The 228,915-nt window shown below is 71.0% G+C and carries 211 protein-coding genes and 1 tRNA gene (2 of these 212 cut by a window edge); 106 read left to right on the forward strand and 106 right to left on the reverse strand.

Annotated elements, in window-relative coordinates:
* Nucleotides 1–1,252: the 3' portion of an ABC-F family ATP-binding cassette domain-containing protein gene (locus AB5J73_RS11050; RefSeq protein WP_370969600.1), read on the forward strand. The gene continues 329 nt to the left of window position 1, outside the view; the window shows 1,252 of its 1,581 coding nt (coding positions 330–1,581); its start codon lies off the left edge, out of view; the stop codon is at nt 1,250–1,252.
* A gap of 50 nt (nt 1,253–1,302) precedes the next feature.
* Here AB5J73_RS11050 and AB5J73_RS11055 read toward each other — a convergent pair whose 3' ends face one another.
* From AB5J73_RS11055 to AB5J73_RS11085, 7 genes are all read right to left on the reverse strand, one after another.
* Nucleotides 1,303–1,728, reverse strand: coding sequence for a heat shock protein transcriptional repressor HspR (locus AB5J73_RS11055; protein WP_370969601.1), 426 nt, complete (start codon nt 1,726–1,728; stop codon nt 1,303–1,305).
* 5 nt (nt 1,729–1,733) lie between these two features.
* Nucleotides 1,734–2,906 (reverse strand): molecular chaperone DnaJ, encoded by a 1,173-nt coding sequence (gene dnaJ / locus AB5J73_RS11060; RefSeq protein WP_370969602.1) that lies wholly within the window; start codon nt 2,904–2,906, stop codon nt 1,734–1,736.
* Between the two features lie 36 nt (nt 2,907–2,942).
* The gene (gene grpE, locus AB5J73_RS11065) at nt 2,943–3,650 is read right to left on the reverse strand and encodes a nucleotide exchange factor GrpE (RefSeq protein ID WP_370969603.1); all 708 of its coding nucleotides are present in this window, start codon (nt 3,648–3,650) and stop codon (nt 2,943–2,945) included.
* Nucleotides 3,647–5,515, reverse strand: a complete 1,869-nt coding sequence (dnaK, locus tag AB5J73_RS11070; RefSeq protein ID WP_370969604.1) for a molecular chaperone DnaK — start codon at nt 5,513–5,515, stop codon at nt 3,647–3,649. The genes grpE and dnaK overlap by 4 nt, the downstream gene beginning before the upstream one ends.
* 179 nt (nt 5,516–5,694) lie before the next feature.
* Complete coding sequence (locus AB5J73_RS11075; RefSeq protein WP_370969605.1) at nt 5,695–7,134, reverse strand: alpha/beta hydrolase; 1,440 nt, start codon at nt 7,132–7,134, stop codon at nt 5,695–5,697.
* Nucleotides 7,135–7,202: 68 nt separating this feature from the next.
* On the reverse strand, nt 7,203–7,436 hold the full coding sequence (locus tag AB5J73_RS11080) for a hypothetical protein (RefSeq protein WP_370969606.1): 234 nt from the start codon (nt 7,434–7,436) through the stop codon (nt 7,203–7,205).
* Between the two features lie 29 nt (nt 7,437–7,465).
* Nucleotides 7,466–8,236, reverse strand: coding sequence for a DUF4097 family beta strand repeat-containing protein (locus AB5J73_RS11085; RefSeq protein WP_370969607.1), 771 nt, complete (start codon nt 8,234–8,236; stop codon nt 7,466–7,468).
* Between the two features lie 173 nt (nt 8,237–8,409).
* Between AB5J73_RS11085 and AB5J73_RS11090 the strand changes: the two genes are divergently transcribed.
* Nucleotides 8,410–8,943 (forward strand): YbhB/YbcL family Raf kinase inhibitor-like protein, encoded by a 534-nt coding sequence (locus tag AB5J73_RS11090; RefSeq protein ID WP_370969608.1) that lies wholly within the window; start codon nt 8,410–8,412, stop codon nt 8,941–8,943.
* A 42-nt stretch (nt 8,944–8,985) separates the two neighbouring features.
* Here the strand turns inward: AB5J73_RS11090 and AB5J73_RS11095 are convergent, their stop codons facing one another.
* The 3 genes from AB5J73_RS11095 to AB5J73_RS11105 are packed head-to-tail and all read right to left on the reverse strand — an operon-like array spanning nt 8,986 to nt 10,328.
* Entirely contained in the window at nt 8,986–9,420 is a 435-nt protein-coding gene (locus AB5J73_RS11095; protein WP_370969609.1) for a GNAT family N-acetyltransferase, read from the reverse strand.
* A 21-nt stretch (nt 9,421–9,441) separates the two neighbouring features.
* Nucleotides 9,442–10,002, reverse strand: coding sequence for a TetR/AcrR family transcriptional regulator (locus AB5J73_RS11100; RefSeq protein WP_086864339.1), 561 nt, complete (start codon nt 10,000–10,002; stop codon nt 9,442–9,444).
* Nucleotides 9,999–10,328, reverse strand: coding sequence for a multidrug efflux SMR transporter (locus tag AB5J73_RS11105; protein WP_370969610.1), 330 nt, complete (start codon nt 10,326–10,328; stop codon nt 9,999–10,001). The genes AB5J73_RS11100 and AB5J73_RS11105 overlap by 4 nt, the downstream gene beginning before the upstream one ends.
* A 154-nt stretch (nt 10,329–10,482) precedes the next feature.
* Between AB5J73_RS11105 and AB5J73_RS11110 the strand changes: the two genes are divergently transcribed.
* From AB5J73_RS11110 to AB5J73_RS11120, 3 genes are all read left to right on the forward strand, one after another.
* Complete coding sequence (locus tag AB5J73_RS11110; protein ID WP_370969611.1) at nt 10,483–12,696, forward strand: (Fe-S)-binding protein; 2,214 nt, start codon at nt 10,483–10,485, stop codon at nt 12,694–12,696.
* A gap of 301 nt (nt 12,697–12,997) precedes the next feature.
* Nucleotides 12,998–13,444: a DUF742 domain-containing protein gene (locus AB5J73_RS11115; protein ID WP_160697346.1), complete on the forward strand. Its 447-nt coding sequence runs from the start codon at nt 12,998–13,000 to the stop codon at nt 13,442–13,444.
* 16 nt (nt 13,445–13,460) lie between these two features.
* Nucleotides 13,461–14,468: a cation diffusion facilitator family transporter gene (locus AB5J73_RS11120; RefSeq protein WP_370969612.1), complete on the forward strand. Its 1,008-nt coding sequence runs from the start codon at nt 13,461–13,463 to the stop codon at nt 14,466–14,468.
* Nucleotide 14,469: 1 nt separating this feature from the next.
* Here AB5J73_RS11120 and AB5J73_RS11125 read toward each other — a convergent pair whose 3' ends face one another.
* The 3 genes from AB5J73_RS11125 to AB5J73_RS11135 form a co-directional block, all read right to left on the reverse strand.
* Complete coding sequence (locus AB5J73_RS11125; RefSeq protein ID WP_370969613.1) at nt 14,470–15,162, reverse strand: CAP domain-containing protein; 693 nt, start codon at nt 15,160–15,162, stop codon at nt 14,470–14,472.
* A gap of 155 nt (nt 15,163–15,317) precedes the next feature.
* On the reverse strand, nt 15,318–19,712 hold the full coding sequence (locus tag AB5J73_RS11130) for a hypothetical protein (protein WP_370969614.1): 4,395 nt from the start codon (nt 19,710–19,712) through the stop codon (nt 15,318–15,320).
* A gap of 75 nt (nt 19,713–19,787) precedes the next feature.
* Nucleotides 19,788–20,258: a MarR family transcriptional regulator gene (locus AB5J73_RS11135; protein WP_370969615.1), complete on the reverse strand. Its 471-nt coding sequence runs from the start codon at nt 20,256–20,258 to the stop codon at nt 19,788–19,790.
* A 73-nt stretch (nt 20,259–20,331) separates the two neighbouring features.
* Between AB5J73_RS11135 and AB5J73_RS11140 the strand changes: the two genes are divergently transcribed.
* Nucleotides 20,332–21,525, forward strand: a complete 1,194-nt coding sequence (locus tag AB5J73_RS11140; RefSeq protein ID WP_370969616.1) for an FAD-dependent oxidoreductase — start codon at nt 20,332–20,334, stop codon at nt 21,523–21,525.
* Here AB5J73_RS11140 and dcd read toward each other — a convergent pair.
* Together dcd and AB5J73_RS11150 are read right to left on the reverse strand one after the other, a co-directional pair.
* The gene (gene dcd, locus AB5J73_RS11145; RefSeq protein WP_086865668.1) at nt 21,522–22,103 is read right to left on the reverse strand and encodes a dCTP deaminase; all 582 of its coding nucleotides are present in this window, start codon (nt 22,101–22,103) and stop codon (nt 21,522–21,524) included. The two genes, AB5J73_RS11140 and dcd, sit on opposite strands and share 4 nt — an antisense overlap.
* A 23-nt stretch (nt 22,104–22,126) precedes the next feature.
* A complete protein-coding gene (locus tag AB5J73_RS11150; protein ID WP_370969617.1) occupies nt 22,127–23,320 on the reverse strand; it encodes an oxygenase MpaB family protein in 1,194 nt (397 codons plus the stop codon).
* 106 nt (nt 23,321–23,426) lie between these two features.
* Here AB5J73_RS11150 and AB5J73_RS11155 point away from each other — a divergent pair.
* Nucleotides 23,427–23,497 (forward strand) — tRNA-Gly (locus AB5J73_RS11155).
* Here the strand turns inward: AB5J73_RS11155 and AB5J73_RS11160 are convergent.
* The 3 genes from AB5J73_RS11160 to AB5J73_RS11170 form a co-directional block, all read right to left on the reverse strand.
* Nucleotides 23,489–24,715 carry an RNA polymerase sigma factor gene (locus tag AB5J73_RS11160; protein ID WP_370969618.1) on the reverse strand — a complete coding sequence of 409 codons (1,227 nt, stop codon included), beginning with the start codon at nt 24,713–24,715 and terminating at the stop codon, nt 23,489–23,491. The genes AB5J73_RS11155 and AB5J73_RS11160 overlap by 9 nt on opposite strands.
* Nucleotides 24,712–25,062, reverse strand: coding sequence for a YciI family protein (locus AB5J73_RS11165; protein ID WP_360777881.1), 351 nt, complete (start codon nt 25,060–25,062; stop codon nt 24,712–24,714). The genes AB5J73_RS11160 and AB5J73_RS11165 overlap by 4 nt, the downstream gene beginning before the upstream one ends.
* 98 nt (nt 25,063–25,160) lie before the next feature.
* Nucleotides 25,161–25,811: a hypothetical protein gene (locus AB5J73_RS11170; protein ID WP_370969619.1), complete on the reverse strand. Its 651-nt coding sequence runs from the start codon at nt 25,809–25,811 to the stop codon at nt 25,161–25,163.
* A 94-nt stretch (nt 25,812–25,905) separates the two neighbouring features.
* Here AB5J73_RS11170 and AB5J73_RS11175 point away from each other — a divergent pair, with 94 nt between their 5' ends.
* A complete protein-coding gene (locus tag AB5J73_RS11175) occupies nt 25,906–26,433 on the forward strand; it encodes a GNAT family N-acetyltransferase (RefSeq protein ID WP_370969620.1) in 528 nt (175 codons plus the stop codon).
* Here the strand turns inward: AB5J73_RS11175 and AB5J73_RS11180 are convergent.
* The 4 genes from AB5J73_RS11180 to AB5J73_RS11195 all read right to left on the reverse strand — a co-directional run bounded on the left by AB5J73_RS11180 (nt 26,423) and on the right by AB5J73_RS11195 (nt 30,506).
* Nucleotides 26,423–26,749, reverse strand: coding sequence for an MmcQ/YjbR family DNA-binding protein (locus AB5J73_RS11180; protein ID WP_370969621.1), 327 nt, complete (start codon nt 26,747–26,749; stop codon nt 26,423–26,425). The genes AB5J73_RS11175 and AB5J73_RS11180 overlap by 11 nt on opposite strands.
* Nucleotides 26,750–26,787: 38 nt before the next feature.
* Nucleotides 26,788–28,479: a bifunctional UDP-sugar hydrolase/5'-nucleotidase gene (locus tag AB5J73_RS11185; RefSeq protein ID WP_370969622.1), complete on the reverse strand. Its 1,692-nt coding sequence runs from the start codon at nt 28,477–28,479 to the stop codon at nt 26,788–26,790.
* Between the two features lie 116 nt (nt 28,480–28,595).
* Nucleotides 28,596–29,375 (reverse strand): alpha/beta fold hydrolase, encoded by a 780-nt coding sequence (locus AB5J73_RS11190; protein ID WP_370969623.1) that lies wholly within the window; start codon nt 29,373–29,375, stop codon nt 28,596–28,598.
* A 51-nt stretch (nt 29,376–29,426) separates the two neighbouring features.
* The gene (locus tag AB5J73_RS11195; RefSeq protein WP_370969624.1) at nt 29,427–30,506 is read right to left on the reverse strand and encodes a Gfo/Idh/MocA family protein; all 1,080 of its coding nucleotides are present in this window, start codon (nt 30,504–30,506) and stop codon (nt 29,427–29,429) included.
* Between the two features lie 223 nt (nt 30,507–30,729).
* Between AB5J73_RS11195 and AB5J73_RS11200 the strand changes: the two genes are divergently transcribed.
* Complete coding sequence (locus AB5J73_RS11200) at nt 30,730–31,374, forward strand: VanZ family protein (protein ID WP_370969625.1); 645 nt, start codon at nt 30,730–30,732, stop codon at nt 31,372–31,374.
* Here AB5J73_RS11200 and AB5J73_RS11205 read toward each other — a convergent pair.
* Both AB5J73_RS11205 and AB5J73_RS11210 read right to left on the reverse strand, forming a co-directional pair.
* Complete coding sequence (locus AB5J73_RS11205) at nt 31,315–31,491, reverse strand: hypothetical protein (RefSeq protein WP_166640279.1); 177 nt, start codon at nt 31,489–31,491, stop codon at nt 31,315–31,317. The genes AB5J73_RS11200 and AB5J73_RS11205 overlap by 60 nt on opposite strands.
* Nucleotides 31,492–31,557: 66 nt before the next feature.
* On the reverse strand, nt 31,558–32,202 hold the full coding sequence (locus AB5J73_RS11210) for a class I SAM-dependent methyltransferase (protein WP_370969626.1): 645 nt from the start codon (nt 32,200–32,202) through the stop codon (nt 31,558–31,560).
* 27 nt (nt 32,203–32,229) lie between these two features.
* Between AB5J73_RS11210 and mug the strand changes: the two genes are divergently transcribed.
* The 5 genes from mug (at nt 32,230) to AB5J73_RS11235 (ending at nt 36,684) form a co-directional block, all read left to right on the forward strand.
* Nucleotides 32,230–32,790, forward strand: coding sequence for a G/U mismatch-specific DNA glycosylase (gene mug, locus AB5J73_RS11215; protein ID WP_370969627.1), 561 nt, complete (start codon nt 32,230–32,232; stop codon nt 32,788–32,790).
* Between the two features lie 264 nt (nt 32,791–33,054).
* A complete protein-coding gene (locus AB5J73_RS11220) occupies nt 33,055–33,840 on the forward strand; it encodes a response regulator transcription factor (RefSeq protein WP_370969628.1) in 786 nt (261 codons plus the stop codon).
* A gap of 157 nt (nt 33,841–33,997) precedes the next feature.
* Nucleotides 33,998–35,833 (forward strand): acyl-CoA dehydrogenase, encoded by a 1,836-nt coding sequence (locus tag AB5J73_RS11225; RefSeq protein ID WP_370969629.1) that lies wholly within the window; start codon nt 33,998–34,000, stop codon nt 35,831–35,833.
* Nucleotides 35,834–35,967: 134 nt separating this feature from the next.
* A complete protein-coding gene (locus AB5J73_RS11230) occupies nt 35,968–36,243 on the forward strand; it encodes a GlsB/YeaQ/YmgE family stress response membrane protein (RefSeq protein WP_370969630.1) in 276 nt (91 codons plus the stop codon).
* A 147-nt stretch (nt 36,244–36,390) separates the two neighbouring features.
* Nucleotides 36,391–36,684, forward strand: a complete 294-nt coding sequence (locus AB5J73_RS11235) for a GlsB/YeaQ/YmgE family stress response membrane protein (RefSeq protein ID WP_370969631.1) — start codon at nt 36,391–36,393, stop codon at nt 36,682–36,684.
* On the opposite strand, the gene AB5J73_RS11240 is transcribed toward AB5J73_RS11235, so the two are convergent.
* The gene (locus AB5J73_RS11240) at nt 36,674–38,053 is read right to left on the reverse strand and encodes an MFS transporter (RefSeq protein WP_370969632.1); all 1,380 of its coding nucleotides are present in this window, start codon (nt 38,051–38,053) and stop codon (nt 36,674–36,676) included. The genes AB5J73_RS11235 and AB5J73_RS11240 overlap by 11 nt on opposite strands.
* Before the next feature lie 109 nt (nt 38,054–38,162).
* Between AB5J73_RS11240 and AB5J73_RS11245 the strand changes: the two genes are divergently transcribed.
* Together AB5J73_RS11245 and AB5J73_RS11250 are read left to right on the forward strand one after the other, a co-directional pair.
* On the forward strand, nt 38,163–39,002 hold the full coding sequence (locus tag AB5J73_RS11245; protein WP_370969633.1) for a helix-turn-helix transcriptional regulator: 840 nt from the start codon (nt 38,163–38,165) through the stop codon (nt 39,000–39,002).
* The gene (locus tag AB5J73_RS11250; RefSeq protein ID WP_370973071.1) at nt 38,999–39,706 is read left to right on the forward strand and encodes a leucine-rich repeat domain-containing protein; all 708 of its coding nucleotides are present in this window, start codon (nt 38,999–39,001) and stop codon (nt 39,704–39,706) included. The genes AB5J73_RS11245 and AB5J73_RS11250 overlap by 4 nt, the downstream gene beginning before the upstream one ends.
* A 4-nt stretch (nt 39,707–39,710) precedes the next feature.
* Here the strand turns inward: AB5J73_RS11250 and AB5J73_RS11255 are convergent, their stop codons facing one another.
* The 3 genes from AB5J73_RS11255 to AB5J73_RS11265 are packed head-to-tail and all read right to left on the reverse strand — an operon-like array spanning nt 39,711 to nt 43,928.
* Entirely contained in the window at nt 39,711–41,747 is a 2,037-nt protein-coding gene (locus tag AB5J73_RS11255; RefSeq protein WP_370969634.1) for a VanW family protein, read from the reverse strand.
* Between the two features lie 29 nt (nt 41,748–41,776).
* Nucleotides 41,777–42,109 (reverse strand): co-chaperone GroES, encoded by a 333-nt coding sequence (locus AB5J73_RS11260; RefSeq protein ID WP_125309067.1) that lies wholly within the window; start codon nt 42,107–42,109, stop codon nt 41,777–41,779.
* Nucleotide 42,110: 1 nt separating this feature from the next.
* On the reverse strand, nt 42,111–43,928 hold the full coding sequence (locus AB5J73_RS11265) for an NHL domain-containing thioredoxin family protein (RefSeq protein ID WP_370973074.1): 1,818 nt from the start codon (nt 43,926–43,928) through the stop codon (nt 42,111–42,113).
* A 163-nt stretch (nt 43,929–44,091) separates the two neighbouring features.
* On the opposite strand from AB5J73_RS11265, the gene AB5J73_RS11270 reads away from it, so the two are divergent.
* Nucleotides 44,092–44,667, forward strand: coding sequence for a hypothetical protein (locus tag AB5J73_RS11270; RefSeq protein WP_370969635.1), 576 nt, complete (start codon nt 44,092–44,094; stop codon nt 44,665–44,667).
* Here AB5J73_RS11270 and AB5J73_RS11275 read toward each other — a convergent pair.
* The 5 genes from AB5J73_RS11275 to AB5J73_RS11295 form a co-directional block, all read right to left on the reverse strand.
* Nucleotides 44,657–45,127, reverse strand: a complete 471-nt coding sequence (locus AB5J73_RS11275) for an SRPBCC family protein (protein WP_370969636.1) — start codon at nt 45,125–45,127, stop codon at nt 44,657–44,659. The genes AB5J73_RS11270 and AB5J73_RS11275 overlap by 11 nt on opposite strands.
* Before the next feature lie 115 nt (nt 45,128–45,242).
* A complete protein-coding gene (locus tag AB5J73_RS11280; RefSeq protein WP_370969637.1) occupies nt 45,243–47,558 on the reverse strand; it encodes an oxidoreductase in 2,316 nt (771 codons plus the stop codon).
* A gap of 55 nt (nt 47,559–47,613) precedes the next feature.
* Nucleotides 47,614–48,387 (reverse strand): amino acid ABC transporter ATP-binding protein, encoded by a 774-nt coding sequence (locus AB5J73_RS11285; protein ID WP_370969638.1) that lies wholly within the window; start codon nt 48,385–48,387, stop codon nt 47,614–47,616.
* The gene (locus tag AB5J73_RS11290; RefSeq protein ID WP_370969639.1) at nt 48,384–49,316 is read right to left on the reverse strand and encodes an amino acid ABC transporter permease; all 933 of its coding nucleotides are present in this window, start codon (nt 49,314–49,316) and stop codon (nt 48,384–48,386) included. Before AB5J73_RS11290 ends, AB5J73_RS11285 begins: the two co-directional genes overlap by 4 nt.
* An 18-nt stretch (nt 49,317–49,334) precedes the next feature.
* Nucleotides 49,335–50,240: an ABC transporter substrate-binding protein gene (locus AB5J73_RS11295; RefSeq protein WP_370973076.1), complete on the reverse strand. Its 906-nt coding sequence runs from the start codon at nt 50,238–50,240 to the stop codon at nt 49,335–49,337.
* 181 nt (nt 50,241–50,421) lie between these two features.
* Here AB5J73_RS11295 and AB5J73_RS11300 point away from each other — a divergent pair, with 181 nt between their 5' ends.
* The 3 genes from AB5J73_RS11300 to AB5J73_RS11310 are packed head-to-tail and all read left to right on the forward strand — an operon-like array spanning nt 50,422 to nt 53,875.
* The gene (locus AB5J73_RS11300; RefSeq protein ID WP_370969640.1) at nt 50,422–52,077 is read left to right on the forward strand and encodes a circularly permuted type 2 ATP-grasp protein; all 1,656 of its coding nucleotides are present in this window, start codon (nt 50,422–50,424) and stop codon (nt 52,075–52,077) included.
* Between the two features lie 11 nt (nt 52,078–52,088).
* On the forward strand, nt 52,089–53,036 hold the full coding sequence (locus AB5J73_RS11305) for an alpha-E domain-containing protein (protein ID WP_370969641.1): 948 nt from the start codon (nt 52,089–52,091) through the stop codon (nt 53,034–53,036).
* On the forward strand, nt 53,033–53,875 hold the full coding sequence (locus AB5J73_RS11310) for a transglutaminase domain-containing protein (protein ID WP_370969642.1): 843 nt from the start codon (nt 53,033–53,035) through the stop codon (nt 53,873–53,875). The genes AB5J73_RS11305 and AB5J73_RS11310 overlap by 4 nt, the downstream gene beginning before the upstream one ends.
* On the opposite strand, the gene AB5J73_RS11315 is transcribed toward AB5J73_RS11310, so the two are convergent.
* Nucleotides 53,872–54,876, reverse strand: coding sequence for a hypothetical protein (locus AB5J73_RS11315; RefSeq protein WP_370969643.1), 1,005 nt, complete (start codon nt 54,874–54,876; stop codon nt 53,872–53,874). The genes AB5J73_RS11310 and AB5J73_RS11315 overlap by 4 nt on opposite strands.
* A gap of 85 nt (nt 54,877–54,961) precedes the next feature.
* Here AB5J73_RS11315 and AB5J73_RS11320 point away from each other — a divergent pair, with 85 nt between their 5' ends.
* Nucleotides 54,962–55,522, forward strand: coding sequence for a TetR/AcrR family transcriptional regulator (locus tag AB5J73_RS11320; RefSeq protein WP_370969644.1), 561 nt, complete (start codon nt 54,962–54,964; stop codon nt 55,520–55,522).
* Nucleotides 55,523–55,587: 65 nt separating this feature from the next.
* Here AB5J73_RS11320 and AB5J73_RS11325 read toward each other — a convergent pair whose 3' ends face one another.
* Nucleotides 55,588–57,009 (reverse strand): M20/M25/M40 family metallo-hydrolase, encoded by a 1,422-nt coding sequence (locus tag AB5J73_RS11325; protein WP_370969645.1) that lies wholly within the window; start codon nt 57,007–57,009, stop codon nt 55,588–55,590.
* A 368-nt stretch (nt 57,010–57,377) separates the two neighbouring features.
* Between AB5J73_RS11325 and pdhA the strand changes: the two genes are divergently transcribed.
* From pdhA to AB5J73_RS11350, 5 genes are all read left to right on the forward strand, one after another.
* On the forward strand, nt 57,378–58,583 hold the full coding sequence (gene pdhA, locus AB5J73_RS11330) for a pyruvate dehydrogenase (acetyl-transferring) E1 component subunit alpha (protein ID WP_370969646.1): 1,206 nt from the start codon (nt 57,378–57,380) through the stop codon (nt 58,581–58,583).
* Nucleotides 58,583–59,575 carry an alpha-ketoacid dehydrogenase subunit beta gene (locus AB5J73_RS11335; protein WP_370969647.1) on the forward strand — a complete coding sequence of 331 codons (993 nt, stop codon included), beginning with the start codon at nt 58,583–58,585 and terminating at the stop codon, nt 59,573–59,575. The genes pdhA and AB5J73_RS11335 overlap by 1 nt, the downstream gene beginning before the upstream one ends.
* A gap of 16 nt (nt 59,576–59,591) precedes the next feature.
* The gene (locus AB5J73_RS11340; RefSeq protein WP_370969648.1) at nt 59,592–60,935 is read left to right on the forward strand and encodes a dihydrolipoamide acetyltransferase family protein; all 1,344 of its coding nucleotides are present in this window, start codon (nt 59,592–59,594) and stop codon (nt 60,933–60,935) included.
* A 123-nt stretch (nt 60,936–61,058) separates the two neighbouring features.
* Nucleotides 61,059–61,646, forward strand: coding sequence for a TetR/AcrR family transcriptional regulator (locus tag AB5J73_RS11345; RefSeq protein WP_370973080.1), 588 nt, complete (start codon nt 61,059–61,061; stop codon nt 61,644–61,646).
* Between the two features lie 20 nt (nt 61,647–61,666).
* Nucleotides 61,667–63,613, forward strand: coding sequence for an ABC transporter ATP-binding protein (locus tag AB5J73_RS11350; RefSeq protein ID WP_370969649.1), 1,947 nt, complete (start codon nt 61,667–61,669; stop codon nt 63,611–63,613).
* Here AB5J73_RS11350 and AB5J73_RS11355 read toward each other — a convergent pair.
* On the reverse strand, nt 63,570–64,802 hold the full coding sequence (locus AB5J73_RS11355) for a hypothetical protein (protein ID WP_370969650.1): 1,233 nt from the start codon (nt 64,800–64,802) through the stop codon (nt 63,570–63,572). The genes AB5J73_RS11350 and AB5J73_RS11355 overlap by 44 nt on opposite strands.
* Before the next feature lie 167 nt (nt 64,803–64,969).
* Between AB5J73_RS11355 and AB5J73_RS11360 the strand changes: the two genes are divergently transcribed.
* Entirely contained in the window at nt 64,970–65,437 is a 468-nt protein-coding gene (locus tag AB5J73_RS11360) for an FxsA family protein (protein ID WP_370969651.1), read from the forward strand.
* Nucleotides 65,438–65,512: 75 nt separating this feature from the next.
* Nucleotides 65,513–65,887, forward strand: coding sequence for a very short patch repair endonuclease (locus tag AB5J73_RS11365; protein ID WP_370973083.1), 375 nt, complete (start codon nt 65,513–65,515; stop codon nt 65,885–65,887).
* A gap of 3 nt (nt 65,888–65,890) precedes the next feature.
* Here the strand turns inward: AB5J73_RS11365 and AB5J73_RS11370 are convergent, their stop codons facing one another.
* The 4 genes from AB5J73_RS11370 to AB5J73_RS11385 form a co-directional block, all read right to left on the reverse strand.
* Entirely contained in the window at nt 65,891–66,139 is a 249-nt protein-coding gene (locus tag AB5J73_RS11370; RefSeq protein ID WP_370969652.1) for a hypothetical protein, read from the reverse strand.
* Between the two features lie 4 nt (nt 66,140–66,143).
* The gene (locus AB5J73_RS11375; RefSeq protein ID WP_370969653.1) at nt 66,144–66,881 is read right to left on the reverse strand and encodes a DNA cytosine methyltransferase; all 738 of its coding nucleotides are present in this window, start codon (nt 66,879–66,881) and stop codon (nt 66,144–66,146) included.
* 189 nt (nt 66,882–67,070) lie between these two features.
* Nucleotides 67,071–67,622, reverse strand: a complete 552-nt coding sequence (locus AB5J73_RS11380) for an SCP2 sterol-binding domain-containing protein (protein WP_370973085.1) — start codon at nt 67,620–67,622, stop codon at nt 67,071–67,073.
* A gap of 69 nt (nt 67,623–67,691) precedes the next feature.
* Nucleotides 67,692–68,354, reverse strand: coding sequence for an SCP2 sterol-binding domain-containing protein (locus tag AB5J73_RS11385; protein WP_370969654.1), 663 nt, complete (start codon nt 68,352–68,354; stop codon nt 67,692–67,694).
* 127 nt (nt 68,355–68,481) lie between these two features.
* Between AB5J73_RS11385 and AB5J73_RS11390 the strand changes: the two genes are divergently transcribed.
* On the forward strand, nt 68,482–69,138 hold the full coding sequence (locus tag AB5J73_RS11390) for a TetR/AcrR family transcriptional regulator (RefSeq protein WP_247016531.1): 657 nt from the start codon (nt 68,482–68,484) through the stop codon (nt 69,136–69,138).
* Here the strand turns inward: AB5J73_RS11390 and AB5J73_RS11395 are convergent.
* Together AB5J73_RS11395 and AB5J73_RS11400 are read right to left on the reverse strand one after the other, a co-directional pair.
* Entirely contained in the window at nt 69,130–69,972 is an 843-nt protein-coding gene (locus AB5J73_RS11395) for a MaoC family dehydratase (protein WP_370969655.1), read from the reverse strand. The genes AB5J73_RS11390 and AB5J73_RS11395 overlap by 9 nt on opposite strands.
* 1 nt (nt 69,973) lies before the next feature.
* Complete coding sequence (locus AB5J73_RS11400) at nt 69,974–71,308, reverse strand: 3-oxoacyl-ACP reductase (RefSeq protein WP_370969656.1); 1,335 nt, start codon at nt 71,306–71,308, stop codon at nt 69,974–69,976.
* Nucleotides 71,309–71,400: 92 nt separating this feature from the next.
* Between AB5J73_RS11400 and AB5J73_RS11405 the strand changes: the two genes are divergently transcribed.
* Nucleotides 71,401–72,705: an acetyl-CoA C-acetyltransferase gene (locus AB5J73_RS11405; RefSeq protein ID WP_370969657.1), complete on the forward strand. Its 1,305-nt coding sequence runs from the start codon at nt 71,401–71,403 to the stop codon at nt 72,703–72,705.
* A 61-nt stretch (nt 72,706–72,766) separates the two neighbouring features.
* Here the strand turns inward: AB5J73_RS11405 and AB5J73_RS11410 are convergent, their stop codons facing one another.
* The gene (locus tag AB5J73_RS11410) at nt 72,767–73,312 is read right to left on the reverse strand and encodes a DoxX family protein (protein WP_370969658.1); all 546 of its coding nucleotides are present in this window, start codon (nt 73,310–73,312) and stop codon (nt 72,767–72,769) included.
* A 170-nt stretch (nt 73,313–73,482) separates the two neighbouring features.
* Here AB5J73_RS11410 and AB5J73_RS11415 point away from each other — a divergent pair, with 170 nt between their 5' ends.
* From AB5J73_RS11415 to AB5J73_RS11430, 4 genes are all read left to right on the forward strand, one after another.
* Nucleotides 73,483–74,217 (forward strand): MerR family transcriptional regulator, encoded by a 735-nt coding sequence (locus AB5J73_RS11415; protein ID WP_370969659.1) that lies wholly within the window; start codon nt 73,483–73,485, stop codon nt 74,215–74,217.
* Nucleotides 74,218–74,373: 156 nt separating this feature from the next.
* A complete protein-coding gene (locus AB5J73_RS11420) occupies nt 74,374–75,564 on the forward strand; it encodes an AAA family ATPase (RefSeq protein WP_370969660.1) in 1,191 nt (396 codons plus the stop codon).
* Nucleotides 75,565–75,802: 238 nt separating this feature from the next.
* Nucleotides 75,803–75,952, forward strand: a complete 150-nt coding sequence (locus AB5J73_RS11425; protein ID WP_163046719.1) for a hypothetical protein — start codon at nt 75,803–75,805, stop codon at nt 75,950–75,952.
* A 223-nt stretch (nt 75,953–76,175) separates the two neighbouring features.
* The gene (locus AB5J73_RS11430; RefSeq protein WP_370969661.1) at nt 76,176–77,102 is read left to right on the forward strand and encodes a GNAT family N-acetyltransferase; all 927 of its coding nucleotides are present in this window, start codon (nt 76,176–76,178) and stop codon (nt 77,100–77,102) included.
* Here AB5J73_RS11430 and AB5J73_RS11435 read toward each other — a convergent pair.
* Complete coding sequence (locus AB5J73_RS11435; protein ID WP_370969662.1) at nt 77,099–77,671, reverse strand: peroxidase-related enzyme; 573 nt, start codon at nt 77,669–77,671, stop codon at nt 77,099–77,101. The two genes, AB5J73_RS11430 and AB5J73_RS11435, sit on opposite strands and share 4 nt — an antisense overlap.
* A 32-nt stretch (nt 77,672–77,703) precedes the next feature.
* Here AB5J73_RS11435 and AB5J73_RS11440 point away from each other — a divergent pair, with 32 nt between their 5' ends.
* On the forward strand, nt 77,704–78,306 hold the full coding sequence (locus AB5J73_RS11440) for a hypothetical protein (protein WP_370973088.1): 603 nt from the start codon (nt 77,704–77,706) through the stop codon (nt 78,304–78,306).
* On the opposite strand, the gene mctP is transcribed toward AB5J73_RS11440, so the two are convergent.
* Together mctP and AB5J73_RS11450 are read right to left on the reverse strand one after the other, a co-directional pair.
* A complete protein-coding gene (mctP, locus tag AB5J73_RS11445) occupies nt 78,303–79,946 on the reverse strand; it encodes a monocarboxylate uptake permease MctP (RefSeq protein ID WP_370969663.1) in 1,644 nt (547 codons plus the stop codon). The genes AB5J73_RS11440 and mctP overlap by 4 nt on opposite strands.
* Nucleotides 79,943–80,221, reverse strand: coding sequence for a DUF3311 domain-containing protein (locus AB5J73_RS11450; RefSeq protein WP_086861373.1), 279 nt, complete (start codon nt 80,219–80,221; stop codon nt 79,943–79,945). Before AB5J73_RS11450 ends, mctP begins: the two co-directional genes overlap by 4 nt.
* Before the next feature lie 188 nt (nt 80,222–80,409).
* On the opposite strand from AB5J73_RS11450, the gene AB5J73_RS11455 reads away from it, so the two are divergent.
* On the forward strand, nt 80,410–82,029 hold the full coding sequence (locus AB5J73_RS11455; protein ID WP_370969664.1) for an alpha/beta hydrolase: 1,620 nt from the start codon (nt 80,410–80,412) through the stop codon (nt 82,027–82,029).
* A 172-nt stretch (nt 82,030–82,201) separates the two neighbouring features.
* Nucleotides 82,202–82,474, forward strand: coding sequence for a helix-turn-helix domain-containing protein (locus AB5J73_RS11460; protein WP_370969665.1), 273 nt, complete (start codon nt 82,202–82,204; stop codon nt 82,472–82,474).
* Here the strand turns inward: AB5J73_RS11460 and AB5J73_RS11465 are convergent.
* The 13 genes from AB5J73_RS11465 to AB5J73_RS11525 form a co-directional block, all read right to left on the reverse strand.
* Nucleotides 82,471–83,049 carry an EndoU domain-containing protein gene (locus AB5J73_RS11465; RefSeq protein WP_370969666.1) on the reverse strand — a complete coding sequence of 193 codons (579 nt, stop codon included), beginning with the start codon at nt 83,047–83,049 and terminating at the stop codon, nt 82,471–82,473. The two genes, AB5J73_RS11460 and AB5J73_RS11465, sit on opposite strands and share 4 nt — an antisense overlap.
* 31 nt (nt 83,050–83,080) lie before the next feature.
* Complete coding sequence (locus AB5J73_RS11470) at nt 83,081–84,361, reverse strand: hypothetical protein (RefSeq protein WP_370969667.1); 1,281 nt, start codon at nt 84,359–84,361, stop codon at nt 83,081–83,083.
* On the reverse strand, nt 84,355–84,960 hold the full coding sequence (locus AB5J73_RS11475; RefSeq protein ID WP_370969668.1) for an ATP-binding cassette domain-containing protein: 606 nt from the start codon (nt 84,958–84,960) through the stop codon (nt 84,355–84,357). Before AB5J73_RS11475 ends, AB5J73_RS11470 begins: the two co-directional genes overlap by 7 nt.
* Nucleotides 84,957–85,832, reverse strand: a complete 876-nt coding sequence (locus tag AB5J73_RS11480) for an LLM class F420-dependent oxidoreductase (RefSeq protein WP_370969669.1) — start codon at nt 85,830–85,832, stop codon at nt 84,957–84,959. Before AB5J73_RS11480 ends, AB5J73_RS11475 begins: the two co-directional genes overlap by 4 nt.
* Before the next feature lie 14 nt (nt 85,833–85,846).
* Entirely contained in the window at nt 85,847–86,716 is an 870-nt protein-coding gene (locus AB5J73_RS11485; RefSeq protein WP_370969670.1) for a TIGR03621 family F420-dependent LLM class oxidoreductase, read from the reverse strand.
* A 79-nt stretch (nt 86,717–86,795) separates the two neighbouring features.
* Entirely contained in the window at nt 86,796–88,616 is a 1,821-nt protein-coding gene (locus AB5J73_RS11490) for a phosphoenolpyruvate carboxykinase (GTP) (RefSeq protein WP_370969671.1), read from the reverse strand.
* Nucleotides 88,617–88,965: 349 nt separating this feature from the next.
* Nucleotides 88,966–89,667: a hypothetical protein gene (locus AB5J73_RS11495; protein ID WP_370969672.1), complete on the reverse strand. Its 702-nt coding sequence runs from the start codon at nt 89,665–89,667 to the stop codon at nt 88,966–88,968.
* 103 nt (nt 89,668–89,770) lie between these two features.
* On the reverse strand, nt 89,771–91,609 hold the full coding sequence (locus AB5J73_RS11500; RefSeq protein WP_370969673.1) for a dynamin family protein: 1,839 nt from the start codon (nt 91,607–91,609) through the stop codon (nt 89,771–89,773).
* Complete coding sequence (locus AB5J73_RS11505; RefSeq protein ID WP_370969674.1) at nt 91,606–91,995, reverse strand: nucleotide exchange factor GrpE; 390 nt, start codon at nt 91,993–91,995, stop codon at nt 91,606–91,608. The genes AB5J73_RS11500 and AB5J73_RS11505 overlap by 4 nt, the downstream gene beginning before the upstream one ends.
* Before the next feature lie 18 nt (nt 91,996–92,013).
* A complete protein-coding gene (locus AB5J73_RS11510) occupies nt 92,014–92,628 on the reverse strand; it encodes a TetR/AcrR family transcriptional regulator (protein ID WP_370969675.1) in 615 nt (204 codons plus the stop codon).
* Nucleotides 92,625–93,104, reverse strand: a complete 480-nt coding sequence (locus tag AB5J73_RS11515; RefSeq protein ID WP_370969676.1) for a hypothetical protein — start codon at nt 93,102–93,104, stop codon at nt 92,625–92,627. Before AB5J73_RS11515 ends, AB5J73_RS11510 begins: the two co-directional genes overlap by 4 nt.
* A gap of 44 nt (nt 93,105–93,148) precedes the next feature.
* Entirely contained in the window at nt 93,149–93,796 is a 648-nt protein-coding gene (locus tag AB5J73_RS11520; RefSeq protein WP_370969677.1) for a hypothetical protein, read from the reverse strand.
* A 60-nt stretch (nt 93,797–93,856) separates the two neighbouring features.
* Entirely contained in the window at nt 93,857–95,374 is a 1,518-nt protein-coding gene (locus AB5J73_RS11525) for a dynamin family protein (protein ID WP_370973091.1), read from the reverse strand.
* A 204-nt stretch (nt 95,375–95,578) separates the two neighbouring features.
* Here AB5J73_RS11525 and AB5J73_RS11530 point away from each other — a divergent pair, with 204 nt between their 5' ends.
* Together AB5J73_RS11530 and AB5J73_RS11535 are read left to right on the forward strand one after the other, a co-directional pair.
* Complete coding sequence (locus AB5J73_RS11530; RefSeq protein WP_370973093.1) at nt 95,579–96,733, forward strand: sensor histidine kinase; 1,155 nt, start codon at nt 95,579–95,581, stop codon at nt 96,731–96,733.
* The gene (locus AB5J73_RS11535; RefSeq protein WP_370969678.1) at nt 96,730–97,386 is read left to right on the forward strand and encodes a response regulator; all 657 of its coding nucleotides are present in this window, start codon (nt 96,730–96,732) and stop codon (nt 97,384–97,386) included. The genes AB5J73_RS11530 and AB5J73_RS11535 overlap by 4 nt, the downstream gene beginning before the upstream one ends.
* Nucleotide 97,387: 1 nt before the next feature.
* On the opposite strand, the gene AB5J73_RS11540 is transcribed toward AB5J73_RS11535, so the two are convergent.
* From AB5J73_RS11540 to AB5J73_RS11550, 3 genes are all read right to left on the reverse strand, one after another.
* Nucleotides 97,388–98,278, reverse strand: a complete 891-nt coding sequence (locus AB5J73_RS11540; RefSeq protein ID WP_370969679.1) for an endonuclease domain-containing protein — start codon at nt 98,276–98,278, stop codon at nt 97,388–97,390.
* A 149-nt stretch (nt 98,279–98,427) separates the two neighbouring features.
* On the reverse strand, nt 98,428–99,339 hold the full coding sequence (locus tag AB5J73_RS11545; RefSeq protein WP_370969680.1) for an SDR family NAD(P)-dependent oxidoreductase: 912 nt from the start codon (nt 99,337–99,339) through the stop codon (nt 98,428–98,430).
* Nucleotides 99,336–99,923, reverse strand: coding sequence for a TetR/AcrR family transcriptional regulator (locus AB5J73_RS11550; RefSeq protein ID WP_370969681.1), 588 nt, complete (start codon nt 99,921–99,923; stop codon nt 99,336–99,338). Before AB5J73_RS11550 ends, AB5J73_RS11545 begins: the two co-directional genes overlap by 4 nt.
* Nucleotides 99,924–100,120: 197 nt before the next feature.
* On the opposite strand from AB5J73_RS11550, the gene AB5J73_RS11555 reads away from it, so the two are divergent.
* The 6 genes from AB5J73_RS11555 to trmB all read left to right on the forward strand — a co-directional run bounded on the left by AB5J73_RS11555 (nt 100,121) and on the right by trmB (nt 105,033).
* On the forward strand, nt 100,121–101,059 hold the full coding sequence (locus AB5J73_RS11555) for an ABC transporter ATP-binding protein (RefSeq protein WP_370969682.1): 939 nt from the start codon (nt 100,121–100,123) through the stop codon (nt 101,057–101,059).
* A 17-nt stretch (nt 101,060–101,076) separates the two neighbouring features.
* Nucleotides 101,077–101,826 carry an ABC transporter permease gene (locus AB5J73_RS11560; RefSeq protein ID WP_370969683.1) on the forward strand — a complete coding sequence of 250 codons (750 nt, stop codon included), beginning with the start codon at nt 101,077–101,079 and terminating at the stop codon, nt 101,824–101,826.
* Nucleotides 101,827–101,928: 102 nt separating this feature from the next.
* Entirely contained in the window at nt 101,929–102,843 is a 915-nt protein-coding gene (locus AB5J73_RS11565) for an ABC transporter ATP-binding protein (protein WP_370969684.1), read from the forward strand.
* The gene (locus tag AB5J73_RS11570; RefSeq protein ID WP_370969685.1) at nt 102,840–103,595 is read left to right on the forward strand and encodes a hypothetical protein; all 756 of its coding nucleotides are present in this window, start codon (nt 102,840–102,842) and stop codon (nt 103,593–103,595) included. Before AB5J73_RS11565 ends, AB5J73_RS11570 begins: the two co-directional genes overlap by 4 nt.
* A gap of 178 nt (nt 103,596–103,773) precedes the next feature.
* Entirely contained in the window at nt 103,774–104,325 is a 552-nt protein-coding gene (locus tag AB5J73_RS11575) for a hypothetical protein (protein ID WP_370969686.1), read from the forward strand.
* 9 nt (nt 104,326–104,334) lie between these two features.
* The gene (trmB, locus tag AB5J73_RS11580; RefSeq protein ID WP_370969687.1) at nt 104,335–105,033 is read left to right on the forward strand and encodes a tRNA (guanosine(46)-N7)-methyltransferase TrmB; all 699 of its coding nucleotides are present in this window, start codon (nt 104,335–104,337) and stop codon (nt 105,031–105,033) included.
* 92 nt (nt 105,034–105,125) lie between these two features.
* Here trmB and AB5J73_RS11585 read toward each other — a convergent pair whose 3' ends face one another.
* Together AB5J73_RS11585 and AB5J73_RS11590 are read right to left on the reverse strand one after the other, a co-directional pair.
* A complete protein-coding gene (locus tag AB5J73_RS11585) occupies nt 105,126–107,375 on the reverse strand; it encodes an FtsX-like permease family protein (protein WP_370969688.1) in 2,250 nt (749 codons plus the stop codon).
* Complete coding sequence (locus tag AB5J73_RS11590; protein ID WP_370969689.1) at nt 107,372–108,073, reverse strand: ABC transporter ATP-binding protein; 702 nt, start codon at nt 108,071–108,073, stop codon at nt 107,372–107,374. Before AB5J73_RS11590 ends, AB5J73_RS11585 begins: the two co-directional genes overlap by 4 nt.
* A 173-nt stretch (nt 108,074–108,246) precedes the next feature.
* Here AB5J73_RS11590 and AB5J73_RS11595 point away from each other — a divergent pair, with 173 nt between their 5' ends.
* The 3 genes from AB5J73_RS11595 to AB5J73_RS11605 are packed head-to-tail and all read left to right on the forward strand — an operon-like array spanning nt 108,247 to nt 112,012.
* On the forward strand, nt 108,247–110,034 hold the full coding sequence (locus tag AB5J73_RS11595) for a sensor histidine kinase (protein WP_370969690.1): 1,788 nt from the start codon (nt 108,247–108,249) through the stop codon (nt 110,032–110,034).
* The gene (locus tag AB5J73_RS11600; protein WP_370969691.1) at nt 110,031–110,684 is read left to right on the forward strand and encodes a response regulator; all 654 of its coding nucleotides are present in this window, start codon (nt 110,031–110,033) and stop codon (nt 110,682–110,684) included. The genes AB5J73_RS11595 and AB5J73_RS11600 overlap by 4 nt, the downstream gene beginning before the upstream one ends.
* 23 nt (nt 110,685–110,707) lie before the next feature.
* Nucleotides 110,708–112,012, forward strand: coding sequence for an amidohydrolase family protein (locus AB5J73_RS11605; RefSeq protein WP_370969692.1), 1,305 nt, complete (start codon nt 110,708–110,710; stop codon nt 112,010–112,012).
* Between the two features lie 70 nt (nt 112,013–112,082).
* Here the strand turns inward: AB5J73_RS11605 and AB5J73_RS11610 are convergent, their stop codons facing one another.
* The 5 genes from AB5J73_RS11610 to AB5J73_RS11630 all read right to left on the reverse strand — a co-directional run bounded on the left by AB5J73_RS11610 (nt 112,083) and on the right by AB5J73_RS11630 (nt 118,402).
* Complete coding sequence (locus tag AB5J73_RS11610; RefSeq protein WP_370969693.1) at nt 112,083–112,760, reverse strand: SDR family oxidoreductase; 678 nt, start codon at nt 112,758–112,760, stop codon at nt 112,083–112,085.
* Between the two features lie 117 nt (nt 112,761–112,877).
* The gene (locus AB5J73_RS11615; RefSeq protein WP_370969694.1) at nt 112,878–114,473 is read right to left on the reverse strand and encodes an SdrD B-like domain-containing protein; all 1,596 of its coding nucleotides are present in this window, start codon (nt 114,471–114,473) and stop codon (nt 112,878–112,880) included.
* 88 nt (nt 114,474–114,561) lie between these two features.
* On the reverse strand, nt 114,562–116,625 hold the full coding sequence (locus tag AB5J73_RS11620; RefSeq protein WP_370969695.1) for a PhoX family phosphatase: 2,064 nt from the start codon (nt 116,623–116,625) through the stop codon (nt 114,562–114,564).
* A 111-nt stretch (nt 116,626–116,736) separates the two neighbouring features.
* The gene (locus AB5J73_RS11625; RefSeq protein WP_370969696.1) at nt 116,737–117,954 is read right to left on the reverse strand and encodes an MFS transporter; all 1,218 of its coding nucleotides are present in this window, start codon (nt 117,952–117,954) and stop codon (nt 116,737–116,739) included.
* Nucleotides 117,944–118,402: a MarR family winged helix-turn-helix transcriptional regulator gene (locus tag AB5J73_RS11630; protein ID WP_370969697.1), complete on the reverse strand. Its 459-nt coding sequence runs from the start codon at nt 118,400–118,402 to the stop codon at nt 117,944–117,946. The genes AB5J73_RS11625 and AB5J73_RS11630 overlap by 11 nt, the downstream gene beginning before the upstream one ends.
* A 67-nt stretch (nt 118,403–118,469) precedes the next feature.
* On the opposite strand from AB5J73_RS11630, the gene AB5J73_RS11635 reads away from it, so the two are divergent.
* Nucleotides 118,470–119,111 carry an HAD family hydrolase gene (locus AB5J73_RS11635; protein WP_370969698.1) on the forward strand — a complete coding sequence of 214 codons (642 nt, stop codon included), beginning with the start codon at nt 118,470–118,472 and terminating at the stop codon, nt 119,109–119,111.
* On the opposite strand, the gene AB5J73_RS11640 is transcribed toward AB5J73_RS11635, so the two are convergent.
* From AB5J73_RS11640 to AB5J73_RS11655, 4 genes are all read right to left on the reverse strand, one after another.
* Nucleotides 119,074–119,787 (reverse strand): hypothetical protein, encoded by a 714-nt coding sequence (locus AB5J73_RS11640; protein WP_370969699.1) that lies wholly within the window; start codon nt 119,785–119,787, stop codon nt 119,074–119,076. The genes AB5J73_RS11635 and AB5J73_RS11640 overlap by 38 nt on opposite strands.
* On the reverse strand, nt 119,784–120,302 hold the full coding sequence (locus AB5J73_RS11645) for an RNA polymerase sigma factor (RefSeq protein WP_370969700.1): 519 nt from the start codon (nt 120,300–120,302) through the stop codon (nt 119,784–119,786). The genes AB5J73_RS11640 and AB5J73_RS11645 overlap by 4 nt, the downstream gene beginning before the upstream one ends.
* 104 nt (nt 120,303–120,406) lie before the next feature.
* Nucleotides 120,407–121,495: an inositol-3-phosphate synthase gene (locus AB5J73_RS11650; RefSeq protein WP_370969701.1), complete on the reverse strand. Its 1,089-nt coding sequence runs from the start codon at nt 121,493–121,495 to the stop codon at nt 120,407–120,409.
* Between the two features lie 72 nt (nt 121,496–121,567).
* The gene (locus AB5J73_RS11655; RefSeq protein ID WP_086856499.1) at nt 121,568–122,113 is read right to left on the reverse strand and encodes a PadR family transcriptional regulator; all 546 of its coding nucleotides are present in this window, start codon (nt 122,111–122,113) and stop codon (nt 121,568–121,570) included.
* A 246-nt stretch (nt 122,114–122,359) separates the two neighbouring features.
* On the opposite strand from AB5J73_RS11655, the gene AB5J73_RS11660 reads away from it, so the two are divergent.
* From AB5J73_RS11660 to AB5J73_RS11675, 4 genes are all read left to right on the forward strand, one after another.
* Nucleotides 122,360–122,755, forward strand: coding sequence for a DUF5318 domain-containing protein (locus AB5J73_RS11660; protein ID WP_370969702.1), 396 nt, complete (start codon nt 122,360–122,362; stop codon nt 122,753–122,755).
* 67 nt (nt 122,756–122,822) lie between these two features.
* A complete protein-coding gene (locus tag AB5J73_RS11665; protein ID WP_370969703.1) occupies nt 122,823–125,561 on the forward strand; it encodes a transglycosylase domain-containing protein in 2,739 nt (912 codons plus the stop codon).
* A 299-nt stretch (nt 125,562–125,860) separates the two neighbouring features.
* Nucleotides 125,861–128,110, forward strand: coding sequence for a transglycosylase domain-containing protein (locus AB5J73_RS11670; RefSeq protein WP_370969704.1), 2,250 nt, complete (start codon nt 125,861–125,863; stop codon nt 128,108–128,110).
* Between the two features lie 78 nt (nt 128,111–128,188).
* The gene (locus AB5J73_RS11675) at nt 128,189–130,519 is read left to right on the forward strand and encodes a transglycosylase domain-containing protein (protein ID WP_370969705.1); all 2,331 of its coding nucleotides are present in this window, start codon (nt 128,189–128,191) and stop codon (nt 130,517–130,519) included.
* A 43-nt stretch (nt 130,520–130,562) separates the two neighbouring features.
* Here the strand turns inward: AB5J73_RS11675 and AB5J73_RS11680 are convergent, their stop codons facing one another.
* The gene (locus AB5J73_RS11680) at nt 130,563–131,606 is read right to left on the reverse strand and encodes a Gfo/Idh/MocA family oxidoreductase (RefSeq protein ID WP_370969706.1); all 1,044 of its coding nucleotides are present in this window, start codon (nt 131,604–131,606) and stop codon (nt 130,563–130,565) included.
* Nucleotides 131,607–131,661: 55 nt separating this feature from the next.
* Between AB5J73_RS11680 and AB5J73_RS11685 the strand changes: the two genes are divergently transcribed.
* Complete coding sequence (locus AB5J73_RS11685; protein WP_370969707.1) at nt 131,662–132,720, forward strand: ROK family transcriptional regulator; 1,059 nt, start codon at nt 131,662–131,664, stop codon at nt 132,718–132,720.
* Nucleotides 132,721–132,768: 48 nt separating this feature from the next.
* Nucleotides 132,769–134,319, forward strand: a complete 1,551-nt coding sequence (locus AB5J73_RS11690; RefSeq protein WP_370969708.1) for a glycosyltransferase family 87 protein — start codon at nt 132,769–132,771, stop codon at nt 134,317–134,319.
* Here AB5J73_RS11690 and AB5J73_RS11695 read toward each other — a convergent pair.
* Entirely contained in the window at nt 134,316–135,089 is a 774-nt protein-coding gene (locus AB5J73_RS11695) for a deoxyribonuclease IV (protein ID WP_370969709.1), read from the reverse strand. The genes AB5J73_RS11690 and AB5J73_RS11695 overlap by 4 nt on opposite strands.
* Nucleotides 135,090–135,203: 114 nt before the next feature.
* On the opposite strand from AB5J73_RS11695, the gene AB5J73_RS11700 reads away from it, so the two are divergent.
* The 12 genes from AB5J73_RS11700 (at nt 135,204) to dnaB (ending at nt 144,990) form a co-directional block, all read left to right on the forward strand.
* Entirely contained in the window at nt 135,204–135,986 is a 783-nt protein-coding gene (locus tag AB5J73_RS11700; RefSeq protein ID WP_370969710.1) for a hypothetical protein, read from the forward strand.
* A gap of 124 nt (nt 135,987–136,110) precedes the next feature.
* The gene (locus tag AB5J73_RS11705) at nt 136,111–137,022 is read left to right on the forward strand and encodes a hypothetical protein (RefSeq protein ID WP_370969711.1); all 912 of its coding nucleotides are present in this window, start codon (nt 136,111–136,113) and stop codon (nt 137,020–137,022) included.
* A gap of 85 nt (nt 137,023–137,107) precedes the next feature.
* A complete protein-coding gene (locus AB5J73_RS11710; RefSeq protein WP_370969712.1) occupies nt 137,108–138,028 on the forward strand; it encodes a hypothetical protein in 921 nt (306 codons plus the stop codon).
* 116 nt (nt 138,029–138,144) lie between these two features.
* The gene (gene rpsF / locus AB5J73_RS11715; RefSeq protein ID WP_176742059.1) at nt 138,145–138,471 is read left to right on the forward strand and encodes a 30S ribosomal protein S6; all 327 of its coding nucleotides are present in this window, start codon (nt 138,145–138,147) and stop codon (nt 138,469–138,471) included.
* 17 nt (nt 138,472–138,488) lie between these two features.
* On the forward strand, nt 138,489–139,004 hold the full coding sequence (locus AB5J73_RS11720; protein WP_370969713.1) for a single-stranded DNA-binding protein: 516 nt from the start codon (nt 138,489–138,491) through the stop codon (nt 139,002–139,004).
* Between the two features lie 41 nt (nt 139,005–139,045).
* Nucleotides 139,046–139,294: a 30S ribosomal protein S18 gene (rpsR, locus tag AB5J73_RS11725; RefSeq protein ID WP_003098744.1), complete on the forward strand. Its 249-nt coding sequence runs from the start codon at nt 139,046–139,048 to the stop codon at nt 139,292–139,294.
* 14 nt (nt 139,295–139,308) lie between these two features.
* Complete coding sequence (gene rplI, locus AB5J73_RS11730; RefSeq protein ID WP_370969714.1) at nt 139,309–139,770, forward strand: 50S ribosomal protein L9; 462 nt, start codon at nt 139,309–139,311, stop codon at nt 139,768–139,770.
* A gap of 126 nt (nt 139,771–139,896) precedes the next feature.
* The gene (locus tag AB5J73_RS11735) at nt 139,897–140,250 is read left to right on the forward strand and encodes a hypothetical protein (RefSeq protein ID WP_370969715.1); all 354 of its coding nucleotides are present in this window, start codon (nt 139,897–139,899) and stop codon (nt 140,248–140,250) included.
* Entirely contained in the window at nt 140,247–140,843 is a 597-nt protein-coding gene (locus tag AB5J73_RS11740; RefSeq protein ID WP_370969716.1) for a DUF3558 domain-containing protein, read from the forward strand. Before AB5J73_RS11735 ends, AB5J73_RS11740 begins: the two co-directional genes overlap by 4 nt.
* Nucleotide 140,844: 1 nt before the next feature.
* Nucleotides 140,845–142,179, forward strand: coding sequence for a hypothetical protein (locus AB5J73_RS11745; RefSeq protein ID WP_370969717.1), 1,335 nt, complete (start codon nt 140,845–140,847; stop codon nt 142,177–142,179).
* Nucleotides 142,180–142,266: 87 nt separating this feature from the next.
* Entirely contained in the window at nt 142,267–143,055 is a 789-nt protein-coding gene (locus tag AB5J73_RS11750) for an ESX secretion-associated protein EspG (protein WP_370969718.1), read from the forward strand.
* A 507-nt stretch (nt 143,056–143,562) separates the two neighbouring features.
* Nucleotides 143,563–144,990: a replicative DNA helicase gene (gene dnaB, locus AB5J73_RS11755; RefSeq protein WP_370973097.1), complete on the forward strand. Its 1,428-nt coding sequence runs from the start codon at nt 143,563–143,565 to the stop codon at nt 144,988–144,990.
* Here dnaB and AB5J73_RS11760 read toward each other — a convergent pair.
* Entirely contained in the window at nt 144,987–145,439 is a 453-nt protein-coding gene (locus AB5J73_RS11760) for a MarR family winged helix-turn-helix transcriptional regulator (RefSeq protein ID WP_370969719.1), read from the reverse strand. The two genes, dnaB and AB5J73_RS11760, sit on opposite strands and share 4 nt — an antisense overlap.
* Nucleotides 145,440–145,505: 66 nt before the next feature.
* Here AB5J73_RS11760 and AB5J73_RS11765 point away from each other — a divergent pair, with 66 nt between their 5' ends.
* Together AB5J73_RS11765 and AB5J73_RS11770 are read left to right on the forward strand one after the other, a co-directional pair.
* Nucleotides 145,506–145,898, forward strand: coding sequence for a MarR family winged helix-turn-helix transcriptional regulator (locus AB5J73_RS11765; RefSeq protein WP_370969720.1), 393 nt, complete (start codon nt 145,506–145,508; stop codon nt 145,896–145,898).
* A gap of 67 nt (nt 145,899–145,965) precedes the next feature.
* Nucleotides 145,966–146,736: a dioxygenase gene (locus tag AB5J73_RS11770; RefSeq protein ID WP_370969721.1), complete on the forward strand. Its 771-nt coding sequence runs from the start codon at nt 145,966–145,968 to the stop codon at nt 146,734–146,736.
* Between the two features lie 207 nt (nt 146,737–146,943).
* On the opposite strand, the gene AB5J73_RS11775 is transcribed toward AB5J73_RS11770, so the two are convergent.
* Nucleotides 146,944–150,150 carry a PE-PGRS family protein gene (locus AB5J73_RS11775; RefSeq protein ID WP_370969722.1) on the reverse strand — a complete coding sequence of 1,069 codons (3,207 nt, stop codon included), beginning with the start codon at nt 150,148–150,150 and terminating at the stop codon, nt 146,944–146,946.
* A gap of 208 nt (nt 150,151–150,358) precedes the next feature.
* The gene (locus AB5J73_RS11780) at nt 150,359–151,273 is read right to left on the reverse strand and encodes a hypothetical protein (RefSeq protein WP_370969723.1); all 915 of its coding nucleotides are present in this window, start codon (nt 151,271–151,273) and stop codon (nt 150,359–150,361) included.
* 232 nt (nt 151,274–151,505) lie between these two features.
* Between AB5J73_RS11780 and AB5J73_RS11785 the strand changes: the two genes are divergently transcribed.
* From AB5J73_RS11785 to AB5J73_RS11795, 3 genes are read left to right on the forward strand one after another with little or no spacing between them, the layout of a single operon-like run.
* Nucleotides 151,506–152,747 carry an AI-2E family transporter gene (locus AB5J73_RS11785; protein WP_370969724.1) on the forward strand — a complete coding sequence of 414 codons (1,242 nt, stop codon included), beginning with the start codon at nt 151,506–151,508 and terminating at the stop codon, nt 152,745–152,747.
* Nucleotides 152,744–153,880 carry a MacS family sensor histidine kinase gene (gene macS, locus AB5J73_RS11790; protein WP_370969725.1) on the forward strand — a complete coding sequence of 379 codons (1,137 nt, stop codon included), beginning with the start codon at nt 152,744–152,746 and terminating at the stop codon, nt 153,878–153,880. Before AB5J73_RS11785 ends, macS begins: the two co-directional genes overlap by 4 nt.
* Nucleotides 153,877–154,542, forward strand: coding sequence for a response regulator (locus AB5J73_RS11795; protein WP_370969726.1), 666 nt, complete (start codon nt 153,877–153,879; stop codon nt 154,540–154,542). Before macS ends, AB5J73_RS11795 begins: the two co-directional genes overlap by 4 nt.
* 3 nt (nt 154,543–154,545) lie before the next feature.
* On the opposite strand, the gene AB5J73_RS11800 is transcribed toward AB5J73_RS11795, so the two are convergent.
* Complete coding sequence (locus tag AB5J73_RS11800) at nt 154,546–155,349, reverse strand: hypothetical protein (RefSeq protein WP_370969727.1); 804 nt, start codon at nt 155,347–155,349, stop codon at nt 154,546–154,548.
* Between the two features lie 321 nt (nt 155,350–155,670).
* On the opposite strand from AB5J73_RS11800, the gene AB5J73_RS11805 reads away from it, so the two are divergent.
* A complete protein-coding gene (locus AB5J73_RS11805) occupies nt 155,671–156,327 on the forward strand; it encodes a DUF1707 domain-containing protein (protein WP_125309259.1) in 657 nt (218 codons plus the stop codon).
* 74 nt (nt 156,328–156,401) lie between these two features.
* Here the strand turns inward: AB5J73_RS11805 and AB5J73_RS11810 are convergent, their stop codons facing one another.
* The 8 genes from AB5J73_RS11810 to AB5J73_RS11845 all read right to left on the reverse strand — a co-directional run bounded on the left by AB5J73_RS11810 (nt 156,402) and on the right by AB5J73_RS11845 (nt 164,682).
* The gene (locus AB5J73_RS11810; RefSeq protein ID WP_370969728.1) at nt 156,402–157,790 is read right to left on the reverse strand and encodes an MFS transporter; all 1,389 of its coding nucleotides are present in this window, start codon (nt 157,788–157,790) and stop codon (nt 156,402–156,404) included.
* 276 nt (nt 157,791–158,066) lie between these two features.
* Complete coding sequence (gene ptsP, locus AB5J73_RS11815) at nt 158,067–159,695, reverse strand: phosphoenolpyruvate--protein phosphotransferase (protein WP_370969729.1); 1,629 nt, start codon at nt 159,693–159,695, stop codon at nt 158,067–158,069.
* Nucleotides 159,688–160,425: a hypothetical protein gene (locus AB5J73_RS11820; RefSeq protein WP_370969730.1), complete on the reverse strand. Its 738-nt coding sequence runs from the start codon at nt 160,423–160,425 to the stop codon at nt 159,688–159,690. Before AB5J73_RS11820 ends, ptsP begins: the two co-directional genes overlap by 8 nt.
* Nucleotides 160,426–160,453: 28 nt before the next feature.
* The gene (locus AB5J73_RS11825) at nt 160,454–161,323 is read right to left on the reverse strand and encodes a ribokinase (protein ID WP_370969731.1); all 870 of its coding nucleotides are present in this window, start codon (nt 161,321–161,323) and stop codon (nt 160,454–160,456) included.
* A gap of 263 nt (nt 161,324–161,586) precedes the next feature.
* Nucleotides 161,587–162,657, reverse strand: a complete 1,071-nt coding sequence (locus AB5J73_RS11830; RefSeq protein ID WP_370969732.1) for a DUF6346 domain-containing protein — start codon at nt 162,655–162,657, stop codon at nt 161,587–161,589.
* A gap of 82 nt (nt 162,658–162,739) precedes the next feature.
* A complete protein-coding gene (locus tag AB5J73_RS11835; RefSeq protein ID WP_370969733.1) occupies nt 162,740–163,804 on the reverse strand; it encodes a hypothetical protein in 1,065 nt (354 codons plus the stop codon).
* Nucleotides 163,797–164,132: a hypothetical protein gene (locus tag AB5J73_RS11840; RefSeq protein WP_370969734.1), complete on the reverse strand. Its 336-nt coding sequence runs from the start codon at nt 164,130–164,132 to the stop codon at nt 163,797–163,799. The genes AB5J73_RS11835 and AB5J73_RS11840 overlap by 8 nt, the downstream gene beginning before the upstream one ends.
* Nucleotides 164,133–164,154: 22 nt before the next feature.
* Nucleotides 164,155–164,682: a YbaB/EbfC family nucleoid-associated protein gene (locus AB5J73_RS11845; RefSeq protein ID WP_370969735.1), complete on the reverse strand. Its 528-nt coding sequence runs from the start codon at nt 164,680–164,682 to the stop codon at nt 164,155–164,157.
* A 130-nt stretch (nt 164,683–164,812) separates the two neighbouring features.
* Here AB5J73_RS11845 and AB5J73_RS11850 point away from each other — a divergent pair, with 130 nt between their 5' ends.
* From AB5J73_RS11850 to AB5J73_RS11875, 6 genes are all read left to right on the forward strand, one after another.
* Nucleotides 164,813–165,193 (forward strand): hypothetical protein, encoded by a 381-nt coding sequence (locus AB5J73_RS11850; RefSeq protein WP_370969736.1) that lies wholly within the window; start codon nt 164,813–164,815, stop codon nt 165,191–165,193.
* Nucleotides 165,194–165,253: 60 nt separating this feature from the next.
* On the forward strand, nt 165,254–166,636 hold the full coding sequence (locus tag AB5J73_RS11855; protein ID WP_370969737.1) for a hypothetical protein: 1,383 nt from the start codon (nt 165,254–165,256) through the stop codon (nt 166,634–166,636).
* Complete coding sequence (locus AB5J73_RS11860) at nt 166,633–167,376, forward strand: ESX secretion-associated protein EspG (RefSeq protein WP_370969738.1); 744 nt, start codon at nt 166,633–166,635, stop codon at nt 167,374–167,376. Before AB5J73_RS11855 ends, AB5J73_RS11860 begins: the two co-directional genes overlap by 4 nt.
* The gene (locus tag AB5J73_RS11865; RefSeq protein WP_370969739.1) at nt 167,373–167,774 is read left to right on the forward strand and encodes a hypothetical protein; all 402 of its coding nucleotides are present in this window, start codon (nt 167,373–167,375) and stop codon (nt 167,772–167,774) included. Before AB5J73_RS11860 ends, AB5J73_RS11865 begins: the two co-directional genes overlap by 4 nt.
* Nucleotides 167,771–168,394: a DUF3558 domain-containing protein gene (locus tag AB5J73_RS11870; protein ID WP_370969740.1), complete on the forward strand. Its 624-nt coding sequence runs from the start codon at nt 167,771–167,773 to the stop codon at nt 168,392–168,394. Before AB5J73_RS11865 ends, AB5J73_RS11870 begins: the two co-directional genes overlap by 4 nt.
* A 72-nt stretch (nt 168,395–168,466) precedes the next feature.
* Nucleotides 168,467–169,204, forward strand: a complete 738-nt coding sequence (locus AB5J73_RS11875) for a TetR/AcrR family transcriptional regulator (protein WP_370969741.1) — start codon at nt 168,467–168,469, stop codon at nt 169,202–169,204.
* On the opposite strand, the gene AB5J73_RS11880 is transcribed toward AB5J73_RS11875, so the two are convergent.
* The 3 genes from AB5J73_RS11880 to AB5J73_RS11890 form a co-directional block, all read right to left on the reverse strand.
* Nucleotides 169,201–169,938 carry an SDR family oxidoreductase gene (locus AB5J73_RS11880; RefSeq protein ID WP_370969742.1) on the reverse strand — a complete coding sequence of 246 codons (738 nt, stop codon included), beginning with the start codon at nt 169,936–169,938 and terminating at the stop codon, nt 169,201–169,203. The genes AB5J73_RS11875 and AB5J73_RS11880 overlap by 4 nt on opposite strands.
* Before the next feature lie 90 nt (nt 169,939–170,028).
* The gene (leuS, locus tag AB5J73_RS11885; protein ID WP_370969743.1) at nt 170,029–172,869 is read right to left on the reverse strand and encodes a leucine--tRNA ligase; all 2,841 of its coding nucleotides are present in this window, start codon (nt 172,867–172,869) and stop codon (nt 170,029–170,031) included.
* 157 nt (nt 172,870–173,026) lie between these two features.
* Entirely contained in the window at nt 173,027–174,187 is a 1,161-nt protein-coding gene (locus AB5J73_RS11890; protein WP_370969744.1) for an esterase-like activity of phytase family protein, read from the reverse strand.
* Between the two features lie 65 nt (nt 174,188–174,252).
* On the opposite strand from AB5J73_RS11890, the gene AB5J73_RS11895 reads away from it, so the two are divergent.
* The gene (locus tag AB5J73_RS11895; RefSeq protein ID WP_370969745.1) at nt 174,253–174,672 is read left to right on the forward strand and encodes an SdpI family protein; all 420 of its coding nucleotides are present in this window, start codon (nt 174,253–174,255) and stop codon (nt 174,670–174,672) included.
* Here AB5J73_RS11895 and AB5J73_RS11900 read toward each other — a convergent pair.
* Nucleotides 174,669–175,250 carry a YqgE/AlgH family protein gene (locus tag AB5J73_RS11900; protein WP_169734908.1) on the reverse strand — a complete coding sequence of 194 codons (582 nt, stop codon included), beginning with the start codon at nt 175,248–175,250 and terminating at the stop codon, nt 174,669–174,671. The two genes, AB5J73_RS11895 and AB5J73_RS11900, sit on opposite strands and share 4 nt — an antisense overlap.
* 202 nt (nt 175,251–175,452) lie before the next feature.
* Here AB5J73_RS11900 and AB5J73_RS11905 point away from each other — a divergent pair, with 202 nt between their 5' ends.
* From AB5J73_RS11905 to AB5J73_RS11945, 9 genes are all read left to right on the forward strand, one after another.
* Nucleotides 175,453–176,745: an MFS transporter gene (locus AB5J73_RS11905; protein WP_370969746.1), complete on the forward strand. Its 1,293-nt coding sequence runs from the start codon at nt 175,453–175,455 to the stop codon at nt 176,743–176,745.
* 142 nt (nt 176,746–176,887) lie between these two features.
* Complete coding sequence (locus AB5J73_RS11910; RefSeq protein ID WP_370969747.1) at nt 176,888–177,436, forward strand: YbaB/EbfC family nucleoid-associated protein; 549 nt, start codon at nt 176,888–176,890, stop codon at nt 177,434–177,436.
* A complete protein-coding gene (locus tag AB5J73_RS11915) occupies nt 177,436–177,759 on the forward strand; it encodes a WXG100 family type VII secretion target (protein WP_370969748.1) in 324 nt (107 codons plus the stop codon). The genes AB5J73_RS11910 and AB5J73_RS11915 overlap by 1 nt, the downstream gene beginning before the upstream one ends.
* Before the next feature lie 9 nt (nt 177,760–177,768).
* Nucleotides 177,769–184,911, forward strand: coding sequence for a toxin glutamine deamidase domain-containing protein (locus AB5J73_RS11920; protein WP_370969749.1), 7,143 nt, complete (start codon nt 177,769–177,771; stop codon nt 184,909–184,911).
* The gene (locus AB5J73_RS11925; RefSeq protein WP_370969750.1) at nt 184,911–185,357 is read left to right on the forward strand and encodes a hypothetical protein; all 447 of its coding nucleotides are present in this window, start codon (nt 184,911–184,913) and stop codon (nt 185,355–185,357) included. Before AB5J73_RS11920 ends, AB5J73_RS11925 begins: the two co-directional genes overlap by 1 nt.
* Nucleotides 185,354–186,769: a TNT domain-containing protein gene (locus tag AB5J73_RS11930; protein WP_370969751.1), complete on the forward strand. Its 1,416-nt coding sequence runs from the start codon at nt 185,354–185,356 to the stop codon at nt 186,767–186,769. Before AB5J73_RS11925 ends, AB5J73_RS11930 begins: the two co-directional genes overlap by 4 nt.
* Nucleotides 186,770–189,013, forward strand: coding sequence for an ADP-ribosylglycohydrolase family protein (locus AB5J73_RS11935; protein ID WP_370969752.1), 2,244 nt, complete (start codon nt 186,770–186,772; stop codon nt 189,011–189,013). It abuts the gene before it with no gap.
* A gap of 16 nt (nt 189,014–189,029) precedes the next feature.
* Nucleotides 189,030–192,131, forward strand: a complete 3,102-nt coding sequence (locus AB5J73_RS11940; RefSeq protein ID WP_370969753.1) for an ADP-ribosylglycohydrolase family protein — start codon at nt 189,030–189,032, stop codon at nt 192,129–192,131.
* 35 nt (nt 192,132–192,166) lie between these two features.
* Nucleotides 192,167–194,074 carry a TNT domain-containing protein gene (locus AB5J73_RS11945; RefSeq protein ID WP_370969754.1) on the forward strand — a complete coding sequence of 636 codons (1,908 nt, stop codon included), beginning with the start codon at nt 192,167–192,169 and terminating at the stop codon, nt 194,072–194,074.
* Here the strand turns inward: AB5J73_RS11945 and AB5J73_RS11950 are convergent.
* From AB5J73_RS11950 to AB5J73_RS11960, 3 genes are read right to left on the reverse strand one after another with little or no spacing between them, the layout of a single operon-like run.
* Nucleotides 194,061–194,912 (reverse strand): class I SAM-dependent methyltransferase, encoded by an 852-nt coding sequence (locus AB5J73_RS11950; protein WP_370969755.1) that lies wholly within the window; start codon nt 194,910–194,912, stop codon nt 194,061–194,063. The genes AB5J73_RS11945 and AB5J73_RS11950 overlap by 14 nt on opposite strands.
* Nucleotides 194,913–194,924: 12 nt before the next feature.
* Nucleotides 194,925–196,232 (reverse strand): sensor histidine kinase, encoded by a 1,308-nt coding sequence (locus tag AB5J73_RS11955; RefSeq protein WP_370969756.1) that lies wholly within the window; start codon nt 196,230–196,232, stop codon nt 194,925–194,927.
* 3 nt (nt 196,233–196,235) lie between these two features.
* Nucleotides 196,236–197,678 carry a CCA tRNA nucleotidyltransferase gene (locus AB5J73_RS11960; RefSeq protein WP_370969757.1) on the reverse strand — a complete coding sequence of 481 codons (1,443 nt, stop codon included), beginning with the start codon at nt 197,676–197,678 and terminating at the stop codon, nt 196,236–196,238.
* Nucleotides 197,679–197,779: 101 nt separating this feature from the next.
* Here AB5J73_RS11960 and AB5J73_RS11965 point away from each other — a divergent pair, with 101 nt between their 5' ends.
* Nucleotides 197,780–198,322 carry an NUDIX hydrolase gene (locus AB5J73_RS11965; RefSeq protein WP_370969758.1) on the forward strand — a complete coding sequence of 181 codons (543 nt, stop codon included), beginning with the start codon at nt 197,780–197,782 and terminating at the stop codon, nt 198,320–198,322.
* Nucleotides 198,319–200,472 (forward strand): DUF6049 family protein, encoded by a 2,154-nt coding sequence (locus AB5J73_RS11970; protein ID WP_370969759.1) that lies wholly within the window; start codon nt 198,319–198,321, stop codon nt 200,470–200,472. Before AB5J73_RS11965 ends, AB5J73_RS11970 begins: the two co-directional genes overlap by 4 nt.
* Nucleotides 200,473–200,596: 124 nt before the next feature.
* Here AB5J73_RS11970 and AB5J73_RS11975 read toward each other — a convergent pair whose 3' ends face one another.
* Entirely contained in the window at nt 200,597–201,472 is an 876-nt protein-coding gene (locus AB5J73_RS11975) for a hypothetical protein (protein ID WP_370969760.1), read from the reverse strand.
* A 510-nt stretch (nt 201,473–201,982) separates the two neighbouring features.
* Between AB5J73_RS11975 and murJ the strand changes: the two genes are divergently transcribed.
* The 7 genes from murJ (at nt 201,983) to AB5J73_RS12010 (ending at nt 209,742) form a co-directional block, all read left to right on the forward strand.
* Nucleotides 201,983–203,788 carry a murein biosynthesis integral membrane protein MurJ gene (murJ, locus tag AB5J73_RS11980; RefSeq protein WP_370973100.1) on the forward strand — a complete coding sequence of 602 codons (1,806 nt, stop codon included), beginning with the start codon at nt 201,983–201,985 and terminating at the stop codon, nt 203,786–203,788.
* 81 nt (nt 203,789–203,869) lie between these two features.
* Entirely contained in the window at nt 203,870–205,459 is a 1,590-nt protein-coding gene (locus tag AB5J73_RS11985) for a hypothetical protein (RefSeq protein WP_370969761.1), read from the forward strand.
* A 31-nt stretch (nt 205,460–205,490) separates the two neighbouring features.
* Nucleotides 205,491–206,114, forward strand: coding sequence for an RNA polymerase sigma factor SigM (sigM, locus tag AB5J73_RS11990; RefSeq protein WP_290054651.1), 624 nt, complete (start codon nt 205,491–205,493; stop codon nt 206,112–206,114).
* Entirely contained in the window at nt 206,111–206,890 is a 780-nt protein-coding gene (locus AB5J73_RS11995; RefSeq protein ID WP_370969762.1) for a hypothetical protein, read from the forward strand. The genes sigM and AB5J73_RS11995 overlap by 4 nt, the downstream gene beginning before the upstream one ends.
* A 79-nt stretch (nt 206,891–206,969) precedes the next feature.
* Nucleotides 206,970–207,962: a thioredoxin-disulfide reductase gene (trxB, locus tag AB5J73_RS12000; protein ID WP_370969763.1), complete on the forward strand. Its 993-nt coding sequence runs from the start codon at nt 206,970–206,972 to the stop codon at nt 207,960–207,962.
* Between the two features lie 35 nt (nt 207,963–207,997).
* Nucleotides 207,998–208,321 (forward strand): thioredoxin, encoded by a 324-nt coding sequence (gene trxA, locus AB5J73_RS12005; protein ID WP_020642536.1) that lies wholly within the window; start codon nt 207,998–208,000, stop codon nt 208,319–208,321.
* A gap of 272 nt (nt 208,322–208,593) precedes the next feature.
* Complete coding sequence (locus AB5J73_RS12010; RefSeq protein ID WP_370969764.1) at nt 208,594–209,742, forward strand: N-acetylmuramoyl-L-alanine amidase; 1,149 nt, start codon at nt 208,594–208,596, stop codon at nt 209,740–209,742.
* 209 nt (nt 209,743–209,951) lie between these two features.
* On the opposite strand, the gene AB5J73_RS12015 is transcribed toward AB5J73_RS12010, so the two are convergent.
* Complete coding sequence (locus AB5J73_RS12015; RefSeq protein ID WP_247016295.1) at nt 209,952–210,596, reverse strand: GNAT family N-acetyltransferase; 645 nt, start codon at nt 210,594–210,596, stop codon at nt 209,952–209,954.
* A 189-nt stretch (nt 210,597–210,785) separates the two neighbouring features.
* On the opposite strand from AB5J73_RS12015, the gene AB5J73_RS12020 reads away from it, so the two are divergent.
* Both AB5J73_RS12020 and AB5J73_RS12025 read left to right on the forward strand, forming a co-directional pair.
* Nucleotides 210,786–212,105, forward strand: coding sequence for a PLP-dependent aminotransferase family protein (locus AB5J73_RS12020; RefSeq protein WP_370969765.1), 1,320 nt, complete (start codon nt 210,786–210,788; stop codon nt 212,103–212,105).
* A 27-nt stretch (nt 212,106–212,132) separates the two neighbouring features.
* Entirely contained in the window at nt 212,133–213,077 is a 945-nt protein-coding gene (locus AB5J73_RS12025) for a D-alanine--D-alanine ligase (RefSeq protein ID WP_370969766.1), read from the forward strand.
* A gap of 1 nt (nt 213,078) precedes the next feature.
* Here the strand turns inward: AB5J73_RS12025 and AB5J73_RS12030 are convergent, their stop codons facing one another.
* From AB5J73_RS12030 to rpmH, 10 genes are all read right to left on the reverse strand, one after another.
* Complete coding sequence (locus AB5J73_RS12030) at nt 213,079–213,504, reverse strand: hypothetical protein (protein ID WP_370969767.1); 426 nt, start codon at nt 213,502–213,504, stop codon at nt 213,079–213,081.
* A gap of 275 nt (nt 213,505–213,779) precedes the next feature.
* Complete coding sequence (locus AB5J73_RS12035; RefSeq protein WP_370969768.1) at nt 213,780–214,778, reverse strand: ParB/RepB/Spo0J family partition protein; 999 nt, start codon at nt 214,776–214,778, stop codon at nt 213,780–213,782.
* Entirely contained in the window at nt 214,775–215,701 is a 927-nt protein-coding gene (locus tag AB5J73_RS12040) for a ParA family protein (RefSeq protein ID WP_370969769.1), read from the reverse strand. The genes AB5J73_RS12035 and AB5J73_RS12040 overlap by 4 nt, the downstream gene beginning before the upstream one ends.
* A 77-nt stretch (nt 215,702–215,778) precedes the next feature.
* A complete protein-coding gene (rsmG, locus tag AB5J73_RS12045; protein WP_370969771.1) occupies nt 215,779–216,462 on the reverse strand; it encodes a 16S rRNA (guanine(527)-N(7))-methyltransferase RsmG in 684 nt (227 codons plus the stop codon).
* A gap of 178 nt (nt 216,463–216,640) precedes the next feature.
* Nucleotides 216,641–217,177, reverse strand: a complete 537-nt coding sequence (locus tag AB5J73_RS12050) for a DUF6886 family protein (RefSeq protein ID WP_370969772.1) — start codon at nt 217,175–217,177, stop codon at nt 216,641–216,643.
* Nucleotides 217,178–217,244: 67 nt separating this feature from the next.
* The gene (locus tag AB5J73_RS12055) at nt 217,245–217,805 is read right to left on the reverse strand and encodes a protein jag (RefSeq protein ID WP_370969773.1); all 561 of its coding nucleotides are present in this window, start codon (nt 217,803–217,805) and stop codon (nt 217,245–217,247) included.
* A 30-nt stretch (nt 217,806–217,835) separates the two neighbouring features.
* Entirely contained in the window at nt 217,836–218,951 is a 1,116-nt protein-coding gene (yidC, locus tag AB5J73_RS12060) for a membrane protein insertase YidC (RefSeq protein ID WP_370969774.1), read from the reverse strand.
* A 5-nt stretch (nt 218,952–218,956) separates the two neighbouring features.
* Complete coding sequence (yidD, locus tag AB5J73_RS12065; RefSeq protein WP_370973102.1) at nt 218,957–219,280, reverse strand: membrane protein insertion efficiency factor YidD; 324 nt, start codon at nt 219,278–219,280, stop codon at nt 218,957–218,959.
* A 5-nt stretch (nt 219,281–219,285) separates the two neighbouring features.
* Nucleotides 219,286–219,720 (reverse strand): ribonuclease P protein component, encoded by a 435-nt coding sequence (rnpA, locus tag AB5J73_RS12070; protein ID WP_370969775.1) that lies wholly within the window; start codon nt 219,718–219,720, stop codon nt 219,286–219,288.
* 21 nt (nt 219,721–219,741) lie between these two features.
* Entirely contained in the window at nt 219,742–219,885 is a 144-nt protein-coding gene (rpmH, locus tag AB5J73_RS12075) for a 50S ribosomal protein L34 (RefSeq protein WP_003082934.1), read from the reverse strand.
* 576 nt (nt 219,886–220,461) lie between these two features.
* On the opposite strand from rpmH, the gene dnaA reads away from it, so the two are divergent.
* The 6 genes from dnaA to gyrB all read left to right on the forward strand — a co-directional run.
* Nucleotides 220,462–222,072 carry a chromosomal replication initiator protein DnaA gene (dnaA, locus tag AB5J73_RS12080; protein ID WP_370969777.1) on the forward strand — a complete coding sequence of 537 codons (1,611 nt, stop codon included), beginning with the start codon at nt 220,462–220,464 and terminating at the stop codon, nt 222,070–222,072.
* Nucleotides 222,073–222,871: 799 nt separating this feature from the next.
* On the forward strand, nt 222,872–224,005 hold the full coding sequence (gene dnaN, locus AB5J73_RS12085) for a DNA polymerase III subunit beta (RefSeq protein ID WP_370969779.1): 1,134 nt from the start codon (nt 222,872–222,874) through the stop codon (nt 224,003–224,005).
* A 34-nt stretch (nt 224,006–224,039) separates the two neighbouring features.
* Nucleotides 224,040–224,930, forward strand: a complete 891-nt coding sequence (gene gnd, locus AB5J73_RS12090; RefSeq protein WP_370969780.1) for a phosphogluconate dehydrogenase (NAD(+)-dependent, decarboxylating) — start codon at nt 224,040–224,042, stop codon at nt 224,928–224,930.
* A 10-nt stretch (nt 224,931–224,940) separates the two neighbouring features.
* On the forward strand, nt 224,941–226,095 hold the full coding sequence (gene recF / locus AB5J73_RS12095) for a DNA replication/repair protein RecF (RefSeq protein ID WP_370969782.1): 1,155 nt from the start codon (nt 224,941–224,943) through the stop codon (nt 226,093–226,095).
* Nucleotides 226,096–226,201: 106 nt separating this feature from the next.
* Nucleotides 226,202–226,813, forward strand: coding sequence for a DciA family protein (locus tag AB5J73_RS12100; protein WP_370973105.1), 612 nt, complete (start codon nt 226,202–226,204; stop codon nt 226,811–226,813).
* A gap of 197 nt (nt 226,814–227,010) precedes the next feature.
* Nucleotides 227,011–228,915: the 5' portion of a DNA topoisomerase (ATP-hydrolyzing) subunit B gene (gene gyrB / locus AB5J73_RS12105; protein ID WP_370969784.1), read on the forward strand. 63 nt of this gene lie beyond the right edge of the window; 1,905 of the gene's 1,968 nt are visible here — the first part of the coding sequence; it begins with the start codon at nt 227,011–227,013; its stop codon lies beyond the right edge, outside the window.

Here is a 228,915-nt window from a genome sequence, read left to right on the forward strand (position 1 = left end):
CGCGGCCACCGAAGATCTCGCGAAGGCGACCGAAGGCGCCGAAGATCGCTACGCCGTCGCGCTGGACGCGGCCACGCGCCTCGACGCGTGGGACGCCGAGCGCCGCGTCGACGTCGCCCTCGAAGCACTCGACGCCTGCGCCGACCGCGGCCGCGAGCTGAGCACGCTCTCGGTGGGGCAGCGCTACCGCGTGCGGCTGGCCTGCCTGCTCGGGGCGCGGTACGACTTCCTGCTGCTCGACGAGCCCGGCAACCACCTCGACGCCGCCGGCCTGGCGTTCCTCACGACCCGCCTGCGCGGGCACGACGGCGGGGTCGCGCTGGTCAGCCACGACCGGGCGCTGCTGGCCGACGTCGCCACCGAGTTCCTCGACCTCGACCCCAGCCAGGACGGCCGCCCGCGCCGGTACGCCGGTGGCTACGACGCCTGGCAGGACGGGCGGCGCCGTGACCGTGAGCGGTGGGTGCAGGACCACGAGGAACAGCAGGACACCCACCGGCAGCTCGCCGCCGCGGTGGCGCAGGCCCGCGACCGGCTCAGCACCGGCTGGCGCCCGGACAAGGGCACCGGGCGGCACCAGCGGCAGACCCGCGCGCCCGGCGTCGTCCAGGCGCTCAACCGGGAACGGGCCGCGCTGGAGGCCCACCGCGTCACCGTGCCCGAACCGCCGTTGTCGTTGCGGTGGCCGGATCTCGGCGCCGGCGGCCGGGGGACGCTGGTGCGCGTGGCGGACGTCAGCGTCGACGGCCGCCTGACCGGCCCGATCACGCTGACCCTCGACCACGGCGACCGGCTGCTCGTCACCGGCGGCAACGGCGCCGGCAAGTCGACGCTGCTGTCGGCCATCGCCGGCGAGCTCACGCCGTCCACCGGCTCGGTGCGGCACCTGGCCGGCGCGCGCGTGGCGTTGATCGGCCAAGAAGTCCCGGCCTGGCCGGACGACCGCACCGCCCGCGAGCTGTACGAGCGGGCCGGCGTCCCGTTTTCGGCGATGGGTCTCCTCGACGCCGAGGCGCTGCGCACCCCGGTCGGGCGGATGTCGCAGGGGCAGCAACGCCGGCTCGACCTCGCACTGCGGCTGGCCGGACGGCCGGACGTGCTCGTCTTCGACGAACCGACCAACCACCTGTCGGCGGTGCTCGTCGAGGAGCTGACCGAGGCCTTGCTGGGCACCCCGGCCGCGGTGGTCGTCGCGACGCACGACCGCCGGCTGCTGGCGGACCTCGCGGCCTGGCCGCGATTGGAGCTCTGACGCACGAAGGCCTCCCCGGTCACCCGGGGAGGCCTTCGAAGTTCACGTGCTCAGCGGCGCTTGGGGCGCCAGACCACCATCGCCGTCTGCTGGTTGAGCGGCACGAGGTCCCGGCGGTAGGACGCGTGCGCCGCCGCCGCGGCCTGTTCGCCCGCGACGTACGCTGCGGTCAGTTCTTCGGTCAGCTCGGCGATCCGGGCGCGCAGCGCGTCGACCTGGTTCTCCAGCTCGATGATGCGCTTGATGCCGGCCAGGTTGACGCCGTCCTCCTGCGACAGGCGCTGGACCTCGCGCAACAGCGCGATGTCCCGCATCGAGTAGCGCCGCCCGCCACCGGAGGTGCGGCCCGGCGACACCAGGCCCTGCCGGTCGTAGGTGCGCAACGTCTGCGCGTGCATCCCGGCGAGCTGGGCCGCCACCGAGATGACGAACACCGGGGTCTCTTCGTCGCCTTCCTGCGGGATCCCGCCGAACATCCCACTCACCTGCCTTCGAGCAGCTCAGTGATCTCGGGCCGGGGGTCGTGCCCGGCCATCGACTCGGCGTACGCCTGCAGAGCTTCGCGCGCCTTGTCGTCCAGTTTGGCGGGAATCGCCGCCTGGAGGGTGACGAGCAGATCACCTTGCGAACCGTCGCGCTTGGCGATGCCCTTGCCGCGCACGCGCAGCACCCGTCCGCTCGCCGTGCCCGCCGGCACCTTGAGCGAGACCTTGCCCTCGAGCGTGGGCACCGTGATCGTGGTGCCCAGCGCCAGTTCCGTGAAGTCCACCGGCACGGTGATCGTCAGGTCGAGCGCCTTGCGCCCGAACAGCGCGTGCGGAGCCACGTGCACCCGGACGTACAGGTCGCCCGCCTGCGCCCCGCCCCGGCCCGGCTCGCCCTGACCGGCCAGCCGGATCCGCTGGTCGTCGTCGACGCCCGGCGGGATCCGCACGGTCAGCGTGCGGGTGCGCGTGCTGACGCCTTCGCCGCCGCACTCGGGGCACGGGTCGTCGATGATCGTCCCGCGGCCGCGGCAGTCGCGGCACGGCTCCGAGAACGCGAAGGCACCCTGGCTGCGGCTGACCAGACCCGAGCCCGAACAGGTCGGGCAGGTCCGCGGTGACGTACCCGGCTTCGCGCCGTTGCCACCGCACGTCGAGCAGGTCGCCGGGCTCGACAGCCGCAGCGGCAGGGTCGCGCCCTTGACCGCCTCGGTGAAGTCGATCCGGACGTCCGTCTCGACGTCGGCACCGCGCTGCGGCCGGTTCGCCGTCGCACCCGCCGAAGCTCGGCCACGGCCGAACAGCCCGCCGAGGATGTCCCCGAGCCCGCCGAAGCCGCCCTGCTGGTTGGCTCCGGCCTGGCCGAAGATGTCGCCGACGTCGAAGCTGCCGGTGCCGCCGCCACCGGGGAAGTTGAACCCGCCCCCGGCGCCGCCGAACAGCCGCCGCGCTTCGTCGTACTCCTTGCGCTTGCTCGCGTCGGAGAGCACGCCGTAAGCCTCGGAGACCGCCTTGAACTTCTGCTCCGCCTCGGCGTTGCCGGCGTTCGCGTCCGGGTGGTTCTCCTTGGCCAGCTTCCGGTAGGCCTTCTTGATCTCGTCCGAAGTGGCGTCGGAAGAGACGCCCAGTTCACGGTAGAAGTCCTTACCGATCCATTCCCGTGCACTCATCGGGCGTCTCCTCCTCCCACTTGAACCGGATACGTCTTACTGCTGCTGTTCATCGACTCCGCCGCCGAGTGGCAGCTCGCCACCGACGGGCGGGTCCACCGGGGCCGCGCCGGGCTCGTGGTCGGTCACGCCGACCAATGCCGCCCGCAGTACGCGGTCCCCGAAGCGGTAACCGCGGCGCATGACCACGGTGACCGTCGGGCCCGCCACGTCCGGCGAGGTGTTGTGCTGCACGGCTTCGTGCACGCTCGGGTCGAAGGGCTCGCCCTCGTTGCCGAACGACTCGAGCCCCGCGCGCTGCAGGCCGCTGATCAGCTTGTCGCCGACCGCCTTGAACGCCCCGGTGAGGTCACCGTGCTGCTCGGCCCGCTCGAGGTCGTCGAGCAGCGGCAGCAGGTCGTTCACCACGGTCGCCTTCGCGCCGAGAACGACCGCCTCGCGGTCGCGCTCGACCCGCTTGCGGTAGTTGGCGTACTCCGCCTGCAGGCGCTGGAGGTCGGCGGTGCGCTCGGCCAGCTCCTTCTCCACGTCGGAGACCACCGACACCGAGTCGTCCACAATGGACTCGCCGAGCGAGGGGCCCGCGTGTTCCACGGGCGCCTCCTCCGGCTCCGGCGCGGCGTGGGCCGGACCGGGCGGGCGGACCTGCCCGGTCTGGGGGTCCACCCGACGCCGATCCCGCACGACCACCGGCTCCTCGGGGCCTCGGCCCTGGCTCTCGGATTCGTCGTAGCTGTGGGTCACTTCTTCTCGTCCTCTTCGACGATCTCGGCGTCCACCACGTCATCGGCCTTGGCCTGGCCGCCGGCCGCACCGGCGTCGCCGGCCGCACCCGAAGCGCCGGCCGCACCGGCCGCCGCGTCGGCGTTCGCGTTGGCGTACAGGGCGGTGCCCAGCTCCTGCGAAGCGGTGTTCAGCTTCTCGATCGCCTCGCGGATCTTGGTCGAGTCCGTGCCCTTCAGGGCTTCGTTGGCCTCGTCGATCGCGGACTTGACCTTGCCCTTGAGCTCCTCGGGCAGCTTGTCGTCGTTGTCCTTGAGGAACTTCTCGGTCTGGTAGACCAGCGTCTCGGCCTGGTTGCGGGTCTCGGCCTCTTCGCGGCGGGTCTTGTCTTCCTCGGCGTGCGCCTCGGCGTCCTTGACCATGCGCTCGATGTCGTCCTTCGGCAGCGCGGAGCCACCGGTGATCGTCATCGACTGCTCCTTGTTCGTGCCCAGGTCCTTGGCCAGGACGTGCACGATGCCGTTCGCGTCGATGTCGAAGGTGACCTCGATCTGCGGCACGCCACGCGGGGCGGGCGGGAGACCGGTCAGCTCGAACATGCCGAGCTTCTTGTTGTGCGCGGCGATCTCGCGCTCACCCTGGAACACCTGGATCTGCACCGACGGCTGGTTGTCGTCCGCGGTGGAGAAGATCTCCGAGCGCTTGGTCGGGATCGTGGTGTTGCGCTCGATGAGCTTGGTGAACACGCCACCCTTGGTCTCGATGCCCAGCGACAGCGGGGTCACGTCCAGCAGCAGGACGTCCTTGACCTCACCCTTGAGCACACCGGCCTGCAGCGCCGCGCCGACCGCGACGACCTCGTCCGGGTTCACGCCCTTGTTCGGCTCGCGGCCGCCGGTCAGCTCCTTGACCAGCTCGGACACGGCCGGCATGCGGGTGGAACCACCGACGAGCACGACGTGGTCGATGTCGCCGACGGCGATGCCCGCGTCCCGGATCACGTTGTTGAACGGGTTGCGGGTGCGCTCGAGCAGGTCCGAGGTGATCTTCTGGAACTCGGCGCGCGACAGCGTCTCGTCGAGGAACAGCGGGTTCTTGTCCGCGTCCACGGTGATGTACGGCAGGTTGATGCTGGCCGAGTTCGAGCTGGACAGCTCGATCTTCGCCTTCTCCGCCGCCTCGCGGATGCGCTGCAGCGCCATCTTGTCCTTGGTCAGGTCGATGCCGTTCGTGGCCTTGAACTTGTCGACCAGCCACTTGACGATGCGCTCGTCCCAGTCGTCACCACCGAGGTGGTTGTCACCGGAGGTCGCGCGGACCTCGACGACGCCCTCGCCGATCTCCAGCAGCGAGACGTCGAACGTACCGCCACCGAGGTCGAAGACCAGGATGGTCTGCTCCTTCTCGCCCTTGTCCAGGCCGTACGCCAGCGCGGCGGCGGTCGGCTCGTTGACGATGCGGAGCACGTTCAGGCCGGCGATCTGGCCGGCCTCCTTGGTGGCCTGACGCTGCGCGTCCTCGAAGTACGCCGGGACGGTGATCACCGCGTCGGTGATGGTCTCGCCCAGGTACGCCTCGGCGTCGCGCTTGAGCTTCATCAGCACGCGGGCGCTGATCTCCTGCGACGTGTAGTTCTTGCCGTCGATCTCGGTCTTCCAGTCGGTGCCGATGTGCCGCTTCACGGACCGGATCGTCCGGTCGACGTTCGTCACGGCCTGGTTCTTCGCCGGCTGACCGGTCAGCACTTCGCCGTTCTTGGCGAAGGCGACGATCGACGGGGTGGTCCGGGAGCCTTCCGAGTTGGCGATGACCGTCGGCTCGCCGCCCTCAAGGACGGCGACGACCGAGTTGGTCGTGCCGAGGTCGATGCCGACCGCTCGCGCCATGGTGCTTTCCTCCTGTGTAAGCCTGCTATGTTCGTGACCTGCACGTTCGTCCCCGCCTTGAGCGGGTCCCTGGCAAGTTTAGTCTGGTCTTCGCGGGCCTCGTCAAGCCGGACTTGAGTCGACTGCGCTCAACCTTTGTACCCAGCCTAACGACCCGGTCCGGGTTCTTGTTCCCGGGTTCAGCGGCAGATGTGCCCGCGAGCGGGTGTGACACCGCTCACCAGGTACTCCACCTCGGCCGCGCGGGCGCACGCCGAGTTGAACAGGCCCGTGTGGCCGTCGTCGGTGCGGGCGAGCAGGACCGAGCCGTCGATGCTCGCCGCCAGGCCGCGGGCCCAGGACAGCGGGGTCGCCGGGTCGTGGGCGCCGCCGACCACCAGGATCGGCGGGGCGCCGCGGACCGGGTGGGGCTGCGGCGGGTTCTTCGCCGGGATCGGCCAGCCGGTGCAGCCGCTCGCGAAGTCCCAGTACTCGGAGTACCGCCAGCTGTGCGGGGCCACCGCGCGGAGCAGACCGGCCATCGCGCCCATGTCCATCGGCCCGGTGAACGGCGACGGGAAGTCGTGGCAGCCGATCGCCCGGTACGCCCCGTAGATCGGGGACGAGAACTGGTTCCGCTCGGTCAGCGCGCGAGCGTCCGGGAACTCGCCGCCCGCGGCGGCCAGTGCCTTGCCCAGCGCCGGCCACTCGTCCCGGAGGTAGAGGTGGTTGTAGACGCCGGCCGAGATCTCGTCGGCCGTCGCCGGGCGGCCCAGATCGCTCGCCCACACCGCGCCGTGCGCCGCGCGGGCCACGACGTCGTCGTAGAAGCGGAGGACGTCACGCCCTTGCAAGGCGCAGTCGGCCGCCCCGCGGCACCAGTCCGCGAACCGGACCAGCGCGTCCTCGGTCGCCGCGGCCTCCTCGAGGATCGCCTTGCGCAGCGGCCGGGCGTGGTCGACGGCGCCGTCGAGCACCATCGTGCGCACCCGGCCGGGGTGCTTCGACGCGTAGACCGCGCCCAGCTCCGTGCCGTACGAGAGGCCCAGCCACGAAATCTTCGGCTCGCCCAGCGCGGCGCGGATCGTCTCGATGTCTTCGGCCGCGCTCTGCGTGTCCGCGTTCGCCAGCAGCGGCCCGGTGCGGGCCAGGCAGTCCGCACCCGCCTCGCGGTTGTGCGCCACCAACGCGTCGAACCCCGGCCGGGACGCGGGGAACCGGTCCAGCGCCGGATCCCACAACGACGGGCCGCACGTGATGCGCGGCGTGCTGAACCAGTCTCCGCGCGGGTCGAAGCCCACGACGTCGAACCGCTGCCGCAGCCGGGCGAGGTCCGGCGACGCCAGCCCGCCGAACTGCACGAACCCGACCCCGGAGCCGCCCGGCCCGCCCGGGTTCACCAGCAGCGAACCGATCCGGTGGGCCGGATCCAGCGCGGGCAACCGGGCCAGCGCGAGCCGCGCGGACCCCAGCTCCGGTTTCGCGCGGTCGATCGGCACGTCGACCGACGCGCATTCCGCCGTCGGCTCCTGCTGCGTGGCACAAGGTCGCCACGACAGCGGAGAAGCTTCGGCGACGGCCGGCACCGCCGCCATGACCACGACCGCCGCGGCGACCGCGGCGATCCGGCGCAGATCCATGATGCGTTTCCTCCCCCTGCACGCCGTCCTTCGGCGCACCCCATTCCTAACAGCGACCACCGACAGGATCAGGAGCGGCGGGCGGTCCAGGAGGAGAAGAAGAAATCGGAATTTCCTTGTCGCACAACGACTTCCGCGGGCGTTCCCACCCAGGAAGTCACTCGATAGTGGGAATCCGCGGTGACCGGCACCCCCTGCGCCGGCGTCGCCGCGGACTCACCACGCGCGAAGCCGACGACCCCGAACATCGCGACCGCGCCCAGCAGCGCGGCAGCCAGCACGCGCCGTTCGATCTTGCCCATCGGAAAATGTCCCCCGTAGTAAGGAAAAGTCAGGCCGCGCGGACCGTGACGCTGCCGCTGTCGGTCGTGAGGTCGAGCGTGTGCGCCGCGGCTCCGTCCGTCGGCACGTCGATGTCGCGGTGCCCGCTGTCGCTGCCGCCGACGACGCGGTACGGCCCGCCCGGCACGGTGACGTCGACGCTCCCGCTGTCGGCCTTCACCTTCACGTTGTTGGCCTGCTCCAGCGAAAACTCGACGCTGCCGCTCTCGGACGTCACGTCGACCGGGCCGCGCACGCCCTTGCCCTCGATGCTGCCGGAACTGGCGTGCACCTGGACCTCGCCGACGTTTTCCAGGTCGATCCCGCCGCTTTCCAGCCGCAGCTTCACCAAGCCCGGCACGTCTTCCACCTTGGCGTGCCCGGAATCGGCCTGAACGTCCACACTGGCCACCCCGCGCACGTCCAGCCCGCCCGAGTCCAGCTTGCCGTTGACCGGCACGCCTTCCGGCACGACGACCTCGAAGTCGACCGAGCAGTTGTTCCCGCAGTCGGTGAGCACGAGCTGGTCGCCGTCGACGCGGTAGAACGTGTCGCCCGGCTTGCCGCGCCAGTGGTAGTTCACCGTCTGGCGCACGGTCGACGGTCCCGAGCCGGTGCGGATCTTCACCGAACCCGAGTCGCCTTCCAGCTTCACGCTGCGAATCGTCTCCGACAGGGTCCTGCTGTTCTCGAAGTCCGATCCCCAGCCCCAGCCGAACGCGGTCGCCAGCCCGACGCCGATCAGGACGATGCCACCCAGAGCCAATAGCGGGCGCGCCATGGTCGTGGTCCCCTCAGTGTTGTTTCCTCTGCGTGAAGAACGCTATGGCCGGTGCGGGGCCGAGTACATGGGGGTAACCCCCCGAAAGACCCTGAGATCCGTCCCTGACACGCGGGGGCGGTACCGGGGGCCTAACCTGACGCAAGACTCCAGTTCCGTGATCAGGAGGATCCATGCCGCACGCACCCGGCCCGTACGAATCCCTGCCCGACGTGCCGTCGTTCACCCTTCGCAGCACCGACGTCGCCGACGGCGAAACCCTGGCCACGCCCCACTTGTCCGGCATCTTCGGCGCCGGCGGCGAGGACCGTTCGCCGCAGCTGGCGTGGGAGGGCTTCCCGGCGGAGACGAAGAGCTTCGCGATCACCTGCTACGACCCGGACGCCCCGACCGGCAGCGGCTTCTGGCACTGGGCCGTGTTCAACGTCCCGGTGTCGGTGACGGAGCTGGCCTCCGGCGCGGGCGACGGCTCGGGCCTCCCCGAAGGCGCGGTGACGCTGAAGGGCGACGGCGGGGTCAAGCAGTTCCTCGGCGCGGCGCCCCCGCCCGGGCACGGCCCGCACCGGTACTTCTTCGCGGTGCACGCGCTGGACGTCGACAAGCTCGAGGTGCCGGCGGACGCGACACCGGCGTTCCTGGGCTTCAACATGTTCGGGCACACGCTGGCCCGGGCCGTGCTCACGCCGGTGTACGAGAACAAGGGCTGAGTTCGCCGGCGGGCCCGGCACCGTTGCCCAAACGGTGCCGGGTCAGCGCAGCGCTTCCTGGTTGACGCCCTCGCGCTCCAGGTACCGCCCCTTCGTGTGCTCGCCGAAGCCGAACTGCCGGTACAGCCCGTGAGCGTCGGCGGTGTGCAGCATCCAGCGGAAACCGGCGCCGGGGCCGTTGTCGATCATCTCCCGGACGAGCTCCTTGCCGAGGCCGGTGCCGCGCGCGGAGTCGACGACGAAGACGTCGGCCAGGTACGCGCTCCCCACCCCGTCCGAGAACGCGCGCGCGAAGCCGACCTGCTCGCCCCCGCGGTAAGCGCCGACGACCCGCCACGACCCGTCGACCGCCGCCTCGACCTGGGCGCGCGTGCGCCAGCGGCCCCAGTAGGCCTCGGTGGAGAGGAACTTCCACACCACGTCGAGGTCCAGCCGCTCCCGGTCGTCGTCCAGCTCGTACTCACCGAAGGTCCGCATGATCCGAAGCTAACGACCGAGTCAACGCGGTTTCAGCAGGTAGTCCACGACGGGACGCAGCTCGTCCGCGGACGGTGGCTCGTCGTCGATGAGGCCCTGGATCAGCAGTCCGTCGATGCCCGCGAGGAACACCCGGAAGGCCACTTCGTCGTCGTGGCGGACCATCGACGTCAGCACGTCGAGCCAGCGCCGGGCAGCCGGGCGCAGCTCCGGCTTCCGCGCGGCCAGCAGGTACAGCTCGTACTCGGCCATCGTGCGCCCGCGCCGTGGGCCCAGCGCTTCGGCGAGCAGGCCCGCGACCTCCTCGGCGCCGCGCGAACCGCGTGACCGGGCCCGGTCGATCATCCAGTAGACCTCGGTCGCCATGTCGCGGGCGCACGAGATGAGCGTCGCGATCAGCAGGTCGTCCAGCGACGAGAAGTGGTAGGTCGTGGACGTCGTCGGCACGCCGGCCTCGGCCGCCACGGTCCGGTGGGTCACGCCCGCGACGCCGTCGCGCTCGATGATCCGCAGCGTGGCTTCGATGATCTCCGCGCGCCGCTTCTCCCCCCGCGCCTTGCGGCCGTCGACCTGCAGTTTCACGTCGAAGCACTCCCGAGTTCGATCAGCACCACACCGCCGATGACCAGCGCCAGGCCGGCGATCATGGCCGCGTTGACGGGTTCCTTGAGGAACACGACGCCGACGATCGCGACCAGCGCGACGCCGGCCGCGGCCCAGATCGCGTAGGCGACACCGATCGGCAGCCCCATCTTCAGCACGTACGACAGGGCGACGAACGCGACGGCGTACCCGATCACCACGACGACGGACGGCCCGAGCTTCGAGAAGCCCTCGGAGAGCTTCAGCGAGACCGTCGCGGAGACCTCGGCGGCGATCGCCAGCGCGAGGAGGAGGTACGCACCCATAGGGTGAAAACTACCTGAACGATCGTCCCAAAACAAAGAGCGACGTACACCACATCGGTGGGACTTAGGCCCACTCAACGGGTTACTCATCAGTAAGGAAGGTTAGTCTCCCGGCACCACCACAGTTTTGAACCGGACGAAAGGCACCCGAACGATGGGCGCTCTGCAACTGACGCTCGGCGGGATCTCGGTCCTGCTCGGCGTCGTCGCCTGGGGAATGTTCGCCGCGACGATCGCGCGCTTCGTGCGCATCATCCGTCTCGGGCAGCCCGATTCGACGCGCAACGGCCCCTTCATGCCCCGCATGAAGACGCTGATCAAGGAGTTCGCCGCGCACACGCGGATGAACCGCAAGCGCAGCGTCGGGCCGGCGCACTGGCTCGTGATGTGGGGCTTCCTGCTCGGCTCGCTCGCCCTGTTCGAGGCGTACGGCGAGGTCTTCGTGCCGAGCTGGGGCTGGCCGATCCTCGACGACTTCCCGCCGTTCCAGCTGCTCATGGAGCTGCTCGGGGTCGGGACGATCGTCGGCATCCTGGTGCTGATGGCGATCCGCCAGCGCAACCACCCGCGCCGCGCCGACCGCCAGAGCCGCTTCCAGGGCTCCAACTTCAAGTGGGCGTACTTCATCGAAGCCGTCGTCCTGATCGAGGGCATCGGCATCATCGGCGTCCGCGCCGCGAAGGCCGCGCTCGGCGCGCACGAGACGCCGACCTGGGCCGCCTTCGTCTCGAACCCGCTCGGCGAGCTGCTGCCGGCCAGCCCGAACCTGGTCACGGTGTTCGCGTTCGTCAAGCTGATGAGCGCCACGGTCTGGCTGATCGTGGTCGCGCGCACGATGACCATGGGCATCGCCTGGCACCGCTTCAGCGCCTTCTTCAACATCTACTTCAAGCGCGAGGCCGACGGCGGCGTCGCACTGGGCGCGCTCAAGCCGATGACGAGCGGCGGCAAGGTCCTCGACCTCGAGGAAGCCGACCCGGACGAGGACACCTTCGGCGTCGGCAAGATCGAGGACTTCAGCTGGAAGGGCTGGCTGGACTTCTCGACGTGCACCGAGTGCGGCCGCTGCCAGGAGCAGTGCCCCGCGTGGAACACGGGCAAGCCGCTGTCGCCGAAGCTGGTCATCACGCAGCTGCGTGACCACGCCTACGCGAAGGCGCCGTACCTGCTGGCCGGCGGCAAGCGGGACATGGCCGGTGACGAGGTCGGGTTGTCCGGCGACAACATGTACGCGGGCATCGACGTCCTCGCGATCGCCGAGTCGCAGAAGGCGCTCATCGGCGACGACGGCGGCGTCATCGACCCCGACGTCCTCTGGTCCTGCACGAGCTGCGGCGCCTGCGTCGAGCAGTGCCCGGTCGACATCGAGCACGTCGACCACATCGTCGACATGCGCCGCTACCAGGTGATGATCGAGTCGTCGTTCCCCAGCGAGCTGAACGGCATGTTCAAGAACCTGGAGAACAAGGGCAACCCGTGGGGCCAGAACGCCAAGGACCGGCTGGCCTGGACCGAGGACCTCGACTTCGAGGTGCCGGTGTTCGACGGCGACATGGGCGACGCCGAGTACCTGTTCTGGGTCGGCTGCGCCGGCGCGTTCGAGGACCGCGCGAAGAAGACGACGCGGGCGGTCGCCGAGCTGCTGCACATGGCCGACGTCAAGTACAAGGTGCTGGGCTCGGAGGAGTCCTGCACCGGCGACCCGGCCCGCCGCGCGGGCAACGAGTTCCTGTTCCAGATGCTGGCGCAGCAGAACGTCGAGGTCCTGAACTCGGTGTTCGAGGGACGTGAGCGGAAGGCGCGCAAGGTCGTCGTGACCTGCGCGCACTGTTTCAACACCCTCGCCAACGAGTACCCGGAGCTGGGCGGCCAGTTCGACGTCGTGCACCACACGCAGCTGCTGAACCGCCTGGTGCGGGAGAAGCAGCTGGTGCCGGTGGCGCCGGTCGCCGAGGACGTCACCTACCACGACCCGTGCTACCTCGGCCGCCACAACAAGGTGTACGAGGCGCCGCGCGAGCTGGTCGGCGCGACCGGCGCGCGGCTGCGCGAGATGCCGCGGCACGGCGACAAGTCGATGTGCTGCGGCGCCGGCGGCGCGCGGATGTGGATGGAAGAGAAGATCGGCAAGCGGATCAACGTCGAGCGCGTCGACGAGGCGCTCGGGACGGCGCCGTCGAAGATCGCCACCGGCTGCCCGTTCTGCAAGGTCATGCTGAACGACGGCCTGACCGCCCGCCAGAGCGACGGCAGCGCGAGCGAGAAGGTCGAGATCGTCGACGTCGCGCAGATGCTGCTCGAGTCGGTCAAGCGCAAGCCGGCGTCGAAGCCGCTACCCACCGGAGCGCCTTCGCTCGCAAAAGAGTGACACGACATTTCGGGTAACCGGCCCCGGCCAGGAACTTCCTGGTCGGGGCCGTTTACATTGCGCTATTCGCATTGATGTAGCCATTGCGCTACGCGTTGTCACAGGTCCACTAGCTGGGATTTTGGCGCGGTAATCGTTTTCTTGAAAGTTGTTCATGAAATTCACCGAAATGGCCCATCAGGTAAAGGACAAACGAAGGCCTGAACCCTGGACAACGGGCGTATCCTGACGTTTCCTTCGCCGCCGCCGTTGCCAGCGAAGGCTTCCTTTCGACGATCACGGAAACAGGGGGCGGCCAGGTATGAGCGAGGACCGGAGCACCACGACCGGGCGACACGCTCTCCGCACCTACATCGACGACATGGACGTCCGGTTCCCCGGCGCCGGCGCCCAGGACCCCGTGCCCGCCCAGCGGACACTCGTGCGCCCGTACGTCCTGACCCGCGGCCGCACGCAGTCGCGCCGGCACCTGGCGATCGAAGCGCTCGTCTCGACGCGCGCCGGCGCCCACTGGAACGGCGCCCGGCTGACCGGCGAGTTCCGCTCGGTCCGCACGCTCTGCTCCCGCCCGCGCTCGGTCGCCGAGGTCGCGGCCACGCTGAGCGTGCCGCTCGGCGTCGTCCGCGTGCTGCTGGACGACATGGCCGAGCAGGGTCTGGTCACCATCCACGACAACCGGGTCAACGCCGAGGGCCGCCCGGCGGTGGCGCTGATGGAGCGCGTTCTGCACGGCCTGCGCAGCCTCTGAGCATTACGCTCACCGGGTGAGCGAGGAATCCGCGAGCCCTGGTGGCGAAAGCACTCTGACCGTCCTGCTCGCCGGCGGGGTGAACCTGGCGATCGCCGTGATGAAGCTGATCGCGGGCATCATCACCGGCTCGGGCGCGATGCTCTCCGAAGCGGCCCACTCGGTGGCCGACACGTTCACCGAAGTCCTGCTGCTGACCGCGTTGAAACGTTCCGACCGCCCGGCCGACCGCGTGCACCCCTTCGGCTACGGCAAGGAGCGCTACTTCTGGTCGCTGCTCGCGGCGGTGTCGATCTTCGCGTCGGGCTCGATGTTCGCGCTCTACGAGGGCGTGTCGACGCTGTTCGGCCACGGCGAGGCGCAGAGCACGTCGATCCTCAGCTACATCGTGCTGGCGGTGGCGTTCCTGCTCGAAGGCACGTCGTGGGTGCAGGCGGTGCGCCAGACCGTGCGCGAGTCCAAGGCCGAAAACCGGTCGTTCTGGGCGTACCTCCGCCTGATCGACGACCCGACCCCGAAGACCGTCCTGTTCGAGGACTCCGCCGCGCTGATCGGTCTGCTGGTCGCGTTCGCCGGCATCGGGCTGCACCAGATCACCGGCTCGGAGGTCTGGGACGGCGTCGCGTCGATCGTCATCGGCGTGCTGCTCGCCTTCGTCGCCTACCTGCTCGGACGGACGAACCGCGGCCTGCTCATCGGCCGCCAGGCCAACCCGGAGATCGTCCGCGGCGTCCGCGACCACCTCTCGGCCGCGCCGGAGATCGAAGCCGTCGTGGACCTGCAGACCATGCTGATGGGCACCGACCAGGTCCTCGTCTGCACCCGCGTCGACTTCGACGACTCCCTGAGCGCCGGCGACCTCGAACGCGCGTGCGTCCGGCTCGCGGGCGAGCTGACGGAGTCCTTCAACGACGTCACCGAGGTGTTCATCGAGCCGGTGCCGCGGACGGATCCCGAGCTGCGCGCGACGGTGCTGGCGCGCTACGGCGACATCGCGGAGCGGTGGAGCGCCCCGAAGCCGTAGCTCAGTAGCCGAAGTCCTGGACCCAGTACCAGCCCGTCTTCGTGAGGCCGACGCCGAGCTTCTTGAGGCTGCAGTTCAGGATGTTCGCGCGGTGGCCCTCGGAGTTCATCCAGGCGTCCATGACCTGCTCCGCGGACGTCTGCCCCTTCGCGATGTTCTCCGCGCCCGGCTTCGCGTAACCGGCGATCTTGATGCGCTGGTCGAACGTCGTGCCGTCGGGGCTGGTGTGCGAGAAGAAGTCGCCGGCCGACATCTGGTCGCTGTAGTCCTGCGCGGCCTTGGTCAGGTGCGCTTCCTCGGTCAGCGGGTCGCAGCCCGCCTTCGCGCGCTCGTCGTTGACCAGCGCGAGGACCTGGCCGGTGGCCGTGGCCGCGACGCGGGCCGCGGCCTTGGTGGTCGGCGGCGGCGCCTCCGACGTCGTCGGCTGCGCGGGTGCGGAGGTCTCGGTCGGGGTGGGCGCCGCGCTGGACGTCGTCGGAGCCGGGCCGGTGGAGGCGGGCCCGACCGGTTTGTCCGGCTGGGCCTGGCCACCGGCGAGGTCGGTGCCGCTGCCGCCACCGGAGCCGGCGGGCGCGTTCGGCAGCACCAGAGCCGCGGCGCCGAGCTCTGCGGTGTTTCCTTCCGCAGTGGCCATCCAGGTGCCGGTCGCGGCGGAAAAAACGCCGAGCAGCACACTGAGTGACACCATCACCACGCGAGCACGTTCACCAAGGGGGGACACGGCGCAGGAACGTATCACGGGACGATTACGACGAGAACCTGCTAACGCACTGATCACATTTCTTCGGTCGCCCTCGTCGCCGACGGGCAGGAATTTCGCGGCAATCGGACGCTCCCGCGTTACTCCGTTCAGCCGCCGCGCACGACGAACGTCGCGTCGCCGGACGCCGACACCGGGCGCCCGGTCGGGTCCTGCCCGGTCGCCGTCGCCTTGCCCGTGAACCCCTGTTTCCCCGCGACAGTCGTGCAGGTGTAGGTGATTTCGGCGTCCGCGGCCAGTTCGGGCACGGTGTGCGCGCACGACGGCGTGCGGTCGTCGACGACGGACACCGCGGTCAGCGGCACGTCACCGGTGTTCTTGACCAGGACGGAAAACGTGACGGTGCCGTCTTCCCGGACTTCGTACGGCGTCGCGTCCTTCATCACCGCGATTTCGGGGTGGACGACGTCGACTTTCGCTTCGGCCGACGATTGCGCGGAGCGACCGGTCGGATCCGTTCCGGTCACTTCCGCGGGAGCGGTGAAATCGTCGTCCGACGCTTTTCGGCTGCAGGTGTAAGTCCACGTCGAACCAGCAGGCAGGCGGTCGAACCGCCGCGCGCACGGCTGATCGTCCACAACGGACAATCCGGTCAGTGCGACGTCACCGGTGTTGCGCACGACGACGGTGAAGGTGACCTCGTCGCCGGCGCGCACCACCTTGGGCGTCGCGTCCTTCACCAGCTTCAGCGCCGGGTGGATGACGTCGACCTCGTCGGTGTCCGCGGCCGTGAGCGGCGGGCCGACGGGGGCGTTCGCCGTGGCTTTCGCGGTGGTGGCGACGTCGTCGGCCGGGGCGGTCGTGGTGCAGTCGAACTTCTGCGCGGCGCCCGCTTCCAGCTTGTCGAACGTCTTCGCGCAGGACGCGTCGACCCGGATCGCGGTCAGCGGCCCGTCGCCGGTGTTGGTGACGGTGATCGTCGAGGTCACGGCGTCGCCCGGGCGGAACGGGCCGCCGTGGATGTCCTGGGCGAGCCCGAGCCCCGGGTGCAGCACGGTGTACGCCGCGTCGTCGGTGGCGCTGACCTGGCGGTTCGTCGGATCGGTTCCGGTCGCGGTTGCGGAGCTCACGAAATTGTCGGTGCCGGCGGCTACCTTGCAGGAGTGGCGCTGGGTGGCGCCGGGGAGGAGGGTGCCGATGGACTGAGCGCACGCCGGAGTGCGACTGTCCACAACGGACACGTCGGTCAGTGGCACGTCACCGGTGTTCGCGACGACGAGGGTGAACGTCACGGTGTCGCCTTGCCTGACCTGCGCGGGCGCCGCGTCGTCCGTGATCGTGACCGCGGGGTGGATGACCTTGACCGGGACCTCGGCGGTGGCGGTGACCGGACGGTTCGTGGCGTCGGTACCGGTCGCTTTCGCGGTGGCGGCGAAGTCGGCGTCGCCGGCGACTTCGGTGCAGCTGTAAGTCTGCTTCGCCTGTGGCTCGAGCGGTCCCAAGGACTTGGTGCAGTCCGGGGCCCGCTGGTCGGCCACCGAAACTTCCCGCAGCAGGCTGTCGCCGGTGTTCGTGACGGTGATCGTCGACGTGACGGTGTCGCCCGGGCGGACCAGCTTCGGGTCGGCGGACCTCGTGATCGCGATGGCCGGGTGGACCACGTCGACGGCGGCGACGGCGGAGGCGGTGACGTCCGGGCCGGTCGGTGGGGTGGCGCTCACCCGCACGGTGCGGGTGACGTCGTCGGCCGGAGCCGTGGCGGTGCAGCCGAACTCGCGGGTGGCGCCGGGCTCGAGGGCGCCGTCGATCGCCTGGGTGCAGCCGGTGGTCCGCGCGGCTTGCGCGTCCGTGACGTGGAGGCCGGCCAGCGGCACGTCGCCGGTGTTGCGCACGGTGATCCGGAACGGCACGGTGTCGCCCTCGCGGAACGGGCCGGCCGTGACGTCCGCGGTGATCGCGACGGCGGGGTGCTGCACGACGAACGCGGCTTCCGCGCCGGCTGTGACCGGGCGGACGGTCGGATCGGTGCCGGTAACCACCGGCTTGTTCGCGAAGCCGGTGGCGCCCGCGACGGTCGTGCACGTGTACGTCTGCGTCGCCTGCGGCTGGAGCGTGCCGAGCGGCTTCGCGCACGCGGCGACCTGGTCGTCCGCGACCGCGACGCCGGTGAGCGGCACGTCGCCGGGGTTGGTGGCGGTGATCGTCCAGGTCACCGTGTCGCCTTCGCGGACCTGCGCCGGTGCGGCCTTCGCCGCGAGCGAGACGGCGGGGTGGATGACGTCGACGACGGCGTCGTCGGTGACCTTCACCGGGCCGCCGAGCTGGTCCTCGGCCGTCGCGGTCGCCGTGTTGGTGAAGTCGTCGGCCGGGGCGGGCGCGGTGCACGAGTACGTCTGCTTGCCCTGCGGCGGCAGCGCGCCGATCACCTTGGCGCAGGCCGGGGTGCGGTCGTCGGTCACGGCGACGTCGGTCAGCGGCGCGTCGCCGGCGTTGGCCACGGTGATCGTGAAGGTCACCGGGTCGCCGGCTCGGGCGACGGCGGGGGCGGCGTCCTTCGTGAGCGTCAGCGCCGGGGTGATCACCGTGACGGTGGCCGACGCGGTGGCGGTCACCGGTTGCCCGCTCCGGTCGGTGCCGGTGGCGGTCGTGTGGGACGTCGTGGTGCGGGACGGGTTCGCCGTGCACGTGTACGTCTGCGTCGCGCCCGCGGCCAGGCCGGCGAAGGTGCGCGAGCACGACGTCGTCGTGTCGTCGGCGACGGTGACCGGCGCCAGGGGGCTGTCGCCGGTGTTGTGCACGGCGACGGTCCAGGTGACGGGGTCGCCGGCGTGGATCACCGGCGGGTTCGCGGTCTTGGTGAGCTCGACGGCGGGCGCGATCGTGGGCGCGGGTGCGTCGGCGGTGGCCATGACCTGCTTGCCGAGCTCGTCGGTGGCCGCGGCGGTCGCGGTGGTGACGCCGTCGGCGATCGGGGCCTTCGCCGTGCACTCCCACGTGCGGCTCTCGCCGGGCGCGAGCGTGCCGGGCGGCGACTGCGCGCACGAAGGAGTCTTCGGGTCGGTGACCTGGAGGCCGCTCAGCCCGGTGTCGCCGGTGTTCACGGCCTTGATCGTGAACGTCGCGGTGTCGCCGGCGCGGTAGGCGGGCCGGTCGGCCGTCTTCGTGAGGCCGAGCGCCGGGTGCAGGACGTCGACGTGGGCGGCGGCGACGCCGTCGAGGTGGTCGCCGAGCGCGCTCGTGCCGGTCGCCTTGGCCGAGTTCGTGAAGTCGTCGGCCGGGGCGGGTCCGGTGCAGGTGTAGCTGGCCGTCTGGCCCGGGGCGAGCGTGCCGAGCGGCTTCGCGCACGCGGGGACGGCGTCGGCCGTCACCTGCACGCCGGTCGCCGGGACGCCGCCCGGGTTGGTCACGGCGACGGCGAACGTGACCGGGTCGCCGGCGTGCGCCTTGGGCTGGGTCGCGCGCAGGGCGAGCTGGAGTTCGGGCACCGGCACCGAGAACGCGAGGTTCTGCGCGAGGTAGGCGTCGCCGCTGGTGACGAAGCCGAGCTTCGCGCTGGTCGCGCCGGCGGCGACACGGTCGACGTTGAACGCCTTCGCGTCGACGCTGAAGGTGTTCTTCGCGGCCGGGGCGGCGGCGTTGTCGGCGTTCGAGACGAAGAAGTTCGACGTGCCGCCGGTCGCGGGCTCGGCGGCCGGGGTGCCGTCGACCAGGAACTGGTCGCCGGAGGCACCCCAGTCGCCGTCGTACGCGGTGACGCCGAGGTGCGCGTCGGCGGCCGCGGCGCGGAAGCCGGTGATCGTCGTCTCGGCGGCCGGGGCGCCGGCGGTCTGGTTGACGTGCCCGTCGTACACGACGACCTTGCGCTTGTTCGGCGCGTAGTCCGCGTTGCGCTCCGGGTAGGCGTAGACGAGGGCGACCGACCACCCGCCGACGCAGCCGAAACCCTTGGGGGCCCAGACGTTCCCGACCGTCAGGTCGAGCGCGGTCCCGGTCGGGGCGGTGGCGAACCGGTCGGTCACGTCGGCGTGGGCCGAGTAGTAGCCCGCGTCTTCGGCGTACCCCGAGGGCGCGAGGTCGACGGACTTCGCGCTGCCGACGGTGAGCCGGACGTTCTGCTTCGCGGGCGTCCCGGGCGGGAGGACCGCGCCCTGGCACGTCGTGCTGCCCGCCCAGTTCAGGCGGGCGAAGGCGATCTTCGCGCCTGGCGGGATGCTCACCGACGCGCTCGCCGAGTCGAAGGTGGCCGGGTCGGCGTCGATGTCGGCCCACTGCAGGAAGAAGTCCTCGTTGGCGAGGGTGTCCTTGCGGTCCGCGGTGTTCGCGCAGGCCGCGGGGGTGGCGACCGGACCGGACGTCGGCGCGTGGTCGGCGGCGACCGGGCAGCGCAGGACGCCGTTGCCCGCGTACAGGAAGTCGCCGTAGACGACGGCGTCGTAGCCCACCGCGAACGGCGGGACCGCGGTCGCGCTCGCCGACGGCACGACGGCCGAGGCCAGGAAGACCAGTGCCAGCACCACAACCAGGCGAAGCGGTCGTTCGGGCAACGGCACTCCTCGCCACCTCCGGGGTCGAGACGACCTTGGGAGCCTGGCACGAGCGCCGGGTTTACGCCCTCGAACTCACTCGTTCGTGGAGCCGGTCAGCTTCACCGTCGACTCGTGGGTCAGGGACGTCGCCGCCTCGACGAAGCCGATGACCGTCCGGAGTTCGTCGTCGGTGTAGCGGTCGCAGAGCTCGTACATGCCCTTGACCAGGTGGTCCCACAGGTGCACGCCGCTCGCGATGGCCTGCTCGTCCAGCGCGATCAGCACCCGCCGGCGGTCGTCGGGGTGCGGGCGGCGGTCGACGATGCCCTTGCGCTCCAGCCGGTCGATCATCGCGGTCACGGACGCCGGGGCGAGTCCGGACAGGCGAGCGAGCTCCTTCGGGGTCTGCGGCCCGAAGCGCGCGAGGTAGTCGAGGACCTTGCTCTCCACCGCCGACAGCCCGCGGGTCTCGGAGATCGCCGTGTGGAACATGACCGTCTCGGTCGACAGCTCCCGCGACCTGAGCAGGACTTCGTCGACCAGGTGCGCACGCTCGCTTGACACGGCCCTCAGCCTAGCGCACTCTTTAGTTCGACAGAACGAATTAGTTTCTAAGAGATTCGAGGGGACGAACGAGATGACACGGGCACTGATCATCGGGGGCGGCATCGCGGGCACGATCACGGCCATCGCCCTGCACGAAGCCGGGCACGAGCCGGTGCTGTTCGAGGCGTACGACCGCGGCGCGGAGGGCGTCGGCGCGTTCCTGACCTTGGCGGTGAACGGCTTGGACGCCCTGCTGCCGCTCGGCCTGAAGGACGTGGTCCGGCGCACGGGCTTCGACTCGCCGCGGATGTCGATCGGGCTCGGCGACGGCACCCGGCTCGCCGAATTCCCCCTGGGCGGCGCGCTGGCGGACGGCACCGTGAGCCAGACCGTGCTGCGCTCGGAGCTCTACGTCGCCCTGCGCGACGAGGCCGCGCGGCGCGGCATCCACGCCGAGTACGGCAAGCGGCTGATCGGCGCGAGCCAGACGGACACGCACGTCAGAGCCGACTTCTCCGACGGCTCACACTCGGAAGGCGACCTGCTGATCGGCGCCGACGGCCTCCGCTCGCGGGTCCGCACGATCATCGACCCGGACGCGCCGTCACCACGGTACGTCCCGCTGCTCAACACCGGCGGGTTCGCCGAGGGCCTGTCGCTGCCGGACGAGCCCGGGGTGCTGAACATGGTGTTCGGCAAGCGGGTGTTCTTCTGCCACGTCGTCAGTCCGGACGGGCGCGTCTGGTGGTTCGCGAACCCGGCCCGCAAGACCGAGCCGACCGCGTCCGAGCTGGCGGGGCTCGCCGGGGAAAAGCTGCGGAAGGAGCTGCTGGACCTGGTGTCCCGCGACCGGACGCCGGCCACCGAGATCATCCGCGCCACGCGGGAGGTCTACCCGGCGTGGCCGACGTACGACTTCCCGTCGGTCCCGGTCTGGCACCGCGGCCGCATGGTGATCATCGGCGACGCGGCGCACGCGACGTCACCGGCGGCGGGGCAGGGCGCGTCGATGGCCATCGAAGACGCCGTCACGCTGGGCAAATGCCTCCGGGACGTGCCGGAGGTGGCGCAGGCTCTCGCCACCTACGAGCGCCTGCGCCGCGAGCGCGTCGAAGCGGTCGTCGCGGCCGGCAAGCGCAACGGCGAGCAGAAGGTGATCGGCCCGGTCGGCCGCGTGGTGCGCGACTTCTTCATCAAGCGGGCGTTCTCGAAGCCGTTCGACGAGGACCCGAACGCCTTCATGTGGGACCACCGCATCGACTGGAACGAGAAGATCTCCGCCTAGCGCCAGGTGTCGACGCGGTGGAAGTTCTTGTACGCCCGGCTCGGGGTCGGGCCGCGCTGCCCCTGGTAGCGGGACCCGGCCTCGGTGGAGCCGTACGGGTGCTCGGCCGCGCTCGACAGGCGGAAGATGCAGAGCTGGCCGATCTTCATGCCCGGCCAGAGCGTGATCGGCAGGTTGGCGACGTTCGACAGCTCGAGCGTGATGTGCCCGGAGAAGCCGGGGTCGATGAACCCGGCGGTCGAGTGCGTGAGCAGCCCGAGGCGGCCGAGCGAGGACTTGCCCTCGAGGCGGCCGGCCAGGTCGTCGGCCAGCGTGACGAGCTCGTAGGTCGACCCGAGGACGAACTCGCCCGGGTGCAGCACGAAGGGCTCGTCGCCCTCCTTCTCGACCAGCGAGGTCAGCTCGTCCTGCTGCAGCTGCGGGTCGATGTGGGTGTACTTGCTGTTGTCGAAGACGCGGAAGAACCGGTCGAGCCGGACGTCGATGCTGGACGGCTGGACCATGCCGGCATCGAAGGGGTCGATGCCGAGCCGGCCGGCGTCGAGCTCTTTGCGGAGGTCACGGTCACTGAGCAGCACGCCCGGCAGCCTATCCGGTGGGTTCAGGCGACCCGCATGTGCTGCGCGTAGGAGGTATCGGGAGCGAAGATCTTCTCGAGCCGCTTCACGTACCCGCGGCGCCCGGCGCGCCCGAGCCGTTCCTGCAGCGCGGTGGCCCCGGGGATGAACCGCCGCACGGTCTCGGCAGCGAAGTTCACCCCGGCCACGGCGACGATCGCGGCCTGCGCGACGGGATCGTTCGGCAGCTCGAGGAAGTCCGCGTTGGTCTTCCCGAGCACGAGCCTGCTGATCGAAGAGTGCACGGCGACGGAGACGTGCGACAAGACCTTTCCGACGGCCCCGCGCCCTTCCCCGACGGCGGCGTTGGCCTCGACGAGCGCCTTGGCGAGCCGCTTGGAGTCGTCGTCCGGGATGAACTCGGTGGCGGCGAGCAGCCACAACAGGCGCCAGGCGTCCTCTTCGGAGGTCGGCAGCAGCTCGTCGTCGACCCCCATGAGCCACCCGATGTAGCGCCAGAGGTGCAGGATGTCGCCGCGCTCGCGGGCGGAGTACCGGAGGCCGAGCAGCTGCGTGCCGAAGACGTAGACGAGCGAGAAGAGCAGCAGCGTCCCGGCGGTCTGCACCTGGTTGACGGGCCGGTCCCAGGCCTCGTAGTCCCAGTCGTCCCGCCCGTTCATGGCGGCGCGCACGTGGGCGTGCACGAGCCGGATCCGCAGCGCGGAGGCGTACCCCTTTTCCCCGTGCGTGAGCGCGCCGGGCGTGGTGACGTCGATCCACCAGTTGGCGGTCTCGACGAGCCGCCGTGTCGCCTTGTACTCGATTTCCCCGGTCCCGACCAGCGCTTTCGTCGCGCGCGACGCGAGGTAGCCGCCCATCAGCGACATGTCGCCGAGCGGGAAGAGCCCCAGCAACCCGGCCCGCGTGATGGCCCGCGCCCCGCGCTCGAGCCGCTCGTCGTCGACCCAGTAGGGCTTGGCGTCGACCTGCTCGAAGAACTCCTTGAGCGGCCCGGGCGCCGCGACACCGCCCCGCAGCGCGTCTTCGAAGAGCCGGCGCCCCTGCCCCTTCGGCTGCCGGGCCATCCACGCGACGACGTCGTCCGCGAGCCGGTCCTGCACCTGCGCGAACTCCCGCAGCCGGGCCACCTGCCGCTCGTCCCCCCGGATGTCGCCTCCGACGAACAGCCGCGACGCGAGCCGGAACCCACCCTGGCGGAACAGCTCGGGATCCTCCATGCTCACCTCCGAGGTCGACAACAAGTGTTGTCACTTCACGCGCCGACGTCAAGGAGGAGGGGTCTGGACAAGGGGATCACGCCGCCGTGTATGCTGGCGACACACTGCGGATGTAGTTCAATGGTAGAACATCAGCTTCCCAAGCTGAATACGCGGGTTCGATTCCCGTCATCCGCTCTCACCGAAACCCCGGGCATTCCGCTCGGGGTTTTCGCTTTCCAACCGGGCCCGCAATTCCGCCGCGTGCGCCGCGGGCAATCCCGTTTCCACCGCCCGCTCCAAAGCCGCGAGTGCCGACGCCGAACCCAAGCGGTGCAACAACTCCGCGCGCGACGCGTGCCACCACGGGTAATCCGCCAAATCCGGCAGCGCGTCCACCAAAGCCAATGCCGCCGTCGGGCCGTCGCGTTCCGCCACCGCCGCCGCGCGGTTGAGTCGCACCACCGGCGTGTCCTGGATCGACAACAGCACGTCGTACCAGGAAATCACCGCGTTCCAGTTCGTCTCCGCGTACGACGGGGCCAGGTCGTGACAGGCCGCGATCGCCGCCTGGACGACGTACGGGTTCGGGGTCGACGGGGTCCGGCGCAGGCCGGTGCCGACCAGCTCGACGCCTTCCTTGATCAGCTCGAAGTCCCACGCCGAACGGTCCTGGTCGGCCAGCAGCACCGGTGCGCCCGACACGAACCTGGCCGGGCGGCGGGCGTCCTGCAGCAGCACCAAGGCCAGCAGCCCCAGCGCCGTCGGCTCGTCCGGCATCAGCGAAGCCAGCAGGCGTGCCAGCCGGACGGCTTCGTCGAGCAGCGCGACGCGGCCCGTGTAGCCCTCGTTGAAGATCAAGTACACCGTCGACGCCACGCCCGACAACCGCGAAGGCAACTCCTCGGCAGCCGGCACCCGGTACGGGATCCGCGCCTGGGCGATCTTCTGCTTCGCGCGCGTCAGGCGCTTCGCCATCGTCGCTTCGGGGACCAGCAACCCGCGGGCCACCTCCGCGGTCGACAAACCGCCCAATGTCCGAAGCGCCAGTGCCACCTGGGCGTCCAGCGAAAGCGCCGGGTGGCAGCACGTGAACACCAGGCGCAGCAGGTCGTCGCGGACGGAAACCGGGTCCGGGCACGGGTCGATGGCCGGCATCGCGTCCGCCTCCTTCCCGAGGCGCTTCGCTTCGCGGCGGACGACGTCGACCGCGCGGCGGCGGGCCGCCACCAGGAGCCAGCCGCGGGGGTTGCCGGGGACGCCGTCGCGCGGCCACGTTTCGAGGGCGCGCACGACGGCGTCCTGCACCGCGTCTTCGGCCAGGTCGACGCTGCCGGTGACGCGGACCAGCGTGGCCAGAACCCGGGTGCCCTCGTCCCGGACCAGCCGCGCGACCGCGTCCCCGGCGCCGGTCACTGGCCGAAGTCGACGACCGGCCGGACTTCGATGGCGCCGTCCCAGGCGCCCGGGATCTGCGCCGCGCGCTTCACGGCCTCGTCGAGGTCGGCGCATTCGAGCAGGTAGAAGCCGGTCAGGGCTTCCTTCGTCTCCGCGTACGGGCCGTCGCTCGTGACGATGTCGCCGCCCTTGCCGCCGGTGACGCGGACCGTCGTCGCGGTGGCTGTCGGGTACAGCGCCGCGCCGCCGCGGATGACGGCCTGGGCGCCCTCGTGGAACTCGTTGTAGTCCTTCATCATGTCCGCGGCCTCGGGCTTGGTCGGGTCGACGTCGGAGGCGTAGATGATCGCGGCGTACTGGGGCATGGCTGCTCCTCACAGGTCCTGACCGGCGCCGGTCGCCGGCTCTCACTGTAAGGACGAACGGCGCCGGCGGCCGCTGGACAGCCGCGCCGGACTTTTTCTCAGCCTTCGACGAGCTCCCAGTCGCTCTCCGGCGTGGCGCGGTCGTAGACCTGGCCGGGCGCGGCCTTCAGCACCGTGCGGACGTCCGGGTACAGGTTCGCGACGTGCTCCAGCTCCAGGCCCTCGACCTCGAAGTCCTCCGCTTCCGGGACCTCGAAGCCGACGAACAGCCACGTGCCGTCCTGCTCGCGGACGACCTGGCGGACCGCGCGCACCGGCTGCTGCGGGCCCGTCGGGATCTCGGTCAGGCCGCTGCTGATCTGGGCTTCGTCGTCCGGCGAGCCTTCGAACTCCCAGGCCGCGCGGCGCTGGGCCAACAGCCGGATGTCCTCGTCCTCGTCGTCGGAACCGGTCACCGACGAGAGCAGCCACGTGCGGCGCTCGGGGTCCCAGTCGGCGGCCATGCCCGTCGGCAGGCCGGCGAGCGCGCCCAGCTGCGGCAGCAGTTCGACGGCTTCGCGCAGCGACAGCTTCCCGAAGCTCTCGCGGTTGACCACCACGTCATCCGACAGCTCGGTGCCGTCGCTGATGAAGAAGTCGTCCTCGTCGTCCAGGACGACGAACCCCAGCGCGTCCGGGTCGTTGACCAGTGCCAGTGCGATGATCACCGGCGCTTCCGGGTCCTGGCGCAGCGGCCATGCGGTCGACATGCGCCATATCCCACCATCGGGGTACCCGGCGCGCAGATCCGGGGTCACCCGAAAATCGCGCGAACCCCGCCGCCGGGTCCGGCACGATGACGACATGCTCGAAGGTGACCTGGTCCGGCTGCGCGCTCTCGAACCCGAAGACGCGGACAAGATCCATCCGTGGGGGTACGACCCCGAGGTCGGCCGGTGGATGAACACCGGCTACCCGCGGTCGCTCGCGCAGCTCCGCAAGCACGCCGCGGAACGCCCGGTCAACAGCTACGAACTCGTCGTGCTCGGCATCGAAGCCGACGGCAAGCTGATCGGCATCGTCGACCTCCGGGACGCCGTGCCCGAGGTCGGCAACGCCGAGCTGGACATCTACATCGGCGACGCCGAGTACCGCAACGGCGGCGGCTACGGCACCGAGGCCCTGCGCCTGATGTGCCGCTACGGCTTCGACTCCATGCGGCTGCACATGATCACGCTCTGGGTGGTCGCCGAGAACGAGCGCGCGCGGCACGTCTACCGCAAGGTCGGCTTCAGCGAGGACGGCCGCCACCGCGAGGCGTTCGTCGCGGCCGACGGCCGGCGCCACGACATGATCCTGATGAGCATGCTCAAGGGCGAGCTCAAGTGGTGAGCCGGCGGGGCGCCCGCAGCCGCCACGCCTCTTCGAGCAGCTCGCGCAGCTGATCGACGTCGACCTTGTCCAGGTCGACGATGACCATGCCGTGACCGTCGTAGTGCGGGGTCGTGAAGAAGGCCGCGTCGCCGGAATCCAGCAACGCGGCCTTCTCGTCGAGTCCGCACAGCACGACCAGGCCGCCCTCGGCCTCGGTGCGCAGCCGCGCGAACCCCTTGCCCGCCACCTTCAGCGCGGGCGTGCGGTACCAGGTCGACGCCTCGACCTCGGGGAGCCTCGAGGCCAGGCGTACGACGTCTTCCCAGGTGGTCATGGGTCCATTGTCGACCCGGCGTCTTGGAAGAAGCGGAACTACGGCAGCTTCGTGATCCGGTCCGCCGCGGGCGGGGCCAGGTTCGGGTGGGCGCCCAGGTACGCGATCAGCGCGTCCAGGTCCACCGGTCCGCCGGCCAGGTTCGTGCCCTTGGTGAACTCGGCGAACCCGTCCCCGCCGGCGGCGAGGAAGTTGTTCACCGACACGCGGAACGTCGCCGCCGGGTCGACCGGCGTGCCGTTGACCGTGATGTCCGAGACCCGCGAGCCCTGCGGCGCGGACGCCGAGTAGCTGTAGTGCAGCGAGCTCGAGATCTGCAGGATGCGCGTGGTCGTGCCCTGCCACTGCTGTTCCAGCACGTTCTTCAGGTTCGCGCCGGTCAGCGTGATCGTCTGCATGATGTTCGCGAACGGCTGGACGGTGAACGCCTCGCCGTAGGTCACCACGCCGTCACCCTCGTTGTTGGCGGACGACTTGTAGGTCAGGTCGGCTCGGATGCCGCCCGGGTTGGTGATCGCGATGACCGCGTTGTTCGACTGCGTGCCCGCGAGCTGCGCGTCGGCGATGACGTCGCCGAGCGGGGACTCACCGGCCGCGTTGCCCGCCGCCGGCAGGTCCGCGGTGATGGTGCCGACCTGCTTGTTCGCGATCGGGCCCGACTTCGCCTTGGCGTCGGCGACCAGCGCCGCGACGGCCGGGTCCGGGGTGACCGTGCGGGTGACGATCTCGTTGAACGCCTTGGTCTGCGACCGCACGACGTCGCGCGTCTTGGTGCTGATCTTCAGGTCCACCACCGAAAGCAGCCGCCCGAAGGACGAGCCCTGGATGACCGGCCGCGGCTGGCCCGCCGGGTCGTTGATCACGCAGTTGTACTGCTGGTGGCTGTGGCCGGTGAAGAACGCGTCGACCTTCGGGGTCACCGCGGCCGCGATCGCGGCGGCGGGGCCGGGGCGCAGCTTGCAGTCGTTCGGGCCCTCGACCTCGGTGCCGTCACCCTGGTGCAGGAGCACGACCTGGGCCTTGACGCCGAAGAAGTCGAGCAGGTTCGCCGTGCGGTTGATCGCCTCGACCTCGTCGCCGAACTTCAGGCCCTTGATCGCCTCCGGCGTGACGACGGACGGCAGGTCCTCCAGCGTGGCGCCGATGACGCCGACCGGCACGCCGCCCTCGAACTTTACGGTGAACGGCAACAGGGCGGGCAGGCCGTTGGTGAAGTACACATTGGACCCGATGAACGGGAACTTCGCACCCTTGAAGGACTTCTCGAACTGGCACCCGTCCGTCGGGTGGCAGCCGCCGAACTGCATCCGCTGCAGCTCCTTGTAGCCCTCGTCGAACTCGTGGTTGCCGACGACGGACGCGTCGACGCCCAGCATGTTCAGGAAGTCGACGGTGGGCTCGTCGTGGAACAGCGCCGAGACCACCGGCGACGCGCCGATGTTGTCCCCGGCGGACACGACGAACGAGTTGCGCACCTGCGCGCGGAGCTGCTTCACGTGCGTGGCCAGGTAAGCGGCGCCGCCGGCGTCCACTGTGGTCCCGTCCGACTGCACGACCCGGCCGCTGGAGCCGGTCGGCGGCTCGAGGTTGCCGTGCAGGTCGTTGAACCCGATGATCCGGACGTCGGTGGTGGGGTCCGGGCGCTGGCCCGCGGACGCGGGTGCGGTGGTCACCGCCGTCGTCGCCAGCGCGGCCGCGGCGAACACCGCGAGCCGGGTTGAAAGCCTCATGCGTGTTCTTCCTCCGATTCGCGCCCAGGGTCCCCGAACGGGCGCACGGCGGAGGATTCTGCCTCGCGGAGGAGTCAGCTACCAGGGTCAAAAGACGGACGTAAAGCGAATGTCACCTAACGGCTCCCGTCGAGCAGCACCCGCGCGACGAGCTCCGGGTCGTCGTTCATCGGCACGTGCCCGCAGCCGGGCAGCAACCGGAACGTCCCGTCCGGCGCGACCTTCCGCAGGTCGGCGACGCGTGGCCGGGCGAGGATCCGGTCGTGCGCGGCCCACGCGATCGTCACCGGGACGCCGGTGACGGGACCGGTGAAGCGGAAGTCCCCGCGGGACTGCGCGGCCGTGGGCTCGAAACCGGGCGCGGTCGCGAGCGCGTGCGCGTCCTCGACGACGGCGTCCGGGGTCAGCAGCGCCGGCTTCCCGACGATCATCCCGGTCAGCGCCCTGCGGCCGGCCGCGGTCGCGGCGATGCGGCGCACGACGTGCGGCGGGGTGCGCTGGGCGAGCGCGCGGTGGGCCTTGAGCGTGGCGATCGCGTACATCTTCTGCGTGCGGTTCCACAGCCCGGCCGGTGACAACGCCGTGACGCTGCGGACGAGCCCGGCCTGGCCGAGCGCCAGCGACAGCAGCCCGCCGAGCGAGTTGCCGGCGACGTGCGGCCGGTCGAGCCCCAGCTCGGTGAAGAGCTCCTTGAACATGACCAGCGCGGGCTCGACGCCGTAGCCACCGGCCGGCTCGGGCGACTCCCCGAAGCCCGGCAGGTTGACGGCGATGACGTCGCGATGCGGCGTGAGCAGCGGGAACACCGGCGCCCACGCCTGACGGCGGTGGCCGATGCCGTGGATCAGCACCAGCGGCTCGCCCCGGCCCTCGCGGTCGTAGACAACGTCGTCCATCACCCGAGAGTAAGTCGGGGCTCGCGCAAAAGCTACAACCGTCGGTAACAGTTACTCTGCGTCCGGGTGAATCCGCGTCCCGGTGTCGGCGGCCCGCTGGACGGCGTCGAGCACCCGGTGCACGCGCACGGCGTGCGCGAAGTCCGGCAGGTCGCCCTTCAGGTGCCGCGCGTAGGCGTGCGCGACGTTGTACGAGGGCTCGGCGCTGCGCCCGGCCAGCTGCGGGAGCTCGTAGCGGGCGGGCACGGTCAGCTTCTCCAGCGAGCCGGTCCGGCTGCCCCGCAGCGTCAGCTTCGCGATCCAGAACAGCGGGTCGGCGGCCTCGACGACCAGCGTGCCCTCGGTGCCGTTGACCTCCCAGTGGAAGTCCGTCGCGGGCGACGTCCCACCGCGCAGGTGCATCGACGCGACCGCGCCGCCGGCCAGCACGCCGGAGACGGCGATCTGGTCCGGCGCGGTCATCGCGACCGACTCGCCGGTGACCTCGTCGCGCACGCGCGGCCGGACGGTCGCCATCGTCGCCGACAGCTCGGTGAAGCCGCCGAGCACCATGTCGAGCGCGTCGACGGTGTGCGCGAACGGGATGGTCAGCATCGTGGCCCCGCCTTCGGGGTGCAGCTGGTAGTCCCGCCCGGCGCGGACGCTCGGCCCCCAGTTCGCCCCCGACGCGATCAGCGACGTCGAAAGCACGCGGCCGACGTAGCCGTCCTTGATGAGGTCACGCAGGTAGCGCAACGCCGGCGCGGACCGTCCCTGCAGGCCGACGGCGGTCTGCCCGGTCTTCGCGGCTTCGGCGAGCGCCCGGGTTTCGGCCAGGCTGACGCCCAGCGGCCACTCGCTCAGCACCTGCTTGCCCGCCGCCAGCGCGGGCTCGATGAGCGCCCGGTGCTCGGACACCTTCACCGCGACGACGACCAGGTCGACCTCCGGGTGCCGGGCCAGCTCACCGGCGTCGCCGAAGGTCAGCGGCACGCCGTACTTCTCCCCGGCCACCCGCGCCGACTCGGCGCTGCTCCCGCTCAGCGCGCGGAGCTCGTAGCCGTCCACCGCGGCCAGCGCGGGCACGTGCGCGGTGGCGGCCCAGCCGCCGTTCGCGCTGAGCCCGACGATGCCGACCCGGACCGGTGCCATGAGCGTTCCTTTCGTTGCCTGCACAACACTCCGACGTGCGAAGCGTCGTTGTCATTCCCGGGTCGGCGCAAGACGCATCCGGTTATGCCTGAATGACTTCGGCCACGTCCGGCCCCCGACCGATCGGCCCGTGCCGAGGTCGGCCAACTGGCCGATGGGCGTCCGGACCGTCCGGCTCATCGACCGAAGCGGCACCCCGGTCAAGATCCATAACGTCGGTGGCATGACGAACGCACAGGTCACGGCCCTGCAGTACGGCTTCATCGGCTTCCTCGCGCTGTGGACGGTCGTGCTGGTGCCGCAGGTGCTCACCCAGCTCGCCCGGTACGGCGGCCTGCGCCTGCGCGGCATCGCCACGACGGCGGCGGTGCTGTTCTACGCGTGCATGACGCTGGCGGTCGTCTTCCTCCCGCTGCCCGGCCCGGGCACCCGCCGGTTGACGCAGACGGTGCAGCTGCACCCGTTCCAGTGGATCACCGACATCCACACCGAACTGCTCAAGCACGGGGAGCCGCTGTCGCAGTGGTTCGCCACGCAGACGTTCCAGCAGGCGTGCCTGAACGTCCTGCTGTTCGTCCCGCTGGGGGTGTTCGCCCGGATCCTGTGGCGCCGCGGCCTGGTCGGCACGACCCTGATCGGCTTCGCCGCCTCACTGCTCATCGAACTCACGCAGGTCACGGCGAACTTCGGCACGGCACCGTACGTCTACCGCATCTTCGACGTCGACGACCTCATGAACAACGCCTTCGGCGCCGGCGTCGGCTGGGTCTTCGGGGCGCTCCTGCTCACGCTGCTGCGCGGCGGGCGTTCACCGATCGGCGTGCAGCCGGCTCGGCGCGAGCGGATCCACCTCGCCCAGCCGCGCTAACCGGGCCTTCCGCTGCAGGGCCGCCCGCTTGGCGGCCCGCCGGTCCTCGAGGACCACGACGAGCGCGGCGACGGCCAGCACGAGCGCGACGAGCCCGAGGATGAGCGGAAGCTGCACGAAATCCTCCTCGGTACGACGCTGTGCGGGAGATCACAAAGGGTACGCAGGTCCGTGCGTACTCCGCTACCCCCCGCGACCAGGCCGGGCGGCGAACCAGGCCCGGTCGGCGGTGAGCCAGCCGTCGAAGAAAAGATCAGCCGAGGTCAGCGCCTCTTCCAGGGCGAACCGGCGGCAGGTGAACTCTTGCCGCCAACGTCGTCCTCGCGCCGAGTACCGCACGGTCGCGGACAGCAGATCGCCGTCGCGGACCACGTCGGCCAGCTCGACCGCCACCTCGCCGAGCAGGCCGCCCTGGCCGGACGCGACGGTGTCGAACCACTCCGGCGGGTGCCATTCGACGATCAGCCGGCCGCCCGGAGCGAGGTGCCGCCGAGCCGCGACGAGCAGCGCGCGCCGATCCGGTTCGCGCGGGGTGTTGATCAAGTGACTGCCCAGGAGGACCGCGTCGAACGTCCGGCCGAGGTCGAGGTCGCCGATCCGCGCGCACACCGTTTCCGCGCGGACGTGGGCCAGCATCGCGGGCGAGTCGTCCACCGCCACGACGTCGTGCCCCAGCTCGAGCAAGGGGTGGGTGACCCGGCCCGGCCCGCTGCCCAGCTCGAGGATCGACGCCCCCGGCTCGACGGCGGCGTGCACGACTTCGGACTCGCCGCCCGGGGGCAGCAGCAGGTAGACCTCGACCGAACAGCCGTCCGCGGTGAGCTCCATCCCCCGAGCGTGCCGGAAACTGGACGGGTGAGCACCCGACCCACCAAGGACCAACTCGCCGCCGCCCACAACACGACCATCCCGGACGTCATCGCCCCGGACCTCGACGTCCTCTTCTGCGGCATCAACCCCGGCCTCTACTCCGGCGTGCTCAAGCAGCACTTCGCCCGTCCCGGCAACCGCTTCTGGCCCGCCCTCCACGCCGGCGGCTTCACCCCGCGCCGCTACCGGCCCAGCGAGCAGGAGCAGCTCCTCGACCTCGGTCTCGGCATCACGAACGTCGTCGCCAGGACCACCGCCCGCGCCGACGAGCTCACCGGCGACGAGCTGCGCGAAGGCGGCAAGCTGCTCGTCGCGAAGGTGCTCGAGTACCGGCCGAAGTGGCTCGCCGTCGTCGGGATCACGGCGTACCGCACCGCGTTCGGCTTCCCGAAGGCGCAAGTGGGCCCGCAGGAACCGCGGATCGGGGACTCCCTCGTGTGGGTGCTGCCCAACCCGAGCGGGCTCAACGCGCACTGGACGCCCGCCGGGCTCGGGGCGGAGTTCGGGCGGTTGCGGGCCGCATCCCGCGATCGTCGAAATCGTTGAACGACCTGCGGGCCACCCTCAGTAGCAACGACACCCCCATCAGGTCCCTCCCACCCCCGCCGCACGAACCCGGTCACACCGTTTTCTACCGAGAGTTTGCTGTGACCGGACGGTTGGGCCATGAGGGGGAATTGGCGTCATGAGCTGCGCAATCGCGACTCGTACCAAGCAGGAGGAGTCACTTTTGGCCGGTCCCGGCAGGGGGGACCGGGCGACGCCGGGGAGGCGTCCCAGGAGCGACGGCGCAGGAGACGGAGGCCCACGATGCACGGCATCGAGCCCACCCGCAGGCCCACGGGGCCGATCGGACCCGGCGGGCGCAGTCTCGGCGTGGCGGTCGTCGATCCCGTCCCGATCTACCGGGACGGCCTGGCCGCGCTCGTCCACCGCAGCCAGGGGCTGCACTGGGCGGGGCAGGCGGCCAGCCATCACGCCGCGTTGCAGCTGTGCGAGCAGGTCAAGCCGGACGTCGTCGTGCTCGATTCGGCGCTCGACCCGAACTGCCACCTGACCAAGCTGCTCAACGCCGGCGACCCGGCGCTGGTCCTGGTCACGCTCATCCGTGACGCGAATCGCACCCAGCAGTACCTGGCGGCCGCGATCGCCGCGGGCGCGCACGCGATCGTGCCACGGTCGATCGATTCACGGCGGCTCGCCGAAGCGATCCGGCGGGCCCACACCGAGCGCCGGTACATCGACCCCGCGCTGGCCGCGCTGACCGCCCGGCCGAAGCGGGCGACCGTGCCGAAGGGCGACCTCGCCCACGACAGCCCACCGGCCGGCCGCGGCGCGATGCCGCTGTCCAGGCGCGAATACCAGGTGCTCCAGCTGGTCGCCGAAGGTCTCGAGAACTCGGCGATCGCGAAGCTGCTGTTCCTCTCCGTGGAGACGGTCCGGACGCACGTGAAGAGCATCCTGCGCAAGCTGTCCGCGCGGGACCGGACACACGCGGTCACCATCGCCTTCCGCGGCGGGATCCTCATCGCCCGGACCGAAGACGGCCACGTGCCGGTGACGGCCGACACAACGGCGATCCCGGGGCACCGCTGAGGCCGTTCCCCAGGAAAAACACCACTTCTGTGTGGATTTCCGGTACTCGGTAGTGCGGATCTGCTTGCTCCAGTTACCCGCAGGTAATATCCTGAAGTTACCGGCGAGTAAGGCGAGTATGTGCCCGGCCGGGGAGCCGAACACATTGGAGTGACACATGGGCCACTACAAGAGCAACGTCCGAGACCTGGAGTTCAACCTCTTCGAGGTACTCGGCGTGCAGGAGCGCCTGGGGAAGGGCGTGCTCGCCGAATCCGACGAAGAGACCGCGCGCGGTGTGCTGTCCGAGCTGAACAAGCTCGCCACCGGCCCGCTCGCCGAGTCGTTCGCCGACGCGGACCGCAACCCGCCGGTGTACGACCCGAAGACGTTCAGCGTGAAGATCCCGGAGTCGTTCAAGAAGAGCTACCAGCAGCTCATCGAGGGCGAGTGGTGGCGCCTCGGCCTGACCAACGACCTCGGCGGCTTCGGCCTGCCCCCGACCGTGCAGTGGGCCGCCTCCGAGCTCATCCTCGGCGCGAACGCCCCGCTGTTCATGTACATGGCGGGCCCGAACTTCGCGATGATCGTCGACAAGAACGGCACCGAAGAGCAGAAGCACTGGGCGCAGCTGATGATCGACCGCGCTTGGGGCGCGACGATGGTGCTGACCGAGCCGGACGCCGGCTCCGACGTCGGCGCGGGCCGCACCAAGGCCACCAAGCAGGAGGACGGCTCCTGGCACATCGACGGCGTGAAGCGGTTCATCACCTCGGCCGAGCACGACATGAGCGAAAACATCATGCACCTCGTGCTGGCGCGTCCCGAGGGTCCCGGCATCGAGACCAAGCCGGGCACCAAGGGCCTGTCGCTGTTCCTCGTGCCGAAGTTCCACTTCGACTCCAAGACCGGTGAGCTGGGCGAGCGCAACGGCGCCTACGTCACGAACGTCGAGCACAAGATGGGCATCAAGGCCTCGACGACGTGCGAGCTGACCTTCGGCCAGCACGGCACCCCGGCCAAGGGCTGGCTGCTCGGCGAGGTGCACGACGGCATCGCGCAGATGTTCCAGGTCATCGAGTACGCCCGGATGATGGTCGGCACCAAGGCCATCGCGACGCTGTCGACCGGTTACCTCAACGCGCTCGAGTACGCCAAGGAGCGCGTCCAGGGCGCCGACCTGCCGAACATGCTGAACAAGACCGCCCCGCGCGTCACCATCACGCACCACCCGGACGTCCGCCGCTCGCTGATGCTGCAGAAGGCGTACGCCGAGGGCCTCCGCGCGGTCTACCTGTACACCGCGTCGTTCCAGGACCAGCTGTGGACCGGCGAGGGTGACCAGAAGGTCGCGCACGGCGTCAACGACCTGCTGCTGCCGATCGTCAAGGGCGTCGGTTCCGAGCGCGCCACCGAGCAGCTCGTGCAGTCGCTGCAGACCCTGGGCGGCTCCGGCTTCCTGCAGGACTACCCGATCGAGCAGTACATCCGCGACGCCAAGATCGACTCGCTCTACGAGGGCACCACGGCGATCCAGTCGCTGGACTTCTTCTTCCGCAAGATCGTCCGCGACAAGGGCGCGTCCCTGGCCTTCGTCGCCGGCGAGATCACGAAGTTCATCGAGTCCGAGGCGGGCAACGGCCGGCTCAAGAACGAGCGCGGGCTGCTCAAGCAGGCCCTCGAGGACACCCAGGGCATGCTGGGCTCGCTGATCGGCTACCTGACGACGTCGCAGGAAGACCCGCAGAACATCAACAAGGTCGGCCAGCACACGGTCCGCCTGCTGATGTCGGTCGGCGACCTGCTCATCGGCTGGCAGCTGCTCAAGCACGCCGAGGTCGCCATCGGCAAGCTCGACGCGGGCGCGTCCGCCAAGGACGTCCCGTTCTACGAGGGCAAGATCGCCGTGGCGTCGTTCTTCGCGAAGCAGGTGCTGCCGGAGCTGACCTCCCGCCGCGCCATCGTGGAGGCCGCCGACAACGCGCTGATGGAGCTCGACGAAGCCGCTTTCTGATGGTCACGAAAAGGGCTCTCCTCGCGTGAGGAGGGCCCTTTTCGCGTTTCGGGTCCGCGTGGTGCGGGCACTCCGCTCACCGAGTCCGACGGACCCGAAAGGCCGGGTCCGCGGATCCTTGAGAGGAGAAAGTGATGACTGTCGCCGGCATCGTCAGCGCACTCATCGTCGGGCTGATCATCGGTGTGCTGGGCCGCCTGGTCGCTCCGGGCAAGCAGAGCATCCCGATCTGGCTGACCATCCTGATCGGTATCATCGCCGCGTTCATCGGCACGGCCATCGCGCGCGGCCTCGGGTACGCCGACACCAACGGCATCGACTGGCTGGAAATCCTGACCCAGGTCGTCCTCGCCGCCATCGGGGTGAGCATCGCCGCCGGCATGTACGGCCGCCGGGGTGTGACCAGGTAACCCCTTCCCAGGCCGATCCGGCCCGGTTCGCCGTCGGGGGCGAACCGGGCCGGATCTTTTTGCGCTCACTCCATCGGGGGTCTGCGCGGGCGACCCGCCGGGATCGGTGCGACGGTGGCGCTTATTGCGCTATCCGAGGAGGCAGCTGTGCTCGGCGGACTTTGGGGCATCATCTCGACGATCATCGTGGGCCTGATCCTGGGCGTGCTCGGCCGCTTGTTCGCGCCGGGGGACCAGAAGATCCCGATCTGGCTGACCATCGTCGTCGGCATCGTGGCCGCGTTCATCGGCAACTGGCTCGCCGGGGTGTTCGGCGTCCGCGACACCAACGGCATCGACTGGATCCGGCACATCTTCCAGATCGCGGCCGCCGTCGTCGGCGTCATCGCGGCTTCGGCGATCTACGCCAGGGTCAAGGGCGGCAGCCGCACTAGCGCCTGAGCGACAGACCTGCGCCGCCGAGCAGCAGCGCGGCGGCGCAGGTCATCGCCGTGGTGAGCGCGGTCGCGGACGACGTCGCGGCCAGGGTCAGGAACAGGCTGCCAAACGTGGCCACGCCGACGACCTGACCCAGCTGCAGCGTGGTGGTCAGCAGCCCGCTGACGTCCGCCGCCCGCTCGAGCGGGACGTGTGTCAACGCGTTGACCATCAGTGAGCCGAACGCGGGCCCCATCGACAGCCCGAACAGCAGCAGGGCCACGAAGAACAGCGTCCCGCCGTCCCGGCCCAGCCCGAGCAGCGCGTAGGCGACCGCGGATCCCGCGTAACCGCACGGGGTCAGCCAAGCGTGCACCCGCCGCGGCAGCCGGTTCCAGAAGAACCCGCACAGGCCGAACACGACACCGCCGGGCGCCATCGCCAGACCGGCCGCCATCGCCGTCTTGCCGAGGCCCGACTGCAGGTGCAGCGACACGCAGAAGAGGAAGCCGCCGTAGGAGGCGACGCCGGCCGCGAGCGTGGCCAGACCCGGCGCGACACCGCGGATCCTGAGCACGGCGAGGTCGACGAGCGGGTCGCGCACGCGGCGTTCCACGACCACGAACAGGACGGCCAGCAGGACGCCCGCGGCGATCGAGGCGTACGTCCAGGCGGGCCAGCCGGTTTCGTGCCCGAGCACCAGCGGCAGCACGACGAGCACCACCGACGGCACGGCGATCGCGAGCCCGGCGAGGTCGAGCCGCCGGCCCGCCTTCGCGCCGCCGCCGGGCACCACCTTGCCGGCGAGCGCGGCCACGAGCACGCCGATCGGGACGTTCACCAGGAAGATCGGCCGCCAGCCCGCGCCGAACAGGTCCGCGCCGACGAGCACCCCGCCGAGCACCTGACCGGCCACGAAGGCGACCGAGATGACCGCGGTGTACGCGCTGAGCGCCTTGGCCCGCGCGGCGCCGGTGAACTGCGCCTGGATGAGGCTGATGACCTGGGGCATCATCAGCGCGGCGCCCGCGCCCTGCGCGATCCGCGCGACGATCAGCGTCGCCGGGCCCGGTGCGAGGCCGCACAGCAGCGAACAGACGGTGAAGGCGACCGTGCCGGCGACGAACAGCCGGCGTCGCCCGTACAGCTCGCCGAGGCGGGCGCCGGTGATCAGCAACATCGCGTAGCCCACGGTGTAGCCGGAAACGACGAGCTGCAGCGCGGCGCCGGACGCGCCGAGGTCGGTGCGGATGTCGGTCATGGCGACGTTCACGACGGTGACGTCGAGCAGCGCCATGAACTGGCCGAGCAACAGGACGGCCAGCATGAACCACGGCCGCCGGTCCGGCCGGGCGGCCCGGTCGGTGGCCGGGACAGGGGTGGTCAGAGTCATGCCCTGAGCCTGCTTTTTTCCGGCTGTTCAGGGAGAGAGCCTGGTGGTGCTGGTGCTGTGAGTACCTGCTTCCCCCGAAACTGTCGTACCCCTCCGGCACCATGTCCGCATGACCCAGACGCAGGTCCACGCGAACCGCCGGGAGGAACTCGGCCAGTTCCTCAAGGCGTGCCGGGCGCGGATCGGCCCGGCGGAGGTCGGGCTCGCGCCCGGTCCGCGCCGACGGCTCAGCGGGTTGCGCCGCGAGGAGGTGGCGCTGCTCGCCGGCGTCGGCGTCACCTGGTACACGTGGCTCGAGCAGGGGCGGCCGATCAACGCGAGCTCGCAGGTGCTCGACGCGGTGGCGCGCACGCTGCGGCTGGACCACCCCGAGCGGGAGCACCTGTACCGGCTCGCGGAGCTGACCCCGTCGCGGCTCCCGTCGTCGGCCGAGGTGGTGCCGGACGCGGTGTGCGAGGTGCTGCGCGCGCTGGACCCGCTACCGGCCACGGTCGTCAACGGCCGGTTCGACGTGCTGGAGTCGAACGCCGCGCAGGAGGAGATGTTCTGGGAGTGGCACAGCATGCCGTGCCTGCACAAGAACCTGCTGTGGTGCTGCGTGACCGAACCGAACGCGCGGCAGTTCCTGCTGAACTACGACGAGGAGGTGCCCCACATGGTCGCGCGGATGCGCGCCGAGTACGGCAGGCACGTCGGCGACCCGTCCTGGGAGGAGGACATCCGCCGGCTGTCGGCGCTGAGCCCGGAGTTCGTCGAGCTGTGGGCGCGGCACGAGGTCGCCGAACCGCGGGCGCGGCTGCGGCGGATGGACCACCCGCGGGCCGGGCTGATGAACTTCCGGCTGACCGAGCTGGCGGTGTCGGAGGCGCCGGGGCTGCGGATCCAGGTGTCCACTCCGGACGACGCGGCGACGTGGGCGCTGCTGCCGTCGACCCGGCGGCCGTCGTGACGGCACTCGACCTGAGCGACCGGGGCCTGACGTCGGTGCCCGCGTTGCCACCCGACCTGACGCGGCTCGACCTGTACAAGAACGCGCTCACCGAGGTGCCCGCGTCGCTCTGGTCGCTGACCGGGCTGCGCGTGCTGAACTTGGCGGCGAACCGGATTTCCGCGCTGCCACCGGGGATCTCGGCGCTCGAGTCGGTGCACACGCTCGACCTCGCGCACAACTCGTTCGACTCGCTGCCGGACGAGCTGGGCGACCTGGCCGGGCTCACGGAATACCTGTACGTCAGCGACAACCGGCTCACGGCGTTCCCGCCGGCGTGGTGCCGGTTGGGCCGGTTGCGGTACCTGGGCTGCACGGACAACCGGCTCACGTCGCTGCCCGCCGATCTCTCGGGGTTCGCGTCCCTGCGCGAACTCCGGCTCTACCGCAACGAGCTGACCGCGTTGCCGGAGTCGATCGGTGCGCTCGGGGCGTTGCGGGAGCTGCACTTGCGGGGCAACGGGCTGGCTTCGCTGCCGTCGTCGATCGGTTCGCTGAGCGAGCTGCGTCAGCTCGACCTGCGGGAGAACGCGCTGGTCTCCCTCCCGGCGTCGATCACCCAGCTGTCCAAATTGGACAAGCTGGATCTGCGGTGGAACAAGCACTTCCGGGAGCCGGCCTGGTTGCGCGACTTCGAGGAGGCGGGGTGCATGGTCCTTCGCTGACAACTCAACAGAGCACGGTCGGGCGCGGCGCGTAGGTCGCCGTGTGCGACGTCCGGCGGACTTCCGCACCGCTCGCGGCGTCGTAGAGCACGCGCGTGTCGGTGACGCTGAAGCCGGGTGTGCCGATCGACGGTACGCACGGCTCGGTGCCCCCGAACTGCACCGGCGGGGGAGCCCCCGGGGTTTGCGCTCCGGTCTGGCCCTCGACGCGGTAGTGCCGGGTGCCCCAGATCCGGACGGTCACCGAGTCGCCGGAAACGACGGCCTGGACGGCGATCCCGGTGGGCGCGTCGTTGGTCAGCTTGAGCTCGACGGGGCTGCCGTCGGCGTTGACGGCCTTGGCGTCGCGGCCGGCGGGGTAGCGGTCGAGGTACTGGTCGTGCTCGAGGTGCCCGGCGTCGGTCAGGCCGGCGAGGTAGCCCGCGTTGTACAACGTGGCCGCCAGCTGCGAGACGCCACCACCGACGACGGTGGCGCCGGTGCCGTCCTCGCCGACCGGCGCGGGCACGTACCCGTTGTCCGCGGTGCGCGGGCCGGAGCGGCCGCCGAGGCTGAACGTCTCGCCGGGCTTGACGATGGCGCCGGAAACGCGGGCGGCGAGCGTCCGGTTGTTCGTCGCGGCCGGCCCGGCGAGGCCACCGGTGGTGAACTCGCCGATGACCTCCTTGATGCCGAGCGCGCTGGCGGCTTCGGTGGTCACGCCGGGCTTCGACGCGCTGTAGACGACGGGGAGGTCGCGCCCGTCGGTCTTCTTGAGCACGTCGATGAGCGGCAGGAAGGTCTTCTCCCAGTTGACCTTCCGGGCGTCCTCGGACGGCTCGACAGCCGGCTGGTCGCCGGTGAAGACGATCTGCGCGTCCTTGCCGTCGGTCTCGGTGCCGGCCAGGGGGTCCTTGAGCGCGCCCTGCAGCTTGCCCTGGTCGATGCGCACCTCGACGGCCCCGCCCTCGACGGCGGCGAACTGGAACGACGCGGCGATGGCGTCGGGCTTGAGCGGCACGTCCTTGCCTTGCCCGTGCACGACGACGGGCTTCGCGACGGCGGGCACGACGATCTGCTGGTAGGCCGCCTGCACCCCGGCCGCGGTCGCCTTGACCGGCGTGATCGCCATGGCCAGCCGGACCCCGCCGGGGTCGAGCCAGTGCTCGGTGACGGTGTGCACGGCACCGGCCAGGTCGAGCAGCTGCTGCCCCTGCCGCGGCAGGACGGGGTAGGGGTTGACGCCACCGTCGCTGCCGGCGATCGGCAGGAACCCGACCGACCCTTCGGTGGCCGGGTGGTCGAGCCTGCCCTGCGCGAGCTCGCGCACGGCGTCGGTGATCTGCCGTTCATCGGTGCGGGTGGCGACCCCGACCTCGCGACTGCTGAAGAAGGACATGATCCGCGTGATCGGGCTGAGCGGCTGGTGCCCGGCGAGCCCGAGGGTGTTCGGCCAGTCGAGCCCCAGCCCGGACCGCGACGGCACGAGCTCGGCCTGGACATCGCCCCCGCGCACGACAACGGGCCGGATCAACCGCGGCTCGAGCTCCTTGCGCAGCTTGGCTTCGGCCTCGGCATGACTCAACCCGCCGACGTCGATCCCGGCGACGGTCACCCCGCGCGGGACGTCCCCGGCGCTGACGAGCAGGTCGACCGCGTAGAGGATGACGAACAACCCGAGCGCGAGCCCGATGGCCATCATGGTGCGCGCGACGCCCTTGCGCAGCTTCCGGGCGGGCGTCTCGGGCGGGGGTGGGAGGCCGGGGGTTTCGAGCAGCTCGCCGAGGAGGTCATCGGCGAAGAGGTCGGTGGTGACGGCAGCATCGTCGCTTCGGGGCGCTTCGCCGGCGGGCTCGGCTGCCACTGGCTCGGCTGCCTCTGCTGGCTCGGGCCCGTCCACGCCCCGCGCGCCCTCGGCGACCGGCTCCACCTCGGTGGGCTCGGCAGGCTCGGCAGGCTCGGCAGGCTCGGCAGGCTCGGCAGGCTCGGCAGGCTCGGCAGGCGGCGTCGCATGCTCTGGGTCGAGCGTTTCCGCGCGCCCGGTCACCTCTTCGTCTGCCACGCCCTCGCCCTCCGCGGGACCCGACTCCCCTACAGGTAGAGCCCCGTGCCGTGCTCGGTTCGCTCGGTGGCGACCGCGTGGATGTCGCGTTCGCGCATCACCAGGTGTCCTTCGCCCTGGATTTCGACCTCGAGCTGGTCCTCCGGGTTGAAGAGCACGCGGTCGCCGGTCTTGACGTTCCGCACGCTGTTGCCGACGCCCAGTACATCACCCCAGGCGAGCCGGCGTGCGACCTGCGCCGTCGCGGGGATCACGATGCCGCCGCTGCTGCGGCGCTCGCCTTCCTCGGGGGACAGCCGTACGAGGACGCGGTCGTGCAGCATCTGGATCTCGAGTTTCGCCCCGTCAGACACGGCCTGCATGTTACCCGTCGGTGCGGGGTGCACCGGCCATGACCAGGCTCAGCTCCCGCGACCCGCCCTCCTCGAGCCGGATCGGGACGCCCCAGTCCTGTCTCGTGATCCGGCACGCCGGGTGCTCGCCGCCGTCGTCGCAGCTCGCGGCCTGGGCGACGACCTGCAGCACGCCCTCGGTGACGCCGTCGGCCAGGCGGATCTTGCGGGTCAGGTTCGTGCCGGTGCCGACGCCGTCGGCCAGCAGCTCCGGGGGTGACGCGCTGATCTCCAGGCGCGTCGACGGGCCGAAGCGGTCGTCCAGCTTCTCGCCGGGCGGTGCCGTGAACACCACCGAAAAGTCGACCTCGCCCGGCGCGAGCACGGTCGGCGGGCGGCGCACGGCGTGCGCGTCGCCGCTGACGACCTTCGGCTCGCTCGACGGCAGCGGGCCGACGCGGTTGCCCGCGGACTCGACGACCAGCAGCTCGCCCTCGTGCAGCAGCAGGCCCTGCGGCTCGGCGAGGCCGGTCGCGATCGTCGTCACCTCGCGGGTGAAGACGTCGAAGGAGCGGACCGCGCCGTTGTAGGTGTCGGCGATCGCGATCTTGTCGCCGGCCAGCACGGCGAGGCCCAGCGGGTGCTGCAGCAGCGCCTTGTCGGCCGGGCCGTCGGTGTGGCCGAAGGAAAAGAGGTCGATGCCGATCGCCGTGTGGACGGTGAAGGACTCGCCGTCGGGCTCGATCCAGCGCAGCGCCGACGTCTCCGCGTCGACGAGCCACAGCTTGTCGCCGTCGACGGCCAGGCCGGACGTCTGCGCGAAGAACGCTTCGCCGACGTCGCCGTCTCGAAGGCCCTCGACGGTCGTCCCGGCGAAGCGGCGGATCGTGCCCGACACCGGGTCGAACACGCCCAGCGTGTGGTTGCCCGCCATCGCGACGACGACCCCGCCCGCCGGGCCCCACCAGGCGACGTCCCAGGGACTGGTCAGGTCGACCTCGGCGCCCTTGCCCGAGTCCGGCCCGCTGCGCCACTGGGCGCCCGTGCCGGCGACCGTCGACACCTCGCCGGTGATCAGGTCGAGGCCGCGCAGCCGGTGGCCGGCGGTGTCCGCGACGACGGCGTGGTAGCCGACGCGCTCGGCGACGTCGTACGGCAGCAGCGCGATGCCCGACGGCTCGGCGAAGGTCGCGACGTCGAACGGGCCGTCCTGGCCGCCGCGGGCCCCGCTGCCGAAGCGGCGGATGACGGTCTCGCCGTCGGAGGCGAACTCGACGATCGCGTGGTGCCCGGTGTCCGCGACGAGGATCCGGCCCTCGGCGGTGGCGACGGCTTTGCTGGGAAACCTCAGCTCGGCGGGCTGTTCCTCGACCGGGACGTACGGGCTGCCGCCGCGGCGGAGCGTCCCCTTCGCTTCGTGCTTCGCCACGAGGTCGGCGATCACCCGGCGAAGCGCCTCTTCGTGCCCTTCGCCCGCGGCGACGTGCACGACGTAGCCCTCGGGGTCGACGACCGCGAGCGTCGGCCACGCGCGGACCGCGTACTGCGACCACAGCTCCATCTTCGGGTCGTTGACCACGGGGTGGTGCACGTCGTAGCGCCGGACGGCGGCTTCGATCGACGCGCGCTCCCCCTCGTGCAGGAACTTCGGCGAGTGGACACCGATCGTGACCAGCACGTCCGCGAACTCGGCCTCGAGCGGGCGCAGTTCGTCGAGCACGTGGAGGCAGTTGATGCAGCCGCTGGTCCAGAAGTCCAGCAGCACGATGCGCCCGCGCAGCTCGGCGAGGGTCAGCGGGCGGCCGCCGGTGTTCAGCCACACGTCGCCGCGCAGCTCGGGGGCACGCACGCGGCTCTGCGGTCGTGGGGAAGTCACGGGATGAGTGAACTACACGCGCTCACGCGGTGTTCCGCGGTCCAGCCGATGAGAGAACAAACTCACCCCTCCGAGGTCCCCCAGGCCGGTCGAAAAAGGACGCGCGTGCGGGTGAGCCGCCGCTTAGGCTCGGCTCATGACCCCCGTCCAGCCGGCCGGCGCCCTCACCCCCGAGGAGGCACGGCACCTGCAGGAGAACCTCCGGGAACCGGTGCGCCCGGGGCTGAGCGAAGCCGAACTCGACGACGTCGAGCGCCGGTTCGGCTTCCGCTTCGCCGCGGACCACCGCACGTTCCTGTCCGCCGGCGTGCCCATCGGCGACCGCTGGCCCGACTGGCGCTGCGGCAACCCCGAGCAGCTGCGCAAACGGTTGACCTGGCCGGTCGACGGCGTGCTGTACGACGTCGAGCACAACGGCTTCTGGCTGCCCGACTGGGGCACCCGCCCGGTCGGCCCGGAGGACGCGGTCCGCGAAGCCCGCCAGCGCCTGGCCGACGTGCCACAGCTGGTGCCGGTGTGCGGGCACCGCTACCTGCCCGGCCTCGCGGGCACGATGGGGTACCCGGTGCTGTCGGTGTACCAGACGGACATCATCGTCTACGGCAGCGACCTGCGGGATTACCTGCACCGCGAGTTCGCGACGGGCGGCATCTGCACGGCGCCACCGGACGGCCCCCGCTACATCCCGTTCTGGTCCCGCTTCATCGACTGACCTCGGCGGCCCGCTTCAGCCGGGCGAGCGTGGCGGCGATGTTGCCGGCGTTCGCCGTGTCCCGGTCCCAGACGCCGGTGACGGTCGAGGTCGGCACCTTGAACCAGGCCGGCCGCCGCTCCCACATGCTTTCGACGACGACGCAGCCGGCACCGGCGGGCTCGATGTCGTACTGCCAGCGCGAGACGGGCAGCCCCGCCACCGAGGTCACCTCGAAGCCGAACCGCCGCCCGGGCTCGGCGTCGGTGATGGTGGAGAGGGTGCTCCAGCGCCGGAAGCCGCGGCGGTTGCGGCCACGGAACTTCGCGCCGACCGCGGGCCCGTCGGCACCGCCGACCCACCGGTGCCCGGCGTACTCCTCGGCCACTTCGGCCAGCTTTCCGGGGTCACTGACCAGGGCGTACACGACTTCGGGAGCGGCACCGATCTCGATCCGGCCGGTGGCGTTGGGTGCGGTCATGGAACCTCCACGTCGAGGGACATACCGAGGGTATGTCAGCGACTGCGGTCACGTGAAGCCCGGCTTGCCCTTTCTGGCGCTGTATCGGATCAACGCTAGAAAAGCTTAGAAGCGGCTAGTTCTCCCGGCGCAGCATCCGGCTGACGCCCGCCGCCACCGTCGTCGCCAGGATCCAGCCGGACGCCGTGAAGCCCGCCGCCACCCAGTTGTCCGGGCCGTGCATGTACCACCTCGACTTGTTGCCGAAATCCACGATCGGCACCAGCAGGTCCGCCGTGTAGATCACCGGGTTCCACTGCAGGCCCGTGTCCTGCTGGTTCACCACGCAGCGGCGGCCGTTCGCGATGATCTGGTGGGCCGGGTCCGAGGTGACCCAATGGATGCAGTCGTCGGTGCCCAGGCCGAACCACAGGCTGCCCAGCACCAGCAGCATCAGCAGCCAGCCGAGGGCGCGGACCGGGCGGTAGCCGTAGCCGACCATCGACCTCTGCAGCCAGCTCCACAGGCGCACGCCCGGGCCGAAGAACTTGAAGCCGCGGGCCAGTGCCTCGTACCTGAACTGCTGCTTGCGCAGGGCGACCGTCGACGCGTGCTCTTCGTTGCCCGCCGCGCGGAGCATGTGGGCCAGCTGGTCGTACGGGCCCGGCCGATAGCCGCGCATGGCCTGGCGCAGCAGCTCGATGCGGTGGTCGAGGGCCTTGTCGTCGTCGAGGGGGATGCCGCGGCCCAGCGCGTCGTAGCGGAAGTCCTCCAGCTCGATGCCGCCGGACGCGGCCCAGAACTCGTCGTTGTCGGTCAGCGTTCCGCAGTGCGCGCGGCGCAGCACGATCCGGCCCTCGGGGGAGAAGTTCGGCGTCAGCGTGAACTCGTCCGCCGCGACGTCGCCCGCGTCCAGGGCCACGTGGAACGGGGGCAGCGACTTCAGCTCCGAACCCCGCAGGTCCACGCGCCGCGCGACCTGGGCGCCGTCCAGGTTGACGCCGCCCTCCGCGACGAAGGGGCGGCTGTTGTTGTCGCGCAGCGTCAGGTCGCGACCGATCCGGCCGGTCCGGATGTCGAGCGAGAAACTGCTGGTCGCGCGCAGGCCCGGATCCGTCAGGCGGGTACCGGCCAGGTTGATCGAGCCGCCGACTTCGACGCCTTGCAGCCGCAGGGTGCCGTGGATCGTGGCGTCCGTCAGCTGGAAGTTGCCGGCGATCTTGGACCGGCGGGCCGAGAACACGTCGCGGCCGGGGTGGCGGAACATCGAGTTCCACGCCAGGAAGTTGCCGCCGACCGTGACGTCCGCCAGCCGCAGCTGGCCCGCGGGCACGCGCAGGCTGGTCGCCTCGATGTCGCCGCCGATCTCGGTGCCGTCCAGGTGCAGCGCGCGGTCGTAGTACGGCTGCGACTTGCCGCGCTCGACCCGCACCTCGGCGCCGGCCAGCCGCAGCGAGCCGCCGATGCGGGCGTTGACCATGCGCAGCGTGCCGAGCGCTTGCAGACCGTCCGACAACTCGACGTTGCCGTCGACGCGCAGGCGGTCGGCGACCAGCGCGGGCCGCGGGTCCAGGTACGGGTCGTTGGACTTCCACGCGTCGACGGCGATCGGCCCGTGCTGGGACACCGTCAGCTTCGCTTCGCGCAGCACGATGTCGCTGTCGACCGTGGCGCTCGGCAGGTACACGATCCCGGTGGCGGAGAAGCGTTTGCGCTGGCTGGCCGGCCCGTAGTTGTCGACCTCGCACAGCAGGCTGCCGCCGATGTGCAGGCCGTTGCCGTTGAGCGCGAAGCCGTCCGGGTTGTTCAGCGTGGCGCCCGAAAAGTTGACGTTACCGCCGGTCCGCAGGCCAGGGAGCCGGACTTCGCCGTTCGCGACCATCCGGTAGGCCAGCAGCGCGCCGGTCAGCACGAGCCGGTCGGCCTGGATCGCCTTGCCGTGCGGGTGCGAGATCACCGTGCGGGTCAGCACCATCGACCCTTCGATCACGGCGTCGGTGAGGTTGACCGCCGCGTTCGGCATCCCGCGTTCGCGGTCGTCGCCGCGCTGGACGGTCGTCTCCTCGATCTCGCGGTCGGCGCCGTCGACCTGCACGACGCTGCGGATCAGCCGGACGTCGTTGCGGCTGCGCATGTTGCGGGCCTTGAGCCCGGGCAGCCAGCACTTGCGGAACACGAGCCCGAGCAGGTTGGCCTCACGCACGTCCGGCGGGTGCTCGAACCGGCAGCGCTCGAACCGGAAGAGGTACTTGAGGTCCGCGGCGCGCAGGTCGAGCGTGCCGGTGATGTAGGCGTCCTCGACGTAGACGATCGGCGCGTTCGTGGCCTGCCGCCGCCAGCGCATCAGGCCGGCGTTGCCGGGTTTCAGCAGATCGGCGGCTTTGACTTCATAGCGGCGATCGGGAATACCGGCGAACGGGTCGAGAGGGGGCAGCGCGCTTTCGGTCGTCAAAACACCTGTCCCCCTCTGTCACCCGCTTTGAAAATAGCGAATCCGGACGGTTTCGTCAGGCGTTCGGGTTGAGCACCCGGGCCAGGAACGACTTGGTCCGCTCCTCGCGCGGGCTCCCGATGACCTGGTCGGGCGGGCCCTCTTCGACGACGACGCCGCCGTCCATGAACAGGACCTTGTCCGCCACCTCGCGCGCGAACTGCATTTCGTGCGTGACGACGACCATGGTCATGCCGTCCTTGGCGAGCTGCTTCATCACGCCCAGGACGTCGCCGACGAGTTCCGGGTCCAGCGCGGACGTCGGCTCGTCGAACAGCATCAGCTTCGGCTTCATCGCGAGCGCCCTGGCGATCGCGACGCGCTGCTGCTGGCCACCGGACAGCTGCGCCGGGTAGTTCTTCGCCTTGTCGCCGAGGCCGACGCGGTCCAGCAGCTCCAGCGCGCGTTCCCGCACCTGGGACTTCGGCTCGCGGCGCACCTGGATCGGCGCCTCCATGACGTTCTCCAGCGCCGTCATGTGCGGGAAGAGGTTGAAGCGCTGGAACACCATGCCGATGTCCTTGCGCTGGAACGCGACTTCCTTCTCGGGCAGCTCGTGCAGCTTGTCGCCGCGCTGCCGGTAGCCGACCAGCACGCCGTCGACGTAGAGCCGGCCGGCGTCGATCTTCTCGAGGTGGTTGATGCAGCGCAGGAGGGTCGACTTGCCCGAGCCGGACGGCCCGATCAGGCAGAGCACCTCCCGCTCGTTCACCTCGAGGTCGATGCCCTTGAGGACGTCGACGCTGCCGAAGCTCTTGCAGATCCGCTGCGCGGACACCACGGGGGTCATGTGACGTTCCCTCCACCCCGGCTGAACAGTTTCGCCGCCCAGCCCTGGCGCTGCACCACGTCCCGCGAGGTGCCGCGCGAGAACCGCTTCTCGATCTGGATCTGGACCAGCGTCAGCACCGACGTCATGAACAGGTACCAGACCGCGGCGACGATGAGCAGCGGCACGGTCTTCAGGTTCTGCGAGTAGATGGTCTGCGCCGCGACCATCAGCTCGAAGTACCCGATCGCCACGACCAGCGACGTCGTCTTCAGCATCGAGATCGTCTCGTTGCCGGTCGGCGGGATGATCACCCGCATCGCCTGCGGCAGGATGATCCGCCGCAGGGTCTTGGTGCGGTTCATCCCCAGCGCGCTCGCCGCTTCCAGCTGGCCGGAGTCGACCGACTGGATGCCACCGCGCACGATCTCGGCCATGTACGCGGCTTCGTTGAGGCCGAGGCCGAGCAGCGACGCCGTGAACTGCGTGATCAGCAGGTTGGTGTCCCAGCTGACGAACGTCGGCCCGAACGGGATGCCGAGCCCGATCCGCGAGTAGGCCAGGCCGAGGAAGTTCCAGATGATCAGCTGCGTGATCAGCGGCGTCCCGCGGAACAGCCAGATGTAGATGGCCGCCGCGCCCGAGGTGAGCGGGTTCGGCGAAAGCCGCATGACGGCCAGCAGGATCCCGCCGACGATGCCGATCAGCATCGAGATCACCGTCAGGATCAGCGTGTTCTGCAGGCCGCGCAGGATCCGGTCGTCGAAGAGGTAGTCCCCGACGACCGGCCACTGCAGGGCGTCGTTCGTGATCACGCTGCGGACCACGATGAACGCCAGGAACAGGATGATCACCCCGGCCACCCAGCGCCCGTAGTGGCGCACCGGGATGGCCTTGATGGACTCGGCGTCGTTCGGCGCCTCGGGGGGAGGCGCTTCGGAGGAGCTCACGAACTCAGTCCTTTTGACTCAGGAAGCCGGGTTGATCTCCGACTTGGTGACCGCACCGGCCGAGGACAGACCCCACTTGTCGAGGATCTTCTTGTAGGCGCCGCTGTCGATGAGCTTCTGGACCGCGCCCTGGACGGCCTTGCCGAAGTCGCCGCTGTTCTTCCCGAGCACGATGCCGTAGGGGGCGGTGTCGTAGGGCTCGCCGACGACCTCGAGCGCGCCGTTCGTCTGCTTCACGGCGTAGTCGATGACCGGGGAGTCGGCCAGCTCGGCCTGCACGCGCTTCGCGGTGAGGGCCAGGTTGACGTCGGTCTGGGCCTGCAGCTGCGTGATCTCGATGGCCGGCTTCCCGCCGCCGGTGCAGGCGGCGTTCTTCTTGTCGAGGTCCTCGACCTGGGTGGTGCCCTTCTGCACGGCGACCTTCTTGCCGCACAGGTCGTCGACCTTGATGCCGTCCGGGTTGCCCTTCAGCACGCCCAGCGAGGTGCCGGCCTTGTAGTACGAGATCATGTCGACCGTCTGCAGCCGCTCGCTCGTGATGCTGAACGACGACATCGCCATCTCGTACTTCTTCGAGCCGATGCCGGGGATGATGCCGTCGAACGAGGCGTTCTGGAACTCCATCTGCACGCCGAGCACCTGCCCGATGGCGGTGCCGAGGTCGACGTCGAAGCCGGCCGCCTTGCCGTTGTCCTGGAACTCGTTCGGCGGGTAGCTCTGGTCCTGCCCGACCAGGATCTTGCCGTCGGTCTTGACGTCCGCCGGGACCATGGCGGCGAGCGCGTCGTCCTTGGCGACCGTGCCCACGTCACCCGAACCGGTGCCGGGCGCCGCGGCGGAGCTGCTCGTGCCGACGTCGCCGGCGCCACTCCCGCCCGCTCCGCAGGCCACGGTCAGGCCGACCAGGGCGAACGCAGGCAGCATCGCGAGCGCCTTGAGTTGGGTTCCTCGGGCCACGTCGTCACTCCTCGTAGTTCTCAGTTCGTGAGAGCACGCATATTGCCACTCATCCATACCAAAGCACAGCACTGTCGAGTTACAGCGACGTTTCGCACCGCGCCCACCGCTGTGCGAGTGTCGCGCACGAAGGGGCACGTGCGTCAGGATGTCGTTCATGAACGCCACCCCGCCCCGGCTGCCCCCGTCCGGTCGACGCGCGAGGAAGGCGGCGACCAGCCGGATCACCCGGCCGGGGGCCCGGTTCGAGGGCTACCTCGCCCCGGACCGGCCGCACGCCGGGGCCTACGACGAGATGTTCGCCGCCGACGGCACGGTCCGCGGTCCGTACCGCGCGCTGTACGAGTCGATCGCCGCGCTGGACGCGCACGACCTGCAGTCGCGGTCGCAGGCGCTCGACCGGGCGATGGTCGACCAGGGCATCACGTTCTCGCTGTCCGGGCAGGAGCGGCCGTTCCCCCTGGACCTGGTGCCGCGGGTGATCCAGGCCGCCGAGTGGACGAAGCTCGAACGCGGGGTGGCCCAGCGCGTCCGCGCGCTCGAAGCGTTCCTCGCCGACGTCTACGGCGACCGGCAGATCCTGCGCGACGGCGTCCTGCCGCGGCGGCTGATCACGTCGTGCGAGCACTTCCACCGGGAGGCGTACGGCATCACCCCGCCGAACGGCGTGCGCATCCACGTGTCCGGGGTGGACCTGGTGCGCGACGAAGAGGGCACGTTCCGGGTGCTGGAGGACAACCTCCGCAACCCGTCCGGGGTGTCGTACGTGATGGAGAACCGGCGCACGATGGCGCGGGTCTTCCCGGACCTGTTCGCCCAGCACCGGGTGCGCCCGGTCGGTGACTACGCGTCGCACCTGCTGCGGGCGCTGCGCGCGGCGTCCGCGGCGAACGTCGCCGACCCGATGGTCGTCGTGCTCACGCCCGGCGTCCACAACTCGGCGTACTTCGAACACTCGCTGCTGGCCCGGCTGATGGGCGTCGAGCTGGTCGAAGGCCGCGACATGTTCTGCCGCGACAACGTCGTCTACCTGCGGACGACCGAGGGCGAGCGCCAGGTCGACGTCATCTACCGGCGGATCGACGACGGGTTCCTCGATCCGGTGCACTACCGGCCGGACTCGGTGCTCGGCATCGCCGGCGTCCTCAACGCGGCGCGCGCGGGCAACGTCGTGGTCGCGAACGCCGTCGGCAACGGCGTCGGCGACGACAAGCTCGTCTACACCTACGTGCCGGAAATGGTGAAGTACTACCTGAACGAGAAGCCGCTGCTGCCCAATGTGGACACCTTCCGGTGCTGGCTGCCGGACGAGTTCGACCACGTCATGGCGCACCTCGACGAACTGGTGGTCAAGCCGGTCGAGGGCTCCGGCGGCTACGGGATCGTGTTCGGGCCGGAGGCGACCGCGGCGGAACTGGCGACGCTGCGGCGGAAGGTGCGGGCCAACCGGCGCGGCTGGATCGCGCAGCCGGTGGTCCAGCTCTCGACCGTGCCGGCCAAGGTGGACGACCGGCTCGCGCCGCGGCACGTCGACCTGCGGCCGTTCGCCGTCAACGACGGCAAGGACATCTTCGTACTGCCCGGCGGCCTGACGCGGGTGGCGCTGCCGGAGGGCAGCCTGGTCGTCAACTCGTCGCAGGGCGGCGGCTCGAAGGACACGTGGGTGCTCGCGTCCCGCGCGTCGACGGCCGAGCGGGAGCTGGAGCAGCCCGCGCTCGGCGCGATGTCCACTGTGGACGGCCTGGTCGCCGAACAGGGGCCTGAGCTGACGTCGTCCCAGCAGCAGCAGCAGCAGCAGAGCTAGGGAGGTTCGAAGTGCTGGCACGCAACGCGGAGTCGCTGTACTGGATCGGCCGGTACGTCGAACGCGCCGACGACACCTCCCGCATCCTCAACGTCTCGGTCCACCAGCTGCTGGAGGACGCGACCGTCGACCCGGACCACGCGAGCCGCCAGCTGCTGGCCGTCCTGGGCATCGACACCCCCGACGGGGACGCGCTCGACGTCTGGAAGCTGACCGAGCTGGTGGCGTACGCGAAGGACAACCCCGCGTCGATCGTCGGCTCGATCAACTCGGCGCGCGAGAACACCCGCGGCGCGCGCGAAGTCGTCCCGACCGAGCTGTGGGAATGCCTGAACGCGACGTGGAACGCGGTGCCGGACCGGCAGCGCTACGCCCGGCGCGCGGGCCCGCACGCGTTCCTGTCGTTCGTGGAAGAGCGCGCGGCGATGTTCGCCGGCCTCGCCGACTCGACGATGAGCCGCGACGACGGCTGGCTGTTCATGGTGCTCGGCCGCTCGATCGAACGCGCCGACATGGTCGTGCGGCTGCTGCTGTCCCGCGTCGCGGACCGCGCGTCGTCGCCGGGCTGGATCACGGTGCTCCGCTCGGCCGGCGCGCAGGACACGTACCTGAGGACGTACCGGGGCGCGCTGGACGCCGGCCGCGTCGTGCAGTTCCTGTTGCGGGACACGCTGTTCCCGCGGTCGGTGTTCCACGCGCTGCGGCAGGCCGAGGAGTGCCTGCAGCGGCTCGACCCGGGCGGCGGCTCGCGCAGCAACGAGAAGTCCGAAGCGCTGCGCCAGCTCGGCCGGGCCCGCAGCGAACTGGAGTTCCTCCGCCCGTCGGACCTGCTGACCGACCTGCCCCGGCGGCTCGGCTCGTTGCAGACGACGATCAAGGAGATCGGGGAAGCGGTGTCGTTGCAGTACTTCAGCACGTCCCCGTGGGTGGCGTGGAGCGGTGCGGAGGTTTCCCTGTGACGTGGCAGCTGCGCGTGGCGCACCGGACCGGGTACCGGTACGCGACCCCGGCGACGCAGTCGTACAACGAGGCCCGCCTGACCCCGCGCTCGGACCGCCGCCAGACGACGGTCGCGACGCGCATCGAGACGGCGCCGGCGACGCGCGCGTACCGGTACACGGACTACTGGGGCACGGTCGTGACGTCGTTCGACCTCCACGCGCCGCACACCGAGTTCACGGTGCTCGCGACGTCGGTGGTCGAGACGGCGGACGAGGCGGAACCGATCCGCACGGCGACGTGGAAGGACCTGCGCTCCGAAACGGTCATCGACCACCGCACCGAGTACCTGACCCCGACCGACTACACCCCGCGCGACGTCTCACTGGCGCGCGAAGCCCGTTCGCTGCGGACCGGGCTGGATCCGGCGGACGCGGTGCTGGCGGTCTGCGAGTGGGTGAACAAGCAGCTCAAGTACCAACCGGGCACGACGGGCGTCCACTCGACGGCGACCGACGCGTGGCAGGCACGCGAAGGCGTGTGCCAGGACTTCGCGCACGTGACGCTGGTGATGCTGCGGGCGATCGGCATCCCGGCCCGCTACGTGTCGGGCTACCTGCACACGAAGCCGGACGCGAAGCTCGGCGAGGTGGTGGAAGGCGAATCCCACGCCTGGGTCGACGTCTGGACCGGCGGCTGGTGGGCGTACGACCCGACGAACGCGATCCCGGTCGGCCCGCGCCACGTGTGGGTGGCGATGGGCCGGGACTACGCGGACGTGGCCCCGTTGAAGGGCATCTTCACCGGGGGCGGGCAGTCCACTTTGGACGTCTCGGTCCACCTGACCCGGCTGGCTTAGCGCAAGAAGGTCCCGCCCGCGGCTTCGGCCACCTCCGGGCCCAGCGCGGACGCCGGCGTGTGCACGCCCGGTTTGCCTTCGCCGCGGGCCAGGCGGGCCGCGACCTCGGCCACCACCGACGTCGTGAAGTCCATCGCCTCGCCCGCGCGGAGCCAGCCTTCGCGCGTCGTGCCGTCCGGCCACGTGACCACCGCGTGGCCCCAAGTGTGCTGACGAGGGCGGGGCGCCGGCTTCGTGCGGATCGCGGCGAGCCGCCGGACGGCGAAGCGGCGCACGGCCGGGATCGACACCAGCCGCGCGAGCAGCGGGAGCAGGGCCCGGACCAGCGGGGCGGTCGGGGCGAGCCCGGAGAAGACCGTGACGTCCGGTGCGCCGCTCGCGCGCTGGGCGGCGATCAGCTCACCCGAGGGGATGCTCGCCACCGTCACCGTCTCGCCGTCGGGCAGGACGACGGCACGCGGGCTCGCGCCTCCGGCCGAGACCGCGGTCAGGCCGTCGACGATGCTGGCGGCCAGTGCGATCCCGACGGTCCCGCCCTCGGACGCCACGGAGGCCAGCGCGTCGACCTGCACGCGGCTCGGCGTGTCCCGCCCTTCGCACAGCTTCGCGACGACGGCTTCCGTGGCCAGGACGCCGAAGCCGGCGCCGGTCACGAACGTGCTGCCGCCGGCCAGCGCCTCTTCGTGCAGGTCGAGCAGCCGCCGCACCGAAACCAGGTCCGCGGCCAGGTCGATGTAGTGCCCGCCGGGCAGGCAGGCCCGTGCGAGCGTCGCGGCCGTGGCGGCGTACTCGCCGATCGTGTTGACGACCACCGTCGGCCGCTGCCGCCGGATCTCGGCCGCGATGGCTTCGGCGCCGTCGGCGACGACGTACTTCGAGCCGCTCGCCGCCAGCCGTTCGCGGTTGCGGCCGACCAGCACGACCGGCAGGCCGCGGGCCACCAGCTCGGCGGTGATCCCGCGGCCGGTCCGGCCCAGGGCTCCGAGCACCCAGATCTCCATGTCGACCTCCAGTGATGTCTCAGTGTGTCATCACTGAGGCTAGCACGTGACAACACACTGAGACATCACCAGTTAGACTGCGCTCGTGGCCAGATGGGATCCCGGGACCGCGGACCGGCTGCGGAAAGCCGCGCTGGAGCTGTACGCCGAGCACGGGTACGACGCCGTGACCGTGACGCAGATCGCCGAACGCGCCGGGATCACCCGCCGCTCGTACTTCCGCTACTTCCCCGACAAGCGCGAAGTCCTCTTCGCCGGTTCGGAGCAGCTGCCGCCCGCGGTGGCCGAAGCCATCGGGGCCGCCGAAGACGCCGGGTCGCCGCTGCGCACGGTTCTCGCGGCACTCGTCGACGTCGGCACGCAGGTCACGCGGCTGGTCGACCCGTCACCCGAGCGGCGGGCCGTGATCGCCTCGAGCGCCGAACTCCGCGAACGCGAGCGGAGCAAGGCGGCCGCGATCGCCACCGCGATCCGCGAGGCCCTCGAACGCCGAGGCACCCCGCCTGAGCAGGCGAAAGCGGCCGCGCAGGTCGCGGCGATCGTCTTCGGCGACGCGTTCGACCGCTGGATCGACGCGGCCGGGGAGCGGGACTTCCCGGCGTGCCTGGAGACGGCCGTCGCGACCGTGCGCGAAGCCTGCCGATAGAGCGGCACTTTCACGTGAAAGTGACCTGGAGGGGCCTCCGGATCACTTTCACGTGAAAGTGCGCGTCAGCCGCGGGCGTGCGCGTCCAGGATGTGCGCGACGGCCTCGGTGACCTGCTGCGCGTAGTCCAGGTGCAGCCACTCGTCCGGCACGTGGATGTTCGAGTCCGACCCGCAGGCGCCGGTGACCAGGAACTGCGCCGCCGGGTACTTCCGCGAGAGCAGGCCCATGAACGGGATCGAGCCGCCCATGCCGGTCGCGCGGTGCGGACGGCCGAAGACCTCGTCGCTGACCGTGCGCAGGGCCGCCGTCAGCCACGGCGCCTCGCTCGGGGCGTTCCAGCCGTTCTCGGACTGCGGGTTGTCGCCGAAGGTGACCTTCGCGCCGTACGGGACGTCGGTGGTCAGGGCCTTCTTCACGGCTTCGAGCGCCTTCTCGGCGTCGGCCGTCGGCGGCAGCCGGAAGCTCAAGGTGAGCGTGGTGCTCTCGCGCAGGACGTTGCCCGCGTCGGCCGGCTTCGGGAAGCCGTCGGCGCCGATCACCGACAGCGTCGGGCGCCACGCGTTGTTGAGCATCAGCTCCAGCGCGTCTTCCGTGATCACGCGCCCGCCTTCGACCAGCGGGAACGCCTTCGCCAGCGCGTCGGGGAAGTCCTTCGAGACGGCTTCGAGCTCGGCCAGCCGGTCCGCCGGGACGTCGACCTTGAGCTCGTCGAGCAGGAGCTCGCCGGTCTCGCTGTCCTCGAGCCGCTCGATCAGGCGCCGCAGCACCCGGAACGAGCTGGCGACCACGCCCGAAGCGACGCCGGAGTGCTGCGCCGAAGCCAGCAGCTGCACGTTGACGTCGAGGTGCAGCATCCCGCGCAGGCTCGTGACCAGCCACAACCGCTCGTAGTCGCTGCCGCCGGCGTCCAGGCAGACGACCAGGGAGACCTCGCCGATCTTGTCGGCCAGGTGCTCGACGTAGGCGGGCAGGTCGGGACTGCCGGACTCCTCGCCGGTCTCCAGCAGCACGACCGTGCGGGCGTGCTCGCCGCCGGCCGCGTGCACGGCTTCGAGCGCCGTCGTCGCCGCGTAGCCGGAGTAGCCGTCGTCGACGGACCCGCGGCCGTACAGCCGCCCGTCGCGGAGCACCGGCGTCCACGGGCCGAGGCCCTCGGACCAGCCACCGACCGGGGGCTGCTTGTCGAGGTGGCCGTACATCAGGACGGTGCCCTTGTCCGTCGCGCCCGGGGTCGCCGGGACGTCGACGAGCAGCAGGGGCGTGCGGTCTTCGAGCTGCACGACCTCGAGGGTGGCGCCGGGCAGGTCGCGCCCGGCGATCCAGGCGCGGACGTGCTCGACGGCGGCGGCGAGGTGGCCGCTCTTCGCCCAGTCGGCGTCGAAGGCCGGGGACAGCGCGGGGATCTCCACGAGCCCGGACAAACTGGACACGACGTCGCCGGTCCAAGCGGACACGACGGATTCACGAACGGATTTCTGCTCCACGCCGCCATCGTGCCACGGGGGTCCCGGCGTGCGGCACATCACAAGGTCGCCACCGGAGGTGCGGAAGCGCTCACGCACGGCTGAGTGATCACCCCGCCGTACCAGGTGAGCGCGCGGACCGACGCCCGACTCTCGCAGGTCCGATGCTCGGGCTTCCTAACGTTTGCCCTGTTCAGCGCCTATTTCTCAGCAACAAATAAGTATCCGTGACTCACCAAAGGGCGGACCATCGTGCCAGGATGTCCGCGTGAACCGTCAACGCCGACGGCGACCGAGCGCTTCGGACCCGATGCGCTGGTCCCCGCCGGTGCAGTCGCTGTGGTCGCCACAAGCGGCCGCCAGAGGCACCGACACGAGGAGTACTGCGCATGCCGTCCGAACAGTGGACGCACCCGGAACCCGGGGACGGGCCCGCCGCCGTGGCGGCCCAGCCCTCCCCGGAGCAGGTCATCGCCGGATTGCGAGCAACCAGCGAAGGTGGCGCTGAGCTGACTCAGCTGCTCACCCCCGAAGGCGAACGGGTGCCCTCGCCCCAGTTCGACAAGTACGTCGACGACATCGACGCCGAAGCCCTGCGCGGCCTGTACCGCGACATGGTGCTGGTGCGGCGGGCCGACCGCGAAGCCAACGCCATGCAGCGCCAGGGCCAGCTCGGCATCTGGGTCCCGCTGCTCGGCCAGGAAGCCGCGCAGATCGGCTCCGGCCGCGCCCTGCGGGCGAACGACATGGCCTTCCCCAGCTACCGCGAGCACGGCGTCGCGTTCGCGCGCGGGGTCGACATGAAGGACCTGCTCGGCATCTTCCGGTGCACCGACCACAGCGGCTGGGACTACCAGCGCCACGGCTTCCACCCGTACACCATCGTGATCGGCAACCAGGTGCTCAACGCCGCCGGCTACGCGATGGGGCAGAAGTTCGAGGGCAAGGTCGGCGACGACGACGGCGAAGCGACGATCGTCTACTTCGGAGACGGCGCGACCTCGCAGGGTGACGTCCACGAAGGGTTCGTCTGGGCCGCGGTCTACGACGCGCCGCTGGTGTTCTTCTGCCAGAACAACCAGTGGGCGATCTCCGAGCCGACCGAGCGCCAGTCGCGCCTGCCGCTGTACCAGCGCGCCCGCGGCTACGGCTTCCCCGGCATCCGCGTCGACGGCAACGACGTCCTCGCCTGCCTCGCGGTGTCCCGCTGGGCGCTCGACGAGTGCCGCCACGGCAACGGCCCGGTGCTGATCGAGGCGTTCACCTACCGCATGGACGCGCACACGACGACCGACGACCCCACCCGCTACCGGCTCTCCGACGAACTGGAGGAGTGGAAGCTGAAGGACCCGATCGAGCGCGTCCGGGCGTTCCTCGCCCGCGGTGGCGGCGCCGACCAGGCGTTCTTCGACGACGTCCAGGCCGAAGCCGACGCGTTCGCGGCCGACCTGCGCGACTACACGTTCAACATGCCGGAACCGCCGCCGGACCGGATCTTCAGCAACGTCTACGCCGAGGGCAACCCGGTGCTGGAGGCGCAGCGCGAAGAGTTCCTGTCCTACCTCGACGGTTTCGCCTCGGCGGGTGAGCACTGATGACCGACCTCCAGAAACTCACCATCGGCAAGGCGCTCAACCTCGGCCTGCGCCGCGCGATGGAAGAAGACCCCAAGGTCCTGATCATGGGCGAGGACGTCGGCAAGCTCGGCGGCGTCTTCCGGATCACCGACGGCCTGCAGAAGGACTTCGGCGAGCAGCGCGTGCTGGACACCCCGCTCGCGGAGTCCGGCATCATCGGCACCGCGGTCGGCCTGGCCGTGCGCGGCTTCCGGCCGGTCTGCGAGATCCAGTTCGAGGGCTTCATCTTCCCCGGCTTCGACCAGATCTCTTCGCAGCTGGCGAAGCTGCACTACCGGACGCAGGGCAAGGTCAAGATGCCCGTCGTGATCCGGGTGCCGTTCGGCGGCGGGATCGGCGCGGTCGAGCACCACTCGGAGTCGCCGGAGTCGCTGTTCGCGCACATCCCGGGGCTCAAGGTCGTGTCCATTTCGAACGCCGTCGACGCCTACTGGGGCATCCAGCAGGCGATCAAGTCGGACGACCCGATCCTGTTCTTCGAGCCCAAGCGGCTCTACCACTCGGGCGCGCTGCGCGCGGAGATCGACACCGACGGCACCGCGCCGCCGGTGTTCTCCTCGCAGGTCGTCCGCGAGGGCACGACCGCGACGGTCGTCGCGTACGGCCCTTCCGTGAAGGTCGCCCTCGACGCGGCCGCCGCGGCCGAGGACGAAGGCCACTCGCTCGAGGTCGTCGACCTGCGCACGCTCTCGCCGCTGGACCTCGGCCCGGTGTTCGAGTCGGTGCGCAAGACCGGACGGCTGATCGCGCTGTCGGAGGCGCCGTCCGAGTCGTCGCTGACCTCGGAGATCGCCGCCCGGGTGCAGCAGGAGTGCTTCTACTCGCTGGAAGCGCCAGTGCTGCGGGTGACCGGGTTCGACACGCCGTACCCGCCGGCCAAGCTCGAGGAGCACTACCTCCCCGACCTGGACCGGGTGCTGCACGCCGTCGACCGCTCGCTCGCCTGGTAAGGGGGACCTCCGCGCAATGCCTACGTACAAAGAGTTCCCCTTGGCCGACACCGCCGAGGGGCTGACCGAAGCCGACATCCTGAACTGGCACGTGAAGCCGGGCGACACGGTGACCGTCAACCAGATCGTGGTCGAGATCGAGACCGCGAAGGCCGCTGTCGAACTGCCGATCCCGTGGGCCGGCGTCGTGACGGAGCTGCACGTCGAGCCGGGGCAGACGGTGGAGGTCGGCACGCCGATCCTCACCATCGACGTCGACCCCGGCGGGGCCGCGGCCACTCCTGCTCCCGCGGCCGCTCCCGCTCCCGTCGAAGAAGAAGAGATGAAGCCGCTGGTCGGCTACGGCTCCAAGGCCGTGGTCACGCAGCGGCGGGCCCGCAAGGGCGCTGCTCCCGCACCCGCACCCGCGCCGGCCGCCGTCGCGGTCGCCGCTCCGCCCGAGCCGGCTCCCGTGGCTCCGGCGGCGCCTCGCGGTGGGTACGTCCCGCTGGCGAAGCCGCCGGTCCGGAAGCTGGCCAAGGACCTGGGCGTCGACCTGCACGCGCTGACCGGCACCGCGTCCGGTGGCGTGATCACCCGCGAGGACGTCCAGCGCGCGGCCAACGGCTCGGCGCCGGCCGCGCCGGTGGTGTCCGCGGTGGACAGCGCCTACGACCCGGCCACCCGCGAACGCCGCGTGCCGATCAAGGGCGTCCGCAAGATGACCGCGGCGGCGATGGTGCAGAGCGCGTACACCGCTCCGCACGTCACTGAGTTCCTGACCATCGACGTCACGCCGATGATGGAGTTCCGCGAGAAGCTGAAGAAGTCGCGGGAGTTCGCCGGGGTCAAGGTCACGCCGCTGACGTTCGCCGCGAAGGCCGTGTGCCTGGCGGCGAAGCGCACGCCGGACATCAACGCGGTCTGGGACGAGGCGGCGCAGGAGATCGTCTACAAGGACTACGTGCACCTGGGCATCGCGGCCGCCACGCCGCGCGGCCTGATCGTGCCGAAGGTCCGCGACGCCGACTCGCTGTCGCTCAAGGAGCTGGCGCAGGCGCTCACGGCGTTGACCGACGTCGCCCGCGAGGGCAAGACGTCGCCGGCGGACATGGCGAACGGCACGATCACGATCACCAACGTGGGCGTGTTCGGCGTCGACACCGGCACCCCGATCATCAACCCGGGCGAGTCCGCGATCCTGTGCCTCGGCGCGATCAAGGACCAGCCGTGGGTGGTGGACGGCGAGATCAAGGTCCGCAAGGTGCTCCAGCTGTCGCTGAGCTTCGACCACCGCGTGGTCGACGGCCAGCAGGGCTCGGAGTTCCTGGCCGACGTCGGCGCCCTCCTGGCCGACCCGGCGATGGCGATGACTTACTGAGTTTTCTCAGGTGGAGGCCGCTTTCGGGCGGCCTTCACTTTTACTCATTTGACGGAGTGAGCACTCACTCCGCACAATGGTGGCATGACACCAGCACCCGAAACCCGGCGGAGAGCGCCGGGCATGAGCGCCGAAGCGCGGCGCGCCATGATCGTGCACGCGGTGCTGCCGCTCCTCATCGAGCACGGCGCCAACGTCACGACGAGCCAGATCGCCCGCGCCGCCGGCATCGGCGAGGGCACCATCTTCCGCGCGTTCAAGGACAAGGACGAGCTGTTCGACGCCTGCACCGCGGAGGCGCTCAAGCCCGACCACGTGCTCGACGCGATCGCCGAGATCCCGATCGACCAGCCCCTGGCGGACCGCCTCGTCGAGGCCGCCGAAGCGCTCGGCGCGCACCTAGAGCGGATGGGCGCGCTGATGGGCGCCCTGCACGCGTCCGGCCGCGTCCGCCACCGCGACCCCGAGCAGCGCCTCAAGGACCAGCGCAAGACGTGGAAGGGCGGCCGCCGCGAGTCGATGGCCGCCATGCGCGGCGCGATGGTCGAGCTGTTCACGCCGGAGAAGGACCGCCTGCGCCTGCCACCCGAGCAGCTGGCGGGTCTCTTCCTGACCGTGTTGTTCGGCGGCCGGATGGCCCCGGACGGCGACGTACCCACCCCGCGCCAGGTGGTCGACGTCTTCCTGCACGGCGCCGTGGAGGCCAAGTGATCCCGGGCGGTGGGGGCGGGATGGAGTTCATGATGGCCCGCCGCGGCCGTCGCCGGCACGCGACGACCGTGCCGGAGAGCGGGCTCACCGGCCCGGTCGACATCCCGGAACCGAAACCGGAAGACCAGCCGAAGGACCTGCGCTCGCGGCTCAAGCGCGCGAGGACGTCCGTGGCGGGCACGGTCCGCGGCCTGCCGAAGGTCGCGAAGCTGACGTGGCAGGCGAGCCGGCCCCTGACGATCGTGCTGGCCCTGATCACGCTCCTATCGGGCCTCCTGCCGACGGTGACGGCGTACGTCGCGAAGCTGCTGCTCGATTCCGTCGTCGCGGCGATCCAGGGCAAGGGCACCACCGCCGACATCGTCGACGTCGCCCTGTTCCAGTTCGCGGTGCTCGCCGCGACCGCGATCAGCAGCGCGTTGACGTCGATCGCGCAGGCCCTGCTGCAGGAACGCATGACGCTGACCATCCGCCACCGCGTGATGGCGCACGCGAGCGAGCTGCACCTGGCGTACTTCGAGGGTTCGACGTCCTACGACATGCTGCGCCAGGCGGCGCAGGAAGCCCCGACACGTCCGCTGTCGATGATGAACTCCGCGCTGGGCCTCGTCCGGACGCTGATCACGTTCGGGAGCATGGTCGCGCTGCTCGTCTCGATCAGCCCGCTGCTGGCACTGGTCGCGCTGCTGGCGCCGATCCCGGCGTTCATCTCGCAGTCCAAGTACGGCTCGCGCGCGTTCTGGCTGACGTTCCTGATGTCGCCGATCAAGCGGCGGATGGACTACCTGTCTTCGCTGGTCACGACGGACACGTACGCCAAGGAAACGAAGCTGTTCGGCCTCGGCCCGTACTTCGTCGACCGCTTCCGCCGCCTCGGCGTCGTGTCGTACGAGCGGCAGCGGAAGCTGACGATCAACCGCAACATCAGCTCGACGTCCTGGGGCCTGCTGAGCACGTTCGCGGGCTCGGCGATCGCGCTGTACATCGCGTTGGAGGCGGTCGGCGGCCGGCTGACGCTGGGCGACCTCGCTCTCTACACGGCGGCGGCGACGTCCGTGCAGGCGTCGGTGTCCGGGCTGTTCACGGCGTTTTCGGGGATGTACGAGAACAATCTCTATCTGGACACGCTCTACCGCTTCCTGGACACGAAACCGGAGATCACGGCACCTCCGGCACCGCGGGCGTTCCCGTCTGTTGTGGACGGTCACATCGAGTTCGATTCGGTGACGTTCGCCTACCCGGGCTCGGAGGAGCCGGCGCTGGAGGACGTCAGCTTCGAGATCCGCCCGGGCGAGACAGTGGCCGTGGTGGGCCGCAACGGCGCGGGCAAGTCGACGCTGTTCAAGCTCCTGTGCCGCCTGTACGACCCGACCGCCGGCCGGATCTTGCTGGACGGCGTGGACATCCGCGAGTACGACCCGGTCGAGCTGCGGACGCGGATCAGCGCGATGTTCCAGGACTACGTGACGTACCAGGGAACGGCGGCCGAGAACATCGGTCTGGGGGACCTTTCCCGGTTGGAGGACCGGCCCCACATCGAGGATTCAGCTCGTCGCGCGGGCGCGGACGAACGCATCGAGCGGCTGCCGTCCGGGTACGACAGTCCGTTGGGCCGCTGGTTCGACCAGGGCGTCTCGCTGTCCGGTGGTGAGTGGCAGAAGATCGCGCTGGCCAGGGCGTTCCAGCGGGAGGCGCCGCTGTTGATCCTGGACGAACCGACTTCGGCGTTGGACGCACAGGCGGAGCACGACTTGTTCGCGCGACTGCGCCAGCTGTCGGAGGGGCGGACGACGTTGTACATCTCGCACCGGTTCTCGACGGTCCGGCAGGCGGAGCGGATTCTGCTGCTGGACCGGGGGAAGGTGGCGGAGTACGGCACGCACGAGGAGCTGATGGCGGCGAAGGCCGGGTATGCGGAGCTGTTCACGCTCCAGGCGAGGGCGTACTTGGACGAGGTGCCGAGCTAGGCGTCCGGACGAACTCCGCGGGGATTTCGGTGCCCCCGCGGAGTTCGACGTTCCGCAGGTTCAGCCAGGGCCGCACGTCGTCGAGCGCGCGGATTTCGACGGTCACGGCGTCGAGCACGCACTCCCGGAGCCAGATCATCCGCTCACGGTCGCTCCACAGCTCGAGCCGCAGGCGCCCGCGCGCGAACCGCACGTCTTCGAAGACCAGCCGCGGGAAGCCGCCTTCGGACCCGAGCCAGCCGGCGTCGAGGTTCTCGAAGTCCACCTCGGTGTCCGACAGTTCCATCTGCTCGAAGCGCACTTCTCCGGTTTCGACGCTCAGCTGCGTGAAGTCCAGCCGTTCGCACGCGACCCGGCACCGGTAGAAGGCGGTCGTCCCCCCTTTGACGGTCGCGCCGGCCCAGCTGAGCTCCCGCCCGGCGAACTCGGCGCCGACGAACTCGATGTCGCTGTCGAAGGTCGCGCTGCCGAAGGTCGTGAGCTCGGCGGCGAAGCGGGTGCCGTGGCAGCTGAGGCCGCCGCTGAAGCGCGCGCGGCCGAACGAGGTCAGCTCCCCGGTGAACTCCGCCCGGTCGAGGATCAGCCGCCCGCGGAACCGGAGCCCGGAGAAGTCGGCGTTCTCGAACACGACCTCGGTGAAGTCGAAGTCGACCGGCTGCCGCCACCACCGCAATCCGGTCAGCCGTTCGCGGAACATCCGGAGGATCGCCTCGCGCACGACGGACTCGCCGGGCGTCATGGTTTCGGGTTGGAGCCGCAGGTAGCCGCAGAGGACGTCGACGCAGACCTGGCGCTTGTCCACCCAGTCGTCGGCGAGCCCGGCGAGGGCGTAAACGCCGGTCAACCGCACCGCGGGGCTGTCGTGGGCAAGCTGCTCGGCGGCGGCACCGAGCCGTTCGTTGAACCCTTGAACGGTCTCGCGCTCGGCCTTCTCGACGGCGAGGGCGTGCTCGTTCTCGGTGACGCGCTGCTTCCGGTAGTTGACGGCGAGCAGCACCACCCCGCCCAACCCGGCGACCACGGAGAGGGCGATCTTCAGCAGGTCGAGCAACTGGGTGACGTCGAACGCGGCCGTGGTGGGCAGCCGCGGCCAGCCGAGGAACCAGAGCAGCCCACCCCCGGTTCCTCCGGCGACGACGACGGCGATCGCCAGCCAGACGAGCACGGACGCGGCTATACCGGCCTTCACCTGCGGAAACTCTGGCAGGCGTAGACGTCGCCGCCCGACCAGGAGGACGCCGCCGAGCACCGCGAGCGCGATCAGGAGCCAGCGGAACCAGTCGGGCACGAGGTGTGACCCTAGCCGGTGGGGTTCGGCCGCGGGAGCAAATCGGACAGGTCGTTCGTTGTCCGGGTATGGCTGTCGCGTTCCTGCTCTACGTCATCGCCGAGATCGCCGCGATCTGGGCGGTGGGCTCGGCTGTCGGCATCCTCGGCACACTGGCCCTCCTCCTGGGCGGCGCCTTCATCGGCTCCTGGCTCGCCCGCCGCGAAGGTGCGAAGGCGATGCGAGCGTTTGTGGAGTCGGCTCGGGCTGGGCGTCCTTCGGAGAATGAGCTGACCGACGGGATGCTCGTCGGGCTGGGTGGGGTGCTGATCCTGGTTCCGGGGTTCGTGAGTGACGTGCTCGGGCTGCTGTTGATCCTGCCGCCTTCGCGCGCGGTGGCTCGGCGGTTGTGGTTGAAGCGGATGGAGAAGCGCGCGGTGCGGTTCGCGAACCAGCGGCGGGGGCCGGTGATGGTGGTGGACAGTGAGGTCGTTTCGCCGGAGGAGCCCAGGCGGGATCAGCCGACGGTGATCGAGGGTCGCGTCATCGAGGGGTAGCCCCCGGATGGGCTCGAACCTTGTCACAATGTGCGCGTGGAGCGCTTGAAGACCACGTCCGCGGTACGCATCCGGATGAGCAAGCAGAAGTCCCGGAACACCGGGATAGAGATGGCACTGCGCAGACTCCTCCATCGCGCGGGGTTCCGCTACCGAGTGCACCGGCGTCCGGTCGAAGGGGTGCGTCGAGAAGCCGACCTGGTCTTTGGTCCAGCCCGCGTCGCGGTCTTCGTCGACGGTTGTTTCTGGCACGGGTGTCCGGAACACGCCACTTGGCCGAAGAACAACGCGGACTTCTGGCGTCTCAAGATCGAAACCAACCGCAAGCGGGACGCCGACACCGACGAGCGGCTCCGGGACGCCGGGTGGCTCGCTCTACGAGTCTGGGAGCATGAGACCCCGGAAACCGCTGCCGCCCGGGTCATCTCGGCGATACGGGAACGTCGCTGAAGATCAGCTTTGGCGGGTGTCCTTCAGCAGACCCTCGACCCCGTTGCGGGTCTCCTTCCAGCTTCGCTTGACGCACCGGTCCAGAATGCCGACGTCGAGCTCCTTGCCCAACGCCGCAGCCAGGACATGGGCGGCGAGCCGAGGTGGAATCGCGTTTCCGACCTGTTGGGCGATGCCTCGGCCGGACCAGGGATAGTCGGGAGGGAAGGTCTGCAGTCTGCCCGCCTCGCCGTCGGTGAACCGGTCGGGCATCCCTTCAGGACGGTTGATCAGGCGGTTGCGGGAGACCTTGCCGGTGACAGTGAAGGCGGGGTTGTGTCGAATGGCGCTTGCCCCGCGCCTTGGGATCGCCGCCAGTACCGTAGTTGGAGACCACGGTGAACTGCTCGGACCAGCCGAGCGCTTCCCCCATGGTCTTCCACGGACGGAGACGCGGGTCGCCTTCGCCGCGCGCCTGCCCCTTGCGATAACGCCGATGCGTGGGCTTGGGCAACTCGGCCCGGCCATCGCGCCGGGCGATGAGAATAGCCCGGCGACGCGTCTGCGGAACACCGAAGTCCTCGGTGTGGAGAATCCCGCAATCGACGCTGTAGCCGCGCTTCTCGAGCACCTCGGCGAACGCCTCCCACACCGGCAGCACCGCAGGAACCTGCTCGAGGATGATCGCTTCATAGGGGACGCCGGCATCGACCGCCCACCGCAGCGGTTCCAGGACGAGGCCTGTGCGCTCGTCATCCAGCTGCGCGAGACCCCCCGTGATGTCGCTGCCGTCGGAGATGGCCTCCACGAAGGACAACACCTGGTCGAGAGCTCGCCTACCTGCTCCCGTCCCGGCGACCGTATACGTCTGACACGGCGGGCTTCCGCTCAAGAGGCGAGCTTCCGGGTAATCGGCGGGCTTCGAAAGCCGGACGTCACCGTGCTTGGTGTGGAGGCCGGCGTTCACGCGTGTGGTGCACGCATCGCCGTCCCACTCGATCCCGACGACGGACACCCCAAGCCAATGAGCGGCGACATCAAGCCCGCCTGGACCGGCAAGAGATCCACCATCTCGACCTGCTCAGGCAAACGAGAAGGCAGTTGTCCGTCGGTCATGGGACAGGAGTGTATAAGGCAGGTCCGACAAGAAGGTCGCCACCGAACCCGACACGCCGGCCGGTCCATCCCCGGAGTCTGCAGCTGCTCACGTATCGCTGGGCTTGGGGATGTCGAAGTAGCTCGAGAACCGCACCGCCGGCGCGTACTCGCCCTTCACCTTGACCCGCCCCGTCACGAACATCGCCGCTACGGCGGCGTTCCCGGTCGCCATCCGGATGAAGTCGTCCACCGACAGCGTGATCGTGGTGTCCGGCGATCGCGAAAGGTCCGTCGAAGACACGCAAACCCCGTCCTCGATCACCGTCTGGAACCGGTCGTACCCGTCCTCGCCAGACCCCTCCGAAAAGCGCCAAGAAACCACGAAATCCACGTGCCGGGCCTTCTCCGGTAAGAAATGCTCCGACATCCGGCGGAATATCTCGTCGAGAAACACCGGACGCAGCTCCGGATGCTCCGCGATCGCCTTCAACTGCTCACGCGAAGCACGGCGGACGACGTCGACCAGCACGTCCGTCGACAGCGAGCTCAGCTCGATCCCCGCTCCCACGGAGCCCAGCATGTGCAGGGTTTCCAGGACCTGGACGAACTGCGAAGCCGTCAGGTTGCCGATGACCAGCTTCTCCGCGAACGCGTTCACCACGTGGCTGCCGCGGATGCCGCGGGGCCGGGAAAGGCGCCACTTCGCTTTTCGGGGCACGGAAACTGACTATACGGGGTGGGGGAGGTCGAAGAATCCGATGAGGCCCGCCGCGAAGGCCAAATCACCCTTGACCTTGATTCTTCCCGTGACGAACAACACCGCCGGGGTGGCTTGGTGGGTGATGAGCCGGAAGAAGTCGGCGGGGGCGAGGGTGATCGTGACGCGGGGGCGTTCGCGCATCTCGCGGCTGACCGTGCACGAGCCGTGGGAAATCACCGTCTCGTAGCGGTCGTAGCCGCCTTCGCCGACACCTCCCGAGAGGCGCCAGTGGACTACCGCGTGCAGGTCGCGGGCCCGCTCGGGTCTGATGTGGGAGCCCATGCGCGCGAAGATCTCCGCCAGTACGCGCTCCCGCAAGGGGCGCTCCGCGACGACGCTTTCGAGCTGGGCTCGGGAGGCCGACGACACCAGCGAGGCGAAGCGCGCCGGGTCGACCTTGCTCAGGTCGAACGCCGGGGCTCGCTCGGCCAGGCGAAGCAGCGCGTTCAACAGCCGGCGGAAGTCGTCCTTGCCCAGATCCGCCGGGTTCAGGGCGTCCGCGAGGGCGTTGACGTCGAGGGCGTGCGCTTCGGGGCTCAGCGGGTCGAGGCGCTCCAGCGCGTCGAGCAGCGGCGCCCCGCGGAGGGCCGCGACGCGATCGGCGCTGGTCATCCCGGCGTTGTCGGCCATGGTCACTCCCTCTCCGGTTACCCAAGCGTAAGGCTACCCGCCAGTAGGTAGGCGGGCAAGCGTGCCGAAATCACCCTCCCGTGGCCGCGACCGGTACCGTCTCCGGGCAGCAACGAGGAGGTCCAGCGTGTCAGAGGATGATCAGCGTCCGCCCGAACGGGCCAGGCGGCTGCCGCGTGCCGTGCGCGAGCGGCAGATCCTGGACGCGGCCGTCCAGGTCTTCTCGCGCCACGGCTACCACGCGGCGTCGATGGACGAGATCTCCGACGTCGCCGGTGTCTCGAAGCCGATGATCTACACCTACCTCGGCTCCAAAGAGGACCTCTTCGGCGCCTGCATCCGCCGCGAAGCGACGCGGCTGCTCGAGGCCATCCAGGCCGGTGTCCAGCCCGACCTGCCGCCGGACATGCAGCTCTGGCACGGTCTTCGGTCCTTCTACCGCTTCGTCGCCGAGTACCGCGAGTCGTGGACGGTCCTGCACCGCCAGGCCCTGACCGTCGGCGGGACCTTCGCCGCCGAGATCACCGACATGCGGGCGCGCGCGATCCAGCTGGTCGCCGCGCTCGTCGTGTCCGCCGGCACCCGCAAGGGCGTCGGCGAGCAGGCCGAGTTCTCCGGGGAAGGCCTGTCCGCGGCCCTGGTCGGAGCGGCCGAGTCGCTCGCCGACTGGGCCCTCGACCACCCCGACATCTCCGACGGCGTCTTGGCTTCTTGGCTGATGAACCTCGTCTGGCTGGGCTTCAACGACCTCATCGAGGGCGAGGTCTGGAAGCCCTCAGAGTGAGGTGATCGTGCCGTCCAGGTGCGGTTTCGTCTTGCTCCACAGCTCGAACGCCCAGCCGTCGCCGTCCGCCCACGACGTGAAGCCCGCCTTGGCCGGCAGGAGCACCGGCTGCTTGAAGCGGACGTCCACGGTGAACGCCGCCGGCAGCCGGCCCTCGAACGCCGCCAGTGCGTGGGCCTTCGTCCACATGCCGTGGGCGATCGCCTTCGGGAAGCCGAACAGGCGGGCCGTCAGCGGGTGCAGGTGGATCGGGTTGCGGTCGCCCGAGACCTCCGCGTAGCGCCGGCCGATGTCGCCCGGGACGCGCCAGATCGCGTCCGGGGTCGGTGGCGCCAGCTGCTCCCGGCGGCCACCGGAACCGGACCCCGAACCGCGGCGCAGGTACGTGCTGACGTCGATCCAGACCAGGTCGTCCCCGGCCCAGGCTTCGCTGACGACGTCGAACTGGCGGCCGCGCTCGTGCGGGCGCAGGTTCTCCGCCCGGACGCGCACCGTCAGCGGCTCACCCAGCCGCAGCGCGCGGTGCTGGGTGATCCGGTTCGCCACGTGCACCATGCCGAGCAGCGGGAACGGGAAGCCCGGCTCGGTCATCAGCGCCATCTGCAACGGGAACGCCAGCATGTGCGGGTACGTCGCCGGCAGCTCGTCGCTCAGCCGGAAGCCGCACACGGTGTTGTACGCGGCGAGGTGCGCCGGGTCGACGACGATGCCCGTGCGCACCAGCTCCGTGTCCGGCAGGTCGCCGCCGGACGGCTTGTGCAGGACGCCGCCGAGCAGCGCTTTCGGGTACAGCGTGGCCAGGCTCGGCGTGCTGTCGAGTTCGCGGATCGCCACGTCAGGCCCCCAGCAGCGCCTGGCCGCAGACGCGGACCACGTTGCCGTTCACCGCGGCCGACGCCGGGTTCGCGTACCAGGCGATCGTCTCGGCGACGTCGACCGGGAGCCCGCCCTGGCCGAGGCTGGACAGCCGGCGGCCGGCCTCGCGGATGAACAGCGGGACCGCCGCCGTCATCTTGGTCTCGATGAAGCCGGGCGCGACGGCGTTGATCGTGCCGCCGTACGCCGCGAGCTGCGGCGCGCCGACGTTCACCATGCCGATCACGCCCGCCTTCGACGTCGCGTAGTTCGCCTGGCCGACGTTGCCGGCGATGCCCGCGATCGACGAGACGCCGATGACGCGGCCGTTCCCGTTCAGCACCTTGTCGGCGAGCAGCTTGTCGTTCACCGCCAGCTGCGAGGCCAGGTTCACCGCGATCACCGAGTCCCACGCGCTCTCGCTCATGTTGCCGAGCGTCTTGTCGCGCGTGATGCCCGCGTTGTGCACGACGATGTCGACGCCGCCGTGGCGCTCCTTCAAGTACTCCGCGAGCTTCGCGGGCGCGCTCGGCGAAGTGATGTCGAGCTGCAGCGCCGACCCGCCGACCTTGTTCGCGACCTTCGAGAGGTCGCCGCCCTGCGCGGGGATGTCGAGCGCGACGACGTGCGCGCCGTCGCGGGCCAGCACCTCGGCGATCGCCGCGCCGATGCCGCGGGACGCGCCGGTGACCAGGGCGACCTTGCCGTCGAGGGGCTTCTCCCAGTTCGCCGGCGCGGACGCCGTCTTGCCCTCGGCGCCGATCCGGATGACCTGCGCGTCGACGAACGCGGACTTCGCGGAGAGCAGGAAGCGCAGCGTCGACTCCGTGGCCTCTTCGGCGCCTTCGGCGACGTACACGAGCTGAGCGGTCGCGCCGCGCTTCAGCTCCTTGCCGACCGAGCGCACGAAGCCTTCCAGCGCGCGCTGCGCGATCCGCTCGCGGCCTTCGACCTGCTCCGGCGGCGTGCCGAGGACGACGACCCGGCCGGACGGCCCGACGCTGCGGATCACCGGGTGGAAGAAGTCGTAGACCTCGCGCAGGCGGGCGGGCTCGGTGACGCCGGTGGCGTCGAAGACGAGCGCCGCGTGCCGGTCGCCCGCCGACGTGACGACCTCGATGCCCGCGTCGGCGAGCTGGTCGCGCAGCGTCTTCTCCAGCCGCCCACCGGGCGCGGCGCCGAGAAGTGCGGGACCCTCGAGGGCGGGTTGCCCGGGCTTGTACCGGCGCAGCGTGGCGGGGTTGGGCAGGCCGAGCTTCGGCACCACGAACTTCCCCAACGGGGTTTTCGTGAACTGCTGGTACCTGTCAGCCATCGGTTGCCTCCCGTGCAGTCTGCGTCACGTCGCAGTCTAACCTACTCCCCAGTAGGTTACAGTGTGAGAGACACGACCAGAGAGGTGAGTTCATGCCGCCGAAGCCGAAGCAACCAAAGCAGGCGCCTGCCGTGCGCAAGGTCGCGATCATCGGGGGCAACCGGATCCCCTTCGCGAGGTCGAACGGCCCGTACGCGAAGGCGTCGAACCAGGACATGCTCACCGCCGCGATCGACGGTCTGGTCAGCCGCTTCTCCCTGCAGGGCGAGGCGATCGGCGAGGTCGCGGCCGGTGCGGTGCTCAAGCACTCGAAGGACTTCAACCTGGCCCGCGAGAGCGTGCTCGGCAGCAAGCTTTCGCCCGCCACGCCCGCCGCCGACGTCCAGATGGCGTGCGGCACCGGCCTGCAGGCGATCGTCAACGTCGCCAACAAGATCGCGCTCGGCCAGATCGACTCGGCCATCGCGGGCGGCGTCGACACCACGAGCGACGCGCCGCTGGCCGTCAACGAGGACCTCCGGCAGATCCTCATCCAGCTCAACAGCGCGAAGACGCTCGGCGACCGCCTCAAGCTCGTCGCCAAGATCCGGCCCGGCCACATCGTCCCGGCGATCCCGCGCAACTCCGAACCGCGCACCGGCCTCTCGATGGGCGAGCACGCGGCCCTGACCGCGAAGATCTGGGAGATCACCCGCGAGGCGCAGGACGAACTGGCCGCGGCCAGCCACCAGCACCTCGCCGCGGCCTACGACCGCGGCTTCTTCGACGACCTCGTGACGCCGTTCCTGAAGCTCGCGCGCGACCAGAACCTGCGCCCGGACTCGACCGCGGAGAAGCTGGCCAAGCTCAAGCCGGCCTTCGGCGGCCCGGACGGCACCATGACGGCGGGCAACTCGACGCCGCTGACCGACGGCGCGTCGACGGTCCTGCTCGCCACCGACGAGTGGGCGAAGGCGCACAAGCTGCCGGTTCAGGCGTACCTGACGTTCTCGCAGACCGCGGCCGTCGACTACGTCCACGGCGAAGAGGGCTTGCTGATGGCGCCCGCGTACGCCGTGCCGCGGATGCTCGCTCGTGCCGGGCTTTCGCTGCAGGACTTCGACTTCTACGAGATCCACGAGGCCTTCGCGTCGCAGGTGCTGGCCACGCTCAAGGCGTGGGAGGACCCGGCGTTCGCCAAGGAGAAGCTGGACCTGGACGCGCCGCTGGGCGCGATCGACCGGGCGAAGCTGAACGTCAACGGCTCGTCGCTGGCGGCCGGGCACCCGTTCGCCGCGACCGGCGGCCGGATCGTCGCGACGCTGGCGAAGCTGCTGCACGAGAAGGGCTCGGGCCGCGGCCTGATCTCGATCTGCGCGGCCGGCGGCCAGGGCGTCACCGCGATCCTGGAGAAGTAGCTTTCATAGGGAAAGTGCCGCCCCCAGAGGTTCCGGGGGCGGCACTTTCCCTATGAAAGTGTCAGTTGGGGAGGGCCTTCTGGGCCCGCTTCGCGAGCTTGTTGGCGCGCTTCTCGGCCTTGCGGCTCAGCCGACCGGCCGCGGCGCCGACGTCCTTCGCGGCGTGACGCGCGCGCCAAGCCGCCGACGGCTTCCCGTGCGTGTCGCTGACCGCGAGCAGGAGGCCACCGGCCAGGCTCGCGTTCTTGAAGAACTGGATCTGCTGCTGCTGGCGCTCGCCCGGGTCCTTGATGGCCCAGAAGCTGTGCGTCGCCAGCGTTGTCGGCACGAGACTGCCGAGGAGCAGCCCGGCCGCGAGCCGCGGCGCTTTCCCGGACGCCAGCGCGAGACCGGCGCCGATCTTCACGGCGGCGTCGATCCGGACGAGCGTCACCGGGTCGCGCGGGACCTGCTCCGGCAGGACGTCGCCGAACTTGTCCAAGGCGTTGTTGAGGAACGGTTCCGCCGCCTTGGCGTGGCCCTCGGCCTGCCTCAGCGCATTGATCCCGCCCGTCACGAAGATCGTGGCGAGCAGGGGACGAGCCACTCGACGGAGTATCACGGTCATTGCCTTCCTCGTACGGGCCGCTGCCTGGTCGAACTTACCGCTTGGGTGCCCGCTCGGCCCGTGCTCGAACCCTCATCGGGCTTTCTGGCGAAGTATCGTCCTGACGCTATAAAGCTCTAGAGAATCCGATGGTTGACCTTGACGCTGCGTCAACTTCTATCGTCGAAGCCATGGAGTGGTCGATCCAGGACATCGCCCGCTCGGCGGGGACCACGAGCCGGACGCTGCGCCACTACGGCGCGGTGGGCCTGCTCGAGCCCAGCCGGATCGGCGGCAACGGCTACCGCTACTACGACGAGCAGGCGCTCGTCCGGCTGCAGCGGATCCTGTTGCTGCGCGAGCTCGGCCTCGGGCTGCCGGCCATCGCCGAGGTGCTCGACGGGCAACGGGACAGCGCGGCCGCGCTCGAAACGCACCTGGAGCTGCTCGAACAGGAGCAGCGGCGGATCGGGCGGCAGATCGAGTCGGTCCGCACGACGCTCCGGAAACTGAAGGGAGGTGAACGACTGATGGCAGAAGAAGTCTTCGACGGCTTCGACCACACGAAGTACGAGAAGGAGGTCACCGAGCGCTGGGGCGCCGACGCGTACCGGCGCGGTGACCAGTGGTGGAGTTCGCTGTCCGCGGCGGACAAGCAGGCCCACCAGCAGGAGCAGCGGGACATCTGGGCCGCGTTCGGCGCGGCGCGGGAAGCCGGGCTGGCACCGGACGCCGACGAGGTGCAGGCGATCACGCGACGGCTGCACGCGTGGCTGCGACCGGCGGTTTCGTCGGTGTCCGCGGGCTACTTCGCGGGCCTGGGGCAGCTGTACGTGGACGACCCGCGGTACGGGCTGGAAGGCGCGACGGCGGAGTTCGTCCGGGACGCGATGAAGATCTACGCGGAGCGGAACCTCGGCGAGTGATGCCGCGTCGTAGTGCGCGCTGGGGGTAGGGACGAGCAGGGGCTGCAGACCCTGTTCGTCTCTATGTACGGCCATCCGGTCGAACATCGGCGACACGCGCTAGCCGTCTATGACGGAATATCGGGCGCGCGCTAGATACGCCGATAACTTGGCAGAGTGGACCCCATCCGCAACCCCTTCGCACCGGGCGCCGGTCAGCGGCCGCCTGAGCTGGCCGGGCGCGAGCGTGAGCTCAAGGCCTTCGAAGTGGTGCTGGAGCGGGTGGCGCGGGGGAGACCCGAACGCAGTCTCGTGCTCACCGGGCTGCGGGGCGTCGGCAAGACCGTGCTGCTCGGGGAGTTGCGCGCGATGGCCGTGCGGCACAAGTGGGGGGCCGGGAAGATCGAGGCGCGGCCGGACGCCGAACTGCGGCGACCGCTTTCCGCCGCCTTGCACCGGGCCATCCGGGACCTCGCCGTGCGGCACCGGGCGCCGGATCGGGTCGAAGAGGTGCTCGGCGTCTTGAAGGCATTTGCACTGCGGGCCAACAAGGCCGACGCGAAGCTGCGTGACCGCTGGCAGCCGGGCATCGACGTGCCCGCCGCGCAGGGGCGGGCCGACTCCGGGGACATCGAGATCGACCTCGTCGAGCTGTTCACCGACGTCGCCGAGCTGGCCGCGGACGTCGGGACCGGCGTCGCGGTGTTCATCGACGAGATCCAGGACCTCCAGCCCGACGACGTCTCCGCGCTCTGCGCGGCCTGCCACGAGCTGTCGCAGTCCGGGGCGCCACTGGTCGTCGTCGGCGCCGGGCTGCCGCACGTGCCCGCCGTGCTCTCGGCGTCCAAGTCGTATTCCGAGCGGCTCTTCCGCTACGCGCGCATCGACCGGCTCGAGCGCGAGGACGCCGACTACGCCGTGATGGCGCCGATCGAGCGCGAGGACGCCGGCATCGAGCCGGAAGCGCTCGACGCGCTCTTCGACGCGTCCGGCGGCTACCCCTACTTCATCCAGGCCTACGGCAAGGCGGCCTGGGACGCGGCGCCGTCCGACCCGATCACGGTCAAGGACGTCCAGGTCGCGGCGCCCGAGGCGGAGTCGGAGCTGGCGGTCGGCTTCTTCGGTTCGCGCTACGAGCGCGCGACGCCCGCCGAGCGGGAGTACCTGCAGGCGATGGCCGAGCTGACCCAGGGGCGCGACGAGCCGGCCGGCACCGCCGACGTCGCCGTGTTCCTCGGGCGGAAGCCGTCGTCGCTGTCGCCCGCGCGCGACAGCCTGATGAAGAAGGGCCTCGTCTACTCCGCCGAGCGAGGCCAGATCGCCTTCACCGTGCCGCACTTCGGCCACTACCTGCTCGGCCGCGACTGACCCGCTATCCGCGTTTCTCAAGCTTTCTAGGCCAGAGGCTAGAGAGCCTTAGAAGCATGTATCGGGTTGCTCCCTCGTGACCGCCGCCACCCTCGATCTCTCCGGCCCATACCCACATCCGCCGACGATTCATCGGCGAGTGCGCCACATCACCGGATATTCATTGGCTTCCTTGTGAAAAAAGGCGCATACTAGAGGCACAAGCCACCGAGACCCTCCGAAGGGGATGCAGAAACCGATGAACAACATCGCCGCCAAGCTCCGAGCTCGTCGCGCCGAGACTCGCACTCGCCGGGCGCTGAACCGGGCGATCGACACCGCCGCGACCGCGACGGTCCGTCAGGAACTCATCGCGATCGCGCAGGCTCGCTCGGGCTACATGCGCTGACCTCTCACCCCGTGGTGGTCGCCCATTCGAGTGACCTATGCCACATAGTGCTCAACGTGTAACGACGCGCTAAGTGCCGTCGATACCCACTACGACCCCGTGATGCTGGCGGACCCCCGACCTGGCAGCATCGCGGGGTTTCCCATTTCCCCGGTAACCCACTTGCCACCGCGGAGCTGTCGAGTAATCTTTGACTTCGTCAACGAACTTGTTGAGGTGGTCAATGAACGACGCCCAGGCGGCCGACCGGGTGGCCGCGGTCCGCGCTTTCAACCGGCTCTACACCGGGGTCATCGGCGTGCTCGACGAAGGCCCGGCCGACGCCGAGTACTCGCTACCGGAAGCCCGCGTCCTCTTCGAGCTCGCCCACCAGGACCCGCTGCCGGTCACCGACCTGCGGAAACGCCTCGAGCTCGACGCCGGCTACGCGAGTAGGCTGCTCGCCCGCCTCGAGTCGCGCGGACTGATCTCGCGCGAACGGTCCGACGAGGACGCCCGCCGCCAGCTCGTGCGCCCGACGGCGGCCGGCCGCGACGCGTTCGCCGTCCTCAACCGCCGGTCCACCAAGCAGATCGGCGGCCTGCTCCGCCGGTTCGCCGACGAAGACCAGGAGCGCCTGCTGGCCGCGATGCGCACGATCGGCGACCTGGTCGGCGACCGCCGTCGCGACCCGGCCCTCGTGCTCCGGCCACCACGACCGGGTGACCTCGGCTGGGTGGTGGAACGCCACGGCGCGGTGTACGGCCGCGAGTACGGTTTCGGCCCCCGGTTCGAGGGCTTGGTCGCCCGCATCGTCGCCGACTTCGCCGAGCACGACGACCCGCGGCAGGCGTTCTGGATCGCCGAGCTCGACGGCGAGCGCGTCGGCAGCATCGCGTGCACCCGCGGACCGGACGAAGACACCGCGAAGCTGCGGCTGCTGCTGCTCGAGCCGTCGGCGCGAGGCCACGGCGTCGGCAAGCGCCTGGTCACCGAATGCGTCGAGTTCGCCCGGGCGCACGGCTACCGGGCGATGGAGCTGTCGACGGTCTCGATCCTGACGGCGGCACGCTCGATCTACCGCGCGGCCGGCTTCGAGCTGGTCCAGGAGACGGACTTCGCCGACTGGGGCCCGAAGCTGACCGAGGAGACCTGGCGCTTGAAGTTCTAACGCGGCACTCGGCCGAGCAGGAAGAACTCGGGGTTCGGCCGCAGCGCGGTCAGGTGGGCGAGCCGGTTCGACATCGCGAACAACGCCGTGATCGCGCCGACGTCCCAGATTTCGTCGTCGGTCAGGCCGGCATTGCGTGCGGCTTCGAGGTCGCCCTCGCCGAAGAGCGCGGAGTCCTGGGCGAGGGCCAGCGCGAGGTCGACGATCGCGCGGCCGCGTTCGTCGAGTTCGACCTGCCACGGGTTGCTCGACACGCGGTCGGCCAGCTCGGGGTCCTTCGCGCGGATGCGCAGGATGGCGCCGTGGGCGACCACGCAGTACGTGCAGTGGTTCGCGCCGGAGGTGGCGACGACGACCAGCTCGCGCTCGGCCTTGGTGAGTCCGTCGGAGCGTTCCATGAGGGCGTCGTGGTAGTCGAGGAACGCGCGCAGCTCGGCGGGGCGGTGGCCGAGAGCGCGGAAGATGTTGGGCACGAAACCCGACTTCGCCGCGATCGCGCCGACGCGCTCGCGCAGGTCTTCGGGAAGGTCTTCGAGTTCCACCACCGGAAACCGGCTCACGTCGCTCATGGGCTTCACGCTAGCCGTGGTTGGCTGTGCTCGTGACGGACTACGTCGACGGGTACTGCGAACGCGTCGCGCCCGGGCTCTGGGGAGAACCGCTCAACAGTCTCAGCAACCTCGCGTTCCTCGTCGCCGCCGTGCTCGTGTGGCGGCTGGCCGGCGGGGACCGGACCGGGCGGTTGCTCGCCGGGTTGATCGGGCTCGTGTTCGTGGCCAGCAGCGTCTTCCACCTGGTCGCGACGCGGTGGGCGGCCGTCGCGGACTCGGGGGCCATTCTCGGGTTCGTGCTGGTGTACGCCGTGGTGTTCACGCGCGAGTACTGGAGCCGGCAGTGGGGGTGGCTGGCCGCGCCCGCGTTCCTCGCGCTGACCGTGGTCACCGCGGTGCTGGGCGGTGGGCTCTACCTCTCCGCCCTCATCGGACTCGGCGTCTTCGCCGCGGTGCTCGCCTTCCAGCGCGACCCCCGCTGGACGCACTTCGCCGTCGCGGGGGCGGTTTTCGCGCTCTCGCTGAGCTTGCGCACGCTCGACCGGGACGTCTGCGACTACGTCCCGGCCGGCACGCACTTCCTCTGGCACCTGCTCAACGGCGTGGTGCTCTACCTCGTTTCCCCGGTGCTCATCCGTCCACAGAGGACTTAGTGGGCGCCGATCGGCCGCAGGTCCTTGTCGTGCTCGTCGGCCTGGTAGTCCTCCGGGTTGGTGTCGTCCGTGCCGTTGAACACCTTCAGCTGCCGCGCGATCACGGTCACGATCGCCGCGACCACCAGGTTGGCGATCAGGGCCACGAAGCCGACGTAGATCTGGACCTGGGAACCCGCGAACGGGTGCCAGCCGAAGATCGACATGTTGCCCAGCGGCAGCGCCGACCCGCCGAAGTGGAGCTTGCCGTTGGCCGGGTTGGGGATGCCGTACAGCATGATCAGGCCCCAGCCGATGCCGACGACCCAGCCCGCGATCAGGCCCCAGCGGTGGAACCAGCGCGTGTACAGCGCGAGCGCCACGGCGGGGAGCGTCTGCAGGATCAGCACGCCGCCGATGAGCTGGAGGTCGATCGAGAACTGCGGGTCGATCAGGATGATCACGGCCACCGCGCCGAGCTTGACGACCAGCGAAGCCAGCTTGGCCTGCTTCGCTTCCTCGGCCGGGGTCGCGTTCTTGCGGATGTACTCCTTGTAGATGTTGCGGGTCCACAGGTTGGCCGCGGCGATCGACATGATCGCGGCGGGCACCAGTGCGCCGATGCCGATCGCGGCGAAGGCGATGCCGGCGAACCAGGAGGCGAAGGTGCTGTCGAACAGCACCGGGACGATCGTGTTGCCGTCCGCCTTGCCGGTCGCCGCGTTCGTCAGCGGCTTGACGCCCGCCGTGATCGCCACGTAGCCCAGCAGCGCCAGCAGGCCGAGCACCAGCGAGTACGCCGGGAGCGCGACCATGTTCCGCTTGATCACGCTGCGGCCGCGCGAGGCCAGCACGCTGGTCAGCGAGTGCGGGTACAAGAACAGTGCCAGCGCCGAACCCAATGCCAGCGTCGCGTACTGGAGCTGGTTGTTGGCGTTCAGCAGAACGCCGTCGGCCTTCGACGGGGTCTTGTCGAACTTGGCCACCGCCGTGTCGAAGATGTGCGACCAGCCGCCCAGCTTCGAGGGCAGGTAGATGATCGCCACCAGGATGACGATGTAGATCAGGATGTCCTTGACGAACGCGATCAGCGCGGGCGCCCGCAGGCCGGACTGGTAGGTGTAGAAGGCCAGGATCACGAAGGCGACCAGCAGCGGCAGGTGGCCGACGATGCCGGAGCCGTTGATGCCCATCGTCCGCAGCACGGCTTCGAGGCCGACCAGCTGCAGCGCGATGTACGGCATGGTCGCGACGATGCCGGTGATCGCCACCAGCAGCGCGAGGATCGGCGAGCCGAAGCGGCCGCGCACGAAGTCGGCCGGGGTCACGTACCCGCGGACCCGCGAAACCGACCACATCCGCAGCGCCGGGAGCAGCACGATCGGGTAGACGACGATCGTGTACGGCAGCGCGTACAGGCCGAGCGCGCCCGCGCTGAACACCAGCGCGGGCACCGCGACGAACGTGTAGGCCGTGTAGAGGTCACCGCCGAGCAGGAACCACGTGATCCACGAGCCGAACTTGCGGCCGCCGAGACCCCATTCGTCGAGGTGGTCCAGCGCGCCGCCGCGCTGCCAGCGCGACGCCATGAAGCCGAGGACGGTGACCAGCGCGAACAGGACCGTGAAGATGATCAGCTCGGGCCACTGCAGGTTGCTCATCGAGCGTCCCCCTCGTCCAGGTCGTCGACGCTCAGCCGGTCAGGGGCGTCCGTGGTGGGCTTGTCCCGCGTCATCAGGTAGACGATCCAGGTGGACAGCACCCCGACCGCGACCATGAGGAACTGGAACCAGTAGAAGAACGGCATCCCGAACAGCCGTGGACCGTCCACGTTGAACAGTGGCGTGACCAGGACGAGCAGCGGGACGATCAGGAGCAGGTGCCACGGGTTGAACCGCGACCCGCGCACCTTTCCGTCGTGCTTCACAGTCGACATCGACCTCACCTAACACTCCCGTAACCGACCGCCTGACCTTAGAACCTGGGTGACAGGGAGTCACGTCTGTCCGATATCGATTTGATCGCCGCGGTACCCGTTGCCGACCAACGTCGGTTGCCCCGTTCCGGTGAGCCCTATATCAATAGCCGGACTCCGCACGTGAAAAGTCAAAAAGGGGCAACCGTATGACACGACTCCGCTACGCGGTGGTGATCCCGGCGATCGCCGGCACCCTGCTGGCCGGGTTCACGCCGGCCTTCGCGGGCCAGGAGGCCGCGGCCGGCAAGCAGCCGCTGAACTCCACGAACATCCCGCCGCAGTACGCGAACCAGAAGCTCGACTGGCACAAGTGCGCCGTTCCCGCCGAGCTTCCGACGGCCCCGCCCGCCGGCGCCGAGGACATGGAGTGCGCGACCTACAAGACGCCGCGCAACTGGTACCAGGCCAACGCGCAGATCGACCTGACCATCGCCGTCAGCCGCCTGAAGGCGACCAAGGACGCGACCGCCAGCGTCGTCACCAACCCCGGCGGCCCGGGCGCGCCCGGCCGGAACTTCCCGGCCCGCCTGCGCAACCAGCCCAAGCTGCGCGAGCACCAGGAGATCGTCGGGTTCGACCCGCGCGGCACCGGCAAGAGCACGAACATCACGTGCGGTGGCGCCATCGGCACCGGCTCGGACCTCGACCCGCGTGACCGCGACCGGCAGAACCTGAACCTGATCGTCGCGGCGACGAAGTACGCGGCGCTGTCCTGCCAGCAGAAGTCCGGCGAGCTGGGCCCGCTGATCAACACCGACCAGACGGTCAAGGACATCGACCTGCTGCGCGTGCTGCTCGGCCGCGACAAGATCAACTGGGTCGGCTACTCGGCGGGCACCTGGATGGGCGCGCACTACGCGCAGGCCTACCCGACGCGCACCGGCCGGTTCGTCCTCGACTCGGCCACCGAGTTCACCACGACCTGGCAGAAGTCGTTCGACTGGCAGCCGCTCGGCTTCGAGCGCCGCTTCCGCCAGGACTTCCTCCCGTGGGTGGCGAAGTACGACAAGCTCTACCACTTCGGCACCACCGGTGAAGCGGCCCGCCAGACCTACGAGCAGGTCCGCTACGCCCTGACCCAGGGCGCGGTCACCCTGCCCGACGGCTCGTCCGTGTCGGCCAACGGCCTGGACGCCTTCATCGCCTCGAGCATCTACTCGAAGCGCTCCTTCCCGGGTCTGGCCGACTACCTGGTCAGCGTCCGCACGCTGACCCAGGGCACCGCTTCGGCGCAGGCCAAGACGTCGGCCGCGCATAAGGTCAAGGCCGCCGACAAGAGCACCGAGACCTCCGGCGCCCAGCCGCTGATGGTCCCGACCGACGGCGACGCCTACGACGCCAGCTTCTGGACCATCCCGTGCAACGAGGGCCCGTGGACCGGCACGGTCAACAGCGCCATCAAGGACTCGCAGCGGCTGATCGACAAGCAGCTGCCGCTCCTGGGCGCCGGCTGGTTCATCCAGCCGTGCCTGTTCTGGAAGAAGCCGCCGGCCCCGCTGCCCGTCCTGGACGGCAAGGGTGTCCCGCCGGTGCTGATCGTCGAGTCGGAGCACGACCCGGCGACGCCGATCGAGGGCGCGCGGCGCGCGCACAAGGCGTTCGCGGGTTCGCGGATGCTGACGATCACCGGCGAGGGTGACCACGGCATCTACGCCGGCGGCAACGCGGGTGTGGACAAGGTCGTGGAGGCCTACCTGGTCGACGGCGTCGTGCCGAACGACCAGAGCCTGCCCGGCGTGGCACTTCCGGTGCCTCCGGGGGCCTGACGCCACAAGGTGTAGTGGAAGCCCCGCCGAACGGACGTTCGGCGGGGCTTTTCCACACCTGTGCACAGAGTTGTCCACAGGCGGTGGACAACTCGGGTGGTATTCCATCCATGCCCCCGCCGCCACCCTCAACGGAGACGCTTCGCGTCGCGGCGGTATTACTATTGGCCCCATGGTGCGAGTGCCGCTGACAGAGGACGAGCGCGAACGGGGTGAGCGCCTCGGCCGGGCGCTGCGGACGGCGCGAGCCGGCCGGAGCATGGTCGACGTGGCCGCCGAGGCCGGGATCTCGGTCGAGACGCTCCGGAAGATCGAAACCGGGCGGATCCCGACGCCGGCGTTCTTCACGGTCACGGCCATCGCCGACGCCGTGGGCCTGCCGCTGGACGAACTGCGCGCGGCGGTCGCGCCCGCCGGGTCGCCACCGCTCAGCCAGGCGAGTTAGACCGGGCGCAGCTGGTTCAGGATGTGCTCGCGGTCGTTGAGGAACGCGCAGCCCGCCACCGGCAGGTCGTAGCTGTTGAGCAGCTTCTCGAAGTCGGAGAACTCGTCCGCCGAGAAGCCGAAGCCCAGCTTGACCGCGTGCGCGGCCAGCACGTCCGCCAGCTCCTCCCACTCGCCGGACCACAGCAGCGTCCGGTAGTGCGTGTAGTCCTCGGGGGACAGCCGGTCGGCGACGCCGGTCAGGATGCTGTCGGCGAAGAAGCTGATGCGGTTGCCCTGGAGGTCGGCGACCGTCGGGTTCGCCGGGTCGCGGGCGGCGTCGGGGTTGCGGATCACGCCGGGGCCCGCCACCGGGTAGGCGGTGTGCACGTGGCCGTTCTCCTCGACCAGGACGATCAGGTGCACGTTGTACCGCTCGCCGGCGCAGCGCCACCGGCCGTTCGGCTGCCGCCGGCGGGCCTCGCTCGGGTCGTTCGCGACGTCCTTGACGACCGCGATGATGTGCTCGTCGGTCCAGCCGGCCGGGAACTCGCTGGTCGCCCTCCGCCCGACGCCCGGTGCGTGTCCGCCGCCCACTGGCTGCTCCCTTCGTCGCAGCGAGCGTAGGTCAAACGGCGGCGGCGAGCAGCACGATCCCGACGACCTGGAGGTCGAGTCCGCGGAAGAGCTGGCGGACGAGGTTGGCCGGCATCGGACCCATCGGGGTGTCCACGAACGCCGGATTTCCGTAGTCGACGGCGGTCCGGGTGACCGTGCGGAGGATCGAGAGCACCGACAGCGGCACGGCGAACCACGCCCCGGCGCCGAACGAGGTCCCACCCGCGAGGGTGACCACGGCGAGCAGCGCCGCCCAGCAGATCCCGGTGCCCGCCAGCGCCAGGCCGTGGGTCAGCACCAGCTCGCGGTTCGAGGTGCCGAGCCACCGGCGGCGGCCCGGGTTGCGCCAGAGCTCGCCGAGCCCGCCGGCGAACGGCGTCAGCGCGACGTACGCGCCGATGCCGACGAGGACCGCGCCCGGCACGGTCGGCAGGGCGATGTGGGCGACGACGACCGCGAAGCCGACCAGGGCCGCCGCGCCCGCGTACCGGGAGCGGCCGAGCGTGCCCGCGAAGGCGAGCCGGAGCGCGGTCGGGCGGCGCAGCGAAAAGCGTCCGATCGGGGTGGCCGGCGGCAGCAGCATCATCGGGTCGAGGAAGGTGACGGCGACCGAGCGCAGCACCCGGCCGTCCCAGCCGGCGAGCAGCGCCGCCCGGCCGGCGCGGTGCACCGGCTCGCCGCCGAACGCCAGCGGCACCGCCGCCACCAGCACGCCCGCGGCGACGAACTGCACGGTCAGCGGGCCGGGGCCGAGCGCGGCGATGGCCAGCCCGGCGACGGCGAGGGCGAGCGGGCCCAGCGCGTCCAGGCGCAGCGAAGTCCGCCGGGCGGAGGCGAACGCGGCGACGGCGGTCGCGACGACCACCGCGACGGCCGCGCGCCACTGGTCGAGCCCGGCCCCGCCGACGGCGAGCAGCAGCGCGGCGAGGTAGCCGGTGACCACCAGGACGCCGGTCCAGGCGCCGAGCAGCCGCAGGGTGACGACGCGGCCGCGGTCGACCGGGGCGAAGTCGAGCCAGGTCAGCTCCGCCGGCTCGACCCACGCGAAGCCGCGGCGCAGCAGGCCGCGCCAGCCGACCGCGCAGCAGAGCGTGAGCAGCCCGAGCACGGCCGGGAAGTCCACGTGGGACGAGCCGTAGAGCGCCGGGCGCCAGCCGTCGACGTGGAAGAACGCGGTGAACAGGAACCCGAAGCCGAACAGGAAGACGAAGCTCGCGGTGTCGCCGCTGAAGATCCCGCCGAACCGCTTGCGGCCCGGGATCCGCATCCGGCGCGGCGCCAGGGTCACCACAGTTCGAGCACGCTGTCCGCGGCCTCGAGCAGCGGCGGGTGGTGCGTGGCCACCACGACCGCCGCGCCGGCCGCCGTCGACCGGGCGATCACCTCGACCAGCCACTCCTTGCCCGCCGTGTCCAGCGCGCGCTCGGGCTCGTCCAGCAGCAGCACCTGGTGGGGCCGCGCGGTGACGCCGAGCAGCAGCAGGCGACGGCGCTGGCCCGCGGAGAAGTGCCCGGCCGTGACGCGCATGCGTTCGCCGAGCCCCGCGTCGCGCAGCAGCTCCTCGTGGTCGCCGAGGTCGGCGCCGAACGAGCCGGCCAGGAGGTCGAGGTGCTGCAGCGGCGTCAGCTCCGCGAAGAAGTCGGAGTCGTCGAAGAGCACCGACACCTTGCGGCGGAACTCGACGTCCCGCTCGTCCGGCACCTTGCGGTCGACCAGCACGCGGCCCCGCTGCGGCTTCTGCATCCCGTACAGGCACCGCATCAGGGTCGACTTGCCGACGCCGTTCGGCCCGACGATCGCCGCGCACTCGCCGGGGTCGACGGAGAAGTCCAGGTCGTCGAACAGCCAGTGCTCGCCGGTCCGGACGCCGATCGCCGTCGCGTCGATCATCGGAGGGCTTCGAGCACCGGGGCGAACTGCTCCAGGTTGTGCTCGAGGATCGTGTAGTACGTCAGGCCGAACCGCTCGCGGTGCGCGTGGAGCTGCTCCGCGACCTGGGCGGGCGAGCCGATCAGCGCGGTCGGCACCGCGGCGAGCTGCTCGGTGCTGAGCGTGCCCTGCGTCCGCTTCGCCAGCTCCTCCAGCGCGCCCGCGCGGTCGTCCGTGATGTGCACGAAGTGGCAGAGCAGGTTGAACTCGGCCGGGCGGCCACCGAGCTTCGCCCGGACGAACCCGATGCGCTCTTCGATGTCCTCGGCGCTCGCCGGGGCGGGCGCGGTGCCGTCCGGCGTCTTGGCGGTGCCGGTGAAGCCGATGATGTCGGCGTGCTCGGCGGCGAGGGTCAGGATCCGGTCCCCGCGGCCGGCGAGCAGCAGCGGCGGACCTTCCGGCCGCGTCGGCGCGGGCTTGTGCTCCTCGTCGGCATACAGCCGCTTGAGTTCGAGGATGGTCCGTTCGAGGTGGTCGACGCGCTCGCGGGCGGACGGGAACGGCATCCCGGCGGCCTCGAACTCCGCCTTCACGTAGCCGGCGCCGAGCCCCAGCTCCAGGCGCCCGTCGGTGAACTGGTCGGTGCCCGTGACGTCCCGCGCGAGCAGCACCGGGTTGTAGAACGGCGTGTTGAGCACGAAGGTGTTCAGCTTGACGCGCGAAGTGACCTCGCCGGCCAGCACCAGCGCCGGGAACGGCGGGGCCATGCCCAGGTGGTCGGCCGCCGACAGGACGTCGTAGCCCAGGTCCTCGACCTTGCGGCACTTCTCGACCCACGCGGCGCGGCTGTCCGGCACGATCATGTTGACCCCGAAGCGGAAATCCCCAGTCATGGGGATCAAGGTACTCACCGGAGCTTCTCGATCACCGGGGCCAGCCGCACGAGGTCGTCTTCGATCACCGTGAAGTAGCTGATCCCCAGCGTCTCGCGGGTGCGCAGCAGCTGGTCGGCGACCGCGTCGGCGGATCCCACGAGGACGGTCGGCAGCTCGCCCAGCTCGTCGACGCCGAGGTCGGGCACCCGCCGGTGGACGGCTTCCAGCGTGCTGCGCCGGTCGTCGGTCACGCGGGTGACGTGCACCAGCAGGTTCAGCTCGGCGTCCCGGCCGTCGAGGGCGTTCCGCGCGAACTCGACGCGTTCGGTCAGCTCGCCGAGCCCGGCCAGGGACATCCGGCCCTCGACCTTCGTCGCCGCGGTGCCGGTGAACCCGACGATGTCGGCGTGCTTCGCGGCCAGCTTCAGCACGCGGTCGCCGCGGCCGCCGAGCAGCAGCGGCGGCCCGGGTTTCTGCACCGGCTCCGGCTTGTGCGCCGGATCCGCGTAAAGCCGCTTCAGCTCCAGCACCGCGCGTTCGAGCCGCGCGAACCGCTGCCCGGGCGTGCCCCACTCGATCCCGGCCGCGTGGAACTCCGCCTCGACGTACCCCGCGCCGATGCCCAGCTCGAGGCGGCCGTCGGTGAACTGGTCGGTGCCCGTGACGTCCCGGGCGAGCAGCACCGGGTGGTGGAAGCAGGCGTTGATGACGAACGTGTTGAGCCGGACCCGCTCGGTCGCCTCGGCCGCGAGCACGAGCGCGGGGAACGGCGGTGCCATCCCGACGTGGTCGGCCGCGCCGACGACGTCGTAGCCGAGGTCCTCGGCCTGCCGGCACTTCGCCACCCACTCGGCCCGGGTACCGGGCACCACCAGATCCACGCCGAACCGGAACGGTCTCATGGTCGCGAAACTACCGGGGCAAATGAAGGGGACGCCTCCCGGATGCGGCCGGGAGGCGTCCCCTTCTGCTTGCGGAGACTCAGCTCAGGCGCTGCGCCAGCGCGTCGAGCTCGTCACGCAGCGAGGTCGGGACCTCGCCGATCTTCTCGAACCACTCCTCGATCAGCGGCAGCTCCTGGCGCCACTCCTCGGGCTTGACCTCGAGGGCGGCCTGGATGTCCTCGATCGGCTCGGTGAGGCCCTCGGTGTCGAGGTCCTCGGCCCGCGGCACGAAGCCGACCGGCGTCTCGACGGCGTTGCCCTTGCCCTCGACGCGCTCGACGACCCACTTGAGGATCCGCGAGTTCTCGCCGAAGCCCGGCCACAGGAAGCGGCCGTCGTCGCCGCGGCGGAACCAGTTGACGTAGAAGATCTTCGGCAGCTTGTTCGCGTCGGCGTTCTTGCCCAGGTTCAGCCAGTGCTTGAAGTAGTCACCGGCGTGGTAGCCGAGGAACGGCAGCATCGCCATCGGGTCGCGGCGCACGTTGCCGACCGCGCCGGCCGCGGCCGCCGTGGTCTCCGACGACATCGTGGCGCCCATGAAGACGCCGTGCTGCCAGTCGCGGGCCTCGTTCACCAGCGGCACCGTCGTCTTGCGGCGGCCGCCGAACAGGATCGCCGAGATCGGCACGCCCTTCGGGTCGTCCCACTCCGGCGCGAGGATCGGGCACTGCGACATCGGCGTGCAGTAGCGCGAGTTCGGGTGGGCGGCCTTCTCCGCGGAGTCCGGCGTCCAGTCCTCGTTCTTCCACGACGTCGCGTGGGCGGGCTTGTTCTCCATGCCCTCCCACCAGATGTCGCCGTCGTCGGTCAGGGCGACGTTCGTGAAGACCGTGTTGCCCTGCTCGATCGTGCGCATGGCGTTCGGGTTGGTGTGCCAGTCGGTGCCCGGCGCGACGCCGAAGAAGCCGAACTCCGGGTTGACCGCGTAGAGGCGGCCGTCCTCGCCGAAGCGCATCCACGCGATGTCGTCGCCCAGGGTCTCGGCGCGCCAGCCCGGGATGGTCGGCTGCAGCATGGCGAGGTTGGTCTTGCCGCAGGCGCTGGGGAACGCCGCCGCGACGTAGTGGACCTTGTCCTCGGGCGAGATCAGCTTGAGGATCAGCATGTGCTCGGCGAGCCAGCCCTCGTCGCGGGCCATCACCGAGGCGATGCGCAGCGAGTAGCACTTCTTGCCCAGCAGGGAGTTGCCGCCGTAGCCGGAGCCGTAGCTCCAGATCGCCCGCTCCTCGGGGAAGTGCGAAATGTACTTCGTTTCGTTGCAGGGCCAGGAAACGTCCTGCTGCCCCGGTTCGAGCGGCGCACCCACGGAGTGGAGCGCGGGCACGAATTCGCGCTCGCTGCCATCCGGCGCGATGAACTTCTCGAGGGCCGCCTTGCCCGCGCGCGTCATCACGCGCATCGAAGCGACGACGTAAGCGAAATCGGTGATTTCGATACCCAGCTTGGGATTCTCGTCGGCGAGGGGACCCATGCAGAACGGGATGACGTACATCGTGCGGCCGCGCATCGAGCCACGGAAGAGCTCGGTCATGGTGGCCTTCATCTCGGCCGGGTCCATCCAGTGGTTGGTCGGACCGGCGTCCTCGGGACGCTCGGAACAGATGAAGGTCCGGTCTTCGACGCGGGCGACGTCGTTGGGGTCGGAAGTGGCCCAGAAGGAGTTCGGCTTCGACTTGAGCTGCACGAACGTGCCGGCGTCGACCAGCTCCTGGTTGATCCGGGCGGCTTCTTCGTCAGACCCGTCGACCCACACCACGCGGTCCGGGGTGGTCAGCTCGGCGACCTCCCGGACGAAGGACAGCACGCCACTGTGCGTCGTCGGCGCGGTGTCCAGTCCGGGGATGGCGACTGCGGTCATCTCTACTCCTGACTTCCGACGACAAACAAGCCCGCACCGGAACGACGCTGTCCCGGTGCGGGCGTCATTGCCGGCGACCGAATGGCTTCGCACACCGGCTGGCGAACCGGTGTGCGTGATTTGGGATTCCCCGAGAGTAGCCGCATGACCGGCAAGTAACCGAGAGCTGACGTGTAGGTTCTCTCACAAGAACGATAAGGGAATCGATTCAGACGTCACCGGATCGGTGTATTCGGCGTAAATCTTGCGGTGGTCCGGGACACACCTGTGACCTGGTCGTTTTCATTGAAGACATGAAGAAAGCCCGGGGCCGAAGCCCCGGGCTTTCAAACTATGACCTGGGTCACCTTCAGTTCGGCGAAATCCACTGCCCCGTGCCGGAGTCGATGCGCGCGACGCCTTCCAGCGTCTGCGTGCCGGCCTCGCCCCAGGCGGCGTCAGCGGCCAGGTCGCCATCGCTGCCGGAGTCCATCAGTCCACTCGAGACCTCGGTCCACTGGCCGGGGCCGGAGTGCTCGAACGTAGTGGTCGTGCCGTCGGCGTCGGTCTGCACCGCGATGTCCGCTTCGCCGTCGCCGTCCTTGTCGGTGAAGGCGATGGTGCCGCCGCTCTTCGTCTCGACGATGGCGGTGTCGTTGTGGCCGTCGTGGTCGGTGTCGATGGTCGCGATCCCCGCGTCGACCTCACCGTCCGGCAGGTCGGCGTGGATGTGGCCGCCGGAGCTGTCGTCGCGGCCGCCGGTGTCGGAGTCGTCGCCGCCCCCGCCGTGCGACTCCACCCATTCGCCGCTGGCCTCGTCGTAGACGGCCTGCTCGACGACGTGCCCGGTTTCGTCCAGCACGGCGTACTGGTCGGCTTCACCGTCGTGGTTCGTGTCGATGAAGGCCTGCGAGGTGCCGTCGTCGTGCTCGATGATCGCGGTGTCGTTGACGCCGTCCTCGTTCACGTCGTAGTTGACCTCGGCCTGGTACTCCTGGCCGTCGACGTGAACGGTCATCGCGTCCGGGCTGGAGGCGTCGGTGTCGCTGCCGCCACTCTCGTCGACCCACATGGGAACTTCCCCCTTTTAACCGGGTAACGCCGTCTCTGACCTGCTGTCCGAGGGTATGACTCACCGTATGCCGGTTCGGTTCCGCTCCACAACCGGACGGACGTCAAGCGGTCTTGTCGCGCAGGGCCCGGATCCTGGTCAGGAAGGTTTCGGCGCGCTCACGGCCGTCGCTGACCTCCTTGAGGCGCTTCGACACGACGGCGATCTTCTTGGCGCGCTCCTGGGCGCCCATCTTGATCGTCTTGTCGACTTCCTTCAGCTCGGCCTCGATCGCGTCGATGCGCCGGCCCAACGCCTCGTCCAGCGCCATCGACAGCTGCTGCTCGGCCTCGATGAGCTGCTCGGCGACGAGCTGGTCGAGCGTCGAGCGGGCGTCCGCGATGGCCTCGACCAGCCACTGCTTCATGTGCTGCTTGTCGGCCGCGTGCTTGCGGGTGCGGGCCATCCACCAGCCGGCGCCGAGCCCGATGATGATCGTCGCGGGCAGCACCACCGGGTTCAGGATCGCCACGCCGGCCAGCGGCAGCGCGGCCACCTTGCCGGCCCCGACGCCGCCGGAGATGCCCATGAAGACGAGCAGTTTGTCCTCGGCCGTCGGCGGCTTCTTGTCCGGCGGGCGCAGCACCACCGGCGGGCCGCCGGCCCGGGCGAACTGCGCGCGGATGACGTCGAGCTCTTCGGGGGAGAACAGCTCCGACAGCGAGACGTTGGTGACCTGGTTCAGCCGCTGGGAGAGCAGCATCGAGATCCGCTGCGACGTCGTCTGCAACGCGATGTCGACCTGCTGGGGCAGCGCGGCCAGCTCGTCGCGCTTGGCCGCGTCGATCAGCTGGCGGAAGTGGGTCTGCGCGTCCCGCATCTGCCTACTGCTCTCGTGCCCGACCTCGACGCGGGTGCGCTGCACCTCGCCGCGCAGCTTGAGCTGCCAGCCGCGGGTCGACGACCGGCGCTCGGCCTGCAGCTGGTCACGGCGTTCGCGCAGCTGCTCGGCCTCGGCCTCACCGGCGGACAACGCGCGGCTCTCGGCCTGCAGCTTCGCCTTCAATTCGCCCAGCGCGCTGGAGAGCGCGCGCAGCGTGTTGGCCTCGCCGAGCATCGCCGAGCGGCCGACGAGCAGCTCCTGCAACGCCGTCTGGATCGCGGCGACGCCGGACTTCTCCCGCAGCATCGCGGCCATCTGCTCGTTGGGCGCCTTGGCCGCCGTCTCGAACATCCGCGCCGACACCGGGTGGAACACCGCGTCGGCGAACCGGGGCGCGTGCTCGCGCAGCAGCTGCCGGTCGGCCTCCATGACCTCGCGCCAGCCGCGGAACATGTCCACCTTGGTCAGCGCGAACACGACGGTCTCGACGCGCTCGCCGACGTCGCGCAGGAACTGCAGCTCGGTCGAGGTGAACGGCGCCGAGGCGTCCACGACGAACAGCAGCGCGGTCGCGCCCGCGGCGGCTTCCTTGGCCAGCTCGCCGTGCAGCGAGTCGAGCCCGCCGACGCCGGGGGTGTCGACCAGCGAAAGCCGTTCGAGCAGCGGCACCGGCCCGGTGACCTCGACGTACCGCGGCGGGATCTGGCCCGGCGGCAGCTCGTGCGCGGCGGACACCCAGTGGATCAGCTGGCCGAGGTCGATCGGCACCGGCGCGAGCTGGCCGGGGTAGCAGGCCTGCGCGCCCCACGCGTCGGCGTGGTCGAACACCAGGTAGGTCGCGGTGGCGACGTCGGCGTCCACAGGGGACAGCCCCGGCATCGCGAGCAGGGCGTTGACCAGCGAGCTCTTGCCGCGGTTGGTCTCGCCGACGACCACGACGGCCGGCTTCTTCGGCCGGGCCTTCCGGATCTCCTCGACCCACTTGGCGGCGGCCGGGTCGGCGTCGCGGACGGTGGTCAGCAGCTGGTCTCGCGCCGCCGCGACCTGCGCGGGCAGGCTCGGCGCGGTGGGTGCGCTCACGGGTTCTTCTTCGCGTAGACGGTGACGATCGGGGCGCGCAGCAGGCGGTCGTGGTCGGCGAACCCGGTGACCTCGGTTTCCGCGACGATGCCGTCGAGCGCCGGGTCCTCGGTCGGGACCGCGCCGCCGGCCTCGTGGCGAGCCGGGTCGAAGCGCTCGCCGTCGGGCCGGAGCGCCTGGACGCCGATCGCGGCCAGCCCTTCCTCGAGGCGTTCGACGACGCCGCCGCTGCGGGCGCGGTCCAGGGCGTACAGGCACATCTGGATCAGCGCCTGGCGATCGGCGAGCGCGCGCTCGAGATCGCTTACCTGCTGCTGCAAGGGGTGCACATCGGTGTCCGACGCGACGGAACCGCGGTCGGTTCCGTCCTTGCGAAACCACGCCATGAGCACAGTCTGGCGGATTCAGCCGCCGGCCGGGGGCGGAACGGGACGAAGGAACCGGATCAGGATCGTCCGGAGGATCGCTTGTTCGGCGGGCAGATCGAGGCCGGCGTCGAGGCTGGCCCGCGAAATCATCGCGTCGATCAGCCCGGCGACCCAACCCGCGGCCGCCCGCGGCGCGATCCCGGGGTCGATCAGCCCGGCGGCCTCGGCCCGCTCGACCAGGACGGCCAGTCCGTCGCGCAAAGCGCCGTCGTTGCGGTGGATCAGCTGGGCGAACTCGTCGTCGCGGGCAGCCTGCGCGGCGGCCTCGAGGACCAGCCGGCCGACCGCGGGGTGCGCGAGCTGCCCGGCCAGCTCGGCGACGACGTCGAGCAGCGCAGCCAACGGGTCGGCCGCCCTCGCCGCGGCTTCGAGGCGTTCGGCCGTCTCGACGGCGTCGTCGGTGAAGATCGCCGTGAACACCGCGCGCTTGCTGGGGAAGTAGTGGAAGAGGCTGCCGGAGCTGATGCCCGCCGCGCGGCAGATGTCCGCGGTCGTCGTCCGCTCGAAGCCCTTCTCGGCGAAGCAGCCGGCCGCGGCGTCGACGATCGCGCGGCGCTTGGCCGCGTGCTTGGCCGGGTCGACGGTCCTCATCGCTCGACCGGCGGGTCGTCGCGCCAGGGGTAGCCGTGTTCGGCGAAGGCGGGGGCCAGTTCGCGACCCGACAGGTCGGTCTTCTCGCGGGCGATCTCCCGGCCGTCGGTGGTGCGCAGGACGAGCTCCTTGCCGTCCAGGTAGACGGCGTCGAGGTCGGCCTCGATGCGGCGGGTCTTGTCGCCGCGGACCAGCGTGACGCGGGTCGGGGAGACCGTGACGACCAGGCGATCGCGGGCCCAGACCACCGCGAACACCAGGCCGAGCACCAGCCCGCCGGCGACCGCGGCCAGCGTCGCCCACGGCTGGGGCAGCTTCGTGAGCACCTTGAACACGCCTTGGAACGGGAACGCGGGCAGGTCGCTGACCCACGCGGCGACGGCCCACACGCCCACGCCGAGCGCGCCGCCGAGCAGCGGGCAGCCGACCCAGGACCCGGTGCGCAGCCACGACGGCTCGTCGACGGTCGTCTCCATGCCGCCTATTATCAGACCGCGTGCTCGGTTTATGAAAGCCGGGGTCAGACCAGCTGGGCGATCACGTCGCGGAGCACGGCCTCCAGGCCAGGGCCGTCTTCGGCGAGCCGGGAGGAGACCAGCAGCTGGTCGTCGGCCGTGCGCAGCCAGATCGACCCGGCGACGGAGATCTCGATGACGTTCAGCCGGAACGGGTAGGCCCGCCGCCCCTGCTTGACCTCGGCCTCCCGCACCAGCTGGCCGAGCCGCTCGCCGGCCACGATCTGGCGCCGGTAGAAGCCGGGCGCCCACGGGGTGCCGCCCGAAGGCTCGTTCGCCCCGCGCAGCGCGGGCCCGCGGGCGTTGGCGAAGTGCCGGGCGGCGACGGGACCGAACAGGTCGACCGCCTGCCGCATCGCCGAGCCCTGTTCGAGGGTGGGCCGGCCGTACCGGGTGCGCGGGCTGCGCGGGTCCGGGTCCTCGCGGCTGCGGAGGGAGGCCAGCAGCTCGGTCCACCACGCGGCCCACTGCTCCTGGACCGCCGCCCGGTCGATCCCGGCCGGGACGTGCACCGGAACCCGCGGCTCCACCGGCGGCAGCACCTGACCTTCGGAAACGGACAGGGCCAGTGCGTCACGGATGTACAGCGCGACGTCGACGTCCGTCTCGCTGCTCCACCCGGCTCGCCAGGATGTCGTGTTTTCCAGTCGCACGTTTCCCAGAGTACGCGGGAAAAGGGGGTGACCAGGGAAAGTCGGCAACCAGAAACAAACTCAGGCTTCGCGCACTTGCTGCCACATCAGGAAGTACGCCCGGTGCACGACGTGCGCGACGCGGCTCTGGGCCGGCGTCGCGCCGAAGGACGCGAAGGACCGCCACCAGCCCGCGCGTTCGAGGGCGTGCGCGGCCAGCTCCGGCCGCGGGGCGCCGGGCTTGCCGAGCTGCGCGCCGATGTCGGCGTTGCTGCCCACCCGGAGCACCTCTTCGGACAGGTCCTCAGGCATGTCGACCGCGCCGGACGCGACCAGCGTCAGCGCTTCGAGCAGCCGCAGCTGGTGGGCTTCGGGCTTGGCGAGCAGCACTTCGATGGCGTCGTGGACGCGCTGGCGCTCGGCCGGGTCGGCCGACGCGTGCGCGAGCGCGGTGACGGACGCGAGGGCGGCGGCCGCCTTGATGCCGTCGGCGCGGGCGGCGAACACGATCGACAGCCGCTGCCGCACCGCTTCCAGGCCGGACGCGTCGAGCAGCGACCGCCGCAGCGCGCCCGCGGTCAGCTCCGGTTCCTTGCGGATGGCCTCGACGGCGTGGGAGACGCCGAACAGGTCCAGCTTCTCCAGCAGCCGAAGGCGCGTGCCCGACGGGACGTCGCACTCCCAGCTGGTGAAGATGTCGGCCGAGATCAGCATGGTCTGCAGGATGTCGTCGTCGAGCTCGGCGAGCTGCCGCAGCGCCTCGGCGTCGGCGGAGGTGAAGCCGCCGGACTCGGCCGACTCGGCGATCAGCCCGATCACCGGCAGCACGTCGGCCACGCGCGGCTTCAGCGTCGACGCCTGCTTCTCGGCCAGCAGCGTCGCGGCCTTCCAGACGTCGCCGCCGGACCCCTCGACCGACTCGGGCGTGATGGTGTCGGCCTTGTTCAGCACGGCGATCGCGTTGACCGGGCCGGCTTCGCGGCTCGCCGTGGCCGCGGTGAACGCGGCGAGCGCCTGCTGGTCGTCCGCGCGGACGCCCTGGGTGACGACGTACAGCACGGCTTCGGCACCGGCGACGGCGTTGCGCGAGGTGTCGTCGAGCTCGTCCGAGCCCTCTTCGTCCTCGTCGTCCTTGCGGTGCTTCGCGGCGCCCAGGAGCTGCTCGGTGCGGGACACCGAAGCGGCGTCGAGCGACCCGAGGCCCGGGGTGTCGATCACCGTCATGCCCTGCAGGACGGCGTTGGTCAGGTACGCCTCGATGTGCGACACCTTTTCGATGTCGACGCCGAGCTCGGCGGGGATCATCCCGTCGGCGGCGAAGGGGAGCACCTGCTTGCGGCCGTCGGTGAAGACGATCTCGACGCGGTCCACCGTGCCGTACTGGAACCGGGTCACCAGCCGCGTGCACTCGCCGATGTCGGTCGGCGCGACCCGGCGCCCGATCAGCGCGTTGACCAGCGTGGACTTGCCGGACTTGATCCGGCCGGCGACGGCCACCTGCAGCGGCGCGCCGAGCCGGCGCAGCACCTCGGCGAACCCGGCGGCGGTGCGCGCCGAGACCTGCGACTGCAGGCGGTGGCACAGGTTGGCCACCGACATCGACAGCGGACCCGCGAGCCGGCCCTGCTCCGGTGACGTCACGGCCCCCAGCCCTCTCGTCGTAGCGACAACCCCGTGAATCGTGCCATGTCCCTCATCCGAAGGTCGCACCCAAGGTGGTACCGCCGACCGACGCGCGGCCGCCACCCCGGGACCTAGTGTTGTCTGGTGCGACGGCTGAGCCTCTGGATGCGTGCCCACCCCATGGCGGGCGACACGGTGCTGGCCGTCCTGCTCGGCCTGGTCGACATGCTGCTCTTCGTCGCCGACGGCCTGGCCGAAATCGCCGAGCTGCCGCCCTGGTACATCGCCGTGCCGGTGAACGTCGCGATGGTGGTGCCGCTGGTGTTCCGGCGGAAGTCGCCGCTGTGGTCGGCCTACGTCGTGCTGGTGATCAGCGTCGTGCACGCAACGCTGCAGCTCGGTGTCGCCAGCGTCGCCGGCCTCGCGATGAGCATCTATTCGGTGGTCGTCTACGCCGGGCGGCGGCAGGGGCTGGTGTTCGTCGGCGCGGTGATCGTCTCGTCGGCCCTGCAGCTGGCGCTGGACCAGACGGACGAGCTGTTCATCTCGGTGCTGTTCCTCGCGTTCGGCATCGCCCTGTGCTGGACGCTCGGCGAGTTCGTCGGGGCCCGGCGCGCCTACGACGTGGAAGTGGAGGCCAGGTTGCACCTGCTCGAGACCGAACGGGACCAGGCCACCCGGATCGCGGTGGCGGAGGAGCGCGGGCGGATCGCGCGCGAGCTGCACGACGTCGTCGCGCACGCGGTGAGCGTGATGGTGGTGCAGGCCGACGGCGCTTCGTACGCGCTGGAGAGCAACCCCGACCTCGCCCGGCGGGCCCTGCAAACGATTTCCGAGACCGGCCGCGGCGCGCTCGGGGAGCTGCGGCGCCTGCTCGACGTGCTGCGCAGCGACGACGCGGACGGCGAGCCGCGCGTCCCGCAGCCGGACGCGCACGCCCTCGCCGAGCTGGCCGAGCGGATGCGGACCGCCGGCGTGCCGGTGGAGCTGGAGACCAACGAGCTCGGCGACCTGCCGGCCGGCGTCTCGCTGGGGATCTACCGGATCGTCCAGGAGTCGCTGACCAACACGCTCAAGCACGCCGGCCGCGGCGCGACGGCGTCGGTGCGGGTGCTCCGGACCGGCGACCTGGTCGAGGTGCTGGTGTCCGACGACGGCGCGGGCCGCGTCCCCCAGCTCGCCGCGACCGGTGCTTCGCAACGCCTGCCGGGCGGCAACGGCTTGATCGGCATGCGCGAGCGCGCGCACGTCTACGGCGGCACGTTGGAAGTGGGCCCGGCTCCGGGCGGTGGGTGGCAGGTCCGCGCGGCCCTGCCGGTTAGGTTGGACAAGTGATCCGTGTGGTGGTCGTCGACGACCAGGAACTAATGCGCGTCGGCTTCCGGATGGTGCTCGGCGCGCAGGCCGACATCGACGTCGTCGGCGAGGCGGGCGACGGCGCACAGGCGATAAAGCTGGCCGAGGAACTGCGCCCCGACGTCGTGCTGATGGACGTCCGGATGCCGGTGCTCGACGGCGTCGAGGCGACCAAGCGGATCGTCGCCGACGGCACGGCGAGGGTGCTCGTGATGACGACGTTCGACCTCGACGAGTACGTCTACGCGGCGCTGCAGGGCGGGGCGAGCGGGTTCCTCCTCAAGGACACCCAGCCCGACCACCTGGTGTCGGCGCTGCGGGCGGTCGCTTCGGGCGACGCGGTGGTCTCGCCGTCGGTGACCCGCCGCCTGCTCGACCGCTTCGTCGGCGCCGGCGGCCCGCCGATGCGGGACACCGCGGAGCTGGACGTGCTGACCGACCGCGAGCGCGAGGTGCTCGTGCTGATCGCGAAGGGCATGTCGAACCTGGAGATCGCCGAAGCGCTGTTCCTTTCGGAGGCGACGGTGAAGACGCACGTCGGGCGGATCCTGGCGAAGCTGGAGCTGCGGGACCGGGTGCAGGCCGTGGTGCTGGCCTACGAAACCGGCCTCGCCCGCCCCGGCCTCGCCTGACTCAAGCCGCACTTTCACGTGAAAGTGCGGCCCGGACCGACGCCACCACCGCCTTCGGCTTCTCGTAGAGCTCGGCTTTCGTCACGATGACGAAGTCCCAGCCCAACGCGCGGATCGCGGCTCGGCGCGCCTCGTCGCGCCGCGGCTGGTCACCGTCACGATGCCAGTCGCCGTCGTACTCCACCGCGAGCTTCTGCTCGGAGAAGGCGAGGTCCAACCGGCCCGCGAACATGCCCTGCTCGTCGAAGACCTGAACCTGCGGGTCGGGGACGAGGCCGGCCACGGTCAGCCAGACCCGCAGCTCGGACTCGGGGATGCTTTCCGAACGGGGGTCGGCGAGTTGGAGGGCCCTCTTCGCGCGAACGATCCCGTTGTCGCGACGGTTCTTCAGGTAGTCCTTCAGCACCGGCGCATCCACCTCGCCGGCCCGGAGCAGGGCGTCGAGGTAACCGACAACCCTTGGCAGCGAGCGATGCAGCTTCGTGTTGGTCAGGATGTCCAGGACGAAGCGTGGCGATGAGGCCAGGCGAACTTCCTGCCACGGTTCGCTGTCGATGCGTCCTCGGCTGGTCCGCCGGACGTGCACGCCGTCCTGCATGTCGAACAGCACGCTCTCGGGCAGGACGAACTCGACCGGGTCATGCGTCCCGACCAGCTCCACCCCACGAATCGCCGCGGCGGAGCACCCGGTGAGAACCGCGCGCGACGGCGCGAGCAGTGCGGCGGCTCGACATCGCAGAACATGCGTGACCGGGACCGTCGAAGCCACGTATACGTTGCGGAAAAGCCTGGTGAAGAGCGGAGATCGCAGGTCCGTCTTGGTCACCGCTCCCTCGGCGATGGCGTGGCTGCCCAGAAACGGCTGGGAAAACTCGGCGTTTGCGAAGGACACGCCCCGAGCATGCCGCGCGCCCCGCCGCCCACGACCGCCCCAAGATCAACTTCCCCCAGTTGTCCACACCCCCACCCACTTGTGCACAACCCGCACTTTCACGTGAAAGTGCGGGCCCCAGGACGGCACTTTCACGTGAAAGTGCGGGGTTAGCGGAAGTCGTCTGGTGGGGTGGTTGCTGGGTCCTTGCCCGCGTTGCGGACTTCGGTGATCCAGCGGCCGAAGTCCGGGCGGTCGCCGTCGATGTCGGTGTAGCCGTACTCCTTCATCAGGGTCCACGACGCCAGCGTCTGGCCGGCGAAGCGGGCGACGTCGGCGTCCTGTGCCAGGGCCGCGACGCCGCGGGCCAGCAGGTACGGCGTCTCGGAGATCTTGAAGTCGACCGGGGCGAGCTTGCCGACCGCGTCGCGCCAGTTGGCCTCGGTGACCTCGAAGTGGTCGAGCATCGACTCCGAACGCAGGAAGCCCGGGGTCACCGCGAGGCCGACGCAGTCGTTCTTCTTCAGCTCCACGCCGAGGGCCCGGCCGAGCGCGCGGATGCCGCACTTGGCCAGGTAGTACGGCAGGCCGGCGCCGACGTAGTCGTCGTTGTCGCCGTCGGTGACCTCGAGGACCAGGCCGCGGCGGGCGACCACCAGCGGCAGCAGCTTGTGCAGTGCGATGAGGTGGGTGTCCAGCGCGTTGTGCGTCAGCTTCAGCGCGTCTTCCAGCGGCGTCTCCCAGAAGGGCGCGTCGAAGTGGAAGTACATGTCGCCGCCCCAGACGTCGTCGACCAGGACGTCGATTCCGTCCACTTCGGACTCGATGCGCGCCTTCAGTGCGTCCACATCGGACACCGACGTGAAGTCGCAGCGGACGACCACGGCCTTGCCGCCCGCCGCCTCGACCAGTTCGCCCGTCTCTTCGATGGTCTCCGAGCGCTTCATCGGTGACGTCGTTTCGCGCGTCGTGCGGCCGGTGACGTACACCGTCGCGCCCGCGCGGCCCAGTTCCACCGCGATCGCCCGGCCGCAGCCCCGGGTCGCCCCGGTGACCACGGCGACCTTGCCCGCCAGACTCATGCGTCCTCCCGTTCCCGCCACGCGGAAAGCACCGCGTCGACGTCCTCCGCCAGCCGGTCGGCCAGCCGCCCGTGCGGCCGGATCGACCAGTCGATCGACACCCCGTTGATCACGCCGAGCACCGCGCGCGCGGCCCGTGGCACGCTCGGGGCGTGCGGCAACGAAGGAGCCGCCGCCAGCACGAGCCGCCGCAGTTCTTCTTCGACCGCCGTGAAGTGCTCGCCCAGCAGCGACCGCAGCACCGGGTCGCCGATGTCCACGCCGAGCTGCCCAAGGTGGTTCGCCGCTTCTTCGGCGTCACCCAGCACCGCGTAGACCGCCACCGCCGCGGCGCGCAGGCCGTCGACCGGGTCGGGCACGCGCTCGGCGCACTCCCGCATCTGCTCGACCGCCCGCCGCGTGGCCCGCCGGCTCATCGCCTGCAGCAGGCCGCTCTTCGAGCCGAACCGCTGCGCGACCGTGCCGACCGAGACGCCCGCCTCCGCGGCCACCTGGGCCAGCGTGAAACCGGGGCCGCAATGGCCGATCACGGTCTCCGCCGCGCTCAGCAGCCGTTCGTCGGTGATGCTCCTCGGCCGGGCCACCCCATTATTGAACCACAGTTCATTAATGGTGGCGAATCAGGGTCGCCTCAGGGTCATCACGGATCGCGCATCGGCCGAAGAGCCAGCAAGGTACTACTCAGGTAGGGGGACCGGTTCGGTCTACAGGGTGACGCGCGAAGGGCCTCCGACCCGCGACGATGAACGCGTCGTAAGCGAGGGGCGGAAGAGGAGAAGCCATGATCGAGGCAACCGGCCTCACCAAGCGGTACGGAAAGACACTGGCGGTGAACAACCTGTCGTTCTCCGTGTCCGCGGGTCAGGTCACCGGCTTCCTCGGCCCGAACGGGGCCGGCAAGTCCACCACCATGCGCATGATCCTCGGCCTGGACAACCCGACGGGCGGCCAGGTCACCATCGGGGGCAAGAAGTACCACGACCTCAAGGAGCCGCTGCGCACCGTCGGCGCGCTGCTCGACGCGAAGTGGGTGCACCCCAACCGCTCGGCGCGCGCCCACCTGCAGTGGATGGCGAAGTCCAACCGCATCCCGGCCGGCCGCGTCGACGAGGTGCTCGACACCGTCGGCCTGACGAGCGTCGCGGGCAAGCGCGCCGGCGGGTTCTCCCTCGGCATGTCGCAGCGGCTCGGCATCGCGGCCGCCCTGCTCGGCGACCCCGAGGTGCTGCTGTTCGACGAGCCGGTGAACGGCCTGGACCCCGAGGGCATCCTCTGGATCCGGAAGTTCATGCACCGGCTGGCCGAGGAAGGCCGCACCGTGTTCGTGTCGAGCCACCTGCTGTCGGAGATGGCGCTGACCGCGAGCAACCTCGTGGTGATCGGCCGGGGGCAGCTGATTTCGCAGTCGTCGACCCAGGACTTCGTCGCCCGCGCCGCGGAGAACACGGTCAAGGTCCGCTCGCCGCAGCTGGCCGAGCTCCGCGACGCCCTCCAGCGCGCCAGCGCCGGCGTCACCGGCGACGACACCGGGCTCGTGGTGTCCGGGATGGACAGCGACAAGATCGGCGAGATCGCCGCCGCCAACCGGATCGTGCTGCACGAGCTGAGCCCGCAGACCGGTTCGCTGGAGCAAGCCTTCATGCAGATCACCGGCGACTCCGTCGAGTACCACACCGGGCTCGACGCCGAGGCGCAGCACGTGCTCGAGTCCGCCAAGTAAACGGGGAAACCAAGATCATGAACCTGCTCGCGGTAGAACGCATCAAGCTGTTCTCCACCCGCTCGCCGTGGTGGTGCGCCCTCATCGCCCTCGCACTGGGCATCGGCTTCGCCGCCATCATCTCCAGTGCGACGCCGGCCGACTCGCCGGTCACGCTGTCCGCCCTCCAGTTCGGCGGCACGCAGTTCGGGATCGCCGTCGTGATGGTGCTCGCCGCGCTCGCGGTGACCACCGAATACCGCTTCAACACCATCCGCACCACGTTCCAGGCGGTGCCGCACCGCTCGCCGGCGCTGGTCGCCAAGGCGGTCGTCGTCGCGCTGGTCGCGCTGGTGATCGGCGAGATCGCCGCGTTCGGCGCCCTCGGCCTCGGCATGCTCATGCGGCCGAACGACGGCATCGGCCTGCACTCCACGCAGGATTGGCTGAACGTCGCGGGTCTCGGCCCGGTGTTCGCCATCAGCGCGGTACTCGCCGTCGCCGTCGGGGTCCTGATCCGGCACAGCGCCGGCGCCATCGCCCTGCTGCTCATCTACAACCTGGCCGTGGAAGACCTGATCCAGCTGATCCCGAAGATCGGCGCCCACATCCACGAGTGGATGCCGTTCAACGTGGCCAACAAGTTCCTCCGCGGCTCCGCGGTCGTCGACGGCCCGTCGCCGTCGGACTCGCCGCTGAGCCCCGGCTGGGCGCTGGCGTACTTCGCCGGCATCGCGATCGTGTTCCTGCTCGTCGCACTCGGGGTGGCGAAGAAGCGGGACGCCTGAGGGGTAACAGGGGAAAACACCGGATCCGGGTCGCGCTGTCGGGGGGCGACCCGGATCCGGTGTTTCGCAGTAGGCTCCCGGGGTGACGGGACGGGGGAGCGCATGATCGAAGCGAGCGCGCTGACCAAGCGGTACGGCGCCACGACCGCGGTCGACGAGCTGACGTTCACCGCGCGGTCGGGGCGGGTCACCGGGTTCCTCGGCCCGAACGGCGCCGGCAAGTCCACGACGATGCGGCTGGTCCTCGGCCTCGACACGCCCGACGCGGGCACGGTGCTCGTCGACGGCACGCCGTACCGGCAGCTGCGGGATCCACTTCGGACGGTCGGCGCGATGCTGGACGCCACCTGGCGCCACCCCGGCCGCAGCGGGCGCGACCACCTGCGCTGGCTGGCCGCCACCAACGGCATCCCCGACAAGCGCGTCGACGAGGTGCTCGCGCTGGTCGGGCTGACGAGCGTCGGCAAGACCCGCGTCCTGCAGTACTCCCTCGGCATGCAGCAGCGGCTGGGGATCGCCGCCGCGATGCTCGGCGACCCGCGCGTGCTGCTGTTCGACGAGCCGGTCAACGGCCTCGACCCCGAGGGCATGGCCTGGATCCGGCAGCTGCTGCACGCGCTGGCCGCCGAGGGCCGGACCGTGTTCGTGTCCAGCCACCTGCTGCCGGAGATGGCGCAGACCGCGCAGGACCTCGTGGTGATCGGCCGCGGCCGGCTCATCTACCAGGGCACGATGGCCGACTTCGTCGCGCGGACCAGCGAACACGGCGTGCGCGTGCGCACCCCGCACGCCGACGAGCTGCGGGCCGCGCTGACCGGGCAAGCCGAGTTCAGCGAGGCCGACGGCGCCTTCCTGGTGTCCGGATTGGACAGTGACCGGATCGGGCAGCTCGCCTTCGACGCGGGCGCGACGCTGCACGAGCTGAGCCCGATCACCGGCTCGCTGGAGCAGGCCTACCTCGACCTCACCCGCGAATCCGTCGAGTTCGCGGGGCCGGCTTCGGAGGCGACCCGATGATCACCAACCTCCTCCGCGCCGAGCGCATCAAGCTGTTCAGCACGCGCGCGCCCTGGTGGTGCCTGTCGATCGCGTTCGTCGCGCCGCTCGGCTTCACCGCGCTGTTCTTCGCGCTGGCCGGGCCGGAGATCCCGGCGACCGTCGGCAACACCCAGCTCGCGAGCGGCAACGGCCGGACCGTGCTGCTCGTCCTCGCGATCCTCGCGACGGCGTCGGAGTTCAACTGGGGCACCATGCGGCTGACCTTCCAGGCGGTGCCGAGCCGGGTGCCCGCGCTGCTGGCGAAGCTGGCGGTCCTCGCCGCGGTCGGCGCGGTGCTCGGGCTGGTCGTCGGCTTCGGCTCGTGGGGGCTCGCGTCGCTGGTGCAGCCGGACGCCGACCTCGCGCTGCACTCGAGCGCGGACTGGCGCTCGGTGCTCGGCCAGAGCCTGACGTTCCTGTTCACCGCGGTGGCCGGGGTCGGCGTCGCGCTCCTGCTGCGCAGCGTCGCCTTCGGGCTGACGGTGGTGCTCGTCTGGACCCAGGTGCTCGAAGGCCTGGTGATCCTCATCCCGGGCGCCGGGCGGCACATCTACCAGTGGATGCCGTTCCACGCCGCCGACGAGTTCGTCGGGGCGGGCGGGTTCGCCGCGGGGCCGCTGCAGCTGCCGTCCGCGCCGCTCGGCCCGTGGGGCTACCTCGGTTACTTCGCGGCGATCACCGTTGCCCTGTTCGTGGCCGGCGTGCTCGTCACGGCACGGCGCGACGCCTGAGCGTGACCGCGGTCTCGGTACCTCAAAAACCTTTGTTAAAAGAAGATGAAACCCCTGTGGCTTCTCTCACAGCCACCGGACATACTGCTATGACCAGGCAATATTCGTAAGAGAGAGCGTGCCGGACCCGTCTGAGCTCCCCTGGAGGTGATCCTTGACGGTGGACACCGGTCAAGAATTGGGCAGTACGATTCCGCGAGCTCGCGTCGAAGACGACGCTCCTCAGCTCGAACCCATGCTGGACCTCGAATGGTCGCGGGCGATCGAACTCCCGCGCGCCGCCATGACCGCGGCGACGCCCGCCGAACTCCGCCGGGCGTGGGTGCACCGCGCACCCGAAGACCGTGTCCTGGCCCTGTTCCGCGCTTCGGCCGGGATGGCGGGCCCGATCCCCGCGCCGTGGTGGCTGCGGGCGGTGGCGGACGGAACCCTCGATTCGCGGGAACAGGGGTTCCGCGTCGAGGACCGGATCGCGCAACTGCTCGGCAGGCGCCCGGGCTGGGAATTCGTCCCGTGGGCCGCGGACGGCGAATCCGGTTACTGGGAGTTCATGCCGTCCGAACGCGGGAAATCGGGACACGCGATTCCCACGACGGTCATGAACACCGATCGGCACCCGGGCTGGATCGACGTCCTGCCGGCCCACAGCGGCCGGACCCCGGACCCGATCGCCATCGCCGGGCTGGCGGGGCTGCGGTCTCGGCTCGGGGAGCTCGAAGCCGTTCGTTAACCTCGGTGGGTGGAAAACGAGCACCAACCGCGGCTGCGCAGCGTCGTCAGCTACGTCAAGCGCGGCGGCCGGATGACCGTGGGGCAGCAACGCGCGTGGGACGAACTGTGGCCGGAAGTCGGCCGCACGGTCGGTGAGCTGCCCGCCGGGGCGCTGGACTTCACGGCGTGGTTCGGCCGCGAGGCGCCGGTGATGCTGGAGATCGGCTCCGGCATGGGCGAGACGACGTCGCAGCTGGCCGCCGCGGCCCCCGAGCTGAACTACGTAGCGGCCGAGGTCTACGACCCGGGCCTCGGCCAGCTGATGCTGCGCGCCGAAAAGCTGGGCGTCGAGAACCTGCGGCTGCTGCACGGCGACGCCGTCGTGCTGTTGACCGAGCACGTCGAGCCGGACACGCTGCACGGCGTCCGGCTGTTCTTCCCGGACCCGTGGCCGAAGAAGAAGCACCACAAGCGGCGGATCGTGTCGCCGTCGTTCGCCGCGCTCGTGGCGTCGCGGCTCGCGCCCGGCGGCACCTTCCACCTGGCGACCGACTGGGAGAACTACGCCGAGCAGATGCTGGAGGTCTGCTCCGCCGAGCCCGCGCTGAAGAACCGGTACGACGGCTGGGCGCCGCGGCCGGAGTGGCGGCCGGTGACCAAGTTCGAGCAGCGCGCCGACGTCGAGGGCCGCGTGTCGCACGACCTCATCTTCGAAAAGCGGTCGTGAGTGCGTAGCAGTGTTCTGACACTGTTACGCACTCACGACCTCCCTCTTACCCCCGGTGTTCGCCCCTCCCCCGACAGAGGGGCGAACGTCCGTTACTCGTCGGCCAGCGGTTCGGCCTGGACCCGCTTCAGGGCGGGCGTGCAGACCGACGCGCCGAGCAGGGCCACGCCGACGCCGAGCACGACCGGCGCCAGCAGCCACGGGCTGAGCACGATGCCCCGCTCGTCGACCATGCTGTAGAGCCCAACGCCGACCAGCACCCCGACGATTCCCGCGCCGATGGTGGCGACCAGCGCCGGCAGCGCGGCCTCCATCCGCAGCGCCCTCGCCAGCACCCGGACCGGCGTGCCGGCCGCCATCAGCGCCCCGAAGGTGCGGCGGCGGTCCATCACCGAGCCCGCGGTCGCGACCGCGGCGCTGCAGCCGGCCAGGACGCCGGCGGCGATCAGCCCGATCACCGTGACCCGGCGCAGGTCGCCGAGCTCGGTCTGCTGGTTGAACAGGTACTGGTCCCGGCTGCCGATCTCCTCACCGGCGGCCGGTCCGGCCAGCGCCGTCCGGACGATCTCGCGGTTCGCGTCGGTGCTCGGCGCGACGACCGTGACGTACTTCGGCGCGAAGCCGTCCGGCAGCGCGGCCGGGTCGATGATCGACGTGCTGGACAGGTCCGAGTCGGGGAGGTGGACGGCTTCGGCCCGCGTCCCCGACTTGACGGCCACCGCCGGCCCTTCCCAGTTGTCGGTGAGCTTGTACTGCGCCAGGTCGAGCGCCGAGTCGCCGAAGACGGCCGGACCGCCCGTGCAGTTCTCCGCGGTGAGCCCGAACCGGGTCAGCTTGACGGCGTCGGCGCAGGTCATCACCAGTGCGCGGTGGCCGGTGCGGTTGTTCCCCTCGCCCTGGACGAGGTAGACCTCGCCGACCGCGACCGCCTTCTCGGCCTGCCCGTACTTCTGCAGCGACGCGTTGGCCTGGTCGACGATCTTGCTCGCGTGCTGGCCGTCGGTGTCGACGTAGAGCACGGAGTCCTGGAAGGACCGCCCGCCGCCGGCCATCGACTCGAACGTCGGCAGCAGCGTCAGGGCCATCGACCCGGCGAACACCGCGAGCACGATCCCGGCCGACGCGCGGTAGGCGCCCTTCGGGTCGTCGCGCAGGCGGCGGCCGGCGAGCAGCGCGGACGGGCGCCGCCAGATCCGGACGAACGTGCCGCCGACCGCCGACGTCACCCACGGCCCGACGATCGCGGCCGAGCCGACCAGCAGGAACAGGCCCGCCATGACCATGGTGATGCCGCCGGAGTCCTTCGCCGTCGTCACCGCGACGAGGAAGAACAACCCGGCCGCGGGCAGCGCCAGCAGGCGCCACCAGCGCAGCGGCTTCTTCGTGTGGCCGCCGGTCGCGAACAGCGGGTTCTTCAGCACGCGGCGCAGGCCGAGGATGCCGGCCAGCACCACGAGCACCGGGATGGCCACGACGATGAACACCGTCAGGCCGACCGGCAGCGTGAAGTCGGCCGCCAGCCAGGTACCGCCCGCCCACGGGACGAACGACGCGAGGCCGTGCAGCGCCGGGCTGATGAGCAGGCCGAGCAGCGCACCGATGCCGGCGGACAACGTCGTTTCGGCGGCCACCATGTTGGTGACCTGCCCCGGGGTCGCGCCGGCCAGCCGGATCGCGGCGAGCCGCCGTTCCCGCCGGGCCGCGGTCAGCCGCGCCGAGGACGCCACCAGCACCAGGCTCGGCACCAGCAGCACGATGATCCCGACCCAGGACAGCAGCATGAGCAGGGGATCCGGGCTCGCCTTGCCGCCGGGGAAGCCCGGGGTCGGGTTGGCGCTCTCCGGCATCGCGTCCGCGGTGTGCCCGGTGAGCGCGACGAGCTGTTCCGGGAAGCGGAGGCCGTCCTCGCCGATGGCGCCGACGGGCCGGCCGAACCGGTCGCCGAGCTGGTCGGCCGGGTGGCCCTGGAGCAGCCGGCCGAGCGCGGGCGACACGACGGTCTCGCCCGGTCCCGGCAGCTGCGGCACCCCCGGCGGGAGCTGGACACCGGCCGCGGTCGCGCCCGGCGGCAGCGCGACGTCGACGCGCGTGATCTGCCGGCCGTCGAAGTAGTCCTTCGAGGAGCTGAACAGCAGCTTGACCGGGGCGTCGGTCGAGCGGCTGTAGAAGTGTTCGCCCTGCCAGAGGGCGCGTTGCTCGCGGTTCTGCGTGGCGAACGGCAGCGTCGCCAGCAGCAGCACCAGCCCGGTCGCGACGGCCACCCCGATCGCGGTGAGGATCGCCGACGTCCGGGTCCGCCGGTCGACCTTCAGCACCCGCAGGGCGATCTGGAGCGAGTTCACGCCGCCTGCCTCGTCGCGATCAGGCCGTCGCGGATGGCGACGGTCTTCGGCATCGACTCGGCCAGCTCGCGGTCGTGCGTCACCACGATCACCGCGGCGCCCGTCTCGTGGGCGGCGCCCAGCAGGGCGTCCATCGTCTCGCGGCCGGTGCGCGTGTCGAGCGCGCCGGTCGGCTCGTCGGCGAAGATCACCTTCGGCCGGTGGGTCAGCGCCCGCGCGATGGCGACGCGCTGGGCCTCGCCGCCGGACAGCTCGCCGGGGCGGCGCTTCTCCTTGCCGGCCAGGCCGAGGCGCGAAAGCCACTGGCGGCCGGCGTCGATGGCCTCCTTGCGGCCGAGCCCGGCCAGCAGCGACGGCAACGCGACGTTCTCTTCGGCCGACAGCTCGGCGACCAGCATCCCGGACTGGAAGACGAAGCCGAACTCGGTGCGGCGCAGCTCGCTGCGCTTCTTCTCGCCGAGGTGGTCGATCCGCTGCCCGGCCAGGAAGATCTGCCCGTCGTCGGCCCGGAGGATCCCGGCCAGCACGTGCAGCAGCGACGTCTTGCCCGAGCCGGAGGGGCCGACGATGGCGACGGCGTCCCGCGGCTGGATGTCGATGTCGATGCCGGCCAGGGCGTACTGGGCGCCGTAGCGCTTCACCAGCCCCCGGCCGGACAGCACCGGGCCGTTGGTCCACTGTGGAGTGTTCGGGTCCACGAGGTTCTCCCTGTCGGTTCGGATCTTGGTGCCGATGAGCTTCGCGGAGATCGAGGGGTGTCCACTTCGGGCAGACGGCCAGTCACGCCCCGGCCCGCATCGGCCGATCGGCCGAGGGAGCACGAGCCGGTCGGCCAAGGTGCGAACGCACGCGGATCCTCTAACGTCACGTTGTGACCGCCGCGCCCCCTACGAAAACGCTGTACACCCGCGCCGCCGCCCTGGTGCGGCGCATCGGCGTGCCCACGGCCGTCCTCTTCGCCGCCCTGCTCTTCGACGTCGTCTTCACGACGCAGGCAGCGCTCGACGACAACGGCCCGCGGTTCGTCGACTTCGGGCTGCTGCCCGGCTTCTTCGCGATGACGGCGTGCGCGGTGTGGGCCCAGAAGCGCGCGGCCGTCGCCGGCGTGGCCGGTGGCGGGGTGCTGGTGTTCTCCACCCTCTTCATCCACGCGTTCCACATCCCGCCGTACTCCAGCGTGCTGCCGAAGATCGCCATCACCGAGGTGGTGGCCGGGGTGCTGATGGTCTTCTACGTCACCCGGCGGGCGCGGGCGGGCGTGGCGTTCTGCGTGGTCAGCTTCCTGGTCGTCGGCGGCCTGGTCGCCCTCTTCGGCCGGTACAGCGGGGTCGGCGACATCGACGGCGGCACGGCGACCCAGGGCCTGGTGTTCGGCCTGCTGCTGCTCGCCGGACCGGTCGTACCCGCGATCGCGGCCCGGGACCGCCGGCCGCAGGCGGATCCGCGGGTGCGCCGGCTGCGCCGGGTGAACGAGCTGGCGATGGGGCAGTGGCCTCTGATGGGCCTGCTCGGCTTCGCGCTGCTGTTCGAGTTCGGCTACACGTATTCGAGCAACGCCCGCGGCTTCCCGATCCTGTTCTGCTCGATCGTCGCGGCGATCATCTCGGTGCTCTCGCCGCGGCGGCCCGCGGACGCGCTCCTCGGCATCGCCGGGATGCTGCTGCTCTCCGCGGTCGTCACGCCGTTCCTGCACCTGCGCTACGACTACCCGATGCCGGGCGGCGTGCCGTTCGTGCAGGTCATCGCCGCGATGGGCGTGGTGGTGAACGTGACCCGCGCCCGGGGCCTCAACGCGTCGTGGCCGCGGGTGTCGATCCTCTCCGGCGTCGTCGCGCTCGCCGCGATCCTCAACTCGGACAAGCCGTCGGGCCTGCAGACCGACCCGCAGACGCTGTCCGTCCTGGCCTTCGCCGCGGCGCTGATGCTCGGCATCTCGATCGCCGTCGGCCTGATGCTGCGCTCGCGCGACTCCGAGCGCACCACGGTCGTCCAGTCCGCGGTGGCCGACGCGCAGACCGCCGAGCGGATGGCGCTGGCCCGCGAGCTGCACGACGTCGTCGCCCACCACGTCACCGGCATCGTCGTGCAGGCCCAGGCCGCGCGGATGATGGCCGAGCAGAAGCCGGAGGTCGCCGTCGAGGCGATGGCCCGGATCGAGAACGCCGGCGTCGAGGCGCTCGCGGCGATGCGGCGGCTGGTCCGCTCGATGCGCGGGGACGCACCGGCCGGGTCGAGCGAGTTCAGCGAGCAGGCCACCACGGACCTGGGTGCCGACCTGCGGAAGCTGGTCGACAGCGCCAACCACGGCGTGCCGACGTCGATGCACCTCGACCTGCCGCCGGACCTGCCGCACGAGGTCGGCCGCTCGGCGCTGCGGCTGGTGCAGGAGTCGCTGACGAACGTCGGCAAGCACGCCTCCGGCGCGACCGAGGCGTTCGTCGTGGCCGAGGTCCAGGGTGCCGAGCTGCACCTGCGGGTGACGGACGACGGACGCGAGCCGGCGCACCGGCCGGCCGGGGGATCGGGCGGCTACGGTCTGGTCGGGATGCGCGAGCGCGTCGCACTGCTCAAAGGACGGCTGTCGGCCGGGCGCGGCCCGGACGGCGGCTGGCGGGTCGAAGCGTGGCTGCCGCTGGCCGCCGGGGAAGGGGACGAGTGATCCGGGTACTGATCGCCGACGACCAGGAAATGGTGCGGATGGGTTTCCGCATGATCCTGGACGCGCAGGACGACATCGAGGTCGTCGCCGACGTCGCGGACGGCGTCTCGGCCGTGTCGAAGGCCCGCGAGCTGCGCCCGGACGTCTGCCTGCTCGACATCCGCATGCCCGGCCTCGACGGGCTGGAGGTCACCCGCCAGCTGGCCGGGCCGGACGTGAGCGATCCGCTGAAGGTGGTCGTGGTCACGACGTTCGACCTCGACGAGTACGTCCACACAGCGTTGCGCAACGGCGCCCACGGCTTCCTGCTCAAGGACGCCGGTCCGGCTTTGCTGATCGAGGCGGTCCGCGCGGCCGACCGCGGTGACGCGCTGGTGTCGCCGCAGATCACCATCCGGCTGCTCAAGCACTTCGACGGCGGTGGCGCGGTGAAGGCGCCGGTCGCGCCGCCGTCGGAGCCGCTGACCGCGCGGGAGATGGACGTCGTGCAGGCGGCCGCGCGCGGGCTGACGAACACCGAGATCGGCGCGGAGCTGTTCCTGTCGCTGTCCACGGTGAAGACGCACCTGGCGTCGGTGCAGGGCAAGATCGGCGCGCGCAACCGCGTGGAGATCGCCGCCTGGGCGTGGCGGAGTGGAGTCGTGTCGTAATCCAGGGTGCGTAGTATCCAGAGATGCAACGCCGTTTCCACGCCCCTGTCGTTCTCCCCGCCGACGCGTCTTGTTCGCTTTTGCGTGACGCGGTCGTCGACGTGGACGCCGATGGGCGCATCTCCTACTGCGGACCGGCGGCCACCGCGCCCGAGTCCGCCGCACCGGTCACCACCCTGACCGGCATCCTGCTGCCCGGCCTGGTCAACACGCACGCGCACAGCCCGATGACGCTGCTGCGCGGGATGGGCGGCGACCTGCCGCTGCTGCCCTGGCTCAACGAGATCATCTGGCCCGCCGAAGCGAAGCTGCGGCCGGAGGACATCCGCACCGGCATGCTGCTCGGCTCGGTCGAGATGCTCCGCCACGGCGTCACCACCAGCGCCGAGATGTACTTCGAAGGCGAGCAGCTCGTCGACGCGGTGCTCACGACCGGCGGCCGCGTGCTGGTGGCGCCGCCGGTGATGGAGCTGCCGGGCCTGGACTGGCGGGCCCAGCTGGCCGGCATCGAGCGCTGGATCGACACCGACGGCCTGCGCTTCGGCCACGGCGACCGCGTCGAGCTGGGCTACGGCCCGCACTCGGCGTACATGCTGTCGGCGGAAGCCCTGCGGGCCACGGCGGAGTCGGCCGCTTCGCGCGGCGCGCTGATCCAGATCCACGTCGCCGAGGCGGCGGCGGAAGACACCGCGGTCCGCGCCTCGCACGGCTCGGTGCCCGCGCTGCTGAAGGAACTCGGCATGCTCGACGGCCGGGTCCTGGCGGCGCACGCCATCCACCTGTCGGACGACGACATCGCGCTGTTCGCGGCGCACGGCGTCGGCATGGCGCACTGCCCGGGATCGAACGCGAAGCTGGCTTCGGGCATCGCGCGGATCAAGGACCTGCGCGAGGCCGGCGTCGCGGTCGGCCTCGGCACCGACGGACCGGCGTCCAACGACGACCTCGACCTGTGGGAAGAGCTGCAGCTCTCGGCCATGTTCGCCCGCTTGGCGACGGGCGACTCGACGGTGCTGACCGCGGCCGACGTCTTCCTGCTGGCGACCCGCGGCGGCGCCGACGCGCTGGGCCGGTCCGACATCGGGGCGCTGGAGCCGGGCCGCTGGGCCGACCTGGTGCACATCGACCTGGACGACCCGGCGTTCGCGTGCGGCCTGGACGTGCCGGACGTGCAGCTGCTGTCGAACCTCGTGTGGGCGGCCGGGTCGCGGCGGGTCCGGGACGTGTGGGTCGCGGGCGAGCAGGTCGTGGCCGGCGGCGAGTCGGTGAAGGTGGACCGGGCGAAGGTCCAGGCCGGGGTGGCCGAGACCGCCGCCCGCCTCCGCTAGAGCCGCACTTTCACGTGAAAGTGCCCACCTGGGGAGCGCACTTTCACGTGAAAGTGCGCGCTTGGGGCGGCTAGCGGGGGCGGAGGATGATCTCCGTCGGGTGGGCGTCCGGGGTGGCGGACACCGCGGTCACCACCGCGGTCGCCACCGAGTCCGCCCGCAGCAGGTGCGTGGTGTCGTAGTCGCGGCCTTCGCCCTTGAAGATCTCCTGCTGCATCTCGGTGTCCGTGCGGCCCGGGTACACCGACGTCACGCGGAGGTCCGGCTCCTCTTCGCGGAGGGCGTCGGCGAAGGCGCGGACCGCGAACTTGCTGGCCGCGTACGGGGACCAGCCCGGGCGGGCGTTCAGCCCGGCGCCGGAGTTGATCACCACGACGTGGCCGTGCGCCGCGCGCAACGCCGGGAGCAGCAGGCGGGTCAGCTCGACCACAGCGAGGGTGTTGACCTCGAAGTTGTCCCGCCACGCTTCGGCGGAGGCGTTCTCGATCCGGTCGATGCGCGCGACACCGGCCGAGTGCACCAGGACGTCGAGCGCGTCGATGCCCGCGACGGCTTCGGCGAGCGACGCCGGGTTCGTCAGCTCCACCGGCCACGGCTTCGCGCCCGGGAGCTCCTTCGCCAGCGCGGACAACGCATCGACGTCACGGCCGCCGAGCAGCAGGCGGTGCGTCGGCGCGAGCTGGTGCGCGACCGCCGCGCCGATCCCGCGGGAGGCGCCGGTCACGAGGGCGAGGGGAAGATCCGTCATGTCCCCCACCGTAGCTCTGCCGTTGGTTGCCGATCCGACCACAGTCACGGCCGAATCGGCCCGTGGCTACGGTCACGTGCCGTTCGGGGGTCGGCCTGCTTTTGGCCGGATTGGCAACTAGGCGAAGCCGACGTCGACGGTGTGGTCGTCGCGCGCGCCGGGGCCGAGCGTCCGCGGGTCCGCGCAGCCCGACGCCGGGTCCGCGTCCGAGTCGCGGGTGTCGTCCCCGGCGTCCTTCTTCGTCGGCTTGCGCCCGTCCGCGGTGAAGCACACCTGGTAGGTGCCGTCTTCGAGGCCGGTGAAGGCGTACGCGCCGTCCGGACCGGTGACGACGCTGACGCCGTTGCTCAGCGCGGCCTTGACGCCGGCGAGGCCGGGCTCGCCGGCGTCCTGCAGGCCGTTGCCGTTCGTGTCCGACCAGGCGAAGTCGCCGATCCGGTTCGTCGGCGGGGCCAGGCCGAGGTCCACCGTGAAGTCCTCGCGGGCCGAGCCGCCCAGGGTGCGCGGGGCGGCGCAGCCGTCCGGGTCCGCGTCGGAGTCGCGGTCGTCGGCCGCCGCGTCCTTGCGGGTCACCGTGAAGTCCGCCGGGACGGCGAAGCAGACCTGGTAGGTGCCGTCCTTCAGCTTTTCGAAGCCGTACTTCCCGCCGGCGTCCGTGGTCGCGGTGCCGACCGTGCCACCCGCGCCGTCCTTCAGCGTCACCTTCACGCCCGCGACGCCGGGTTCGTCCGGGTCCTGGATGCCGTCGCGGTTGCGGTCGTTCCACGCGAAGTCGCCGATCTTCGCGATCGCGGGCGGCGGCAGGACGGTGATCGTCGCCGACGCCGTCTTGTCGCCGAGCGCGCCGCCCGCGGACTTCACGCCGGTGACCTTCGCGGTGTTGACGTGCCCGTTGTCGGCCAGCGTGAGGTCCGGGTGGTCGCAGGTCAGCTGCTTGTTCGCGCCCGCGGCCAGCGTGAACGGCTCGACCGGTGCCGGGCACCACGGGTCCTGCACGGAGATGCCGGTCAGTTCCTCGGTGCCGTCGTTCGTCACGGTGATCCGGTAGTGCGCGGTGTCGCCGGCGGTGACCGTCGCGAAGGAGCCCCACGCGCCGGTCGCGGGGTTCTGCACTTCCTTCTTCACCGAGTACGCGGCGAGCCGGAGGGCGACGCAGTCCCAGCGCAGCCGCTCGAGGCTGGTGGTGGTGAAGAACTTCACCGCGGTCGCCTTCGCCGGGGCCGTCGCCGCCGGGAACTCCTGCCGGGCCAGCCGGCCGTCGCTCGCGTTGTGGTCGACGGCGAGCTTGCTCTCCTGCACCTGCGCGCCGGTCGCGTCGAAGAACCGCAGGCCGGTGGCCGCGCCGTTGCCCGGCGCGTGCGAAGCGGTCCAGACGCTCAGCGTGTACACGCCGCCGGGGACGAACTTCTCGGCCTGGACGGCGGTGCTGGCCTTGCCGTCCGGCGTCTGCACGAGCGCCGAGCGCTGCCCGTCGACGGCGTACGCCTGGTCGGTCAGCAGCTTCGGCGCCTTCGCGGCCGGCGTCCCGGGCGGCACGGGCGCGGCGGGGGTGAACACGTACCCGTCGGGAGCGCCGTTGCGCGCCGTCTCCTCGACGCTCGGGTTGGCGGCCACCCCGCCGCACGACGGCGGTGGCTCCGCGGCGGCCGCGGGTACGACCGTCCCCGAGAGCGCCACCACCGCCACTGCCACCACGCGCGCCGAACGGACCATGCCTCGACTATGGCGCGTGGCACCGGCCCGCACCGGCCGAGAACCGTCCACTTAAGAGTGAACCTCGGGCCGGCGCGGGCCGCGCGCGTCAGCGCTCGCCGATGCGGCCGGGCCGCCCGAAGCGGCCCTTCTTCCACACCGAGACGAGCGACGGCCGCGGCTGCGCGGTGCCGCCGTCCGGCCAGTGCGACGTCGGGTTCGCCGAGCTCGCCGCGTTCTCGCCCGGGTGCTGCACCGCGACGAGCACGAGGTCGTCGGTGACGACCGGGCCGCACGTCTCGGCGCCGACCGGCACCGAAAGGAACTGCTTGACGTGCCCGCGCTCCGGCCCGGTCACCGGCACCGAGAACAGGCCGTCGTTCGAGCCGAGCGCGTTGCCGTCGGTGGAGATCCACAGGTTGCCGTGGCGGTCGAAGGTGACGTTGTCCGGGCAGGAGATCGGGCTGACCTTGGTCTTGTCGAAGCCGCCGTAGTAGGTGTCGGCCGCGGCCGGGTCACCGCAGACGAGCAAGAGCCGCCAGGAGAACTTCGTCGACGCCGCGTCGCCGCGGGCCTCCTCCCACTCCAGGATCTGCCCGTTCTTGTTGGCCACGCGCGGGTTGACCTCGTCGACGCCGGCCTTGCCCGCCGCGCCGCGGTCGCTGTTGTTGGTCAGCGCCGCGTAGATCCGGCCGTTGACCGGGTTCGGCTCGATGTCCTCCGGGCGGTCCATCTTCGTGGCGGCGACCTTGTCGGCCGCCTGCCGCGTGAAGACGTAGACCTCTTCGGCGGTGAACCCGTCCACAAAGGACTTGTCGCCGCTCGCCAGCGGGATCCACTCGCCGGCGCCGTCGAATTCGCCGTCGGCGGGGAGCTTGCCGGTGCCGTCGACCTCGCCCGGGCTGTCACCGGTGAAACGCGCGACGTACAGGGTGCCGTCGTCGAGCAGCGCCGAGTTGTGCCGGCGCGCGTGCGCGCTCTTGCCCGGCTTGTACTTGCCGTTCGAGACGAACTTGTAGATGTACTCGAAGCGTTCGTCGTCCCCGGAGTAGGCGGCGACGCGGCCGTCGGCGGTGATCTTGATGTTCGCGCCCTCGTGCTTGAGGCGGCCGAGCGCGGTGTGCTTGATCGGCGTCGAGGTCGGGTCGTTCGGGTCGATTTCGACGACCCAGCCGAACCGGTTCGGCTCGTTCGGCTCCTGGGCGACGTCCCAGCGCTTGTCGAACCGCTCCCACTTGCGGGTGCTCGTGCCGGTGCCGATGGCGTACCGCTTCAGCCGCGCGGCTTCGACCGGGTCGGTGACCTTCTCGGAGTTCGCGAAGTACTGGTGGATGTTCTCCTCGCCGGAGAGCACCGTGCCCCACGGCGTCACGCCGCCGGAGCAGTTGTTCTGCGTGCCGCGGACCTTGCGCCCGGTCGGGTCGGCCGACGTCTTCAGGTACTTCGACCCGGCGGCCGGGCCGCGCACCTCGAAGACCGTGTCGAGGGTGATCCGGCGGCCGTACCGGCTCGGGACGACCTCGAGGCCGCCGCGAACCGGGTCGCGACGGGTCAGCAGCACCGAGAGGCCGTGCGCCGCCCAGGCGATCTTCACCTGCTCCTCGGTCGGGTTCGCCGCGTCGTACTGGTCGGCCGGGAACAGGTGCACCTCGGCCGTGTACTCGTGGTTCACGACGAGCAGGTTGGTCCGGCCCAGCGGGTCCTGCGGGATCAGGCCGACGAAGTCGTTGTTGTAGCCGAACTGCTTCGCCTGCGCGGCCGCGGTCTGCTTCGTGAAGTCGAACTTCGGGGCGCCCGGCACCACCGGGTCGCCCCAGCGGATCACGACGCGCTGGGCGTACCCGTCGGGGACGCTGACCGCGTCGAGCTTGTTCGGCGGGACCGGGTCGAAGTCGGTGCCGGGCACCGGCCGCGGCTTGGCGACCGGGGCGGCGACCGGCGCGGCGGCCGCGGTCCCCGAGAGCGCCGCGAACCCGCCCGCGGCGGCGGCCATCACGGCGCCGGCCTTGAAGGCCCCGCGGCGGGAGACGTCCTTCACGACGTCACCGAAGTACTCGTTCCCGGACTCGTTCGGCTCGGGGTGGGCACAGGCGTTGCCGCAGCGGTATTCGCAGGTGATCGGGGAGCGGCCACCGGGGTGGGCGGGGAACAGCGGAAGCAGACGGTCGGGCACGAGGCCTCCATGGTGGGAGTTCGGGAACGAACCGACCGTAAGCCTCCGAAACCAGCCATTCCAGACATTCAGGTGAACGGCAGATGTACCGCTCACCCGAATGGCCGTGGCTCAGAACTCTTCGCCGACGAGCACCGCTTCCCGCGGGACCGTGTGCGGGTCTGCCTTCTTCTCCCGCAGCGAGAGCAGGACGCCAGCGACGACGCACAGGACGGCCGAGGCGACGAACGGCGCCTGCGGCGAGCCGAACCACTCCGCGACGTGCCCGACGAGCGTCGCGGCGACGGCGCCACCGAGCCAGCGGCAGAAGTTGTAGCCCGCGCTGGCGACCGGGCGCGGCGCGTCGCTGATCGACATCGCGGTGCCGGTGAACAGCGTGTTCAGCAGGCCGGACACCAGCCCGGAGACGATGATCCCGGCGACCAGGACCGGCTTGCTCGGCACGGCGAGCACCAGCATCAGCACGGCGTAGCCGAAGACGGCGGCCGCGGCGGCGTGCCGTTCACCGAGCTTGGCGGCCAGCCGCGGCGCGAGGGCGACGCCGGCGACCGCGACGCACAGGCCCCAGCCGCAGAAGATCAGCCCGACGGCGATGGCGCTCCAGCCGAGCACGAACGGCGACCAGGCCAGGACCGCGAAGAAGGCGGCGGTGTACAGCGCCGAGGCGACGGAGGTGCGCAGCAGACCGGTGTGCTTCAGCGCGCGAAGCGGGTCGAGCAGCTTGATCGGCTCGCGCTTCTCGTGCTTGTCGCTCTTGAGGAACACCGCGCACAGCACGAGCGCGCCGGCCATCAGGATCGCAGTGCCGAGGAACGGGCCGCGCCACGAGATGCTGCCGAGCAGGGCGCCGAGCAGCGGGCCGACCGACAGGCCGACGCCGAGCGCGGCTTCGTAGAGCAGGATCGCGCCGGACTGGCCGCCGGTCGCGGCCCCGACGATCACCGACAGCGCCGTCGCGATGAAGAACGCGTTGCCGAGGCCCCAGACCGCGCGCAGCCCGACCAGCTGCTCGATCGACCCGGCGGCCGCGCACAGGGCGGTGGCCGCGACGATCAGCGTCAGCCCGACGAGGACGGTGCGCTTCGGCCCGAACCTGGCGCTCGCCGCGCCCGTCACGAGCATCGCGATGACCTGGACGCCGAGGTAGGACGAGAAGAGCAGGGTGACCTGGGACGGCGTCGCGTCCAGGCCCTTGGCGATCGACAGCAGGATCGGGTCGACCAGACCGATCCCCATGAAGGCGATGACCGCGGCGAACGCGGTGATCCACACCTGCTTGGGCTGGCCCTTGACGGCGTCCAGCAGGCTCGAGTGGTGTTCAGCGCTCATCGCTGATCAGTTCCTCCTTCTTGGTGTCCACGAGCAACTTGGCGAGGGCCGGGAGGGCGGCTTCGATCGCGGCGCGGTCGGGGTCGTCCATGGCGATCAGCCGCTCGCGGAGGAACTCCTCCCGGGCGGCGACCGTCTCGGCGTAGAAGCGGCGACCCTCGTCGGTGACGTCCACGAGCACCGCGCGACCGTCGGCGGGATCCGGGCGGCGGGCCGCCAGGCCGAGCCGTTCGAGGCGGCCGACGACGTCGGTCATCGACGGCAGCTTGACCTGCTCGAACTCGGCCAGCGCGCTCATCCGCCGCGGACCGCCGTTGACCAGCTCGCTCAGCACCGACCCCTGGGTGAGGGTCAGCGACAGCTGCGGCGTCTGGCGGCGCACCTGGTGGTACAGCCGGAAGACCAGCGGCCGCAGCCGGTGGGCGAGGTCGGCGATCGGGGAAGTCACTTAGCCAGGCTAACAAAAATTAGTAAGGGTGACTAAGTAACTCCTCTCACAGGCTACGCTCTGGGGCATGGACGCGGTGATCTTCGACCTCGACGGCGTGCTGGTGGATTCCGAGCGGATCTGGGACGAGGTGCGGCGCGCGGTCGTCGCCGAGCACGGCGGCACCTGGCGCGAGGAGGCCACCCGCGCCCAGCAGGGGATGAGCACCCCGGAATGGGCCCGCTACCTGGTGGAGGAGCTCGGCGCGCGGACGACGCCGGCCGAGATCGCGACGATCGTCGTCAAGCGGATGGCCGCCCGGTACGCGGCGGAGCCGCCCCTGATCCCGGGTGCGGTGGACGTCGTGCGGCAGGTGTCGGCGCGGTGGCCGGTCGCGATCGCCAGCTCGTCGCCGGTGATCCTGATCAAGGGCTTCCTCGACGTGACCGGCCTGCCGGTCGGGGCGGCGGTGTCGTCGGAGCAGGTCGGCGCCGGAAAACCGGCACCGGACGTCTACCTGCGGGCCGCCGAGCTGCTCGGGGTGGCGCCCGAGGACTGCGCCGCCGTGGAGGACACGACGAACGGGCTGCGGTCCGCGCTGGCGGCGAAGATGGCGGTGTACTCGGTGCCGAACCCGCACTTCCCGCCGGACCCCGAGGTGCTCGCGCAGGCGACGGCGGTGGTGGCGGAGATCACCGGCTTGCCGGGTGCGCTTGGACTTCCGGATTGACCTCGAACCGCACCGGCGGCGAACCGGGCTTGACGTCGGCGAGGAACAGCAGCCCCGGGCCCAGCGCGCCGAGCGCCTTGGCCTGGCTCAAGTCACCTGCCGCGTCGTAGAGGCGCAGCTCCCGCACAGTCCGGTCGGTGAGAAAAACCGCCTTGCCCTCGGGTAGCGGCCCACCGTTCTTGCCGACGTACCCCGCCTTGACGGGATATCCCTCCAGCGGGACGCACGACGGAGACTCGGTGCCGTAGTTCGGACCGCCGCCGGTCACGCCCTTGAGCAGCGCCTCGACGCAGAACATGCGCGCTTCTCCCTCGCCGGTGGCGACGACGGCGTGCGAGGTCCAGGCGTCCGTCTGGCCAGCGAAGTCGACGAGAGCCATCGAGTCACCCATGTCGAGCGAGGGCGGCGAGATCACCGGCTTCGCGAGCACCAGGTCCTGCCCCGGCCGCGCCGCCGGAGCCGGCGGCGGCTGGACCGTGTTCACCTGGGTGACGATCGACACGCTGGTCAGCACCACCAGCACCGCGGCGAGCGGGGCGATCCACACCGCGCCCCGGCGGCGCCGGGGCCGGTGCTGCCGGCGCACCTGCTCCGCCCACGCCGCGTCGAGGTTGGGCGTGACCTTGTCCGCTTCATCCCGCAGTGCGTCGGCCAGCTTGCGTTCGAGGTCGGTCATCGCTCACCTCCCAGGTCGTCCCCCAAGTGCTTGCGCAGGTTCTCCATCGCGTGGTGGGTGGTCGCCTTGACGGTGCCGGGCGAGATGCCGAGCGTCTCCGCGATGGACGCCGTGCTCAGGTCCAGCCAATACCTCAGCACGAGGACCTCGCGCTGTCGCCTCGACAGCTTTTCGAGCACCGCGCGCAGCTGCCGGTGCTCCCAGTTGGCCACCGCCCTGACCTCGGCCGACAGCTCGTCCGGCGGCCGCTCCTGCGGGGTGCGCCGGACCACGCGCAGGTGCCGCGTCCGCGACCGCGACATGTTCACCACGGTCGTCCGGAGGTAGCCCGCCACCCGGCTGTGGTCGGCCAGGGTGTCCCAGCGCTGGTGGAGCTTGACGAAGGCCTCCTGGGCGACGTTCTCCGCGTCGTCCGCGCCGAGCAGGTGCGCCAGCCGGGTCATCTGGCCGAAGTACTCCCGGAACAGGTCGTGGAAGGTCGGCGCGCCCAGGTCCCCCGGCACGCTCTCGCCCACGCTCGCACTCACACCTCGCCAACGCACACCCCGCCCCACCGGTTTAGTGGACCATGCAAAGAAGGCCGCCACCAGCGGTGACGGCCTTCTTCCTCAGCGGAGGATCAGCGCTCGACCTCGCCGCGGATGAACTTCTCGACGGCGTCGCGCGCGGTCGCGTCGTCGTACTGCTCCGGCGGCGACTTCATGAAGTAGGAGGAGGCCGACAGGATCGGGCCGCCGATGCCGCGGTCCTTCGCGATCTTCGCGGCGCGCACGGCGTCGATGATGATGCCCGCCGAGTTCGGCGAGTCCCACACCTCGAGCTTGTACTCCAGGTTCAGCGGCACGTCGCCGAACGCACGGCCCTCGAGCCGGACGTAGGCCCACTTGCGGTCGTCGAGCCACTGCACGTAGTCCGACGGTCCGATGTGGACGTTGCCCTTGCCGAGGTCGCGGTCGACCTGCGAGGTGACGGACTGGGTCTTGGAGATCTTCTTCGACTCGAGCCGCTCGAGCTCCTTCATGTTCAGGAAGTCCATGTTCCCGCCCACGTTGAGCTGCATCGTCCGGTCGAGCTGGACGCCGCGGTCCTCGAACAGCTTCGCCAGCACGCGGTGCGTGATCGTGGCGCCGACCTGGGACTTGATGTCGTCGCCGACGATCGGGACGCCGGCGTCTTCGAACTTCTTCGCCCACTCGGGGTCGGAGGCGATGAACACGGGCAGCGCGTTGACGAACGCCACCCCGGCGTCGATCGCGGCCTGGGCGTAGAACTTGTCCGCCACCTCGGAGCCCACCGGCAGGTACGACACGAGCACGTCGGCCTCGGCCTCGCGCAGCGCGGCGACGACGTCGACCGGGGTCTCGTCGGACTCCTCGATCGTCTCGCGGTAGAAGCGGCCGAGCCCGTCGTGGGTGTGGCCGCGCTGGACGGTGACGCCGAGCGGCGGCACGTCGGCGATCTTGATGGTGTTGTTCTCCGAGGCGAAGATCGCCTCGGAGAGGTCGCGGCTGACCTTCTTGGCGTCCACGTCGAACGCGGCGACGAACTCGATGTCGCGGACGTGGTACCCGCCGAAGTCGACGTGCATCAGACCGGGGACGCGGGTGGCCGGGTCCGCGTCGCGGTAGTACTGGACACCCTGGACCAGCGACGCCGCGCAGTTGCCGACGCCCACGATGGCCACCCGTACGCGGCGGTTCTCGCCCATGGGGGTTTCTCCTTCAATCCGTGTCTGTTCAGTAGGTCTGGTGCCGCGACGCTGCGGCCCGCGCCGGCCGGCTCAGGTCTCCGGACCCTGCCGTTCGGCTTGTTCGTGCGCGATCAGCTCGTTGAGCCAGCGCACCTCCCGCTCGCTGGTCTCCAGCCCGAGCCGGTGCAGCTCGCGGGTGTAGCGATCGATCTTCTCCTCGGCCCGCGACAGCGCCGCTCGCAAACCCTCGCGGCGCTCCTCGACCCGGCGGCGGCGACCCTCGAGGATCCGCATCCGCACGTCGGCCGGGGTGCGCGAGAAGAAGGCCAGGTGAACACCGAAGCCTTCGTCGTCCCAGGTCTGCGGCCCGGCGTCGCCGAGCAGCTCACCGAAGCGCTCCTTGCCCTCCGCGGTGAGCTTGTAGACCCGCCGTCCGCGCCGCGACCACGCCCGGTCGTCGGCCTCGTCCAGCTCCTCGACCAGGTACCCGGCCCGCAGCAGCTTCCGCAGGGTCGGGTACAGCGAGCCGTACGAGAACGTCCGGAGCGTGCCGAGCGTCTCGTGCAGCCGCTTGCGCAGCACGTACCCGTGCATGGGCGCTTCGTGCAGAAGACCCAGGATCGCGAACTCCAGCACACCGCACCCCCTTCCGGGAACAAACCGAGACGACGGGCGTTGCTCCGAACGGGTCGCCTCGATCCAACCTACTCAGCCACTATATCGCGCCGATACATCGAAGTGGCGAAGCTAACCCCGACCGTGTACGCACCGAGGGCGAAATTCACCGGAGAGTTATCGAACGTCCGGCGTGTCCGCCCCGGTCGGGCAGGTGGTCGCGCTAGGGGGCGTGGACGGCACAGGAAGAGCCCGTACTCTGTCCTGGTGATTAACCAGCGGCAGGTCGTGGACTACGCGCTGCAGCGCCGTGCGCTGCTGGCCGAAGTCCGCTCCGGGCGCGTCGGCAGCTACGAAGCCTGCGACGCGAGCCCGTACCTGCTGCGGGCGGCGAAGTTCCACGGCCGGGCCGGTGACCTGCCCTGCCCGATCTGCCGCCAGGAACCGCTGACCCTGGTGTCCTGGGTCTACGGTGACGAACTCAAGCACGTCGCGGGTTCGGCGAGGACGCCCGAAGAGCTGGCCAGGATGGCCGGCATGTTCGCCGAGTTCACCGTGTACGACGTCGAAGTGTGCCGCGCGTGCCACTGGAACCACCTGGTCCGGTCGTACGTCCTCGGCACGGGGGAATCGGCCGGTCCACGAAGGACCGCAGGCCGGTGAGCTGGATCACAACCGCTGAAGAGCGCAGAACGGCGCCCCACCGGGCGCCGGTCTGGGAGGCCCATTCGTGAACGACGACCGCAACCGCTCCTGGCCCGGCCAGGAGCCAGATGCACCTCGCCGTGCCCAGTCAGGCCCGTGGCCGGGGGAAGACCCCGGACCGGCGTGGCCCGGCGAAGAAGCCCCCCGCCGACCCCAGCGCAACACCCCGCCCCGCGGCAACCCGCGCGGCGGCGGTGGCGCGCCCGAGTGGCCGTCCGGCGACGAAGGCGGCCCGCAGTGGCCGGGCGAGGAGCCGCCCCGGCGGCCGCAGCGTCCCCGCGGGCAGCAGGGCATGCCGCCGCGCCGGGCCGTCCCGCCGCCCGGTCAGCGTCCCCAGCAGAGCCCGCCGCCCGCTTCGCCGCCGGAGGGCTTCCGCCAGCCACGCGGCGGCCGGCCCGTGCCGCCCCCGGGCCGCGAACCGGACCTCATCACCCACCACGCGCACAACGGCACCGACGACTTCGGGCGCGACCCGTACGACGACGGCTACGACGACGCCGCGTTCAACGAGTTCGCCGACGACGTCGAGCCCCAGGACGAGCTCGACGAAGACGGCAAGCGGATCCTGACGCCGGCGCAGAAGAAGAAGCGCCGCTGGAAGATCGTGCGCCGGGTGGCGTACGCCTGCGTCGGCCTGTTCTTCGTGGTCCCCGCGATCGCGTTCGTCATCACGTACTTCCTGGTCGACGTGCCGACGCCGGAGAGCATCAAGTCGCTGCAGAACCAGCCGATCACCTACTACGACGCCGGTGGCCAGGTGATGGGCCGCGAGCTCCCGCCGGGCGGCGACCGCCAGCTGCTCAAGCCGGGCGAGGTTCCCGACGTCGTCAAGCACGCCGTGTACTCGGCCGAGGACGCGACGTTCGAGACCAACTCGGGCTTCGACGTCACCGGCATCCTGCGCGCGGTCTGGAACCAGGTTTCCGGTGGCCAGGGCGGTGGTTCGACCATCTCCCAGCAGTACATCAAGCAGGCCACGCAGAACGACGCCCCGACGCTGACCCGCAAGTGGACCGAGCTGGCGAAGTCGTTCAAGATGAACAACCAGCAGTCCAAGGAAGAGATCATCACTTCCTACCTGAACATCGTCTACTTCGGCCGCGGGGCGAACGGCATCCAGGCGGCCGCGAAGGCGTACTTCAACAAGGACGCCAAGGACCTCAACGCGTCCGAGGCCTCGCTGCTGGCCGGTCTGATCCAGGGACCCGGCCGGTCGGAGAACCAGAAGTACGCCCAGCAGCGCTGGACGTACGTGATGGACCAGATGGTCGCGAACAAGTGGCTGCGCGCGGACGAGCGCGCCGCCGCCCAGTACCCGACGCCGATCGCGAAGAACGCGAACAAGGAGGAAAACTCCGGGAAGATGACCTACCAGCTCCAGCAGCGGATCAAGGACGAGCTGGCGGCGAAGGGTTACGACGAGAACAGGCTGTTCTCCACCGGAGCGAAGATCTACACCACGATCGACCCGGCGGCGCAGGCCGCGGCGGAGCAGGCCGCCCAGGAGGGCATGAAGGGCCAGACGGACGAGAACCTGCTCAACGCGCTGGTCGCGGTCAACCCGAAGACGGGCGGCGTGATCGCCTACTACGGCGGGCCGGAGCTGGTGAAGGACGCGAACGGCAAGGACCAGATCGGCCAGGACCGGGCGAACCAGGCCCGGAACCCGGGTTCGTCGGTGAAGGCGTTCGACCTCACGGCGTTCCTCAAGATGGGCAAGGGCCTCGGCGAGACGTTCGACGGCTCCAACAACCGGGTGCTCGGCGGCCGCACGGTCCGGAACGCGGGTGACAGCGCGAGCTGCGGCAAGGACTGCACGGTCGCCAAGGCGATGGAGATCTCGGCGAACACCGTGTTCTACGACATGGTCCTGAACGTGACGAAGCCGTCGCGGGTCGCGGAAGCGGCGAAGGACGCCGGGGTCAAGGTCGCGCCGGAGGGCAAGAGCGTCCTCTACACCGACGACAACAACATCTCGCTCGGCGGTGGTGGCACGGCCGTGACGCCGGAGGACATGGCGGCCGCGTACGCCTCGTTCGCCAGCGGCGGCACGTACCACGAGCAGCACTTCGTCGCGAAGCTGACGAACAAGCAGGACGAAGTCGAGTTCGACGAGAACAACATCAAGACCAACCCGGCGTTCTCCGACGACGCGGCCAAGAGCCAGCAGATCGCCGGCAACGTCACCGAGGCGCTCGTCCCCGTCATCGACCACTCGAAGCTGAAGTGCCCGACCGGCCACGAGTGCGCAGGCAAGACCGGTACGCAGCAGTACACCGCCAAGGACGACGACCCGGCGGCGTACAAGGACCGCAACGCGCAGACCTGGATGGTCGGCTACACGCCGTCGGTGTCGGCCGCGGTCTGGGTCGGCGGCGACGGCAACAAGCCGCTGCACGACCCGAAGAACAAGCCGATCTTCGGTGCGACCATCGCCGGTCCGACGTGGCAGAACTTCATGAACCTCTACCTCAAGGGCAAGCCGGCGGAGAAGTTCGACAAGGTCGCGGCGATCGGCAAGGACGTCAACGACGTGACCACGACGCCGACGAAGCCCCCGGAGACGCCGAGCACGACGACGACGCCGACGAGCCCGGAGTCGTCCGAGAGCACCGAGCCGACGAACACCGACACGGAGACGTCGACGTCGAGGAGCGGCCGCCCGACGCGGCCCGGGCCGGGCGAAACCCCGACGTTCCCGCTGGGCAACACCTCGGGTGGTGGTGGCGGGGTCGCTGCCCCGCCGGGCGCCGGCCCGGGGTAGACCGCAGGGCCCTCCGCGATCGCGCGGAGGGCCCTGAGTCGTTTTCAGGGTGATCATCCACAACCCGGCGGCTTCACGAACGTCCATTCCTACAGGGGTGGCGACTGTCGCTGCCCGCGAACCTGGAGGACTGCCCCGTGCCCGACGATCGATCCCGCTCCTGGCCGCCGGGCCAGGGTCCTGATCCGCGCCGTCGTGGGCCGTCCGGACCGCAGGGGCCCCACGGACAGCCGCCGCGCCGCCCTCAGCAGCAGCAACCGCCGCAGCCGCCGCGCGGGTACCGGCCCGAGCCGCCGCCGATGAGCGGCGGTCCCGAGCTGATGACGCACCACGCGTACGAGGAGCCGGCCGGTTACGACGACGTCGAGCAGCCCGAAGACGGCAAGCCGGTCCTCACGCCGGAACAGCGCAAGAAGCGCCGCTGGAAGATCATCCGGCGGGTCGCCTACGGCTTCTTCGGGTTGTTCTTCGTGCTGCCCGCGATCGCGTTCGTCATCACGTACTTCCTGGTCGACGTGCCCTCGCCGACCGAGGTCGCGCAGAACCAGAGCCAGGCGGTGACCTACCTCTACGCCGACGGTTCGCCGATGGGCAAGGACGTCCCGCGCGGCGGCAACCGCGTGCTGCTGACGCCGGACCAGATCCCCGACGTCATGAAGCACGCGGCGATCGCGACCGAGGACGACTCGTTCGAGACCAACTCGGGCTTCGACGTCGGCGGCCTGCTGCGCGCGGTCTACAACCAGGCCACCGGCGGCACCGGCGGTGGTTCGACGATTTCGCAGCAGTACATCAAGAAGGCCACCGACAACGACGCGCCCACGCTGACGCGCAAGTGGACCGAGCTGGCCAAGTCCTTCAAGATGAACCAGACGTACGAGAAGAAGGACATCATCACCGCGTACCTGAACATCATCTACTTCGGGCGCGGGGCGTACGGGGTGGGCGCGGCTTCGCAGGCCTTCTTCCACAAGGAAGCCAAGGACCTCAGCTTCTCGGAGGCCGCGCTGCTGGCCGGGCTGATCCAGCAGCCGGGCCGGTCGGAGAACCCCAAGGTCGCGAACGACCGCTGGAACACCGCGCTCGACCGGATGGTGAAGAACAACTACATCAGCGCGGCCGACCGCGCGGCGGCGCAGTTCCCGACGCCGATCCCGCTGGAAGACAGCAAGCAGCAGGCCGGCGCGCCGCCCGCGTTCGTCGTGCAGCAGGTGAAGGAAGAGCTGGCCGCGCACGACATCCCGGAAGACCGTTACTACTCCGGCGGTTTCGTGGTCCAGACGACGATCGACCCGAAGGCGCAGCAGGCCGCCGAGCAGGCCGCCACCGACGCGATGAAGAACCAGGTCGACGACAACCTGCTCAACGCGCTCGTCGCCGTCGACCCGAAGACCGGCGGCGTGCTCGCCTACTACGGCGGCAAGCCGATCGTGCAGGTCAACGGGCAGGACCAGGCCGGGCGCGACTGGGCGGACACCCCGCAGAACCCGGGTTCGTCGATGAAGCCGTTCGACCTCACCGCGCTGCTCAAGATGGGCAAGGGCCTCGACACCACCTACGACGGCTCCAACAACCGCGTCTTCGACGGCCGCGTCGTGCGCAACGCCGGCCCCGGCAGCAGCTGCTCGCAGCAGTGCACCGTCGCCGAAGCGATGGAGCGCTCGGCGAACACCGTGTTCTACGACATGGTCCTGCACGACACCAAGCAGGGCCCGGTCAAGGAAGCGGCGAAGGAAGCCGGGGTCAAGGTCAAGGAGGACGGCGGCCAGTCGATCATCTCCACCAAGGACAACAACATCTCCCTCGGCGGCGGCGAAACCCAGATCACCCCGCTGGACATGGCCGCGGCGTACGCGACCTTCGCGGCCAACGGCCAGCAGCGTGACCGGCACTTCGTGCTGAAGGTGAGCAACGCGCAGAACGAGGTCGCGTGGGAGGCCTCGACCGACGCCAAGGCCGTGTTCGACAGCGAATCGGACAAGAGCCGGCAGATCGCCGGCAACGTCACCGAAGCGCTGAAGCCGGTGATCGGCTTCTCGAAGCTGAAGTGCCCCAACGGCCACGAGTGCGCCGGCAAGACCGGGACGCAGCAGCACACGAAGGTCGCGGGCGAGCCGGCGTGGGCGGCGAACGCGAACTCGCAGACGTGGATGGTCGGCTACACCCCGTCGGTCTCGGTGGCGGCCTGGGTCGGCGGCGACGGCAACAAGCCGCTGCACGGCAGGAACAACTCGCCGATCTACGGCTCCACGATCGCCGGCCCGATGTGGCAGAAGTTCCTGTCGCTGTACCTGACGGGCAAGCCGGGCGAGCGCTTCGACAAGGTCGACCGCATCGGCGGCGCGGTCGCACCCCCGCCGTCGTCCGACGTGGCGACGACGACGGACGCGACCCCGACCGACGACAACGCGGACGACGGCGACAACGGCGACCAGCACGGCGGCGACCAGACCAGCGGGGAGTCGAAGCCGTCGACCACGCCGAAGCACACGAAGCCGTCGACGACCCCGAAGGAGACTCCGACCGGTACGCCGGACCCGGAGGGGTAGCCGGCTGAACCACGGTGGGCGGCGGTACGTGTGCCTCCCGAGAGGACTGCGTCCGCAGCCCACCGTGGAGGACGGCCCGTGAACCACGACCGGCAGCCCGAACCCCGACGTCGTCGCGCCCGGCGGCCCGTGCCGCGTGCCGGGCTGCTGGGCAGCGAGCCCGAGCTGATCACCCACCACGCGCACAACGGCACCGAACCGGACGAGCCGCCGACCGTACCGATCGTCCGGCAGCGCGCCGGTGGGCCGCCGCGCCGGCCGCGGCCGCTCACCGCCCAGGACCTGCGACGACGGCGGTGGCGGCGGGTCCGGCGGATCGCCTACGTGGCCGCGGGGCTGTTCTTCGTCGTCCCCGGGATCGCCTTCGCGCTCACCTACCTGGCCGTCGACGTCCCCTCGCCGGAGACGATCGCGCAGGCGCAGGGCCAGGCCGTCACCTACCTGTTCAGCGACGGCACCGAGATGGGCAAGGACGTCCCCACCGGCGGCAACCGGCAGATCCTCGCGCCGAACCAGATCCCGGACGTCGTCAAGAAAGCCGTGATCGCCACCGAGGACGCGTCGTTCGAGACGAACTCCGGCTTCGACGTCGGCGGCATCCTGCGCGCGGCGTACAACCAGGTCACCGGCGGCTCCGGCGGCGGCTCGACGATTTCGCAGCAGTACATCAAGAACGCTTCCGGCGACGACGACCCGACGTTGACGCGCAAGTGGGTCGAGCTCGCGAAGTCCTTCAAGATGAACCAGACCTACGAGAAGGCGGACATCATCACCGCCTACCTCAACATCATCTACTTCGGCCGCGGCTCGTACGGGATCCAAGCCGCCGCGCAGGCGTACTTCGGCAAGGACGCCGGTCAGCTCGACTACTCGCAGGCCGCCCTGCTCGCCGGGCTGATCCAGCAGCCGGGCCGCTCGGAGAACACCGCCGTCGCGACGAGCCGGTGGACCACGGCGCTGGACCGGATGCTCAAGAACGGCTACCTGACGCCGGCCCAGCGCGCCGCCGCGAAGTTCCCGACGCCGATCCCGCTGCGCGAGAGCAAGCAGGCCGGCGCGCTCAACCCGTTCCTCAAGAAGCAGGTCAAGGCCGAGCTGGCGGCGCAGGGGATCGACGAGAAGCAGTACTACTCGGGCGGCTTCCAGGTGTTCACCACCATCGACCCGCAGGCGCAGCAGTCCGCCGAAAAGGCCGTCGCCGAAGGGATGGACGGCCAGACCGACGACCGGATCCTGAACGCGCTGGTGGCCGTCGACCCGAAGACCGGCGGCGTGCTCGCGTACTACGGCGGCGAAGCGATCGTGAAGGGCCCGAACGGCGAAGACCTGGCCGGGCGCGACTGGGCCGACGAGGCGCACAACCCCGGGTCGTCGATGAAGCCGTTCGACCTGGCGGCGTTCCTCAAGCTCGGCCGCGGCCTCGACGCGCGGTTCGACGGCACGTCCCCGCGCACGTTCCCCGGCGTCGACCTCCCGATCCGCAACGCCGGTGACAGCAGCAGCTGCTCGCAGGCGTGCACCGTCTCCGAAGCGATGCAGCGGTCCACGAACACGGTGTTCTACGACATGGTGCTCAACGTGACGAAGCCGGCCGGCGTGGCGGAAGCCGCGCGGGAGGCGGGCATCCGGACGAAGGACAACGGCGGCCGCAGCGAGCTGTTCACCGGTGACAACAACATCTCCATCGGCGGGGGCGGCACGCAGGTCACGCCGTCCGACATGGCCTCGGCGTACGCGACCTTCGCGGCGGGCGGCGTCCAGCGCGACCGGCACTTCGTGCAGAAGGTGACCAACGCGAACGGCGAAACCGCGTACGAGGCGAAGCTGCGCTCGGCCGACGCGTTCGCCGACAACGACTCGCAGAAGAGCGCGCAGATCGCCGGGAACGTGACGGCGGCCTTGGCTCCGGTGATCCAGTTCTCCCGGCTGACCTGCCCGAACGGTCACGAGTGCGCGGGCAAGACGGGGACGCAGCAGCACACGCCGCAGAACGACGAACCCGCGTCGGCGGCGAACGCGAACTCCCAGACGTGGATGGTGGGCTACACGCCTTCGGTGTCGGCCGCGGTCTGGGTGGGCAGCGACGGCGACAAGGCGCTGCGCGGCCCGGGTGGCGCCCCGCTGTTCGGTTCGACGCTCGCCGGCCCGATCTGGGACCGGTTCATGCAGCTCTACCTGGCGGACCGGCCGGCCGAGCGCTTCGACCGCGTCGCCGCGATCAGCTCGCCGCAGGACCGCGTGCAGGTCCAGCCGCCGCAACAGCAACAACAGCAGCGGGACCAGCGGGATTCGGTCCAGTTCGGCGACGGCGGCAACCGGCAGCAGAACGACCAGCTCGACCGGATCCGGGAGTTCCAGCAGCGGCTGCAGGAACTGCAGGACCAGCAGCGCGGCCGAAGGAGGCCGTGACCTCGGAGCTGGGGGTCACCGAGGTCACGGCCTGGTCAGGGGGTCAGAGTTCGACCGTGTTGCCTTCGACGCCGGAGCGGTGCGCGGCTTCGATCACGCGCAGGGCCGCGACCGACGACTCGGGGTCGACCGGGAACTCGCCTTCGCCGCGCAGCGCGTCGCGGACCTGGGCGTAGAACAGCTCGTAGCGGCCGACCTCGGTGGGGACGGTCTTGACGTCGTTGCCGACGCCGATCTTGCCCGCGTCCGACGCCGGCTCGACGCCCCACGCTTCGTCGCCCGGGCGCATGCCCGCCTTGATCTGCGGTTCCTGCACGTCGAGGCCGTACTTGGTGAACGTCGCCTGGTCGCCGAGCACCCGGAAGCGCGGGTTCTGCGTGCCGGCGAGCGCGGACGCCCACAGGTGCGAGCGGACGCCGTTGGCGTGGTGCAGCGCGACGAAGACGTCGTCGTCGACCTGGACGCCGGCCCGGCGGCGGTCGACCTCGGCGTAGACGCGGGTGACCGGGCCGAACAGCTGCAGCGCCTGGTCGACGATGTGCGCGCCGAGGTCGTAGAGCAGGCCGCCGGCCTCGGCCGGGTCGCCGAACTCGCGCCAGTTGTCCTTGGGCTTGGGCACCCAGCGGTCGTAGCGGGACTCGAAGCGGAAGACCTCGCCGAGCTTGCCGGACTCGAGGACCTTCCGGACGGTGAGGAAGTCGGAGTCGAGCCGCCGGTTCTGGAACACGGTCAGGCCGACGCCCGCCGCCTTCGCCGCGGCCACGACCCGCTCGGCCTCGGCCGCGGTCGGCGCGAACGGCTTGTCGACGACCACCGGCAGGCCGGCCTCGATCGCCCGCAGCGCGAGCGGGACGTGCGTGCGGTTCGGCGTGCTGACCACGACGAGGTCGAGCTCGCCGGCGTGCTCGAAGAACGCGTCGGCGTCCGGCACGACCTCCGCGCCGGGGTGGTCGGCGCGCGCCTGGGCGGCGTTGGACGACGTCGAGAGCACCGCCGGGGTGAGCCCGGGCGTCGCCGCCACCAGCGGGGCGTGGAAGACGCGTCCGCCGATGCCGTACCCGAGAACACCCACGCGCAAGTCACTCATGCCGCCATTAAACAACACTGTTGCGTAATTCGCCAGACGTGCGAAGATCCTGTCCATGGCGGACACCGGCGTCAACCTGCGCAGCGTGCGGGAGCACAACCGCGCCCTGCTGCTCACGCACATCCTGCGCGCCGGCGGCCTCAGCCGCGTCGAACTCGCCGAGCGCACCAGTCTCACCCAGCAGGCCGTCTCCAAGATCGTGCCCGAACTCCTCGACGCCGGCTTGCTGGACGAAGAGCGCCAGCCGTCGACCGGCGTCGGCAAGCCGCGGACGCTGCTGACCATCCGGCCCGGCGCCCGGCACGCGCTCGGCGCGCGCCTCGACCGCGACGAGTTCCGCGTGCTGCGCACCAACCTCATCGGCGAGGTCGAGGAGACGGCGGGCGGCCCGCTGCCGCCCGGGTTCACGCCCGAGCAGGCGGTCGAGGCCATCGGCGCCGCCGCGCTCGAGCTCGCCGACGGCTTCGACGTGCTCGGCCTCGGCCTGGGCGCGGTCGGCCCGCTGGACCACCTCGCCGGCCTGGTCCGCGACGCGACGAACATGCCCGGCTGGCATGACGTCCCCCTGCGCGACCTGCTGGAGAAGCGCACCGGCCTGCCGGTGGTGCTCGACAAGAACACCAACGCCGCCGCGTTCGCCCGGCTCTGGCCGCACGGCGAGCCGACGGCGACCGCGGTGGTGCTCGTCGGCACCGGCATCGGCGTCGGCCTGCTGATCGACGGGCGGCTCTACCGCGGCCCGCGGACCAACGCGGGTGAGTTCGGGCACACCACGATCGCCTACGACGGGCCCCGCTGCGCCTGCGGGCGGCACGGCTGCGTCGAGATCATGGCCAAGCGCGCACCGGACACGCGGGCCGCCGCCGGCTACCTCGGCATCGGGCTCGCCGACCTCGTCCAGGTGCTCGACCTGGAGCGGATCGTGCTGGCCGGGCGCGCGGTGCGGGACGAACCGGACGTGCACCGCGAAGCCGTTTCGGCCCGGCTCGAGGAGCTGCTGCCGCTGCCGCACTGGCAGCGGATCGAGGTCGTCGAGGACACCTCCGGCGAGGAACTGGTGACCCGCGGCGCCGCCGCCGAGGTCCTGGCCTCGTACTACGCGAATCCGGCATGATCACCGGCTTCACCGCCGCGCTCCGCGATCACCGATACGATCCGCCTCGTGCCAGAGGAGACCACGCGCGAGCCGGACCCCGGCCCCGTGACGCTGACCCGGGCGGACCGGGTCGTCCCGAGCTGGAACGAGCCCCTCGCGGCGGCGGTCACCAGACCCGTCGGCGGCCCGCTCGGTGAGCACGCGGCGATCGGCAGGCACTGGTTCTGGTCGCCCCAGCGCGTCGGGCTGCTGCTCGCCACGCTCGCGCTGATGCTCTGCTGGTTCGGCAAGGGCTCCTGCATCCAGCAGTACCAGGACTCGAGCGGCGCCACCCAGCTCGACTGGCGCGCGGGCCGCCCGTTCGTCGCGATGTGCTATTCCGACATCGTGCCGCTCTACAGCTCCGAGCGGCTCGACCGGCCGGGCACCTTCCCGTACTACACGTCCTGGAAGGAGAACACGCAGACGGCGGAGAACGGCACCCGGTACATGGAGTACCCGGTGTTCACCGGCCTCTTCCAGTGGGCGAACGCGAAGCTCGCGGCGGGTTGGTACAACGTCGCCGAAGCCGGCTGGCTGCCGGGTGGGCTGCCGGTGGCCATCTACTTCGACATCACGGCGTTCTTCCTGGCGCTGGCCTGGCTCGTCACGGTCTGGGCCACCGGCCGGACGGTGAAACGGCGGCCGTGGGACGCGGTGCTGGTGGCGATCTCCCCGCTGGTGCTGGTGCACGCCTTCACCAACTTCGACGCGATCGCGACCGCGTTCACCGCGACCGGCCTGCTGGCCTGGGCGCGCAAGCGGCCGCTGCTCGCCGGGCTGCTGCTCGGCCTCGGCGCGACGGCGAAGCTCTACCCGCTGTTCCTGCTCGGCGTGCTGTTCGCGCTCTGCCTGCGCGCGGGAAAGCTGACGCCGTTCTGGAAGACCGCGGGCGCCACCGTCGTGACGTGGCTGGCGGTGAACGCGCCGTTCATCCTCACCGCCACCCGCGGCTGGTGGGAGTTCTTCCGGATGAACACGCTGCGGCCGATGGACCCGGACTCGCTGTACAACGTCCTCTCGTACACGACGGGCTGGGCCGGGTTCGACGGCGTGCTGCAGAAGAACCAGACGCCGACGTACCTGAACCTCACGGTGGCGGTGCTGTTCCTCGCCTGCTGCGCCGGCATCGCGTACCTCGCGCTCGCCGCGCCACGGCGGCCACGCGTCGGCCAGCTCGCGTTCCTGGTCGTGGCCGCGTTCCTGCTGACGAACAAGGTGTGGAGCCCGCAGTACTCGCTGTGGCTGGTGCCGCTGGCGGTGCTGGCGATCCCGCGCTGGCGGCTGCTGCTCGGCTGGATGCTGATCGACGCGCTGGTCTGGGTGCCGCGGATGTTCTACTACCTCGGCATCGACCACAAGGGCCTGCCCGAGGGCTGGTTCCTCGGCACGGTCGTGGTGCGCGACCTGGCCGTGGTCGCGCTGTGCGTGCTGGTCGTCCGTGAGATCTACCGCCCGTCGACGGACCTGGTCCGGCTGGCGGGCGACGACGACCCGGCCGGCGGCTTCCTCGACGGCGCCCGGGACGTGATCATCCCGAACGCCACGCGGCGCCGCCGGAAGGCCGTGGCCGTCTAGCCGAGCTTTTCCCGCAGGTAGGCGATGTCGGCGGCCTGGCCGTCGGCCGGGGTCTCGACGACGACCGGCGCGCCCGCGGCGCGGGCCACCTCGGCCAGCACCTCGGGGTCGATCGTGCCTTCGCCCTCGACGACGTTGGCGTGCCGGTCGCGGGTCGAGCCGAACTCGTCGCGCGAGTTGTTGAGGTGCACCAGGTCGATCCGGCCGGTGATGGCCTTGACCTTCTCGACGGCGGTTTCGAGGTCCCAGCCCGCGGCGAACGCGTGGCAGGTGTCCAGGCAGAACCCGGCGCCGAACTCGCCGACCTTGTCCCACAGCCGGGCGATGACGTCGAGGTCGCGGGTCATCGCGTTCTCGCCGCCCGCGGTGTTCTCGATCAGGATCGGGACCTTGAAGCCGCCCTTCTCCTGCTCGCGCTCGAAGAGCTTGCGCCAGTTGTCGAGGCCGGTCTCGGCGTCGTCGTTCGCGCCGACGTGCCCGCCGTGCACGATCAGGCCCTTGGCGCCGATGGCTGCCGCACCGTCCGCGTGCTGCGTGACGTTCTTACGGGATGGGATCCGGATCCGGTTGTTCAGCGAAGCCACGTTGATGAGGTAAGGAGAGTGGATGAACACCTCGACGGGGTCGGCCGCGATGGCCTCGCCGTGGGGGTGCGGCTTCGGGGCCTTCCAGCCCTGCGGGTCCGAGAGGAAGAACTGGACGACGTCGGCTTTGCGCTCGGCGACCGCGGTCAACGGGTCGTCGTCACGGACATGGGCGCCAATCAGCATGCCGAGCACGCTACTCCGGGTTCTCCTTTCCCCTGCGGGACCGGTTGGTGACGCTCGTGGAGTACCGTGAGCGCGTTCCGTGATCCAGATTGGTCCGACTGCCGGAGGGCATCGATGGGGAAGCAGTTCGCACGGATCACCGCACTGGGGTTCACCTTCGCCGCGTCGGCCGCTTTGGCGATGCCGGGCGTGGCGAGCGCGGACACCATCCCGACCCTCGGCGGGGACTGCGCGGCCACGCTGCAGAACGGCCAGGCCCGCGACGCGAAGACCGGTCTCGTCCTCGACGCCGGCGCCCCGCTGAACGCCCCGAACCAGCTCACGGTCGGGCTCGACTCGAGCGCGCGGGACACGGACGGCTCACAGCCACTGCTCACCCTGCCGGTGGGCGACACCGTGAAGGCGCTCGGCGTCGGCGAGCTGCCGCTGGTCGGCGACGCGGCGGCCAAGGGCGTCTGCCCGGCCGCGCAGGGTGTCGTGAACACGGTCGGCGGCGTCGTGCAGGGCGCGGACCTGCCCCCGCTGCCGCTCCCGCCGGGCCCGAACCCGCCCCAGCCCGCGCCGCCGTCCCCGGTGCCGCCGGGGCCGAACCCGCCGGGTGACAGCACCGGCCCGGTGACCACCGGCCCGGGCAACGCGAGCCTGCCGGGCGACGCGATCTCGGGCATCTTCACCAACGCCGCGCTGCTGCCGGGCGCCCTGGTGCAGGCCCCGGTGGTCGCCCAGATCATCCCCGGCCAGCAGGTTCCCACGGTCGACGCCCAGAAGTCCGGTACGGCGGAGGCACTGCCCGGTGTCACGCCGCCGGCGAAACTGCCGATGCTGCTCGCGGTCCTGGCGCTCGCGATCGTGGCCGCGGCCCTCGTCCGGGCCTGGATCCGCCGCACGCCCGCCTGACCCCTGACGCAGGGTGACACCCGCTTCCACTCGAATGCCGGACATTTCTGAGCGCGCGGGCGTTACCCGGCTGCCCTAACGTCGTTGTCCTGGGAAAGAGGCCACGACACCAGGGGCGGCGCGCATGCAGGAGCGGACACGGAGGGCAACGGCGGTCGGTGCGACGGCGTTCGTGCTCGCGGGTTCGGCCGTGCTCGGCCTGCCCGGCACGGCGTCGGCCGAGACCAAGACCGTGGCGTGCGGCAGCACGGTGAGCGCCAAGCCCGGCGACACGATCAAGGCCACCACCCCGTTGCTCGGCCTCCCGCTCAACCTGGGGGTCGTCACCGAGGGCACCAAGGTCCTGACCGGCACCATCAACGCGATCCTCGGCACCCTCTGCCAGGTCACGGTCAACGTGGTCAACACCGTCGTCTCGCCGGTGCCGGTGGTCGGCGCCCCCGCGGCGAGCGCGATCAACCAGGGTGTCCAGGGCGTGACCAGCGGAACCCAGCAGGGCCTGTCCGCGCTGAGCGGCGGCCAGCCCGCCCCCGGCCAGCAGCCCGGCACCGGCGGCAACCCGCAGCAACCGCCGTCCGGCGGGACCGGAGGCGCGCCGCAGGGCGGCACCCCGCAGGGCTCCGGCGGCATCCCGGAAGCCAACAGCCCGCTGCTCCCCGGCTTCTCCGGCGGCGGCGCCAGCCCGGCGTTCGGCGGCTTCCCGTTCAGCATCGGGACCGGTTACGCGCCGATGCGCGACTACAGCGGCATCCCGTTCGCGACGGCCGGCCTGTTCACCCCTTCGCCGGCGATCCGGTACGGCAGCCAGATCCCGGGTTACGCCCCGCAGTACGGCCTCACCGGCCCGGACGGCACCGCGGCGGACGGCAGTTCCGGCGTCCAGACGGCAGGCCGCGCCGAAGCGTTGCCGTCCGCATCGGACGGTTTCACGAACGGGTCGAACCTGCCGCTGCTGATCGCGGTCCTGGCACTCTCCGGAGTCAGCGCGGGCCTCGTCCGCACCTGGGTGCTCCGCCGAATGGCCGCTGCGAATTGACCCGACTGCCGAGTATCTTTCACGTATCTCCTTCGTTGATCCTGGTGTTGCCTGGAACGACGCCCCCGTAATTCCTTGGAGGACAGTGCTCGTGCGGAAGATCCCCACCTGGCAGACGACCCGCCGCGCACTGACCGTCACCGCTGTCGCCGCCTTCGTGACCGGGGGAGCGTTCCTCTCCGCGGGCACCGCCTCGGCCGCCACGACGCTCGCGGGCACCTGTTCGGGCGCGGTGAACGGCAGCATGGGCGACACGGTCGCGGTGCAGGGCACATCGGTGAAGGAGATCGTCCGCAAGGGCGCGCAGGACTACGTCAACTCCCACCTCTGGACCGCCCTCTCGGTGTGGCCGAACACCATCGCCGACACCATCGCGGGCGAGGGCGCGCTCGCCGTCGGCCAGGTGCCGAACTCCGCCGGCGGCACGATCGCGGGCTCCGCGATCGGCAGCGCCGTCGCCACCGCGCTGAAGGGCTCCAACGGTCTCGGCGTGCTGGACAGCACCAAGACCGAGGTGCTCAACGCGGTCTCCGCGAACGTCGCGAAGAACTGCGGGCTGACCACCGTCGCCACGAACTACGCCCCGCCGTCCACGCCGGGCGCGGGCGGCACCGGCACCCAGCCGGGCGGCGGCACCGGGACCGTCCCCGGCGGCACCTCCGGCAACCTCGCCAACCTGAACCCCGGCACCGCCGGTGGCACGGGTGGCAGCGCGCCGATGCGCGACTACAGCGGCATCCCCACCGCGACCGCCGGCACGGCCGTCGCCCCGGGCGTGCGGTACCCGGCGAACGGCACCCTTCCGGGTGACGCCTCCGCGCCGCAGGCGGGGCAGGGCGACCAGAGCGGGCAGGGCGCCGACATCCGGGACGCCGGGAACGCGCAGTCGCTCGCCTCCAACAGCGCTTCGAACGACGTGCAGCTGCCGATGCTGCTCGCGGTGATCGTGCTGGCCGGGGTCACCGCCGGGCTCGTCCGGACCTGGGTGCTGCGCCGCGCGAGCTGACGCGCGCCAACCGACCCCGCCGTCCGGCCCCGCCGATACCCCCGGGTAGCCTTACCTGGACAAACCCTCCTGCCACGGACAGTCCGTGGCCGCGAGCCCATAGGAGGTGAGTGGTTGTGTCACGCCATTACGAGGTAATGGTCATCCTGGACCCCACGCTCGACGAGCGCACGGTCGCCCCGACCCTCGACACGTTCCTCAACGTGATCCGCACTTCGGGCGGAAGCGTCGAGAAGGTCGACGTCTGGGGCCGTCGTCGCCTCTCGTACGAGATCAAGAAGCACGCGGAGGGCATCTACGCCCTGCTCGACCTGAACTCGTCCTCGGACGCGGTGAAGGAGCTGGACCGCCAGCTGTCGCTGCAGGAGACCGTGCTCCGCACCAAGGTCATGCGCCGCGAGGTCAAGCGCGCCGCGGCCAAGCCCGCTGCCGCCAAGGCCTGAGCCCGAGGGGAACCCCGATGGCTGGAGACACCGTCATCACGGTGGTCGGCAACCTGACGTCCGACCCGGAACTGCGCTTCACCCCGTCCGGTGCGGCGGTCGCGAACTTCACCGTCGCGTCCACCCCGCGCACACTCGACCGGCAGTCCGGCGAGTGGAAGGACGGCGAGGCGCTGTTCCTGCGCTGCAACATCTGGCGGCAGGCGGCGGAGAACGTCGCCGAGTCGCTGACCCGCGGCGCCCGCGTCGTCGTGCAGGGCCGCCTGAAGCAGCGGTCGTTCGAGACGAAGGAAGGCGAGAAGCGCACCGTCGTCGAGCTCGAGGTCGACGAAATCGGCCCCTCGCTGCGCTACGCCACGGCCAAGGTCAACAAGGTCAGCCGCGGTGGCGGCGGCGGTGGTGACTTCGGCGGCGGCGGTGGCGGCGGCGGCAACCGCGGTGGCGGCGGCGCACCGGCCGACGACCCGTGGGGTTCGGCCCCGCCGGCCGGCGGCGGTGGCGGCGGTGGCTTCTCGGACGAGCCCCCCTTCTGATCTCGCACACATCCACAAGATTTGAATTCCAGGAGTAACCAGTGGCCAAGCCACCCATCCGCAAGCCCAAGAAGAAGGTCTGCGTGTTCTGCAAGGCCGAGAAGAAGGGCCGCCCGGAACTGATCGACTACAAGGACACCAACCTGCTGCGGAAGTACATCTCCGACCGCGGCAAGATCCGTGCCCGTCGCGTCACCGGCAACTGCAGCCAGCACCAGCGTGACATCGCCATCGCGGTCAAGAACTCCCGCGAGATGGCGCTGCTGCCCTACACCTCGACCGCGCGCTAAGGGAGGGCACTGACATGGCGAAGATCATCCTCACCACGGACGTGGCCAACCTCGGCGGCCCCGGCGACATCGTCGAGGTCAAGGACGGTTACGCGCGCAACTACCTGCTCCCGCGGGGCTACGCGATCGTGGCCTCCAAGGGCGCGGAGAAGAACGTGCGCACCATCCAGCGCGCGCAGGAGAGCCGTCGCATCCGCGACCTCGACCACGCCAAGGAGATCAAGGCGACGCTGGAGGGCCTCGGCGCCATCCAGCTGACCGGCAAGGCGGCCGAGGGCTCGAAGAAGCTCTTCGGTTCGATCACCGCGGCCGAGATCGTCGACGCGATCAAGGCGGCCGGTGGCCCGCTGCTCGACAAGCGCGTCATCGAGCTCCGCGACCACATCAAGACCGTGGGCAAGCACTCGGTCGGCGCCCGGCTTCACCCGGACGTGAAGGTCGACGTGCGGCTCGAGGTCAAGGCCGTCGCGCAGTAAGGCAGTACGTCGTGGAAGGCGGGTCGTCCCTGGTGGGCGGCCCGCCTTCACGCGTTTCGGGGGAACCCCGGACAGGCGGGCGGCGTCGGAGGAGAATGGGCGGGGACGCGAAGGGGATGGATCCGGATGGCCAATGAAGTCAACATGTCAGCACCGGCCGGTGGCGGTGGCTTCACGTTCGACGCCGACAAGATCGACGCCGTCATCAAGAAGTGGCAGGATCTGCGGGCCGACCTGAAGCGCGACTACGACGACGCCAACCTGATGGCGAACGTGAAGGCGCCCGGCAAGGAGTTCGCCAGCGAAGACTGGGAGAAGCTCGCGAACCCGTCCGGCAAGGCGTTCCTCGAGCAGAACCGCAAGATGCAGGAATACGTCACGAACTACATCGACGCGCTGACCGCGGCGAAGCAGAAGATCACCACCAAGGAGTCGGACACCCAGGCCGACATGGCGAAGACGGGGAACCAGGCCACGTGAACCGACGACTGCTCGCCGTCCCGGCACTGGCCTTCGCCGTGCTCGCCGTCGCCGGGTGCGGCGGCAAGACCAGGGGCACCGCCAACGCCGCGCCGTCGACCGCCGAATCGAGCAGCGAGACCCGCTCCGTGGCCGATACCGCGCCGCGGGTGCCGAGTCCGCTGAACACCGGTGCGATCACGTCGGACGCCTGCGCGACGCTGTCGGCGTCGGCGCGCTCCGACCTGGCGCTCGGCGAAGGCGAGCCTCGGACCACGGGCAACGGCCCGAGCTGCACGTTCACCGAGGCGGCCGACCCGGGCAACCAGATCGACGTGACCACGGTGACGGCGAACAAGAACGGCCTCCAGGACGTCTACGACACCAAGGCCAACGACGCCTACTGGGGCGAGACCCAGGCCGCCGGCTACCCGGCCGTCTACGCCGCGGCGGTCGACGACCGCAAGAACGGCAAGTGCGGCCTGTTCGTCGGGGTGACCGACGAGCTGGCGGTGAACATCCTGGTCCAGTACGACAACGGCGCCGGCGCTTCGGACCCGTGCCCGGTGGCGATGAAGTTCGGCGAGTCGATGATCCACACCCTGGGAGGCTGAGATGCTGGAACTGGTGCTGCTGGGCGGCTTCGCCGCCTACAACATGGCGACCACGCACTCCGACGACCACACCTCGACGCAGGGCGACCGGAAGATCGACTGCTACGACATCTGGGAGAAGATCACCCACGGTCCCGGCGCGGGCTCGATCGCGAACGGGCAATCGGCGGCGAGCCGGCTCAATGGTGCCTACGCCGAGCGCCTCAGCACGATCGACGGCCTGGCCAAGGAGATGGACGCGGCCTGGACGGGCGGCGGCTCCGAGGCCGCGCAGAACGCCGGCGCGCACCCGCTGCGGGTGTGGATGGAGGACTCCGGCACCAAGCTCACCGAGTCCGACAAGTACCTCGGCGAGCAGCACAACGCCTTCACCACCGTGCACACGCAGGTCCAGGAGGTCCCGAAGGACCCGCCGAAGAACAACCTGCTCAACGCCGTGACGCCGTGGACGACCGACACCGACCGGGCGATCCGCGACTACAACTCCAAGGGCCAAGCCAACGTCGACGCCTTCAACACCTACTACAAGGCGAGCAACGACAACGGCCAGAAGATGCCGGCATACTCCGCGCTCAAGGGGCAGCAGGAGAACGTCAACGTCGACGGCGGCAAGGACGGCAAGAAGAAGCCGGGCGGCGACGGCAACGGCAACGGCAACGGGACCGGCACCGGCACCGGTTCGGTGCCCGGCGTGAACATGCCGGGTGCGGGCAGCGTGCCGTCCTTCGGCGGCCAGCCGACCACGCCCGGCGGCAAGTTCGACCCGTCCCAGATCCCCGGTGGCAACTACACCCCGCCGAAGTTCGATCCCTCCCAGATCCCCGGCGGCAAGTTCGACCCGTCCCAGATCCCCGGCGGCAACTACACCCCGCCGAACTTCGGCGACGGCACCCACTCGTCCGGCTTCACGCCGCCGAAGATCCCCGGTGCCGGTGGGTTCGGCCCCGGCGGTTCGGGCGGCGCGGGCGACTTCTCGATCCCCGGCGCCGGGGGCTTCGGCCCCGGCGGTTCGGGCGGGATCGGCGACCCGTCGGCGGGCTTCGGGCCGGGCGGCGTGGGCTTCGGGCCCGGTGGCTCGACCGGCGCGGCCATGCCCGGCAGCGCGGGTGCGGGAGCGGGCGGCACGGGCGCCGGTGGCGGCGCGGCCGGTGCGGGCGGAGCGGCGGCGGGCCGCGGCGGTGCCACCGGGATGGGTGGCATGGGCGGCATGGGTCACGGCGCCAAGGGCCAGGGCGGCGGCGACGAGGAACGCACGTCGAAGTACCTCCTCGGCGACGACCCGAACGACATCTTCGGGACCGACGAACTCACCGCGCCGCCGGTCATCGGCGAGTAGCGCACGCGGGAGCGCGGGGCGCGTGCCAAGATGGGCGCGCCCGGCTCGCGCGGGTTCGAGAAACTGTTTTCGACTGGGGGAAGAGCGGTGCTGGACAGGCAAGTCACCATCACGACCGGCACCCTGCTCAACCTGATCCGGCGCCGGGGCGGCGAGCCGCACACGGTGCTCGCGGAGACGCCGACCTGGTACAGCGACGAGGCCCAGCGCGAAGAGGACGAGCGCGTCAACGCCGAGCTCGCCAAGGCCGGGCTGTTCGGCCCGCGCGGCATGCACCCCGGCTTCGTCGCGACGGTCGAGGCGATCGCCCGGCCGCAGCTGGAGTACTACGGCTGGATCGACGGCGGCTTCCAGGGCAAGCCGGTCAGCTACCGGCTGCTCGGCGGCAGCGCCGGCGGCGAGGCGTTCGTGCTGGCCAAGCACGAGGAGCTGGACGTCGTGGTGCTCGGGTCCTCGCGCCCCGGCGAGCTGCTCGACGACTTCCTCGGCCAGATCCCCAAGCTGGCACCCGGCCGCGGGACACCGCTGGCGGTGCCGAAGAGCCAGATCGAGGGAACCGCCCGGGGCGACGACGGCGAGTTCGCGGTGCTCCGCAACGACCGGCCGGCGGAGGGTTCGCAGGAGGCCGACGAGCTCCGCCGGATTCTCGCGTTGCGCCGAATGGGCAGCGGCAGCCTCTACGTCGCGGCCCGAAGCCGGACCGGCGCGCGGCACCGGATCGAACGTCCGGTGAACTACATCGATACGTCGGAAGGCCGGTGGCTGACCGAAGAGGTTCCGGGGCGTGGGGAGAACCGGATCGCCTTCACCCCGGCCGACCAGCGCGTTCTCGCTGACCGGTTACGCAGCGCACAGGGCCGGCTCACCGCGGCCTGATGCCGACGCCGTTCAGCCCACCGGGTGGTCGCTCTACCCTCCGTGATATTCATCCACAGGCCGTGGGGGTCAATGGGTTCGGGCTGGTCCACGACACGCCGAAGGACGGACTTCCCGCGACACGCCGCACGAGTTTTTCGCAAGTTCTCCACAGCTTGTTCACAGCCCTTGACCTGCGGTTTTGAAGAAGCCGATCACGCTTGTCCCCAACTTGTCCACAGCTCTCGCCGCACCTGTGATTGGTTACCCCCGTTCATCCACAGGTTGTCCACAGATGGGTCCCCACCCGGAATTGCCTTCGGCCTTGTGGGGGATCTAGCGTGCCGGCTCGAGCCTGTACTCACCGTGGCGCCCCGCGTGTCTGCGACAGCCGATCGACGTTGTCGTCGATCATCGGGGTGACGAGGTCCGGGTAATGGGGAAGCACGGGACGAGCCGCGTGCTTCGAGAGCGAAGATCCGGCATAATCGAACGGGTGTTCGACACGATGAGGAGGTGTCCGGGGCGGTGGCGCTGACCGACGACCGCAGTCCGATGTACGCGGAGTCCGACCCGGGTCCGAACGAGCCGCCGCCCGACGGCGGTGGCGGGGGTGGCGGCGGCGGGTTCGACCGCCAGCCGCCGCAGGACATCGCGGCCGAGCAGTCCGTGCTCGGCGGCATGCTGCTGTCCAAGGACGCGGTCGCCGACGTCATCGAGGCCCTCGGCCCCGACGACTTCTACCGGCCCGCGCACCAGGCGATCTACGACTGCATCCTCGACCTCTACGGCCGCGGCGAGCCGGCCGACCCGATCACGGTGTCGGCCGAGCTGGAGCGGCGCGGGGAGCTGGGCCGCGTCGGTGGCGCGCCCTACCTGCACACGCTGATCGCGACGGTGCCGACGGCGGCGAACGCCGGGTACTACGCGGAGATCGTCTCGGAGAAGGCGGTGCTGCGCCGCCTGGTCGAGGCGGGCACCCGGATCGTGCAGTACGGCTACGGCGCGGCCGCGGCCGACGGCGCGAACATCGACGAGGTGGTCGACCGCGCGCAGGCCGCGATCTACGACGTCACCGAGCGCCGGACCAGCGAGGACTACGTCGCGCTGGAAGAGCTGCTGCAGCCGACGATGGACGAGATCGACGCGATCGCGTCGCGCGGCGGCCAGTCCCAGGGCATCCCGACCGGCTTCACCGACTTCGACGAGCTGACCAACGGCCTGCACCCCGGCCAGATGATCATCGTCGCGGCCCGCCCCGGTGTCGGCAAGTCGACACTGGGCCTCGACTTCGCGCGGTCGGCGTCCATCCGGCACGGCATGACCAGCGTCATCTTCTCACTGGAAATGAGCCGGACCGAGATCGTCATGCGCATGCTCTCGGCCGAAGCGAAGATCCGCCTCGCCGACATGCGCGGCGGCAAGATGTCCGACGACGACTGGACGCGGCTGGCCCGCCGGATGAGCGAGGTGTCCGAGGCGCCGCTGTTCGTCGACGACTCGCCGAACATGACGATGATGGAGATCCGGGCCAAGGCGCGGCGGCTGAAGCAGCGCAACGACCTGAAGCTCGTCGTCCTCGACTACCTCCAGCTGATGACGTCCGGCAAGCGCGTCGAGTCGCGGCAGCAGGAGGTCTCGGAGTTCTCGCGGCAGATGAAGCTGCTGGCGAAGGAGATCGAGGTCCCGGTGATCGCGATCAGCCAGCTGAACCGTGGTCCCGAGCAGCGCACGGACAAGCGCCCGATGCTGTCCGACCTGCGTGAGTCCGGCTCACTGGAGCAGGACGCCGACCTCGTCATCCTGGTCAACCGCCCGGACGCCTGGGAGCGCGACGACCCGCGCGCCGGCGAGGCGGACCTGATCATCGCGAAGCACCGCGCCGGGCCGACGGCGACGATCACCGTCGCGCACCAGCTGCACTACAGCCGCTTCGTCGACCTCTCGCACGACTAGCCGAGGGCGCCGTACCCGCGGACGAACGCGGTGAGCAGGCGGCCGAAGGTGTCGCGGTCCTCGTCCGGCCAGTCCGCCATGACCTCCGCGAACACCGAGCGGCGGAACGCGTGCAGCTCGTCGAGGTGCGCCTGGCCGGCCTCGGTCGGCACGAGCACCGCACGCCGTCCGTCACGCTGATCGGCTTCGCGGCGGAGGAGTCCCTGCTCGACCGCGCGCGCCACCAGGCGGCTCGCGCGGGGCTGGTCGACGCCCATCGCCGCGCTCAACGCCGTCACCGTGCTGGGCTCGCCGCGGTCGCCGAGCTCCTCGACTACGTCGAGCAGTTCGTGCGCCGGGTCGTGCGCGCCGCGGCCCCTGGCCTTGCCGATCCGGCTCAGTGCCCGCCGCTGCTGGCTGCGGCGGATCGCGATCATGGCGCGCTCGACGTCGGCCACCGCGTCCGTCATGGTTGCTCCACCTCCGAACTGCATGTACTTTTACATGCAGTTGTTCAACGACATATCGGAGTCCTCATGAAACCCCTCGGCTGGTGGCTCCGCCACCTCCACGAGCTCCTCGAGTCCTCCATGGCCCGGGTCCTCGAAGCGGAATCGCTGACCCGGCGGCACTGGCAGGTACTCAACACGATCGCCCTCGGCGCCTGCACGCCGGAGGAGGTCGACGCGGCCATGGCGCCGTTCGTCGCCGCCGAGGGCTCGATGGCCCCGAAGGTGGCCGACCTGCGCGCCCGCGGCTGGGTCGCCGAAACCGGCGAGCTGACCGACGCGGGCCGTGCCGCCCACGCCCGCGTCGAGGAGCAGGTGAAGGCCTTCCGCGCCGCCGCGACGGACGGCGTCAGCGACGACGACTACCGGACGACGATCCGCACGCTGGAGCGGTGCGCGGCCAACCTCGAAGCCGCCTGAGGAATATCCCCGGGGCGCCCGGTGTCGAGTACTCTAGTAGTTGAACTTTCAATAACTGGAGCGCTCGATGACCCGCACCCCGGTCCTCTACCTCAGCCACGGCGCCCCGCCGCTCGCCGACGACGCCACCTGGACCCGCCAGCTCGCCGGCTGGTCGGCCGACCTGCCGAAGCCCCGCGCGATCCTCGTCGTGTCGGCGCACTGGGAGGAGGCGCCGCTGACCCTCGGCGCGACGACGACCGTGCCGCTCGTGTACGACTTCTGGGGTTTCCCCGAGCGCTACTACCAGGTGGAATACGCGGCTCCCGGCGCACCGGAGCTGGCCGCGAAGGTGCGTAAGCTGCTTCGCTCGACGGCCACGCCGGTGCACGACGCGCCGGAACGGGGTCTCGACCACGGCGCCTACGTGCCGCTCGTCGAGATGTACCCGGACGCCGACATCCCGGTGCTGCAGGTCTCGATGCCGTCGCTCGATCCGCAGGAGCTGTTCGACCTGGGCCGCAAGCTCGCGCCGCTGCGCGACGAAGGCGTGCTGATCGTCGGCAGCGGCTTCTTCACCCACAACCTCAGCGGCATGGCCCGCGCCACCGACGGGACGCCGCCGGCGTGGTCGGCCGAGTTCGACCACTGGGGCGACGAGGTCCTGCGCAGCGGCGACGTCGACACGCTGCTCGACTTCCGGCACAAAGCACCGGCGGCGGCGCTCGCGCACCCGCGGATCGAGCACTTCGCGCCGCTGTTCGTCTCCCTCGGCGCCAGCTCGGCCGAAGACTCTGGCCGCACCGTGATCGACGGCTTCTGGCACGGCTTGGCGAAGCGCTCCCTGCAGTTCTCCTGACCTCCCCGGAACACGAACGAACCCCAGGAGCCGGGTCGGCTCCTGGGGTTCGTCCTCTCCAGGGAAGGAGAGCCTTTTCGATAACCGCGATCGCGGGTCGGGGGCGTTCCGTGCGAGGTCACCCTCGCGGCGCGGTGGAACGCCTGCCCGTGACAGCGGAGTACTGGGGCCGGGCGGGCTCTTGCCGAACCCGCCCGGCGTCCGGAACTACTTGCGCTTGACCAGACCCAGCAGCTTCGCGAGGAAGCCGGTCGAGTCGAGGCCCGACATGGCCGGGACCTGCGCGGCCGGGGCCGCGCTGTCCAGGATCGGCAGCTTCGCGTTCACCGGCAGGGCCGGGGCGGCGGGCAGCGCGGCCGGGGCGGCCGGCAGCGCCGGGGTAACCGGCAGGGCGACCGGCAGAGCCGGGACGCCACCCAGGGCGGGCAGGGCCGGCAGCGCGACGGGCAGGCCGCCGGTCGGCAGGTCCGCACGCTCGGTGCCGGGCAGGGCGCCCAGGGCCGGCAGCGCGATCGGCAGGCCCGCGGTCGGCAGGTCGGCACGCTCGGTGCTGTGGCCCGGCAGGGCGCCACCCAGCGCCGACAGCCCGGTCACCGCGGGCAGCGCCGCGGTCGAGGGCAGGGTCGGCTTCGGCAGCGCCGGGACGCCGGAGACGCCACCCGGGGTCGGCAGGTGCGACAGCTGGGACAGCCCGGCCAGCGGGCTGGCCACCGGCGGCACGTCGGCGCGCTCGGCACCGATCGGGGCCGCGGTCGGCAGCGCGGTCGGCAGCGCGGGCAGGCCCTGGGTGGGCAGCCCAGCCGTCGGCAGGCCGCTGGCGAGCCCGGTCAGCGAGGGCAGCTCGTCGGCCGCCATCTCCGAACCGTCGACCGGGAACGCGATGGCGTCGTCTTCCCCGTCGATGCTCGTCATGTCGGTCGCGTCCGCCGTGGCGACACCGAGCAGCTCCAGGGGCACCCCGAAGATCTGCACCGGCAGCGCGAACGCGTGGTAGAAGTTGTAGCCCGACAGGCCGGACCCGTCGCCCGCGGTGGTGGCCTCGCCACCGTTCTCCGTGGTCAGCGTGTTGTCGCCGACGGCGTGCGCGACGCCGCCCGCGGTCACCGCGTCGCCGAACAGCTGCGCGATCGCGGTCACCGGCAGGTCGAGGATGTTGCCGGAGATCGCGCCCTCGACACCGGAGGTGGTGTCGTCGCCCGCGTTCTCGACCGAGGTCATGCTGACGCCGGTGCCGGTCGCGACACCCGCCGCGCTGACCGCGTCACCGAAGACCTGCACCACCGGCAGCGCGTCCGCGCCGACGATGTTGCCGGCCACCGCGCCACCGTCACCGTTGGTGGTGGCGTCGCCACCGGCCTCCGACGTGGTGTCGTTGGTGCCCAGGCCGTGGCCCAGCGCCGCACCCGCGACGCCGTCGCTGAAGACCTGCGCGACACCGGCGATCGGCGCCTTCACGATGTTGCCGGCCAGCGCACCGTCCTGCCCGTCGGTGAGGGCGTCGCCGCCCGCCGAGGAGTCGGTGATGTTGTCGTTCTCACCGGTGCCGATGCCCGCGAGGGCGGCACCGCTGCCGGCGGCCAGCACCGGGAGCGAGACCGGGGCCTCGATGATGTTGCCGGCGCCGGCGCCCGCGGGGCCGTTCGCCGTGACGTCGCCGCCCGCGTTGGACGTCGTGTCGGTCGAGCCCTTGCCGTGGCCCTGGCCGACGAACGCGCCACCGATGTTGGCGACCTGCACCGGCAGCGAAGCCGGCACGGTGCCCAGGTTGGAGCTCAGGAAGCCGTTGTCGTCGTGGGTGGAGCCACCGCCGCCACCGGAAACGACCTTGGTCTCCTCGGCCGAGCCGGAGCCCTGGCCGATGAACGAGCCGCCCACGCCGAAGACCTCGGCGGGCAGGCCGACCGGCACCTGGACGACGTTGCCCGAGCCGGACGAGTCGTTGCCCTGCGTGCCGTCGTACGCCCCGGCGGTGACCGTCTTGTCCTCGGTCGCCGTGCCGGTCGCGTTGCCGATGTGGCTGCCACCGATGCCGAAGACCTCGGGCGCGCCAGCGGTCTGGGTGTTGACGATGTTGCCGCCCAGCACGGAGCCGTTGCCCCGCGTGTAGCTGCCGTTGCCCGCGTTGGCGTCGGTGGTGTTGTCGTGCGCGGCGTTGGCCTGCCCGATGTAGGTGCCACCGATGCCGAAGGCCTCGACCGGCAGCGCGACCGACGGGTTCAGGACGTTGCCCGAGCCGCTCGCGTTGTCACCGGCGGTCTTGACGAAGCCGCCCGAGTCGACCGTGCTGGAGGAGCTGCCGGTCTCGGGGATGCCCGCCGTGGCGTTGCCGATCCACGAACCCGCGACACCCGCGACGTTCGCGATCGGGGACAGCGAGGCCGCCCCGCCGTTGCCGGACAGGAACGAGTCGTTGCCGCTCGTCTCGAGGTAGGTCGGGATGCCGAGGCTGCCCTCGCGCGTGTCCCCGGCCGTGGCGTCGGCGGAGGTGTTGCAGCCGTCGGAGTTCGACAGCGAGCCCCACACGGCGCCCGAGTTGCAGTTGAACTTGACCGGCAGGGCGATCGGCGCGCCGACCACGTTGCCGGAGCCGCTCGCCTGGTCGCCGGAGCTGAACAGCGAGCCGCCGGAGGTGGCGACCGTGTCGGCCGAGTAGCCGTGGCTCTGGCCGTTGCCGAGCAGGTACGACGCGGCGTTGCCGGTCACCTGCACCGGGGTGGCGAACTGGCCCGCCACCACGTTGCCGGAGAGGGCCGAGCCGTCGCCGTTGGTGTCGACGTTCCCGGTCTCGGTGGTGCTCTGGCTGGCCGACCCACCGGTCACGCGGCCGGTGCCGCCGGCGACGCCGCCGCCGTTCCCGGCGATCTGGACGGGGAGGGCCCAGTCGAGGGCGACCGCGTTGCCCGCGAGGCTGGAGTCCTCACCGGTCGTCGCGATGTCCTGGTTGTGCTCCCAGGTCTGGGTGTGGTCGCCACCCTCGACGTTCGCGTCGCCGATCACGCCGACCGCGTTGTCCACGATCTGGATCGGGACGACGACGTCGCCGGTGACCTTGTTGCCCTTGAGGTTGTTGTGGCCCGGGGTGAAGGCGCCCGCGCCGTCGGCCTTGGTGGCACCGCCGAGGGTGCTCTGGCTGATCGGGCTCGCTTCGTCGAGCTGCTTGACGGCCTCGTTCGCGGCCTTGGTGACCGGCTTGGTGCTCAGCTCCGTCTGCCCGGCGGGCAGGTCCAGCTGACCGAACGGGGTGCCGACCGCGTTGTTGGCTTCCTGGATGGGAGCCGTGACGTTCAGGTCGAGCGGGGAGGCCGGAGCGTCCGGGTTGACGTTCTCGTCGGCCGAGGCGATGCCGGTACCCAGCATCAGCAACCCACCCGTGACAAGTGCGGTCTGGAGTCCGCGCTTTGCCCACGTCTGCATGGGGTTTTTCTCCTTTATTTCGGGTTCCCTTGCGGGCTTGTGGGGGTGCGCTCGTCGAAGTCGAAACGGAGTCCGAGCCGCACCCGAGGGGGAAGGAACTTCATGCGGGCGCACAAAAGCGCACCGCCGTGTCACGGGCTTTTCGCGGACGCAGGGCCGTCAGATGAAGACGGACTTGGGCGCGTCAGCGACCCGTGAAGGGAGGTGTTCAGTCAGGAGTGACGCCGGGCTGCTCGCCCGGGGTGCGCATCGCGGTGCGCAGGCCGGCGCGGCTCATGGCCGCGACGGCGGAGTCGACGGCTTCGGTCGTCCAGAACGGGACGCCGAAGTTGAGGCCGTCGAGGTGACCACCGGGGGCAGTGCTGCCACCCGGGGCGGTGGGGACGGACGGCGCAACCGGAAGCTGCACCGGGGTCAGCGGCGACGGCAGGTCGCGGTGGGAATCACGGGACTCGCCCGCGGCACCGGTGACGTCGTCGTGCTGAAGACCCGTCGGCATCGCGAGCGCGGCTCGCAGCGCGGCGGGGAGCTGGACGGTCGTGACGGCGACCGTGTCCGTGGTCTGGCCGACGCCCGTGGTGACCGGCTCCTGCTCGACCGGGGTGAGCCCCGGGAGCGGAACCAGGTCGCCGTGGCCGGCCGGGTCGAGCAGCTGCCACACGTCGTGGGCCGGCTCGGGGGTGAAGGTCTGCTCGAGGACCTCGCGGGTGTCCTGCGGCTCGCGGACGATGTGCTCGACCGCGCCGAGCGTGCGGGTCGCCGGGCTGACGACGGCTTCCTCGGCGAGGTCCGAGACCGAGTCGCTGACGCGGTCGGAGACCTCGTGGCCGAGGACGCGGGCGCACGGCTCGCTCCACGCCGTGGCGTCCTGGTGGCAGTCCGAGGCGGCGACGTCGCTCGCGGCGTCCGAAGCGCCGTCCTTCACGTCGCCGAGGCTGCCGGTCGCGGCCGCGGCGATCGGAGCGGTGCCCACCTCGACGGTGTCCGCGGAGGCGGTCGCGCCGGACACGAGCCACGCGGCGGCGGTGCCGGCCACGGCCCCGCCGAGCACGAGCAGCGCACGCGACACGAGCCGGCCGGCGCGCTTGGCGCCCTGCCCCTCGTTCGTCGCGTGGTCGGCCACTGGTGCATCTCCTGGTGCTCGGTGAATGTCCGGCGATGAGCCGTTGCGGAAGCGACCTAACCAAATCCGCGACGCCGCTCGCATCCTCGACACGACTTGATGCCCCCATCGTGTGAAGAACACAGCGTGCGATCGGCTTTCACGGCGGGTGATCACGGCTGGCCGTCGAGCGTGTCGGACTCGGCTCGCGGAAAGCGGCCGAATCGGACGGTGTTGCCAGTACGGTGAGCCGGTGAGCCACGCGCGACGCGAAGACCCGTTCCTGCCGGAGCACGAGGACATCACCGGGCTGATCCCCCGGGGCCTGCGCATCAGCGCGGCGCTGGCGTGGCGGTTCATCGTGGTGGTCGCCGCGCTGTACGCCGTGGTCTGGGTGATCGGCTACCTCTCGGTGGTCGTCATCCCGCTGTCCATCGCCCTGCTGGTGTCGGCGCTCCTCGCGCCGGCCGTGCAGAAGCTGGTGGCGGTGAAGTTCCCGCGCGGGCTGGCGACGGCGATCGTGCTGATCGCCGGGCTGGCCGTGCTGGGCGGGCTGCTGACGTTCGTCATCACGCAGTTCTCCTCCGGTCTGCCGCAGCTGCAGCAGCAGGTGAACGCGAGCCTCGACCAGATCAAGAACTGGCTCCTCAACGGACCGCCGCACCTGCGCCAGGAGCAGATCCAGGACTTCATCAACCAGGCGATCGGCTTCATCCAGAACAACCAGGCGTCCATCACGACGACCGCGCTGACGACGGCCAGCACGGTCGGCGAGATCCTCACCGGCTTCCTGCTGACGCTGTTCATCACGATCTTCTTCCTCAGCGGCGGCGACGGCATCTGGACGTTCCTCGTGCGCGCCGTGCCCGGCCGGGTGCGCAACCGCGTGGACGTCGCCGGCCGCCGCGGGTTCGCGTCGCTGGTCAGCTACGTGCGGGCGACGGCGGCGGTGGCCGTGGTCGACGCCGTCGGCATCGGCGTCGGCCTGTGGATCATGGGTGTCCCGCTGGTGATCCCGCTGGCGACGCTGGTGTTCATCGGCGCGTTCATCCCGATCATCGGCGCGGTCATCACCGGCGGCGTCGCGGTGCTGATCGCGCTGGTGACGAACGGCTTCATCGGCGCGGTGATCGTGCTGGCCATCGTGATCGGCGTGATGCAGCTGGAGAGCCACATCCTGCAGCCGCTGCTGCTCGGGCGGGCGGTGAAGCTGCACCCGCTGGCCGTGGTGCTCGCCATCACCGCCGGCCTGGTCGCGGGCGGCATCGCCGGCGCGCTGCTGGCCGTGCCGCTGCTCGCGGTGCTCAACGCCGGCGTCCGGTCGCTGCTGCACGAGACCAACCCGGACCCGGCGGAGGTGGACGTCCTCAAGGACCAGGCCGCGCAGCCGAACGACGCCGAACCCGGGGGGCCGGACGCCGAAATCGCGACGGTCGGCGAGGAGGAAGCCGCCGCTTCGACGGCCGAGCCGCCGAAGCGCGACGAAAAGTCGTGACCACCCGGCGGTCCCCGGACCCGATCACGCCCATGTGGCGGGGCGTGATCGCGTTCCGCTGGCTCACGTGGGCGTTCGCCTGCGGCACCGTGATCGTCCAGAGCGGTCACTACCAGCGCGAAGGGCTGGCGTGGGCGATCGTCGGCGTGATGGCGGTGTGGTCGGTCGTCAGCAGCTTCCTCTACCTGCGCGAGCGGACGCGGCCGCCGGCGCTGGTCGTCTTCGACTTGGTGTTCACCACGGCGTTGCTGCTGACCTCGCCGTGGGTGCTCAGCGACGCGCAGTTCGCCTTGAACGTCCCGCTCATCACCACGGTCTGGGCGGCCGTGCCGCCGGTCGCCGCGGGCGCCCGCTTCGGCGCGAGCGGCGGCGTGCTGGCCGGGCTGGTCGTCGGCGTGGCGACCGGGCTGGCGCGGGAGAAGTTCGACCTCGACGTCGCCCGGGACGGCGTCCTGCTCGCCGCCGCCGGCCTGCTGGTCGGCATGGCCGCGACGATGGGCCGCCGGTCCGCGGCGCGGCTGGAGCAGGCGCTGCGGAAGGAAGCGGCGACGGCCGAGCGCGAACGGCTGGCCCGGTCGATCCACGACAGCGTGCTGCAGGTGCTCGCCCGGGTCCGCAAGCGCGGCAACGAAGTCGGCGGCGAGGCGGCGGAGCTGGCGCGGCTGGCCGGCGAGCAGGAGATCGCCCTGCGGTCGCTGGTGACGACCGAGCCGCTGACGCCGAACGACAGCGGAACGCTGAGCCTGCGCGCGGCCTTGCAGCTGCTCGCGACGTCGGCGGTGGAGGTCTCGACCCCGGCGGACGACGTCGAGCTGCCGGCGCACGTGACCGAGGAGCTCGTCGCCGTCACCCGCGAAGCACTGGCGAACGTCGAGAAGCACGCGGGCCCCGGCGCGCACGCGTGGGTGCTGCTGGAGGACCTCGGCAGCGAAGTCGTGGTGAGCATCCGCGACGACGGACCGGGCATTCCGGACGGGGTTCTCGAGCGAGCGGCAGCGGAAGGGCACCTCGGCGTGGTGGAATCCATCCGGGGGCGGGTCCGCGATCTCGGGGGGAGCGCGACCCTCGACACCGGGCCCGGTCAGGGCACGGAGTGGGAGGTCAAGGTGCCGAGCACGAGGGGTGCGGAATGAGCGAGCCGCGGATTTCGGTCATGGTGGTCGACGACCACCCGATCTGGCGCGACGGCGTGGCCCGCGACCTGACCGAGCACGGCTTCGACGTGAAGGCGACCGCGCCGGACGCCGACGCGGCGCTGCGCATCGCGCGGACCGTCCGGCCGGACGTCGTGCTGATGGACCTCAACCTCGGGACCACGTCCGGGGTGGACGCCACCCGCGAGATCACGTCGGCGCTGCCGTCGACGAAGGTGCTGGTGCTGTCCGCGAGCGGCGAGCACAAGGACGTCCTGGAGGCGGTGAAGGCCGGCGCGTCCGGCTACCTGGTCAAGTCGGCGTCCGCGGCGGAGCTGGTGGACGCCGTGCACCGGACCGCGGCCGGCGACCCGGTGTTCACGGCGGGACTGGCCGGGCTGGTGCTCGGCGAGTACCGGCGGATGGCCGACGCGTCCACCGGCGACACCGCGGGTGCCGAGCCACCCCGGCTGACCGAGCGCGAAACCGACGTCCTGCGCCTGGTCGCGAAGGGGCTGACCGCACGGCAGATCGCCGAGCGGCTGGTGCTGTCGCACCGGACGGTGGAGAACCACGTGCAGTCGACGCTGCGGAAGCTGCAGCTGCACAACCGCGTCGAGCTGGCCCGCTACGCGATCGAGCACGGCCTCGACGAGGAGTGACCCTCACGGCAGGACGGCGAGGCCCGACCAGTCGCCCGGGGGCAGGGTGGCCGCGCCGAGGCGCCACCGCGGTTCGCCGGGGTGCCAGGCCGCGATGACGCCGTCGGCGAGTACGAGGTCGCCGTCCGCGGTCCAGTCGAGGCCGCCGCCGCGCTTGAGGTGCTCGGTCACGTACGGCATGCCCGGGGCGTGTTCCCAGGTCAGCGTGTCCGGGCGGAGCAGCCAGACGTCCCGGACCTGCGTGTTCGTGCCGCGGTAGGCCGCGTTCGCGAAGTCGGCCGCGATCAGGACGCCCTCGCGCGAGGGGACCACGGTCGGCTGGCCGCCGATCGACGGCCGGCTGAGCTGCTTGCGGCTGCGGTCGCGCAGGTCGACGAGGGTGAGGTCGGTCAAGCCGTCGAGCAGCATCCGGTCCCCGGCGACGGCGAGGATGCGCGGGGCCTGCTCGACCGTGCGGCCGGTCGCCGGGTCGATCAGCGCGTCGGTCGATTCGGCGGCGCCGGAGTTGATGGTGATCAGCAGGCCGTGCGCGCTCTCGGCGCGGACCCGGGTGCGGCAGCTGGCGGGCTGGCCGCGGTCGGGCTCGCCACCGGCCAGCGGGACGTGCTCGAGCCGGCAGGTGTCCGGCGCGTCCTGCCGGATCAGCCACACCCCTTCACCGGCGGCGTCCGGCGCGACCGACCAGGCGCGGCCGAGCGCCCGCGGCGGGGTCGACGGGCCGGTGTAGCCGAGGATTTCGAACGGCTCGATGCTGTGGGTGTAGGGCGGGTAGGCGGTCAGGACGGCGGTCTTCCCGACCCGGAGCACGCTCAGGCCGATGTCACCGCCGGGGTAGCCGGGCGGCGTGGCGGCGGTGCCGCGGTCGGCGTCGAACAGGGTGGGGCCGGTGGTGGGGAGCAGCGCCGTGACCCCGATCCCGCCGGTCGCCCGGACGCCGGTGAGGCCTTCCGGCAGCGGCGCGGGGGTCGTCGACGGTGCCGTCGTGGTCGGTGGCGGCGGTGGGGCGTCTTCGCCGGTGCACGCGGACAGCAGGACCAGCGCCGCGCAGACGGCGGCACCGCGGAATACGGGTCCGTTCAGGGTTTTCCCCCGATCTGCGTGGTGAGATCCGGTTCTACCATCGTGACCATGGGCGAGGAAGAGAACGCGGCGGCGGAACGGGCCACCGAAACCAAGCCGTTGAGCGAGCGCGATCTGCGGGTCTCCGACGACGAGCGCGAGCACGTCGTCGGCGTGCTCCAGAAGGCGATCGGCCGCGGCATGATCGACCTCGACGAGTTCACCGAGCGGACCGACCGCGCGCTGGCGTCGAGGACGCGCGGCGAGCTGAACGCGGTGCTGGCCGACCTCGCCGGCCTGTACCACCCGAGCGCGGCCGTCGCCGCCGCTCCGGCGTACGCGCCGCCGCCGGTGGGCTACGCGCCCGGCCGGCGGTTCGAGCTCAACGCGAAGTACTCCTCGCTGCACCGCGGCGGCCCGTGGGTGGTGCCGTCCGAGCTGGTCGTGCGCAACAAGTACGGCTCGACGAAGCTGGACTTCACCGAGGCCCAGGTGCAGTCGCCGGTGGTGCACATCGAGCTGGACGCCAAGTGGGGCTCGGTCGAGATCATCATCCCGGAGCACGCCGCGGTGGACCTCAACGCGATCAGCGACGTGAAGTTCGGCGCGATGGAGGACAAGACGCGCAGCAACGGCCGGATGGGCAACCCGCGCTACGTGCTGAGCGGCCGCGTCCACGGCGGTTCGCTGGTCATCCGGCACCCGCGGCGCGGCCTCTTCGGCTAGCCGGGGTCCCTCTGCCCCCGGCGTCAAGGAGGCCTCCCCGCCCAGGCATCGGGCGGGGAGGCCTCCGTTTTCGGCTAAGCGGTCCGCAGGTTCTTCACGACGAACCGGACGAGAACGGCGAACGCGACGGCGGCGAGCCCGGCGACGACGTGCAGCCCGCCGGCGAACCCGTAGGACCGGACGACGGCGCTGCCCAGCGTCCCGACGGTCGCGAGACCGAGCGAGTAGCCGAACTCGTTGACGGTCTGCGCGAGCGCGGAAGCGGTCCCGGCCTTGCGCACGGGAACCGAGCCGACGACGAGATCGGTGCCCAGCGCGACCATCGGCCCGACCCCCAGCGACGTCACGGCGAACCCGAGCGCGGGCCAGACGGGTCCTCCGGCCGGCTCGACGACCGCGAGGATCGCCATCCCGACGGCGGCGAGCGCGACCCCACCGGCGATCAGCACCCGCGGCGCGATGCGGCGAACGAGCACGGGAGCGGCGAGGAAGCTGACGGTCGAGGCGGCCATCCCGGGCAGCAGCCCGAGCGCGGCCCCGACCGGCGAGAGCTGCTGCGCGACCTGGAAGAACTGCGCGACGAACAGCATCGTGGTGCCCCCGAGCATGCTGAACAGGAGCATCCCGCCGAGCGTGGTGCGGAACGCCTTCGCGGCGAAGAGGCTGAAGTCGACCAGGGGCTCTTCGAGCGTCCGCTGCCGCTTGACGAAGACGTACCCGACGACGACACCGACCACCAGGGCGAGCACCGGGACGAGGCGGAAGCCGTCGCGGGCGAGCTCCTTGACGCCGTAGACGGCGGGCAGGATGGCGGCGAGCGAGAGGCCCACGCTGGGCAGATCGAGGCGCCCGGCGGTTTCGTCGCGGTATTCGGGCAGCAGCTTCGGGCCGATGACCAGCAGCAGGACCATGGCGGGAACGCCGAGCAGGAAGACCGAGCCCCACCAGAAGTGTTCGAGCATGAAGCCCCCGACCACCGGCCCGACGATCGCCCCGACGGTGAAGCACCCGGCCCAGATCCCGATCGCCTCGGCCCGCTGCCGCGGGTTCTCGAACATGGCCCCGATCAGCGAAAGCGTGGACGGAGCGAGCGTGGCCCCGGCGATCCCGAGCGCCGCCCGCGCGGCGATGAGCATCCCGGCACTGGTGGCGAACGCGGCGACGACGGAGGCGACCCCGAAGGCGGCGGCCCCGATCAGCAGGAGCTTCCGCCGCCCGATCCGATCCCCGAGCGTCCCCATGGTGACCATGAACCCGGCGACCATGAAGCCGTAGGTGTCCATGATCCAGAGCTGTTCGGTCCCATCGGCGTGCAAGCTGACGGCGAGCTTCGGCAGCGCGAGAACGAGCACGAAGACGTCGAGCGAGACGAGCAGAGCCGGCAAGGCCAGCACGGCCAGCCCGACCCACTCCCGACGCCCGGCCCTGACTTCGGCAACCGGAGCGGAGATGGTGGCGGTCATGTGAGGTCCTCTCGACTCGACGGGGGTTCTTCACCTGTTCGTCGAGCGGGAGGGGCTGGGATCGACAAAGCCGGGGGAGTTTTTGAAAGGCCGGGGTTGTCCACACCCCTCGAACAATGTGGACAACCCCGTACGCCCAGGTTCGCACAAGCCGGCACGGTCGGTGATGACCGATAGACTGAAAGTGGGGGGGGCGCCCCGGCGGGTTTGACGCCACGAGCCGGCAGCCCGCCGCCGTCGCCAGGCCGTGCACCCGCGTGGGGGCCGGCCGGCCGATCAGGGGCGAGCTGCCGCGCGGGCTGCCGCCGGGTCCGAGGTGGCCAGGGCTGCGTCGGCCAGGGCTTCGCACTCGGCGAGGGTCGTGGCGGCCAGGCTTGCGCCGACTGTGCGGATCGCCGGGGCGTTCATCGACAGGCTCGTCAGGCCCAGGCCGGCCAGGACCAGGGCCAAGCGCGGGTCCGCGGCCGCTTCGCCGCAGACGCCCGCCGGTTTGCCGGTGGTCTTGGCCGCGTCGCCGATCAGCTTCAGCAGGCGCAGAAGGGCCGGCTGCCAGGGATCGTTGAGCTTTGCGACCGCGCCGAGCTGGCGGTCGGCCGCGAAGGTGTACTGGGCCAGGTCGTTCGTGCCGACCGAGACGAAGTCCACCGCGTCGAGGATTTCGCGGGCGCTGAGCGCGGCCGCCGGGATCTCGATCATCACGCCCGCCCGGGGGATGCCCGCCGCGCGGACGCGGTCGGCGAACCAGGCGGCTTCCTCGACCGTCGCGACCATCGGGGCCATCACCGAGACCTCGGCACCCGAGTCTTCGGCCGCGCCCGCGATCGCTTCGAGCTGGCGGTCGAGGACCTCGGGGCGGTCGAACGCCACGCGCAGCCCGCGGACGCCGAGCGCCGGGTTGGGCTCGGCCTCCGGGGAGAGGAAGGCCAGCGGCTTGTCGGCGCCCGCGTCCAGCGTGCGGACGATGACCGGCTTGCCGCGGAACGGGGCGAGCACCGCGGTGTACGCCGTGCGCTGGTCGGCGACCGACGGCTCGTCCGAGGCGTCGAGGTAGCAGAACTCGGTGCGGAACAGGCCGACGCCCTCGGCGCCCGCGTCCGCCGCGGCCTGGGCGTCGGCCGGGGAGCCGACGTTGCCGTAGACCTTCACGCGGTGGCCGTCGGCCGTCGCGCCGGTGCCGTTCCACTCGGCGAGCTGGGCCACCGTCGCCGTGACGACCGGCGCCGACGGGTCCGCGACCTCGACGACACCCGTGTCGCCGTCGACCGCAAGCGCTTGCGCGTCGAGCGCCAGCAGCCCGCGCACCGCGACGACGGCCGGGATGCCGAGCGCGCGCGCCAGGATCGCGGTGTGGCTGGTCGGGCCGCCTTCTTCGGTAACCAGGGCGAGGACCTTCGCCGGGTCGAGGCCCGCGGTGTCGGCCGGGGCGAGGTCGCGGGCGACCAGCACGGTCGGCGACGTCAGTTCGGGCACGCCCGGGGGCGCGATGCCGAGCAGCTCGGCGATCAGGCGGTCACGCACGTCGCGGACGTCGCGAACGCGCTCCGCCATGTACCCGCCGGCCGCGGCGAGCGCTTCGGCGAAACCCTCGGCGGCCTGGTAGACGGCGCGCGCGGCGGGCAAGCTCTGGGTCTTGACCAGCTGTTCCGCCTGCGAAGCGAGCGCCGGGTCGGCGGCCATCGCGGCGGTCGTGATCAGGATCGTCGCCGCTTCGCCGGTCGCGGTCTCGGCCTGTTTCTCCAGGCGGCCGGCGACGATCGCGGCGGCGGGGGCGATCCGGGCGGCCTCGGCGGCCGGATCGGCCGGGGCCGGGGTGGCGGCGGGCTCGCCGAGCGGCTCCGCGACGCGGACGACGGGACCACTGGCACGGCCGGGGCTGACGGCGACCCCGGACAGAGAGTCAGACATGGTCTAGACCATAGCTCAGATACGTCTGGATATCTCGTGGTGGCGGGCACAAACCGCGTTGCTTGACCTGTTCGAGCACCGGCCCGACCTCCTCGCGCCACCACGCTTCGGCCAGTTCGTCGCGGCTGTGGACCGGCCGTCCGGCCAGCATACGGCGGAATCCCCAGGCCTCGGCCGAGTCGGCGAGCCGGAACCAGTCGGCGGGGTCGTCGAGCCAGAGCCCGAGGCGGACGTCGTCGGGCAGCGGGACGCGCTCGAGGAACATCCGCTCGGCGGTCTTCGACGGCAGGTCGGCGAGCGTCAGGCAGCGCAGCGCGCAGGCGACCGTGCTGATCCAGCGGACCCGCGCGCGGATGACCCGGGCGCCGCGGGCGCGGGCGATGGCGACGCGGTGGTGACCGTCCTCGACGAAGAACATGTCGGACAGCCGCACGAGCCGCACCGGCGGCAGGTCCGCGGACGTCCGCGTCAGGTGCTCCCACCGGTCGCGCAGCGCGCGGTTGCGCGGCCGGAACTCGCGGTCGAAGTCCCCGGCGCGAGCGACCGTGCCGACGACACCCTCCAGCGGCACGTCGTAGACGCCTTCGTCGAGTTCGGTCTGCTTGCCGAGCGCCTTGAGGGTCTCGTCGAGCGGCATGATCGCGAGGCGGTCGGGCCGTCTGGCCTCGGCGATCGCCCGCAGCTGAGCGGCGTAGCCGCGCCACCAGGCCGAACCGAACGAATCGCCCATGTGACGGGCAACACGCACGGCGGCGCGATCATTCCTCCAGGTCGGCGGCGGTCGGGTAGGACGGCTGCGCGCCGGGCCGCGTGACGCTGAACGCGGCGACCCGCACCGCGCGCCCGGCCGCCGTGACCAGGTCTTCGCCGTCGGCGAGGGACGCGGCGAGCGCGCCGGCGAACGCGTCCCCGGCGCCGGTGGTGTCGACCGCTTCGACCTTCGGCGACGCGACCTCGGTGACCCCGCCGGCTTCGACGACGACCGCTCCGGCCGCCCCGAGCGTGACGACGGCGGCCCGCGGCCCGAGGCCGAGCAGCTTGCCGAAGTCGGCGCCGGGCCCGGTCAGCCACGCGGCTTCGTGCTCGTTGACCAGCAGGACGTCGAGCTTGGCCAGTGTCGCCGGCGAGAGCTTCGCCGCGGGCGACAGGTTCAGCAGCACCTTGACGCCGTGCTCGGCCGCCCGCGCGACGGCGTGCTCGACGGTCGGCAGCGGCACCTCGAGCGAGAGGACCACGACCTCCACCCCGTCGAAGACGGCGTCGACGTCGCCGGGTGCCAGGCTCGAGTTGGCGCCGGGGGAGACGAGGATCGAGTTCTCGCCGTCCGGGGTGACGGTGATGTAGGCGATCCCGGTCGGCCGGTCGCTGGTGCGCACGAGCCCGGTGTCGACGCCGGCGGCGCGGAGGGAGTCGAGCAGCAACCGGCCGTAGGGGTCGTCGCCGACGGCGCCGAGCAGCGCGACGTCCGCGCCGAGCCGGCCGGCCGCGACCGCGGTGTTGGCGCCCTTGCCACCCGGCGAGAGCACGGTGTCCCCGCCCAGCACGGTCTCCCCACCACCCGGCCGCCGGTCCACCGCGACGACGAGGTCGGCGTTGGCGGATCCCACAACGAGAACGTCGGAGTTCATGCCCGCACTGTGCCACGAACCCGGTCCGGACCAGGTCAGGACCGGCGGGCAAGAGGAAAGTGAAGGTTTTTGTAACTTATCCGGGGCTGAGTGCGACAATCATGCGAGCAGCGGATGCCCGTCACTCGATCGGGGGATGTCCGTCCCCCGGCCGTCACTTCGCGGACCGGTCCCGCTCTCCAGGTGCGTCATCACGCTCGACGTGGTGGTGACGTTGCCCCAACCGGCGCGAGCCGGGCAGGGCATCGGGTCGCCGGCGCCGATCACGTAGCCCCCCGAGTGATCGGCGTCGGCGGCGCCCCTTCGAGGCCCGCCTCGAACTCGCGGTACCGGTCCGGCCGGTACGCGAGCATCGCCTCCCGGACCTGACGGGCGGCGGCGTCGCTGAACGCCTCCGGCAGCCGGTACGCCCCCTTCTCGCCGGGCAGGCGGTGATCGCCCAGCTGGGCACCGAGCTGCCACAACCCCCGCAGATCGCCGCGCCGTCCGTCGGCGAGGAACAGATCGACCACCCGCAGGACGAGGCCGTCGTGATCGATCGCCGTCACCCTGACCTCGGCCACCTCGGCCCATTCGAGGTCGAACGTCGTCTGGCCACGACGGCGCCAGCCGATGCCGTCGCTCGAAATGATCACCGCGGTGGCGTTCTCGTTCGAACGGTAGGCGCGAGGTGTGCAGGGATAGAGCAAGATCGGGGCGGCGAGGCCCAGCGAGCCCGACGCGGTGAGGACCTCCCGCGCGTCGGCCGAACCGACGAACGCGCCGGTGACGGCGCAGGCCGCACCAGCCACCATGATCGAACCGGCGAGCCGCCAGTACCGCTGAGCCGACCACTCGCTCGGCGCGATCTTTCGGCGACCGCGCCCACCGCCCGGCCCGGATCCGGCAGCCAGTACACACGCCGGCGCCACGAGCCCGGCGGTCGGCTGCCACGGCGAGACGCGATGGCGCAACCGCTTGCGCCGACGCAACACCGACCAGGCGCCGAGGCCGAGAACGAAGACGACACCCGGGGCGATCGCCCACCACACCACCAGTTTGCCGGCGGCACGCCGGAACTCCCGGCTCCCCTCCACAGGTACCGGCTTGCCGATGTCGTCCGGCGTCAGCTCGTTCAAGCGGAACCGCGCCGACCGGATCGCACCGTCTTCAGTCGTCACATCCGCGGTGCAGAACCAGTAGTAGCCGATCCCACCGCGGCTGATCGGACCGATCCGGTCGCAGGACGTGACCCGCGCGATGGCGTCCGCGTCGCCCGGGCGGTCCGGTCCGTACTGGACCATGCCCCGCGCGGTCGTGCTCCACAGCGCGAGGACCACCACGGCGACGAGCAACGCCTGCGCCACGATCTTTCCCCACCTCGGCCGGCGGACGACGGGAACCGATTCGTAGCCACTCGTCAGCGTCGTCAACGGCTCACTCCAGCGAACCGGAAATCCGCTGTGCCCCGGCCTGCCCCGAGAAGGGCTGCTGCTCGTCGTCGGCAGTAACCGGACCGGATCGGGGTACCCGGTCGACCGGGTAGTGGGACGTGTGGTCTTCCGGGACGATCGACGTCGCATCGCGGTCGCGTTGGTAATCGCCGGCGGACTGACCCGGCCCGGTAGTCATCTGCTCGAAGAACTTCATGAAGGCTTCGCGCCCGGCGGCGACCCCGAAGCCTTCGAACATCTGCCCGGCCGCCTCCGAGGCAGCCTCCGGCAACTGGCCGAGCCGGCTCAGCATGCGCTGCGCGATGGGTTCCAGGACGCTGCAGATCGACCGCAAGAAGTCCCTCGCCTTGGCGAACGCCCTGGCCAGCCGCCCACACTCCTCGACCATCTTTTCGCCTTGTTGAACCGCGAAAGGCATGCCTTCAGCGGCGAGCCCGGCCGGGTACGCGGGTGGTGGGTACCGCATGAGGATCTTGACGATCTTTGCGAGCGTGTCGGTGATGAGGTCGCGGATGAGCGTGCGAACGACGTCGAGGATCGTCTTGCAGATCCCGATGACCAGTGCGACCTTCGTCGCGGCATCGGACAGCGCCGCGTACGCGTCCAACTGTTGCTGGACGTACACCCGGTACTGGTCGGCCACCTTGCCTTTCCAGTCGAGGCAGTTCTTCCGGACTTCGGCGGTCAGCTGCTCGGCGGTCTCCTGGACGCGCTTGCCGATCGTCTCCCACTTCTTGCCCTCGAGATCGAGCGCGTCCTGGTCGCCACTGACCCAGTCCAACGGCTCCTTCAAGAAGTCGATGTGCTCGATCAGCCAACCGAAACCCCAGCTCAAGAGCGTCTCGAACGGGTCCTTGATCAGGTCCTTGACGCCGAAGCCGGCGTTCGCGAGCGCGAAGAGACCCTCCGTCCAGTCGCCCTCCAGGATCTTTTCCGCGCCACCGACGAGGTCTTGGAGCCCGCCGGCGCCCTCGAGAGCGCTGTCCACCTGGTACTTCTCGGCGTCGGTATCTTTCTTCGCCTCCTCGAGCATGGAGTCCTCAGCCACCGCGCACCTCCGAAGCGCGGTTCACCAGCGCCGAAGCGGACTCCTCGTCCACCCGCCGCGCCCTCGCCCAAGTTCGCACTGCCTGCACGTGGTAGTCGGCGCCCTTCACCGCCGAATCCAACGCCTCGCGTGCTCCGCTCGCGACGTTGTCGCACCACAGGTCGAGGAAGCAGAGCCGGCCGATCAGACCGAAGGCGTCAGACCCGATCGAATCGTTCTTGCTCAGCTCGACGGCTTCTTTCAGCACCCCGAACGTCGTTTCCACCTGCTTGGCGTGCTCGTCGATCGCGTTCGGGTTCTCGTCGAACCCCGCACTTTGCCCGGCCATGTAGTCCCTCCCCGTCCCCTGCTCAGCGCAAGAAATCGCCGTCGCCGAAGTAGTCGTCGTCGGTGCCGTCGTCCGCCGACGGCCGGGCCGGGCGTGGTGGCGGCGGGGGCGCGTCTTCCGCCTCCGCGATGAAGCGCGCACCGTCGTCGGTGCGCGCGCCCTGTCCGCCCAAGCCGAATCCCTCGGGCGTCGGCTCCGGGTATTCCCGCTGCAACTGCCCGACCAGCTCGACCATCGTCTCGGTGCCGGCCAGTGAGGGCACCCCGGACTCGACCGCCGCGCCGAGCTTGCTCTGCGCGGCCCGGACGGTTCGGAGGATCTCTTCGGCCAGGTCAGGCTGGTCGCGAGCCGAGTGGCCGATTTCCAGCCCGACGAGGTTGCCGAGATGGTTGACCCGGACGGCGATCTGGCCGTTCTTGCTGCGCTCGGCGACCGAAACCGTCTCCATTTCGGCGCGCATCCGGTCAGCCTTCTGCTGTGCTTCCGCCATCGTGGCTTCGAAGCTCGCGAAAAGCTGTTCAGGATTCGACACGCGAACCTCCCCGTTCACGTCAGTAACCGTACGGCGACCGAGTGTGGCACAGGGGCCCGACAGTTTCGGCGGACTTCCGGTTTTCCCCACCCGCTCGGGGCGGTCAGCCTGGTGTCCGCGCTGGTCAGCGACTCATAGCGTGACGACCATGACCCTCTCCGACTGGAACCGAACGATCTACGCGCTCCTCGCACTGCCCGCGTACCTGGGCGGCTCGCGGGCACGGAACCGGCTCGCGCGGCAGTTGCTGGGCGCCGAACCGAAGCCCGGTGCGCCGCTCGCCGACGCGGCGGCGTTCCCGGTCGGCTTGCTGGTCTGGTACCTCGTCGGCCGGATCGCGACCTTCGGGTTCTTCTGGACCGAGGACGGCGCCGCCGGTTCGTGGGGCGGGCCCTCGCTGCTCGGAGCGTGGGTCGTGCACTTCTTCTGCGCGCTCGGCGTGGTCGTGGTCTGCACGTGGCTGCTGCGGCCGCTGACGCGGTGGCAGGTGCGGTCCCCTGACCTGGTCGATTCTTCGCACGGTGGGTAACCGGTGCGGTATCGTGCGTGAGGCAAGAGGGGAGATCGAACGCGAGGGGAGCGCGGTTCGGTGGGGTTGTTCGGCGACATGCTCGACGCTGCCAAGCACGTCGGGTCGGAGATCGCGCACGCCGTCCAGTCGGGTGGTGAGCGGCTCGGCAACGTCTTGACCGGCGCGGGTGTCGGCCTGCTCGCGGGTGGGGTGCCCGGGGCGGTCGCGGGAGCCTACGTCGGTTCGCAGACCGGGACCGGGGCGGCGAACCCGCAAGCTTCCGGGTTGTCACCCGGTCAGCTGGTCCAGGCCGTCTTGACGGGTCGCGGCACCGACTCCCTGGAGGGCGTGCGCCGGGCAGGGGCCGAGCAGGCGAAGTACCAGCGCGACCTCGAGAACGGCACGCGTGAACTGACTTCCGGCCTGGAGTCCGCGTGGACGGGCGGCGCTTCGGACGCAGCGCGGGAGCGGCTTCAGCCGTTGACGGCTTCGGCGACCTCGGCGTCCACGACGCTGGACCGCAACTCGACGCTGGCCCAGGCGCAGATCGAGCAGTTCCACCAGATGAAGAACTCGCTGCACCGGGACGTCACCGACCAGCCGCCGACGCGCAGCGCCTGGGACGTCGCGACGCCGTGGGACACCGACACCGAAGACAAGATCAACCAGTACAACCGGAAGGCACAGGAGAACGTCGAGCGGTACACCGCGTACTCGCAGCAGTCCAGCTCGAACACCGCGGCCCGGACGATCGACTACGGCCAGCTCGGCGAGTACAACGGCGGCGACTTCAAGGTGGAGGACCCGAAGAAGCCGGTCGAGCCGCCACCACGCAAGCGGACGCCGACGGGTGGCGACGACGATCGGTCGATCGGCGCCCAGGTGCAGCCGCCGCCTGCGGTCCACCCGCCGGTCGCGCCACCGCCCGGACACGTGACGCCGCCCGGGCAGGTCACGCCGCCGGGATCGCACCCGCTGGGCGTCGACGACAGCGTTCGCGCACAGAGTTACGTGCCGCCGTCGACGCAGTTCCCGCCGGGCTACCAGCCGCCGGGGACCGGCCCGGGCGGGTTCGGGCCCGGCTCGGGTCCTGGCGGCGGGTTCGACTCGGGCTTCGGGCCGGGCTTCGGCCCTGGTGGCGGCGGGTTCGGGCCGGGCTCGTCGTCCGGCGCGGGTGGCGGCACCGGCAGTGGCCCGGGATCGGGAGCCCGCGGTCCGGGCGCGGCCACCGGAACCGGTGTGCCGGGCGAAGGCCGTCCGGGCGCGGCCGGCGGGGTCCGCGGCGGCGCGGCGGGCAAACCGGGCTCACCGGGGATGGGCGGCATGGGCCACGGCGCCAAGGGTGGCAAGGGCGAGGAGGACGCGGAGCACCAGCGCGCGTCGTACCTGGTGGAAGCGGATCCCGAGAGCGTCTTCGGCGGGACCGACGAGCGGACCGTGCCCCCGGTGATCGGGCTGTGATCTTCCTGCCCAAAGCCGCGCTGCTCACCGCGTGGGAGTGGGAGCGCCACGGCCCACCGCCGGCGGTCCTCGGCGCGGACAACCTCTGGCTCGGCGACGAAACCCGCAAGCGCCTCGACGAGAACGTCCTCGACGTCTTGTCGTCCCTCCGCCTCGCGGCGGGCGGCACGTTGACGCGGGAATTCCGCGACGTCCTGCGCGTCTTGGCGAGGGGCGCCCACCAGTTCACGGCGTGGCTGGGCGACGTTCAAGCGGACGAGTCGGGCACGGTGCTCGTGTCCGCCTCCGGACCGGACGCACTCCGGCTGATCCGGAAGGACGACACGGTCCGGATCGACGTCGTGGAACCGTCGCGGCTCGCGGAGTCGCTGGTGGACGTGCTGCCGCCGGTCCCACCTGCCCGCATCGAAGCGGTGTCGATCCCGGAGGCGCGGTTCTCGGGCCGAGCGGTGGAGGAGTCGTACGACCTCGAGGACCAGACTTCGGATCGGGGCCGCGACCCGCTGCCTTGGGCGCGCCGGCTGATGGCGGCCCAGCGGACGGGGCTGCACCAGTGTTACGCGGTCAATCGCGGCTCTCGCAGCGCGCCGATCACCGCGGTGGACGTCGCCGGGACCGGGCGGGTGCTGACGTACGTGTACCCCGGGCGCGAGCGGATGGTCAGCTTCCAGCCGGGGACCCGGGGTGCGCTGACCGAGGTGTTGTACGCGACCCTGAACGGGTTGGGGGGAGGACGATGACGAACTCGCTCTTCAGCGGGATCGGTTTTTGGGCGACGGACGTGCCGAGTGCGGGGCCGCCGCCTGCCGGTGGGCAGGGGTTCGCGATGAGCTCGGCGGAGATGCGCGCGATGCTCAAGAAGGCCGAAGACCAGCGGCGCACGCTCGGCGAACAGCTGCGCGCCGTCGAAGGCCTGTCGCAGGCACAACCGCCGGCCGAAGAACCGGTCAGCCAGGCGGCGGTCAACGGGCCGAACGGCATCAACGAGGCCGGGCGGTACTACAAGGGACATTTGACGTACCAGTTCAACTACTACACCGAGCTGATCAGCCGGCTGAGGCAAGCTCTCGGCATCACGGAAGCGGCCGACGAACAAGCCGCGGATTCGACTAAGACGATCAAGGGGAGCCTGGAATGACGCGCCGAGTCCTTGCCGCCACGACAGCGGTGGCCGTAGGGGCGGTCTTGCTGACGTCGTGCACCCAAGAGCGGCAGACCCCCGGCACCGCGACGCCGGCACCGACCAGCAGCGCCGACGCGCTGCCCAGCGGCGGTGCGCCCAAGGTCGAGAACCCGCTTGCGGCGAAAACGCTCGACGGCAGCCCTTGTGACTCGGCACTGACCGCTGATCAAGTGACCGGGTATCTGGGGCAGGTCAACGCACCCAAGGCAACCGACGACGCACTGGGCCCGATGTGCGACTGGGCGAGCAGCTCGGGTAGCGCTGCCGGGATCTTGGTCATCTACGAGACCAAGAACAACGAAGGCATCAGCCTCGCCTACAAGAACGAGAAACCGAAGGCCAAGCGGTGGGTCGACGACCTGGAGCCGATCCAGGGCTACCCCGCCGTCGGCTACGTGGACACCGGCACGACCGACAACCGGACTTGCGTGATCGTCGTCGGAATCTCCGACGAGCTGGCCTACTCGGTTTCCCTGAGCATCGGCGACTCGGCGGTCCAAGCCGGCAAGGACGCCTGCCAGCTCGGTCGCGGGGTGGCCGACACCGTGCTGACCAACCTCAAGGCGCGGGCCTGAGCTGCACCTTTTCGTTACGGCGGAGATCGCGTTAATGCAAGACTTGTCGTAGTAAGCACCTAGACTGTTCGGATGAGCCACCCCACCCGCAGGGGTCGCGCGCGTGCGGCTACCGAACAGGACATCCGGCGGACCGCCCGGAAGCTGCTCGTCGAGCAGGGGCCGGAGGCGGTCACCCTGCGCGCCATCGCGCGGGAGCTGGGGATCACCGCGCCCGCGCTCTACCGGTACTACGAGTCGCGGGACGACCTCGTCGAGAACCTGCGGCTGGACGTCTGCGCCGATCTGGCGGACGACCTCGCCGAGGAGATCGCCGAGCTGCCCGATGACGGGATGCTGCAGCTGTTCGCCATCTGCAAGGGGTTCCGGCGGTGGGCGCTCACCCACACGAAGGAATTCACGCTCGTCTTCGCCTCGCCGACCGGGGGTGTGGGGTCGACCGCCGGAAGTGCGTTGAGCCGGGTCGACGAGCCGTTCGGGCGGATCTTCCTCGCCGCCGCGGGGCGGGTGCTCGCGCGGCACGACATCGTTCTCCCGTCCGCCAGCGGGGTGCCCGACGAGCTGCGGGACGACCTGAAGACGTTCCAGGAATCGCTGGTCACCGTGCTCGTCGAGTCCGACCAGGGCGTGCCGGTGGAGAAGATCGACCTCGGCGTGACGTACCTGATGATCCAGTTCTGGGCCCGGCTCTACGGGCACGTCACGCTCGAGGTCTTCGGCAACTACCCGATCCCGATGTCCAAGCCGGACGTCCTGTTCGAGGCCATGCTCATCGACCTGGCCCGGGAGATCGGGCTCTACTCCGGTTAGGCCGCGTGGCCGCCGTCCACCGACAACACCGACGCCGTGATGTACGCGCTGGCCGGGGCGGCCAGGTAGGCGACGGCCGCGGCGACTTCCGCGGGGGTGCCGTAGCGGTCGAACGCCGTCAGGGCGCGCTGGTCGGCCGCGTACGGGCCGTCGGCCGGGTTCATGTCCGTGTCCGTCGGGCCCGGGTGGACCAGGTTGGCCGTGATGCCGCGCGGTCCCAGCTCCCGCGCCAGTGCCTTGGTCAGGCCGACCATCGCCGCCTTGCTGGTCGCGTACAGCGCCATGCCCGGGCCGGGCACGCGGTCCGTGACGCAGCTGCCGATCGTGATCACGCGGCCGCTGTCGCTCAGGACGCCGGCCGCGGCCTGGGTCACCGCGAACACGCCGCGGACGTTGACCGCCAGCACGCGGTCGACGTCCGCCAACGAGGTTTCGCCGAACGCGCCGACGAACCCGACTCCGGCGTTGTTCACCAGCACGTCGAGCCGGCCGAATTCCGCCACCACAGCCGAGACGGCGGCCGAAACCGCGGAAGCGTCCGCCGAGTCCGCCTGGATCGCCAGCGCGCGGCGGCCGAGGGACTTGATCTCGTCGATCACCTCGGCCGCCCGCGCGGCGTTGTGCACGTACGTCAGCGCGACGTCGGCGCCGTCCTCGGCGAGCCGCAGTGCCGTGGCCGCGCCGATGCCTCGGCTGCCGCCCGTCACCAGTGCCACCTTGCCGTCGAGGGTCATCCCCGGTTCTCCTTCGATCGAGCCGTTTTCGTTGACTGCTCAATCAAATCGAGAACACGCGACGAGCACCGGCGGCTTTCCGACGGCGCGCTACAGGACGATGTTGACCAGCTTGCCCGGCACCACGATCACCTTGCGCGGGGTGCCGCCGCCGACCAGCGCCGCCACCTTCTCGTCCGCCAGCGCGGCCGCCTGGACCGCGTCCGAAGCAGCGTCCGCCGGCACGGTGACCCGGGAGCGGACCTTGCCGTTGACCTGGATCGGGTACTCGACCGAGTCCTCCACCAGGTACTTCTCGTCCACCACCGGGAACGGGCCCTGCACCAGCGAATCCGCGTGACCCAGCCGGTGCCACAGCTCCTCCGCCAGGTGCGGGGCCAGCGGCGCCAGCATCAGCACCAGCGGCTCGGCCAGCTCGCGCGGCGTCGACGCGGCCGCGCCGTACACCTTGGTGACGTGGTTGTTCAGCTCGATCAGCTTCGCGCCCGCCGTGTTGAACCGCATCTCCGCGTAGTCCTCGCGGACGCCCGCGATGGTCCGGTGCAGCACCTTGCGGTCCGCCTCCGAAGCGTCCTCAGTGGACACTCGCAGTTCGCCGGTCGTCTCGTCGACGACCAGGCGCCACAGCCGCTGCAGGAACCGGTGCGCGCCCACGACGTCCTTGGTCGCCCACGGCCGCGACATGGCCAGCGGGCCCATCGCCATCTCGTAGAACCGGAACGTGTCGGCGCCGTAGTTCTCGGCCATCTCGTCCGGCGTGACGACGTTCTTCAGGCTCTTGCCCATCTTGCCGTACTCCTGGGTGACCTCTTCGTCGTTGAAGAAGTACTTCCCGTCGCGCTCCTCGACCTGCTCGGCCGGGACGTAGACGCCGCGCGCGTCGGTGTACGCGTACGCCTCGATGTAGCCCTGGTTGAACAGCTTCCGGTACGGCTCCTTGGACGTCACGTGGCCCAGGTCGAACAGCACCTTGTGCCAGAACCGCGAGTACAGCAGGTGCAGCACCGCGTGCTCGACGCCGCCGACGTACAGGTCGACGCCGCCGGTGTCGTCCGCGCCGTACTCGCCGGGGCGCGGCCCCATCCAGTACTGCTCGTTTTCGGGCGCGCAGAACGTTTCCGAGTTCGTCGGGTCCAGGTAGCGCAGCTGGTACCAGCACGAACCCGCCCAGTTCGGCATCGTGTTGATGTCGCGGCGGTACGTCTTGGGCCCGTCGCCCAGGTCCAGCTCGACCTCGACCCAGTCGGTCGCGCGCGCCAGCGGCGAGGACGGCATCGAGTCGCGGTCCTCGGGGTCGAACGTCACCGGCGAGTAGTCGGCCACCTCGGGCAGCTCGATCGGCAGCATCGACTCGGGCACGGCGTGCACTTCGCCGTCCTCGTCGTAGACCACCGGGAACGGCTCGCCCCAGTAGCGCTGGCGCGAGAACAGCCAGTCGCGCAGCTTGTACTGCACGGTGCCGGTGCCGGCACCCTTTTCGGCCAGCCAGTCGATGATCGTCTTCTTGGCCTCGGCGACGTCCATGCCGTCCAGGAAGCTCGAGTTGATCGCCGGGCCGTCACCGGTGAACGCCTTGCCGTCGAAGCCGTCCGACGGCTGCACGGTCCGGATGATGTCCAGCCCGAACTTCTCGGCGAACTCCCAGTCGCGGACGTCCTGGCCGGGCACGGCCATGATCGCGCCGGTGCCGTAGCCCATCAGCACGTAGTCGGCGACGAAGATCGGGATCTGCTTGTCGTTGACCGGGTTCGTCGCGTACGCGCCGGTGAAGACGCCGGTCTTCTCCTTGTTCTCCTGCCGGTCCAGCTCGGACTTGCGCGACGCCGCGACGCGGTACTCCTCGATGGCGTCGGCGGGCGTCGCCGCACCACCGGTCCACCGGGGGTCGACGTCGGCGGACCACTCGGCCGCGGTCAGCTTGTCGACCAGCGGGTGTTCCGGCGCCAGCACCACGTAGGTCGCGCCGAACAGCGTGTCCGGGCGGGTCGTGAAGACCTCGATCGCGTCTTCGCCGGCCTTGAACGTGACGCGGGCGCCGTGCGAGCGGCCGATCCAGTTCCGCTGCATGGACTTGACCTTCTCCGGCCAGTCCAGCAGGTCCAGGTCGTCGACCAGGCGATCGGCGTACGCGGTGATCCGCATCATCCACTGCCGCAGGTTGCGGCGGAAGACGGGGAAGTTGCCGCGCTCGCTGCGGCCGTCGGCGGTGACCTCTTCGTTCGACAGCACCGTGCCCAGGCCCGGGCACCAGTTGACCGGCGCTTCGGAGATGTACACCAGCCGGTGGTCGTCGATCACCTTCTTCCGCTCGGACGCGCTCAGCGACGCCCAGTCACGGCCGTCCGGCGTCGGCCGCGAGCCGTCGGCGAACGCCGCCTCCAGCTCGGCGATCGGGCGCGCCTTGCCCGCCTCGGTGTCGTACCAGGAGTTGAAGATCCGCAGGAAGATCCACTGCGTCCAGCGGTAGTACTCGGGGTCGATCGTGGAGATGCGCCGGCGTTCGTCGTGGCCCAGGCCCAGGCGCCGGATCTGGCGCAGGTAGGTCCGGATGTTCTCCTCGGTCGTCTTGCGCGGGTGCTGCCCGGTCTGGACCGCGTACTGCTCGGCGGGCAGGCCGAACGCGTCGAAGCCCATCGTGTGCAGCACGTTGCGCCCGATCATCCGGTGGTACCGGGCGAAGACGTCGGTGCTGATGAAGCCCAGCGGGTGCCCGACGTGCAGGCCGGAGCCCGACGGGTACGGGAACATGTCCTGGACGAACAGCTTGTCGCTGGGGACCGGCTGCCCCTCGACCGAGAGCGGCCCGACGGGGTTGGGCGCGTGGAAGGTGCCCTGGTCGGCCCAGTGGTCCTGCCAGCGCTGCTCGATCTGCCCGGCCAGCGCGGCCGTGTAGCGGTGCGCGGGGACGTCGGTCCCGGTCGCCTCAGTCATCGCCGTCTTCCTTCGCGTTTCGACCTACTCCAGAAACAACTCGACCCCTCAGCCACCAGGGCATGAGGGGTCGCCGCGCCGGCCGGGCCGGGCCCGGTCAGCGCGGCAGGCTAAGGAGCAGCCGAGCCGTGTTCATACCTTCATCGTAACTTGCTGGTCAAAGCCGTTCGGAGGGGACCGCCAGTGCGGCGAACTGGGTGACCTGGGTCGCCGAGAAGTTGTTGTCGCTGACGATGACCAGGCTGCGCTCGCCGTTCGGCAGCTTCGGACCCCAGGTCATGCCCTCCAGGTTGTCCACAGTGGACAGGCCGAGGTCGGCCGCGTCGAAGAGGAACCGCTTCTTCACCGGCTTGACGTGCTTCGCGTCGGCCAGGGACTTCACGTTCAGGACGTTCGTGGCACCGCTGGTGTCGATCTCGTAGACGCGCACCTTGTTGCCGACACCGGTGCTGAACGAGCGTTCCATCATGAGGAACTTCGTCGGGTCGGCCTGGTCGACGGCCAGCATCGAGGACACGCCGGTCGTCGCGAACGCCGTGGGCGGCACCGGCGCGGCGAACAGCGGCTCCTGCGGGTAGGCGTACTGGGCCAGGACCGGGCCGAACCGCGACTGCAGCGTGATCCGCGACAGCGCGCCGGTGGTCGTCGTCGCCTCCGGGCCGTCCTGCAGCAGCGGGCCCTCGACCTCGCTGGCCAGCAGCGAGCCGTAGCCGGTGAAGGTGATGCCTTCGAGCACGAGGTTCTGCCGCGGGCCCGCCGCCGGCGTCATCTTCTCGTTCGCGGGGATCGGCAGGTCGCGGACGTATTTCCCGTCGCGGCGCGCCTCGCGGACGGACGGGTCGATCAACGTCGTCGCCGTCCGCTCGCCCTCCTGCGACCAGTAGTAGTCGCCGGTCCACGGGTCGACGCGCAGCTCTTCGGGGTCGATCGTCTGCTCGTTCTGCGGCTTCGAGGGGTCGTTCTGCGCGAGCGGCGGGTACGGCGTGCCGTCGGGGCGCAGCAGCGGCTTCGTGCCGGTGAAGGTCACCGGGCCGACGCCGTTCGCGGACACCGGGAAGGTCGCGGTGTAGAAGCGGGCGGGGTTGATCGCCGACCGGTCGTCGCAGATCAGCGCGTAACCGCCGGTGCGGGGGTCGTAGTCGATGCTGGACAGGCCGCCGACCGTCGTGCCCTGGAACTGCAGGGCGTTCGGGACGATGGTCTCGCCGAGCAACCGGATGGGCCGCTGGTGACTCTCGGTGGCGCTCGCCGGCGCGGCGGCGAGGATTCCCCCGATCAGGCCAAGGGCCAGGACGGTGGGCAGTACACGCGGTGACATGGCCTGTAGCACAGTCGATCAGGGTATCCGGCAGGTTGCCGGGACGTCACGCTTATCCTTGACCCGTGTTCGCTATCGCGCTGGTTCCGGTCGTGCTGGGTCTGCTCGTCGGTTTTGGTGGGTTCCTCGGGTTCCGCGAGCGCTTGACGCGCGAAGGCGGTACCGGGGTGCGCACGCAAGCGGCGTTGCGCAGCGAAGAGGCGTTCAAGCTGGCCAACCGCGTCGCGGGCCTGCCGACCATGGCCGGGGGCGCGATCGCCGTGCTCACCGGGCTGGCGGGGCTGGCCATGCCGACGACCGGTCTGCTGGTTTCGGCCGCGCTCGCGGGCGTGCTCGCGATGCTCGTGCTGGTCATGGGCGGTGGCGTGCTCGGCAACCGGGCCGCGCTGACCGTGCCCGCGCCGGCTCCGGCGGCGCCCGCCGGCTGCAGCGGCTGCGCGTGCGGCGCCGGTGGCTGCGGCGTCTTCAAGAAGGAAGAAGCCTAGTTCCGCTGGAGGTCGCCCGGGTGGGTGGCCAGTAGCGCCAGCGGGATGCCCTGGCGGCGCAGCACCTGGCTCCACAGGTCGCCGTTGGGCGAGGCCAGGATGTCGCTCGGCAGCGCGGGCACGATGACCCAGTCGTCGCGCTCGATCTCGCCCGCCAGCTGACCCGAGTCCCAGCCCGCGTACCCGGCGAAGACGCGCACGCCGCGGACCTTCGGCACCAGCGCCTCGGGGTCGGTGTCCAGGTCGACCAGTGCGACCGGCCCGCGGACGGCGATCACGCCCGGCACGCTCGCCGCCGTCTCGCCGGTGCGCAGCGCGGCCAGGCACAACGCGGTCTTCTTCTCGACCGGCCCGCCGACGAACACCGCCTGGGGCTCGGCGACGTGCCCACCCCAGTTGGGCAGCACGTCGTGCACGGCGACGTCGCTCGGCCGGTTCAGGACCACGCCGAGCGTGCCTTCGTCACGGTGATCGATGACGAACACCACGGTCCGCTTGAAGTTGGGGTCGACCATCGTGGGGGCGGCGACCAGGAGCGTTCCCGGCTCAACCTCGGCGTCCGCTGGCACGCGACCCATGATCTCACCTTCGGCCCGGCGAATTACTTCGGCTCGGGAACAATCGCCCCACGCGCCTCGTTTGAAACAGTGGTCGGCGCACTCCGTGTCCCCCGGGCTCACTGAAGAACCGCCTTTGTGGAATACCGTCCGGCTGGAGCCACACTGCGCATAGCCGCCGAGAGGCGACCTTAGTGCGCCGGCCACCTACTACTCTGGCTCCGTGACGATCAGCACCGGCGCCGAGACCACCCGACAGGGCCCCCGGGAGCTGTTGAAGGACCCGGACTTCCGGCGTCTGCTCTTCACCCGCTTCGCCGCCAGCTGGGGCGACGGCGTCTTCCGCGCCGGGCTCGCCGGAGCCGTCCTGTTCAACCCCGAACGCGGCGCCGACCCGCTGGCCATCGCCGGCGGGTTCGCCGCGCTGCTGCTGCCGTACTCGGTCGTCGGGCCGTTCGCGGGTGCGCTGCTGGACCGGTGGGACCGCCGTCGCGTCCTGATCTTCGCGAACCTCCTGCGCGGGCTGGCGATCCTGGCCGCGTCCGCCGCCGTCGGGTTCGGGTTCGGCGGGCTCGGCCTGTTTTCGCTGGCACTGGCCGCGGAGGGCATCTCCCGCTTCATCGGTTCCGGGCTCTCGGCGTCGCTTCCGCACGTCGTGCGCGAAGAGAGCGTCGTGACGGCGAACGCGTTCGCCACGACGCTCGGTTCGGTGGTCGCCGTCATCGGCGGCGGGTGCGCGATCGGGTTACGGGCGCTCTTCGGCGGCAACGACGTCGGATCGGCCGAGACCACCGCGTTCGCCGTCCTCGGCACGCTGGTCTCGGCGTTCATCGCGCGCGGTTTCGCCCGGGGCGTGCTCGGGCCGACCGTGGTCGACGAGCCGACGAACCCCGTGCTGGCCGTCGCGCGCGGGCTGGCGGACGGCGCCCGCCACGCCTGGCGGGCCCCCAGCGTCACGGCCGGGTTCATCGCGCTGTTCGCGCACCGGGCGTCGTTCGGGGTGTCGCTGCTGGTCACCGTGCTGCTGATGCGCAACTACTTCACCGACCACGGGATCTTCCGCGCCGGCCTGCCCGGGCTGGGGCAGATGGCCGCGCTCGCCGGCGCCGGCCTGCTGCTGGCCGGGCTGCTGACCGCGCGGACCATCCGCAAGTTCGGCCGGCTGCGCGCGGTGCTCGGCTCCCTGCTGCTGGCGGCGCTCGCGCAGTCCGCGCTGGGCCTGCCGATGGTGCTGCCGCTGGCGCTGCTCGCGTCGTTCGTGATCACCGGGGCGGGGCAGGTGCTCAAGCTCTGCGTCGATTCGTCGATCCAGCTCGACGTCGCCGACGAAGCACGCGGCCGGGTGTTCGCGCTGTACGACACGCTCTTCAACATCACCCAGGTGGCGGCGGTTTCGCTGGGCGCGCTCGTCGTGCCGGACGACGGCCGCGCGCCGGGCCTGCTGATCGCCGCGACGGTCTGCTACCTCGTCGGCGGGGCCGGCTACGCACTGGCCCGGCGCCGCGCGATTCGCTGACGCAAAGACCCGAACCGGTCACGATGACTGCTCCATTGGCATTAGGGTGACGGGCAGTCATTAGTAGGTTCGAGGGACACCGGGGGCACCTGTGACCACCGCGGGCGACGACCGTGCACAGCTCGAAGCACGCAATGCCGCGATGAAGGACCAGATGGACACCCTCCTGGAGAACTTCGAGCGGCAGACCGCGCAGCTGCGCGACGCCCAGGCCGCGGCGGCCGAGACCACCGCGCAGGTGAGTTCCCCCGACGGCCTGGTCCGCGCCACGATCGACGCCGGTGGCAGCCTCGCGAAGCTCGAATTCGCGCCCACCACCTTCGAACGCACGACCCCCGCGCAGCTCGCGAACACCGTCCAAACGCTGGTGCGGCAAGGATCGCTGCAGGTCAAGCAGAAGATCGCCGACCTGATGGCGCCGATCACCGAAGGCCTGCCCGACCTCGCCGACCTGGTCGAGGGCGCGCCGTCGCTGGCCGGACTGGTGCCGTCGATCCCCGAGTTCGTCGAGGAAGCAGCGCCCGCGCCGCGACCGGAATCGTTCGAAGACGGCGGCTCCATCCTGCGCAACGAGCAGACGCCGCCGCCTCCGCCGATGCCCGCCCCGAAGCCCGCGCCCAAGCGCGTCCGCCCGCCGCGTGACGACGTGGACGAGGAGCCGCCGTCGTCCTGGATGACGAGGGGCGACTGATGCCGGAGGGGGGATCCGGCTTCACCGCGGAACCCGACGCGGTCCTGCGCGCGTCGAACGGCCTGGTCACGGCCGCGGACGGACTCGACAACGCGGTCAAGGCGCTGCAGAGCGCGCTCGCCGCGCAGGGCGAGTGCTGGGGGACCGACGACTCCGGCAAGGAGTTCGCGAAGGACTACGTGCCCGGCGCGCAGGGCGCCGTCGAGGGGTTCACCAACCTCGTGCAGGGGCTGCGGGGGATGCAGCAGAACGTCGCCAAGTCGATGAAGGCCCTTTCGGGCGCCGACGAAGACGTGACGTCCCAGCTGAGCAAGGGGCAATGACGCGTGGGTATGGAGATGCCCGACGCGGTCAAGTGGCTGCTGCCGATCGTCGTCGGGGAGAGCTGGCCCGAGGGCGACGAGACCAAGCTGCGCGCGCTGCGGGACGCGTGGCACACGGCGTCGTCGGCGATCGCGCCGGCGTCCGAAGCGGGTAACCAGGCGGCGTCCGGCATCCGCGACAACTGGACCGGCGACGGCGCGGACGCGTTCGCCGAGCAGTGGAAGAAGTTCGTCGAGGGCGACGAGGCGTACTTCAAGCAACTGGCCGACGCGGCGAAAGCCCTCGGTGACTCGTGTGACCAGACGGCCCTGGACGTCGAGTACACGAAGTACATGATCATCATCTCGCTGATCGTCCTGGCCGCCCAGATCGCGGCGATGATCGCGGCGGCGGCGGTCACGTTCGGCGGCTCGACGGCGGGTATCGCCCCGGCCCAGATCGCGACCCGGATGACCGTGCAGATGCTGTTCCGGCAGCTGCTCGAGAAGCTGGCTCAGCAGGGGTTCAAGCAGGTCGCGAAGGAGCTGCTGGAGAAGCTGCTCAAGCAGGGCCTCAAGAAGATCGGCATGGAGGTCCTCAAGAACGAGGCCATCAACCTCGGCATGGACGCGGGCATCCAGGGCCTGCAGATGGCGAAGGGCGACCGCAAGGACTGGGACTGGTCGAAGACATCGGACGCGGCGATCTCGGGCGCGGTCGGCGGCGTCGTGGGAGCGGCTTCGGGTTCGATCGGACGCGGGGCGACCGAGGGGCTGTCGCACAGCGCCGGCGGACAGGTCGCGGACGCCGCCATGCGCGCGGGCGCCCGGGGCGCGGTCGAGGGCGTGGCGCAGACGGTCGGGCAGGCGGCGGTCACCGGGGATCTCGGGTCGTTGACGCCGGAGCAGCTGCTGATGGGCGCTTCGAGCGGGGCGGTCGGGGGCGCCGTCGGGGGCGCGAAGGAGCAGTTGCACTCGGTTCCCGAGGCGAACATTCCGCGGTCGGAGCCGGATTCCGGGGCTGATGGTGGTTCGGGGGAGTCGCGGCGGGAGTCGGGCTCGGAGCCTGAGTCGCGGGGTTCTGAGTCGGGGCCTGAGTCCCGGGGTGAAGAGCCTGGGGCTCGGTCTGAGTCGGCGCCTGAGACGCGGGGTTCGGAGTCCGAGGCTCGGCAGGAGTCTGCGCCCGAGTCGCGGGGTTCGGAGTCCGAGGCTCGGCAGGAGTCTGCGCCCGAGTCGCGGGGTTCGGAGTCCGAGGCTCGGCAGGAGTCTGCGCCCGAGTCACGAGGGGAGCAGCCGGAGAATCGGCGGGAGTCGGCGCCTGAGACCCGGAGCGAATCGGCACCCGAATCGCGGGGCGAGCAGGCCCAGGCTCAGCGGGAGTCCGCGCCCGAATCGCGGGCCGAGCAGCCCGAAACCCGGCGCGAGTCGGCGCCTGAGGCTCAGCGGGAGTCCGCCCCTGAATCGCGGGGCGAGTCGGCACCCCAGTCGCGGGGCGAGGGACCCGAAACTCGGCGGGAGAGTTCCGAACCCGAGGTGCGCCAGGAGCAGCCGTCGTCCGCGCCCGAGCCGCGGCGGGAGGCGCCGTCGGCTCCCGAGGCGCGGGCCGATGTCGCGCCGGAGCAGCGTGCGGAAAGCGCCCCGAGCCCGGTCGAGCCTCGTGCCCAGCAGGCGGAACCGATCGCGCACCCAACCGAGTCGCATCGGGCAGAGCCTCAACCGACGGGCAGTTCCGCCCAGGGCGGCTACGGCATGGCGCCACCCCCGGGATCCGGCCCGGAGCTCGGACGCCAGAGCGGCGGACGTCCGCAGGACAACGTCGGGGCAGCGGGTTTCACGGGCGGTCAGAGCCAGCCGTTCGCAGCGGACGCCGGGCCGGCGCCGGTTCAGAACGGTGGGTCGCCACAGTCTCCGGGCGGGTTCGCGCCGCCCCCGCCGAGCGGCGGTCCGGCACCGCAGGCACCGATGCCGTCGCGCGGTGGGGAGCCGCGGCGGATGATGCCGGGTGGGCAGCCGCCGTTGGGTGGGCAACCTGGGTTGCCAGGTGGACCACGGGCTGGTCGGCCGCCGCACGGCGGGCAACTTCCCCACGGTGGTCAGGCAGGTATGCCGCCACGCGGGGTTCAGCCACCGCATGGTGGGCCACCGGGTCGCCCTGGTGGGAACGTGGGTCAGCCTGGTGGCCGGCCGCTGCACGGTGGACAGCCGCTTCAGCCAGGTGCGCAGCCGCCACACGGCGGGCAGCCGCTTCAGCCGGGTGGCCAGCCACTGCACGGTGGGCAGCCACTTCAGCCCGGTCAGCCGCCGCACACTGCGCAGCCGCGTCCGCAAGGCGGGCAGCCGCCGCAGGGGGGTGGGCAGCCGCCGCGGCAGGGTGGGCCGGTTGCGCAGGATCCGCGGTGGTTGCTGCACGGGGGGCAGCCGCCGTTGCCGGGTGGGCCGGGGGTTCGTGGTGGGCAGCCGCCGGTTCAGCACGGGGGGACGTCGCATCCGCGGTCGCCTGGTGGACAGCCGCCGCAGGGTGGGTTGCACCCGAATGATCCGCGGCGGATGCCGCCGTTGGGTGGGCAGCGGCCTGCCGGGTATCCGAATCAGCCTCGTGGGCCGCAGGGGCCTGGGCCGCACCCTGGTGGCCGGCCGCCGATGCCTCCGCACGATCCGCGGGTGGGGCCGCCGCGGTTCGGGCCGCCGCAGGAGCACCTGCCGCGGGGGCCGTTCGAGCCGCCTCGGCCGGTGGATCGTGCGCCGGGGCAACCTGCCACGCACGAACAGCGCCCGGTGGAACCGGAAACGCGCGCACCCGAGCACGCCGGACGACGCACGGAGGAACCGCGCGCCGGCGAGGAGTCGACAGCTCAGCACGCCGTCGAACCGGGCACGGCCGCGCGGGAGCAGGAACCGCGCGACGACTCGACGCACGAACGCGCCGCTGAACAGCGCCCGGCAGAACCGGGCACGCCGGCACGGGACCGGGAACCGCGCGCTGACCAGGACTCGACGGGCGAGCGCACCACCGAGCAACGCCCGGCGGAGCCAGAAACAGCCACAACCGAGCACACCGACCAGCACCCCGCGGAACCCGAAACCGCCAAGCAAGAGCCCCACGTCGGCGAGGAACCCGCCGCCCAGGACAGTGCCGAGCAGCACCCCGCCGACGAGCACCACCAAGACCCCGAGACGCCCTCCGACTACGGCCAAGCCGAACCCCACGAGCCCTACCTCACCGATGACGACTTCCACACCGATGACCCCTCCGGGATCAGGCGGGTGGAGGACACCTTCATGGACTCCGGGCGCCAGAGCCAGGAAGACGGTGAGTGGCGGCACGAACAGGTCCGCCGCGAGGCGCTCGCCAAGCGCGATGAGCACCACCCCGGGATGTCCGACGACGGGGCTTTCGCCGTCCACGCCTACACGCGGTACGAGATGGTCGGGCCGCTCAACCGGGCGTTGCGGCTGGGTGGGCCCGAGCTCGTCGACCTCGCGCCGCAGGCGGGTGCGCTCGTCTCGGGGCTGAACGAACTTCCGCCGCACGTCGGGACCGTCTCGCGGCGGGTGGACTTCGGTGGCAACCTCTCGCGGCTCCAGGCGTTCATCGGGCGGTTCCACGACGGGGCGCACATCACCGAGCCGTCGTTCCTCAGCTCGTCGAAGGTCGACGCCGATCACCCGCGCAGCAAGTTCCCCGGCGAAGTCGAAATGCGGATCCAGTCCAGGACCGGGCGGGACGTCGAGTCGATGGCCAGCATCGGGCACGAGCGCGAGGTCCTCTTCAAGGCCGGGACGCAGTTCAAGATCACCGGTGTCGAGGAGGGGCCCGGGCACCCGAACCACAAGCCGAAGCCGGAGCCCGGGCAGCCGCACTACGTCGTGCACGCCGAGGAGATTCCGCCCGGGGATCCGCGGCACCTCGGGGCGGACGAGGCGCGCGACGCCGTCGAACGGCGGCGGGCCGACGAGCGCGCCGACGAGGACCGCTTCCAGCGTGAGGCCGACGAAGAGCTCGAGCAGTTCTACGCCGAGCACCCCGAGCTGCGACCGGGTGACATGTCGAAGCTGACCGCCTTCGACGATCCGAACGCGACGCCGCTGCCCGAACGACCGCCGCCGGCGACCGGGGAGCCCGAAGGGGGCTGGTCGCGACTCGCCGAGCCGTTGACGCCGGGCGGGCAGCCCGTGTTGCACGCCGGGTCCGTCGAGACGGCGCAGCAGCACGCGCGGCTCGTGCGGGACGCCGTTCCCGAGCTCGGGGCGGTCAACACCCGCAACCACTACAGCCCGGAGGGCCTCCAGAACGGTTTCCAGACCAACGCCGCCGAGTCGATGGTCGCCTTCGAACGGCGGATGAACGGCGAGGACGTCGTCGCCGGGCCGGCGCGGCAGCAGAGCCTCGCCGACCTCCGCGAGCAGCTCGGCGGGCAGTGGCACGGGCGGGGCAGCTTCGACGACGTCGCCCGTGACCTCGGGGAACGTCCCGTCGGCGCGCGGACGGCCGTCGCCTTCGAGACGCCCGGCGGCGAGACGCGGCTGGTCGCCGGCGTGCACACCGAGCACGGGGTGCTCTTCGCCGATCCCGTCACCGGACGGCTCGCCGAGCTGCCGCACGACGCCACCGGCATCCACGCCATGCCGCTCGGCGGCGGGGACGCACCGGCGCCGCACCACGAGGGCATCTCCGACCGGCTCAACCCGACGACCGAACGGGTGCCGCACGACGAGGGCTACCTCTTCGACGGCGAGCACCGCGGCACCCCGGCCGACCACGAAAGCATCCGCCGCGCGGTCGGTGACGAGGACATCTACCAGCAGATCCACGACCGCGCGCTGGACCGCCGGGACGCCGCCGGGCTGCCGCTCACCGACGAGGGTGCCGTCGCGCTGCACGGCTACACCCGCGGCGAATACGCCTACGACGTCAACGAGGCCCTGCGCCGCGGCCCCGACCACCCCGGGTTCGACCTCGCGCACGAGAACACCCGCGCGATCATGGACGGCCTCAACCAGGTCCCCCGCACGTCCGGGGAGAGCCTCCGCGGCATCGACGTCGGCGGTGATCCGCGGCTGGCCGAGCTGGTCGCCGGGCCGTACGAGCCGGGGTCGGTCGTCGTCGAGCCCGCGTTCTCCAGCGCGTCGATCAAGACCGACGAGTTCTCGACGTCGAAGTTCGGCGACGACGTCGAGCTGCACGTCCGGTCCGACAACCTCCGCGACATCTCCAAGCTCGCTGAGAACCCGGGCGAGCGCGAATCCCTCTCGCCGCCCGGCACGCAGCTGCTGGTGCACGAACGGCGGCTCGAGATCGGGCCCGACGGCCGCCGCAAGTGGATCATCGAAGCCGAGGAGATCGGGCCCGGCCACCCGCGCTACCTCGATCCCGAGGCCGCGCAGCAGAAGATGGCCGAGCGGCGCGCGGAGAACGACCACAACGCGGCCGAGTTCGAACGCCGGAAGCAAGCCGCGATGATGGAGCGGCTCGGCGGCTTGAACGAGCCCGAGCACGTCGCCCCGTCGCCGGAGCAGCCGACGGTCCACGACACCACCGAGGACACTCCGGCCGAACCGCCGCCGGTCGCCGAGCCGGGGCCGGACTACTCGCGGCTGGCGCGCTCGACGAACCCGCCCGCCGAACCGGCCATCCACGCCGGCGGGACGACGCCGAGCGAGCGCGCGGCCTACGTCCAGGACCGGCACCCGCACCTGCGCGACGTCAACCCGGGCTTCCACCAGCCCGGCGCGCTCGAGAACGGCTACCTGTCGAACTGCACGCGCGGTCCCGAGGCGTACCTGAACCGCGTGCGCGGCGGCGACATGACGGCCGAGCCGATCCTGCTGCACGAAATGGGCACCCGCGGCACGCTCGAACACCTCGAGGGCCGGTTCGGCGAGACGTTCTCCGCGCGCGGCAGCTACGACGACGTCATCCGCGAACTGCGGGAGCGGCCGCTGGACCACCACGCCGTGGTCGCCGTGAAGTACGACGGCCCGAACGGCGTCGAGTACGGCCACGTGGCGATGGTCGTGCACACCCGCGACGGCGTCGCGTTCATCGACCCGCAGTCCGGCGACCTCATGCACCTGCCGCAGCCGCCGAAGAGCATCAAGCTGATGCACCTCGGCACGCCGGACGAGGTGCACATCGGGTCCGACCACGTCACGGGGGAGCACGGCGGGTACGGGACGGCGGCCCCGCACGACGCCTTCCTGGCCCGCGACGACGTCGCCGCCGCGCTCGACGGGCACGCGTCGGCGGACTACATCCGCGAGCACATCGGGCAGCACCCCGAGCTGATCCGGATCATGAGCGAGCCGGGCAACGACTACCTGACCCGCTCGCTGCTGGACAACCCGAAGACCCTCGAAAGCCTGCTCAAGCACCCCGAGGCGATCCCGATCCTCGAGGACGCGCTCCGAGAGGTGGACGAGCGCGGGTACAGCGTCATCGAGGATGTCGAGCACCAGGGCGTCGAGCCCTTCGACCCGACGCCGGAGCAGGCGGAGCTCTCCGCGGACGTGGCGCACATCGCCGACGGCGCCTCGCCGGTCTTGCAGCAGCACGGCAGCTTCGACCGCACGAGGATCGGCGATCCGGAATATTGCGAGCAATGGGTTGCCGAAGAGCGTGAGCGCTGGCCCGAAACCCAGGGCACGCTCAACCGGATCACCGAGCGGATCGCGGGGGAAACGGACGGCCACGCCGGGTTCCGCCCGGAGCCGAAGGACGACGTCCGGGCGTTGGCGAAGATCGCGAAGCACGAGTGGAACGGCGCGAAGCTGACCGACCTGGTCGGCACCAAGATCCAGTTCGACCAGGTCGCGGACATGTACCGCGCGCTGGACGCGGTGCGCAACGACCCCGCACTCACGATCGTCGATTTCACGGACCGGCTGGCCAACCCGCAGGCGAGCGGTTACCGCGACCTGCAGCTCAACGTCCGGCTGGCGAACGGACACGTGGCCGAACTGCGGCTGCACCTGACCCACATCGACGAGGTGGCGGCGTACGAACACGCGCTCTACGAGGTACGCCGCGACTTCGAGACGTTCAGCAGGAAGGAAGGGCGCGAAGGCCTCCTTTCACCGGAGGAGGCGGCGCTGGCCGCGGCGCTGACCGAGCAGGTCCGAGGCCGTTTCGAGGAAGCGTTCCGGCGGGGACTGACATCCGAGGAGAACGGCTGATGGCTTTCCAGACCCCCATGTTCTACAAGTACTACTCCCGGACCTACCGGATCGACTCGACGCCCGAGGGCGGGTTGAAGGGCACCATCCTCAACCTCCGCACGGGGTTCTTCGAAGAGGACAGCAGCCACATCCGCGAGCTGATCTGGTCGACGACCGAGTCCAACATCCGCGGTCCCTTCAACGAAGAGAAATTCGTCCGGGAGACCGAGGTCGAGCGGAACCAGTACCTGACCGGGGACGGCCCGATCTTCGCGCTCTACGACACCATCCGAGGCATCGACGACCTAGCTGTCAGGGAAGGACGCAGCCGGACTCCGCAGGAGGTCGCGCTGATCCACGCGCTGCAGAAGCGCACTTTCAAGATGTGGGAAGACGAAGCCGCTCGGCGCGCGGCCGGTGAGGCGCCGACGTTCGAAGCGAAGCCGCGCTACCCGAGGCAATGATTCACGTGGAACAACGACTTTCACCGGATGAGCAGCGCACCCTCCTGGTGCAGCTGGGAAAGCTCCTGCGCGACCACCGGGTGGACGCCGCCGGGCCCGCCGCCGTCGACTTCCGGCAGGTCGGGGCGCATCGCGAACTCGAGGGCCACAACGCCACGACGTCGGACGCGCTCGGCGACCTCTTCGCGCAGCTGCGCGAAGGGATGTACGCCGAGGACCGCGGTACCTGGTTGCAGGCGCGGTTCACGCTCAACCCGGACGGCACCTTCGACTTCGACTTCGCGCGCGACGACGACCCGGTGTGGACCGAGCCGCCGGCCGCGACCGCCTACCCCGATGAGCTCGCCGCGTTCCCGCGCGCCGACGCGCACATCCCGGACTGGTGGCGGCTGCGCACGCAGCTACCGCTGGGCCTGGAGTTCCGGCACGCCGAGATCGGCGGCCCGGACGTCGAGCGGCCGCCGCTGACCGACACCGAGGTCCCGCTCGTGCTGCAGTACCTCGAGCGCGAAGCCGTCGTGCACGAAGACGCCGACCAGCGCTTCCACAGCGACGGCACCTGGATCTGGTCCGAAGCGGTGCCGCTCCTGCTCGCGAAGCACGGCGTTCCCCCCGAACCGGACCTGGTGGCGCACATCCGGCGCAACCACTTCCAGCCGCCGTACGTCGAGCCGCTGGTGCGGCGGACCGCCGAGGCGGACCTGCTGGGCCGGCCGCGGCCGAAGCCGAGCCGCGCGGACGTCAAGAAGACCAGCGGTGACGTCGCCGCCGAGCTGGAGACGACGCCGGATCCGAAGCTGGCCGACGACGAGCTGCTGATCGTGCTGGTGCAGCGGCTCGGCGAGCACGGCGTCTGGCCCGAGGCCTACCGGGTCGGGGAGCGGGCGGACGGCACGTGGTGCCTCAACTTCACCCCCGACGGCTGGGAGGTCGCCGCCTACGCCGGCGGGAAGGCCCGCGCGCCGAAGTACTTCGACCGGCTCGAAGACGCCGCGCAGCAGCTGCTGGGCGCGTTGCTGCTGCACCCCGCCCGGATGACCGCCGGCCACGAAACCCCGCGGGAAACCGCGCGGGAGCTCGACGACTGGCCGGTCCACCCGGCTCCGGGTGAGCCTCCCCTCACCCTGCTCCGCAACAAGCGCACCACCCGGCTGGTGGCAGGTACGGTCGTCCTGCGCTTCGGCGAGGAACCAGGCAACCTCGTCCACCACGGGGAGGTACGGTTCGCCACGACGTCGCTGCCGCTGGAACGTGAGCGGCAACGGCGGAGCTACCGGCTGAGACGCCCGCTGCACGTGATCACCGGCATCACGGTTCCGTGGGCGAACCTGCCGGGTGGCGCGGTGGCCTTCGTGCTGCCGAAGACGATCGCCGAGCACGAGTCCGACGGAAGCCTGGAGAGGATCGAGTAGGTGGAAGCGGCGGAAGCGATTGCCAAGGTCGGCCAGTGGCTGCGCGCGGTGCACGGTCCGGACGTCTCCGGTCCCGCCGGGCTCCGGGTGGACACCGAGAAGGTGCTGCGCATCCCCGAGGGCTGGTCGGTGCCCTACAACACCATCGCGTTCCTCGACGAGGGCCGGCCGGAGAAGGAGATCTTCCCGCCGCCGTCGGTCGTGGTCCGCGAGCCGGACGGCGAGCTGCGGCAGGCGCACCCGCACCCCGGTGGGCTGTCGGTGCCGGTGGCGTTCCCCGGCCAGGAGAACTGGCGCGAGGTCGTCGACCCCGAGTACGTGAAGGCCGGGCTCGGCGAGCTGGGCGTGCCGCTGCAGGCGGTCGCGGGCTGGGTGAAGGTCGACGCCGAGGGCAACCAGACCGGCGAAGAGCGGGAGAACCCCGAGTACAAGGCCGGGCCGATCCGCCGCGGCTACCCGAAGCCGGAGAACACCCTCGAAACGCTGCTGTCGTTCGGCAGCGTCGGCTGGCTGACCCGGGAGCTGCTGCTCATCGGGCTGATCCGCTGCGAGGTGTTCGTCCCGCTCGACCTGGAGACCGGCAAGACCGACCGGTTCTACTTCGCCGAGGAGCGCAACGAGCTCAAGGTGTTCAGCTCGACCCGGCACCTGCCCTCGCGCGAGCACGGCTGGTGGAAGGTCGACGTCGCCACGCTCGCCGAGTTCGAGCACCCGCCGAACCTGGTCATCAACGGTGGCCCGACGACCATCGAGGACGTCTCCAGCGGCGAGCTCGCGGAGATCGTCAAGCGGTTCCCGCGCCACGAGCCGCGCATCGACGTGCACGGCCGCTGCCCGGAGGCCGAGGAGGACCTGATCCGGGTCGCCGCCGACACCGCGGCGCGGATGGGGCTGCCGGATCCGGTGAAGCCGCCGCTCAAGGCGGCCGAGAAGGCCCGGCGGCGGGGCTTCGAGCTGACCGCCGAGGAGTGCGCGAAGACCGTGCTCGGCGAGTCCTGGCTGAAGCGGCTGCAGATGCCGGAGCCGCCGCGGAGCAAGCCCAACGACCTGCGCGCGAACGGGCTGGCCCCGGCCTACGACAACGCCGGGCGCACGGTGCCGCGGCTGGACACGTTCGGCAAGTACCCCGAGCGCGACCTCGACGGCTTCCGCTACGGCTGGCAGCGCGTCACGGGCGCGTACGTCGGCTTCGCCCTCGGCGAAGCGCTCGGCGCCGCGGTCGACCGGATGATGCTCCACGACATCCACGCGAAGTTCGGCATCGAAGGCGTCACCGACCTGCTGCCGGCGTTCGACCAGGTGGGCCGGATCGGCTCGCTGACGCAGCGGCTGCTGTTCTACACCGAGGCCGTGGTCCGCAGCCCGCACCGCGAGCAGCCGGAGTCCCGCGAAGCCGAGCAGCTCTTCCCCGGCGTGGTCCGCGGGGCGCTGCAGCGCTGGCTGCGCACCCAGGGCGCGCCGATGGAGCACGCGGACGGCTGGCTCGTCCAGGTCCCCGACCTGCACGCCCGCCGTGACGCCGACGACGCCGAGCTCAACGCCTACCACCAGCTCGCGACCGAGGCGGCCGGCGCGCCGCCGCTGACCGGCCCGGCCGCGCTGATCCCGGCGTTGCCCGCCGCGCTGACCATGGCCGGGCCCGGCAGCGGGTTCAGCGGTGGCGCGCGCCAAGCGGTGCGCGACCTCGCCGGCGTCACCCACCCGACCGAGCCCGACCTGGCCGCCGCGACCTACCTGACCTGGCTGTTCGAGCACGCCCTGACCAAGGACGCGTTCAGCTTCCCGATCTGGAACCTCAGCCGCGAGGTGCTCAACCCGGACAACCAGTTCCAGCAGGGTCCGGAGTGGACGGCGATCGGGGACATGGTCGCCGAGTCGGTGCCGTTCTTCGGCGAGCACGGGCTCCCCGACCTGCGGATGGCGGAGCTGATCGGCGACGGCCAGACGACGCTGTCGGTGCTCGGACGCGCTTTCGCCGCGTTGTCCGGCTTCGAGAACTACCCGGAGCAGGCGCTGCTGCGCGCGGTCAACCACTCCGGCCGCAGCGCGCTCACGGGTGCGCTCGCCGGCGCCCTGCTGGGCGCGCGCACCGGGATCCCCGGGCTGCCGCAGAAGTGGGTCGACCAGCTGGAGCTGCGGTACCTGGTCGAGAACGTCGCTTCGGACGCCTACTGGCACTTCGACCGGCACTCGGCGCTGAGCGCGCAGGGTGACGCGTGGATCGAGCGGTACCCGCGGCATTAGCCCGAGGATGGGGAGAATGGAAGAACAGGAAGCCGTCGCTCGCGTGCGGGAGTGGTTGCGCACGCGACCGGGCGGTGACCGGCTGCGGATCCGCGCGGAGTTCACCGTGCGCCGGCCGGACGGCTGGCGCTTCACGGTCAACGCGGCCGACTACCTGGACGGCACCGACGTCGGCGCGGGCCTGGTCCCGAGCCCGGTGGTGTTCGTGCCGGACGACGGCGGCGAGGTCACGCTCGACCAGGCGGCGATGGCGAGCGCGCCCGCCGAGGCCGAGTGGCGGCCCGACGTCGACCCCGAGTTCGACGAGAAGGCGTTCCCGGACCTCCCGGTGCGGGCGATCCGCGGCTGGACCCGGTCCACCGGCGAGTACCGGGTCAACGAGCAGTACACGCCCGGTCCGGTCTGGCGCGGCTTCCCGGTGCCCACGACCGACGCCGCGAAGCTGCTGAACTACCTGGCCGTTGGCTGGATCAGCCGGCCCGAGTTCGCCCGGGCGCTGCTCGACTGCGATGTGCTCGTTCCCCTCACCACCACCGGCGAAGCCGGTTCGGGGGGTCCGGGGGGTCGTCCCCCGAGCGATGTCACAGGCGGTGAGCCGCTGCTGCGGCCGGTGCCCGCCACCGGCGAACGCGAAGTCATCGCCTACAGCTCGTCGGCGCTGGTTCCCGGGCGCTACCCGCGCCGGTGGCGGGTGCCGGTCCGCGAGCTGCCGCCGTCCACCGGGCTGACGCTCGACCCCGGCACCGGGCTGGTCCGCAGCCTGACCGCGGCCGAACTGGGTGCGACCGGCGAGCGCGGTCCCCGGATCGAGGAGCCCGCGCCGGAAGCCGGCCCCGCGGTCGCCGAGGCGCTGCCCGCGCTGGTCGAGGAGTTCGGCGTCGAGCCGCCCGACCTGCTCGAACGGCACCTGCGGTACGCGGTCAACCACGCCCGCGACCACCACTTCGAGCTGACGCCCGAGGAGTGCGTCCGCTACCTGCGCGGGTTCGCCTGGCAGTACCGCAACGGCGTCCGCCGCCGCGCGGGCCAGGCCCCGGAATGGCCCGCCGACCTCGGCGCGCACGGCCTCATCGCGCACGTCGGCGAGGACGCCGAGCCCCGGCCGGTGCCGTGGACGTTCGGGAAGTTCTCCGCCTTCGGCACCCCGGCCGGGCGCTTCGCGTGGCACCGGATCGTCGGCGCGTACGTCGGCTTCGCGATCGGTGACGCGCTCGGCGGCGGCGCCGACCCGGCCGGTCCGCTGCCGCTCGGCGGGCTGACGCGCCACCTGCTGTTCCACACCGACATCGTGCTGCGCGGGCTGCCGCCGGTGCCGACCGCCGAAGTCCCCGCCACCCTGCCCGAGCCGGACCCGGTCGGGTGGCTCGCCGTCGCGACCCGGCACGCCGGCCCGCCGCCCGCGGAGTTCTCCGCGCTGCTGGCCACGGCGCTGGCCGCGACCCCGGCCGGCGCGGTCGCGCTCGCCGACGTCGACGGTGAGCAGTACGCGAAGGACGTCGCCCGCGAGCTGACCGGCAGCGGCGCCGGAGCCGAGGTGACCGAAGGCGTCGAGCTGCTGATCGCGGTGTTCCAGGCCCTGCTCACGCGCGAGGCGTTCGCGCTGCCGGTGCACGTCCGCCTGCGGGAAGTGGGCGGCGACCTGGCCGCTTCGACGCTGGCGCTGCGCGAGGACCGCGACGCCGACGACGTCGCCCAGCTCGAAAGCATCGGCGACGGCCGGAGCGTGCGCTCGGTGCTCGGCCGCGCGCTGTTCGCGGCGGCCAAGCGCGGCTACGACCCCGCGGCGGCGATCACGCTCGCCGCGCGGTCCGGCCCGGTCGCGGGCGCGATCGCCGGGGCGCTGGTCGGCGCCCGCGCAGGACTGCCCGGCCTGCCTCGGGTGACCTCGCTGCCCGACCTCGGGCTGGTGGAAGACATCGCGAGCGACGTCTTCTGGTACTTCAACCGCAACGGCCTCCAGACCGAGGCCGCGGAACACGCACGGTGGGAGCGCCGGTACCCGAGCGGCCGGTTCACCCCGGAACCGAAGAAGGGACCGGACTTGCGATCGCGACTGCGGGGCAGCCTGTTGGCCGGGGCGATCGGCGACGCGCTGGGCGCGAAGACGGAGTTCGACTCGATCGACCGGATCCGCGAGATCGCGGGGCCGGCCGGGATCACCGACTTCATCCCCGCGTACGGCGGCGTCGGCCGGATCACCGACGACACGCAGATGACGCTCTTCACGCTCGAAGCGCTGATCCGGGCGCACGCCCAGCGGCGCCGGACCGGGTCGGCCGACGTCGTGCACTCGCTGCAGCTGGCCTACCAGCGCTGGCTGCACACCCAGGGCGTCGCGTGGGACCGGGCGCGCGGGCCGGGGTCGGCCGTCGAGGCGCCGGACGGCTGGCTGATCACGCACCAGGAGCTGTTCAGCCGCCGCGCCCCGGGGCTGACCTGCTTCGGCGAGCTCGAGGCGTACGGCCGGTCGGGCGTCCGGGGCACCATCGAGCGGCCGATCAACAACTCGAAGGGCTGCGGCGGCGTGATGCGGGCCGCGCCGGTCGCGTTGTGGTCGGACGACCTCGCCGAGGTGTTCCGGCTCGGCGCCGAGAACGCGGCGCTGACCCACGGTCACCCGAGCGGGTACTTGTCGTCCGGGTGCTTCGCGGTGGTCGTGCACGAGCTGCTCCACGGGAAGCCGCTGCTCGACGCGGTGGCGACCGCGCGGGCCGAGCTCGTGAAGCACGCGGGGCACGAAGAGCAGAGCGCGGCGCTCGACGCGGCACTGGCGCTGGCGGAGCAAGGCCCGCCGACGCCGGAGAAGCTCGAATCGCTCGGCGCGGGGAACGTCGGCGAGACCGCGTTGTCGATGTCGGTGTACGTCGCGCTGACCACCACCGACGCGGACACGGCGTTGCTCGCGGCGGTCAACCACAGCGGGGACAGCGACTCGACCGGCTCGGTCTGCGGCAACCTCGTCGGCGCGATGTACGGCGAGGGAGCACTGCGGCAGAGCTGGCTGGAGCAGCTGGAGCTCCGCGACGTCATCGTCGGCCTGGCGGACGACGCGATCACCGAATTCGGCCCGGGTGCGCCGGGTGACGACCGGTGGTTCGCTCGGTACCCGGTCGACTAGATTCCTGGGGTCACTGGGGCAGGGGAGGACAAAACGTGCGTTACCGGGTTGAGGTGGCCGAACGCCCGGACGGCCTGTACGCGACGTGGGGCGAGGGGACGTTCCGCGCGCAGCGGTCCACCACGGACGGCACCGTGCTGCTGTCCGTGCTGCCGGAGGAAGAGGCGCCGGACGGGTTCGACAAGGAGCACGACGGGCGGCCCGCGCGAGTGGTGCCGGCGAGCGAGGTGCCGTCGACGTTCACGCTGCGCACCTTCGCCGAGTACGACGGCGAGGTCTTCGAGGTCGCTCCGGGCGAGCGACCCGAGCTGACCCTGCGCTGGGTCCGCGACGACGCCGTCCGCGCGGCGCAGCTGGGGCTGACCGACTTCTCGGTCACCGTGCCGGCCAAGCAGGTCACGGCGTTGTGGCAGACGCGGCTGGACTTCACCGAGGCGCCGGAAGCGCGCCCGCAGCCGGGCGGCGACGACCAGAACGCGCTGCTGCGCGCGATCGGCCGGACGCTGCTGCACACCGTGCCGGGCGGCTGGGCGCGGGTCGGTGCCCAGTTCCGGCAGGTCGGCGACTACGCGGAGATCGAGGTCCGCGCGGTCGGCGACGAGGACGGCCCGGTGTCGGTCTCGCTGCCCGCGGTGCCCCGGCTCGGCGGGCTGTTCGCGCGGCTGCGCGCCGCGATGTTCCAGCCCGAAGCCGGCACGTGGTTCCAGGGCACGTTCACGCTCGACTCGGCCTCGTCGTTCGACTTCGACTTCGACGCCGACCGCGAGCCGGACTGGCGGGTGCCGCCCAACGACGGCGGGCGCCCGTCGACCGCCGCCTACGAGCTGGAGCTGGCGACCTACCCGCGCACGCCGAAGCACGTGCCGGCGTGGCTGACCGCGAAGGCCGGGCTCCCGCTGGACACCGCGTTCCGCCTCGCGCGGGCGGCGGACTCGCACACCGAGGGCGAGCGGCCGGTGGTCAACCGGCCGCCGGTGCCGCCGGACCAGGTCCGCGGGGTGCTCGACTACCTGTTCCGCTCGCCGGTCGCGCTGCACCGGCCCGCGCCGCTGCCGGACATCTTCGGCGTGCCGGGCGCGAAGCCGGACGTGCCGAACGCGTTCCACACCGACGGCACCTGGATCTGGCCCGCCGCCGTGCCGCACTACCTGCGCAAGTACGGGGTGCCGCCGGAGCCGGAGCTGGTCGAGCACATCCGCGCGGCCGGGTTCCGCCCGCCGTTCGTCGGCGAGCTCGTCCGCGCGACGGCGGAGGCGGAGGTCAACGGCACGCCGCGGCCGGCGCAGACGACCGCCGACCTGCCGGACGAGCGCGCGCTGACCCGCGTCGCCCGCGGCGAGCAGGTGCGGAACCTGCGCGGCGCGGAGACGCTGGAGCTGCTCCAGCAGCGGCTCGCCGAGCACGCCGTGCCGCCCGCCGCCTACCGGATCGGCGCGAACGAGGTGCCTGCCGAAGGCGTCTGGACGCTGCGCCGCGCCGAGAACGGCTGGGAGGTCTCCCGGCCCCCGTTCGACGAGCCGGTGGCGTTCGGTTCGCTCGGCGACGCGGCCCGGTTCCTGCTCGGCGTGCTGCTGATGCTGCCGCCGCGGCCGCCGGAGGAGTCCGACCAGCCCGCCGACTGGCCGATCCTGCCGATGCGCGGCGAACCGCCGTTGAACTTCTACCGCGGCAAGCGCCTGATCACGCTCGCGCCGGGCACGACGGTCGTCCGGTTCGGCAACGAGACCGGCAACCTGGTGCACGCCGCGGGTACGCGGTTCGTCGAGACGGCGCTGGCCTTCGAGCGCGAGCGGGAGAAGCGGCTGTACCGGGTGCAGCGCGCGGTCCGGGTGCTGACCGGCGTGACGGCGCCGTGGAGCGGGATGCCGGGCGGCGCGGTCGCCTACCTGCTGCCGCGCCCGCTCGCCCAGCACCTCGAGACGGGCTCGCTCAGCAGGCAGTGATCAGGACGGCGGGCGACCACCAGTAGTCGGCGAGCGGGGTGACGTCGACGTCGGTGAAGCCCGCCGTCTTCAGCTGCTCGGCCCAGCCCGCGGCCGGGTGCTCCCAGTTCGTCCGCTCCTGCCCGGAGACGATCCCGAGCAGCACCGGCAGCAGGAAGCCCTGCGCGACGAGGGAGGCGTCTTCGCCGTACTCGGCGACCCCGCGCTCGTAGCGCTCGACGAGCGAGCGCAGGTGCTCCGGCGAGCCTTCCTCGAACTCGGGGACGTCGAACTCGGCGATGACCAGCTTCCCGGTCCGCAGCTGCAGCGCGCGAAGCACCTCCGCGCGCTGCTCCGGCTCGATGGACTGGAGCGCGAACGTCGACTGGACGAAGTCCCAGCCGAGGTCGTCCCGGGCCAGGAACTCCTGCGCGCTCGACTGCCAGCACTGCGCGGACGGCACCCGCTCGTGGACGCCCTCGAGCAGCGCGGCCGACGGTTCGACCAGGTCGATCCGCGCCGGGGTGTGCGCCGCCTGCTCCAGCGCGGGCACGACGGCGAGGCCGTCACCGCAGCCCAGGTCGAGCAGCGATTCGGGCCTCTCGGCGTCGTAGCGCTCGGCGAGCGCGGCGCTCAGCGCCCGGTACAGGCCGATGTTGCCGCCGCCGCGGATGAAGGTCGTGAACGCGCTCGGCTGGTCGTAGACCGGCGCCGAGCCGTCCCCGCCCAGGTAGGTCCGCAGTTCGTCGGCCAGCGAGGAGCCGGCGCGGCCGGCTCGGGCGGCTAGTTCGACGGCCTGGTCGCGGTCACCGGCGCGGTAGGCGGCGAGAGCGTCGGCGAGCAGCTCGATCGAGGTCATGCTCAGGAGATATCAGAACGGGACCCAAAGCGTCACCCGAGTGCCCCCGCCGGGCAGTCCGGATTCGACCAGCGACGTCCCGCCGACCTCGGCCAGCCGGGCGGTGATGGACTCGCTGATGCCGAACCCGGCCGGGTGGTCGGCCGCGCTGAAGCCGCTGCCGTGGTCGCGGGTGATCACCGCGATGCCGCCGTCGCGCTCCTCGACCCGGACCACCACCCGGTCGGTGCCGGAGTGCTTCATCGTGTTCCGCAGGGCCTCGCGCACGGCGTCGCGGATGGCGATCTGCCGGACCTCCGACAGCGTGTCGTCGTCCAGCTCCGCCACCACGAGCTGGGCGCGAAGGCCGTCGCGCGCCATCTCGGCGGCGAGCGCGGCGAGCTTCTCGCCCAGCGGCCGGGCGCCCGCCTCGGCCCGCTCGGACTTCGCCGACTCGATCGTGTGCCGGATCTCCATCGCCTGCGCCCGGGCGAGCCGCTGGATCTCGACCAGCCGCTCTTCGGGGTTCGCCGTGCCGGACAGCGCCATCGCCTCGAGCGTCTGCAGCACGGTGTCGTGCAGCATCCGGTGCTGCTGGGCGCGCTCGGCGAGCCGTCCGTTGCGGGTGCCGTAGGCCAGCGCCAGCCGGGTGCCGAGGCCGGTCAGCAGCAGGGCGGCGGTGGCCAGGAACAGCTCCGCGAGCAGCGCGGAGTACGTCGAAAACGCGGCGTCGACCTGGAACCGGCCGGTGTTCAGCCAGTTCGCCAGCATCCGCAGCGGGAAGCTGGCGAGCCCGAACACCAGTCCGCTCGGCACGCCCAGCGCGAGCGTCAGCAGCCCGGCCTCGCCGAACAGGTGGACGCTGCTCACCGCCAGCGCGTCGAAGTAGCCGTCCGCCGGCACGGTCACGGCGAGGACGAGCGGCGAGAGCACGGTGAAGACCAGGTCGACCGCGAGGAGCTTGCCCGCGTCCCGCCCGCGGAACGGCGCCGAGCGGAACATCCAGCGGAGGCCGATCACGTTCAGCGCGACCGAGAGCAGCGTGAACACACCGACCGGCAGCAGCCCGGCCGAGCCGTGCTTCACGGCGTAGACGCCGAACTGCCCGGGCACGGCGAGCAGCCGGTAGGCGAGCGGGATGAGCACGACGTACCGGGTGGCGCGCAGCAGCAGGCCGTCGCGCTCGCTCGGGTCGATCGGGCCGTTCATCCGCGAAATGCGCCGGAGCGCGTGGATCGGGGCCGGGTCGGCGATCTCGTCGGGGAGCTCGCTCGTGGCGGTGGCGATCGCGGGGGCACCGCGGCGCATCAGCGCCACCAGGAAGCTGCCCCCGCCCGTCACGGCTCAGCCGTTCCCGACGCCGTTTTCCGCGGCCCACTGCTTGAGCTCGGCCACGGCCTCGTCGTGCTCCAGCGGCCCCCGGTCCAGGCGGAGGTCCTTGAGGAACTTCCACGCCTTCCCGACGTCCGGCCCCGGCTTGATGCCGAGCAGCTCCATGATCTGCTCGCCGTTGAGGTCCGGCCGGACGCGGTCGAGGTCCTCCTTGGCCTTCAGTGCGGCGATGCGGGCTTCGAGGTCGTCGTACGTCGCCTGCAGCGCGGCCGCCTTCCGGCGGTTGCGGGTGGTGCAGTCGGCGCGGACCAGCTTGTGCAGCCGGGTCAGCAGCGGGCCGGCGTCGGTGACGTACCGGCGGACCGCCGAGTCCGTCCACTCACCCTTGCCGTAGCCGTGGAACCGCAGGTGGAGGAACACGAGCTGAGAGACGTCGTCGATGATCTCCTTCGAGTACTTCAGCGCCCGCAAACGTTTGCGGGCCATCCGCGCGCCGACCACCTCGTGGTGGTGGAAGCTCACGCCGCCGCCCGGCTGGAACTCCCGCGTCGCCGGCTTCCCGGCGTCGTGCAGCAGCGCCGCCAGCCGCAGGATGAGGTCTGGCTCCGACGTCGGCTCGTGCGAAGTCTCCAGGTCGATCGCCTGGGCGAGCACGGTCAGCGAGTGCTGGTAGACGTCCTTGTGCTGGTGGTGCTCGTCGATGGCCAGCCGCATCCCGGGCACCTCGGGCAGCACCCGGTCGGCCAGCCCGGTGTCGACCAGCAGCTCCAGGCCCGGCCGCGGGTCGGCGGCCAGCAGCAGCTTCGACAGCTCGGCCTGCACGCGCTCGGCGGTGATCCGGTCGATCTCCCCGGCCATCGACGTCATCGCGTCGACCACCCGCGGCGCGGCGGTGAAGCCCAGCTGCGCGGCGAACCGGGCGGCCCGCAGCATCCGCAGCGGGTCGTCGGCGAACGACTCCTGCGGCGTCGCCGGCGTGTCCAGTACCTGCTCCCGGAGCGCGCTCAGCCCGTCGTGCGGGTCGATGAACGTGCCGGACGCCAGCTCGACGGCCATCGCGTTGACCGTGAAGTCGCGGCGGAGCAGGTCGCCCTCGATGCTGTCGCCGAACGTGACCTGGGGGTTGCGGCCGACGCGGTCGTAGCTGTCGGCGCGGAACGTCGTGATCTCGAGCTGCATGCCCTTCTTGGTCACGCCGATCGTGCCGAACGCGATCCCGACGTCCCAGACCGCGTCGCCCCACTCGCTGACGATCTTCAGGACCCGGTCGGGCCGGGCGTCCGTGGTGAAGTCGAGATCGCCGGAGCGCCGGCCCAGCAGCGCGTCCCGCACGCTGCCGCCGACCAGGTAGAGGCGGTGGCCCGCACTGGCGAACCGCTCCGCCAACTCCTCGGCCAGGGGGGAGACCCGCATCAGCTCCACCACCGCGTTCTGCTTGACGACCACGTCGTTCACGAAAATCCCACTACGTTCCAGGTGCGCTTGCTCCGAGCACCGCCGGACACGGACACGGAGAGCCAGCCTACCGGGGCAACCGTTTGCTCTAGCATCGCAGCATGTCTGGATCAGCCGGCCGACCCGGCGCCTCGAAGCCGCGCAGGCGGCGCAGGCGTCAGCGCGGCAGGCGCCTGACCACGGTCGACGAGACGTCGGCCGGCGGCCTCGTGGTGGACGCGGCCCGCGAACAGGCGGTGCTGATCGGCCGGCTCGACCGGCACGGCAGACTGCTGTGGTCGCTGCCCAAGGGCCACATCGAGGACGGTGAGACGGTGGAACAGACGGCCGTGCGCGAGGTGAAGGAGGAAACCGGCATCTCCGCGCGCGTCATGCGGCCGCTGGGCACCATCGACTACTGGTTCGTGGCCGAACGGCGGCGCATCCACAAGACCGTCCACCACTTCCTGCTCGAAGCCATCGGTGGTGAGCTGTCGGACGAGGACGTCGAGGTCACCGAGGTGGCCTGGGTCCCGCTGGCCGAGCTGGAGACCAAACTCGCCTACTCCGACGAACGCAAGCTCGTCCGGAAGGCCAAGGAACTTTTCGCGCGCCCGGACGTCCACGGACGAGACGAGCACGCCCCTGAGGGAGCCCCCGAGTGAAGCGGTTCGCCGCAGCCTTCCTTTCCGTCCTCTTCCTGGCCGTCCCCGCCCTCACCGGAGCCTCGGTGGCCCAGGCGGAGGAAGGCGCCCGCCTGCGCGTCGACCTGAACGAGCTCGCCCCGCGCGTGATCACCGGGTCGACGACGACGCTGACCGTCGCGGGCACGGTGACCAACACCGGCGACCGGAAGATCACCCGGCCGCAGGTGCGCCTGCAGGTCGGCGAGCGGGTCACGACCTCGCGCGGGGTCAACGACGTGCTGTCCGGTGCCGTCATCAAGGACAGCCCGCTGACCGACTTCGCCCCGGTCGCGGAAGCGCTGGACCCGGGGCAGAGCGCGCCGCTGAACATCACGGTGAACCTGACCGGCACCCGCGCGGAGCGGTTCAGCCGCCCCGGCGTCTACCCGCTGCTGGTGAACGTGAACGGCACGCCGGAGTTCGGCGGGGCCGCCCGGCTCGGCGCGGTCAGCATGCTGATGCCGGTGCTGGCCGGGCCGGGCAAGCAGTCGAGCAGCCACGCCGGCGCGCCGAGCATGACCATGCTCTGGCCGCTGACCAGCAGCGTCCCGCAGGTGTACGCGGCTCCGTACGGTCAGCCGCTGGTGCTGCGCGACGACCGCCTCGCCGCCGAGATCAGCGGCGACGGCCGGCTGAACGCGCTGGTCACCGCCGCGGCCACGGCCGTGCGCGGCAACGCGAACCTCGCGAAGTCGATGTGCTTCGCCCTCGACCCGGACCTCCTGACCACGGTCGACGCGATGAGCCGCGGCTACCAGGTGCACACCGACGGCGGGAACGTCGACGGCAAGGGCACCGAGGCCGCGAAGACGTGGCTCGCCGCGCTCAAGACGCTGCTGACCGGCCGGTGCGTCGTGACGCTGCCCTTCGCCGACGCCGACCTCGAGGCCGTCGCCAAGATCCGCCCGGGCGACACCTCCCTGGTGACGGCCGCGGTCTCGGGCGCGGCCACCGTCCAGCAGCTGGTGGGCGTCTCGCCGCAGACCGGCGTGCTCTGGCCGGCCGGCACGCCGAGCGAATCGGTGCTCGCGGCGTTGGCCCAGGCCGGCGTCCGCACAGTGCTGACCGACGCGGGCAAGCTGGCGCCCGCCGCGGCCGGCGGCGGCGTCACCGTGCAGGGCAGCGCCGTGCGCGCCCAGCCGACCGACTCGCTGGTCTCGGCGGCCATGACGGGGGTGCCGAGCGTGCCCGACTCGGTCACCGTGCCGGTGAACACCGAACGGGCGATTTCGAGCCAGAACGGCCTCGGTGCCCTCGCCTTCCGGGCCGGCCTCGGCCAGTCCGCTGGCCAGGACCGGCCCGACCACCTGCTGGTCGCCCCGCCGCGCCGCTGGGACGCGCCGGCCGCGGAGCTCACCGCGTACCTCGAGCAGGTCGCCGGCTTCCTCACCGCCGGCGTGGTCAGCCCGCTCACCCTCCCGTCGCTGCTCTCGGCCGACCCGGCCGCCACCGGCCCGGTCGGCGACGGCGGGCAGGACCCGAACGCGGCGATCGACCCCCAGGTCGTCTCGACGCTCTCGGCCGTCGACGGCCAGGCCACCGGCATGGCGTCCTCGATGCAGCTCGACGCGACCAAACGGGTGAAACCGGACGACGTCGTCGCCCCGATCCGGCTGGCCGAGCTGCGCGGCGCTTCGACGGCGTGGCGGGGCCTGCCCGCCGACGCGGCGACCGCGAACGCCCAGGCGGAGGTCGCGGCGATCAGCGACCGGGTGAGCGTCCAGCAGCCGCGGCAGACCATCGCGCTGGCGTCCGGCAACTCCCCGCTGCCGGTGTACGTGGTGAACGACCTGCCGGTGGGCATCAACGCGCGGTTGACCTTGAGCAACAACACCGGCCTGCGCAGCGACGACCGCAAGGAGGTGTCGTTCCCGGCCGGCGGCGGGCGGCAGTACCTGCTCCCGGTGGAGGCGCTGCGGGCCGGCCGGTTCAGCGTCGATGTGTCGTTGAGCACCCCGACCGGTACCCCGCTCGGGTCATCCGCGCGGTTCGAGCTGACGTCCACGGAGTACGGCGCGATCACCATCATCGCGACCGTCGCCGCAGGTGTGGCCCTGCTTCTGCTCGCCTCGCGGCGCATCTACCGACGGGTGAAGGATGCCCGCGCGGGACGCGATGTAGTGGACTGATCCTTCGGCCTTTGAGTGTTCCGGGCGGTTCCCGATTACCCTTGGTCCGCACATACGCGGCAGCGGGCCGCGGCGGCGGAGCAGAGCACCGAGGATTGGGCACGCGTTGGAGAGAGAGCCGGGCTTACCACCCGAGCGTGCGAGTCGTCCTCGGCGCGAAGCCGGTCCGCCCCCGCAACGGGGTGACGGGCCCCCGCGCGCGTCGCAGCCGGTCCGCCGCCAGCAGCCGCCTCCGCCGCCGCCACCCCAGGAGCGCGGCCGCAGGCAGCCGCCCCGCAACGGCCACACCCGCCAGATGCCGGCCCCGGACGACGCACCACCGCAGCGCCCGGCACGCGACGGCCAGCCCCGCCGCGACGGCCAGCCCGTCCGGGACGACCGCCAGCGGCGCGCCCCCCGAGGCGACCGGCCGGCCCGTGACGACCTCCCGCCCCGCGACGACCGCGCACCGCGGGGCGACCGGGGCCGCCGAGGCGACCGCCCCCAGGACGACCGCGCGCCGCGAGGCGACCGGCCGCCGCACGACGACCGGCCCCGCGAGGACTGGCCCCCGGAGGAACGCGCCCCCCGCGCACCCCGGGGAGACCGCCCGCACGACGACCGCGCGCTTCGGGGCGACCGCCCTCAGGACGATCGCGTGCTTCGAGGCGACCGGCCGCGCGACGACCGGGGTCCCCGAGGCGACCACCCCCAGGACGATCGCGCACTTCGAGGCGACCGGCCCCACGACGACCGCGTACCCCGAGGCGACCGGCCGCGCGAAGACTGGCCCGCCGACGACCGCGGCCCCCGCGACGACCGGCCGCAGCGCCGCGTCCCACCCCAGCAACCCCCGCCACGCGGGGGGCAGCCGCCGCGCGGCGCCGGTGGTCCCGCGCCGACGCGGGTCCAGCCGGTGCCGCCGCTTCCGCCGCAGCCGGGCGGACCGCCCCCGGGCCAGCCGCCCGGTGGCGCTCAGCCGGGCGGCCTCCTGCCGGACCAGCCGCTGAGCGGCGCCCAACCAGTCACCTCACAGCCCGGCGGGCCGCGCCCAGGTCAGCCACCTCAGCCGGGTGGCCTCCTCCCGGACCAGCCGCTGAGCGGCGCCCAGCCGGTCGCGTCCCAGCCCGGCGGGCCGCGCCCAGGTCAGCCGCCTCAGCTGGGCGGCCTCCTGCCGGACCAGCCCTTGAGCGGCGCCCAGCCGGTCACCTCACAGCCCGGCGGACCGCCCCCGGGCCCGCCAGGCACGGCCCAGCCGGGCGGGCCGCCCCCGAGCGGCGCGCAACCGGGCACCGCTCAGCCCGGCGGACCCCGCCCGAGCCAGCCACCTCAGCTGGGCGGCCTCCTGCCCGACCAGCCCCTGAGCGGCGCCCAGCCGGTCACCTCACAGCCGGGCCAGGCCCCGAACCAGGGCCGGCTCCCGCAGCCGAGCCCGCCGTCGACCCCGCCGCCCGGCATCCCGGCCCCCGGGACCCCGCCGCCGGGCATTCCGGTGCCGCCGCGCGGCCGCGGGGCCCGGCGGCCGGCGCCGGTGCGGCCGTGGCAGGAGGAGGCCCAGCGCCCGCCCGACCCGGAGGCCACGCGGTTCATCCCGCGCACCGCCGGCGTCCCGATGAACTCGCGGTGGCCGGTCGCCGACCCGGACGTCATGCGCCCGTACGACGCGCTGGCCACCCAGGTCATGCCGGCGCTCAAGACGCCGCTGGTCAAGCCGAAGCCGGGCGAGGAAGCGCCGGAGGCCCCGGCCAAGGCGCCGTCGCTGGCGAAGGCGTCCGGCCGGATGGCGATCGCGTCGCTGATCAGCCGGATCACCGGCTTCCTGTGGAAGCTGCTGCTGGTCGGCGCCATCGGCCAGGGCATCGCGAACGACTCGTTCAACGTCGCCAACACGATGCCGAACATCATCTTCGAGCTGCTGATGGGTGGCGTGCTCGCGAGCGTGGTGGTGCCGCTGCTGGTGCGCTCGCAGGACGACCCGGACGGCGGCGCGGCCTACACCCAGCGCCTCATCACGGTCGCGTTCACCCTGCTGCTGGTCGGCACGGTGATCGCGGTGTTCGCGGCGCCGGCGTTCACGAGCCTGTACGTCGACGGTTCCGGCAAGGCCAGCTCCGGTCTGACCACGGCGTTCGCCTACCTGCTGCTGCCGGAGATCTTCTTCTACGGCGTCTTCGCGCTGCTTTCGGCGGTGCTGAACGCCAAGCAGGTCTTCGGGCCGACGGCGTGGGCGCCGGTGATCAACAACCTGGTCGTCATCTTCACGATCCTGGTCGTCTGGATCATGCCGGGCGACATCGACACCGCGAACCCGTCGATCACCGATCCCAAGGTGCTGACGCTCGGCATCGGCGTCACCGGCGGCATCGTCGCGCAGGCGCTGCTGCTGGTGCCCCCGCTGCTGCGGTCCGGCTTCCGGTTCAAGTGGCGCTGGGGCATCGACAAGCAGATGAAGGAGTTCGGCGGCCTCGCGCTGTGGATCCTCGGCTACGTCGCGGTCAGCCAGATCGGCTACACGATCAACACGCGCGTGCTGACCAGCGGCTCGCCCGGCGGTGTGACGGCCTACAGCAACGCCTGGCTGCTCTTCCAGCTGCCGTACGGCGTCATCGGCGTCTCGCTGCTGACGGCGATCATGCCGCGGATGAGCCGCGCGGCCGCCGACGGCGACCACAAGAAGCTGATCGGCGACCTCTCGTACGCGTCGCGGATCTCGACGGTGATGCTCGTCCCGATCTCCGCGGTGATGACCGTGGTCGGCGGTTCGATCGGCATCGCGCTGTTCACCTTCGGCAAGGGCACGGTCGAGACCGCCGAGCGGCTCGGCGACGCGCTGGCCATCTCGGCGTTCGCGCTGCTGCCGTACGCGCTGGTCATGCTGCAGATGCGCGTCTTCTACGCGATGAAGGACGCGCGCACGCCGACGCTGATCATGATCGTGATGACGCTGGTCAAGGTGCCGCTGCTGTACCTGTGCCCGGTGCTGCTGTCGCCGGACAACGTCGTGCTCGGCGTCATGATGGTGAACGCGCTGACGTTCGTGGTCGGCGCGATCCTCGGCCAGGTGTGGCTTTGGGTGACGCTGGGCAACCTGCGGAGCAAGCGGGTGATCGGCGTGATCCTCTTCACGGTGGTGGCGAGCGTGCTCGGCGTCGCCGCGGCGTGGGTCGCGGGCAAGATCGTGCCGGACTCGTTCGGGCCGACTTTCGGCGCCTGGGCGAAACTCCTGCTGCAGAGCGTGGTGGGCATCGTGGTCTCGTTCGGCGTGCTCATGGCGCTGAAGGTGGAGGAGCTTCGGCCGGCCACTTCGAGGTTCACCCGGTTGATCAAGCGCGGGTAACGATTCCGGTACGGATGGCGACGACTCCCGCGTCGTATTCTGGGTAACCTTGGGGCGGGGAGCTAACGGGAGAGAGTGCGGGTGGACACGAGGCGGAGCGAACAGGCGGGGGGTGCGAACCACGTGGGCAAGGCCCAGGTCGGATCGCTGGCCCCCGGGCGCGTGGTCGGCGACGGCCGCTACCGCCTCCTCGCGCAGTTCGGCGTGGACGAGCGCGGTGACGCGCACCTTTGGCGTGCCCGCGACGGGCAGCTCAAGCGGGACGTCGCGCTGACGCTGCTGGTCGGCGACCCGGCCGACCCCGAAGCCGCCCGGCTGGCCCGGCGTACCCTCGAACGCGCCACGCACGCGTCCAAGTTCGGCCACGGCGGCGTCGCCCGCGTGCTGGACGTGCTCGCCCTCGGCAGCGGCATCACGTCGAGCGAAGGCCTGCTCGGCGTCGTCGTCGCGGAGTGGACCAAGGGCAGCGACCTGGTCGACCTCGTCGCGCAGCGGCCGGTGGCGCCCGCCGCGGCCGCGCGGATGGTGCAGGCGCTGGCCGAAGCCGTCGAGCAGGCGCACCAGAACGGGCTCGTCCTCGGGCTCGACCACCCGCAGCGCCTCCGCCTGACGCCGAACGGCGCCCTCAAGCTCGCGTTCCCCGGCCCGCTGCCGGAAGCCACCCTGCGCGACGACGTCAAGGCGCTCGGCGCGGTCCTGTACCTGCTGCTGACCGGCCGCTGGGCGCTGCCCGGCGGCCCGCCCGCGATTCCGGCGGCGCCGCTGTCGCCGCAGGGGCGGATCGTCCCGCCCCGCCAGCTGGTGCCGACGGTCCCGGCGGACCTGTCGTCCCTGGCCGTCCGCACCATCGAGGACGGCGGCAACGGCGGCATCCGCACCAGCGCGGCCATCCTCCGGATGCTCGACCAGGTGGCCGAGGAGGAAGAGCGCACCCAGCTGATCAAGGCCGTCGGCGGTGACCCGGCCGAAGGCGAAGGCACCGTCTGGACCACGAAGAAGCCGGTCAAGGACGTCGCCCGGCGGCGCAAGCTCGCGCTCGGCGTCACCGTGCTGGTGGTCGCGACGGTCGTCATCCTCGCCTGGGGCGGGCTGATGCTGATCAACGTCTTCCAGGGCGACTCGAAGGCGAGCGGGCCGACGATCAACGTCGCCGCGCCGCCGGCGTCGAGCCAGCCCGCCGGCCAGCCGCCCGCCTCCAGCCAGCCGGCCCCGCCGCCGTCGCCCACCGTCGGCGCCCCGGTGAAGCCGCAGGCCGTGGCCGTCTACAACCCCGAGGGCAAGGGCGACAACACCGCGCGGGCGAAGTACGCGATCGACGGCAAGCCCGAGACGCAGTGGCGGACCGAGCAGTACAAGCAGCAGTTCCCGGCCGTCAAGCCGGGGGTCGGGCTGGTCGTCACCTTCAAGGACCCGATCAACCTCAGCCAGGTGCAGGTGTCCGGCGGGACCGCGGGCACCAAGGTCGAGATCCGCTCGGCGACCGAGAAGAACCCCGATCTGGCCGACACGAAGGTGGTCGGAAACGGCGACCTGAAGGACGGCGACACCACGATCCCGCTGGCCCAGCCGACCCAGGGTGAGTACTTCATCGTCTGGATCACTCAGCTGGGTGGCGCCGACAACGAGTTCCAGACCGAAATCGCGGACCTGACCTTCCTGCCTGCGGGGTGACCCACCCGACAGGGTCAGTAGGCTCTGCCGGGTGACAGCTGCAGCTCCCACGGATGCGGATCTGATAGCGGCTCACGCCGCGGGGGACCCCCATGCGTTCAGCGAACTCGTCCAGCGACACCGCGACCGCATGTGGGCGGTCGCCCTGCGCACGGTCCGCGACCCCGAAGAGGCCGCCGACGCGTTGCAGGACGCGTTCATCTCGGCGTTCCGGGCCGCCGACAAGTTCCGCGCGGAGTCCCAGGTCACGACGTGGCTGCACCGGATCGTGGTGAACGCCTGCCTCGACCGGATCCGCCGCCGCCAGGCCCGGCCGACCGTGCCGCTGCCGGAGACCGGCTTCAACGAGCCGGCGTCGCCGCGCGACTCGATGGCCGAGCGGGAGACCAGCCTGCTCGTGCGCGAGGCCCTCGAGCAGCTGCCCGAAGAGCAGCGCGCGCCGATCGTGCTCGTCGACGTCGAGGGCTACTCCGTCGCAGAGACGGCGAAGCTGCTGGGCATCGCCGAAGGCACCGTGAAGAGCCGGTGCGCGCGGGGCCGCGGAAAACTCGCGAAGGTTCTCGGGCACCTGCGGAACCCCGATGCGATTGCGAACGTCCCAACTCACGAAAGCAAACGGGCCGGGCGTCAGCCGGGTAGCGGGGAGGGACGATGACGGACGAAAGCCGGGGGATCGGGGGGACCGTCGGTCCGCCCTGGTCTGTCGACGTGCTCGCCGACCTCCACGCCGGGGTGCTGGACGACGCTCAGGCGGCCGAGCTGTGGCCGCTGGTCGACGCCGATCCGGAAGCCCGGGCGATCCTGGCGGCCCTCGACGCCACGCAGGCCGACCTGGCTTCGCTCGCCGACGCGCCCGCGCCGCCGATGCCCGCGGAGTTCGCGGCCCGGCTGGACGCGGCGCTGGCCGCCGAAGCAGCCGCCCGCTTTCCCGAACACGCGCAGGCAGCTCCGGCACCGCGGGACGCCCAGGTGGTGGACCTCGCGGCGGCCCGGCGGCGGCGGAACAAGCGGCTCGGCTGGGCCGCCGGCGTGCTGACCGCGGCCGCGGCGGCGGTCGTCGCCGTGACGGTCGCCATCCCGAACACGTCGCAGCAAGCCGGCACCCCGAACGTCGCCGCGCCGGCGCCTTCGGGCCCGTCCGTCGGCAACGACGGAGCCGGGGCGCAGGCCCTGGTCGGCAAGGCGATCGGCGTCCGCGACTTCGGCCCGCTGCAGACCGAGGACAAGCTGGACGCGTGCATCGCGGCCGCCGGCCTCGACCCGAAGGTGCGCCCGGAGGGCATCCGCCCGGTGAACGTCGGCGGCAAGGCCGGGGTGATGATCATCCTGACCACCGGCAAGCTCGCCCAGTTCCGCCTGGTGGCCTTCGGCGCCGACTGCGGGCCCGGTAATCCGGCTGTGTTGTTCGACAAGGTCGTTGGGGAGAAGTAGCGGCTGTCACGGCTGGGAACATGGCCACCTACCATCGTGTTGAGCCTGGTACACGGGTCACTACGAGCGGAGGTCACGGGTGGCTGCCGAGGAAATCAGGAACCTGATCATCGTGGGGTCGGGTCCTGCCGGATACACCGCTGCCGTTTACGCGGCACGGGCCCAGCTGGAACCGCTGGTGTTCGAGGGCACGCAGTTCGGCGGCGCGCTGATGACGACGACCGAGGTGGAGAACTTCCCCGGGTTCCGCGACGGCATCATGGGTCCGGACCTGATGGAGGAGATGCGCAAGCAGGCGGAGCGCTTCGGCGCCGAGCTGCGCGCGGAGGACGTCGAGTCGCTGGAGCTGACCGGGGACGTCAAGTACGTCCACGCGAACGGCAAGCGCTACGCCGCCCGCGCGGTCATCCTCGCCATGGGCGCGGCGGCGCGGTACCTGAACGTGCCGGGCGAGCAGGAGCTGCTCGGCCGCGGCGTCTCGGCCTGTGCGACCTGTGACGGCTTCTTCTTCCGCGACCACGACATCGTGGTCGCCGGCGGTGGCGACTCGGCGATGGAGGAGGCGACCTTCCTGACGAAGTTCGCGAAGTCCGTCACCCTGGTCCACCGGCGCGAGGAGTTCCGCGCGTCCAAGATCATGCTCGAGCGCGCCCGCGCGAACGAGAAGATCAAGTGGAAGCTGAACTCGCAGATCACCGGGGTGCTCGGCGACGGCAAGGTCGAAGGCCTGCGGCTGAAGGACACCAAGGACGGCAGCGAGTCGACGCTGGACGTCTCGGGCTTCTTCGTCGCGATCGGCCACGACCCCCGCAGCGAGCTCGTGCGCGGGCAGGTCGACCTGGACGAGGACGGCTACGTCATCACCCAGGGCCGCACCTCCTACACCAACGTCGACGGCGTCTTCGCGGCCGGCGACCTGGTGGACCGCACGTACCGGCAGGCGATCACCGCTTCGGGCTCCGGGTGCAGCGCGGCGATCGACGCGGAACGATGGCTCGCGGAGCACGGCGAATCGGACGCGCACGAGGCGGCCGAGCTCGTCGGCGGCGGCTACGGCGCGGGCACCAACTGACTTTCCGGCGTTCACTCACCCCTGAAGGAGCAACCATGTCCAACACCGTGAAGGTGACCGACGCGACGTTCGTCGACGAGGTCCTGACCAGCGAAAAGCCGGTTCTCGTCGACTTCTGGGCCACCTGGTGCGGGCCGTGCAAGATGGTCGCCCCGGTCCTCGAGGAGATCGCGGCGGAGAACGGCGAGAAGCTGACCATCGCGAAGATCGACATCGACGAGAACCCGAACACGCCGCGTGACTACCAGGTGATGTCCATCCCGACGCTGATCCTGTTCCAGGGTGGCAAGCCGGTGAAGCAGATCGTCGGCGCCAAGCCGAAGGCCGCGCTGCTGTCGGACCTCGCCGACGTTCTCTGAACCGATACGCACCCGACGGACCCGGGGCCTGCGGGAATGCTCCCGTGGGTCCCGGGTCTTCGTCGTTCGGGGGAATCTCACCGCCGTGGGCGAATCGAGCGTGACGAGGGCCACTGGAGGTTCACCACGAACGGGTTCTTGACGAACCTACCGGGCCTGCGCTGTCACCGAGAGTTCGCAAGGCACAATAGAGGACCTGGGCTTGTCCCAGCGAAGGTTTTCTGCCACGCACCGAGCCCCCGAATCGGTGCCTTAGGAAGAGCGAGGAGTGCATGCGGGTACTCCGCCGCGGTGACGCCGGTCCGGACGTCGCCGAGATCAGGTCCATCCTGGCCGGGATGGACCTGCTCCCGCCGGTCACCGGTACCGGCGACTACGGCACGTTCGACGTCGCCGTCGAGGGCGCCGTCCGTGCCTTCCAGCAGCGCCGTGGGCTCATCACCGACGGCGTCGTGGGTCCGGCGACGTTCCAGGCGCTCAAGGGCGCCAGCTACCACCTGGGCAGCCGTCCGCTGTCCTACATGATCGCGTCCCCGGTCCACGGGGACGACGTCTTCACGCTCCAGGAGCGGCTGACCGAGCTGGGCTTCGACGCCGGCCGCCCCGACGGCTACTTCGGCCCGGCGACCGAGCGCGCGCTCAAGACCTTCCAGCGCGACATGCGCCTGACGCCGGACGGCATGTGCGGCCCGGCGACCATCCGCGAGCTGCACCGCCTGTCCTCCCCGCGCGCCCGCGGCGGCCGCCCCGTGTTCCTGCGCGAGCAGGAGCAGGTGCGCCAGGCCGGGCCGCGGCTGCGCGGCAAGCGCATCGTGATCGACCCGGGCCACGGCGGCGACGACCTCGGCGTGGTCTCCGGCAGCCTGCGCGAGGCCGACATCGCGTGGGACCTCGCGCGCCGCCTGGAAGGCCGGATGAAGGCCACCGGCATGGAGGCGCTGATCTCCCGCGGCCCGAACCACAGCCCCACCGAGCTGGAGCGCGCCCGCTTCGCGAACGACGCGGGCGCGGACCTGTTCCTGTCCCTGCACAGCGACGGCAACCCCTCGCCGCGCGCCCAGGGCATCGCGAGCTTCCACTTCGGCACCGGCAACGGCACGACGTCGACGGTGGGTGAGCTGCTGGCCGGCTTCATCCAGCGCGAGGTCGCGGCCCGCACGGGCATGCTGGACTGCCGCACGCACTACAAGACGTGGGAGATCTTCACCCGCACCCGCTGCCCGGCGGTCCGCGTGGAGATCGGCTACCTGACGAACCCGGACGACAGCCGCAAGCTGGCCGACCCGGCGTTCCGCGACATCGTCGCCGAGGGCATCCTCATCGCCGTCAAGCGCCTGTACCTGCTTGGCGAAGGCGACCAGCCGACGGGAACGTTCACGTTCGCCGACGTCCTGGCGCACGAGCTGGCGAAGGCCGAATAGGCCCGACCACAACCGCTAGCGGTCCACCTTCACCTGCCCCACCACACCTGGGGACGCAGCCGCTGCGTCCCCAGGTTTTCGGGCAGTTCTCCACAGCTTTTCCACCGCTCCTATCAGCGCTCTGTGGATAACTCGGCACTTCTTCCACAGTTGTGCACAGCGGTGTTTCGCGCGTGACGAAACCCAGGCGCAAGCGTTTGCGGGGAGGCTCAGGCGCGGCCGAGGCTCGGCTCGGCCGTGGTGATCGTCACCTGGCCGAGGAGGCGCTCCAGCGCGGCCTCGACGTCTTCCTTCCAGGTGATCGCCGAGCGCAGCTCCAGGCGCAGGCGCGGCCACTTGGGGTGCGGGCGGACCGTCTTGAAGCCGACGCTCTGCAGGAACGCCGCCGGCAGCACGCAGCTGTGGCCGCCATCCGGGTCCGTTTCGTCGGGGCGCGCGTCGCCGAACGCTTCGATCGCGCGGACGCCGCGCTTGGTGAGGTCCTTGGCGACCGCCTGGACCAGCATCCGGCCGAGGCCGCCGCCGCGGAACTCCGGGAGGACCTGGAAAGCCGTGAGGAGGACCGCGTCCGCGCTCGGCGGGGACGTCGGGAAGGCCAGCGCGCGCGGGACGGCGTTCGGCGGGGCGTACAACACGAACCCGACCGGCAGCGTGTCGCTGTAGACGATGCGGCCGCAGGAACCCCACTCGAGCAGCACGCTCGAGACCCAGGCTTCCTTCTCGACCTCGGTGGCGCCGAACTCCTCAGCCTGGTTCTTCAGGTGCGGAGCGAGCTCCCAGTAGACACACCGGCGACAGCTCTTCGGCAAGTGCTCGAGGTTGTCCAGTGTGACGCCCACGACGCGACGCGACACCCGCGACCTCCCTGACCTGCGCTCCCGACCGGCTGCCCGGCCGTCAAGCCGCGCAGGAACCACAGCACGAACACGGGAGCCATGGTCGAGGATAGGCCGATGTGACGAGCGCCGAAAGGCCAGGGGTCCCGGATGGGTGCACGGTTACACTCGACAGGATCTGTTAACCGAGCCACGGGTGAATCGTCGATGACCGAGAACCGCCCCAGCAAGCCGCACAGCGGCCGCCAGAACCTCGACCCGCACCTCGAGCGGTACGCCGCTCGCACCGCGGGGATGACCGCTTCGGAGATCCGAGCGCTCTTCGCGGTCGCCAGCCGGCCCGAGGTGGTTTCGCTGGCCGGCGGCATGCCGAACCTGGCCGCGCTCCCGCTCGACACGCTCTCGGCGCAGGTGGCGGAGATCATCGCCGAAGACGGCCTGGTCGCGTTGCAGTACGGCTCCGCGCACGGCGTTCCCGCGCTGCGCGAGCAGATCTGCGAAATCATGGCCCTCGAGGGCATCAAGGCGCACCCGGACGACGTCGTCGTGACCGTCGGCTCCCAGATGGGCCTGGACATGGTCACGCGGCTGTTCTGCGACCCCGGTGACGTCGTGATCGCCGAAGGCCCCTCGTACGTCGGCGCGCTGGGCTCCTTCGCCGCTTACCAGGCGCAGGTCGTGCACGTGGCGATGGACGACAACGGCCTGGTGCCGGAGCTCCTGCGCGAGGCGCTCGCCCAGGCGGAGAAGGCCGGCCGCCGGGTCAAGTTCCTCTACACGATCCCGAACTTCCACAACCCCGCCGGCGTCACGCTGGCCGTCGAGCGCCGCGCGGAGATCCTCGAGATCTGCCGCGCCCACGGCGTCCTGGTCGTCGAAGACAACCCGTACGGGTTGCTCGGCTTCGACGGCCAGACCTACCCGGCGCTGCGCTCGGCCGATCCCGAGAACGTTGTGTACCTCGGCTCGTTCTCCAAGACGTTCGCCTCCGGCCTGCGCGTCGGCTGGGTGCTCGCGCCGCACGCCGTGCGCGAGAAGCTGGTGCTGGCCGCGGAGTCGGCGACGCTGTGCCCGCCGACGTTCAACCAGATGATCGTGTCGCGCTACCTGGCCACGCACGACTGGAAGGGCCAGATCAAGAAGTTCCGGGAGAACTACCGCGAGCGGCGCGACGCGATCCTGTCCGCGCTCGACCAGTACCTGCCCCCGGGCTGCTCGTGGACCAAGCCGGAGGGCGGGTTCTACGTCTGGGTGACGGTGCCGGAAGGCGTCGACACCAAGGCGATGCTGCCGCGCGCGGTGACCGCCCGGGTGGCGTACGCGTCCGGCACCGGCTTCTACGCCGACGGCTTCGGCAGCCGCCAGATGCGGCTGTCGTACTGCTACCCGACACCGGAGCGCATCCGCGAGGGCGTGCGGCGGCTGGCCGCCGTGCTGGAGTCCGAAATGGACCTGGCCCGCACCTTCGGTAACGTGAGCGCGCGCCAGATCCGGGGACCGCAGACGCCGTCCCCGGACACGGTCTGATTCTTTTAGGGCTAAGGAGTTTCCACGGTGGTCGACCGTACCGTTGCCGTGCTCGCCGGCGGTCTCTCGCACGAACGCGACGTCTCGCTGAGGTCCGGGCGACGGCTCTCCGCGGCGCTCAAGTCCGAAGGCTTCGGCATCGAGGAGTGGGACACCGACGCGGGGCTCCTGGAACGCCTGCGCACGCAGCGCCCGGACGCGGTCGTCGTCGCGCTGCACGGCGGTGAGGGCGAGAACGGCTCGGTGCAGACGGTGCTGGAGATGCTGGAGGTGCCGTTCGTCGGCACCGGCTCCCAGGGCTGCCGCCGGGCGTGGGACAAGCCGACCGCGAAGGCGCTGCTGCAGAACGCCGGGTTCGTGACGCCCGGCTGGGCGGTGCTGCCGCACAGCACGTTCCGCGAGCTGGGCGCTCAGGCGGTGCTCGACGCGATGGTGGAGCGCCTCGGCCTGCCGCTCATCCTCAAGCCCGACCAGGGCGGCTCGGCCCTCGGCACCCAGGTGGTCCGCGAGGCCGCGGAACTGCCGGCGGCGATGGTCGGCTGCTTCGCGTACGGCGACACCGTGCTCGCCGAGCGGTTGGTGGACGGCGTCGAGGTGGCCGTGACGGTCATCGAGGGCGAGGACGGGCCCGAGGCCCTCCCCGCGGTCGAGATCGTCCCGGAGAGCGGCGTGTACGACTACACGGCCCGCTACACGGCCGGCCTGACCGACTTCTTCACCCCGGCCCGCCTCGACGACGCCGCGGCCAAGGCGGCGGCCGAGCTGGCCGTCGCCGTGCACCGCGTGCTCGGCCTCCGGGACATCTCGCGGACCGACGCGATCGTCGCGCCGGACGGCACGGTGCACTTCCTCGAAGTCAACCCGTCGCCGGGTCTCACCGAGACGTCGACGGTGCCGATGGCGATCGAAGCCGCGGACAAGTCACTCGGCACGGTCTTCGCCGAACTGATCGCGCGCGCGATCTCCCGCTGATTCAGAGGTACGGACTGAAGTGGTCGGCCACCTGGCCGGCCACTTCTTCTGCGTTTCGGGAGCCGTCCACCGCCAGCACCCGGATGCCGTGCTCGCGTGCGCTGCGGACGGCGTCTTCGGCGAGCAGCCGGTCCCGCGCGATCCGGTTCTGTTGCGCGCGCACGGGATCGCTGACGGCCGGCGAGAAGGTGCCCGCCCGCGGCAGGGTCTTCAGCTGGTGTTGCCGGAACTCCTCGGTCGGCACCAGCACCACCATCCGGCGCGGCGAGTCGAGCAGCGGCGCGACGAACTCGGGGCGCAGCCCCCACCCCTCGGCGAGCAACGGCCGACCGGACACGAGCGCGCGCAAGTCGTCGAGCGCCCACTCGAACCGCAACGCGAAGACCTCCCGCGTCGCGGCCGCCATCTCCTCCGGCGTCGAGCGCACCCACGTCCGTTCGGGATCGCCGCGGGCGCGCCCGCGGCGATCAAGCGATCGTTGTGGCCGCGCGCGTCGTGGTAGTCGTAGTGGTACGCCGTCAGCCCGTGCCGGACGGCGAGCAGCCGGGCGACGGTCGACTTGCCCGCCCACTGCGCGCCGCCGATCCAGAGCGCGCGCCCGATCGAACCGGTCGGATCCCACACGCTTCCCCCATTGCTCAGCGTCGCGGCGGAGTGATCCCTCCGCAATCATCACCGTGACGAAACACCCCGGGGTGATCCCTAATCGGTTTTCGGTGTCTGATTCGTCCCATTCGCATCGATGATCGCGACGATCCGTTCGAGGTCGTCGACCGAGCCGAACTCGAGGGTGATCCGGCCCTTGCGACGGCCGAGGTCGACCTTCACGCGGGTGTCGAACCGGTCCGAAAGGCGGTTGGCGAGCTCCTGCAGTCCCGGCGCCTGGATCGGCTTGCGCGCCGCGGGCTTCGGCTTGGCCGGCTTCTCGCTCTTCTTGAGCGTGACGGCTTCCTCGGTCGCCCGGACCGACATGCCTTCCGCGATGATCCGCGCGGCGAGCTCTTCCTGGCTGTCGGCGTCCTCCAGCGACAGCAACGCACGCGCGTGCCCGGCGGACAGGACGCCCGCGGCGACCCGGCGCTGGACCGGCAGGGGGAGCTTGAGGAGCCGGATCGTATTGGTGATGACCGGGCGGCTGCGGCCGATCCGGCTCGCCAGCTCCTCGTGCGTGACCGCGAATTCGTCGAGCAGCTGCTGGTACGCCGCCGCCTCTTCGAGCGGGTTCAGCTGGACGCGGTGGATGTTCTCCAGGAGCGCGTCCCGCAGCATCGACTCGTCGGCGGTCTGTCGGACGATCGCCGGGATCGCTTCGAGCTCCGCCTGCTGCGACGCCCGGAGCCGCCGCTCGCCCATGACGAGCTCGTACTCGTCGTTCCCGAGTTCGCGGACCACGATGGGCTGCATGAGCCCGAACTCGCGGATCGAGTGCTCGAGTTCGGCGAGCGCGTCCTCGTCGAAGACCTGCCGCGGCTGCTTCGGGTTGGGCTTCACCGAGCCGACCGGGATCTCGCGGTAGACCGCGCCGGCGACCTCGCCGCTGTGCTGCTTCGCCTGACCGTTGGCCGCGAACCAGCCCTTGTCTTCGGCCGCCTTCTTGTCCGCCGCCGTGTCCCCGGCGGCGGGCAGGGGACCGCCGGTGGCGGGTCCGGTCGGGATCAGCGCGGCGAGGCCACGCCCCAGCCCTCCTCGGCGCTCGGTCATGTCGAACTACCCCTCTCCAACTGTGCGCCTCGCTCGGCGATCTCCTTGGCCGCGTCGACGTAGCTCATCGCACCGCGCGAACCGGGATCGTAAGCGAGGACGGTCTGGCCGTACCCGGGCGCCTCCGACACCTTCACGCTGCGGGGGATGACGGTCTTCAGCACGGTGTCGCCGAAGTGGTTGCGGACCTCGTTCGTCACCTGGTCGGCCAGCTTGGTCCGGCCGTCGTACATGGTGAGGAGGATCGTCGAGACGTGGAGCTCGCGGTTGAGGTGCTGCTGCACGAGCTCGATGTTGCTCAGCAGCTGCCCGAGACCTTCGAGCGCGTAGTACTCGCACTGGATCGGGATGAGCACCTCCTGCGCGGCGACCATCGCGTTGACCGTGAGGAGGCCGAGCGACGGCGGGCAGTCGATGAAGACGTAGTCGACGCCGATCTCGTCGAGGATCTCCGAGGAGATCGCTTCCTTGAGCCGGGACTCGCGGGACGCCATCGAGACGAGCTCGATCTCCGCGCCGGCGAGGTCGATCGTCGCGGGGACGCAGAAGAGGTTCGGCGACTGCTCGGTCGGCTGGGCGGCCTCCGCGAGGGTCACCTCCCCGATCAGCACCTCGTAGATGGACGGCGTCCCGGACCGGTGGTCGACGTCGAGCGCGGTGCTCGCGTTGCCCTGCGGGTCGAGGTCGACGACGAGCGTCTTGAGCCCGTGGACGGCCAGCGCGGCGGCCAGGTTGACCGTGCTCGTGGTCTTGCCGACGCCGCCCTTCTGGTTGGCGACGGTCAGCACGCGACGGCGGCCGGGGCGGGGGAGCGTCCCCTCCTCCGGGTGCAGCAGACGCGCGGCGCGGGCGGCTTCTTCGGCGATCGGGGTCCAGCCCACGTCGGGGGTGGTCTCCGTGGAGTCGGACGGCGGGGGATTCACCGGTCTCGACACCTCCTCCATGTAGACGTCTGGTCGGTGGTCGAGTCGCGTCGTTTCACGTGGAACATGGCGACCCGTTAACGCTTCTTGCTCCGCGCCTTCGGCTTGGCTGCCGTCGGCAGGCGACGGATCTTCACAACCGTGCTGGGGACCTCTAGTACTGCGGCACCACACTCGACGATCAGTGGATCGGCCCCGCCGGCCTTGCGGATGGCGGCACCGTCCCGATCGATCTCGTCCGCCGCGCTGGCGCCCTTGAGGGCCACCAGGAAGCCGCCGGAGCGAACGAGCGGCAGACACCAGTCCGCGAGCCGGGCGAGCGGGGCGACCGCACGAGCGGTGACGATGTCGGCGCCACCGAGCTGCTCGCGCACAGACCGCTCCTCCGCGCGTCCACGGATGATGGTGATCGGGAGTTCCAGCTTCTCGGCCACCTCGGCCAGCCAGTCCACCCGGCGTGCCATCGGTTCAAGCAAGACGATATCGAGGTCCGGTCGCGCGATCGCGAGCGGTACACCCGGAAGCCCCGCGCCCGAGCCGACGTCGACGACCCGAGCCCCTTCGGGCATCTGCTCACCGATGACCGCCGAGTTGAGGACGTGCCGCTCCCACAGCCGCTCGACCTCCCGCGGCCCGATCAGCCCGCGCTCGACACCGTGACGCTCAAGGAGTTCGACGTACCCGGCCGCTTGGTCGACGTGCTCACCGAACACCCGCTCCGCCGCGGCCCGTACCGCCACCGCGGCCTGCTCCAAGCTCACTCCGTCTACTCCTCGTCCGCGCGTTTCACGTGAAACGCGCTCGTTCGATTGTCCCTGATGTCGGAGCGAAAACGAGCCGACAGACCGCAGATGTGGACAACTCCACTCACCCGGCGGCGGATGTGGCCGGTTCCACGTGAAACGGCGGAGCCCGAGCGAGCCGGTTCCACGTGAAACATCACGGCTGTAATTCGCTCGGCCGCGACCGAGCGTTGCCCAGCCGAATTCCGCTGAAGCCGAGCGAGCTCGCCGACGCCGCGTCGACGAACGCCCACAGGTTCGGCAGTACGCGAAGCTCGATCCCCGCCTCCTCGTGGAGCGTCAGCAGATCACCGACCGGCTCCGGCGGCCCCAGCGGCGACACCGCCTCGGTCGCCACCATCGCGTGGGCGTGCGCACCGAACGGCCGGAAGAACGCCGCCGGGAACCGGTACGCAAACAGCCGGGCGGACCGCACGGCCGAGAGCCAGCCGTACTCGATCGCGTGCACCCGGGCACTGCCGAGCCACGCGCGGTCCGACGGCGTCGTCGCCTCGACCCGCCAAGCCAGCGCGCGGGGACACTGGCGGGGGAACCAGTAGTCCGGTGCCCGCGCCGCGTCGACCGCCCACACGTACGCCTCCGGCTGCCGGGCCGTCGCGGCCACGTGCGGCTCGAAGCGGGTGATCGTCGGGTCTTCCGAAAAGTGGAGCACTTCGCCGGGCGCCGGACGCATCGACCACACCTAGCACAAAAAGAAGCGGCCCCACCCGGAGGTGGGGCCGCTTCGCAAAGCCGGGGTCTCAGGACTCCGGGAAGATCACCACGCGACGCTTCGGGTCCTCGCCCTCGCTCTCGCTGGTGACGCCGGCGACCGTCGCCACCGCGTCGTGGACCACCTTGCGCTCGAACGGGCTCATCGGCTGGAGCCGCACCCGCTCGCCGCTCTGGAGGACCGACTCCGCCGTCGAGCGGCCGAGCTCGCGGAGCTCCTCGCGGCGGTCGGCGCGCCAGCCCGCGATGTCCAGCATCAGCCGGCTGCGCGAGCCGGTCTCCTGCTGGACCGCCAGGCGGGTCAGCTCCTGCAGCGCCTCGAGCACCGTGCCGCGGGGGCCGACGAGCTTCTCGAGGTCTTCGCCGCCGTCGATGCTGACGATCGCGCGGCCCGCTTCGACGTCCAGGTCGATGTCGCCGTCGTAGTCGAGCAGATCGAGCAGCCGCTCGAGGTAGTCGCCCGCGATGTCGCCCTCCTGCACGAGGACGTCATCACCGCCGCCCGCCTTCTGCTCGCCCGCCTCCTCGGCAGCCGGCTCCGGGGTCACGTCGTCCTTATCGGCGTCGATCGTCTCGATCGTCTCCGACATCATTCGTCTCCTCTCCGAACCGGTCGCGCCTCAGCGGCGCTTCCGGCCCGACTTCCTGGTCGAGTCTTTGAGAAGGCCCGGCACGCCGGTGCCGTTGTCCTTCGAGCCGTTCTGGCCGTTGGTCTCGGTGGGCGTCGCGTCCGCCTTCGCGGAATCGCTCGCAGAAGTCGTCTGGGCGAAGCCGTGGGCCGAACCCGCCTTCGTGATCTTCTTCTGGGCGCCGCCCTGAGCGGGCTGGTTCTTCTTCTGCTGGACCGGCTTCTGACCGACCTTCGGCGCGGCCGGCTTCTGACCCGGCTTCGGGCCGAGCGACGCGCGCTTCTCCGCGGCCTCCGCCTTGCGGGCCGCCTCTTCCTTGTCGATCTTCGTGTACACGAGCCGCTGCTGCATCAGGGTCCAGCCGTTGTTCGCCAGCCAGTAGAAGAGCAGGCCGAGCGGGAACAGCGCACCGAAGACGAGCACACCGAGCGGGAAGATGTACATCGTCAGCTTGTTCATGATCGCGGTCTGCGGGGTGGCCGACGCGGCGTTCTGGCGGGCCACCGAGTGGCGCGCGGTGAGGTGCGTGGCGATCGACGCGACGATCATCAGGGGCAGCGCGACCGGGAGCACGCTCCAGTGGAAGCCGACGTTCGTGGCGCCGCCGCTGACGACACCGACACCGTTGTAGACGGCCTCGCCGAGGTTGACGCCGAAGAGCTTCGCGTTGACGTAGGACTCGACGTCGTGCTGGCTGAAGAAGTAGTTCTCGGTCTTCGGCCCGCCACCGGGCGGCGGCATGGTGAACGCGCGCAGGACGTGGTTCAGGCCGATGAAGACCGGGATCTGGAGCAGCATCGGCAGGCAGCTGCCGAGCGGGTTGACGCCGTGCTCGCGCTGGAGCTTCTGCATCTCCTGCGCTTGGCGCTGCCGGTCGCTCGCGTACTTCTTCTGGATCTTCTTCATCTCCGGCGCGAAGTCCTGCATCTTCTTCATCGACCGGACCTGGTTCACGAACGGCTTGAACATGATGCCGCGGACCGTGAACGTCAGGAAGATGATGCCGAGGATCCAGGCGATCGCCGTCGACTCACCGAAGACGAACCCGAAGACCTTGTGCCAACACCAGAGGATGAAGGACACGGGGTAGTAGATGAAATCGAGCACTGCTGCTACTCCTCGATCGGTGTTTCAGGTCGTCGGTGGCGCCACGAGAACGTCTCGGGCACGGGATCGCGGCCGGGTGGCGTCCAGGGGCCGCAGCGCAACAGCCGGCGCAGCGCGAGGTAGGAGCCGCGGCCGGCGCCGTGCCGGGTGAGGGCTTCGACTGCGTACGCGCTGCAGCTCGGGTAGAACCGGCAAGCCGGCGGGAGGAAGGGCGAGATCGCCTTGCGGTAGAGCTTGATGGGGAGCAGCAGGACCCAGGCGACGGGACCGGGGCGCGGCGGCGCGGGGTCGACGTCGTGGTCGTGGTCGTGCTCGGGGGTGGCTCGCATGCCGGTCACACCGCTGATCCGTGGTCGGGGGTCGCGTCCGCGGGACGCGTCGGGCTGGGGACATCCCCGGCCGGACGGCGCGACGACAGAAGCCCCAGCCGACGCAACGCGGCGTCGAGGTCGGACCCGAGCTCGGCGCTGGACGCGGTCGACGACGGCGGCAATGCCCGTACGACCAACGAAGTGCCGGCGGGCAGTGTTCCGAGCTTGGCGGAAACGAGGTGGCGCAACCGGCGGGAGACGCGGTGGCGCACCACCGAGTTGCCGACGGCCTTGCTCACCACAAAACCCGCCCTGGCCGCCGACGATGCGTCGGCGGCCTCGGACGGGTCCGTGGTCAGTGCGTGGACGACGAGGCGACGCCTGCCTGCCCGGGACCCGCGACGGAGAACCACGCGGAAATCCTCGCTCCGCCGCAGACGTGCGGCAGCCGGCAGCACGGCGCGCCCCGACGTGCCGGATCAGGCGGACAGCGCGGCGCGGCCCTTGCGACGACGGCCAGCCAGGATGGCCCGGCCGGCACGCGTCCGCATGCGCAGGCGGAAGCCGTGCGTCTTGGCGCGACGGCGGTTGTTCGGCTGGAAGGTGCGCTTACCCTTGCTCACTGCTTCTCCTGTGTGTCGCGTCGGGCGGGAAGAATCTCTTCCCCCCACCTGGCGTGTCGTGCGGGCGCACGGCAGTCTCTGGTGTCTCCTACCAACGTGTGGCCTCGTCACGACGAGCGACGACAACGTGGGCACGCGAAACGCACCCGTCGCATACGGGAGACCTTACGAGGGTACGCACCCCCGTCGGGCGGCCGGTAAGCACCCCCTCGGCCACGGTACGCGACCGGCTCGCGGAGCCGAGATCATCGACGCCGCGGCACCGAATGGCAACACGCCGTGCACCGTGAAATGCTGGCCGCCGAGGATGCCTTGTGGCAGCGGGCGGGGCTTGTTAGCGTGCCTCTCTCGGGTCACCGGTCGAGGTGCACGAGTATCCGGGTGGTGGAGTGCCCACCGGCGTACGACGAGCCCGCAGGTGGCGTCGCCGCGGGTCGCCGTACATTAGTGCACAGCTGTGGACAACTATGTGGATATTCGCTGTGCCGGTGCACACGCGGGTCCGCTGATGAGCTAGGGCCGCGTGACCAGGGGCGTTCGGCCGTCCACGCCGACGAGGGGAGGGGAGCCAGTCAGGTGTCGGAGCACCAGCACAATCTGGGTGTCATCTGGGAACAGGTGGTACGCGAACTGTCGGACGGGACCCTGTCCCCCCAGCAGCGCGCGTGGATGCGCGTCACCCGCCCGATCGGCCTGCTCGACGGCACCGCTCTCCTGGCCGCCCCCAGCGACTTCGCGAAGGAAGCGATCGAACGCGGCCTGCGCGGCGCGATCACGGACGCGCTTTCCCGGCGGCTCGGCCGCGCCATCTCGCTCGCGGTGAAGGTCGACAGCGCGGAAGCGGTCGCCCCGGCCCCCGCGCCCCGCTACGCCCCGTCACCCGGCCGGGTGGAAAACGGCGCGAGCCCCGAGCCGGTCCCGCCGCTGCCCGCCAACGGCGCGCCGATGATGCCGCCGCCGCGTCCCGAGCCCGCGCCGCCGATGCCGCCGCACCAGGCCGTCGCGGCGAAGCCGGACGACGGGGACGACACCGATGAAGAGGTGGACGAAGAAGGCGACGCGCTCGCCGCCGTCCACGAGATCTGGCCGACGTTCTCCGGGCAGCCGATCGCCGGCCAGCCCTACACCGCGCCGGCGCAGCCGCAGACGTCGAAGACGAAGCTGAACGAGAAGTACACCTTCGACACCTTCGTCATCGGTGCGTCCAACCGCTTCGCGCACGCGGCCGCGGTCGCCGTCGCCGAAGCGCCCGCCCGCGCGTACAACCCGCTCTTCATCTGGGGTGAGTCCGGGCTCGGCAAGACGCACCTGCTGCACGCGGTCGGCCACTACGCGCAACGGCTCTTCCCCGGCATGCGCGTCCGGTACGTCTCGACCGAAGAGTTCACGAACGACTTCATCAACTCGCTGCGGGACGACCGCAAGGTCGCGTTCCAGCGCCGCTACCGCGACATCGACATCCTGCTCGTCGACGACATCCAGTTCCTGGAAGGCAAAGAAGGTACGCAGGAAGAGTTCTTCCACACCTTCAACACCCTCCACAACGCGAACAAGCAGATCGTCGTCAGCTCCGACCGCCCGCCGAAGCGCCTCGAGACACTGGAGGACCGGCTGCGGACGCGGTTCGAGTGGGGCCTCATCACCGACATCCAGCCGCCCGAGCTCGAGACGCGCATCGCGATCCTCCGGAAGAAGGCGGCGCAGGACCGGCTGGCGGTGCCGGGCGAAGTCCTGGAGTTCATCGCTTCGCGCGTCGAGGCGAACATCCGGGAGCTGGAGGGCGCGCTCATCCGCGTCACGGCGTTCGCTTCGCTGAACCAGCAGCCCGTCGACGTCGGGCTCGCGGAGATCGTGCTGCGGGACCTGATCCCGGACTCGCACGCGCCGGAGATCACCGCGCCGACCATCATGGGTGTCACGGCCGAGTTCTTCGACGTGACGCTCGACGACCTGTGCGGCCCCGGCAAGACGAAGGCGCTCGCCACGGCCCGCCAGATCGCGATGTACCTCTGCCGCGAGCTCACCGACATGTCGCTGCCGAAGATCGGGCAGACGTTCGGCGGCCGCGACCACACGACCGTCATGCACGCGGACAAGAAGATCCGCAAGGAGATGGCCGAGCGCCGGCGCATCTACGACCAGGTGCAGGAGCTGACGTCGCGCATCAAGCAGCGCGCCCGCCAGTAGCACTTCTCCCTTACTCCGCAACGACTTCGGGGCGTCCGCACACAGTGGACGCCCCGAAGTCGTCTTCGGGGCACCCTCGCGAAATTCGTGAAACTTCTTTGTACACAAGCAGGTTTCCCCATGGTGTGGGCAGTTTGCCCACAGTGCCAACGGATCTCTCATCAGCGACGACGCGGATTTCGTCCACACCCCGCCCACAGGTGATCCACAGCGCATCCACACCTTTGTCCACGCTGATTCCACAGGTTGCCCACATTCTGTGCACAGGGCGGGCCGGTCACTCGGTAGAGCGATTCGGACCCCGCCGCGCACCCCCAGAACCTGGGGATCGATCGCCCCACACCTGGGGACAACCGTGGGGACAACTGGGGACAGCTGTGGACGAATCGGGGGTCGCTCGAAACCATCCACCGCCGCCCCGATCTACCCACAGGTCCGCCACCATGGTTCTCCACACGCCCGCGAGCGCTCCGACCTGCGCGAACGAGCTCAATCCACACAATCCACAACGCCTACTACTGCTACTGCCCTTAGATCTTTTCTAAGAGAGAACAAAACAAAAACAGGCGATGGACGAAGTTGGGGACAGCCGCGAGAACGTGTCGTCAAGTCGACAAAGTCAAGGGGAGGCCGAGGTGACGTCGGCCCCCGCGACGGCCTAACGTGGACGCCTGCACCTGGTCCGCGCTCCGGCCGCTAGCGCGGAGGGCGGACCGGCCGGAGGGGGCAGCCGGTCACTGCCCCGCGAGAAGAGGCCTGGCCCGAGCCACCGCGGCTCGGTCGTCGAAAGGATGCGCGCATGAAGATCCGCGTCGAGCGTGACGGGCTCGCCGACGCCGTCGCGTGGGTGGCCAGAAGCCTCCCCTCCCGGCCCCCGGTGCCGGTACTCGGCGGTGTCCTCCTCGACGCCGGTCCGGACGGCGACACCGACGCGCTGACGGTCTCGGGCTTCGACTACGAGGTCTCGGCCACGGTCGGTGTCCCGGCGACCATCGCCGACGGCGGCCGCCTGCTGGTCTCCGGCCGCCTCCTCGCGGACATCACCAAGGCGCTGCCCGCGCAGCCGGTCGAGATCTCCGTCGACGGCGCGCGCGCCACCATCACGTGCGGCAGCGCGCGCTTCTCCCTGCCGACCATGCCGGTCGAGGACTACCCGCAGCTGCCGTCCCAGCCCGCCTTCGCGGGCGAGCTCGCCGGCGACGCGTTCGGCCAGGCCGTCACCCAGGTCGTCGTCGCCGCGGGCAAGGACGACACCCTGCCGATGCTGACCGGCATGCGGCTCGAGATCTCCGGCAGCTCGCTGACCCTGGTCGCGACCGACCGCTTCCGGCTCGCGATGCGCGAGTTCACCTGGCAGCCCGCCGAAGGCCTCGCCGACGCCGCGGTGCTCGTCCCGGCGCGCACCCTCGCCGAAGCGGCCAAGACGCTCGGCGCGAGCGGCGCCACCATCCGCCTCGCCCTCGCCAGCGGCGAAGGCCTGCTCGGCCTGTCCGGGTCCGGGCGCTACACGACGACCCGCCTGCTCGACGCGGAGTTCCCGCCGTACCGGCAGCTGCTGCCCGCGTCGCACACGTCACGCGCGGTCATCGACGTGTCCGCTCTCACCGAGTCGATCAAGCGCGTTTCGCTGGTGGCGGAGCGGGGGACTCAGGTACGACTGGAGTTCGGGGACAACACGCTGCGGTTGTCCGCGGGCGGCGACGACGAGGGAAGCGCCGAAGAAGAGCTCCAGGTCGAGTACGAAGGTGAGCCGGTGACCATCGCGTTCAACCCGGGTTACCTCGTCGACGGCCTCGGCGCGCTCCACAGCGACCGGGCGGAGCTGACGTTCACCACGCCGAACCGGCCCGCGCTGATCAAGCCCGCCGACGCCGAGGGCAACGTCGTCCCCGGTTACCTCTACCTCCTGATGCCGGTCCGCCTTCCCGGCTGACCCGCGGTATTTCGTTAGCACGTAAGGGGATCTCATGGTTCAGCTCGGTCTGATCGGCCTGGGCAAGATGGGCTTCAACATGCGTGAGCGGCTGCGTGCGGCCGGTCACGAGGTGGTCGGCTACGACCGCAACCCGGACGTCACCGACACGACGTCGCTCGAGGACCTGGTGTCCAAACTGGACGGCCCGCGGATCGTGTGGATCATGGTGCCGGCCGGCGAGCCGACCCGGCAGACCGTGACCGAGCTGGGCAACCTGCTCTCCGCCGGCGACATGGTGATCGACGGCGGCAACTCGAAGTACACCGACGACAAGCTGAACGCCGATCTGCTGGCGGCGAAGGAAATCGGCTACGTCGACTGCGGCGTGTCCGGTGGCGTGTGGGGCAAGGACAACGGCTACGGCCTGATGGTGGGCGGCGCGGCCGCCGACGTCGAGCGGGCGATGCCGATCTTCGACGCGCTGCGTCCGGAGGGCCCGCGCGAAGAAGGCTTCTCGCACGCGGGCGACGTCGGTGCGGGCCACTACGCGAAGATGATCCACAACGGCATCGAGTACGGCATGATGCAGGCCTTCGCCGAAGGCTTCGAACTGCTCGAAGCCGCGAAGGTCGTCAACGACGTGCCCGCGGTGATCAAGGGCTGGCAGCGCGGCACGGTCGTCCGGTCCTGGCTGCTCGACCTGCTCGTGCGCGCGCTCGACGAGGACCCGGAGCTGGACGACCTCGAGGGCTACGTCGAGGATTCCGGCGAAGGCCGGTGGACGCTCGAAGAGGCGATCAACAACGCGGTGCCGGCGCCGGTCATCTCGGCCGCGCTCTTCGCGCGGTTCGCTTCGCGGCAGGAGCACTCGGCCGCGATGCGCGCGGTCGCCGCGCTGCGCAACCAGTTCGGCGGGCACGCCGTGAAGAAGGTCGGCGGATAAGGAGCTCCTGGTGCATCTGCGTCACCTGCAGGTCACCGACTTCCGCTCCTGGCCGCAGGCCGATCTCGCGCTCGAACCGGGGCCGACCGTGCTGGTCGGCCAGAACGGTCGCGGCAAGACCAACTTGCTGGAGGCGATCGGGTACGTCGCGACGCTGGGTTCGCACCGCGTCGCGACGGACGCGCCGCTCATCCGGCACGGCTGCGAGCGCGCGCTGGTGCGGGTCGCGGTGGTCAACGACGACCGCGAGCTGACCGTCGAGCTCGAGATCACCAACGGCCGCGCGAACCGCGCCCGGGTCAACCGCGGCGCGGTCGGCCGGCCGCGGGACGTGCTCGGGATCCTGCGCACGGTGCTGTTCTCCCCGGAGGACCTGGCGCTCGTGCGCGGCGACCCGGGTGAGCGACGCCGGTTCCTCGACGAGCTGCTCGTGCTGCGCGCACCGCGGTACGCCGGGGTCCGCGCGGACTACGAGAAGGTGCTGAAGCAGCGCAACGCCCTGCTCAAGACGGCCGGGAAACGGCGTACGGGCCGCGAAGACCCGTACGCGCTTTCGACGTTGGAAGTCTGGGACGACCACCTGTCGGTGGCGGGCGCGGAACTGCTGGCCGCGCGCCTGAACCTCGTCGCCGACCTGGGGCCGTACGCGGCGGCGGCGTACATGGGTGTCGCTCCGGACTCCCGGCCGGCGAAGATCTCGTACCGGTCGTCGCTGGGTGCCGCGCTGCCGGAGACGTACGGCGTACCGGACGGGGAACGCGCGCAACCCGGCGTCCTCAAGGACGTCTTACTCAAGGCGCTCGGTGAAGCCCGGAAGGCCGAGCTCGAGCGCGGGATCAGCCTGGTCGGCCCGCACCGGGACGAGCTGGAGCTGATCCTGGGCGAGGCGCCGGCCAAGGGGTACGCGAGCCACGGCGAGTCGTGGTCGTTCGCGCTGGCCCTCCGGCTCGGCAGCTACGAACTGCTGCGCGGGGAGGCGGGCGAACCGGTGCTGCTGCTCGACGACGTGTTCGCCGAGCTGGACCGCAAGCGCCGGGCCCGGCTGGCCGAAGTGGCCGCGAGCGCCGAGCAGGTGCTGGTGACCGCGGCGGTCGACGAAGACGTGCCCAGCGAGCTGGCCGGCGGCCGGTTCGTGGTGGCGGATGGCGAGATTACGCGTGGCTGAGCGGGACGAGGGAGCACCCCGTGTGACGGGCGGCACAAACCGCACCCGATCTGGGGACAAACCTGTGGACAGTGTGGATAACACGGTGAATGAGTTATCGCTGCCCGTGACTGTGCGGCCAGATAGGTGGCACAAAACGCCCAAAAACCCCTCAAAGCCCTCGGCTGGCACTGAGCGTGACAGCGACGTTGGGCCGAATGAGGCACCCCAGACCGGGCGCGACCTCGCCCACGCCGCGCTCGAAGCGGCCAAGGCGAAGGCCAAGGAACGGGGGACCTCGCCGGGCTACCGGCGTCGCGCCGTCGGCGGTGGCGGTGGGCAGAACCCCCGGCGTCGCCGCTGGTCGGGACCGGGCGCGGACCCGCGCGACCCGCAGCCGCTCGGCCGGCTCGTCTCCCGGCTGGTCACCGACCGGGGCTGGAACGAGAGCGTCACGAGCGCCCGCGTCTTTGCCCAGTGGGCGCGGCTGGTCGGCGAAGACGTCGCGGAACACGCCCAGCCGGTCGCGCTGAAAGACGGCGAACTCACCGTCCGCGCGAGCTCGACGGCGTGGGCCACCCAGCTCCGGCTGCTGCAGGGAAAACTGCTGCACAAGATCGCCGCGGGCGTCGGGAACGGCGTCGTCAAGCGGATGCGGATCCAGGGTCCGACCGCCCCGAGCTGGCGGAAAGGGCCCCGGCACGTGCCGGGGCGCGGCCCGCGTGACACGTACGGCTGACCCGGGTTGCGCGTTGCTCGGTTGAATGCCCCGAGAACGCATCCAGACCTCCCGAGATACGTCAAGACTCGGCTCGAACCGATTTCGTTCGTCTGTGACGCGTTCAGGGGTGTCCTTGCCGCATGTCAGCGGACGCGGCCAAGTACACTGGGAGGGAGCGAGCGTCCGCTCGGGCGAGACGAGGAGAAACAACGCCGGTGACCGAGAACAAGAGCGAGTACAACGCGTCGTCGATCACGGTGCTCGAAGGCCTCGAAGCGGTCCGCAAGCGCCCCGGCATGTACATCGGTTCCACCGGTGAACGCGGGCTGCACCACCTCGTCCAGGAGGTCGTCGACAACTCCGTCGACGAGGCGATGGCCGGGTACGCCACCAAGGTCGAGGTTACCCTCCTCGCCGACGGCGGGGTGCGCGTCGTCGACGACGGCCGCGGCATCCCGGTCGACATGCACCCCAAGGAGAACAAGCCGACCATCGAGGTCGTGCTCACCCAGCTGCACGCGGGCGGCAAGTTCGACAGCGACTCCTACGCGGTGTCCGGCGGTCTGCACGGCGTCGGCATCTCCGTGGTGAACGCGCTCTCGACGAAGCTGCTCGCCGAGGTCAAGTACGGCGGCCGCAGCTGGCGCCAGGAGTACACGGACCAGATCCCGGGCCCCCTCGAAGACCTCGGCCCGGCGACCGAGACCGGGACGACGATGACGTTCTGGGCCGACGGCTCCATCTTCGAGACCACGACGTACAACTTCGAGACGATCTCGCGCCGGCTCCAGGAGATGGCGTTCCTCAACAAGGGGCTGACGCTGTCCCTGCGCGACGAGCGCGTCGCCGACGAGGAGACCGAGGAAGACGCGGAGGGCAAGGTCGCCCGCGTCAAGGAGAAGGTCTACTGCTACCCGGGCGGGCTCGAGGACTTCGTCAAGCACATCAACGGCAGCAAGGACCCGATCCACCCCAGCGTGATCTCCTTCGACGCGAAGGGCACCGGCCTCGAGGTCGAGGTCGCGATGCAGTGGAACACCGGCTTCACGCCGTCGGTCTACACGTTCGCCAACACGATCAACACGCACGAGGGCGGCACCCACGAAGAGGGCTTCCGCGCCGCGCTGACCCGCGTCGTCAACGCGTACGCGCGCGACAAGAAGCTGCTCAAGGAGAAGGACGCCAACCTCACCGGTGACGACGTGCGCGAGGGTCTCGCCGCCATCGTCTCCATCAAGCTGGGCGAGCCGCAGTTCGAAGGCCAGACCAAGACCAAGCTGGGCAACAGCGAGGCCAAGACGTTCGTGCAGCAGCAGTCGAACGAGTGGCTGGCCGACTGGTTCGAGCGCAACCCCGCCGAGGCGAAGACGATCATCAACAAGTCGATCTCCTCGGCGCAGGCCCGGATGGCCGCCCGCAAGGCGCGCGACCTGGTCCGCCGCAAGGGCGCGCTCGACATCGGCGGCCTGCCCGGCAAGCTGAAGGACTGCCGCTCCACCAAGCCGGAGGAGTGCGAGCTCTACATCGTCGAGGGTGACTCGGCGGGCGGCTCGGCCAAGGAGGGCCGGGACTCGATGTACCAGGCGATCCTGCCGATCCGCGGCAAGATCATCAACGTCGAGAAGGCCCGCATCGACCGCGTCCTCAAGAACACCGAGGTCCAGTCGCTGATCACCGCGCTGGGCACCGGCATCCACGACGAGTTCGACCTCTCGAAGCTGCGCTACCACAAGATCGTGCTGATGGCCGACGCCGACGTCGACGGCCAGCACATCACGACGCTGCTGCTCACCCTGCTGTTCCGGTTCATGACGCCGCTGATCGAGCACGGTCACGTCTTCCTGTCGCGGCCGCCGCTGTACAAGATCAAGTGGCCGCGGACGGAGCCGGAGTACGCGTACTCCGACCGCGAGCGCGACGCCGTCATCAAGGCGGGTGTCGAGGCCGGCAAGCGGCTGCCGAAGGACGACGCGATCCAGCGCTACAAGGGTCTCGGCGAGATGAACGCCGAAGAGCTGTGGGAGACCACCATGGACCCGGCGAACCGCCTGCTGGGCCGGGTCACGATGGACGACGCCGCCCAGGCGGACGACCTCTTCTCCGTCCTGATGGGCGAGGAC

The organism is Amycolatopsis sp. cg9, from assembly GCF_041346945.1.
Classification (GTDB): Bacteria; Actinomycetota; Actinomycetes; order Mycobacteriales; family Pseudonocardiaceae; genus Amycolatopsis.

Excerpts from the sequence above, each read along its gene's own strand:
- AB5J73_RS11055 (WP_370969601.1), bottom strand. The coding sequence starts at position 1,728 with ATGTTCGGCGGGATCCCGCAGGAAGGCGACGAAGAGACCCCGGTGTTC.
- dnaJ (WP_370969602.1), bottom strand. The coding sequence starts at position 2,906 with ATGAGTGCACGGGAATGGATCGGTAAGGACTTCTACCGTGAACTGGGC.
- dnaK (WP_370969604.1), bottom strand. The coding sequence starts at position 5,515 with ATGGCGCGAGCGGTCGGCATCGACCTCGGCACGACCAACTCGGTCGTC.
- AB5J73_RS11075 (WP_370969605.1), bottom strand. The coding sequence starts at position 7,134 with ATGGATCTGCGCCGGATCGCCGCGGTCGCCGCGGCGGTCGTGGTCATG.
- AB5J73_RS11080 (WP_370969606.1), bottom strand. The coding sequence starts at position 7,436 with ATGGGCAAGATCGAACGGCGCGTGCTGGCTGCCGCGCTGCTGGGCGCG.
- AB5J73_RS11085 (WP_370969607.1), bottom strand. The coding sequence starts at position 8,236 with ATGGCGCGCCCGCTATTGGCTCTGGGTGGCATCGTCCTGATCGGCGTC.
- AB5J73_RS11090 (WP_370969608.1), top strand. The coding sequence starts at position 8,410 with ATGCCGCACGCACCCGGCCCGTACGAATCCCTGCCCGACGTGCCGTCG.
- AB5J73_RS11095 (WP_370969609.1), bottom strand. The coding sequence starts at position 9,420 with ATGCGGACCTTCGGTGAGTACGAGCTGGACGACGACCGGGAGCGGCTG.
- AB5J73_RS11105 (WP_370969610.1), bottom strand. The coding sequence starts at position 10,328 with ATGGGTGCGTACCTCCTCCTCGCGCTGGCGATCGCCGCCGAGGTCTCC.
- AB5J73_RS11110 (WP_370969611.1), top strand. The coding sequence starts at position 10,483 with ATGGGCGCTCTGCAACTGACGCTCGGCGGGATCTCGGTCCTGCTCGGC.
- AB5J73_RS11115 (WP_160697346.1), top strand. The coding sequence starts at position 12,998 with ATGAGCGAGGACCGGAGCACCACGACCGGGCGACACGCTCTCCGCACC.
- AB5J73_RS11140 (WP_370969616.1), top strand. The coding sequence starts at position 20,332 with ATGACACGGGCACTGATCATCGGGGGCGGCATCGCGGGCACGATCACG.
- AB5J73_RS11150 (WP_370969617.1), bottom strand. The coding sequence starts at position 23,320 with ATGGAGGATCCCGAGCTGTTCCGCCAGGGTGGGTTCCGGCTCGCGTCG.
- AB5J73_RS11165 (WP_360777881.1), bottom strand. The coding sequence starts at position 25,062 with ATGCCCCAGTACGCCGCGATCATCTACGCCTCCGACGTCGACCCGACC.
- AB5J73_RS11170 (WP_370969619.1), bottom strand. The coding sequence starts at position 25,811 with ATGTCGACCGCATGGCCGCTGCGCCAGGACCCGGAAGCGCCGGTGATC.
- AB5J73_RS11175 (WP_370969620.1), top strand. The coding sequence starts at position 25,906 with ATGCTCGAAGGTGACCTGGTCCGGCTGCGCGCTCTCGAACCCGAAGAC.
- AB5J73_RS11180 (WP_370969621.1), bottom strand. The coding sequence starts at position 26,749 with ATGACCACCTGGGAAGACGTCGTACGCCTGGCCTCGAGGCTCCCCGAG.
- AB5J73_RS11185 (WP_370969622.1), bottom strand. The coding sequence starts at position 28,479 with ATGAGGCTTTCAACCCGGCTCGCGGTGTTCGCCGCGGCCGCGCTGGCG.
- AB5J73_RS11190 (WP_370969623.1), bottom strand. The coding sequence starts at position 29,375 with ATGGACGACGTTGTCTACGACCGCGAGGGCCGGGGCGAGCCGCTGGTG.
- AB5J73_RS11195 (WP_370969624.1), bottom strand. The coding sequence starts at position 30,506 with ATGGCACCGGTCCGGGTCGGCATCGTCGGGCTCAGCGCGAACGGCGGC.
- AB5J73_RS11200 (WP_370969625.1), top strand. The coding sequence starts at position 30,730 with ATGACGAACGCACAGGTCACGGCCCTGCAGTACGGCTTCATCGGCTTC.
- AB5J73_RS11210 (WP_370969626.1), bottom strand. The coding sequence starts at position 32,202 with ATGGAGCTCACCGCGGACGGCTGTTCGGTCGAGGTCTACCTGCTGCTG.
- AB5J73_RS11220 (WP_370969628.1), top strand. The coding sequence starts at position 33,055 with ATGCACGGCATCGAGCCCACCCGCAGGCCCACGGGGCCGATCGGACCC.
- AB5J73_RS11225 (WP_370969629.1), top strand. The coding sequence starts at position 33,998 with ATGGGCCACTACAAGAGCAACGTCCGAGACCTGGAGTTCAACCTCTTC.
- AB5J73_RS11230 (WP_370969630.1), top strand. The coding sequence starts at position 35,968 with ATGACTGTCGCCGGCATCGTCAGCGCACTCATCGTCGGGCTGATCATC.
- AB5J73_RS11240 (WP_370969632.1), bottom strand. The coding sequence starts at position 38,053 with ATGACTCTGACCACCCCTGTCCCGGCCACCGACCGGGCCGCCCGGCCG.
- AB5J73_RS11245 (WP_370969633.1), top strand. The coding sequence starts at position 38,163 with ATGACCCAGACGCAGGTCCACGCGAACCGCCGGGAGGAACTCGGCCAG.
- AB5J73_RS11260 (WP_125309067.1), bottom strand. The coding sequence starts at position 42,109 with ATGCAGGCCGTGTCTGACGGGGCGAAACTCGAGATCCAGATGCTGCAC.
- AB5J73_RS11270 (WP_370969635.1), top strand. The coding sequence starts at position 44,092 with ATGACCCCCGTCCAGCCGGCCGGCGCCCTCACCCCCGAGGAGGCACGG.
- AB5J73_RS11275 (WP_370969636.1), bottom strand. The coding sequence starts at position 45,127 with ATGACCGCACCCAACGCCACCGGCCGGATCGAGATCGGTGCCGCTCCC.
- AB5J73_RS11285 (WP_370969638.1), bottom strand. The coding sequence starts at position 48,387 with ATGACCCCCGTGGTGTCCGCGCAGCGGATCTGCAAGAGCTTCGGCAGC.
- AB5J73_RS11295 (WP_370973076.1), bottom strand. The coding sequence starts at position 50,240 with ATGCTGCCTGCGTTCGCCCTGGTCGGCCTGACCGTGGCCTGCGGAGCG.
- AB5J73_RS11300 (WP_370969640.1), top strand. The coding sequence starts at position 50,422 with ATGTCGTTCATGAACGCCACCCCGCCCCGGCTGCCCCCGTCCGGTCGA.
- AB5J73_RS11315 (WP_370969643.1), bottom strand. The coding sequence starts at position 54,876 with ATGGAGATCTGGGTGCTCGGAGCCCTGGGCCGGACCGGCCGCGGGATC.
- pdhA (WP_370969646.1), top strand. The coding sequence starts at position 57,378 with ATGCCGTCCGAACAGTGGACGCACCCGGAACCCGGGGACGGGCCCGCC.
- AB5J73_RS11335 (WP_370969647.1), top strand. The coding sequence starts at position 58,583 with ATGACCGACCTCCAGAAACTCACCATCGGCAAGGCGCTCAACCTCGGC.
- AB5J73_RS11340 (WP_370969648.1), top strand. The coding sequence starts at position 59,592 with ATGCCTACGTACAAAGAGTTCCCCTTGGCCGACACCGCCGAGGGGCTG.
- AB5J73_RS11345 (WP_370973080.1), top strand. The coding sequence starts at position 61,059 with ATGAGCGCCGAAGCGCGGCGCGCCATGATCGTGCACGCGGTGCTGCCG.
- AB5J73_RS11350 (WP_370969649.1), top strand. The coding sequence starts at position 61,667 with ATGGAGTTCATGATGGCCCGCCGCGGCCGTCGCCGGCACGCGACGACC.
- AB5J73_RS11360 (WP_370969651.1), top strand. The coding sequence starts at position 64,970 with ATGGCTGTCGCGTTCCTGCTCTACGTCATCGCCGAGATCGCCGCGATC.
- AB5J73_RS11365 (WP_370973083.1), top strand. The coding sequence starts at position 65,513 with ATGAGCAAGCAGAAGTCCCGGAACACCGGGATAGAGATGGCACTGCGC.
- AB5J73_RS11370 (WP_370969652.1), bottom strand. The coding sequence starts at position 66,139 with ATGCCCGACCGGTTCACCGACGGCGAGGCGGGCAGACTGCAGACCTTC.
- AB5J73_RS11385 (WP_370969654.1), bottom strand. The coding sequence starts at position 68,354 with ATGGCCGACAACGCCGGGATGACCAGCGCCGATCGCGTCGCGGCCCTC.
- AB5J73_RS11400 (WP_370969656.1), bottom strand. The coding sequence starts at position 71,308 with ATGGCTGACAGGTACCAGCAGTTCACGAAAACCCCGTTGGGGAAGTTC.
- AB5J73_RS11405 (WP_370969657.1), top strand. The coding sequence starts at position 71,401 with ATGCCGCCGAAGCCGAAGCAACCAAAGCAGGCGCCTGCCGTGCGCAAG.
- AB5J73_RS11410 (WP_370969658.1), bottom strand. The coding sequence starts at position 73,312 with ATGACCGTGATACTCCGTCGAGTGGCTCGTCCCCTGCTCGCCACGATC.
- AB5J73_RS11415 (WP_370969659.1), top strand. The coding sequence starts at position 73,483 with ATGGAGTGGTCGATCCAGGACATCGCCCGCTCGGCGGGGACCACGAGC.
- AB5J73_RS11425 (WP_163046719.1), top strand. The coding sequence starts at position 75,803 with ATGAACAACATCGCCGCCAAGCTCCGAGCTCGTCGCGCCGAGACTCGC.
- AB5J73_RS11430 (WP_370969661.1), top strand. The coding sequence starts at position 76,176 with ATGAACGACGCCCAGGCGGCCGACCGGGTGGCCGCGGTCCGCGCTTTC.
- AB5J73_RS11435 (WP_370969662.1), bottom strand. The coding sequence starts at position 77,671 with ATGAGCGACGTGAGCCGGTTTCCGGTGGTGGAACTCGAAGACCTTCCC.
- mctP (WP_370969663.1), bottom strand. The coding sequence starts at position 79,946 with ATGAGCAACCTGCAGTGGCCCGAGCTGATCATCTTCACGGTCCTGTTC.
- AB5J73_RS11450 (WP_086861373.1), bottom strand. The coding sequence starts at position 80,221 with ATGTCGACTGTGAAGCACGACGGAAAGGTGCGCGGGTCGCGGTTCAAC.
- AB5J73_RS11455 (WP_370969664.1), top strand. The coding sequence starts at position 80,410 with ATGACACGACTCCGCTACGCGGTGGTGATCCCGGCGATCGCCGGCACC.
- AB5J73_RS11460 (WP_370969665.1), top strand. The coding sequence starts at position 82,202 with ATGGTGCGAGTGCCGCTGACAGAGGACGAGCGCGAACGGGGTGAGCGC.
- AB5J73_RS11475 (WP_370969668.1), bottom strand. The coding sequence starts at position 84,960 with ATGATCGACGCGACGGCGATCGGCGTCCGGACCGGCGAGCACTGGCTG.
- AB5J73_RS11480 (WP_370969669.1), bottom strand. The coding sequence starts at position 85,832 with ATGACTGGGGATTTCCGCTTCGGGGTCAACATGATCGTGCCGGACAGC.
- AB5J73_RS11485 (WP_370969670.1), bottom strand. The coding sequence starts at position 86,716 with ATGAGACCGTTCCGGTTCGGCGTGGATCTGGTGGTGCCCGGTACCCGG.
- AB5J73_RS11490 (WP_370969671.1), bottom strand. The coding sequence starts at position 88,616 with ATGACCGCAGTCGCCATCCCCGGACTGGACACCGCGCCGACGACGCAC.
- AB5J73_RS11495 (WP_370969672.1), bottom strand. The coding sequence starts at position 89,667 with ATGTGGGTCGACGAGAGTGGCGGCAGCGACACCGACGCCTCCAGCCCG.
- AB5J73_RS11505 (WP_370969674.1), bottom strand. The coding sequence starts at position 91,995 with ATGGCGTGGTTTCGCAAGGACGGAACCGACCGCGGTTCCGTCGCGTCG.
- AB5J73_RS11510 (WP_370969675.1), bottom strand. The coding sequence starts at position 92,628 with ATGAGGACCGTCGACCCGGCCAAGCACGCGGCCAAGCGCCGCGCGATC.
- AB5J73_RS11515 (WP_370969676.1), bottom strand. The coding sequence starts at position 93,104 with ATGGAGACGACCGTCGACGAGCCGTCGTGGCTGCGCACCGGGTCCTGG.
- AB5J73_RS11525 (WP_370973091.1), bottom strand. The coding sequence starts at position 95,374 with ATGTCGGTGGCCAACCTGTGCCACCGCCTGCAGTCGCAGGTCTCGGCG.
- AB5J73_RS11530 (WP_370973093.1), top strand. The coding sequence starts at position 95,579 with ATGGCGGGCGACACGGTGCTGGCCGTCCTGCTCGGCCTGGTCGACATG.
- AB5J73_RS11545 (WP_370969680.1), bottom strand. The coding sequence starts at position 99,339 with ATGAGTCTGGCGGGCAAGGTCGCCGTGGTCACCGGGGCGACCCGGGGC.
- AB5J73_RS11555 (WP_370969682.1), top strand. The coding sequence starts at position 100,121 with ATGATCGAGGCAACCGGCCTCACCAAGCGGTACGGAAAGACACTGGCG.
- AB5J73_RS11560 (WP_370969683.1), top strand. The coding sequence starts at position 101,077 with ATGAACCTGCTCGCGGTAGAACGCATCAAGCTGTTCTCCACCCGCTCG.
- AB5J73_RS11565 (WP_370969684.1), top strand. The coding sequence starts at position 101,929 with ATGATCGAAGCGAGCGCGCTGACCAAGCGGTACGGCGCCACGACCGCG.
- AB5J73_RS11570 (WP_370969685.1), top strand. The coding sequence starts at position 102,840 with ATGATCACCAACCTCCTCCGCGCCGAGCGCATCAAGCTGTTCAGCACG.
- AB5J73_RS11605 (WP_370969692.1), top strand. The coding sequence starts at position 110,708 with ATGCAACGCCGTTTCCACGCCCCTGTCGTTCTCCCCGCCGACGCGTCT.
- AB5J73_RS11610 (WP_370969693.1), bottom strand. The coding sequence starts at position 112,760 with ATGACGGATCTTCCCCTCGCCCTCGTGACCGGCGCCTCCCGCGGGATC.
- AB5J73_RS11615 (WP_370969694.1), bottom strand. The coding sequence starts at position 114,473 with ATGGTCCGTTCGGCGCGCGTGGTGGCAGTGGCGGTGGTGGCGCTCTCG.
- AB5J73_RS11625 (WP_370969696.1), bottom strand. The coding sequence starts at position 117,954 with ATGAGCGCTGAACACCACTCGAGCCTGCTGGACGCCGTCAAGGGCCAG.
- AB5J73_RS11635 (WP_370969698.1), top strand. The coding sequence starts at position 118,470 with ATGGACGCGGTGATCTTCGACCTCGACGGCGTGCTGGTGGATTCCGAG.
- AB5J73_RS11640 (WP_370969699.1), bottom strand. The coding sequence starts at position 119,787 with ATGACCGACCTCGAACGCAAGCTGGCCGACGCACTGCGGGATGAAGCG.
- AB5J73_RS11650 (WP_370969701.1), bottom strand. The coding sequence starts at position 121,495 with ATGGGCGAGAACCGCCGCGTACGGGTGGCCATCGTGGGCGTCGGCAAC.
- AB5J73_RS11670 (WP_370969704.1), top strand. The coding sequence starts at position 125,861 with ATGAGCGGCGGTCCCGAGCTGATGACGCACCACGCGTACGAGGAGCCG.
- AB5J73_RS11680 (WP_370969706.1), bottom strand. The coding sequence starts at position 131,606 with ATGAGTGACTTGCGCGTGGGTGTTCTCGGGTACGGCATCGGCGGACGC.
- AB5J73_RS11685 (WP_370969707.1), top strand. The coding sequence starts at position 131,662 with ATGGCGGACACCGGCGTCAACCTGCGCAGCGTGCGGGAGCACAACCGC.
- AB5J73_RS11695 (WP_370969709.1), bottom strand. The coding sequence starts at position 135,089 with ATGCTGATTGGCGCCCATGTCCGTGACGACGACCCGTTGACCGCGGTC.
- AB5J73_RS11700 (WP_370969710.1), top strand. The coding sequence starts at position 135,204 with ATGGGGAAGCAGTTCGCACGGATCACCGCACTGGGGTTCACCTTCGCC.
- AB5J73_RS11705 (WP_370969711.1), top strand. The coding sequence starts at position 136,111 with ATGCAGGAGCGGACACGGAGGGCAACGGCGGTCGGTGCGACGGCGTTC.
- AB5J73_RS11720 (WP_370969713.1), top strand. The coding sequence starts at position 138,489 with ATGGCTGGAGACACCGTCATCACGGTGGTCGGCAACCTGACGTCCGAC.
- rplI (WP_370969714.1), top strand. The coding sequence starts at position 139,309 with ATGGCGAAGATCATCCTCACCACGGACGTGGCCAACCTCGGCGGCCCC.
- AB5J73_RS11735 (WP_370969715.1), top strand. The coding sequence starts at position 139,897 with ATGGCCAATGAAGTCAACATGTCAGCACCGGCCGGTGGCGGTGGCTTC.
- AB5J73_RS11745 (WP_370969717.1), top strand. The coding sequence starts at position 140,845 with ATGCTGGAACTGGTGCTGCTGGGCGGCTTCGCCGCCTACAACATGGCG.
- AB5J73_RS11760 (WP_370969719.1), bottom strand. The coding sequence starts at position 145,439 with ATGACGGACGCGGTGGCCGACGTCGAGCGCGCCATGATCGCGATCCGC.
- AB5J73_RS11765 (WP_370969720.1), top strand. The coding sequence starts at position 145,506 with ATGAAACCCCTCGGCTGGTGGCTCCGCCACCTCCACGAGCTCCTCGAG.
- AB5J73_RS11770 (WP_370969721.1), top strand. The coding sequence starts at position 145,966 with ATGACCCGCACCCCGGTCCTCTACCTCAGCCACGGCGCCCCGCCGCTC.
- AB5J73_RS11775 (WP_370969722.1), bottom strand. The coding sequence starts at position 150,150 with ATGCAGACGTGGGCAAAGCGCGGACTCCAGACCGCACTTGTCACGGGT.
- AB5J73_RS11795 (WP_370969726.1), top strand. The coding sequence starts at position 153,877 with ATGAGCGAGCCGCGGATTTCGGTCATGGTGGTCGACGACCACCCGATC.
- AB5J73_RS11805 (WP_125309259.1), top strand. The coding sequence starts at position 155,671 with ATGGGCGAGGAAGAGAACGCGGCGGCGGAACGGGCCACCGAAACCAAG.
- AB5J73_RS11810 (WP_370969728.1), bottom strand. The coding sequence starts at position 157,790 with ATGACCGCCACCATCTCCGCTCCGGTTGCCGAAGTCAGGGCCGGGCGT.
- ptsP (WP_370969729.1), bottom strand. The coding sequence starts at position 159,695 with ATGTCTGACTCTCTGTCCGGGGTCGCCGTCAGCCCCGGCCGTGCCAGT.
- AB5J73_RS11820 (WP_370969730.1), bottom strand. The coding sequence starts at position 160,425 with ATGGGCGATTCGTTCGGTTCGGCCTGGTGGCGCGGCTACGCCGCTCAG.
- AB5J73_RS11825 (WP_370969731.1), bottom strand. The coding sequence starts at position 161,323 with ATGAACTCCGACGTTCTCGTTGTGGGATCCGCCAACGCCGACCTCGTC.
- AB5J73_RS11840 (WP_370969734.1), bottom strand. The coding sequence starts at position 164,132 with ATGGCCGGGCAAAGTGCGGGGTTCGACGAGAACCCGAACGCGATCGAC.
- AB5J73_RS11850 (WP_370969736.1), top strand. The coding sequence starts at position 164,813 with ATGACCCTCTCCGACTGGAACCGAACGATCTACGCGCTCCTCGCACTG.
- AB5J73_RS11865 (WP_370969739.1), top strand. The coding sequence starts at position 167,373 with ATGACGAACTCGCTCTTCAGCGGGATCGGTTTTTGGGCGACGGACGTG.
- AB5J73_RS11870 (WP_370969740.1), top strand. The coding sequence starts at position 167,771 with ATGACGCGCCGAGTCCTTGCCGCCACGACAGCGGTGGCCGTAGGGGCG.
- AB5J73_RS11875 (WP_370969741.1), top strand. The coding sequence starts at position 168,467 with ATGAGCCACCCCACCCGCAGGGGTCGCGCGCGTGCGGCTACCGAACAG.
- AB5J73_RS11880 (WP_370969742.1), bottom strand. The coding sequence starts at position 169,938 with ATGACCCTCGACGGCAAGGTGGCACTGGTGACGGGCGGCAGCCGAGGC.
- leuS (WP_370969743.1), bottom strand. The coding sequence starts at position 172,869 with ATGACTGAGGCGACCGGGACCGACGTCCCCGCGCACCGCTACACGGCC.
- AB5J73_RS11890 (WP_370969744.1), bottom strand. The coding sequence starts at position 174,187 with ATGTCACCGCGTGTACTGCCCACCGTCCTGGCCCTTGGCCTGATCGGG.
- AB5J73_RS11900 (WP_169734908.1), bottom strand. The coding sequence starts at position 175,250 with ATGGGTCGCGTGCCAGCGGACGCCGAGGTTGAGCCGGGAACGCTCCTG.
- AB5J73_RS11910 (WP_370969747.1), top strand. The coding sequence starts at position 176,888 with ATGAAGGACCAGATGGACACCCTCCTGGAGAACTTCGAGCGGCAGACC.
- AB5J73_RS11915 (WP_370969748.1), top strand. The coding sequence starts at position 177,436 with ATGCCGGAGGGGGGATCCGGCTTCACCGCGGAACCCGACGCGGTCCTG.
- AB5J73_RS11920 (WP_370969749.1), top strand. The coding sequence starts at position 177,769 with ATGGAGATGCCCGACGCGGTCAAGTGGCTGCTGCCGATCGTCGTCGGG.
- AB5J73_RS11925 (WP_370969750.1), top strand. The coding sequence starts at position 184,911 with ATGGCTTTCCAGACCCCCATGTTCTACAAGTACTACTCCCGGACCTAC.
- AB5J73_RS11930 (WP_370969751.1), top strand. The coding sequence starts at position 185,354 with ATGATTCACGTGGAACAACGACTTTCACCGGATGAGCAGCGCACCCTC.
- AB5J73_RS11940 (WP_370969753.1), top strand. The coding sequence starts at position 189,030 with ATGGAAGAACAGGAAGCCGTCGCTCGCGTGCGGGAGTGGTTGCGCACG.
- AB5J73_RS11950 (WP_370969755.1), bottom strand. The coding sequence starts at position 194,912 with ATGACCTCGATCGAGCTGCTCGCCGACGCTCTCGCCGCCTACCGCGCC.
- AB5J73_RS11965 (WP_370969758.1), top strand. The coding sequence starts at position 197,780 with ATGTCTGGATCAGCCGGCCGACCCGGCGCCTCGAAGCCGCGCAGGCGG.
- AB5J73_RS11995 (WP_370969762.1), top strand. The coding sequence starts at position 206,111 with ATGACGGACGAAAGCCGGGGGATCGGGGGGACCGTCGGTCCGCCCTGG.
- trxA (WP_020642536.1), top strand. The coding sequence starts at position 207,998 with ATGTCCAACACCGTGAAGGTGACCGACGCGACGTTCGTCGACGAGGTC.
- AB5J73_RS12010 (WP_370969764.1), top strand. The coding sequence starts at position 208,594 with ATGCGGGTACTCCGCCGCGGTGACGCCGGTCCGGACGTCGCCGAGATC.
- AB5J73_RS12020 (WP_370969765.1), top strand. The coding sequence starts at position 210,786 with ATGACCGAGAACCGCCCCAGCAAGCCGCACAGCGGCCGCCAGAACCTC.
- AB5J73_RS12035 (WP_370969768.1), bottom strand. The coding sequence starts at position 214,778 with ATGACCGAGCGCCGAGGAGGGCTGGGGCGTGGCCTCGCCGCGCTGATC.
- AB5J73_RS12050 (WP_370969772.1), bottom strand. The coding sequence starts at position 217,177 with ATGCGTCCGGCGCCCGGCGAAGTGCTCCACTTTTCGGAAGACCCGACG.
- AB5J73_RS12055 (WP_370969773.1), bottom strand. The coding sequence starts at position 217,805 with ATGTCGGAGACGATCGAGACGATCGACGCCGATAAGGACGACGTGACC.
- yidD (WP_370973102.1), bottom strand. The coding sequence starts at position 219,280 with ATGCGAGCCACCCCCGAGCACGACCACGACCACGACGTCGACCCCGCG.
- dnaN (WP_370969779.1), top strand. The coding sequence starts at position 222,872 with ATGAAGATCCGCGTCGAGCGTGACGGGCTCGCCGACGCCGTCGCGTGG.
- gnd (WP_370969780.1), top strand. The coding sequence starts at position 224,040 with ATGGTTCAGCTCGGTCTGATCGGCCTGGGCAAGATGGGCTTCAACATG.